Genomic DNA, 230,686 nt, shown 5'->3' on the forward strand with positions numbered 1-230,686 from the left:
CGCCCCCATGGGCGCCACCGTCACCCCCTTCGTCCCGCGCCGCACCGGCCCCCCGGAGCCGCTCCGCGCCGACGGCCCGCTCCCCCGGACCGCCCCCGCCGAGCCGGCCGCCCCCCGCCAGGACCCGCCCCCCAGGCAGGAGCCGGCCCCCCGGCAGAGCGCCCGCGCCGAACCCGCCGGGCCGGCGGAGCGCTACGAGCGGGCCGAGCCCGCCGAGCGGCGGGAGCGGGCCGAGCGCCCCGCGGCGCGCGGCCGCACCGGCGCGGCCGAGCGGATGCGCGCCGGCCTGCCCGGCTCCGACGACGTGTTCCCCGCGGAGACCGCCCGCCGGCCCGCCCCGCGCCCCGAGCCGGAGCAGCGGCGGGCTGAGCCCGAGCGGGCCCCCGCCGAGGAGCGCCCCGCCGAGCGGCCCCCGGTGGAGCGGCCCGCCCCGAACCGCGGCGCACCCGCCGCCGAGCCTCCGGCGGCCGAGGCCCCGGTCCGCGAGCACCGCGAACCGCTCCGCCCCGAGCGGCCCGCGGTCGGCGGCGCCTCCGCCCCGCGCCACCGCGAAGAGCCCGCCCAGCGCCACCGCGAAGAGCAGGCCGAGACCGGGGAGCACGCCGCCGAGGCCCCGCTGCCCGCCGCTGCCGCCGGCGGCAGCGCCCAGCCGCCCCGGCGCAAGGGGCGGGGCCGCCGGGCCTCCGTCCCCTCCTGGGACGAGATCATGTTCGGCGCCAAGAAGTCCGACTGACCGCCGCCGCGGTAGACCCCGGTCCCCAGCGACCCCCGGAGCCCCTTACTCCGGGGGTTCCTGCTCTTCCGGGGGCTCCCGCCGCTCCGGGGAGGGGCCCTTCCCCCGGGGCGGGGGGCCCGCCGCCTTCTCCGGGGCGGCCAGGAACGGGCGGATCATCTCCGGGGTGACCCCGGCCGCGAACGCCACCGACTCCTCCAGGTCCGCGTCGACCGCGGTGTAGCCGCCGGAGCCCGCCCCGACGGTGGCGGTCAGGTGTGCCAGGCCGGCGGGGCGCTGGAAGGGCGTCTGCCGCCAGGTCCAGCCGATGACCGCCTCCCGGCGGAGGACCGCCTGCGTGCGGCGGAGCGACCCCCAGCGGACGCTGATCCGCTCCGCGTCGCGGCCGTGCCCCAGGGCCCGGTACCGGTCCACCCCGAGCGGGATCCCGGCCAGTGCCAGCAGCGCCGCGGGGACCGCCGCCCAGTACAGCCCGGCCGCCGCCGCGACCGCGGCGGCCAGCGCGAACGGCAGGACCGAGCGGACCAGCCGGCGGCGGAGCGCCGCCCCGGGGTGGCGGACCAGCCCGCCGGTGTAGCCGCCCAGGACCTCGCCGGCGATCCCCTCGACCCGGGCCCGGGGGCCGGCCGGCAGCAGTACCGCGCGGGTGGAGTCGCCGCCCAGGCCGGTCATGATGGCGCGCAGCCGCACCGCCGAGCGCACCCGCTCCAGCGGGCTGTCGATCAGCTCGTGGCCGCGGATCCGGCGCCGCTCCAGCGCGACGCTCTGCCGGGTGAACAGGCCGCGCCGGGTCACCAGGGAGTCGTCCTGGCCGGCCAGCCGGAAGTCCCAGTGGTTCACCGCATAGGCCACCACCGCGAAGACCGGCATCAGCACCAGCAGCAGGAGCAGCACCCCCGCGGCGACCGCGGCCAGCGCCAGCAGGCCGCTCCCCTCTGCCAGCGACCGGTAGTGCAGGAGCGCCCGCTCCCCCGCCGCCACCGCGCCCGGCCGCTCCATCAGGTCGCCGGCGACCTGGGAGGCCAGCCCGACCACCGCGGCCAGCGCCACGAACGGGGTGAGCAGGTAGCCCACGCTCAGCGCGCCGAACCCGTACCAGCGGGCCGGCATCCGGAAGTACTCGGTCTCCCGCGGCTGCTCGGCGGGCGCCGGAGCGGCCTCCCCGCCCTCCTCGGCACCGGTCCCGCCGGCGGAGGGGGCCTCCGCCCCGGCGGGGGCGGTACCGGCGGCGGCGCCGGCCGGGGCGGCGCCGGCGGAGGGGGCGTCGCCGCGCAGCACCGCGCGGCGGTGCAGCAGCAGCCGGCGCAGCCGCTCGGCCTCCTCGGCGCCGACCGCGTCGAGCTTGCCCTCCTCGCTGCCCTCGCCGCCGGCGGCCGCCTCGATGTGCACCACCGCCAGGCCGAACAGCCGGTGCACCAGGTTGGAGGTGACGTGCACGCCGCGGATCCGCTCCAGCGGGATGGTCCGCCGGGACCGCGAGACCAGCCCTTTGCGGATCTCCAGCCGCCTGTCCCCGACCTGGTAGCGGAAGGTCGCCCAGGTGAAGACGCCGGTGACCGCCATGCCCGCCAGCGCGGCGAACAGGCTGGCCAGGGCCCACGGGTTCTGGGTCGCCCCGAAGGCCATCAGGACCAGCGGGACGATGAAGTTCTTCAGGTAGGTGACCGGCGCGACCACCAGCATCATCGGACTGAGCTTCCGCCAGTCCCCGCCGCCGGGGCCCTCCTCGGGGCCGCCGGCCTCCGCCGGCCCGTCCTCGGCGCCCCCTCCACCGGGCGCGGCACCGTCCTCCGCGCCGACCGCGGCGACGGGCGGCGGCGCCTCCCCCGGACCGGGGGCCGTGCCGCGCTCCTCCGCGGGCGCGCCCTCGCGCTCCTCCCGCCCGCTCACGTCGCGTCGTCCCGCAGCTCGCCCGCGCGCACCGCGAGCTCCTCGGAGATGGCGCGCGCCCGCTCCGCGTCCAGGCCCTCGATGGTCGAGGAGCCCGCGTGCGAGGCGGTCTGCACCTGCAGCGTGGCGACCTTGAACATCCGCTCCACCCACCCCTGGGTGTGGTCCACGGTCTGGATCCGGCTCACCGGGACGAGCTGCCACTCCCGGCCGAGCCAGCCGGTGCGGGTGTAGATCACGTCCGCGGTGACCTCCCAGCGGTGCACCCGGTACCGCACCCGCGGCACCGCGACCGTCTCCACCAGGCCGAACAGCGCGTAGCAGACCGGGACCGCCCAGCCGTAGGAGACCGCCCAGTCCGGGATCCACGACCAGCCGGCCGCGGCCGCCCCCCAGGCCAGCCCCGCCAGCAGGGCGGTGACCACCACGTGGGCGACCACCGACTCCACCGTCCACACGGAAATCGCGCGGGGTGAGACGCGGTGCTCTGGGGGGCGCAGTCGGGTGCTCGTCACGCCACGAGTCTAGAGCGGCGGGGTCCGGCCGCGGGCCGCGCGACCCGGGCCGCGCCCCGGTCCGGTCCTGTCAGCCGGCTCTCAGCCCCGCCGTCAGCGGCGCTGTCAGCCCCCTGTCAGACCCCCCGCCGAAACTGGTAGAGGCCATCACGAACGGGGAGGATTCATGACCGACGCGATCCGCGCGGAAGGTCTCGTCAAGAGATTCAAGGAGCAGACCGCTCTGGCCGGGGTGGACCTCGTCGCCCGCCGGGGCGCCGTGCTCGGTGTCCTCGGCCCCAACGGGTCCGGGAAGACCACCACGGTGCGCATCCTGGCGACGCTGCTCCGCCCGGACGGGGGGCGCGCCGAGGTGGACGGCCTGGACGTGGCGCGCAACCCGCACGAGGTGCGCCGCAAGATCGGGCTCACCGGCCAGTACGCCGCGGTCGACCAGGACCTCAGCGGGACCCAGAACCTGATGCTGATCGCCCGGCTGCTCGGGTTCTCCCGGCGCGGGGCCCGGGCCCGCGCCGCCGAGCTGCTCGCCCGGTTCTCGCTCACCGACGCCGCCGACCGGGCCGCCAAGACCTACTCCGGCGGCATGCGCCGCCGGCTCGACCTCGCCGCCAGCCTGGTCGGCCGCCCGTCGCTGCTCTACCTGGACGAGCCCACCACCGGCCTGGACCCGCACAGCCGCAACGAGCTGTGGGACGTGGTCCGCGGCCTGGTGGACGACGGGGTCACCGTGCTGCTCACCACCCAGTACCTGGAGGAGGCCGACCAGCTCGCCGACGACATCGTCGTGCTGGACCACGGCAAGGTGATCAGCCGCGGCACCCCCGACGAGCTCAAGGAGCAGGCCGGCTCGCAGGTGCTCCAGGTCCGCCCCGGCGACCCCGGGCTGCTGGACCGGGTCGGCCGGATCGTCGAGCAGGTCACCGGCTCGGAGGTGCGCACCTCGGAGAGCAGCGCGGGCGCCTCGGTCACCGACCCCGCGGTGCTCCCGGAGGTCGTCCGGCGCCTCGACGAGGCCGGCGTGGCCATCGCCGAGCTGACCCTGCGCAAGCCCAGCCTGGACGAGGTGTTCCTGGCGCTGACCGGGCACACCGCGGAAACCGCAGACGGCGCCGAGGCCGGCGCCCCCACGGAGAGGACCTCGGCATGACCGCCGCGACGACCGCGGAGAACACCGCCGCGGAGGCCGCACCGGTGCTCGCGCCCCGGGTGACCCCGCTGGTCGCAGCCCGGCACGGCGCCCTGCTCACCTGGCGCAGCCTGCTGAAGATCAAGCGCAACCCCGAGGAGATCCTCGGGCTGACGTTCATGCCGCTGATGTTCGTGGCGCTGTTCGTCTTCGTCTTCGGCCAGGCCATGATGGGCGACTGGCAGGCCTACCGGGACTTCATCATCCCCGGCATCACCGCGCAGTCGGTCATCTTCGCCACCATCGGCACCGGCGTCTCCCTCAACAGCGACATCGAGAAGGGCATCTTCGACCGGTTCCGGTCCCTGCCCATCGCCCGCTCCGCGCCGCTGGTCGGCGCCATCCTGGGCGACCTGGTCCGCTACGCGCTGACCGTGGTCGCGGTGCTCGTGGTGGCCCTGCTGATCGGCTACCGGCCCTCGGGCGGCCTGCTCGGCGTGGTCGCCGCCGGCGGCGTGGTGCTGCTGTTCGCGTTCGCGCTGTGCTGGCTGTCGGCCTTCATGGGCCTGCTGCTGCGCACCCCGATGGCGGTGAACATCTTCGGCTCGATCTGGATGTTCCCGCTGACCTTCGGCGCCTCCACCTTCGTCGACCCGGACCGGATGCCGTCCTGGATGGCGGCGTTCGCCGAGGTGAACCCGGTCACGCACGTGACCGACACGATGCGCGGGCTGATGGAGGGCGGCCCGGTGCTCCAGCCGCTGGCCTGGACCCTGGTGTGGGTCGCGGTGCTGATCGGGGTCTTCTTCCCGCTGGCCACCCGGGCCTACCGGAACCGCGCCTGAGCCCGCCGGGGGCCGCCCCGGCCCCCGGCGGAGCGGGCCGCGTGGACGCGACGGCCTGCCCGGATCGGCGAACGCGCTCCCGGGGAACGCCCGCGCGGCCGCCGGCGGGCCGCCTCCCCCCGGGCCGGCCGCTCCCCGCCCCAGGCAGGATCCGGCCGCCCGGCGGAGCGCCCGCAGCGGACGGCGGGAGCAGGCCGATCCGGTGCACGCCGACCCGTCCGGATCGGCGAACGCGCTCCCGGAGAACACCCGCACGGCCGCCGGCGGGCCGCCCCTTCGCACCCGGTTCCGCCGGAGGCGGCTCCGGGGACCGGGCGCCTGCCGGGGGCGGATTCCCGGGCGCCCGCCGCTCCCGCGCCTGCGGCCCCGGCCCGTCAGCGCTCCTCCGCCCCCTCAGAGGGCGCGGCGTCCCAGGCGTCCAGCGCGGCGGAGACCCGGTGGATCGCCTCCTCCGGCGCGGTCTTCGCGGCGTCCTCGCGGATCGCTGCGAGCCCGGCGGCGCCCAGCGCCCCGCGCAGCCGCTCCGCCAGGTCCCGGGCCTCGGCCCCGGCGGTGTCCGGCAGCCCGCGCAGCGCCTCGGCCAGCCCGAGCAGCTCCGCCGCGGCCTCCGGGCGGCCCATCCGCTCCTCGGCGTCCGCGGCCTGCTCGGTGACGAGCGCGGCGACCGACCCGTGCCATGCCCCGCCCATCGCGCGCCACGCCGCGGCGGTCTGCTCCCGCGCCTCCGCGCCGTCCCCGGCCGCCATCCGGGCCAGCTGCACCCGCAGGAACGGCTCCAGCTGCACCCGGACGAACGGGTTGCCGCCGACCGCGTTCTCCAGCGCGGCCTCCGCCGGCCCCCGGGCGGCCTCCGGTCCCTCCGTCCACCGGGCCACCTCGGCCCGGCACACGTTCAGCATCAGCCGCGACTCGCCCTCCAGCCGGGCGCCCTCGACCTCCTCCAGCTCGCGCCGGGCCTCGCCGCCCCGGCCGGCCCGGGCCAGCACCACCGCGCGGCGGGCGCGCAGCGCCACCGTCTGGTGGACCAGCTCCAGCCCCTCGGAGGCCTCGATCGCCTCGTCCATCAGCGCCAGCTCGCGCTCCGGGTCGCTCAGCCCCTCCAGCTCGGCCAGCATGAAGCAGACGTGCGAGCGGATCCACCGCTCCCCGGCGTCGCGCAGCTGGCCCAGCACCCGGACGAACCTGCTCCGCGCCTCCGCGCCGCGGCCCAGGAAGACCTCCCGCACCAGCATCGCGGAGAACGACTCCACCATCAGGGACTGCCACCGGGGCAGCTCGGCGGCGGCCGCGTCCAGGCGGCGCAGCATCCCCTCCCGGTCGTGGCCGAGCATCGCCAGCATCAGCGGGGCCATCAGCAGCGACGTGTTCCCCCGGGCCGCCTCCGGGTGCTCGCGCGCGATCTCCTCGACCCGGAACAGCGCCCGCTCGGCCCGGGCGATCGAGTCCTCGTCGTCCTTCCCGGCCCGGCCCAGGTCGTACTCGGCGGTGCGGAGCAGCAGGCACTCGGCGTAGGCCGCCTCGTGGCCGGGCGGCGGCTCGTCGCCCACCTGCTCGATCAGCGCGGCGGCCTCCCGGGCCAGCACGCTCCACCCCTCGCCCAGCTGGCCGTGCGGGAGCGTGGCGTGCACCAGCGCGAAGGCGGTGTCCAGGTCGCCGTGCTCCACCGCCCAGCGGAGCGTGGCCTGGTGGTCGTCCTGCTCGGCGCGGAGCCGGCGCAGCCACACCAGCTGGTCCGGGCCGAGCAGCCGCTCCCCGGCGCCGTCCCAGAGGCCGATCAGGAACCGGGCGTGCGCCCGGCGCACCCGCTCCAGCTCCCCGCTCTCCACCAGCCGCCGCATGCCGTAGGCGCGCACGGTCTCCAGCATCCGGTAGCGCGGCTGGCCCCGGTCGGCCTCGGCGGCGCCGTCCGCGATCACCAGCGACTTGTCCACCAGCGAGAACAGCACCGACCACACGTCGCGCCCGGCGACGTCGCCGGAGCCGCCGCCCTCGCCGTCGGAGCAGACCGCCTCCACCGCGTCCAGGGCCGCGCCGCCGCCGAACACCGCCAGCCGGCGGAGCAGCGTCCGCTCCGCCCCGTCCAGCAGCTCCCAGCTCCAGTCCACCACCGCCTCCAGCGTCTGGTGCCGGGGCCGCACCGAGCGGGGGCCGCCGGCCAGCAGCCGGAACCGGTCGGAGAGGCGCTCGGCCAGCTGGGGCAGCGGCATCGCGCGCACCCGGACCGCGGCCAGCTCCAGGGCCAGCGGCATCCCGTCCAGCTCCCGGCAGATCCGCACCACCGCCGCGGCGTTGCCGCCGTCCACCTCGAAGCCGGGCGAGAACGCCCGCACCCGGTCGGCGAAGAGCTGCACCGCCGGGTAGCCGCGGGCCTCCTCCGCGGCGGCGCCCTCCGGGGGGAGCTCCAGCGGCGGCACGGCCAGCAGCCGCTCCCCGGTGATGCCGATCGGCTCCCGGCTCGTCGCCATGATCCGCACCCCGGGGCAGGCCGGCAGCATCCGCGCCACCACGTCGGTCACCTCGTCGATGAGGTGCTCGCAGTTGTCCACGATGAGCAGCAGCCGCTTGTCGCCGAAGACCTCCAGGGCCCGCTCGATCGGGTCGGTGTGCTCGGCGATCTGCAGCGGGGAGACCACCCGCTCGCGCATGCCCACCACGTCCAGCAGGGTGACCGGGACGCCGCCCTCGGCGCGCAGCGACGACAGGTCCACGAACCACACCCCGTCGGGCACCAGGTCGGGGCGGTCGGCGGCGAGGCGGCCGCCGACCTCCACCGAGAGCCGGGTCTTGCCCGCGCCGCCCGGGCCGACCAGGGTCAGCAGCCGCTCCTCGGCCAGCAGGCCCAGCGCGGTGCCCACCTCCTCGCGCGCCACGAAGCTGGTGAGCATGGACGGGAGCCGGGTCACCGGGGCCGGCCGCGCCCCCAGGTCGAGCGGTTCCCGGGCCGGCCCGGGCGGCTCCAGCGCCTCCCCGCGCAGCAGCCTCAGGTGCAGGCCGGCCAGCCGCTCCGACGGGTCGATGCCCAGCTCCTCGGCGAGCCGGGAGCGGAGCCGCTGGTAGGCGGCGAGCGCGTCGGCGGTCCGGCCGGACGCGGCCAGGGCCCGGATGAGCAGCTCCGTGGTGTGCTCGCGGAGCGGCTCCCGGGCCGCCAGCGCCTCCAGCTCGGGCAGGACCGCGGAGTGCTCCCCGTCCTCCAGCCTCGCCTCCAGCAGCTCGCCCCGGGCGCCGCGGTGCTGCTCGGCCAGCCGGGCGGCCTCCCCCTCGCCGCCGGCCTCGCCCAGCTCCGGGACCGGGTCGCCGCGCCACAGCCGCAGCGCCGCCTCCAGCAGCCGCACCGCCTCCCGGCGGTCCCCGGCGGCCCGCGCCCGGCGTCCGCGCCGGACCAGCCCGTCGAACTCCCAGAGGTCCACCTGGGAGGGGTCGGCGTCCAGGCGGTAGCCGGCGGCGTCGCCGAGGATCGCCGAAGGCGAGCCCAGCTGCCGGCGCAGCCGGGAGACCAGGGCCTGCAGGGCGTTGGCCGCGTTGGCCGGGGCGTCCTCACCCCAGATGCCGTCGATGAGGCGGTCCGCGCCGACCGTGCGCCCGGGTTCCAGCAGCAGCAGTACCAGGAGGCGCCGCAGCCGGGCACCGCCCACCGGCACCGGGGCGCCCGCGCCGTCCAGCACCGTCAGAGGACCGAGTATGGAGAACCGCACCGTCCCATGATCCACGATCCCCCGGCCCTCCTCGGAACGGTTTCCGCTTCCGGCCGGGTGACCGCCCGGCCCCGGGCGGGCCCAGCGTCCCGCCGGCCGCAGTAAGGTGCGGTGGAGGCCGTCGGGGCCCGGCGCCGCAGCCGGGCGGTCACCCGGCCGCCCCGTCCCTCGGCCGCCCGGCCGCACCGACCCTTCTTCGCAGGAGCCCCATGTTCTCGGCAGCACGTCACCGTTCCCCCGGCTCTCGCCGCGCGGTCCCGTCACGTGCCCGCTTCCGGCGCGGGTCCGCCCTGGTGTGCGGGGCGGCCGCGGTGGCCGCGGCCGCCGGCTGCTCCGGCCTGGGCTCCGGCAACGGGGAGCTCACCGACGACATCAACGTCACCAGCACCCTGCTCCAGGAGGGCAGGATGCTCCCGGAGACCTTCACCTGCCGCGGCGAGGGCGAGGAGGGCGTGTCACCGCCGCTGCAGTGGTCCGGGCAGCCCGACGACGTGGGCTCCTTCGCCATCGTCGCCGACGACCCCGGCTCCGCCGAGGTGTTCTGGGTGGTCTACGGCCTGGACCCGGCCACCGTGGAGATCCGCCAGGGCGGCCTTCCGCAGTCCGCCCAGGCCGGCCTGAACAGCTCGGGCGAGGCCGACTACGCGGCGCCCTGCCCCGAGAAGGACGAGCCCTACGACTACCGGTTCACCGTCTACGCGCTGGACGCGATGCCGGAGCTGGCCGGCGGCGCCTCGCTGGAGGATTCGCTGGAGGCGATCTCGCGGCACACCATCGCGCGCGGATCGCTCACCACGACCCGCGAGTAGCCTGCGACCAGGGCACGTCCCCTCCCCGCCGGAGCCGCACGGGGTTCCGGCGCGTAAAAACCGCCGTCGCCCGCTGCACCTGCGGCACATCTGCGCATAAAGTGGGGCCGTGCCCCCCAGTGATTTTCTGATGACCGAATCTGTTCTCGAACGTGTGCGACACCGCGGACGCCCCCCTCGGCGGCCGTCGGACGCCGGCGCTCCCGCCCTTTCCTCCGGGCGCGTCCGCGCCGTGCCGCACACGGGGGGCCACCTTCCCGAGCTCGTCACCCCCGCCGGTGGCACCTCCGTCCTCGACAAGGCCGCGGCCCCAAGGGTGGTGCAAGCAGCATGACCGTTCTGATCGTCACGATCGTCGCGATCATCGTCGTCCTCCTCGTCCTCGTCCTCATCCTGCTCGGCATGCGCGCGCTCAACGCCGGCGGCCGCGGCGAGGCCTACGACGACGGTTACGACGCGCGGGACGACCGATACGACGACGAAGACGACGACCCGGTCGAACCCGCGAAACCGCGTTCGCCCGGACGCTCCCGGTCCCGGCGCTCCCGGGCGGCCGACCGCTGGGAGGAGGACGACCTGTCCGGCAACTCCTTCTGGTCCAGCCTCGGCGACGAGGACGGCGACCCGGAGGAGGAGGCCCCCGCCCGCCGGTCGGCGGGGCGCCGCGCCCCGGCCGAGGAGTCCACCCGCGCGATGCAGGCGCTCCCCGACGAGGAGCCCGAGCCGGCCCCGGAGCCGCGCCGCTCCCGCGGCCGCCGCGCCCGGCGGGCCGAGGAGCCGGCCGAGCCCGCCGCGCAGGGTTCCGCGGAGCCCGCCGTGGAGGGCCTGGCCAAACTGGCCAGCCTCGGCAGCGGCGACGCCGCGGCCCTGCCCGCCGCCCCGGAGCCCGAGCCGGCCCCGCAGCCCGCGGCCGACCCGCTCGCCGCCCCCCGCTCGGGCCGGGCCGCGCCCGCCCTCTGGTCCGCCGAGCCCTCCCCCGCGCCGCTGCCCGCCGCGCGCGACGACGACCCGCTCGGCGGCCCCTCCCCCCTCTCCTCCTCCGCGCCCTCCCCCTCCCTCGGCGCGCCCTCCGCCCCGCAGAGCACGGGCGGATTCCCCTCCTCCTACGACGCGGGCTCCCCCTACGACACCGGGTCCTACAGCCGCCCCTCGGCCTACGACACCGGACCGCACAGCCGCCCGGCCTCCCCCTCCCCGTACGACACCGGGTCCTACAGCCGGCCCTCGGCCTACGACACCGGATCGCACAGCCGCCCGGCCGCGCCGTCCCCCTACGACACCGGGTCCTACAGCCGGCCCTCGGCCTACGAGACCGGACCGCACAGCCGGGCCGCCTCCTACGACGCCTATGACACGGGGGCGTACTCCCGCCCGGCCGCGCCGTCCCCCTACGACGCGGGCTCCCCCTACGACACCGGCTCCTACAGCCGCCCCTCGGCCTACGACACCGGGTCCTACAGCCGACCCACCGCGGACGCCTACCGGCCGGAGCCCGCGGCCGACCCGCTCAGCGACCCGGCGTTCGACCGGCGGCCCCGGCACTCCGCGGCACCGGCCCCCGAGCCCCCGGCCTGGTCCGGTGAGACCGGCGGGTTCGACCGCGCCTCGTTCGGCGACCCGGCGGCGCCCTACGGCGGCTCCGCCGAGCCCTCCTGGGGCGGGGGCACCGGCGGGCTGCCGTCCATGGCCCCCCGCACCGGGTTCGAGCAGGCCCCGCCGCCCCCCGCGCCGTCCTACGGCGGACCGGCCGGGACCGGCGGCTACGACCCCGGCTCCTTCGACACCGGCTCGTTCACCTCCGGCGGGTACGGCGGCGGGGCCCCGGCCGCCGGCGCCTACGACGGCCGAGCGCTCGGCACGGGACCGCTCGGCTCCGGCGGGTACGACCAGGGCCTGTACGGCTCCCGGCCCGCGGCGGACCCGCTCGGCCCCGCCCCCGCCGCCGGGTACGGCGACGTGTTCGGCGGCCAGGCCGGCCCCTCCGCCCCCTCCCCCGGCGGATGGAGCCCGTACGGCGCCGACCCCGACGCCCCCTACCCGCCGGACGGCTACGGCCGGCGCTGAGCCGCGCCGCGGAACCGGGCGGCCGACCCGGCCACCCGGTTCCGCGGCGCCGGGGCGCGGCCCCGGAGAACATCCCGAGCGGCCGGGAGGCGGACCGGAGAGCGGTCCCGCCTCCCGGCCGCTTCCGCATCCCGGGAACCCCCCTCTGGTTCGCACCGGTTCATCCGCACTTCCGCGGCGGCTCCGAAAAAGTTCCGGCCCGGCACGTGAAGAACGGTTATCAAGGTCACTTAAGGTCCCGCCCGCCCCGCACCGCCTCGACTGACTACAGTGAGTCATCGACAGCGTCCGGTGCGTGTCCGGCCGCCCGCGCCGCCTCGCTGCCGGCCGGGCGACCCCCTGCCCTCATCCACCGGAAGGCCGCTGTCCCCAGAGCGCCAGCCCGTCCGACCCATGAGGGGGACACATGCACCACGACGCCCAGGGAACACCCGCCGGCCCTCCGCAGGGGCGGAAGAGCACCGCCGCTCCGCGCACCCCGCTGCCGTTACTCCGCAACCCCGTCGGCGATCTCGGCGCCTCGCTGGTGGTCTTCCTCGTCGCGGTCCCGCTCTCGCTCGGCATCGCCGTCGCCTCCGGGGCCCCGCTGGTGGCCGGCCTGATCGCCGCGGTCGTCGCGGGCGTCGTGACCGGCCTGGCGGGCGGCTCCCAGGTCCAGGTGAGCGGCCCGACCGCCAGCCTGACGGTGATCGTCGCCGGCCTGATCCTCGCCCACGGCTGGCAGGTCACCTGCCTGATCACCGTGCTCGCCGGGCTGCTGCAGATACTGTTCGGCGCCTCCCGGATCGCGCGGGCCGCGCTGGCCGTCTCCCCCGCCGTCGTCCACGGCATGCTCGCCGGGCTCGGCATCACCATCGCCCTGGCCCAGCTGCACGTGGTGCTCGGCGGCGCCCCGCAGAGCTCCGCCGTGGCCAACGCGCTGGAACTCCCCGGCCAGGTCCTCGACAACCACACCCCGGCCGTCGCCGTCGGCCTGCTCACCATCGCGCTCATGGGGCTGTGGCCGCGCCTGCCGGGCCTGCGCCGGCTGCGCGCGGTCCCGGCGGCGCTGGTGGCCGTCGGCGCCGCCACCGCCGCCGCGGCCCTGGCCGACCTGCCCGTCGAACGGGTGGACCTGCCCGACTCCCTGGCCCAGGTGTGGAGCGGCCCGATGCTGCCCGACCGCTCCGACGTGCACGCGGTGGCGATCGGCGCGGTCACCGTCGCCCTGGTCGCCAGCGTGGAGTCGCTGCTGTCCGGCCTGGCCGCGGACCGGCTGCACAACGGCCCCCGCATCCGGCTCGACCGGGAGCTCATCGGCCAGGGCGCGGCCAACACCGTCAGCGGCGCCCTCGGCGGCCTCCCGGTCGCCGGCGTCATCGTGCGCAGCACCACCAACGCCCGGGCCGGCGCGCGCACCCCGCTCTCCACCGTCCTGCACGGCGTGTGGGTGCTGCTCTTCTCCGCGCTCTTCGCCGGCGTGGTGGAGATGATCCCGATGGCGGCGCTGGCGGGGCTGCTCGTCTTCGTCAGCCTGCAGATGGTCAACCTGGCCCACCTGAACGACCTGCGCCGCCACCACGAGGCCAGCGTCTACCTGGCGACCATGGGCGCGGTGCTCCTGCTCGGCCTGCTCGAAGGCGTCATCATCGGCTTCGCCCTGGCCCTGGTCGTCGCGCTGCGCCGGCTCACCCGGCTCACCGTGTCCACCGAGGAGTCCAGGGGCCGCTGGCACGTGGTGGTGCAGGGCTCGCTCACCTTCCTCGGGGTCCCCCGGGTCAACCAGGTACTGCGCACCGTGCCCGCCGGCGCCCGCGTCGACCTCGACCTCAACGTCGACTTCATGGACCACGCCTCGTTCGAGGCGATCCACGCCTGGCGGGTGGACCACGAGCGCACCGGCGGCCGGGTCGACATCGACGAGGTGCACGAGAACTGGTACGAGCGGAACTCCCGGCAGTCGCCGCCGGTCGGCAAGACCGCGCCACGCGGCCCGGCCCGCTGGTGGGCGCCCTGGGGCATGCGCCACGGGTTCGACCGCTCCGTCCCCGCCACCGGCCTGCTGCTGGCCGGCGCCCGGGAGTACCACTCCAGCACCGCAGGCCGGATGCGGTCCCTGATGAGCGGCCTGGCCCACCGGCAGCACCCCTCGGCGCTCTTCATCACCTGCGCCGACTCCCGGGTGGTGCCGAACCTGATCACCTCCAGCGGACCGGGCGACCTGTTCACCGTGCGCAACATCGGCAACCTGGTGCCCGCGCACGACGACACCGGCCTGGACTCCTCGGTGGGGGCCGCGATCGAGTACGCCGTGGAGGTACTGGACGTCCCCTCCATCGTGGTGTGCGGGCACTCCCACTGCGGCGCGATGAAGGCGCTGCTCGACGGGGCGCACACCGACCCGGGCGGGGCCCGCGCCGGCCGGCTGCAGCGCTGGCTCGGCTTCGCCCGCGGGTCCCTGCACCGGCCCCGCGCCGAGCGGGCCGCGGCCGCCGGCGACCCGGAGGCGCTGCGGATCCTCGCCCAGGAGAACGTGATCCGCCAGCTGGAGAACCTGATGACCCACCCGGTGGTGCGGGAGCGCGCCGAGGCCGGGCGGCTGGAGCTCAGCGGCATGTTCTACGACCTGGACACCGCCCAGGTGCTGGTGCTGGACCGGCGGACCGGCTCCTTCGAACCGGTCGCCTCCGGCGCGGCGCCCGGCCCCCGCAGCGCGGACGACGACCGCCCGGCGGACGAGCCCGCCCCCTCCTGACCCGGCGCGGCCGGCCCGGCGCTACTCCTCGTCGGGCCGGTCGTCCCGGCCGTCCTTCTGCACCTCGGACGCCTGGTATCGGGCGAAGCCGATGATCACCGCGATCGCCGCGATGGGCAGCCCGAACATCAGCACCCAGACCAGGGTCATGTCCATACGCAAAGACACCCGACTTCCCGCTCGCCGGCATACGGGGACGCCGTACCGGCCTCCCAATGTAGCGCCCGGCGGCCCCCTCCGTGCCCGCAACCCCGCAGCCGCAGGCGCTCCGGAGGCGGCCCCGCCATCGGGCCTCCGCGGGCGGGGCCGCCCCGCTCCCCACCGGGAGGGTGCGGCCCCGCGGACCGCCCGGCCGGTCACCCGTCCGCCGGCGGCGGGCCCCACCCGTCCTCGGGCTCCCCCTCCTCCACCCGGGTCACCCGGTTGTCCGCGACGACCAGGTGCCACCGGTCCTCAAGGTCCTCCCCCTCCGCTTCGATCACGCCGGACACCGAGTGGTCGAAGGTGAAGCCGGCGAACTCGGCGGGCGGGACGGGGCCGGGGTCGGCCTGGGCGTGCGCGCCGGGCCTGAGGAAGTGGTCGATGAGGTAGCGCATCCACTCCTCGGCACCGTAGAATTTCTCGCTCTCGTCCCAGCCGATGGCGGCCCCGTCCCCGCTGGGCACCCACTTGCACCACAGCTCGGGCTGCCCCTCCGGCGGCCTGTCGAAGTCGCGGACGTCCGCGGCGTGCTCCGTCGCGTAGGAGGAGGCGCCCCGCGTCGCGTATCCGGAGGCGTCCCTCGTCGCGCTCCCGGAGGCGTCCTCCACGTAGTACGGACCGTTCCCCCGGTCGACCCTGCGGGTCCGGGAGAACTTGGTGAGGTAGGCGACCTCGTGCTCGTTGAGCGGCGGCGTGACGGTGACCTGCCCGATGAACGCGGTGGTGTAGCCCATCGCCGACTCCTTCCATCCGATAGGGCGGATCCTCAGAGGACGACGGGCAGAGTAGTCCCCGAGAGCGACGGAAACGGACCCCGGGCGATCATCGAGGGCCCCGGAGAACCGACCCGCGAGCGCTTTGCGGCGCTCCAGCGGGTCGGGCGGGAGACGGAGGGGGAGTCGGCCGGTAAGCCGGATTCTGTCGGCCCCTCGGAAGGGGCCGGGCGGCCATCCATCTGGGGCCGCCGTTGCCGGCGACCTCGGTGCGGTCAACCCGCGGACCTCGGGCGGGCCGCCCTCGATCGTCCGCGCGGAGGGCCGGAGCCCTCCTTCTCGACCTTGCTCCGGGTGGGGTTTACCGAGCCGGCCGAATCACTCCGGCCGCTGGTGGTCTCTTACACCACCGTTTCACCCTTACCACCGCGAACGGTGGCGGTCTGCTCTCTGTGGCACTGTCCCGCGGGTCGCCCCGGGTCGGTGTTACCGACCACCCTGCCCTGTGGAGTCCGGACTTTCCTCGACGCCCTCAGGCGCCGCGACCGCCTGGCCGACTCCCCGGTACGCATCGTATCGCGGAACGGACCCGGGGCGCGCCGAGCCCGTGCCCGGCGGGCGGCACGGGTCCCACAGAGCGCACCGGCCGCCCCGCGGAGACGCCTGGCCGGGCGGGGCGGCGCGCGGTGCCTGTCCCGCCCGGTCCGCGCGCTACCCGGCGCCCCCGGCGGACCGCGCCGCCGACCGGTCCGGGAACACCCCGCCCCTCGGAGAACGGCCATCACGGAGCGGCGGGGGCGTCCGGCGGAGCCGCGCGGGTCGGCCGGGAGCGGCGCGGATCGTGCGAGGGGCGGACCGGGCCGAGCGCCCCTCCGGCGGCCGCCGCCCCGCCTCCTCCGCCGGGGTCAGGCCGGGGCCTCTCCGGCCAGGTGGGAGGTGTCGTTGAAGGAGCGCAGCACCATCGGGCCGTCGGCGTAGCAGTCGACCTCGCTCAGCGCCGCCACGTCCAGGTGCATCCGGTACAGCGACTCCACCGGCGCGCCCAGCGCCTGCACCACGATCGCCTTGATCGGGGTCACGTGGCTCACCACCAGCACCGTGCGGCCGCGGTGCCGCTCCACCAGGGCGTCGCGCGCCTTGGCCGCCCGGCGGGCCGCCTCGGCCAGGCTCTCCCCGCCCGGCGGCGCCGCCTCCGGGTCGGCCAGCCAGGCGGCCAGCTCGTCCGGGCGGTCCCGGTTCACCTCGGCGAAGGTCATGCCCTCCCAGGCGCCGAAGTCCGTCTCCCGCAGCCCCGGCTCCGGCTCCACCTCCAGGCCCAGTGCCGCGGCGACGATCCCCGCGGTGTCCATGGTGCGGCGGAGCGGCGAGGCGACCACCGCCCCGATGCCGGCGCCCGCCAGCCGGCCGGCCGCGGCCCGCGCCTGGGCGCGGCCCGCGTCGGTCAGCTCGATGTCGCCCACCCCGGCGAAGCGGCGCTCCACCGACAGCGGCGTCTGCCCGTGCCGGAGCAGCAGCAGCCGGGTGGGCTCGGTGTCCGCGGGGGCCGACCACCCGGTGCCGGGCGCCGGGCGCGCCGCCTCCGCGGCGCCGACCGGAGCCCCCTCGGCGGGCGGAGCCTCGGCGGCGGGCTCGCCCAGGGCCTCCCCGGCCGCGGCGAGCCGCACCGGGCGCCCCTGCGCCGCGGCGTCCATCGCCTCGTTGGCGAGCGCGTCGGCGTGCGCGTTCCGCGCCCGCGGGATCCAGGTGTAGGACACCCCGCCGAGACCGGAGGCGACCTCGCCGGCCCGCTGCGCCAGCGGCTTCATCGCGGGGTGCTTCACCTTCCAGCGCCCCGACATCTGCTCCACGACCAGCTTGGAGTCCATCCGGACCTCGACCGCCGCGTCCGGGTCGATCCGCGCGGCCGCCTCCAGCCCGGCGATCAGCCCCCGGTACTCGGCCACGTTGTTGGTGGCCGTCCCGATCGCCTCGGCGACCTCGGCCAGCACCTCCCCGCCGGCCGCGTCGCGCACCACCGCGCCGAACCCGGCAGGCCCCGGGTTCCCCCGCGACCCGCCGTCGGCCTCCACCGCCAGCCTGCGCCCCATCCCGGGCTCCCCCGTCCTCACAGCCCCGATTCGGTGGTCCGCACCAGGATCCGCCGGCAGTCCTCGCAGCGCAGCACCTCGTCCGCGGGGGCCTGGCGGATCCGGCCCAGCTCGGCCGTGCTCAGCGCCAGCTTGCACCCCTCGCACCGGCCGTAGTGCAGCGCGGCCGCCCCGATCCCGTACTGGTCCCGGAGCTTGGTGTAGAGCGCCAGCAGGTCCTCGGGGACCTCCTTGGCCAGGCGCTCCCGGCGGTCCCGCTCGGTGGCGCGGTCGTTCTCGATCTCCAGCGCCGCGCCGGAGCGGCGCTCCTCGGCCGACTCCCGGTCGGCCTCGGCCCGCTCCAGCTCGGCGGTGACCGACGCCGCCTCCGACTCCGCGGCCTCGCGGCGCTCCATCACCTCCAGCACGACCTCCTCCAGTTCCGCCTGGCGGCGCTGGAGCGAGGCGATCTCCGACTGCAGCCCCTCCAGCTCCTTGGGCGAGGAGACGTGGCCGGCGTCCAGCCGGGCCCGGTCCCGGTCGGCCCGGGAGCGCACCTGGTCGACGTCGGACTCGGCCTTGCGCTGCTCCCGGCCGAGGTCGGACAGGGCGGTCCGGGCGGCCACCGCCCGGTCCTTCAGCCCGGCGATGCGGGCGTCCAGCTCCCGCACCTCCTCGGCCTCCGGGAGGTTGCGGGCCCTGTGCTCGGCACGGGCGATCGCGGTGTCGGCCTGCTGCACGTCGAGCAGGCGCAGCTGGTGTTCGGGTGCGGCTTTCACGTGTTCTCTAGTCTCCTCGGAACGCCTGCGACCAGGCGTCGGTGACGGTGGTGGATACGCGGGTCTCAACGGTAGCCCCCCGGGAGCCCAGGGCGCCCGCGAGCCGTTCCGCCCCGTCGGCGAGCCAGGGCCACTCCCCGGCCCAGTGCGCGACGTCCAGCAGCGCGGGCCCGCCGTCCTGGGTGAACTCCGAGGCCGGGTGGTGGCGCAGGTCCGAGGTGAGGTAGGCGTCGACGCCCGCGGCGCGCGCCGCGCCCAGCAGCGAATCGCCCGCCCCGCCGGACACCGCGACCGTGCGCACCGTGCGCTTCGGGTCGCCCGCGACGCGCACCCCGCCCGCCGTGCCGGGCAGCCCGGCCGCCGCCTGCGCGGCGAAGTCCTCCAGCGGCATCGGCTCCGGCAGCCGCCCGACGCGGCCGATCCCGCGCCGCCCCGCCGGGTCCGAGGGGTCGGGGTCGAGCGGCGCCAGCGGCCCGGCCAGCCCGACCGCGGCGGCGAGCGCGTCGGAGACCCCGGGGTCGGCGGTGTCGGCGTTGGTGTGCGCGGTGTAGAGGGCCACGCCCTCCCGGATGAGCCGGTGCACCAGCCGCCCCTTCGGGGTGGTGGCCGCCACGCTGGTCACCCCGCGCAGCAGCAGCGGGTGGTGCGTGACGATGAGCTGCGCCCCCCACTCGACCGCCTCGTCGACGACCTCGGCCACCGGGTCGACGGCGAACAGGATCCGCCGCACGGCCTGGCCCGGGTCCCCGGCGACCAGGCCGACCGCGTCCCAGGAGGCCGCCCAGGCCGGCGGGTACAGCTCCTCGAAGGCGTCGGTCACGTCCTGCAGGGTCGGAGGCGCGCTCGTTGTGCTCACGGACCGCAGGTTATAGGTTCCGCGCCCCGCCCCGCGCGCCCTCGTGCACAGGCTCCGTCCACAGGCGGCCGGGCGCAGGGTGGTGCCGCTCCTCCCGCGCGGGCTAGCCTCGCTCCCATGAAATACCTCGTGCGCGAACGGCTCTTCGACATCGGCGACGACTTCTGGGTCACCGACGAGCAGGACCGGCGCGTCTACTGGGTGGACGGCAAGGCCCTCCGGCTGCGCACCACCTTCCAGCTCAAGACCCCCGACGGCGAGCTCCTGCTGCAGATCAGGAAGAAACTGCTCAGCATGCGGGACCGGATGCGCATCGAACGCGGCGGCGAGACCGTCGCCACGGTGCGCGAGCGCATGTTCAACCCCATCAAGGAGAAGCTCGTCGTCGAACTCGCCGCCGGCGGCGAGTGGGAGGTCCACGGCGACCTGCTCGGCAAGGAGTACGTGGTCAGCGACGAGCACGGCACCGTCGCGCACATCTCCCGGAAGTGGTTCCGCGTCCGCGACACCTACGCCGTCGACGTCAACACCTACCGCCCCGACATCGGCTCCGATCCGGCCCTGGTGATCGCCGTCGCGGTCGCCGTGGACTCGATCACCGGCGACGACGGGGACGACGGGCAGGAGCAGGACTGAACCGGACCGGGCGCGCACTCCGGTACGGCGCCGCCCAGCTCCTCCGCTTCGCCCTGCTCCAGGCCCGGTCCTGCGCGTTCGCCGCGGGGATCCTCATCGGGCTCGCACTCTCCTCACTGCTGCCCCCGGAGATCCCCCGCTACGACGCCCTGCTCGGCTACGGGATCGCGCTGACCGCGCTGTTCTGGCTGCTCCGGCTGGAGACCGGCCGCGAGGTCCTCGCGGTGCTCGGCTTCCACGTCGTCGGCCTGGTCTTCGAGCTGTTCAAGGTGCACATGGGCTCGTGGGCCTACCCCGAGGACGCCTGGACCAAGATCGGCGGCGTCCCGCTGTACAGCGGCTTCATGTACGCCGCGGTCGGCAGCTACGTGGTGCGCGCCTGGCGGCTGCTGGAACTGGAGGTGACCGGCTACCGCACCGCGGCCACCGCGGTCGTCGCGGCGCTCATCTACGCGAACTTCCTCACCCACCACTGGCTGCCCGACGCCCGGCTGCTGCTCGCCGCCGCCATGATCGCGGTCACCTGGGGCGCCTGGGTGCACTACACCGTGGGCGCGGCCCGCTACCGGATGCCGCTCTCCCTCTCCTTCGTGCTGATCGGGTTCTTCCTGTGGGTCGCGGAGAACGCCTCCACCCTGCTCGGCGCCTGGCGCTACCCGCACCAGGCCGACGCCTGGGCCCTGGTGCACCCCGCCAAGTTCGGCGCCTGGGCGCTGCTGGTGACCGTGTCGTTCGTACTGGTCGCCTCGTGGAAACCGAGTCAGGCGCAGGGCCCCGGGAGGAATAGGCTGGTGCCCAGCCATGAATGACGCACGCATTTCGCCCGTCGGGGCGCACGTACCCGTGTCCGGAGGCCTGGCCACCAAGGGCCTGCCCTACGCCGAGGAGATCGGCGCCGAAGCGATCCAGGTCTTCGTCAGCAACCCGCGCGGCTGGGCCACCACCCCCGGCGTCCCCGAGGAGGACGCCGCCCTGCGCGACCGCTCCGACCTCCCGGTCTTCGTGCACGCCCCCTACCTGATCAACCTGGGCGCCCCGGACGAGCAGGTGGCCGCCAAGTCGGTGGCCTCGCTGGAGCACTCGCTGCGCCGCGGCGCGGCGATCGGCGCCCTGGGCGTGGTGGTGCACACCGGATCCGCGGTGCGCGGCGGCCGCGCCGCCGGCCTGGACCGGATGCGCTCCCGCCTGCTGCCGCTGCTGGAGCGGCTCGGCGAGGACGTCCCCCCGGTGCTGCTGGAGCCGATGGCCGGCCAGGGCCAGGTGCTCTGCGCCACCGTCGACGACCTCGCCGGCTACCTCGACGCCCTGGACTGGCACCCGCGCGCCCGGGTCTGCATGGACACCGCGCACGCCTTCGCGGCCGGCCACGACATCTCCGACCGCGCGGGCATGGCCGCCATGCTGGACCGGTTCGGCGAGGTCGTCGGCGCCGACCGGCTCGGCCTGGTGCACGCCAACGACTCCAAGGCCGCCTGCGGCAGCAGCAAGGACCGGCACGAGAACATCGGCGCCGGGCAGATCGGCGCCGAGCCCTTCGCCGAGCTCTTCGTCCACCCGGTCTCCGCCGGCGTCCCCCTCACCCTGGAGACCCCCGGCCCGGCCGGCCCGCACGCGGCGGACGCCGCCCTGCTGAAGAAGCTCCGCTCAGAGGTCCTCGACCCCTGACCCGCCGCGGCCGCCCCCCAACGGGCGGCATGGCCCTCCGAGGCGGCCCCGCCGGGTACCGCGGACCGGGAGGGGCGCTCCGCCCCGCATGCGCCGCCGGTCACCGGCTCCGGCCCCTGCCGATCGCTCGGCCGCTTCCCGAAGACCTCTGGCCTGCGGAGAACGGTACCGCCGGATCGGACCGCGCGGTCATCGCGGCCTCCGTAGCCGCCCTGGGGCCGGCGGCGGCCTGCGCGGGGGGCGCTCCGAAGGCGGCCCGCCTCCCGGCGGACGGCCGCGCCGACCGGCGGGGCGGGCGGGGCCGGGTGTCAGTCCCGTTCGGCGGGGGCCAGGTCGCGCTCGGCGACAGCGGTCTCCTCCGCGGTGTCCGCCGAGCCGTCCCCGGCGGTCTGCTCGGGGACGCCGCGCTCCGGGCCGGTGCGCGGCTTGCGCTTGCGGGACCAGGGCTTCCGCCCCTTGCGGCGGCCGCGCGGCGCCGGGACGGCGGCGTCCTCCTCCGTGGCGCCGGCCCCGCCGGTCCCGGTCCCTTCGGCGGCGGCCTCCGCCGACCGGTCCCCTCCGGCCTCTTCGGCCTGCCGCTCCCCGGCCGGGTCCTGCTCCTCTGCGGCGGCCCCGGTGTCGGAGGCGCCGGCTCCGGAGACCTCTTCCCCGGCCTCCTGCTCGGCGGCGGCGCCTTCGCCGGCGGGCCGCTCCTCCTCGGCGTCCGGATCCGCACCGGTCGCACCAGCGGCGGAAGCACCGTTCTCGCCGCCGGCGGCGGGCTCCTCTCGCCACGCTTCCGCGGTCTCCCGGTCCTCGGCGGCCTCCTCCGGCTCCGCACCGGCCGCCTCGGCGGCGCTCTGCCCGTCGGCCTCCGCGCCGGCCGCGTCCCGGTCCCCGCCGTCCCCGGCGTCCGGCTCCGCACCGGCCTCTTCCGCAGCGTCCTCGGACGCGGTGCCGGACGGTTCCGGCTCTGCGTCCTTCCGCGCCTCGTCGTCGTGCGCGGCGCCGGTCCGCACGTCCCCGGCCGGCGTCTCGGAGACCGCCTCCGCGGCCTCGGGCGCCTCGGCGCGGTCCTGCTCCGGGTCGGCCGGGGCGGCTTCGGCGGGCCCGGCGGCCTCCGGGGCCGGGGCCTGCGCCGACTCCCCGGTCCGGGTTCCGGCGACCGGGACGGCCTGGAGGAGGTGGAGGCGGTAGCGCCACGGCATCCGGGCGAGCGCCAGCGGCGGCTCCGGGATCGCCACCCTGCCGGTCACGTACTCGATCCTGACGCCGTCCTCGCGGAACCGCCGGTACACCTGGAGCAGCCACCGCCCACCGACGGCCAGGAGCAGCAGCGCGCCCGCCGCCGCGGCGGTCCAGGCGGCGATCCAGGCCTTGGAGACCGGTCCGACCGGGAGCGATTCCGAGGCGCAGCCGACCAGCCCCTCGCCCGGTGCCGGGCGGACGCAGACCGTCGTGGCCAGCCGCCCGCCCGCGTCCGAGCGGACGGTGCCGGAGGACTCCAGCTCGACCGCCCCGCCGGCGGGCAGCCCGCGCTCCCAGACCACCTCGCCGTCGCCGGCCTCGCCGTCCTGCCCGGCCTCGACGTCGGCCAGGCCCTCCGGCAGCAGCTGCACGATCCGCGCGTCGGGCAGGCCCTCCGGGCCGGTGTTGGCGACGGTGACCGCGTAGTCGACCGTGCCGTGCACCCGCGCCTCGTCGCCGGCCGCGCCGACGCGGACCTGGACGCCGTCCGCGGCGGCCGAGGGCGTCGCCGCCGCCGCGGGTACCCCGGCGAGGGGCACCGCCGTCAGGGCTGCGAGCAGTACGGCCCCTGCTGCGGCACGGGGATGGTCCATGGGTAAACGCCCCCATATCACGGTCTGCGAAGCCACGGTCACGCATCGTCTGCGAATTTCATAACATGCGTGCAGGCCGCGTCATCGGTGCGCCATGCCGGACGGGTTCACCTCATTGCCGCTCTTACAATGTAGATTCCGATTTGCCCCTTTTGCGGCCCGGGCGGTGCGGTCGGCCTCCCGCATCGAAACGCACCCCGTAGTCGCGCTCGGCCCCGCCCCGGCTGACCCGGCCCGCGGCGAGATCCGCGGCGACCTCGGCGGCCGGCCGCAGCAGCGGGTCGCCGACGCCGCCCCCGCCGGTCGTCTCCACCGCGAGCGCCTCCCCCGCGGCGAACCGGACGTTGTTCGCCTTGGCCGGCAGCCGCTCCGCCTCCCCCGCGGCGGAGAGCCGGTAGAACCCGCCCGTCCGGCCCGCGCCCCCGCCGTCCCGGCCCGGCGGCGCCAGCCGCAGCCGGTCGCCGCGCGCGCTCACGTGCGCGTCGGCCAGCAGCCGGAACACGGTGCGCGAGCCCAGGCCGCCCCGGTACCGGCCGGGGCCGCCGGAGTCGGGCACCGTCCGCACCTCCTCCACCCGGATCGGGAACCGCTCCTCCACCGCCTCCACCTGGGGCACCGAGTTGCGCCCCAGGCCGAAGTGGACCCCGGTGGCGTCCGGCCCGTCCTTCCCCGCGCCGCCCGGCCCGCCCGCCCGCGCGCCGCCCCCGCCGAAGTCGTAGGCCAGGTGGATCCAGTACGGCGCGCCGACCGAGGCGATGGAGAACGGCTGGAGGATGCCCGAGGCGGCGACGGCCCGCTCCGGCACCGCCTCGGAGAGCGCGGCGAGGACCGCCTCCATCGCCGCGTAGACCGGGACGAACCGCCCGCCGCACGGGTGCGGCGGGGTGGCGTTGAGCAGGCTCCCGGCCGGGACCCGGGTGCGGATCGGGCGCAGGCTCCCCGCGTTCATCGGGACGGCCGGGTCGGTGAAGCAGCGCACCGCGAACACCGCCGCCGCCAGCGTCTGCGACAGGCTCGCGTTGATCGCCGCCGGGACCTGCGGGTCGGTCCCGGAGAAGTCGAGCAGCACCTCCCCGCCGCCCACCGAGGCCTCGACCCGGACCGTGTGCGCGCGGCCCGGCTCGATGCCGTCGTCGTCGATCGGGTACTCCGCGCGGTACACGCCGGCCGGCAGCCGGGACAGGGCCGCGCGGGTGCGCGCCTCGGCGGCGTCCAGGGCGGCCTCGACCCCGGCGGCCAAGCCCTTCTCCCCGTACTCGGCGAGCAGACCGGCGGTGCGCGCGGCCGCCGTCCCGGCCCCGGCGATGAGCGCCCGGACGTCCCCCATCACCGCGTCCGGCGTCCGGCTGTTCAGCCGGATCAGCGCGGCGACCCGGTCGTCCACCCCCGCCGCGTCGACGATCCGCATGGCGGGCAGCTGCAGCCCTTCCAGGTAGACCTCGGTGGCCAGCGGCGCCATCCCGCCCGCGGAGAGCCCGCCCAGGTCGGCGACGTGGATCAGGGCGGCGCCGAAGTAGGCGGGCCGGCCGCCGGCGAAGACCGGGGCGAACACCATCAGGTCGTTGGCGTGCACCCCGCCCCGGTAGGCGTCGTTGGTGATGAACACGTCCCCCCGGCGCATGGTCCGGGCCGGGATCTGCTCCAGCAGCGGCGGCAGCGCCTCCGCCAGCGCCATGCTGTTCATCAGCGTGGTCGCCACCGAGTGCGCGATCAGGCGGCCCTCCGCGTCGAGCACCGCCGCCGAGGCGTCCGAGCCCTCCACGATGAACGCCGAGTGCGCGGAGCGCACCACCGCGATGCTCGCCTCCTCCGCGGCGACCAGCAGCGCGTGGTGCAGGATCTCCGCCGCGGCCCCGCCGGGGCCCGCCTCTTCCGCCATCGTCCGCACCGTCCTCTCTCCTGGGTTCTCCGGCCGCCCTACCGCGCCGCGCCGCGGACCAGCAGGGTGCCGCCGTCCGGGGCGGGGGCCGCGGTCCAGCCGGGCGGGACCGCGATCGTCGACGCGTCGTCGGTGAGCACCGCCGGACCGGGCAGCCGGGCGCCGGGGGCCAGCGCGGAGCGGGGCAGGAAGGGGGTGTCCCACCCGGTCCACGGCGCGGTCCCGGCGGCGCCGGCGCCCGGCCCGGGGAAGAGCGCCCTGCGCACCGCGGCCGGTGCGGCGGGGGCGGCCCCGGACTCCGGCGGGTGCGGGGCGGGACCGGCGGCCGGCGCCACCGCGCGCACCCGGAACGCGGTGAACTCCACCGGTCCCCGGTGGTCGACGCCGTAGGCCGCCCTGTGCCGATCGGCGAACCGCTCGGCCGCCTCGGCCAGGGCCGCTCCGGCGCTCTCCGGGGTCAGCGGCCGGCCGGTGAAGGGCACCGCCAGGCGGTGCGTCTGCCCGGTGAAGCGCACGTCGGCCGAGCGCAGCACCCGGACCCCGGCCGCGTCCGGGCGCACCCCCAGCCCGGCGCAGGCCTCCCCGGCCAGCGCGGTGAAGGCCTCCTCCACCTCGCCGGCCCGGACGGCCAGCTCGGCCCCGGGCACGGCCAGCGAGCGGACCCGCTCGGTGCCGAGCTCGGCGAAGAGCAGCCCGGCCGCCGAGGCCGCCCCGCAGCGCGGCGGGACCGCCACCGTGCCGATGCCGAACCGGTCGGCGACCCCGGCCGCGTGCACCGGGCCGGCGCCGCCGAAGGCGACCAGGGTGAGGCCGCGCGGGTCGATGCCGCGCTGGACGGTGACCACGTGCACGGCGGCCCCCATGGCGGCGTCCGCGATCTCGCGGACGGCCTGGGCCGCGCGCTCGCGCGGCACGCCCAGCGGCCCGGCCAGGCGGTCCACCGCCTTCCCCGCCAAGGCGGCCGAGAGCGGCAGGCCGCCGCCGGCGAACGCGTCCGGGTCGAGGTGGCCGAGGACCAGGTCGGCGTCGGTGACCGTGGGCTCCTCGCCGCCCCGGCCGTAGCAGGCGGGGCCGGGGTCGGAGCCGGCCGAGCGCGGCCCGACCCGCAGCGTGCCCGCCCCGTCGATCCAGGCGATGCTCCCGCCGCCCGCGCCGACCTCGGCCAGGTCGATGGCGGGCGCGGCGATCGGCACCCCGGTCCCGGCCCGCCGGCCGCCGAAGCTGCCCCGGCCGCCGACGTGGAACTCCCGGGTGATGTCGGGTTCGCCGCCGCGGATGACGCAGGCCTTGGCGGTGGTACCGCCCATGTCGAAGCTGATCGCGTCGCCCGCCCCGGCACGCACCGCGGCGTCCCGGGCGGCCAGCACGCCCGCGGCCGGCCCGGACTCGATGGTGGCCACCGCGCGGCGGACCGCGCCGCGGGCCGACATCACGTCCCCGCGCGAGTCGGTGACCTGGAGCGGTGCGCGCACCCCGATGGCGTGCAGGGCCTCCTCCAGCCGGGACAGGTAGCGGCCCAGCAGCGGTCCGACGTAGGCCGACATCAGGGTGGTGGCGGCCCGCTCGTACTCGCGCGGCTCCGGCCAGACGTCGCTGGAGAGCGCGATGAACGCGCCCGGTCCGAGCTCGTCGCGGAGGATGCGCGCGGTGCGCCGCTCGTGCCCGGGGTCGGCGTAGGAGTGCAGCAGGCAGACCGAGACGGCGCGGACGCCGCGCCGGGCCAGCGTCCGGGCGACGGCGCGGACCGCGTCCTCGTCGAGCGGGGCGAGCACGGTCCCGTCCGGGCCGACCCGCTCGGGGACCTCGAACCGGTCCTCCGCCGGGACCGGCGGGCCGGGCGGGTCGAACCCCAGGTCGTAGCGGTCCTCTTCGACCCGGGCGTAGCGGCCCAGGCCGAGCACTCCGTCGAAGCCGGCGGTGCTCAGGTGGGCGACCCGCTCACCGGTCCGCTCCAGCACGGCGTTGGTGGCCAGGGTGGTGGCGTGCACGACCCGCTCCACCCGCCCGGGGTCGGCCCGTGCGGCGCGCAGCGCGGACCGGGCGCCGCGCACCGCGGCCTCGACCGGGTCCCGGTGCGTGCTGAGCACCTTGGCCACGGCCGCCCGGCCGTCGCCGCGGACCACCGCGACGTCGGTGAAGGTGCCGCCGACATCGATGCCGAGCGCGTGGCCCGCGCCGGTCCCGCCCGCTCCCGCTGCGCCGCCCATGCCCGGCAGCCTAGGGAAGAGCGCGCGAAAAACCAAGCAGTTGCTTGGCACTATTTCCGCTCCCTCCCCCGGAACAGGAACCCGGTACCGGTTCCGGCCGTCTTTCTTTCCGGAAAACCCGGTCCCGTGGAGCGTGCCGCCGCGGGATTGGGCGACAATGTTCGGGGAGCGGTCGCGATCGACACGGAAGGGCGGTGCGGGGGATGGATCCGGTGACCCTGGTCGTCGGCGGGGCCATCGCGCTGGGCGGGGTCCTCATCGGGAGGATGCTGCCCCGCCGCGAACGCCGGCAGCCCCAGCAGCCTCAGGCGCCGCAGGTCACCGCTCCCCCGGCGGGCGCCAACCCGCAGCCGATCTGCGGCTGCGGCCACCACATCGTCTTCCACGACCAGCGCTCCAAGCTCTGCCAGGCCCAGGTGGTCATCCCCGGCCGCTGGACCGGCCAGGGCTCCGCCGACGGCGTCTACCGGCAGTGCAAGTGCCAGGGCTACCGCGGCCCGATCCCGCTGGACGAGTACTACGCCCCGGACCTGCTCAACGGCGAGTCCTGAGCGGACCCCCCGAGAGACGGCCGGGTGCGCGGCCCCGGCACGGCGACGGCCGGCAGGCGCGAACGGACGGGCGAGCGAGCACCCGCAGTCCCACCTGCCTCCCGGCCGGGGGCGGTGCTCGCCGATCCGGCCCGCGCTCGCGGGGGCAGAAAGCGACATCACGAGAAGAGTCCGGGCCCGCCTCACCAGCAGAAAGGGCGTCGTACCCCTTTTGTCGGGTTCTCGGCGGCGGACGGATCGCCGCGACGCTCCCAGGCCGCGTCCGCGGCGCCTCCGCAGGCGGGCCCGAACCCTCGCTCGGACCCGACCGGAATCCGGTGACCGGCGGCGACGCGTCGGCCCGCCTTCCCCCGGGTACCCCTAGGGCATGGACACGACGACGCTGAACCTGTTCATGCCGATCATCCTGTTCGTGGGCATCGCTCTGATCATGATCGTCGGCACCCTGCTGATGAGGCACGAGAGGAACCGCTCGCACCGCTGACCCCGCCGCTCCGCGGCGCGCCCGCGCGGCGTCCCGCGGCACGGCGGAGGGGGCGCCGCGGCGACGCCCCCTCCCCCTGCTCCGGACCGGCTACCAGCGCAGCCGGACGGCGACCCCGTCGTCCTCGGCGAGGGCCTCGGCCGCCCGCTCCGGCAGCACGGTCACCTCGGTGCCGTTGGCCAGGGCCAGCTCGATCATCCGCTCGCCCATGTCCTTCTCCGCGGCCATGTCGTCGCGGCCCGTCCCCGGGGGCAGCTCGTCCTCCGGGTAGTAGGCGCCGTCCGGGGCGCGGTGCCCGGTGAGGCCGCGGGAGCCGTCCAGGAAGAGCCGGGAGACCCGGCCCTCGCGGAATGCGCCCAGGACGTCGCTGAGCCCGACGGCGCCGGTGCCGCCGGACATCGCCGCGTCCTTGGCCTCCTGGACCGCCTCGGTCGCCCGGCGCACCCGGAGCGCCTCGATCTCCGGTCCGATCCGCGCGGCGATCTCCGGGAGGCCGCTCCCCTCCAGCACGTGCTCCAGCACGACGATGTCGCGCTTGCTGTCCTGGGCGAACCGGCCCTCCAGGGAGCCGGTCAGCCGCCGGTCCCCGGTGATGGCCACCGCGGTCCAGCCGCGCTCGTCGGCGATCTCCTTGAGCCGGGGGCGCATCGCGTTCAGCGAGCGCAGCACCTGCTCGGAGACCTTGCGCTCGTACCGGTCGCCCTTGCCGGAGGCGCGGTTGTACAGGCCGGGCCTGCCGGAGGACGCCGGCGCCCGGTCCGGCCGCCACCCCTCGTCGTCCAGCGTGATGGGCATGCTGGTGACGTCCTCGGCGGAGCCGAATCGCAGGTCGACCACGCGCAGCGCGTCCTGCGAGACGGCCAGCACCCCCGCGGGGGCCCCGGCGGCCATGGCCGCCGCCAGCGGTTTGAGGTAAGCGGTGGAGTCCAGGACCGCGCAGTCCTCCAGCGGCATCTGCACCGTCAGCAACCGCACTTCGTCGGAGCCGATCGGGGCGAACAGGGCCCGCCCCACACCGGATTCGGCACCGCTGTCCAGGACATCGTCGAGCTGCGGGCGCAGCTCCTCCAGCCGGGCCAGGACCGCGGCCTTGCGCTGCTTGTCCCCGTTGGAGGAGACCTCGTTCCGCAGCGCGTTGATCTCGTTGGCGATCTGCAGCCGCCACGCGGGAGAGGAGGACCTGTCCCGGGGGTCTGCGGTGGCGTAGACGGAGAGCACCCCCACCTCGTCCCGCAAGGCCGCCAGATCCCGGAGCGATGTCTGATCAAGGTGCACGATGATCATCCCGCCAATCTTCAGCGTTGTGCTCCCCCCGGATACCGGGGCGAGATCTCTTCCCTGCTTAACAGGAGACCAGGGGGCGGATCAACGATCGGTCGGCGCCGTCTCATACCAGAACCAAGAAATCGGCCCGCCGCCGGGTCCCCGCCCTGGCGCCCCGGCGTGACAACCGCCCGGCGCCGCAGGAGAATGCGGCGTGGACCATTCGACGACGTTGGACAAGGCATCGTGACCACCTCTATCGAACAGCGGATCGCCGAGGAGCTCGGCGTCGGCGGGCACCAGACGGCCGCCGCGATCGGGCTCCTCGACGACGGCAGCACCGTCCCGTTCATCGCCCGGTACCGCAAGGAGGCCACCGGCGGGCTGGACGACGCCCAGCTGCGCACCCTCGAAGAGCGCCTGCGCTACCTGCGCGAGCTGGAGGAGCGCCGGGCCGCCGTACTGGAGTCGATCCGCTCCCAGGGCAAGCTCGACGAGGAGCTGGAGGCCCGGATCGGCGCCGCCGACACCAAGGCGCGCCTGGAGGACATCTACCTGCCCTACAAGCCGAAGCGGCGGACCAAGGCGCAGATCGCCCGGGAGGCCGGCCTGGAGCCGCTGGCCGACCTGCTGCTCGGCGACCCCGGGCAGGAGCCGCAGGCCGCGGCGGCCGGCTACGCCGACCCGGAGAAGGGCGTCGCCGACGCGCAGGCCGCCCTGGACGGGGCGCGCGCGATCCTGGTCGAGCGGTTCGCCGAGGACGCCGACCTCATCGGCGAGCTGCGCGAGCGGGTGTGGTCGCGGGGCCGCCTGGTCGCCGCGGTCCGCGAGGGCAAGGAGGAGGCCGGCGCGAAGTTCGCCGACTACTTCGACTTCGCCGAGCCGCTGGCGAAGCTGCCCGCGCACCGGGTGCTGGCGATGTTCCGCGGCGAGAAGGAGGAGGTGCTCTCGCTCACCGTCGACCCGGAGCCGGAGGGCGCCGCCGAGGAGGCCCCGGCCGGGCCGAGCTCCTACGAGCGCTCCATCGCCTCCCGGTTCGGCATCGCCGACCGGGGCCGGCCGGGCGACGCCTGGCTGCGCGACACGGTCCGCTGGGCCTGGCGCACCCGGGTGTTCGTCCGGCTCGACATCGACCTGCGGATGCGGCTCTGGCAGGCCGCCGAGGACGAGGGCGTCCGGGTGTTCGCCGCCAACCTGCGCGACCTGCTGCTCGCCGCGCCGGCCGGGGTCCGCCCCACGCTCGGCCTGGACCCGGGGCTGCGCACCGGGGTGAAGGTGGCGGTGACCGACGGCACCGGCAAGGTCGTCGCCACCGACACGGTCTACCCGCACGCGCCGCGCAACCGGTGGGACGAGTCGATCGCGGCGCTGGCGAAACTGGCCGCCGAGCACGCGGTGGAGCTGGTGGCGATCGGCAACGGCACCGCCTCCCGGGAGACCGACCGGCTCGCCGCCGACCTGATCAAGCGGCACCCGGAGCTGAAGCTGACCAAGGTGACGGTCTCCGAGGCGGGCGCCTCGGTCTACTCCGCCTCGGCGTTCGCCTCCCAGGAGCTGCCCGATCTGGACGTCTCGCTGCGCGGCGCGGTGTCCATCGCCCGCCGGCTGCAGGACCCGCTGGCCGAGCTGGTCAAGATCGACCCGAAGTCGATCGGGGTCGGCCAGTACCAGCACGACATCTCCGAGGTGAAGCTCTCCCGGTCACTGGACGGCGTGGTGGAGGACTGCGTGAACGCGGTCGGCGTGGACGTCAACACCGCGTCGGCTCCGCTGCTGAACCGGGTCTCCGGCATCGGCTCCAGCCTGGCCGAGAACATCGTGGCGCACCGGGACGCCAACGGCCCGTTCGCCTCCCGCACCGCGCTGAAGGAGGTGCCGCGGCTCGGTCCGAAGGCGTTCGAGCAGTGCGCCGGCTTCCTCCGCGTCCAGGGCGGCGACCCGCTGGACGCCTCCGCGGTGCACCCGGAGTCCTACCCGGTGGCGCGGAGCATCGCCGAGGCCGCCGGCACCGACGTGGCGTCGCTGATCGGCGACACCTCGGCGCTGTCCCGGCTGCGTCCGGAGGACTTCACCGGCGGCGGCGTGGGCCTGCCCACCGTCACCGACATCCTCTCCGAGCTGGAGAAGCCCGGCCGGGACCCGCGTCCGGCGTTCGCCACCGCCTCCTTCAAGGAGGGCGTGGAGACGCTGAACGACCTGGAGCCCGGGATGATCCTGGAGGGCACCGTCACCAACGTCGCCGCGTTCGGCGCGTTCGTCGACGTCGGTGTGCACCAGGACGGCCTGGTGCACGTGTCGGCGCTGGCCAAGCGGTTCGTCTCCGACCCGCGCGAGATCGTCAAGCCCGGCGACATCGTCCGGGTGAAGGTGCTCGACGTGGACGTGCGCCGCAAGCGGATCTCGCTGACCATGCGGCTGGACGACGAGGTCGGCGGCAGGCCGTCCGGTGAGGACGCCGAGCGCCGCGGCGGCGACCGCTCCGCCGCACCGAAGGGGGGCGGCCGCTCCGGCAAGGGCGGCCGCAAGGGCGGCGGCCGCGACTCCCGCCGCTCCGCCGAGCCCTCCGGCGCCATGGCCGACGCCCTCCGCCGCGCCGGCCTGGACCCGTCCAAGCGCAACTGATCCGCCCGGGACGGAAGGGGCCCTCCGCCGCATCGCGCGGCGGAGGGCCCACCGTTCTCGACCGGCGCAGAGGCATTTTCAGTCGGCGAGGAAATGCGTCACCCGGAACACGAGGATCACGTCCTCCCGGTAGTCCTCCTGGTACCAGAGGACGACGTTTCCTTCGGCGAAGCTCTTGAGGTTGGAGACCGACTCGGTGATGTCGAAGGCGTGACCGACGCGCCGGGCTCCGACCGCATCGGTGATGCGCTGTGCCAGTACTTCAACCTCCGTGCGCTGCCACTCGGACAGGCCGCCCACGGCGTACTGCGCATCGGGAACGTACTCCCATGTCCGGTCGCTCACGCTCAGGCCCCTGCCTCAGCCGTGGAGGCGGCCAGGATCCGCGCGATCTCCTCCGCGGCCGAACGGCGGAGGCTGCGGTCGTCGCTATCGGCGATCACCCGCTCGCACTCGCGCAGCCGGGCCGCCCGCTCCGGATGCCGGGTCACCGCCACCCAGGTCCACCAGTGCTCCACGAACTGGCGTCCGGGCAGGAGGCTGTACTCCTGTCTCGCCTGTTCCATGGCGCTTGCCCAGTGGGAATCGAACTTCGCCACCGCCTCGGGGGCCAGTCGGGCGACGGCGATGCGGAGGGCGGCCGGTGTCTTCTCCGGCATGGGGATGACCGGATCGACGGAAGCCGAGTTGTGCACGCCCATGGCGTTCGCTCTCCTTATCCCCGGCGGAGCCGGTGGCCTGCCGTGTGGACTCGAGAGTACCGAAGGGATCCGCTCGGCTTCCCGCCTCACGGAACTCCAGTATCCCCGTGGCGCCTTGGGCCCGTTCCGGAGGCGGCCGTGGCGCGGGCCCTGGATCAGCCGCCGGTGAAGAGCCCGGACAGCCCGCCCTCCAGCAGGTCGAAGGCGTCCTCGGCGCGGCGGCGGGCGTCCGGGGCGACCGCGTCGGCCGCTTCGCCGGCGAGCATCCGGGCGCTGGTGTCCTCGCCCAGGACGCGCTGGACCGCGGTGACCTGGGCGGCGGCGGTGCGGGCCGGCCCCGGGGGCGCCCCGGCCTCGGCGAGGGCCTCGGCCAGCGCCTTCTCGCCCCGCGACAGGTAAGCGGGGAGCCGGGCGGCCAGCGCCGGGGTCCCGTACAGCAGCCGCTGGTACTCCAGGACCTCCGGTGAGTCGTTGAGGCCGGTCGCCGGGTCGCGCCGGTCGAGGGCGCCCAGGTAGTGGGTGCGCAGCGCGGCCATGGGCGCGGTGCCGTCCGGGCGGGCGCGCACCACCCGGGCCGACTCGTCCTCGTGGTCGGCGATCCGGTGCAGGACCAGGTCCTCCTTGCTGGGGAAGTAGGCGAACAGGGTGGGCTTGGAGATCTGGGCCGCGGCGGCGATCCGGGCCACCGGGACCCGGTCGTACCCCTCCGCGGCGAACAGCGCGATCGCCGCCTCCGAGATCGCCTCCCGGGTCCGCCGCCGCTTCGTCTCCCGCAGTCCGATGCGCTCCGCCATGCCGCCATCCTACTTCGCCACTGACCCGGTCAATAATTTAACCGAGTTAAGATATCGGCATGGAGACCGCACCCTCATCGGAGATCCGCACCGAACGGGCCCGGCTGGCCGCCGCCCGCGACGCACTGCGCCGGATGCGCGAGGACGTCCTCGCCACCGAGGCCTCGCTCGGCGACGCCGTGGTGGACAAGTACACCAACGCCGTGCTGCGCCGCTCCCGGGAGCAGCGCGCCGAACTCCTCGCCGACCTGCCCGACGTACCGCTCTTCTTCGGCCGGCTGGCCTACCCGCGCGGCCGGCTGTTCGACGACGGGGGCGGGCCGCGGGACGGCGACCGGCCGGACTCCCCCGACCTCGGCTACATCGGACGCCGCAACGTGCACGACGGCACCGGCACCCCGGTGGTGCTGGACTGGCGGGCGCCCGTCGCGGCGGCCTTCTACCGGGCGAGCCCGCGCGACCCGATGGGCGTGCTGGCCCGCCGCCGGTACGGGTTCGGCGCCGGCGGGGAGCTCACCGCCTTCGAGGACGAGGACCTCACCGCCCCCGGGCCGGACGCCGCGCCCGGCGGCGCCGAGGAGGCCGCGCCCGGCGGCGCCGAGGAGGCCGCGCCCGGCGGCGGGCTGCTGGCCGCCGAGATCGAGCGGCCCCGCACCGGCCCGATGCGCGACATCGTCGCCACCATCCAGCCCGAGCAGGACGACCTGGTCCGCGCCCCGCTGGAGGCCACGCTGTGCGTGCAGGGCGCTCCCGGCACCGGCAAGACCGCCGTCGGCCTGCACCGCATCGCCTACCTGCTCTACACCGAGCGGCAGCGCCTGGCCCGCTCCGGGGTGGCCATCGTCGGCCCCAACCGCTCCTTCCTCTCCTACATCCGCAACGTGCTGCCCGCCCTGGGCGAGGTCCGGGTCGAGCAGACGACGCTGGCCGGGCTGCTCGGGCTGGGGGAGGCCCGGGGCACCGACACCGCCGAGGCCGCCCGGGTCAAGGGCGGCGCCCGGATGGCCGAGGTGATCCGCCGCGACCTGCGGTCGCTGCTCCGCGAACCGGAGGAGGAGATCACCGTGGCGGTGGGCGCCCGCCGGTACCGGGTCCCCGCCGAGGACGCCGCCGCGCTCTTCGGCGACCTCACCGCGCAGGACCTGCCCTACGCGGCCGGGCGCGAACTGCTCGCGCAGCGCATCGCCGCCGCGGTCCAGTCCGCCATGGAGCGCGCCGGTCGGCCCTGCGACGCGCGCACCCGCGCCCGCCTGGCCCGCTCCCGGGAGGTCGCCTCCGCGGTGGCCGCGATCTGGCCCAAGGCCGACCCGGTCCGGCTGGTCCTCGGCCTGCTCACCGACCCCGGCCGGCTGGCCCGCGCCGCCGAGGGCCTGCTCACCCCCGAAGAGCAGGAGGCGATCCTGCTCCCCGGCCGCCCCCGCGGCCCCAAGAGCGCCCGCTGGTCCGAAGCCGACCTCGCCCTCATCGACGAGGCCGCCTGCCTGATCGAGCGGCCGGATCCGGTCGGCCACCTGGCGGTCGACGAGGCGCAGGACCTCAGCCCGATGCAGTGCAGGGCGCTGGCCCGGCGGGCGGGGGCCGGGTCGGCCACCGTGCTGGGCGACCTCGCCCAGGCCACCCGGCCCGGCGCGGTGCGCGACTGGGACGAGCTGCTGGCGCACCTGGGCCGCCCCGGCGCCGAGCGCGCGGTGCTGGACCGCGGCTACCGGGTCCCCGCGCAGATCATCGACTTCGCCGCCCGGCTCCTCCCGCGCATCGCCCCCGGCCTGGGCGCCCCCTCCTCGGCCCGCCGCACCCCCGGTTCGCTGCGGCTGACCCGCGCCGCCCCCGGCGGCCTGGCCGCCGCCGCGGCCGCCGCGTGCGCCGACGCCCTGCGCGCGGACGGCTCGGTCGGGCTGATCGCCGCCGACGCCGGCCTGCCGGACCTGCGCCGCGCCCTGATCGACGCCGGGCTGGCGGCCGCCCTGCTCGGCACCGACGAGAACGCCATGGAGGCCGAGCGCCTGGTCTGCGTCCCGGCCTCGCTGGCCAAGGGCCTGGAGTTCGACACCGTGGTGGCGGCCGAACCGGCCGCCATCGCCGCGAGCGCCCCCGGCGGCCCCGACCGCGGCCTGCGCCTGCTCTACGTGGCCCTGACCCGCGCGGTGACCCGGCTGCACGTGGTGCACGCCGAGCCGCTGCCGGGCGCCCTGGCCGAACCGGGCATCCGAGCCGCTGCCGCGGGCCCGGCACGGAAGTAGGGGCGGCGGGTCAGAGCCGGTCGTCCGGGTCCCGGGGGTCGACCAGCGGCGGGGGCTCCGGGGCGGTCGGCTCTTCCGAGGGCGGCGGGGGCGGCCCTGGCGACGCCTGCGGGGCCGGGGCGCCCTCGTCCGGGGCGGCGGGGCCGCCGGAGGCCCGGTGCAGGCGGAGCCCGAGCCAGCTGGAGAGCAGCAGGACCGCGCCGGCGACCAGGAGGACGCCGGCCGCCGACATCTCGCCGTCGGTGAGGTACCAGACGAGCTGCGGGACGCCGGCGGTCACCGCGATGATCCCGAAGACGAGCGCGGCGCCCGGGCCGCGGCCCGCGCCGGCCCTGCTCCGCCAGAGCACGTGGCAGGCGAACAGGGCGGCCGCCAGCACGAGCACCCCGAGGTGGTTGAACGGCTCGGTGAGGAACTCGGCGCCGGCGAAGGCGGTCGCCGCGCCCAGGCCGACGGCGGTCCCGCGCTCCCGCACCGCCCCGGCGAAGGCCAGGCCGATCCAGACCGCGCCCAGCGCGGCCAGCGCCAGCCCGGTGGTGTTCACCATGGCGTCCTGGGCCGCGGCGTACCCCGGATCCTCGTAGTCCTGGACGGCGCCGGTGATCCGGTAGGCGCTCTCCCAGGCCGAGGAGCCGACCAGGAAGGCGCTCATCCCCCAGGCCGCGACCGCTCCCGGGGCCGAGCGCAGCGCCGCGTAGCCCGCCGCGGCCGCCGCCAGGCCGACCGCCGAGGCGGCGATCTGCGGGGTGAGGGAATCATGGGAGTCCACCAGCTCCTCCGCCCACACCCCCACCGCGAGCGACGCGGCGACCGCGGCCAGGGCGAACAGGGTGCCGCCGATCCGGCGGCGCACCGCGGGGGGCTCGGTTCCCGGCCGGAGCGCGCGCGGCCCGCCGGCCATCACCGTCCCGGCGGCCGCGAGCACCGGGACCAGGGCCGCGAGCAGCAGCGCCCGGGCGGTCGGGGTGATCGCGTCCCAGGCGGTCGCCATGAAGACCGCCACCGCGGCCAGCACCAGGGCGCCGCCGACGTAGCCGACGGCCTCGGCCCAGCGCACCTGGGGCCGGGCCTCGGCGCCCTCCAGGGCCGCGCCGACCGCGGCGGCCTGCTCGCGGGTGATCACCCCCTCGGCGACCAGCCGGTCCAGCGCCTCGCCTCTGGCGCCCCGCGGCTCCTCCGCCACTGCGCACCGCCCTTCCTCGTCCGCTCCGGCCCCTCGCCCCGGGGCCTTCCCGCTGCCGGTGTCCGCACGCCATCCCAGCACACGAAAGCCCCGGGGGGATGAGTACGGATGCTCATCCCCCCGGGGCGCCGGCACCGGGCCCGGCGGGTCCCCGCCGGGGGTGGTACCGGGCGGGCGGGGCCGCGCGGACGGAGCGCGGCCCCTCCCTGTCAGCCGCCGTATTCGGCGCGGATCCGGTCGGCGAACCGGGCGAAGTCGGCGCCGTGCAGGAACGCCGAGGTCATGGTGCCCGGGTCGGCGGTGCCCTTGCCCGCGATGTCGAAGGCGGTGCCGTGGTCCACCGAGGTGCGCAGGATCGGCAGGCCCACGGTGACCGAGATGGTGCCGTCGAAGTCGTAGGTCTTCGCGGCGATGTGGCCCTGGTCGTGGTACTGCGACAGCACCCCGTCGTAGCGGCCCTGGAGCAGCTGGTGGAAGACGGAGTCGGCGGGCACCGGACCGGAGACGCCGGCGCCGCGGGCGCGCATCCGCTCCACCGCCGGGGCCAGGTGCACGATCTCCTCGTCGCCGAAGGCGCCGTTCTCCCCGCCGTGCGGGTTGATCGCGGCGACCGCCAGGCGCGGCTCGTCGTGGCCGAAGACCCGGAGCGCGGTCAGCGCCTCTTCGATCGCGGTGACCTGCTGCTCCTCGCTGACCTGGTCGAGGGCCTTGCGCAGGGACAGGTGCCGGGTGGCGAAGAAGATCTTCTTGCCGCGCACCACGAACATGGTGGTCTGGCGGGTGACCCCGGTCAGCGCGCCGAGCATCTCGGTGTGGCCGAGGTGCTCGCTGCCCGCCGCCCAGATGGCCTCCTTGTTGATCGGGCCGGTGACGATGCCCGCCACGTCGCGCTCCATCGCGGCCTTGGCCGCCACCTCGATGGCGCGCACCGCGGCGGTGCCGGCGCGGGCGTCCACCTCGCCCCAGGGCAGCTCGGCACCGCCGAGGGAGTCGATGTCGTAGCAGTCGATCACGCCCTCCTCCTCGGCGGGCAGGTCGTTCCAGGAGGAGAAGCCGCGGACTCGGACGTCGAGTCCGCAGACCCGCACGGCGCGGCGGAGCACGGCCGGGTCGGCCACCACCACGCCGCGCGCCGGGGCGCCGGTTCCCACCGAGGCGAGGGTGCGCACGGTGATCTCCGGGCCGATGCCGACCGGGTCGCCGACGGTCACGGCAAGGGTCGGTCGTTCAGTCATATTCGGGTCTTCCTCCCTGTCGCCGGGCGGGCGCTCCCCTTGTCGCGCCCCGCCCGTGTTCCGTTCGCGCCGGCCGGGCTATTCGCGCCCGGCTCCGGATTCAGCGGTGCGGGGGCGGGCTCCCAGCTCCGCCGGGACGGTGCGGGCCCGCGCCCGGACCTCCCGGCGGAGCCGGCCGAGGCATTCCGCCGCGGTCCCGTCGTCGCCGACCAGGCCGCCCTTGGTGACCACCGGCGTGCCGTCCAGCGGGCCGCCGGCCAGCCGGCCGTGCACGGCCAGCGGCACGACCTCCCCGCCGACCTCGAAGGCGTGCGAGCCGAGCTCCTCCAGTACCGCCGAGGTGACGTCGCCGCCGCTGGTGTAGAGGCCGCCGGGGGCGGTGCGCACGCCGCGCACCGCCTCGGCGACCAGCCCGGCCAGCAGGCCCGGCAGGGCCCGCTTGGCCTCGAAGGAGAGTTCGACGACGTCCTGGGCGGTGGAGGCGGTGCGCACCACGACCGCCTCCGGGAAGGCCGCGTCCTCCAGGTGCGCGGCGAGCCGGGCGCGCACCGCGTCGGCGTGCCCGGCGCCGCCGCCGGTGAGGGCGCGCGCGTCCACGTCGACGAAGCGCACGCCGCCCGCGCGGGCCAGCGCGTCCAGCTGGCGGCGGGTGAGCTCGGTGGCGCTGCCCACCACCGCGAGCAGCGGCCCGGCGGCGGTGCCGCCGCCGGTCAGGCCGAGCGCCTCGGCCAGCAGCGCCCCGGACGGGCCGGGGTCGACGGCCACCCACACGGTGCCGTCCCTGCGGTGCACCTCGGCGGCGGCCCGGGCGGTGTCGGCGATGTGCTCCTCGGTGAGCGCGTCGCAGAGCACCACCGGCTCGTCCCCTTCTGCCAGCCGGTCGGCCAGGTCGGGGCCGGTGACGTCGCGCAGCGACACCCGGCGCACCGCGAGCGGGCTCTGCCGGGCGACGATGTCGGCGACGACGCTTCCGGTGACCGGGCTGAGCGGGTCCACCGCCAGCTCGGTGCGCTCCAGCGGCACGCCGTCGAGCAGCTGCACGCCGTCCACGGTGACCCGGCCGGAGGCGGGGAACGCCGGGGCGAACAGCGCGCGGACCCGGGCCGCGGCCGGGGTGCGCCCGCGCACCGCCCGCCAGGCGGCCTCCAGTTCCGCGCCGACGTTGCCGCGCAGTGTGGTGTCGGTGCGCTTGACGACCAGCGGCACCGGTCCGACCCCGGCGATCACCTCGCCGACCAGCGCGGCCGCCTCGTCCGCGGGCAGGTGCCGGCTGTCCAGGTCGACCACGACCGCGTCGAACTCGGCGGCCGCCCGGGGCGCGTGCCGCGGGGCGACCGTGGCCACCCGCATGCCCGCGCGGGCGAACCGGGCGCCGGTGGCGTTGGCACCGGTGAGGTCGTCGGCGACGACGAGTACCTGGGCCATATCGGACTCCTATCCCAGGATGAGGGCGGTCACGCCCAGGAGGGGCAGGCTGGCCAGCCACAGCACGGTCGTCATGCCGCTCCACATCTTCATCGCCGGGACCCCGGAGAGCCCGGTGAACCGGGTGACCACCCAGAAGTAGGAGTCGCTGACGTAGGAGAAGACGAAGGAGCCGGAGCAGGCGGCGAGCACCGCGAGGGTGGGTTCGATCCCGCCCGCCTCCACCAGCGGGGCGCTGAGCGTGGCGGCGGTGATGATGGCGACCGTGCCGGACCCCTGCGCCAGCCGGACGAAGGTGGCGATCAGGAACGGGACCAGGAGCATCGGCACCGGCCAGCCGGCCACCGCGTCGGCGAGCGCGTCGCCCACCCCGGACTGGCGGAGCACCTCGCCGAAGGCGCCGCCCGCGCCGGTGACGAAGACGATCATGCCGGCCGAGGAGGCGGCCGCGGTCAGCCAGCCGACCACGGTGGCGCGCGGCGTGCCCTTGGCGGGCAGCAGGTAGACGGCGATGACCAGGCCGACCAGCAGGGCGATGGGCGGGGCGCCGATGAAGGCGAACACCTCGGCGACCGCGGTGCCCTCGGCGACGGCGGCGCTGACGGTCTGGCCGATGATCAGGCCGAGCGGCAGCAGCAGCGGGATGAGCGCGCGGAAGGCGCCGACCCGCGGGTCCGCGGGCTCCTCGGTGATCGGCCGGCCGTCGGCGGTGAGCGGCACCCCCGCGTCGGCGTCGCCGGCCGCGGTGCCGGCCCCGACCAGGTTCGGGTCCAGGTGGCGCTCGAGCCGCGGCCCCATGATCCGGGCGTAGACCACCACGACCGGGACGAGCAGCAGCGCGAAGACCGAGCCGGCGACGACCACCGTGCCCATGTCGGCGTGGAGCAGGCCCACCGCGGCCAGCGGCCCGGGGGTGGGCGGCACCAGGTGGTGGGTGATGGACAGCCCGCCGGCCAGCGCCAGCGAGAGCACCACCAGCGGCTTCCCGTACCGCCGGGCCAGGGACTTGGCCAGCGGGTGCAGGATGACGAAGCCGGAGTCGCAGAAGACCGGGACGGAGACCACGGCGCCGGTGGCGGTCATGGCGGCGTCCTCACGGCCCTTGCCGGCCATCCGGACGAACATCTTGGCGAGCGCGTCGGCGCCGCCGCTCTCCTCCAGGACCTTGCCGATCATCACGCCCATGGCGATGACGATGCCGATCCCGGCCAGGGTGTTGCCGAAGCCGGTGGTGATGTGGCCGATCAGCTCGGCCGCCGGGACGCCCGCTACGGCGCCGGTTACCAGGGCGCCCGCCAGCAGCCCGACGAAGGCGTCCAGGCGGCTCCAGAGGATGAGCGCGACGGCGGAGGCCACGCCCAGCAGCAGGGCCGCCAGAAGGAGCGGATCCATGTCCGTTCCCCTTTCTCACGGTGGGGATGTCAGCCGGTCCGGCCGGGGGTGCGGGGTGCTTCCGGGGCCGGGACGATGAGGGGGGTGCAGTTCGGGTCGGCCTCGATCGCGCGGCGGGCCGCGGGGGCCAGCCCGTCGTCGGTGATCAGGGTGTAGGGGCCGGGGATCAGGGCCCAGTGCGGTTCGGCGTCGGCGCCGATCTTGGTGGAGTCGGCGACGACCACGGTGCGCCGTGCGGCGCGCGCCTGGAGCTCCTTGGCCGCGGCCAGCTCCGGGCTGGGGCAGTTGATGCCGCGCCCGGGGACCAGGCCGTCGGCGCCGAGGAAGGCGATGTCGGCGCTGACCCGCTCCAGGACGCCGCGGACGTACTCGCCGACCATGGCGCCGCGGCGGCGCCGCAGCCGGCCGCCGACCAGGATCAGCTCGATCCCCTCCGCGTCGAGCAGCGCGGACATGGGGCCGGTGCCGGTGGTGAGCACGGTGGGGCCGGACCGGCCGGCCAGCCGCTCCGCGATGAAGGCGGTGGTGCTGCCGGCGTCGAGGAGGACCATGTGGTCGTCCTCGATCATCTCTGCGGCCCGCTCGGCGATGCGCCGCTTGGCGGGGGCGTTCTGCCGGCCCTTCTGCACCCAGGACAGCTCGCCGCCGACGGGCGCGGGCACCGCGCCGCCGTGCGTGCGCACCACCCGGCCGGCCTGCTCCAGCTCGGTCAGGCCGCGCCGCACCGTGGACGGGCTGACGCCGAGCTCCCGGGCGAGGTCGTCGACCCGCTCCACCCCGTCGGTCACCGCGTCCAGCAGCTTCTGGTGCCGCACCGCGCCCCCTTCGTGCTCATTTCAAGCAGGTTTCTCGCGCAAGAATGACCGAAATGAGCATGAAGCGCAAGTCTCACCTCGATGAACTGCGCATTACACGCAGTAGCCGGCCCCCGTCCCGCGCACCGGGATCCCCTGCGGCGCCGGGCGGGCCGGATCCCGCCGCCCCCGACCCGGCGGGCGGACCGGCCCCGGAAATCCGGTCCGGACCGCCCCGGCCCGGAGCGCGCACGGCTCGCGGTTCCGGCTCCGCCGCGACCGCCGCGTACCCTGGTCCCGCCTCCCTCCGGCCGGCGGAGCGGGGCCGGGCCGGAGCGCGGAACCGCCTGCGGCAGCGGCGCATCCCACCTCAGAGACCCCCGCACCCCCACCCCCGAGGAGCGGCCATGTTCCCCGAATACCTGCACGCCGGCTGGCTGCTGTCGGCCGCTGGAGCGGTGCTCACCGCGATCGGAGCGGTGTGGGGGGCGCGCCGGCTGCGCACCGCGCGCTCGCTGATCCCGGTCGCCGTGGTGCGCGTGACCGAGGAGCGGGGCGCCGAGGTGGCCGGCACCGACCCGCACCGCCCTGCCGAGGGCGTGCTGGAGGAGGCCGGCCCCTGCCTCTTCCCCGGCGACGAGCTCTCGGTGCGCCCGTCCCGGCGTGCGCCGGGCCGCTACGCCGCCGCCCCGCGCCCGGCCGAGGCGCTCTGGGCCGGGTTCCTCGCCTACGGCGTGCTGCTGCTCGCGCTGGGCGCGCACGCCTTGGCCCAGGCGCCCGACTCCCCCGCCGCGAGCCCGCTGCGCATGGTGGGCGCGGTCTTCTCCGCCCTGCCGTTCCTGGCCGCCGGGAAACTCGCCGGGGTGCTCGCCCTGATCCTCCGCGGCACCCGGGTGCGGGGCCGGGTCGCCGCCTTCCGGCGCCACCCGCACGTCCGGTTCAACGACAGCCCGGCCTCCCAGGCCCAGGTGGAGTACGAGTACGCCGGTGCCGTGCGCCGCGCGTGGAGCCCGGCCTCCTACGCCTCTTCCCTCGGCGCGGGCCGCCCGGTGACCGCCTGGGTCGACGACCGCTCCCCCGTCTCGGTCCTCACCCTCGGCACCGGCCTGTTCGTCTTCCTCGTCATCGGGCTCGTCCCCGCGCCCCTGGGCCTCGCCTTCCTGCTCGGCCCGATCTGGCTGGGCTGACCCGGCTCCGCGCACGCCCCGGAGGCCCCGGGCCGCCCGGCCTCGGGCTCCCCGAGGACCTGCACGGGAAAGAGCCGGGGCCCGGCCTCCCCTCCCCACCACGACCGCGAAGGCGGTGGCCCCGAGCGGGCGCGACCGGGCTCCTGCGGCCGGGCCGCGGAGGACGCCCCCGGGAGCGGAAAGGGGCGGCGGACGGCCCGGTCAGTCCCCCTCCCCCGCCGCCCCGCCCGGAACCGCCAGGGTGATCAGCGCGAACACCGCCAGCGCCAGCAGCTCCAGGCAGGCCGCGGCGAGCAGCGCCCCGGTGAGCGAGCGGGCGGCCAGCGGCCCGGCCAGCGCCGCCCCGGCGGCGAACGCGGTGATCTTCAGGCTGGCCCCGGTGGTGAAGACGCTCCCCCGCACCCGCTCGTCGGAGGCCTGGTGCCGGACCCGGAACAGCGCGGTCAGCTGCGGCCCCTGGGCGATGCCGATCAGCAGCGCCGCCCCCGCCAGCGGCCACCCGCCGGTCGCCGACGCGGCCAGGAGCACCGCGCAGGCCAGCAGCGCGCTGCTCGCCCAGAGCACGGTGCCGGGCCGCACCGGGGGCGGCCGGCGGGCCAGGACCGCGTTGGCCGCCAGCGACGCCGCCGCGGCGAGCGCCATCATCAGCGCTCCCCGCTCGGCCCCGCCGAGCAGGGCCGCACCGAGCAGCGGCCAGCACACCACCAGCATCCCGTCCTGGGCGGCGGAGAGCGTGGTCGCCGCGGTCGCCCGAGCGGGCTCCCGACCACGGAAGAGGGCGGCCGCCCCCGCGAGCGGCCCGACCGGCGCCGGGTGCTCCGCGCCGCCTCCACCCGGGAACGGCCCCCGCCGCACCCCGCCTCCGGCGCCGGCCGAAGGCCGCCCCTGCCGCGTACCCCCTCCGCCACCGGAACGGCCTGCGGCCCCGCCCTGCCGCGCACCGTTCCCGCCACCGGAGCCTCCCGGAGGCCCGCCCGGGCGCGCGTCGCCCCCGTCCCGGCCCCGTGGCCGGCCGGGCGGCACCCCTGTCCCGTACCGCAGGGCGGCGGCCCCTTTTCGCCCGGCAGGGACCAGGCGAACGGCACCGCCGCGGCCAGCAGCAGTACCGCCAGTGCCACCGCCGCGCCCGTCCCGGCCGCCTCTGCGGCCAGGCCGACCAGGGCGGGGCCGACCAGGCCCGCGACCCCGAAGGTCATCGCGTCCAGGGCGCTCGCCCGGGCGAGGCGGGCCGCTCCGGCCGCCCGCCCCAGCCGGGAGCTCCACCCGCCGGCCACCGCCGGGCCGAGCAGTCCCGCGCCGACCGCCACCGCGGCGGCCGCCGCGAGCGGAGCCCGCCCCAGCAGCAGCGCGACCGCCCCGATGCCGGCCGCGTACCCGGCGAGCATCCCGGCCAGCACCCGGCCCGGCCGGCGGCCGCGGTCCAGGACCGCCCCCACCAGCGGCCCGCCGACCACCGCGGCGACGGCCAGCCCGGCCGGCAGCGCCGAGGCCGCGGCCGCCGACCCGGTGACCGCCAGCCCGGCCAGCACCAGCGCGGGCTTGGCCATCTCCTCGCCGATCCGCGCCGCCCCCGCCCCCGCCAGGTAGCCGCCCAGGCCGGTACGCCGCCCGCCGCGCCCCTCCGCGCCCGGTCTCCCCGCATCAGGTCTTTCCATGACCGGCGACGCTACGGCGGTAACGGTGGTACGCCTAGACTGCGTTACATCCGCCCGCACCTGACCGAACGGGGGAGCCATGCCCGACGGCGTCACCGGCCTGCTCGCCGGCCGCTCCGTGCGCGCGGTCGCCGAGCGCACCACCGACCTGGTCAACCTGCTCGCCGGAGCGGAGGAACCGCCGCTGGAGGCGGTGGCCGAGACCCTGCGCGCGCACGGCGAGACCGACCCGCTCGACCTCGCCCCCGCCGACCTCCCCGCGCTGGCCGATGCGGCCCGCCGGCTGCGCACCGCCCTGCTCGCCGACGATCTCGCCGAGGCCTCCCGCCGGGTCAACGCCCTGCTCGCCGAGGCGGCCCATCCGCCCCGGCTCACCGACCACCACGGCACCGCCCACTGGCACCTGCACATCGACGCCCGGGACGACGCCCCCTGGGCCGACTGGCTGCTCACCTCGGGCGCCCTGGCCATCGCCCAGCTCATCGCGGACCGCCAGCGCCTCCCCGGCGGCCGCTGCGCCGCCCCCGGCTGCCCCCGCGTCTTCCTCGCCTCCGGCGCCGCCCCGCGCCGGTTCTGCTCCCCCCGCTGCGCCACCCGCACCCGCGTCGCCGCGCACCGCCGCCGCAGGGGGTGAAGCCCGGTGGTCAGCCGGGGCGGAGATGATGGACGGCGTCTTCAGTGGCTCGGAAGACGGGGCGGTCCGACCGTGAGCGGCTTCCCGTTCGGCGTCCCAACGCAAGAACGCCGGTCCCTGCGGACCGGCGTTCTTCGAGGTGGGCGATACTGGGTTCGAACCAGTGACCTCTTCGGTGTGAACGAAGCGCGCTACCGCTGCGCCAATCGCCCTTGCTGCACACCGACTTTAGCGCACCCGCGGAGTCGTCGGGAAATCCATCGCCCGTGTTCCGGTGTGCCGCATCTCTCTGCGGGCCGTCAGTGCGGGGCGTCCGCGGTGAAGGCGTCGGCCAGTGCGGTGACGGTGTGCCGGATGCGGATGCGGACGCCGCTCTCGTCCTCGGCGGTGAGCACCAGGTGGTGCAGGACGCCGACGAGTGCGAGGGCCAGTGCGCCGGGGTCCGCCGAGGGGGGCAGGCGGCCGAGGCGCCGCTCTTCCGCGAGGTAGGCGGCGGTGGCGCTCTCGATCGCGTCGAGGCCGGCCGTCCGCTCGCCGAGGATCGCGCGGACCCGCTCGGCCAGTTCCGGGCGGGAGGCGAGCAGCCGCACCGGTGCCAGCAGGGCGGTCGGCGGGGTGGCGAGCAGCGCGTCGCGGAGGTTGCCGGCGACGGTGCCCGAGCCGGCCCGGTCCGGCAGCGCGACGGCCTCGGCGGAGATCAGGAAGGCGCGGTCGACGGCGTAGTCGGCGAGGAACGCGTCGAAGTCGGCGAAGTGCCGGTGCAGCAGCCCGATCGCGACCCCGGCCTCGGCGGTGACGGACCGGCCGCTGAGCCTGGCGGGTCCGTCTCGGACGATCACCCGCTCGGCGGCGGCGAACAGGTGCTGCCGGACCTCCGGAATGGCGACGCCCCTTGGCATGCCGACCAGTCTATGCGCCCGGTGCGCGGTGCGCTCCCGGCGACTTGCCCCAGAATGAACATGTGTTCATACTTGGCATGGGCAACCGTTCGTACCCGGCTCGGAGATGGTGGAGGCAGCGATGGCGGACATCGGCGGCGGGCGGCGCGCCCGGGATTCGGGCGGAGGGGCGCGGGCCGGACGGGCGGTCGTCTCCGGGGCCGGCATCGCCGGCCTGGCCACCGCGCTCCGGCTGCACCGCGCGGGGTGGGAGGTGCTCGTGGTCGAGCGCGCCCCGGCCCGCCGCAGCGGCGGCTACATGGTCAACCTGGTCGGCCCCGGCCACGCCGCCGCGGAGCGCCTCGGGCTGCTGCCCGCACTGGCCCCTCGGGACCTCGGCCTGTTCACCACGGTCATGGTCAGGGCGGACGGGCGGCCGAAGTTCACCGTCCCGGCCGCGCTCGCGCAGGCCGCACTGGGCGACCGGGCGCTCACGGTGTTCCGCGGCGACCTGGAGTCCGCCCTGTACCGGGCGGTGCGGGACCGCGCCGCGATCCGCTTCGGCACCACCGTGCGGGCCGTCGAGCAGGACGCCGACCGGGTCCGGGTCTCACTCGACGACGGCACGTCCGAGCAGGCCGACCTCCTCGTCGGCGCGGACGGCCTGCACTCCGGCGTCCGCCGGACCGTCTTCGGCCCGGAGCCGGGCTTCCGGGTGGACCTGCGGCACGCGGTGGCGGCGTTCCCGCTCCCCCGGGTCCCGGCGGACGTCCCCGAGGGCGCGGGCACCGTTTACATCGGCCCGGGACGCACCGCCTCCGTGATCAACCTGGGGCCGGGCCGGTCCTCCGCGTTCTTCGCCTACCGCTGCGCCGACCCGGACGCCGAGCTGGAGCGCGGGCCGGTCGGCGCCCTCACCGCCGCCTTCGGAGACCTCGGCGGGGGCCCGGCCGGCGCGCTGCGCCTGCTCGCCGGCGCCCCGGAGGGGGCCTACTTCGACTCCGTCTCCCAGATCGTGATGGACGGGTGGAGCCGGGGCCGGGTGGTGCTGCTCGGCGACGCGGCCTGGTGCGTCTCCCTGTTCGCCGGGCACGGCGCGGCCCTCGCCCTGAGCGGGGCGGACCGGCTCGGCGACGCCCTCGACGAGCACGGCGGCGACGTCCCGGCGGCGCTGGCCGCCTGGGAGGCGCGGCTCCGCCCCGAGGTCCGCGAGCGCCAGGCCTCGGCCCGCACGGGGATGGGCCGGTTCGCCCCGCCCACCAGGGCCCACGTCTGGGCGAACGACCTGGTGATGCGCGCCATCGGGCTTCCGGGGGTGAGCGGCCTCTTCCAGCGCTCCGTCCAGAGGTCCATCCGGAGGTCCACCGAGCGGGCGGCCCGGTGACCGGCGCCTTCCCTCCCCGCCCGGGACGGCTCTGCCGCGGAGACTTGACCCTGCCACTGTGACAAGGTCTTGAATCGCGGGTGGAGGTGGTCCAGAAGTGGACGGGAAACACGGCGGCCGGATCGCGCCGCGGTTGAAGAGGGCGCTGGAGGCCGCGGAGTCGTCGGCCCGGCTGCAGGCGGCGCTGGCCGCAGGAATGCGGCCCGCGCCCGAGTACGTCGAGGTCCTGGTGGAGCGGTGCGGCACCGAGCCGGACTTCTACGTGCGCGACATGCTGACCTGGGCGCTCACCCAGCACGGCGGGGAGGCCGCCGTCGGCCCTCTGCTGGCCGAGCTGGAGTCGGAGAACCCGCAGGCCCGGAGCCAGGCCCTGCACACGCTCTCCAAGATCGGGGACCCGCGGGTGTGGCCCGCGATCACGGAGGACCTGCTGCGGGACGAGGACGACGAGGTCGCCCGCACCGCGTGGCGCACCGCCGCCGGGCTCGTCCCGGAGGGCCGCGAGGCCGGCCTCGCCGAAACGCTGTCGACCCAGTTCGACCGGGGAGACCGCGAGGTGCGGCTGAGCCTGAGCCGGGCCTTCGTCGCGCTCGGCCCGGCCGCGGCGCCCGCCGTCGAGCGGGCCAAGGCCGCCCCCGGCGAGGGCGTGCGCACGCACGCCGTCGCCACCGAGCGCCTGATGCTCGACCCCGACGAGGGGTTCGACGCCGCGATCGCCGAAGCGGAGCGGATCGTCACGCTCCTCGGCGCGCCGCTCACCGGGGAGTGAGCCGGTGCTGATCGGCGAGGTCTCCGAGCAGTCCGGCATCAGCACCCGCATGCTGCGGCACTACGACCGGATCGGGCTGGTGTCACCGAGCGGGCGCACGCCGGGCGGGTACCGGGAGTACTCGGAGCAGGACGTCCGCCGCCTGTTCCACGTGGAGGGGCTCCGCTCGCTCGGGCTGAGCCTGAGCGAGATCGCCGACGTGCTCGCGGACCTCTCGTTCAGCCCGGCGGCCATGGTCGAGCAGCTCACCGCCCGCACCCGCGACCGCCTCGCGCGCGAGGAGGAGCTGCTCCGCCGGCTCGACCGGGTGCGGGCGAGCGGCCCCGACGCCTGGTCCGACGTGCTGCGCCTGATCGGGCTGGTGCGCGGGCTCGGCGCCGGCGCCCCCTCGGCGCGCCAGCGGCTCGCCCTGTCGCTTCCGGGCGGGGAGGACCGCGACGCCGTCCCCCTCGCCGAAGCGGCGCTGAACGAGTCCGACACCAACGTCGCCGGCGCGCTGTACTGGGCCCTGGCGCGGACCGGCGACCGCGCGCTCCCGGTCCTGGCGGAGGCCTTGGACTCCCCGGACGCCGACCGGAGGCGCCGCGCGGTGGCGGCGCTCGAGAAGATCGGCTCGCCCCGGGCCTCCGCCGCCCTCGCCGGGGCGTTCCGCCACCCCGACCCGCTGGTGCGCCGGCGGGCGGTGCTCGCGCGCGGTGCGCGCGGCCGGGCCGACGCCGTCCCCGCGCTCGTCGCCATGGTCGCCGAGGGGCGGGACGACGCCGAGGCCGCCGACGTGCTCGGGCTCCTGGCCCGGCTGCACGGCTGCGCGGACGAGATCGCGCACACGGTCGCCGCCGGGCTGGTCGGCGCGGAGGGTACGGCCCGCCGCCGCCTCGCGGCCGCGCTCGCGGAGGTCCCCGGCCCGCACGCCCGCGCGACCCTGGCCGCGCTCGCGGAGGACCCGGACCGCGGCGTCGCCCTGACCGCGTCGTTCGTGCTCGGGGCACGGAGCCCCGACGACGAGCCGCCCGGCGACGAGGGAGGTGAAGGCCTCCGCGCCCCCGAGTGACCGCCGGGAGGATCCGATCAGGTGGGCCGCTCGGGCATGCGTCCGGCGGCCCGGAGGGCCGCGCCTTCATGGCGGCCGGGCAGGCGCCCGGCACCGCCCCTCCCCGGGCGGCTCCGGGGCCCGGCCGCTCTCAGGCCGGGCCCCGGAGGACCCCGCCCCGGACGGCCGTCAGGCCTCCTCGGAGGCCGGTTCGGACCCGCCCGGCACCAGCTTCAGCCCGACGACCGCGGCGATGATCCCGGTGAGGAAGGCGACCTTGGCCGCCGAGACGCTCTCGCCGCCGGTGGCCATCGCGTAGAGCACCGTCAGCGCGGCACCGAGGCCGACCCAGACCGCGTAGGCGGTGCCGATGGGGATGTACTTGGCGGCCCATCCCAGGCCGACCATGCTCACCGCCAGGGCGAGGAGGAAGACGGCGGTCGGGACCGGCCGGCTGAACCCCTCGGACATGCCCAGGGCGGTGGCCCACACGGCCTCGAACACCGCGCTGACGAGAAGGGCGATCCACGGCATGTCAGCTCACCGCCTTGAGGCCGACGATCGAACCGACGAGCAGGACCAGCAGCAGGGACTTGCTCCAGGTGGCGCGGTCCTGCCCGGTGAGGAAGCCCCACAGCACCGTCAGGGTGGCGCCGATGCCCACCCAGACCGCGTAGGCGGTACCGGTCGGCAGAGAGGTCATGGCCCAGGCCAGACCCGCCATGCTCAGGGCCAGGGCGACGAGGAAGAGAACGGTGGGGCGCCGTCGGGAGAACCCCTGGGAGGCGGAGAGCGCCAGCGCCCAGACGGCCTCCAGGACGCCGGAGACGACCAGAACGAACCAGGCCATGGAAGAACGAGCCCCTTTCGAGGCCGTCTTGTCATGGTGCGGGTACGGCTCCCTCGTCCGCGGATCCGGTCCCCGGATCCCGGCCTCATGGTAGGCCATCTTCCCAGGAAGGGGCGGTGAAAGCCGTCACAGCGCGCCGACCCGCACCCCGAGGCGCCCCCGTCGGGCCGCGGACGCCGGCCTTCGCCTCTCCGCGCGGGGCGGACCTACCGGGCCTTGGGCGGGCGGCCCGCGGCCGGGTCGGAACCCGGCGGGGGAAGCGGCCCGGGGCGGGGAAAGGGCGGTGCGGAAGACCTCCGAAGCGCTCGGAGGCGGCTGATGGTCCGCGGCGGACTTCGGCACGTATTTGGCACAGGACCCCGCTGAGAGCCGGGGGGAGCCACCGACAGCCGCCGACGCATGAAGAAGCCCCGCCGCCTGTCCGTGCAGGTGGCGGGGCTTTTCACGGGTTCTGGGCTGGGTGGGCGCAGCAGGGCTCGAACCTGCGACCTTCCGGTTGTAAGCCGGATGCTCTGGCCGACTGAGCTATGCGCCCTGGACCGGGTCGGAAGAAATGGTACAGGGTCGGGTCAGTGGTGGGTGCGGTCGGCCGGGAGGAAGGACAGGCCGCGCAGGGCGCGGGAGAGGGCCTGTTCGACCGCGTTGGTGAGGGCCGGGTCCGGGTCCGGGGCCGGGCAGGGGGAGGTCTGCGGGCGGATGTGGCCGCAGCTGTGGCACTCGACCTCGCCCAGGCGGGAGAGGAGGAAGGTGGAGCGGCAGCGGGGGCAGCGGTCCAGGTCCGCCTTCCAGTCCCGGACGAGCTGGCATTCCGGGCAGATCAGGACCTGGCGCTCGTGGCGCACGCCGCGCTTCCAGGGGCGCGCGCCACGGGCCGGGTCGGTGTGCCGCGCCCCGCAGAGCGAGCAGGGCATCACGGTCCTCCGGTGATCAGCTGAGTTCGGCGAGGGCCTTGCGGTAGTCGTCCAGGTCGCGCGCCTCCGAGATGGGGTTGACGACCTTCCAGCGGACCACGCCCTCCTTGTCGACCAGGAACGTGCCGCGCACGGCGACGCCCTTGTCCTCGTCGAACACACCATACGCCTTGGCAACGGCGCCGTGCGGCCAGAAGTCGGAGAGCAGCGGGTAGTCCAGGTTCTCCTTGTCGGCCCAGGCCCGGTGGGCGAACATCGAGTCGACGGAGATGCTCAGCAGCTCGGCGTCGCCGCTCCGGAAGTCGGAGATGTTGTCCCGGATGGAGCAGAGCTCGCCCTCGCACACCCCGGAGAACGCCAGCGGGTAGAAGACCACGACCACGTTCTTGCGGCCCTTGAAGTCGGACAGCCGCACGGTCTGGCCGTGCTGGTCGGAGAGCTCGAAGTCCGGGGCGGGCTGCCCGATCTCGATCGACATGGGGGCGGTACCTGTACCTCTCTGTATCGGCGATGCGCACCGCGAGGGTGCCGCCCGCGCTCGGGCGGGCGGCACCCTGCACGGCCAAGCCTAGGGCAGCCGGGTGCCGGAGGCCCTCCGGGCGCGACCCCGTGCGTCGCCGCTCAGCGGCCGGCCTTCGGGGCCACGAGCCTGAAGCCGGCCCAGTCCGAGCCGACGCTGACCGCGCTGGTCTGCGACAGGCCCGCGGTCGAAGCGGCATCCGACACGTCGGTCGGCGGCACGTGGCCCTCCCGGCCCGCCTTGGGGGTCAGCACGAGGATGGCTCCGCCGCCCTCCACCGCCCCGAGCACATCGACCAGGGCGTCGGTGAGGTCGCCCTCCTCGTCGCTCCGCCACCACAGCAGGGCGGCGTCGAAGATGCCGTCGTCGTCCTCGTCGACCAGCTCCTCGCCGGTCAGCTCGGCGATCGACTCGCGCAGCCGCTCGTCCACGTCGTCGTCGTAGCCGAACTCCTGCACCACCTGACCCGGCTTGAAACCGAGTCGATCGGCCAGGCCTCGTTCACTTTGCGCCTGGCCCGCGGTCGCGCTCACGAAAGTCCTCCTCCACGAAAATCCACTGTGTCCACCGGTCCTGTACCGTCACCGGCTCGTTCCCGCTTGCTGCCGCCTAAGTTCACACGCTGCGGCACCGATCCGTCAACGCGCGCCCCACCGGCGGACTCGCCACCTACCATCCTGCTCCGTCCGCACCGTCCGTCAAGAAGGACAGCCGCACCGTGCGCCGGGGATTGTCCACGTTGAGGTCGACCACCGCGACCGACTGCCAGGTTCCCAGAGCCGGGCGGCCGTCCAGCACGGGCAGCGTGGCATAGGGTGCGATCATCGCGGGCATGACGTGCGAGCGGCCGTGGCCGGGCGATCCGTGCCGGTGCCGCCACCGGTCGTCGGCCGGGAGCAGGTCCGCGAGCGCGGCCAGCAGGTCCTCGTCGGAGCCGGCGCCCAGCTCCATGACGGCGACGCCCGCCGTCGCGTGCGGCACGAAGACGTTCAGCAGCCCGTCCCCGCCCGCCTCCGCGGTGAACGCGCGGCACTCCCCGGTGATGTCGAAGACGCCCTCGCGGTCCCCCGTGCGGAGGTCCAGTTCTTTTGTCCGCATGCGGCAACGGTTACCCACACCGGGGCGGCACCGAACCTCTTTTCCGGGGGACGTCCGGATGACGCCCGCCTCGCCGGGGCGCCATACTCGCCCTTGGGGCCCCGGCCCCGCCGCCCCCGGGCGGCCTGCAGCGCCGACCAGTCAGCCGATCAGTCAAAGGGGTGCGCGTGGCAACCGGTCTCCGGCTCGGCCCGATCCTGCGGAAGACGACCGAGACCACCGCGACGGTGTGGGTGGAGACCGACGCCCCCGGCACGGTGCAGGTCCGCGCGGGCGCCGCCGCGGCGAGCGCCGAGACGTTCACCGTGCACGGCCACCACTACGCGCTGTGCGAGGTCGGCGGGCTCGCCCCGGACTCCGCCGAGCCCTACACCGTGGAGGTGGACGGGGAGCACGCCTGGCCGCCGGCCTCCTCCCCGCACCCGCCGAGCCTGCTGCGCACCCTGCCCGGGCCGGGCGGGCCGGTCCGGCTGGCCTTCGGCTCCTGCCGCACGCCCACCGACCACTCCCCCGGCGCCGTCGCCCGCTACGGCCCCGACGCGCTGCGCGCCTACGCCCTGCGGCTGTCCGGGCGGCGCGCCGCCGCCGGCGGCCACGCGGGCGAGGACGAGCCGACCGCGCTGCTGCTCATCGGCGACCAGGTCTACGCCGACGAGCTGCAGCCGCGGATGGCGGCGCACCTGGCCGAGGCCCGCGGCCGGGCCTCCGGGGAGCGCGCCGCGGCCGCCCCGCCCGACGGCGAGGTGGTCTTCTACGACGAGTACGCCGAGCTGTACCGGCAGACCTGGACCGATCCCGACGTGCGCTGGCTGCTCTCCACCGTGCCGTCGCTGATGCTCTTCGACGACCACGACGTCCGCGACGACTGGAACACCTCGGGTGCCTGGCGGGGGGAGATGGACGCCTCCCCCTGGTGGCGGCGGCGGATCGTCTCCGGCCTCGGCTCCTACTGGGTCTACCAGCACCTGGGCAACCTCACCGCGGCGCAGCGCGCCGAGGACCCGCTCTTCACCGGGGTGCGGCGGGCGGCGGCCGCCGGGCGCGACGCGGGCGCGGAGGTGGACGCCGCCGCGCTGCGCGCGCACACCGAGCCGCAGAGCATGCTGTGGAGCCACGAGCACACCGTGGGCGACGGCAGGGTGCTGATGGTCGACGCGCGGGCCTCGCGCGACGTCGCCGACGACGCGGAGCGCTCGATCCTCGGCGGCCCCGGGGAGGCGTGGCTGGACGAGCGGCTCCGCGGCGGCACCCGCCACCTGGTCGTCGCCACCACTCTGCCGTTCCTGCTCCCCCGGGCCGTGCACCACCTGGAGGGGTGGAGCGAGGCGCTGTGCGCGGGCGCCTGGGGCGGCCGGCTGCGCGGTTTCGGCGAGCGGCTGCGCCGCGCGCTCGACCTGGAGCACTGGGCGGCGTTCCGCCGCTCCTTCAACGCGGTCGCCGGCGCGCTGGTGCAGGTCGCCGCGGGCGAGCGCGGCGCGCCGCCGTCCACCGCGCTGCTGCTCTCCGGGGACGTGCACTTCTCCTACCTGGCGCGGGCCCGGCCGAGGCGGGCCGCGGGCGCCGCCGCGGCGGCCGGGCGGACGGTGATCGCGCAGCTCACCTCGTCGCCGCTGTGCAACCGGCTGCCCGGCACGTTCCGCCGGGCGGCCTGGCTGTCCGCCCGGCGCACCCCGGCCGCGGCGGGCACGGTCATGGCCCGGCTGGCCGGTGTGGCCCGCTCCCCGCTGACCTGGGGGCTGGACGAGGGTCCGTGGTTCGGCAACGCCGTGGCGACGCTGCTGCTCGACGGCGAGCGAGCGGAGGTCCGCTGGTCGTTCGCCGCCCAGGGGTGCGGCTCCGGCTCCCCGCTGCTGGAGGACGGCCCGACGCACGTCCTCTCCCCGCACTGACCCCACGCTGTCCCTGCGGGGTCTCCTGGTCTCCTCTGCAGAAGGAGCCCGAAAGGAGAGAAGGGGCAGCGGCCTCCGGGGCCGCAGCGACGGCCAAGGAAGGGGCGGGGTGCAGGAGTCGCCCGAGCACGGCGCCCCACGGGGTGAAGGTTCCAGCGGGCAGCGAAGGCGGGAGGGGCACCGGCCGGTCGGTCGGGCGCGGCGCCCCACGGAGCGAAGGCTCAAACAGGCAGCGAAGGCGGGAGGGGCACCGGCCGGTCGGTCCGGTGCGGCGCCTCGCGGGGCGGGGGCTCAGGCCAGCGGCGACGGCAGCGGTAGGGGCAGGGTCGGGCACCTCACCCGGGCGCGGCGTCTCACGGGGCGAAGGCTCAAACAGGCGGCGAGGGCGAGAGGGCGTGTCGGCCGGTCGGTCAGGCGCGGCGGAGCGGGTCGGGGCGGCAGGGGCGGGCAGCAGCGGCGAGATCGCCGCGCCCGCGCCGCCTCGGCGCCGGGGCCGACCGCCCTTGAAACCACTCCCCCCTGAACTGGGCGAATACGCAGAGTGATGGCAAGGAGGGGCGCCCTGCGCACCGCGAGAGCACCCCGGTGATTCCTGGGCGCGCACCCCGGGGCTATTCGGCCCTCCAGGGGCCCGAATCGCCCCGGTCGGGCCGGTGATCGGGGTTCGAGCCCGACCGGGAAGCAGGGACCGAAACCCGAGGAAGGACAGAAACGGGGGCAAGATGTCGCATTTGTCCTGCCAAAAGGGCCCACCTCGGCCACTCTGGGTAACCAAAGAGGGGGCGGTGGAGGCCTCTGGGCTTACTACGCGCTAGTAGATGTAATCGGGGTGCTGCGGAGGTGCGCAGGGTGCGCCGGCCCTGCCCCGATCCCCACTGCAAACCGGGCATATGGGATATGCCCCCTGGTGGGCGCGAGCAGACCCCCGCGCCGCCGGGGCGCCACCTCTCCCCGCAGGGAACAGGCGCCGGGCCGAACCGGTGAACGCAGCGCCCGCCCACTCCCGCCCTCGCCGACCGCCTGAACCCCGGCCCCGCGAGGCGCCGCACCCGGCTGGAGCGCCCGGCCCCCACCGCTGCCGCCGCCCGCTTGAACCTTCACCCGTGGGGCGCCGCGCCCGGGTGAGACCTGCGCCCCGGCCCTCCCCTCGCCGCCGCCGGTCTGAACCTTCGCTCCGCGAGACGCTGTACTCGGGTGGGGCGCTCGGCCCTGTTCCTGCCTCTGCCGTCGCCGCCCGCTTGAACCTTCGCTCCGCGAGGCGCCGCACCTGACCGACCGGCCGGTCCCCCTCCCGCCCTCGCCGCCCGCTTACGCCCCCGCCCTGTGAGGCCTGCGCCCCGGCCCTCCCCTCGCCGTCGCCGCCAGCTTGAATCTTCACCCCGTGGGGCGCCGCGCCCGGTCGATCCCCCTCCCCCGCCCCTCCCCGGGTCCCTCAGCGCCCAGGCCCCGCAGGGCCGAGATCAGCGGCCCGGGGCCGGCGGCGGGCCTCCGAGAGGGTCAGGGGACCTGGTAGTCGGAGTCCCGGGCGTCGGTGATCGCCATGTGGCCGGGGGCGTGGCCGATGGCGAACTCGGGGGCGGAGGCCGCCACCGCGGCCTGCGGGGTGACGCCGCAGGCCCAGAAGACCGGGATCTCTCCGGGGCGGACCTCGACCGGGTCGCCGAAGTCGGGCCGGCCCAGGTCGGCGATGCCCAGCGCGGCGGGGTCGCCGACGTGCACCGGCGCGCCGTGCACCGCCGGGTAGCGGGAGGTCACCCGGACCGCGTCGGCCACCTGCGCGGCGGGGACCGGGCGCATGGAGACCACCAGCGGCCCGGAGAGCCGGCCCGCCGGGCGGCACCGCCGGTTCGTGGTGAACATCGCGACGTTGCTCCCGGCCTCGTGGTGGCGGAGCGGCACCCCGGCGGCCAGCAGCGGCGCCTCGAAGGTGAAGCTGCACCCGATCAGGAAGGAGACCAGGTCGTCCCGCCACACGTCGCGCACGTCGGCCGTCTCCGCGACCTGGCGGCCGTGCTCGTACACCCGGTAGGCGGGCAGGTCGGTGCGGAGGTCCCCGTCGAAGACCGACGCCGAGACCTCGCCCGCATCGGCCACGTCCAGCACCGGGCAGGCCTTGGGGTTGCGCTGCGCGAACAGCAGGAAGTCGAAGGCCAGGCCGCGCGGGAGCGCGATCAGGTTGGCCTGGGCGTATCCGGCGCTATAGCCGGCGGTGGGCGCCACCAGTCCACCGCGGAACAGCGCGCGGGCCTCGGCGGGGGTGAGTGCCGCGGGGTCGGTGGTCACGGCGTCGCCGCCTTTCCGGTCGGGGTCGTCGGTCCTCCGCTCACGGCCGCACCGCCCGGAAGCGCAGCCGGGTGCCTGGCCGGGCCTGGGCGGCCGCCGGCAGGTCGGCGGAGAGCACCACCGCGATCACCGGGTATCCGCCGGTCACCGGGTGGTCGGCGAGGAACAGCACCGGCTCGCCGTCCGGGGGCACCTGGAGCGCTCCGGGCACCATGCCCTCGCTGGGCAGCTCGCCGTCGACGGCGCGCGGCAGCGGCGGCCCGGCCAGGCGCATGCCGACCCGGTCGCTGCGGACGGTCACCTCGAAGTCGGCGCCGAGCAGGGCGCGGACCGCCTCCGGGGCGAACCAGGCGTCCCGGGGGCCGAGCACCACCCTCAGCTCCGGGGAGCCAGCGCCGACCGGGGCGGCCGGCGCGGCGTCCAGCACCGGGGCCGCCGCGGGCGGCGGGCCGACCGGGAGCAGGTCGCCGGGGGCGAGCGGGTCCGGGCCGAGGCCGGCCAGCACGTCGGTGCTGCACGAGCCGAGCACCGGGCGGACCGCGACGCCGCCGCGCACCGCGACGTAGCTGCGCAGGCCGCGGTCGGGGGTACCGAGCCGCAGCCGCTCGCCGTCGCGCAGCCGCAGCACGGTGTTCATCGCGCCGCCGCGGCCGCCCGCGGTGACGGCGCACTCGGCGCCGGTGACCGCGACCCACAGGTCGCCCCGGGCGCGCAGCTCCAGGCCGCCCAGGGTCGCCTCGACGGCCGGGGCGCCCTCCGGGTTGGCGAGCAGCCGGTTGGCCAGGCCGTAGGAGGCCCGGTCGGCCGCGCCGGAGGCGCCCACGCCCAGTGCGGCCCGGCCGGGCCGGCCGCCGTCCTGGACGGTGGCGAAGGGCCCCGGAGCGAGCACCTCCAGTGCCGCTCCGCCGCGTCCCTCCGCCGGTGCCGCCCCCGCCCCGGGGAGCGGCGCCGCCATCGTCGCCGTCATCTTCCACCTTCCTTGAACCGCCCGCGCCCGATCCGTTCCCGGCGCGGGCCGCCCCCGTACTCTCCCTGTCCCTTCCCCGCCGGCCTAGGGCCGCCCCGGGGCCGCTCGCCGGGCCGGACCGCGGTCCCCGCCGACCGGCCGCGGACGGGCGGCGCGGCCGGCGGAGGGGTCCGCCGTACGGCCTCCCCTCTTCCTGCGCCGATCCGGCCGCCGGCCCGCATCCGCTCACCCGTGCAGGGCCGCGCCCCGGAGCCGTCGGCGGCGGGCGAGCCGCGAAGCGGAGAAGACCCGCCGCACGGCCGGCGGCCGCCACCGCCGTTCTCCCTGCACCGCCTGCACCGGCCCGGAGCCGTTCACCGGCGCAGGGCCGCAGCCCTTTCCGCCGGCGGCGGTCCCGCAGAGCGGAGAAGACCCGCCCCGCACGGCCCTCGACCGCCGCTGCACGGCATCCCCGCACCCCCTCTGCACCGGCCCGGCCGCCGCCCCGGAAGCGCTCCCCCGTACAGGGCCGCGCCCCCTGCCCGCCGGCGGCGAGTGGACCCGAGGCGGAGAAGACCCGCCGCACGATCCGCGGTGGTCATCGCCGGCCCCGGCGCCGAGCGCCCTCCCCGTGCCGCCGGGGTGCCCGGCTCATGCTTCGCGGAACCGGACCCGGGTGCCCGGGGCGAGCAGCCCCGGCGGGTCGCGGTCCAGGTCCCATACGACGGCGTCGGTCCGCCCGATGAGCTGCCAGCCCCCGGGGGAGCTGCGCGGGTACACCCCGCCGAAGCCGCCGGCGAGGGCCACCGAGCCGGCCGGGACCCGGGTGCGGGACTCGCCCCGGCGCGGCACCCGCAGCCGGGGGTCGTCGCAGACCAGGTAGCCGAACCCGGGGGCGAACCCGCAGAACGCGACGGTCCATTCGGCGGCGGTGTGCGCGCGGACCAGCTCGCGCTCGGTCATCCCGGTGAGCGCGGCGGCGTCGCCCAGGTCGGCGCCGTCGTAGTGCACCTCGATCTCCACCTCGGGCCCGGCGGGGCGGCCGCCGGGGCTGGGGCGGAGGCGGCGCACCGCGTCGGCGACGGCCCGGGGCCCGCCGGGGGCCGCCGGGTCGATCCGCAGCAGCACGGTGCGCGCCGCCGGGACGACCTCGACCACCCCGGGGATCGGGGCCTCGGCCAGCGCGGCCTGCAGCGCCAGCACCCGGCCCAGGTCCTCGACCTCGACCAGGACGCCGGAGTCGGCGCAGTTCAGGACGTGCACGCCGGGTCCTCCCGGTGCGCCGCGGGGCGCGGCGGGGCGAACGCCCCGACGTCGGCGCCGGCACCGCGCAGCCGCTCGGCGACCTTGCGGGCGATGTCCACCGCGCCGGGGCTGTCGCCGTGCACGCAGAGCGACTCGGCGCCGACCCGGACCGGGGTGCCGTCGATGGCGGCCACCGGTTCGCCGCGGGCCATCCGCAGGCAGCGCCCGGCGATCTCCTCGGCGTCGTGCAGCACCGCGCCGGGTTCGCGGCGCGGCACCAGGGTGCCCTCGGGGGTGTAGGCGCGGTCGGCGAACGCCTCGTGCACGGGGCGCAGCCCGGCCCGCTCCGCGGCGCGCAGCCAGGCCGACCCGGGCAGCCCGAGCACGGGCAGGCCCGGGGCGAAGGCGCGGACGCCCCGGGCCACCGCCTCGGCCTGCTCCTCGTGGCGGACGATGGCGTTGTACAGCGCGCCGTGCGGCTTGACGTAGCCGACCCGGCCGCCGGCCGCGCGGGCCATCGCCTCCAGGGCGCCGATCTGGTAGAGCACGTCGTTGGCGAGGTCCTCGGGCGGCACGTCGATGAAGCGGCGGCCGAACCCGGCGAGGTCCCGGTAGCCCACCTGGGCGCCGATGGCGACGCCGCGCCGCACCGCCTGCTCGCAGGTGCGGCGGAGCACGGTCGGGTCCCCGGCGTGGAACCCGCAGGCGACGTTGGCGCTGGTGACGATGGACAGCAGCGCCTCGTCGTCTCCGAGCTCCCAGCGTCCGAAGCTCTCACCCAGGTCGGAGTTGAGGTCGATGCGCACCGGTGTGCCTCCTCCTTCTTCCTCTGTCGGGGGCGGTCAGGACCAGAGCGCGGACAGGCCGGACAGCGACTGCCAGGCGATGTACACGCTCACCAGCCAGGCGGCGATGCCCAGGGCCAGCAGCCAGCGCGGGTAGCGGTACCCGTTGAGCAGGTCGCGGCGGCGGGCCGCCACCCACAGCATGATGGCGAAGCCGATCGGCAGGATGAGGCCGTTCAGCGCGCCGGCCGTGATGAGCAGCTGCGCGGGGGCCTGGCCGAGCAGCAGGTAGAGCACGGCGGAGACGGCGATGAACCCGGCCACCAGCCAGGACCGGTTCCGCTCCGCCCAGGGGTGGAAGGAGGTGACGAAGGAGACCGAGGTGTAGGAGGCGCCGATCACCGAGCTGATCGCGGCGGCCCACATGATCACTCCGAACAGGCGCAGCCCGAACTCCCCGGCGGCGTGCTGGAACGCGGCGGCCGGCGCGTTGTCCAGGCCGGCCAGCGAGGCGCCGCCCGCGACCACGCCGAGCACCGCGAGGAAGAGCACCACCCGCATGACGCCGGTGACGATGACGCCGGTCACCGAGGCCCGGGTGATCTCCTTGACGTTCTCCGGGCCGGAGACGCCGGCCTCGAGCAGCCGGTGCGCGCCGGCGTAGGTGATGTAGCCGCCCACCGTGCCGCCGACGATGGTCACGATCGCGACGAACATCGGGGAGCCCAGCTCCTCGGGGAGGACCGTGTTGCGCAGCGCCTCGCCGACCGGGGGGTTCGAGGTGAACGCGGCGTAGAGCGTCATGGCGATCATCGCGACGCCGAGGGCGACGATGATCCGGTCCATCGCCATCCCGGCGCGCTTGCTGGCGAAGACGCCGATCGCGATCAGCGCGGAGACCGCGCCGCCGATCTTCACGTCGATCCCGGCCAGCGCGTCCAGGCCGAGCGCGGTTCCGGCGACGTTGCCGACGTTGAACACCAGGCCGCCGAAGACCACCAGCGCGGCCAGCAGGTACCCGGCGCCGGGCAGCACCTGCTCGGCCAGCTCCTGGGCGCGGCGGCCGGCGACGCCGATCACCCGCCACAGGTTCAGCTGGACGGCGACGTCGATCAGGATCGACACCGCGATGGCGAACGCGAAGGCGGCGCCCAGCGTCGCCGTGAACTCGGTGGTCTGGGTGATGAAGCCCGGTCCGACGGCGCTGGTGGCCATCAGGAACACGGCCCCGAGGAGGGCGCTGCGCCCTGCCGCGCGCCGCACGGGCGCGCCGGTTCCCTTCGTTCCGCTCATACGGTCCTCACTGGCGTCCGGCCCTCCGGGGAGGGGGTTGCGGGGAATGGCGGGGGGCGTCCGCCCGAACGATGTGAGGATTGTTGAACAATTCCCTGATCGAGCGAACGGCTGCCATGGTACCTCCGGAGAGCGTCCCAGGCCACACCCCCCGGTGAGCCGGACCACCACTGCGATCCGCCACAATGGGAGGACGGACGGCGACGGCGGGCGAAGGCGGGGACGGGTGACCACGAGCGAGGGACTGGACCGGCTCTCCGCACTGCGCGGCACGCTGGAGCGCTCCAGCACCGCGGAGCGGGTCGCCGACGTCCTGCGCGCGCAGGTCATCGCCGGCGCCATGGCCCCGGGCGAGCGGCTGTCCGAGGAGGCCATCGGAGCGGCGCTGGGCGTCTCCCGCAACACCCTGCGCGAGGCGTTCCGGCTGCTCGGCCACGAGCGGCTGCTGGTGCACGAGTTCAACCGCGGCGTGTTCGTCGCCAAGCCGACCCGGGACGACGTCACCGACCTGTACCTGGTGCGGCGCGCCCTGGAGCTGGCCGCGCTCCGCTCGGCCGGCGGCGCGGACCGGGAGGCGGTGGCCCGGGTCGGGGCCGCCGTGCAGGAGGCCGAGGACGCGGCGGCCCGCGCCGACTGGTGGGCGGTGGGCACCGCCAACATGCACTTCCACCAGGCCGTCGCCGGGCTGGCCGGCAGCCCGCGGACCGACGAGGCGGTGCGCCGCCTCCTCGCCGAGCTGCGGCTGGTCTTCCACGTGATGGCCGCCCCGGAGGAGTTCCACGTCCCCTACGTGGCGCTGAACCGGGAGATCTACGAGCTGCTCCGGGAGGGCCGCCCGGAGGCCGCCGCCGAGCGGCTCGCCGCCTACTTCGACGCCGCCGAGCGGCAGCTGGTGGAGGCCTTCGACGGCGCGGAGCGGCACGCCCCGGCCTGATCCCCGCCGCGCTCTCGGGTGACCGCCTCCGCCCTGCCCCTTCCTTCGCCGTGCCTGACCGAAGCGTCCGGCGGAAAGGTCGCCGGGGTGAGGGGATCCGCCCGTCCCGTGGGCGGTGCGGGCGCGGGCGGGTCAGTCCGCCCGCTCTTCCGGCGGACCGTATCCGCCGCCGCCCGGGGTCTCCACGACCAGCAGGTCGCCCGGTTCCATCCGGACCGAGGCGCAGCCCTGGAGGTGCTCGACGGTGCCGTCCGCGCGGACCACCCGGTCGGCGCCGCAGGCGCCGGGGGCGCCGCCGGCCGCGCCGTAGGGGGCGCGCCGCCGGTTGCCGGTGAGGGTGCTCACCGTCATCGGCTCCAGGAAGCGGATCCGGCGCACCCCGCCGTCCCCGCCGCGCCACCGGCCGGCCCCGCCGCTGCCCCTGCGCACCGCGAACGACTCCAGCCGGACCGGCAGCCGCGACTCCAGCACCTCGGGGTCGGTCAGCCGGGAGTTGGTCATGTGCGTCTGCACCACCGAGGCGCCGTCGAAGCCCTCCCCCGCCCCGGAGCCCGAGCCGACCGTCTCGTAGTACTGGTGCCGGTCGTCGCCGAAGGTGACGTTGTTCATCGTGCCCGCCCCCTCGGCCTGCACGCCCAGCGCCCCGTAGAGCGCCCCGGTCACCGCCTGGGAGGTCTCCACGTTCCCGGCGACCACCGCCGCCGGGTAGGACGGGGAGAGCATGGTGTGCTCGGGGATGGTGATCCGCAGCGGCGCCAGGCAGCCGTCGTTGAGCGGGATGTCGTCGGCGACCAGGGTGCGGAACACGTAGAGCACCGCGGCCGCGGCCACCGAGGAGGGCGCGTTGAAGTTGGTGGCCAGCTGCGGCGAGGTCCCGGTGAAGTCGATGCCGGCGCACCTCCGCTCCCGGTCCACCGTGATCCGCACCGCGATGACCGCCCCCGAGTCCGTCTCATAGCGGAACTCCCCGTCGTCCAGGGCGTCGATCACCCGGCGCACCGCCTCCTCGGCGTTGCGCTGCACGTGCCGCATGTAGGCCTGCACCGCGTCCAGGCCGAAGTGGCCGATCATCGCGCCGACCTCCTCCACGCCCTTGGCGTTCGCGGCCACCTGGGCGCGCAGGTCGGCCAGGTTGGTGTCGGGGGCGCGCGAGGGGTACCGGGCCCCGGTGAGCAGGGCGCGGGTCTCCTCCTCGCGGAACCGGCCGTCCCGGGCGAGCAGGTGCGCGTCGAACAGCACCCCCTCCTCGTGCACGTCGGTGCTGAACGCCGGCATCGAACCGGGGGTGATCCCGCCGATCTCGGCGTGGTGGCCGCGCGAGGCCACGTAGAACAGCACGCCGCGCCCGGCCGCGCCGTAGACCGGGGTCACCACGGTGACGTCGGGCAGGTGGGTGCCGCCGTGGTAGGGGTCGTTGACCGCGTAGACGTCGCCGGGGCGCAGGTCTCCGGCGCGGCGCCGGATCACCTCGCGCACGGTCGCGCCCATCGACCCCAGGTGCACCGGCATGTGCGGGGCGTTGGCGATCAGGCCGCCGTCCGGGTCGAACAGCGCGCAGGAGAAGTCCAGGCGCTGCTTGATGTTGACCGACTGGGCGGTCGCCTCCAGCCGGGCGCCCATCTGCTCGGCGATGGACATGAAGAGGTTGTTGAACACCTCCAGCATCACCGGGTCCGCGCCGGTGCCGACCTCGCTGCGGGGGCGCGGGCGGACCCGGCCCACCACCAGGTGGCCGGTGGCCGCCGCCTCGGCCCGCCACCCCTCGTCGACCACGGTGGTGGCGCCGTCCTCGGTGATGATCGCCGGCCCCTCGACCCGCTCGCCCGGCGGCAGGTCGCCCCGGCGGTGCAGCGGCACCGTCCGCCACCGGCCGCCGGTGTACATCCGCACCCGCTCCGGCTCCGTCCGGCCGCGGGCCGGTTCGGGGACCGGGTCGGGCTGCTCGGACAGGCCGGTGGCCTCCACCGCGACCGCCTCGGCGACCAGCGGCCGGTCCATCAGGAAGGAGTAGGTGCGCCGGTGCTCGGCCTCGAACTCCGCGGTCATCTCCGCGACGGGGGCCAGCTCCGCCTCCACCGCGGTGTCGGTGCCGTCGTAGCGGAGCCGGACCCGGCGCCGCACCCGCAGCCGCTCCTCGGGCACGCCCTCCTCGCGCAGCTCGGCGCGGGCCTCGGCCTCCAGCTCGCCGGCGAGCTCCTCCAGCCGGGGCAGCAGGGCGCCGCCGAGCCGCTCCTCCACCGAGCGCTCGCGCATGGCGGTGGTGTCGGCCAGTCCGATGCCCAGCGCGGAGAGCACCCCCGCCATCGGCGGGACCAGCACGGTGCGCACGCCGAGCGCGTCGGCGACCGCGCAGGCGTGCTGGCCGCCCGCGCCGCCGAAGGTGGTCAGCGCGTACTCGGTGACGTCGCGCCCCTTCCGCACCGAGATCCGCTTCACCGCGTTGGCCATGTTCTCCACCGCGACGTGCAGGAACCCCTCGGCGACCTGCTCCGGCGAGCGGTCGTCGCCGGTCCGGCCGGCGATGTCGGCGGCCGTCCCGGTGAACCGGCGGCGCACCTCCTCGGTGTCCAGCGGCAGGTCCCCGCCGGGACCGAACACCCGGGGGAAGTGCTCGGGCCGGATCCGGCCGAGCATCACGTTGGCGTCGGTGAGGGTGAGCGGCCCGCCGGCGCGGTAGCAGGCCGGGCCGGGCACCGCCCCCGCCGAGTCGGGGCCGACCCGGTAGCGGCCGCCGTCGAAGCGGAGCACCGAACCGCCGCCCGCGGCGACGGTGTGGATGTCCAGCATCGGCGAGCGCAGCCGCACCCCGGCGACCTGGGAGTCCAGCACCCGCTCGTAGGCGCCCGCGTAGTGCGAGACGTCGGTGGAGGTCCCGCCCATGTCGAAGCCGATCACCTTGGTGCGGCCGGCCGCCCGGGAGGCGCGCACCATGCCGACGATGCCGCCGGCCGGGCCGGAGAGCACCGCGTCCTTGCCGCGGAAGTGGCCCGCCTCGGCGAGTCCGCCGTTGGACTGCATGAACATCAGCCGGACGCCGCGCGCCCGCTCGGCGACCCGGCCGACGTAGCGGCGCAGCCCCGGCGAGAGGTAGGCGTCGGCGACCGCGGTGTCGCCCCGCGGCACCAGCTTCATCAGCGGGGAGACCTCGCTGGAGAGCGAGATCTGCGCGAAGCCGGTCCGCTCCGCCAGTTCGCCGATCAGCCGCTCGTGCCGGGGGTGGAGGTGGCTGTGCATGCACAGCACGGCCACCGCCCCGATGCCGTCGGCGCGGGCCCGGTTCAGGTCGGCGGCGAGCCGTTCCAGGTCGGGCGGGACCAGCACCTCGCCGTCCGCGCCCATCCGCTCGTCGACCTCGATGACCCGCTCGTAGAGCGGCTCGGGGAGCACGATGCGCCGGTCGAAGATGCGCGGCCGGTTCTGGTAGCCGATCCGCAGCGCGTCGGCGAAGCCCCGGGTGACCACCAGGGCGGTGCGCTCCCCGCGCCGCTCCAGCAGCGCGTTGGTGGCCACCGTGGTGCCCATCCGCACCACCTCGACCCGCTCCGGGCCGAGTTCCTCCCCCTCGGCGGCGAGCAGCGACCGGATCCCCTCGATCGCCGCGTCCCGGTACTCCGCCGGGTTCTCCGAGAGGAGCTTGCGGGTGGTGATCCGGCCGTCCGGTCCGCGCGCCACGACGTCGGTGAACGTGCCGCCGCGATCCACCCAGAACTGCCAGCGCCCGGTCGCCACCGCTGCCCTCCTGAGCCCTCGTCCCCGGCGCGGGCGGAGCAGGGCCCGCGCTCACCGGGGCCTACCCCCGAACGGCCCTGCCGGAACGGCCGCCGCCCGGCCGCTCGAGGCGAGCGGCCGGGCGGGGGTGCGCGGGGGCTCCTCCGGAGGGGCCGGGTGCGGCGGCGCCTCGGGTCAGCGCTTCGTCTTGGACCTGCGGTCGCGGCGGAGCGGGCGCAGCGGGCGGCGGGCCGGGGCCGCGGCGCGCACGATCGGGCGCGGCCCGGTGGCCGTGGCCGGGTCCTGCACCGGGAAGCCGGGGACCAGGTCGGCCGGCTCCTGCCGGGCGGCGCTGGGCGCGGCCAGCCGGGTGGGCAGGCCGGTCGCGGCCTCGGCCTCGTCGTCGGGCTCCTCGCCCGGCCCGGCCGCGGGCCCGGCCGCCTCGGCGGGCGGCTGCGCGCCCCCGGCGCGGCGGGCGTCCAGGCGGGCGCGGATCCAGGCCGCCGCCGGGGTGAGCACCGGCCACTCGACCGGGGCGGGCTGCGCCAGGGCGGCCCACAGGTAGGCCTTGGTGCCCCAGGCCTCCATCGCGCGGCGCGCCCGGGTGATGGAGAAGAAGGTCGGCGCGGCCAGGGCCAGCTGCGGCCAGGACAGCGCCATCGCCGCCGCGAGCGGGAGCAGTCCGCCGCCGGCGATGGAGCAGCCGGCGCCGACCGCGACCGGGACCAGGCCCAGTGCGATGCGCAGCGTGGTGATCTGGCGGTAGCGGTGCAGCGACCGGCGCACCGAGGCGCCGGTGGACAGCCCCTCGGGCAGCGGCGACGGCTGGACCACGGCGGCCAGCAGCAGCGCCGCCACCGCGACCGAGCCCGACGCCAGGATCCACACGCCCGCGGCCGACCAGCCGCCGCCCACCGCCAGGGCGACCAGCGCCAGTATCGGGATCGGGACGGGCAGGCAGACCAGTACCGTGCGCCAGAGCCGCCCGGCCTCGTCGGGCGCCATGACCGCATCGACCGCTTCGCGGTACAGCCGCTTCGCCGGCTCCGTGCTCATCATTCCCACCGCAATGCCCCCACACCGCCTGAGTTCCGACTTCTTCGGCGGCGGACCGGTGCCCGCCCCGAATCCCGACCCCGCGTCCGCCTCCGGTGAGGAGACGCCCGCGCCCGGCGGGGAGTTCACCTCCGGAGCGCGTTCGCCGGAGCGGCCCGCATCACACCGTCGGCACCGATGCCTCGGACACCGCGAACCCCGCCCCACCGGGAGGGACGCCGCTCCGCGGCACCGCCCCCATCCTCTCCCGTCACAACGTGCGGGGCAACCGTCGCGTTCCGCCGTTCACCCCACATTCCGGGAGATTCCGGTGGGCTCGGGCCCCCTGTTCCGCGATTCGCCCCCGCCCGCGGCGCCGCTCCCCTCCCGGGGGCGCTTCGCCTAGGCCTCCTCGCCGCTCTCCGCGAGCCGGCCCAGGGTGACCGCGATCCGGAGCACGAACGAGCCGCGGCCGTCGGCCGGCATGTGCCCGGTCAGCTCCGCGATCCGGCTCAGCCGGTAGCGCACCGTGTTGGGGTGGACGAAGAGCATCCGCGCCGTCGACTCCAGCGAGGAGGCGTGCTCCAGGTAGACCGAGAGGGTGTCCAGCAGCGGCGAGCCGGCGCCGCGCAGCGGCTTGTAGATCTCCTCCACCAGCTGGGTCCGGGCGCTGGGGTCGCCCTGCAGCGCCCGCTCCGGCAGCAGGTCCTCGGCGAGCGCCGGGCGGGGCGCGTCCGGCCAGCCCACCGCGGCGCGCAGCCCGCTCACCGCGGCGCGCACCGACGCGCCGGCCCGGGGCAGCTCGCCGACCGGCGGGCCGACCACCACCGGGCCGGGTCCGAACAGCTCGGTCAGCGGCTCGGTGACCGCCCCCGACACCCCGTCGTCGCGGACGTCCTTCTCGTTCACCCCGAGCACCGCGACCACCCGGTCGCCCTGCAGCCCGGCGATCACGTCGTGGCCGGCCCGGCGCGCGGCGTTACGCAGGTCCTCCAGGACCGCCTCGCCGTCGTCCCCCGCGTGGCCGGCGACCGCGATCACCGGGGTGCGCGACCAGCGCAGCGCCGAACCCCAGGTCTGCAGCCCCTCGTCCCGGTCCCCGTGCAGCAGGGCGTCGACGATCAGCGCCTCCAGCCGGGCGTCCCAGGCGCCCCGCGCCTCGGCGGCGCGCGCGTACACTTTGGCCGAGCTGAACGCGACCTCCCGGGTGTAGCGCAGCACCGCCTCGCGGAGCTGCTGCTCGCCTCCGGGGGCGGCCAGCTCCTCCACCTGGTTCTCCACCACGTCGATGACGACCCGGATCATGTCGACGGTCTGCTGCAGGGTGACCGAGCGGGTCAGTTCGCGCGGGGCGGTGCCGAAGACCTCGACGGTGATCGCCGGCCGCCCCCGCGCCGGGTTCTTGAACCAGTCGACGAAGGCCGCCACCCCGGACTGGGCGACCAGCCCCACCCAGGAGCGGTCCTCCGCCGACATCCTGCGGAACCAGGACAGCCGGCTCTCCATCCGCGCCACCGCGGCGGTGCCCAGCGCGCCCATGGCCCGCTCCAGGCGCTGCACGGTCGCCGCACGCACGGCGCCGGCCTCCGGGCCCTCCTCCGCGGGGCGCCCGTTCTCCTGGTCGTGTTCGTTCTGATCAGCGGATCCAGTGCTCACGCTCCCAGAGTGGCATCCCGCCGGAGGAGCGGCGCACTCCGGACCCGCCGATCGGGCGACCCCGGTCACATCCGGACCCGTTCAAGCACCTAACCGCCCCTATGTTGTAGAAGTCCGACAAGCGGTCTCTCCTAAACTTCGTCATGCTCCTCATCCAACTGGTGATGTCCTACAGGGCAGGGTGGTTGTCGTGCTTGTAATCGTTGCTCCGGGCCAAGGCGCCCAGGTACCCGGCTTCCTCGCCCCGTGGCTGGAGGCGCCCGGCATGGCCGAGCGCTTCGCCGCGTGGTCCGAGGTCGCCGGGCTGGACCTGGTGCGCTACGGCACCGCCGCGGACGCGGACGAGATCCGCGACACCGCGGTGGCCCAGCCCCTCCTCGTCAGCGCCGGCATGGCGGCCGCCGTCTCGCTCTTCGGCGACCTGGGGACCGCGGCCGCGAAGGCCGACGCGGTCGCCGGGCACAGCGTCGGGGAGTTCACCGCCGCCGCGATCGCCGGCGTGCTCTCCCCCGAGGACGCGCTCTCCCTGGTCGCCGAGCGCGGCCGGGGCATGGCCGAGGCCGCCGCGGCGACCGCCACCGGGATGACCGCGGTGCTCGGCGGCGACCGCGACGAGGTGCTGGCCGCGATCGAGGCCGCCGGGCTGACCCCCGCCAACGACAACGGCTCCGGCCAGATCGTCGCCGCCGGGACCCTGGAGCGGCTGGCCGCCTTCGCGGAGGAGCCGCCGGCCCGGGCGCGGCTGCGCTCGCTGTCGGTGGCCGGCGCGTTCCACACCGAGCACATGGCCCCGGCGGTGCAGCGGGTGCGGGAGGTCGCCGGCCGGGTCGGCGCGGCCGACCCGCGGACCCGGCTGCTGTCCAACCGGGACGGCGCGGTCGTGGAGTCCGGCGCCGCGTACCTGGACCGGCTGGTCTCCCAGATCAGCTCCCCGGTCCGCTGGGACGCCTGCACCCGGACGCTGGCGGACCTGGGCGTCACCGCGATCATCGAGCTGCCCCCGGCGGGGACGCTCACCGGGCTGGCCAAGCGCGCCCTGCGCGGCGTGGAGCTGCTGGCCGTCAAGACGCCGGACGGCCTCGAGCGGGCGAAGGAGCTCGCCGCGAAGCACTCCGGCGACGCCGTCCTCGTGGAAGGCCCCTCCGATGAGTAACGACAGCGGCCGCACTGACCGCCCCCGCGGCGCGCGCGTGGTCTCCTTCGGCGAGTACCAGCCCGCCAACGTCGTCACCAACCACGACCTCGCCCAGCGGGTGGAGACCTCCGACGAGTGGATCCGCAGCCGGGTCGGCATCGCCGAGCGGCGCATCGCCGGCCCCGCCGAGACCGTGGTGAGCATGGCGGTCGCCGCCGGCGGCAAGGCGCTGGCGGCCGGCGGCCTCTCCCCGGACGACATCGACCTGGTCATCGTCGCCACCTGCACCCAGCAGGACCAGATCCCCAACGCCTCGGCCACCGTCGCCGCGAAGCTGGGCATCACCGCCCCGGGCGCCTTCGACCTCAACGCCGCCTGCGCCGGCTTCTGCTACGCGCTGGGCGTCGCCGCCGACGCGGTCCGCGGCGGCTCGGCCCGCAACGTGCTGGTGATCGGCGCGGAGAAGCTCTCCGACTGGGTGGACTGGGACGACCGCTCCACCTGTGTGATCTTCGCCGACGGCGCGGGCGCCGCGGTGGTCTCCGCCGCCGAGGAGGACGCCGTCGGCCCCGTGGTGTGGGGCAGCTCCGGCGAGCGGGCCGACAAGATCTACCTGCGCGAGCACCGCTACCTCTACCAGGAGGGCCAGGCGGTGTTCCGGTGGACCACCACCGAGCTGTACAAGGTCGCGCTGGAGGCGCTGGAGCGGGCGGGGGTGGCCCCGGAGGAGCTGACCGCGTTCGTCCCGCACCAGGCCAACCTGCGGATCGTGGAGTCGATCGCGCGCAGGCTCGGAGCGCCGCAGGCGGTCATCGCCCGCGATATCGTCTCCGCTGGCAACACCTCGTCCGCGTCCATTCCGCTGGCCATCGCCCGGATGACCGAACGCGGGGAGCTGCCCTCGGGGAGCACCGTGCTCACCCTGGGGTTCGGCGCCGGCCTGACCTACGCGGCCCAGGTCCTGCGCATCCCCTGACCCGCCGCGGGGCCCCGCCCCCGGTGCGAGAACCGACTAAGGAGAAAGCGACACCATGGCGCAGCACAGCGAGAAGGAGATCCTCGAGGGTCTCGGCGAGATCATCGACGAGATCGCCGGCGTCCCGGCCGCCGAGGTCACCCCGGAGAAGAGCTTCGTCGACGACCTCGACATCGACTCCCTGTCGATGGTGGAGATCGCCGTCGCCGCCCAGGACAAGTTCGGCTCCGAGATCCCCGACGACCAGCTGAAGGACCTCAAGACGGTCCAGGACGTCATCAACTTCATCCAGAAGTAGGCGCGGCCGCGGCGGGGCCGCGGCGGCGCCCCCCGCGCCTCCGCGGCCCGAACCGCCGCCGCCTCTCCCCCGGCCGGCCGCACCGCGACCGGAACCGACCGACGAGACCCGAAGGGCGATAAAGGCCGATGAGCACCACCGAAGTCGTCGTCACTGGCCTGGGCGCCACCACCCCGGTGGGGGGTGACGTCGCCTCGACCTGGTCCGCCCTCCTCGAAGGCCGGTCCGGAATCACCGCCATCGACGAGGAGTGGGCCGAGGAGCTGCCCGTCCGCATCGCCGGGCGCGCCGCTCAGGACCCCGCCGAGCTCTTCCCGCGCGCGCGGCTGCGCCGGCTCGACCGCACCCAGCAGTTCGCGCTGGTCGCCGCCAAGGAGGCCTGGCAGGACGCCGGCGCCCCCGAGGTCGACCCGCTGCGCCTGGGCGCCGTCGTCTCCAGCGGCATCGGCGGCATCCTCACCATCCTCGAGCAGTACGACACCTTCCGGGAGAAGGGCTGGCGGCGCGTCTCGCCCTTCACGGTCCCGATGCTGATGCCCAACAGCCCGGTGGCCGCGGTCTCCCTGGAGTTCACCGCCCGCGCCGCGGCGCACGCGCCGGTCAGCGCCTGCGCGTCCAGCGCCGAGGCGATCGCCGACGCGATCGCGCTGATCCGCTCCGGCCGCGCCGACATCGTCATCGCCGGCGGCACCGAGGCCGCGATCCACCCGCTGAACATCGCCTCGTTCGCCTCGATGCGCGCGCTGAGCACCAACAACGACAACCCGGCCGGCGCCTCCCGGCCCTGGGCCACCTCCCGGGACGGCTTCGTCATGGGCGAGGGCGCCGGGATCCTGGTGCTGGAGTCCGCCGAGCACGCCGCGGCCCGCGGCGCCCGGGTGTACGCGGTCGCCGCCGGCGCCGGCTACTCCGCCGACGCCCACGACATCGTCTCCCCGGACCCCGACGGCCAGGTCCGCGCGATCCGCGCGGCGCTGGACGACTCCGGGCTGCGCCCCGAGGAGATCGCGCACGTCAACGCGCACGCCACCTCGACGCCGGCGGGCGACGTCGGCGAGACCGTGGCGATCCGGCGCGCGCTGGGCGACGCCGCGGCCGACCGGGTGGCGGTCACCTCCACCAAGTCCATGACCGGGCACCTGCTGGGCGGCGCCGGCGCCGTCGAGTCCATCGCCGCGGTGCTGGCGCTGCGCGAGGGCCGCATCCCGCCGACGATCAACATCGACGAGCTCGACCCCGAGGTCGTGGTGGACATCGTCCGGGACAAGCCGCGCGACCTGCCCGCCGACGCGGTGGCCGCGATCAACGAGGGGTTCGGCTTCGGCGGGCACAACGTCGCCGTCGCCTTCCGCCGGGCCTGACCCGGCCGGACCCGCGTCGCTTCCGTCCCCGGTGCCCGAGGAGCAGGCCGTATGACCCTGATCGACGACCGCTCGGCGCAGCGCACGCCGGCCCCCGGTCCCGGGGAGGACCCGCGCGACCCCCGGGCCCGCCTGGAGGCGTTCTTCGACGAGGGTTCGCTGGAGCCGCTCGCCGCCGAGGACGGCGGCGCGGTGCTCGCCGGCACCGGCCTGATCGGCGGCATGCCCGCGGTGGCCTTCGCCAACGACGCCCGGATCCAGGGCGGGGCGATGGGCACCGCGGGCTGCGCCGCCATCGAGGCCGGCTACGCGCACGCGCTGCGGGAGCGCGCCCCGGTCGTCGGGCTGTGGCACTCCGGCGGCGCCCGGCTGACCGAGGGCGTGGAGTCGCTGCACGCCGTGGGGCGGGTCTTCGCCGTGATGACCCGCGCCTCCGGGGTGGTCCCGCAGATCTCGGTGGTGCTCGGCCCGGCCGCGGGCGGCGCCGCCTACGGTCCCGCGCTCACCGACGCCGTGGTCATGTCCGAGCGCGGCAGGGTCTTCGTCACCGGCCCCGACGTGGTGCGCAGCGTCACCGGCGAGGAGATCACCGCCGAGGAGCTGGGCGGCGCCGACGCGCACGGCCGGCGCAGCGGAGTGGTGCACCTGACCGCCGCGGACGACGCCGCGGCGATGGGGCGCGGCCGGGAGCTGGCGCTGCTCCTGGGGGACCAGGGGCGGCTCCGGGCCGAGCAGGTCGCCGACCGCGACCTGTCGCACGTGCTGCCCGCCTCGGCCCGCCGGGCCTACGACGTCAAGCCGCTGGTCGACGGCCTGCTGGACGAGCCGCTGGGCGCGGGCTCCGTCGAGCTGCAGGCCAAGTGGGCGCCGAACATCGTCACCGCGCTCGGGCGGCTGGGCGGGCGCACCGTCGGCGTGATCGCGAACAACCCGCTCCGCCTGGGCGGCTGCCTGGAGTCCAAGTCCGCGGAGAAGGCCGCCCGGTTCGTGCGGATGTGCGACTCGTTCGGCGTTCCGCTGCTGGTCGCGGTGGACGTGCCCGGCTACCTGCCCGGTGTGCAGCAGGAGTGGGACGGCGTGGTGCGCCGCGGCGCCAAGCTGCTGCACGCCTTCGCCGAGGCCTCGGTGCCCCGGGTCACCCTGGTCACCAGGAAGGCCTACGGCGGCGCCTACATCGCGATGAACTCCCGGGCGCTGGGCGCCACCCGGGTACTGGCCTGGCCCACCGCCGAGATCGCGGTGATGGGCCCGGTCGCGGCGGTGCGCGTGCTGCACCGCAGGAAGCTGGCCTCGGCCTCCGAGGAGGAGCGGCCGGCCCTGGAGGCCGAGCTCGCCGCCCGCCAGGAGGAAGAGGCCGGCGGGCTGGACCGCGCCCGCGAGCTGGGCGTGGTCGACGAGGTCGTCGAGCCCGGATCCACCCGGACCGCGCTGGCCTCGGCCATCGCCGCCGCGCCGGCCGCGCGCGGCGACCACGGCAACATCCCGCTGTGAGGCGGGACCTCCCCTCCCCGGCACGGAGAGAGAGGGGCGGGCCGGGGGCGGACCCCGGTCCGCCCCTCTCCGCCGTCCGGCGGACGCCGCCCGGTCCCGCTCGCCCCGGTCAGCCGCGGGGCGGGTCGGTCTCGCCGCGGGGGTCGATCTCCTCCAGCCGCGGGCGCTTGGGGAGCCGGCCGTCGCCGGAGGAGCGGCCCAGGGCGCGCCGGCCCAGCCACGGCACCAGGTACGTCCGCGCCCAGCGGCGGTGCTCCCGGCGGCGCAGGATCTTGGGCAGCCGCTCGGTGGGGGTCTCCCACGGGTCGGACCAGAGCTCGCGCGGGCCCATCGGGCGGCCGAGGAGCTCGGCGATCCGCGCCGCGACGATGCGGTGGCCCTCCCCGTTGAAGTGCAGCCGGTCGTCGCTCCAGGCCCGCGGGTCGTTGAGCGCCGCCATGGACCACAGGTCGACGATGTCGCAGCCGGTGCGCTCGGCGATGGCCCGCAGGTGCATGCTGAACACCGCGATCCGCCCCCGGTAGATGCGCAGCACCGGCACCCAGCCGGTGTCGTGCCCGGAGAGCAGGACGACGCGCACCCCGGCCTCGCGCATCCGCCGCACGGCCTCCTCCAGCCGGCCGGCGAGCCCGTCCAGGTCGGCGTTGGGGCGCAGCACGTCGTTGCCGCCGGCGTGTACGGTGACCAGGTCGGGGCGCTGCTCCAGGACCGAGTCCAGCTGCTCGCCGGTGATGTGGCGCATCCGGCGGCCGCGGACGGCGAGGTTGGCGTAGCGGAACCCCGGGACTCCCTCGGCGAGGTGCTCGGCGAGCCGGTCGGCGAACCCCCGGTAGCCGCCGTCCGGACCCACGTCCTCCAGTCCCTCGGTGAGGCTGTCGCCGATCGCCATGTACGAGCGGATGACCGCCGGGCTCTCCGCCTGCGCTCTTCCTGGGGGGTTCATCTCCAGGTCAGTCACTTCTACCCATCGTGCTGGTCGATCGTCGGGCCGGTCGTCGCCCCGCACGGCTGCGCGGGGCACGCCGCTTCCGCCGACGGAGCGCGGGGCTGGGAGCGCCGCCTGTGTGCCTCGCGCGACACCGGCGACCAGGTGTCGGAGGTGAAGGACGGGGGTACGGCGTGCCCGACAAGCATACCGCCGCGTATCCGCCGGGGGCGGGAGTGAATCCCGACCGAGACCGGCGCAGGTCCCTACCGTGACCTGGCGCGGCCCCCGGCAAGGAACGGATCCGTCCAGCATGACCAGCCACGACGCCCCGGCCGGCTACGGCCCGGGGTTCCCCGCCAACCCCGTCGAGCAGGCCCTCCTGCGGGTCCTGGAGGCCGACCGGGACGGCCCGGACGACACCGCGCCCGACGCGGCCTTCCTGGAGGCGCTCGCCGCGGGCCGGGTGTGGGTGCCGGTGCCCGAGGGGTCGGGCCGGCGGGAGGAGGACGGCGCCCTCTCGCTGCCCTCGCTGGAGCTCGACGGCTCGGTGTTCATCCCGGTCTTCACCTCGCAGGAGCAGTACGAGCAGCGCAGCGGGGACATCCCCTGCGCGGTGCTGGACGCCCGCGACCTGGCCCAGGTGCTCCCCGAGGGGGTCGGCCTGGCCGTCAACCCGGGCAACGCGGCCGGGCTGCCGGTCCCGTCCGAGGCGGTGCCGGCCCTGGCCTCCCTGTGACCCGCCGCTGACCGCGATCCCCGACCGGCCGCACGTGTGGCGCAGCTCATAGTACGGTTCGGTCGGGGAGCGGATCGCGCGCCGGGGCGCGGTTCCGCGGGCCGCGCGGCGCACCGCCGGGGCTACCCATGGGCGGTGCGGCGACGTACGATCTCCGGCAGGCCCGCGGCGTCCGCGGCCCCTTCCGCCCCCCATCGCGGCCGCTCGGCCCCGAATCCGGCAAAGGACGCATACAGTGGAGCACTGACCCAATGCACGTGCGGTTCTCTCCCTTCGAACGCGCCGAACCCCTGGAGGCCGAGGTCCCGAGCAGATGAACGCCATCTCCCCGGTCTGCCTGACGGACCTCGCCCCGGCCCTCCGCTGGCACCGGCCCTCCGACCTCTCCCCCTTCCTGCGGCACAGTCGGCTCGTCGACGGCTGGTGGCGCTCCGTCCCGCTGCCCAGGGTGCTCGACATCGCGGGCACCGCCTGGCTGGCGCACAACCTCGCGCTGCTGGCCGCCGAGTACTGGGAGCACCTGCCCATCGGCGAGTTCCTGCCGCCGCTGCTCGCCTCCTCGGTGGACGTCGACGACATCGCCGAGCCGGTGCGCAGCGCGGTGCTGGCCACCGCGGGCGGCTGGGAGGCGCTGGTGACCGCCTCCCCCGCCGAGATGAAGACCTGGGCGTTCACCGAGGAGTGCGGGCGGATCGAGGTGATCGGGGCCGCCGCCTGGCGGGCCGTGCAGCCGTTCGGCGGCGACGAGGGGCGCACCCCGCTGCCCTCCCCCGCGCTCATCATCGAGGCGGTCCGCACCGTCGCGCACTGGCTCCCCGACTCCGCGCCCGAGCACGTCCGGCGCGCCCTGGCCTACCTGTCCGCCGCGACCGGCGCCGAAGACGAGGCACCTCCGGCCCTCCCGCCCGAGATCGCGGGCGGCCCCGGGGAGCCGCCGCAGAACGCCGCGTCCCGGGCCATCCGCACCCTGCGCGCGCTCCGCGCCCAGCACGCCGAGGAGAGCACCCCGGGCGGAGCCGCCCCGCACCGCCCCGAGCCGTCCGCGCCCCCCGCCGCCCCCCATGCCGGGGCCGGCCCGCCCGAGCCCGCCGCCCCCGAACTCGGCGCGCACCCGCTGGTCGACCTGATCGAGGAGCTGCTGCGCGGCTGGAGCCCGCTGGAGCGCACGGTGGCCGCGCAGCGGCTGTTCTCCGCCGAGCCGATCAGCATCCGGCTGCTGGCCGACCAGATCAGCACCGACATCAGGGAGATCCGCGCCGCCCAGCGCAGCGTCGAGGAGCGGCTGCTGCGCTGGCTGGCCTCCCCCGACGGCGAGCCGATCGGCCGGCACATGCGCGAGCTGAGCGATCGGCTCGGCGCCGCCACCACCATCGACCAGCTGATCAACGCGCACCCGGACCACCCGGTCGACGTCCCGTCGCTGAACGCGCCGCTGTGGCGGGTGGTCATCACCTTCTTCACCGACCGGCGGATGCACAACGGCTGGCTGGTCGCCGACGACCCGGAGCGGCTGCGCTGGCAGACCCGGGAGATGCTCGGCGACGCGCCGACCCTGGCCGACGCGGGCGTGCGGCTGGGCCGGATCGGCATCCGGCAGCAGTCGCTGCGCGCCTGGCTGCTGAGCACTCCGGGCATCGAGATCCGCGACGGCCGGGTCATCCTCGACCCGTCGCTGCCCCCGCAGGAGGGGCCCGCCCCGGCTCCGGCCCGCGCCGAGCTGGTCGACGTTCCCTCCTCCACCGCCAGCGGGCTGCCGATCCGGCGCCGGCCCGGGACGCCGGCCCCGGCCGCCGCGCAGCAGGCCCCCCGGCCGGCCGCGGCCGCCCCGCCCGGCCCCGGGGTCGCGTCCTCCCCGCGCTGCTTCCGCGCCCCCGACGGGCGCTGGTGGCACCGGGTGGACATCGGCGCCGAGCACCTCAACGGCGCCCCGGTCACGGTGCCCCCCGGCTACGCCACCCACCTGGGGCTGCAGCCGGGCCGGCTGCTCTGCCTCACCGCCCCCGGCGCCGACCTGCTGGTGCTGGTCTGGCGGGACCAGGCCGCGTTCGACTCGCTGCGGCCGCTGCTGCGCCGGCTCTCCGCCCAGCCCGGCGACCGGGTCTTCATCACGGTGGACGGCGACCGGTTGGAGGCCCGCCGGCTCCCCGCCGCCGAACTGGGCGGCAACGGCCCCACCGGCAGGGCGCTGCACCTGATCGGCTACACCGCGCCGGCCCCGGCGGAGGAGGCGCTGCGGATCATCTCGCGGCGGATCAGCGAGGAGGAGGCCGACGCGGGCGTCCCGGACCCGCAGGAGCTGATCGACCGGCTCTCCCGGCGCGGCGACGACGACATCGCCGAGGAGCTGCGGCAGAGCCTGTTCGCCCCGCACTGACCGGCCCCGGCCCGCGCCGCGCTCCCGGAGCCCGGCCCCGGGCCCGCCCCGGAAACGGCGGAGGGCCGCCGCGCCGTTCGGCGCGGCGGCCCTCCGGTACCGCTTCCTCCCGGGCCGGCCTCAGACGTTGAAGCCGAGCATCCGGAGCTGGTCCCGGCCGTCCTCGGTGATCTTGTCCGGACCCCACGGCGGCATCCAGACCCAGTTGATCGTGACGTCCCGGCCGAACTCGTCCAGGGCGCTGGTCGCCTGGTCCTCGATGACGTCGGTCAGCGGGCAGGCGGCGCTGGTCAGCGTCATGTCCAGAGTGATGGCGGAGTCGTCGGCCCGGACCCCGTAGAGCAGGCCCAGGTCGACCACGTTGACGCCGAGCTCAGGGTCGATGACGTCCTTGAGCGCCTCGCTGATCTCCTCGACCAGCGCCTCGTCCACGGCCGGGCCGCCCTGCTCGGGGGCGGGCGCCGCGGTCTCGTTCTCCGTCATGAGACACCCTCCGGTCCTGCCCCGGCCTGGCGGGGCTCCTCGTCCGAGGACTGCTTCTCCAGGGACTGCACGGTCGCGTCCTTCCACGCCATCCAGGCGAGCAGGGCGCACTTGATACGGGCAGGGTATTTGGACACGCCGGCGAAGGCCACCGCATCCTCCAGCACGTCCTCGTCCGGCTCGCCCTGCCCCTTGGAGTGCATGAGCTCGTTGAACGAGTCGAGCATCTTCATGCCCTCGTCCACCGTCCGCCCGATCAGCAGATCGGTCATCACCGATGCGCTGGCCTGGCTGATGGAGCAGCCCATGCTCTCGTAGGACACGTCGGCGACGGTGGCGCCGCCGTCCAGGGCGGCACCGGACGGCTCCAGGTGCACCCGGAGGGTCACCTCGTCCCCGCAGGTGGGGTTGATGTGGTGGGCCTCGCCCTCGTGCGGGTCCCGCAGCCCTTTGTTATGCGGGTTGCGGTAGTGGTCCAGGATGATCTCCTGGTACATCGCGTCCAAGCGCATCGGGGTGGGTCAACCTCTCTCAGAGCGCCGCGGTGCCGAAGAACCGCTGTGCTTCCCGGACGGCCGAGGCGAGCGCCTCCACGTCGTCGACCGTGTTGTACACGTAGAACGACGCGCGGGTGGTCGCCTGGACCTGGTAGCGGCGGTGCAGCGGCCAGGCGCAGTGGTGCCCGACCCGGACCTCCACGCCCTGGTCGTCCAGGACCTGCCCGACGTCGTGCGGGTGGATGCCCTCCACGGTGAAGGACACCGCCCCGCCGCGGTCCACGGTGTCGGCGGGGCCGACGATGCGGACCCCGTCGATCCCGCCGAGCAGCTTGATCGCGTGCTCGGTGAGCATGTGCTCGTGCGCGGCGACGTTCTCCATGCCCAGTTCGGACAGGTAGTCGCAGGCCGCGGCGAGCCCGACCGCCTGCGGCGCCATCGGCACCCCGGCCTCGAACCGCTGCGGCGGCTCGGCCCAGGTGCTGCCCTCCATGTGCACCACGCCGATCATCGAGCCGCCGGTGATGAACGGCGGCATCGCGGCGAGCAGCTCCGCGCGGCCCCACAGCACGCCGATCCCGTTGGGCCCGAGCATCTTGTGCCCGGAGAACACCAGGAAGTCGGCGCCGAGGTCGGCGACGTCGACCGGCATGTGCGGCACCGACTGGGCGCCGTCCAGCAGCACCAGGGCGCCGAACCGGTGCGCCCGCTCCGCGATCTCGCGGACCGGGTTGACCGTGCCCAGCACGTTGGACTGGTGGGCGAGCGCGACGAGCTTCGTCCGCTCGTTGACCAGGTCGTCCAGGTCGGACAGGTCGAGCCGGCCGTCCTCGGTGAGGCCGAACCAGCGCAGCGTCGCGCCGGTCCGGCGGCAGAGCTCCTGCCAGGGCACCAGGTTGGCGTGGTGCTCCATCTCGGTGACGACCACCTCGTCGCCGGGGCCCACCGCGAACCCGCGGTAGGGCTCGTCCGCGGTGGCCGCGTTGCCCATCGCGTAGGCGACGAGGTTGACCGCCTCGGTCGCGTTCTTGGTGAACACCACCTCGCCGGGGACCGCGCCGATGAACGACGCGATGGTGGCCCGCGCCGCCTCGTAGGCGTCGGTGGCCTCCTCGGCGAGCTGGTGCGCGCCCCGGTGCACGGCGGCGTTGTGCCGCTCGTAGAACTCCCGCTCGGCGTCGAGCACCCGGCGGGGCTTCTGCGAGGTGGCACCGGAGTCCAGGTACACCAGGGGGCGCCCGTCGCGGACGGTCCGGGCGAGGATCGGGAAGTCCGCCCGGACCGCCTCGGCGTCGAGCCGCCCCGGCTCGGTAGCCGTCACTGCGAAGCGCCTGCCTTCACGAAACGCTCGTAGCCCTCGTTCTCCAGTGCGTCGGCCAGCTCCGGGCCGCCGGACTCGGCGATCCGGCCGTTGGCGAAGACGTGCACGTGGTCGGGCTTCACGTAGTTGAGGATGCGGGTGTAGTGGGTGATGAGCATGACGCCCATCTCGTGGGTGGCCTTGGCCCGGTTGATGCCCTCGGAGACCACCTTGAGCGCGTCGACGTCGAGGCCGGAGTCGGTCTCGTCGAGGACGGCGATCTTCGGCTTGAGCAGCTCCAGCTGGAGGATCTCGTGGCGCTTCTTCTCACCGCCGGAGAAGCCCTCGTTGACGCCGCGGGCGGCGAAGGAGCCGTCGATGGCCAGGTCCTTCATGTGGCCCTGGAGCTCCTTGGAGAACTGCCGGAGCTTGGGGGCCTCGCCGCGGATCGCCGTGACCGAGCTGCGCAGGAAGTTGGACATCGAGACGCCGGGCACCTCGACCGGGTACTGCATGGCCAGGAACAGGCCGGCGCGGGCGCGCTCGTCGACGCTCATCTCCAGCACGTTCTCGCCGTCGAGGAGCACCTCGCCCGCGGTGATCTCGTACTTGGGGTGGCCCGCGATCGCGTAGGCCAGGGTGGACTTGCCGGAGCCGTTGGGCCCCATGATGGCGTGCGTCTCACCGGAGTTGATGGTGAGGTCGACGCCCTTCAGGATCTCTTCGCGCTCTTCGGCCCCGATGAGGACATCGGCGCGCACCCCGCGGATTTCGAACTTCGTCATCTGATTCAGGCCTCAGGAATTCTCGGTGTCCAGCGAGACGAGCACGTCATCGCCATCGATCTTGACTGCGTAGGTGGGTACCGGCTGGGTGGCGGGAGGGTTGATCGGCTTGCCGGAGGACAGTTCGAAGCAGGAGCCGTGCAGCCAGCACTCGATGGTGCCGTCCTCGACCTCCCCCTCGGACAGGTTGACCTCGGCGTGCGAGCAGATGTCGCTGATCGCGTACACCTCTCCCTCGCTGCGCACCACCGCGACCGGGGTATCGCCGACCTCCACGCCGAGCGCCCCCTCGTCGGGGACGTCGCCCAGCGTGCAGACCTTCACGAAACCGCCGTCACTCATGCTCGGCCAGCTTCTCTTCGACCTCGGCCATGATCCGGTCCCGCAGCTCGGGGACCTCGATCCGGTTGATGAGCTCGGCGAAGTAGCCGCGGATGACCAGGCGGCGGGCCTCGTCCTCGGGGATGCCCCGGGAGCGGAGGTAGAACAGGTGGATGTCGTCGAGCCGCCCGCTGGCGCTGGCGTGCCCGGCGCCCTCCACCTCACCGGTGAAGATCTCCAGGTTCGGCACGGAGTCGACCCGGGTGCCGTCGGTGAGCGCGAGGTTCCGGTTGTGCTCGTAGGAGTCGGTGCCCTCGGTGCCCTCGCCGATGATCACGTCGCCGATCCACACCGCGTGCGCGCCCTCCCCGCTGAGCGCGCCCTTGTACTCGACGCGGCTGCGGGTGTGCGAGATGTTGTGGTCGATCAGCGAGCGGTGCTCGTGGTGCTGGCCCTCGCCGCTGAAGTACAGCCCGTGCAGCTCGGCGTCGCCGCCGGTGCCGGTGTAGCCGACCTTCGGCGAGAGCCGGACCAGGTCGCCGCCGAGGGTGACCACGAAGCTCTTGAACTTCGCGTCCCGGCCGACCTTGGTGTACTGGTGGCCGACGTGCACCGCGTCGCGGTCCCAGTCCTGCAGGCTGATCACGGTGAGGCGGGCGCCGTCCTCGACGATGAACTCGACGTTGTCGGCGTAGACCGCGTCGCCGGCGTACTCCAGGACGACGGTGGCCTCGCTGTGCCGGCCCGCGCGGACCAGCACGTGGCCGTAGGCGTCGCCGTGCTCGTGCCCGGTGATCTTGATGAAGACCGGGTCGGCCGGCTTGGCGTCGACGGCCACCGTCACCACGGTGGCCTCGCCGAAGGAGCCGAAGTCGCGGAAGGCCAGGGCGGAGACCCGGTCGGTGGGCAGGAAGCTGGTGCCCAGCCGGGGGTCGCCGGAGGGCGCGGTCTCGTGGGTGACGCCCTCGGGGGCGGTCACGTCCACGGAGACCTTGCCGTCCTTGATGTCCCGGCCGTCGTGCAGGCCGCGCAGACGGCGCAGCGGGGTGAACCGCCATTCCTCCTCGCGCCCGTTCGGCACGGGGAAGGCGTCCACATCGAACGACCCGTGCACGTCGAGCCGGGAGACCGGGAGCTCGCCCGCTCCGTGGCTGTGCTCCTTGATTCCGAGATTGGCGGCCAACTTAACCAACCGCTCCTTCCATCTGCAGCTCGATGAGCCGGTTCAGTTCCAGCGCGTACTCCATCGGCAGCTCGCGCGCGATGGGCTCGACGAAGCCGCGCACGATCATCGCCATGGCCTCGTCCTCGTCCAGGCCGCGGCTCATCAGGTAGAAGAGCTGGTCCTCGCTGACCTTGGACACGGTGGCCTCGTGGCCGAGCTCCGTGTCGTCCTCGCGGATGTCGTTGTAGGGGTAGGTGTCCGAGCGGCTGATCGTGTCGATCAGCAGCGCGTCGCACTTGACCGTGGACTTGGCGCGGTCGGCGCCCTCCTGCACCTGGACCAGGCCCCGGTAGGAGGCGCGGCCGCCGCCGCGGGCCACCGACTTGGAGATGATGGTGGACGAGGTGTTCGGGGCGCAGTGCACCATCTTGGAGCCGGTGTCCTGGTGCTGGCCCTCGCCGGCGAAGGCGATGGACAGCGTCTCGCCCTTGGCGTGCTCGCCCATCAGGTAGACCGCGGGGTACTTCATGGTCACCTGGGAGCCGATGTTGCCGTCGATCCACTCCATGGTGGCGCCCTCGTAGGCGACGGCGCGCTTGGTGACCAGGTTGTAGACGTTGTTCGACCAGTTCTGGATGGTCGTGTAGCGGCAGCGCGCGTTCTTCTTGACGATGATCTCGACGACCGCGGAGTGCAGCGAGTCGGTCTTGTAGATCGGTGCGGTGCAGCCCTCGACGTAGTGCACGTAGGCGCCCTCGTCGACGATGATCAGCGTCCGCTCGAACTGGCCCATGTTCTCGGTGTTGATCCGGAAGTAGGCCTGCAGCGGGATCTCCACGTGCACGTTCTTCGGCACGTAGATGAACGACCCGCCGCTCCACACCGCGGTGTTGAGCGCGGCGAACTTGTTGTCGCCGGAGGGGATGACGCTGCCGAAGTACTCCTTGAAGAGCTCCGGGTGCTCCTTGAGCGCGGTGTCGGTGTCGAGGAAGAGGACGCCCTGCTCCTCCAGGTCCTCGCGGATCTGGTGGTAGACGACCTCGGACTCGTACTGCGCGGCGACACCGGCGACCAGGCGCTGCTTCTCCGCCTCGGGGATGCCCAGCTTGTCGTAGGTGTTCTTGATGTCCTCGGGCAGGTCCTCCCAGGAGGTGGCCTGCTTCTCCGTGGACCGCACGAAGTACTTGATGTTCTCGAAGTCGATCCGGGACAGGTCGGCACCCCAGGAGGGCATCGGCTTCTTGTCGAAGAGCTTCAGCGCCTTGAGCCGGGTGTTGACCATCCACTCCGGTTCGGACTTCTTCGTCGCGATGTCGCGGACGACCTCTTCGTTCAGGCCGCGCCGAGCGGAGGCGCCGGCCTCGTCGGAGTCGGCCCAGCCGTACTCGTATGTTCCGAGCCCTTCGAGCTCGGGGTGCGCGATAGACGTCATTACGCGGATCCTCCTGGACTCAGACGTCCTGTTGGTCTCGCCCGCCGTCGGCGGGGGTCTGGCGGGCCTGGGCGGTGCCACCGGCCTCGATGTCCCGGGGTGTCACGTGGGTGGTGCAGACGCCGTCGCCGTGGGCGATGGTCGCCAGCCGCCGCACCGGGGTCCCCAGCAGGCGGGCGAAGGCCTCCACCTCCGCCTCGCACAGCTCCGGGAACTCGGCCGCCACGTGCCCCACCGGGCAGTGGTGCTGGCAGAGCTGCTGTCCGCCGCCGGGCGCGGGCGCCTCGGCCGCGGCAGCCGCGTAGCCGTCGTTGGTCAGCGCCTCGGCGAGCCTGCGCACCCTCGCTTGAGGGGGCACGCCCTCCAGGAGCGGCCGGTAGCGGGCCTCCAGTTCGGCGACCTGGCGCCGCGCGAACTCGGTGACCGCCTCCGGTCCCGCCCGCTCCGCCAGGAAGCGGAGCGCGCTGGAGGCGAGGTCGTCGTAGCCGTGCACGAACGCGTCGCGCCCGGCTTCGGTGATCGCGAACACCCTGGCCGGCCGGCCGCGGCCCCGCCGCCCGATCGGCCGGGCGTCGCGGGCCTCCACGAGGCCCTCGCCCATGAGGTTGTCAAGGTGCCGGCGGATCGCCGCCGGCGTGAGCCCGAGCCGTTCCCCCAGGCTGGAGGCGGTGATCGGACCCTGTTCGAGGATGAGCCGGGCGACCCGCGCGCGCGTCCCGGTCTCGGCGCCCAGATCGGGCACCGCCGGAGTGCGCGCGGGATCGTGCGCGCCGCCCTCGCGCGCCCACTGTCCGCCGCTCACCTTTTTCACAACATCAGTGTGGCGTAAATAGTTCCGGTGGGGCAAACGGTGATCCATGCCATTCATCACCCAGGCAAGCCTTACCTTGCAGGCGTTTCACCCGCAGAGAGCGGTCCGTCACTCCGCACCGGGCCGCCGCCGGGCCCGAATTCTCTCGGCATGTGATACGGGGCGACCGGCATTCGGGACGGCCCCGGCGCCCCCGCACGTCCCGGTGGTGCGCTTCCGGCCCGGCCCGGCGGGGCACCGCGGGCGCGGAGCCCGGCCCGGCGGCGCCCCGCCGGGCCGGGCCGGTGCAGCCCCGCGGCGGGGCGCCCATAGACTCTGCTGCCATGGGAACACCCGCGGTCGAGGTCACCGACCTGGTCAAGAGGTACGGCGAGACCACCGCCGTCGCCGGACTGTCGTTCACCGCGCCCGCGGGCGCGGTGACCGCGCTGCTCGGCCCGAACGGCGCCGGCAAGACCAGCACGGTCGAGATCTGCGAGGGCTTCCGCCGCGCCGACGCCGGCGCGGTGCGGGTGCTGGGCATGGACCCGGTGGCCGACGCCGCCCGGCTCAAGCCCCGGGTCGGCGTGATGCTGCAGTCCGGCGGGGTGCCCACCGGCGCCCGCGCCGGCGAGTGGCTGCGCCTGATGGCCTCCTTCCACGCCCGCCCCATCGCCCCGGAGTCGCTGCTGGAGCGGCTGGGCCTGTCCTCGGTGGCGCGCACCCCGTTCCGCCGGCTCTCCGGCGGCCAGCAGCAGCGGCTGTCGCTGGCCGCGGCGGTGGTCGGCCGCCCCGAGGCGGTCTTCCTGGACGAGCCCACCGCCGGGCTGGACCCGCAGGCCCGCCACGCCACCTGGGACCTGGTCGCCGAGCTGCGCGACGCCGGGGTGGCCGTGCTGCTGACCACGCACTACATGGAGGAGGCCGAGCGGCTGGCCGACCGGGTGGTGATCATCGACGCCGGCCGGGTGGTCGCCGACGGCAGCACCTCCGAGCTCACCCGGGCCCGCCAGGAGCTGCGCTTCGAGGCCCGCTCCGGGCTGGACGCCGAGGCGCTGCGCAGCGCCCTGCCCGAGGGGACCCGGGTCGAGGTCCGCGCGGAGGGCGCCGGCGGGCGGACCGCCTGCGCCGTCTCCGGGGAGGGCCCCGGCGACCGCATCGGCCCGGAGCTGGTCGCCACGGTCAGCACCTGGTGCGCCGCCAACGGCGTCGACCCCGAGGGGCTGCGCGTGCAGAGCCGCACCCTGGAAGACGTCTTCCTCGAACTGACCGGACGCGAGCTGCGAGAACCATGACCTCAACCGCCGGGACCTCCCCGTTCACCCCGTCGCCGGGCGCCGCCCCGCTGCACCGGATGGTCGCCGCCCAGGCCGGCATGGAGCTGCGCGTCATGCTCCGCAACGGCGAGCAGCTGCTGCTCACCATGGTCATCCCGGTGCTACTGCTGGTCGGCTTCAGCACCACCGGCGTGCTCGACCTGGGCTCCGGGCCGCGCGTCGACTTCCTCACCCCGGGCGTGCTGGCCCTGGCGGTGCTCTCCACGGCCTTCACCGGCCAGGCCATCGGCACCGGCTTCGAGCGCCGCTACGGCGTGCTCAAGCGGCTCGGCGCGTCCCCGCTCTCCCGGTTCGGGCTGCTCGCCGCCAAGACCCTGGCGGTGCTGGCGGTGGAGGCGCTGCAGTTCCTGGTCATCGGGGCCACCGCGGTGCTGCTCGGCTGGCGCCCCGCGGCCGACCCGGCCGGGCTGGCCTACTGCCTGCTGCTGGTGCTGCTGGGCACCGCGGCGTTCAGCTCGCTGGCCCTGCTGATGGCGGGCACCCTGCGCGCCGAGGCCACCCTGGCCGCGGCCAACCTGGTCTACGTGGTCCTGCTCGGCCTGGGCGGGGTGGTCTTCGCCACCGACCGCTTCCCGGACGCGGTCCAGCCGCTCCTCCAGGCCCTCCCGGTCACCGCCCTGGCCGAGGGCCTGCGCGCGGTCCTCGCCGACGGCGCCGCCCCGGCCCTGGCCCCGGTCGCGGTCCTGGCCCTGTGGACCGCGGCCGGCGCGGCCCTCGCGGCCCGCTTCTTCCGCTGGGAGTGACTCCCGGCCGGAAGACCCGCCGTACCGGCGGCCGGCCCGGCATCCTGGTGCCGGCGGTCCTGGCGCGGCTGGAAGGGCGCGAATGAACAACCGGTACGTGATCCTCGTTGAACGCGGCCACGGCGGCTACGGGGCATGGTGCCCCCCGACCTCCCCGGCTGCGTGGCCCTGGGGGACACCGTGGACGAGGCCGTCGAGGAGATGCGCGGGGCGATCGGCTTCCACCTCGACGGGCTCCGCGCCGAGGGCCTGCCGGTCCCCCTGCCCTCCACCGTCGCCGCCTCGGTGCAGGCCTCCTGAGCCGTCGCCGTAGGGTGTGCCGGTGGAGTTCATCGGCGTTCCCTGGGTTGCGGTGGTGCGGGCGGTCGGGCCCGCCGCGGTGCTGTTCGCGGTCGGCGCGGTGCTGCTGGTGCGGCGGCGGCCGGCCCGGCGCGGGCTGGTGTGGGCCGCGCTGGCGGTGCAGCTCGGCGCGGCGGCGCTGCCGTTCGCCTGGCTGCTGGCCCAGGCCGGCGCCGGGGTCGGCGGGCGCACCGAGGTCGGGCTGGCGATGATCCTGGTGCAGCCCGGACTGGAGGCGGCCGCGTGGGCGCTGCTGCTGGTCGCGGCGGTCGGCGGGGCGCGGCGGCCGCGGGCCCTCCGGGGGCGGCCCGCGCCCGGGGAGGCGCCGGCCGCCGAACCCGCGGAGCCGCTCACGGATCCCGTTCGATAGGGCAGGTCATGCAGTGCGGGCCGCCGCGGCCGCGGCCCAGCTCGCCGCCGCTGATGGTGAGCACCTCGACCCCGCTGGCCCGCAGGTGGGCGTTGCTGGTCATGTTCCGCTCATAGGCGACCACCACCCCCGGCTCCAGGGCGAAGACGTTGCAGCCGTCGTCCCACTGCTCGCGCTCGGAGGAGAAGACGTCCTGGGTGGGGGTGAGCACCTTCAGCCGGTCCACCCCGGCGGCCTCGGCGATCACCCGGTACATGTCCTCCGGCGGGTGGTCGGTGACCTTGAGCTCCGCGCCGTCCCCGCCGGGCTCGATGGTGAACGACGGCAGCAGCCCCAGGCCCGCGTAGGCGGTGAACACGCCCCGGTCCACGTTGGTCATCACGGTGTCCAGGTGCATCACCGCGCGGGCGTGCGGCATCCGCAGGCAGACCAGGCGCTCCGCGCCGCCCCGGGCGAACATCTCCCGGGCCAGCAGCTCCACGGCCTGCGGCCGGGTCCGCTCCCCCATTCCCACCAGCACCGACGCGTTGCCGATCGGCATCACGTCGCCGCCTTCGATGGTGGCGGGGGCGTGCACCCGGCCCCGGTTCCAGACCTCGAACCCGGCCCCGGCGAACATCGGGTGCCACCGGTAGACCGCCTCGTAGTGGATGGTCTCCCGGCGCCGGGCCTTCTTGCGCATCTGGTTGATCGACACCCCGCCGTACAGCCAGCAGGAGGTGTCCCGGGTGAACAGGTGGTTGGGCAGCGGGTCGAGGACGAAGTCGTCCGGCCCCAGGGAGTGCAGCCACAGCGAGGAGGGGTCCGCCGAGCGCTCCAGGATCTCGGCCTTGGTGATGCCGCCGATGAGGAAGCGGCGCAGCTCCTCGTCGCCCATCTCGTCCAGGGCGGCGCGCAGCGGGCCGGCGGCCCGCGGGCCGTGGAAGCGCTCGTCCACCACCTCGCCCAGGATGAAGGCGCGGGCCTCGGGCACCGCCAGCACCTCTTGGAGCAGCTCGTGGAAGTAGTGCACCGCGACGCCGTGCTCGCGCAGCAGGGCGGCGAAGGCGTCGTGCTCCTCCCGGGCCCGCTTCACCCACAGCACGTCGTCGAAGAGGAAGGCGTCCTTGTTCGACGGGGTGAGCCGCTTGAGTTCGAGGCCGGGGCGGTGCACGATGACCTGCCGCAGGCGCCCCACCTCCGATGCGACGCGGAAGACCATGCGCTCCCCTCTCCTGGGTTCCGGCTGCTCCGGACGAAGGCTGCATTCCCCCGGGGGCGCCGGTGAACCGGGGGCGGCGGGAGCGGGCGGTGCGCCCCAAGACCTAGGATGATCGGTCGTGACCGCCGAAGCAGCCTCCGGCCGCCCCGAGTACCCGGGCCGGCCGCTCCTCTCCAACCCGTTCACCGCCGGGCGCCTGCGCGGGATCGCCGACAACATCCCGCCCACCTGGATGGTGCTGGTCGGCATCGTGTCGGTGCAGGCCGGCGCCGGCATCGCGAAGAACCTGTTCGGGGTGCTCCCGCCGAGCGCGGTGGTCTGGCTCCGGCTGCTCACCTCCGCGGTGGTGCTCGTCGCCCTGGCCCGGCCGGTGCTGCGCGGGCACTCGCGCGCCGACTGGGCGGTGGCGGTCGCCTTCGGCCTCTCCCTGGCCACCATGAACTACGCGCTCTACCAGGCGATCGCCCGGATCCCGCTGGGCATCGCGGTGACCATCGAGTTCCTCGGCCCGCTCACCGTGGCCATCCTGGGCTCGCGGCGCCGGATCGACGTGCTGTGGGTGCTGCTGGCCGGGACCGGCGTGGTGCTGCTGGGGCGCAGCGACGGCGACATCACCGCGGCCGGCGTCGGCTTCGCCCTGCTCGCCGCGGCGGCCTGGGCCTCCTACATCCTGCTCAGCGCGGCCACCGGCCGGCGCTTCGCCGGCACCTCCGGGCTGGCCATCGCCAGCGTGGTGGGCGCCTTCGCGATGGCGCCGGCCGGCGTCGCCGAGGGCGGGGCGGCGCTGCTCGACTGGCGGCTGCTGCTGATCGGCCTGGCGGTGGGCCTGCTCTCCTCGGTGGTGCCGTACTCGCTGGAGATGCAGGCACTGCGCCGGATGCCGACCCGGGTGTTCGGCATCCTGATGAGCCTGGAGCCGGCGGCGGCCGCGCTGGTCGGCCTGGCGCTGCTGGGCGAGGTGCTCTCCGGGTGGCAGTGGCTGGCCATCGGCTGCGTGGTCGCGGCCAGCGTCGGCGCCACCCGCGGCCGGCGCGCCCCCGACCCGGCCTGACTCCGCCTCCATCCCGGCGATCTTGGAGCTGCGGGGCCGTCAGAGCGCTCTGATGGCCCCGCGGCTCCAAGATCGCCGCGGGAGGGGAGGGCGGGTCAGCGGGCGGCGTCCTCCCCGGCCTCGGCCACGTCGGGGGTGAGGATCACCTCGGTGACGGCGCGGCCCTCGGTGGCCGCGACCAGCGCCAGCCAGCCGCCGATGTCGACGGTCTCGCCGGGCGCCTCGGGGATGTGCCCGAGGTGCGCGATGACCAGCCCGGCGACCGTGACGTAGGAGCCGTCCGGCAGGTCCTCCGGGTGGACGCCGACGTCGGGCAGGTCGTGCACCGGGAAGGTGCCGGGCAGCCGGATCGAGCCGTCCTCCAGCCGGGTGGCGCCCCGGACGTCGGAGTCGGTCTCGTCGTAGATCTCCCCGACGATCTCCTCCAGCAGGTCCTCCAGGCTGACGATGCCGGCCACCTCCCCGGCCTCCCCGATGACCACCGCCAGCTGCTGCCGCTCGGCGGTCATCCGCTGGAACGCGGCGGGCACCCCCAGGGTGTCGGGGAGCAGCATCGGCGGCCGGGCCACCGCTCCCGCCTGGTCGTCGTTGAGCAGCAGGTCGCACCAGTGCACCACGCCCACCACGTCGTCCAGCTCGTCGCCCTGGACCACCGGGGCGCGGCTGTGCCCGCGCTCGGCGAGGGTCCGCGCCGCCTCCCGGGAGGGCGTGGCGGCGGAGACCGCGTCGACCTCCCGGCGCGGCACCAGGACGTGCCGGAGCCGCCGCTGGGACAGCTCCAGGGCACCGGTGATGATGGTGCGCTGGGTCGGCGTCATGCCCCGGTGCCCGGAGACCATGTCGCGCAGCTCCTCCTCGCCGATCTCCTCCTCGCCCCGGGACCGGGGGTCCCCGCCGAGCACCCGGACGACCAGGTCGGTGGCGATGCCGAGCAGCCACACCACCGGCCGGGAGAGGGCGCCCAGCAGATCCAGCGGGCGCGCGGCCAGCACCGCCCAGGCCTCGGCCCGCTGCATGGCGATGCGCTTGGGCGCGAGCTCGCCGAAGACCAGGGTGAAGAAGGTGAGCACCACGGTGACCAGCACGACCGCGACCGGACCGGCGGCGTCGCCGAGGAACCCGAGCGGGCCGACCAGCGGCTGCGCCAGGGTGACCGCGGCCGTCGCCGAGGCGAGGAACCCGGCCAGGGTGATGCCGATCTGGATGGTGGCCAGGAACCGGTTGGGGTCGCGGGCCAGCCGCGCCACCGCCCTGCCCCCCGGCCCGCCGGCCTCCAGCCGCGCGATCTGCCCCGCGCGCAACGTGACCAGCGCTATCTCGGTCCCGGCCAGAGCGGCGTTGACCACCACCAGCAGCACGACGAGACCGATCTGGGCCGCATAGCCCCCCATGGCCGAGCCTCCCGGCGGCTGCCGCGTACTGCGCTTCCGCGGCCGCTGAGACCGGATGCATTCCCGCTGCGGTGCCTCGTCATGCCGGGCGGCACCGCAGTACCCGGGATCGGCCGCCACGGCTCCGACGGCCCTTCGGTCGGTGCCGGGCTCGGCCCCTCACCCCCGGTGCGGCACGGGCGGCACTACCGGTTCGCCCAGCGCCGACCCCGCGGGAGAGCGCCCAGGCGAACGACGGCGCCGACTTCGCCTTTTTGGTCCTGGTATGAGCCCTGACCTGGAATTCCAGACCCGACGAACAAGGTTTGAAGCCCCAGCCGACCGAACACGCCGTCCCTCGTGGCCGACCATGCGCCACCCGAGCGAAAGCCTCCGCCCACACCAAGGGAGCTGAGACCCGCCCATGACCGACCAGACCACCGCGAGCAAGGCGCCTGTTCCCGCCGCTCGCGGCGACGAGCCCGACCTGGACTACATCGAACCCACGATCGGCAAGGTCTACCGCATCCTGTCCCCCGCCAACGGGAAGTACCTGACCGGCGGTCTGATCGAATCCGCAGAGACCGCGTTCCACTACGTCTTCTTCTGCACCGACCCGACCACCAGCAAGTACATGATCAGCAACGTCCGCCGGACGGAGGAACCCACCCACCCGGGCCGACTGCTCGTCCGCACCCATAACGGCAGGGACCAGGTGGACCCCGACATCGCTGCCCTGCTTCCCGAACACCTCGAGAGCCGGAACGATGCGATCTGGCAGCTGGAGGACGCGGGCAACGGGAGCTTCCGGCTGTGGATGCCCTCCGCGGCCAAGTACGCCATGGTGGTGGGAGACGGGGAGCGCTACGTCGGGTTGGGCGACAAGGGCGAGGGCGACGACCTGTTCAAGCTGGAGGAGGTCGGCGCCTTCCCGGAGGTGGTGGCGCTGTCCCGGATCAAGCCGCCGGAGTTCGAAGCCCCGAAGCTGAAGAGCTACAACCCGCCGCCCCTCTACAGCGACCCGCAGAAGTGCGGCGAGGTCGCCGTTCCCTGGTTCGTGGTGGCCCAGGACGGCGGCAAGGACGACCACTGGCGAGCCGAGCACACGCCCTACTACATCATCCGCCGCTGGTCCCGCTGGCAGTCCGATAAATTCGACATCCTCAAGAAGACCGAGACCAGGCAACGCACCTGGTCGGTGACCTGGGGCGTGACCAAGGAGAAAGCCCAGGAGATCGACCGGACCATGAACATGAGCGTGACCGCCGAGGCGGGGTTCGGCTTCAAAGGCATCAGCGCCAGCGTCAGCAGCACCGTCTCCTACGGGCTGAGCGTCAGGACCAGCGAGAAGTGGTCGGAGTCCTACTCCAAGCAGGACGGCGGCAGCTACCAGATCGGCCCCTACGCCAACGCCGACATGGCCGTGTGCGACTTCTACCGCCAAGACGTGTACTACCTGCACCGATCCGAGGGGCAGGAGATCTACCAGTTCCCCGTGACCTTCCCGAACAGCCGAGTGGGACGCACCTACACCGACAAGTAGCCGCGGCGGGTACTACCCGGTAGGTGGCGAGCGCCCCGCAGACGGCCTGCTCATCATGGGCTCGGCCACCCGGTACCGGGCCGAAGGCGAATGCTGCCCGCGGGGTGGGCATCTCTCCCCGCCCCGGGGGCTCCGGCGGCCTCCCGGGGCGGTCCGGCCGCTCAGGCGGTTCGGAGGTGCCGGGCGATGCCGTCGAGGACGCGGGCCAGGCCGAAGCCGAACTCGGCGTCGGGGCCCGGCGCGCCCCGGTCGCCGGTCAGTTCCGCGACTGCGGCGGCGAGCCGGGGATGGTCCGCGGCGGAGTCCCCGCCCGGGTCGAACCGCTCCCTCCAGTGGCGGGCGATGTCCGGCGGCTCGGGCGGCGGCGCCCCGCCCTCGGGCATCCAGGCCAGGGCGAGGCCCCGGCCGTAGGAGGCGACGGTCCCCAGCAGGTGCAGCCGCTCGGCCGACCCGAGGCCGAAGCCGTCCAGTGCGGCCAGCGTCCACTCCATCGCGGCGCGCGAGTTGGAGCCGAGGTGCGGGCGGGTGCCGGCCGCCGCCGCGACCAGCCACGGATGCGCACGGTAGGAGCGCCAGTCCTGCCATGCCGCCGCCTCCAGCGCCTCGCGCCAGGAGGAGGGACGGGGCTCGGGGTAGGGGAAGCGGCCGGCGACCTCGTCGACCATCAGCTCCAGCAGCTCGCCGCGGCCGCTGACGTGACGGTAGACGGCCATTCCGGAGGTGCCGAGCCGCCCGCCGAGCCTGCGGGTGGAGACGGCGTCCAGGCCCTGCTCGTCGGCGAGGGCGATGGCGGCCTCCACGATCAGCGGGACGCTCAGCGCCCGCCGTTCCCGGTGCTCCGGTGTCATCGGCGCGGTCCCCCTTCGGCGGCTTGCGGCGGTGTCCGGGACGAGTGTACGGTGCAAACCGGTCTTGTTTGCACTGCAAACAAAGAGAGGCGACGTCCCTGGGAAGGCGACCATGACCGCAGAACCCCGCCCCTCGGCCGCACCGGCCGCCGCGCTCTCCGCGTGGCGGGCCGCCCTGGACGGCGAGGTGCTGCTGCCCGGCGAGCCCGGCTTCGCCGAGGCCGCCGCCCAGGACGGCGGCACCGCGGCGCCGACCGCGATCGCCCGGCCCGCGACGGCGGCGGACGTCGCACGGACGGTGCGCTTCGCCGCCGGGAGCGGGCTGCCCCTGTCGGTCCGCGGCGGCGGCCACGGCGCGTTCGCCGCCCGCCCCGGCGCGGTGCTGGTGCTGCTGTCCCGGCTGGACGCCGTCGAGGTCCGCGGCGGCGGCCGCGTGGACGTCGGCGGCGGCGCCGTGTGGCGGCAGGTCGCCCGGGCGCTGCAGCCGCACGGGCTGGCGCTCAGCTCGGGCGACACCGACAGCGTCGGGGTGGGCGGGCTCGCGCTCACCGGCGGCGTGGGGTGGCTGGTGCGCCGGCACGGGCTGACCCTGGACAACCTGCTCGCCGCCGAGGTGGTGACGGCGGCCGGCGAGGTGCTGCACACCGACGCCGAGCACCACCCCGACCTGTTCTGGGCGCTGCGGGGCGGCGGCGGGAACTTCGGCGCGGTCACCCGGTTCACCTTCCAGGCGCACCCGCTGCCCGCCGTCCACTACGGCACCGTGACCGCGGTCAGTCCGTCCCGGGAGAGCCTGGCCGCCCTGCTCCGCGGGTGGCGCGACGCCATGCGCGGCGCCGACGAGCGGCTGAACTCCACCCTCTTCGCCATGCCCGCCGAAGGCGGCGCGCCGGCGAACTGCCAGATCTTCACCGTCTGGGGCGGCGATGACCGGTACCGGGCCCGCGCCGCCGTCGCGCCCCTGCTCGAGCTGCCCGGGATCGTCCGCACCCGGTTCGAGCGCCGCTCCTACGCCTCGGTGCTCGAGGACGGGGGCGAGCCCGACGGCCTGGAGGACGTGGTGGAGCACGCCCTGGCGGACGCGCCCGGGGCCGGCCACGACGACGTCGTCGTGGAGGAGCGCAACGCCTTCCTCCGGCTCGACGACGCGGTGGTCGACGGCCTGGCCGGCCTGGTCGGGCAGGCCCCCGGGTCGATCCTGGCCGTCCGCGCCCTCGGCGGCGCGTTCGGCCGGGTGGCGCCCACCGCGACCGCGTTCGGCTGGCGGGACGCCGAGGCGCTGGCGGTCTTCACCGGGGTCCTCCCGCCGGGGAGCGGCGCCGGCGACGTCGCCCGGCTGGAGAGGGCCTGGTCCGCGATCGGGAAGGGGCATGGGACCTACGGCAACTTCCACGAGCGCGCCGACGGCGACCCGTTCGCCCTCGGCGTCTACGCCCCGGTCAACGCCGAGCGGCTGCGCAGGGCCAAGCGCGCCTGGGACCCGGGCAACCTCTTCTCCGGCAACCACAACATCGACCCGGCCGGATGAGCCGGGCCAGCGCACCGCCCAGGCGGTCCCCGAGGTCCAGGCGGGCGAGATGCGGAGCCGGCCGCGGGGCGGTCCCGCCACGGCCAGCAGTGCGGCGAAGACCAGGGAGACCGGGAAGGCGAGGCAGAGGAGCCGTTCCCGGCCCGTCGACCAGATCCCGGTGTCGATGCCGAAGGCGGCGCAGAAGGCCGACGCGAACGCCACCAGGGCGCCGATCCGGTAGGGGGCGGGGACGCTGCGCACTCTGAAGTACGTCCCGGAGGCCAGAGCGGCGGCGCCTGCGACGGGAAGGCGGATGAGCAGGTTCTCGGCCATCGGTGCGGGGTAGCCGCTGTGCACCGGCATGAGCCGGCCGAGGACGGCGGTGGACGCCGCCGGAACGTGGACGAAGGCCGCGACGGCCGCGTCCGAGGCGCGGAGCTCTCGGGGCGGGTCCGGGGGCCTGGGGAGCTGCGGTCATGCCGGGTCCGCCCCCGCGGCGCCGCCGGGCGTTCCCTCTCGGCCGGACCCGGCCGCGGCGGCGGGCGCCTCCCGCTCTCCCGTCGGCGCAGGCCACACGGTCCCGGCGCCCCGGATCCAGGCGCCCCCGAGAATCTACTACGCTCTGTCGTATGCTGATCGACGCTGGTCCGGGCCCGGTGGCGGCCGAAGAGATCGAGATCCTGTCCCTGCCGCTGTGGGCCTGGCAGGTGGCCTTCGCGGTGGTCGGCGTGGTGGCGCTGGCGCTGCTCGCCCGGACCGTGTGGCGGCCCACGACCGCGTCGCTGCGCTGGTGGGCGCTGGGCAACATCGTGGTCAACGCGGGGATCGCGGTCACCGGGGCCACCGTGCGGGTGACCTCCTCCGGGCTGGGCTGCTCGGAGTGGCCCAAGTGCACCGAGGACAGCTTCGTCCCGGTGGGCACCGACCACTCGGCGTTCAACGCCGCCATCGAGTTCGGCAACCGGACGCTGACCTTCCTGGTGCTGGCCGTGGGGGTCATCGTCTTCATCGCGACGCTGCGGCTCCGGCCGCGCCGCCGGGACCTGCGGGTGATGGCGACGGTCATCCCGCTGGGCGTGCTGGGCCAGGCCGTGGTCGGCGGGATCACCGTCTGGAGCGACCTGCACCCGGCGTCGGTCGCCTCGCACTTCCTGCTCTCCGCGCTGGTGGTCGTGGTGGCCGTCGCCTACTACGTGCGCTGCCGGGAGCCCGAGGGGGTGCTGCGGCCCACCGTCGGCCCGGCCGCCCGGACCCTGGCCACCGCGCTGGTGCCGGTGGGCTTCGCGCTGCTGGTCGCGGGGACCGTGGTCACCGGCACCGGGCCGCACGGCGGCGACGCCGAGGCGCCCCGGTGGGGCTTCGACCTGGTGCTGGTGACCCGGGTGCACTCGGTGCTGGCCTGGGCGGTGCTGGCCGGCGCGCTGGCCATGGCGGTGCTGACCCTGCGGGACCGCTCGCGGACCGCCCGGGTGCAGAGCCTGCTGCTGCTCGGGACGGTGCTGCTGCAGGGCGCGGTCGGCTACGTCCAGTACTTCCTCGGCCTGCCCGAGTGGCTGGTGGTGCTGCACGTGCTCGGGTCCGCGCTGGTGTGGATCGCGATCCTGCGGCTCTACTTCGGCACCGCCGAGCGGGTCAGCGCCCCGGAGGCCGCCCCGGAGGTGCCTGCGGAGGCGGTCCGCTGAACCCGCGGCGCGCCTGCGCCTCCGCGATGACGTGCGAGAAGTCCGAGCGGCGCAGGAAGCCGGAGTCGGTCGCCGAGGGGGCCCAGGCCGGTGTCGCGGGCGCCTGCACCCGGCCCAGGAACGCCTCCCGGGCCACGTGCATCAGCGCCAGGAACGCGTCCCGGCGGCCCTCCCAGCGTGGGCGGGCCACGCCGCGGTCCAGGCGCTGGTGCAGCAGCGCCAGCTCGGTGGCGGCCAGCTGGTAGTCCTGCATCGCCCGGCGGCCGCGCACCCCGGCGTTGCGCGAGGCCCAGGCGCGGGCGGCGCGCCGCCCGCCCATGCTGCTCAGCATCCTGATGTCGGCCGGTGCGACCAGGCCGGTGGGGATGTAGGGCGGCAGGTAGTGGGAGATGGCCGCGATCTGGCGGCGGCGGTCCTGCACCGCGACGCCGATGATCGCCACCAGCACGAAGAACAGCACCAGGTAGGCGGCGCCCAGGCCGTACCAGCCGAAGATGGTCGAGCCGTTCCACAGCGCGTGCAGCAGCACCGCGCCCACCCAGCCGGCCACCGGGGCGACCAGCCGCATCGGGCCGCGGCGCATCGCCGCGTAGGCGACGCCCAGGCCGATCATCGCGGTGTAGATCGGGTGGCCGAACGGGCCGATCAGGCCGCGCAGCACGAAGGTGAACGCCAGGCCGAAGAACCCCTCCTCGAAGTAGGAGGTGAGGAAGTACAGCACGTTCTCGGTGAAGGCGAAGCCGGTGGCGACCATGCCCGCGTAGATGACGCCGTCGGTGTAGGAGTCGATCTCGTAGCGCCGCCGCCACAGCAGCAGGACCAGCACCAGGCCCTTGGCGCTCTCCTCCACCACCGGGGCGCCCACCGCGGTGCTGATGTAGGTGCCCGCGTCCGTGCCGAACAGCGGCACCGTGCCCAGCTGCATGCCTGCGGTGTTGAGGACGAGCGAGGCACCGACCGCCACGCCCGCGCCCCACAGGAACGCGAAGAGCAGCATGGACCCGGGCTCGGGCTCCAGCCGGTCCAGCATCAGGATCAGCGGGATCAGGATCGCCACCGGGATGACCGCGGCGACCAGGCTGACCAGGAACCCGACGACGCCGGAGACGCCGCCGGTGACCAGGCCGGAGAGCAGCAGGTAGCCGAGCATCCCCAGGGTGCACAGGACACTGATGAAAATACCGATGAGCAGGCCGTAGGACCTGCTCCCCGGTTTGCGGCCTTCGAGAATGGCCTTGCTGTCGAGAGCGGGCATGCCCCCAGATCGTAACGGCTCCGGAGGGCCGCCCAGGTCAGCCGAGCCAGCCGCGCAGCAGCGGGTCGATCGTCACCGCGGTGAACAGCAGCGCCAGGTAGGCGTTGGACAGGTGGAAGAAGCCCATCGTCTTGAGCTTGGCCCCGGAGACGCCGGCCCGGCTGGCCGCCAGCAGGCGGTGCGCCTGCACCAGCAGCACCGCGCCCAGCACCGCGGCGACCGCCAGGTAGAACAGGGTGGTCTGGGCGACCGGCCAGAGCAGCACCGAGGTGAGCACCGTGGCCCAGCTGTAGAGCACGCACTCCAGCAGCACCCGCTGGTCGGTGGCGACCACCGGGAGCATCGGCACCTTCGCCGCCGCGTAGTCCTCCCGGTAGCGCATCGCCAGCGCCCAGGTGTGCGGCGGGGTCCAGAAGAAGACCACCAGGAACAGGATGAACGGCGCCCAGTCCAGCCGCTCGGTGATCGCGGCCCAGCCGATCAGCACCGGCATGCACCCGGCGATGCCGCCCCACACCACGTTCTGCGCGGTGCGCCGCTTGAGCAGCATGGTGTAGACGAAGATGTAGAACAGGATCGCGAACAGCGACAGGGCCGCCGACAGCCAGTTCACGAAGAGCGCGAACCCGCCGGTGGACAGCGCCGCCAGGACCAGCCCGTAGACCATCGCCCCGCGCGGGGTGACCTGGTCCATCGCCACCGGGCGGCGCCGCGTGCGGCGCATCTCCTGGTCGATGTCGCGGTCGATGTAGCAGTTGATGGCGTTGGCGCTGGCCGCGGAGAAGGTACCGAAGACCAGGGTGGCCAGCGCGATGCCCAGCGGCGGCACCCCGCCGGCCGCAACGAACATCACCGGGATCGTGGTGATCAGCAGCAGCTCGATGACCCGGGGCTTGGACAGCGCGACGTAGGCCCGGACATAGGCGCCGAAGGGCGCCCGGCGCCCCGGCCCGCCGCTCTCGCCGGCGCCGCTCCCGGAGGACCGCTCCCCCTGGGGCACCCGCTCTACGGACAATGACACGCTGTACCTCGAAGAAATAGGGATCTGCACTGCTCGCCACAGCGGGATCCGGGGCATCTCCGGCAGCCGGCCAAGAGCCCGTAAAACCCCGTCGACGACATACTGTAGTACTGCCTCCGCCGCCCCCTCGACCGGGGCTCGCCCAGCGCCCCGCCTCCCGCGGCCGCTCCGGGCCCGCGGGGCCCGCCGCCGGGCCGGCCTGCCCGGCCCCGCTCTTGCCGGGCCGCTTGCCCGCGCACCGGCGGCCCTTTCCCTCCGGCCCGCCGCCCTTTGCCCCCGGTTGACCGCGGGCGCCGACGTGCCGCGTCGCACAGTCCCGGCCCCCTCCGCGAGCGATAGGGTCGTACCTGGTCAATCCTGCCGTGTTCTCTCCCCGGGAGCCGACCGGCGCCCCGACGCACGGCGCACCGACCCGATGAGCATGGACAACCTCACATTCACGGTGCCCCGGCCCAACGCCGCACGGGACCGGTCGAATGCGCGAAAGGAGCCCTGAGCCCGCGTGAACACCGACACCGCCGACTCCCTTGCGTGGTCGGACCTCGACCGCCGCTCGGTCGATGTGGTCCGCGCACTGGCCATGGACGCAGTCGAGGAGGCCGGCTCCGGGCACCCCGGCACCGCGATGAGCCTCGCGCCGGCGGCGTACCTGCTGTTCCAGAAGGTCATGCGGCACGACCCCACCGACCCGCACTGGGTCGGCCGGGACCGCTTCGTGCTCTCCTGCGGCCACAGCAGCCTCACCCTCTACATCCAGCTCTTCCTGGCCGGATACGGCCTGGAGCTGGACGACATCAAGAACCTCCGGCAGTGGGACAGCCCCACCCCCGGCCACCCCGAGTACGGGCACACCGCCGGCGTGGAGACCACCACCGGCCCGCTCGGCCAGGGCATCGGCAACGCGGTCGGCATGGCGATGGCAGCCCGCCGCGAGCGCGGCCTGTTCGACCCGGAGGCCGCACCCGGCCAGAGCCCCTTCGACCACCACGTCTACGCGATCTGCTCCGACGGCGACGTGCAGGAGGGCGTGAGCCACGAGGCCAGCGCCCTGGCCGGCACCCAGGAGCTCGGCAACCTCGTGCTGATCTGGGACGACAACCGGATCTCCATCGAGGACGACACCCGGATCGCCTTCTCCGAGGACGTCGCCGCCCGCTACGAGGCCTACGGCTGGCACGTGCAGACCGTGGACTGGACCGACGGCGGCACCTACCGCGAGGACGTGGAGGCGCTGCACGCCGCGGTCCAGGCCGCCCGCGCCGAGACCTCCCGCCCGTCCTTCATCCGGCTGAGCACGGTCATCGGCTGGCCGTCGCCGAACAAGCAGGGCACCGGCGGCATCCACGGCGCCGCGCTGGGCGCCGAGGAGGTCGCCGCCACCAAGCAGGTGCTGGGCATGGACCCCGACGCCCGCTTCGACGTCCCCGCCGAGCTGCTCGCGCACACCCGCGCCGCCGCCGAGCGCGGCCGCGCCGAGCACGAGGCCTGGCAGCAGCGGTTCGCCTCCTGGCAGGCCGACGCCGGCGACCGCGCCGAGCTCTTCGCCCGCCTGGAGGCCGGCAAGCTCCCCGAGGGCTGGGAGGACGCCCTTCCGGTCTTCGAGGCCGACGCCAAGGGGATGGCCACCCGCAAGGCGAGCGGCGAGGTGCTGAGCGCGCTGGCCCCCGAGCTCCCCGAGCTGTGGGGCGGCTCGGCCGACCTGGCCGGCTCCAACAACACCACGCCCAAGGGGCAGCCGTCCTTCCTCCCGGAGAACGCCGCCAGCAAGGCGTTCCCCGGCGACCGCTACGGCCGGGTGCTGCACTTCGGCATCCGCGAGCACGGCATGGGCTCGATCCTCAACGGCATCGCGCTGCACGGCCCGACCCGCCCCTACGGCGGCACCTTCCTGGTGTTCAGCGACTACATGCGCCCGGCGGTGCGGCTGGCCGCGCTGATGAAGCTCCCGGTCACCTACGTGTGGACGCACGACTCCATCGGCCTGGGCGAGGACGGCCCGACCCACCAGCCGGTCGAGCACCTCTGGTCGCTGCGCGCCATCCCCGGCCTGGACGTGGTGCGCCCCGCCGATGCCAACGAGACCGCCGTCGCCTGGCGCACCCTGATCGGCAACGCCGACCGGCCCGCCGCGCTCGCGCTGACCCGGCAGAACGTGCCGGTGCTGGACCGCGCCGCGCTGGGCTCCGCCGAGGGCACCGCCAAGGGCGGCTACGTGCTGGCCGAGGCCTCCACCGGCACCCCGGAGGCGATCCTCATCGCCACCGGCAGCGAGGTCGCCATCGCCCTGGACGCCCGCGAGCGCCTGGAGGCCGAGGGGACCCCGACCCGGGTGGTCTCCATGCCGTGCGTGGAGTGGTTCCGCGCCCAGGACGCCGAGTACCGGCAGAGCGTGCTGCCGGCCGGGGTGCGCGCCCGCGTCTCCGTGGAGGCCGGGATCGAGCTGGGGTGGCGCGAGTTCACCGGGGACGCCGGCGAGGCCGTCTCCCTGGAGCACTTCGGCGCCTCCGCCCCCTACCAGCGGCTCTACGAGGAGTTCGGGCTGACCGCCGACGCCGTGGTGGAGGCCGCCCGCCGCAGCCTCGCCGCCGCCTCCGCCTGACGCACGACCCATTCGAGGGAGAAACGAGAAGTCGATGACGAACCCGCTGAGCGAGCTCTCCGGTGAGGGCGTCGCGGTCTGGCTGGACGACATCAGCCGCGACCGGCTGCGCACCGGCAACCTGAAGGAGCTGATCGCCGAGCGCAGCGTCGTCGGGGTGACCTCCAACCCGACGATCTTCGAGAAGGCCCTCAACGAGGGCGACGCCTACGACGCGCAGCTGCGCGACCTGGCGCTGCGCGGCGTCTCGGTGGACGAGGCGGTGCGCGCGCTGACCGGCGCCGACATCCGCGAGGCCGCCGACGTGCTGCGCCCGGTGTTCGACTCCACCGGCGGCCGGGACGGCCGCGTCTCGCTGGAGGTCGACCCGCGGCTGGCCCGCGACACCGAGCGCACCGTCGCCGAGGCGCGCGCCCTGTGGTGGCTGGTCGACCGCCCCAACCTGATGATCAAGATCCCGGCCACGGTCGAGGGCCTGCCCGCGATCACCCGGGCGCTCGCCGAGGGGATCAGCGTCAACGTCACGCTGATCTTCTCCCTGGAGCGCTACCGCGCCGTCATGCAGGCCTTCCAGGAGGGCCTGGCCAAGGCGCGCGAGGCCGGCCTGGACGTGTCCAGGATCCACTCGGTGGCGTCGTTCTTCGTCAGCCGGGTCGACGCCGAGGTGGACAAGCGCCTGGACGCCCAGGGCACCCCCGAGGCCAAGGCGCTGCGCGGCCGCGCCGCCGTCGCCAACGCCCGCCTCGCCTACCAGGCCTACGAGGAGTTCTTCGGCTCGGAGTCCTGGCGGGTGCTGGAGGCCGCCGGCGCGCACCGGCAGCGTCCGCTGTGGGCCTCCACCGGCGTGAAGGACCCCGCCTACGACGACACCCGGTACGTGACCGAGCTGGTCGCCCCGGACACCGTCAACACCATGCCGGAGGCCACCCTGGAGGCCGTCGCCGACCACGGCCGGATCACCGGTGACACGGTCCGCGGCGGCTACGCCGGGGCCCGCGCCGACCTGGACGCGCTCGCCGACGCCGGCGTCGACTTCGACGACGTGCTCCGCCTGCTCGAAGAGGACGGCGTGGCCAAGTTCGAGAAGTCCTGGGAGCAGCTGCTGGACAAGGTCCGCTCCGCGCTCGGCGCGGTCTGACCGTTCCCGCCGCCCGCGGGGGGCCGGGAACGCGCACGGCGTTCCCGGCCCTTCGCATCCGGGCACGGTCCCGGCGGCCCTCCGCGCCCGCCCTCCCCGGGGCGGGCCCGGTCCGGCCTCCGGGCGGCGGGACGCGGCGCGCGCCCGGTCCCCGGCGGCCCCGCCCCGGCTCCGCTCCTCCGGACCGGGGATCCCCGAATTCAACTCGCTGATGTAGAAGGGTCACGCACGTTGAGCACGGAGAACCGAGTCGAAGAGGCCCGCGCCGGCGGCCTGGTCGTGCGGGTGCGCGGCGAGGCCGCGGCGGCCGCCGCCGAAGCGGTCGCCGCGCTGGCCGCCGACGGGGTCCCGGCCGCACTGGCCTCGGGAGACAGCACCCTGTGGGGTCCGGACGCCGCCGCGCTGGCCGCGGTCCGGCTTGGCTGGCTCGACCTGCCGCGCACCTCCCGGGAGCTGCTGCCCGAGCTGTCCCGGCTGGCCGCGGAGAACCGCGCCGCCGGGCTGGACCGGGTGGTGCTGGCCGGGATGGGCGGCTCGTCGCTGGCCCCCGAGGTGATCGCGGCGACCCGCGGGGCGGAGCTGACCGTCCTGGACACCACCGACCCCGCGCAGGTGCGCGCCGCGGCCGCCGACCGGCTGCACCGCACCGTCCTGGTGGTCTCCTCCAAGAGCGGCGGGACGGTGGAGACCGACAGCCACCGCCGGGTGTTCGAGAAGGCCTTCGCCGACGCCGGGATCGACCCGGCCGGGCGCATCGTGGTGGTGACCGACCCCGGTTCGCCGCTGGCCGGCCTGGCCGCCGAGCGCGGCTACCGCACCTTCCTGGCCGACCCCGACGTCGGCGGCCGGTACAGCGCGCTGTCCGCGTTCGGCCTGGTGCCGACCGCGCTGGCCGGGGTGGACGTCGGCGCGCTGCTGGACGAGGCGGCCGCGCTGGCCGAGTCGCTGGCCGCGGGCAAGGACAACCCCGCCCTGCTGCTCGGCGCGGCGCTGGGCGCCTCCGGCCGGAACCTGGCCGCGCTGGCCGCCGCCACCCCGATCGGGCTGGGCGACTGGATCGAGCAGCTGGTCGCCGAGTCCACCGGCAAGGAGGGCACCGGCGTGCTGCCGGTGGTGGTCGAGGGGGCCAACGCGCCCGGTTTCTCCGACGCCCCGGACACGCTCCCCGTCTCCTGCTCCGAGGCGGGCCCGGCTCCGGACGGCGGCGCCCTGGTCCAGGTCACCGGAGCGCTCGGCGCGCAGTTCCTGGCCTGGGAGTACGCCACCGCCGTCGCCGGGCGGCTGCTCGGCATCGACCCGTTCGACCAGCCCAACGTGCAGGAGTCCAAGGACAACACCAAGGCGCTGCTGGAGCGGGCCGGCGGCGGGCCGCTGCCGGCCGGCGAGCCGCTGTTCACCGAGGGCGCGGTGCAGGTGCACGCCTCCGGTTCCGCACCGCGCGCCGACGACCTGGCCGGCCTGCTGCGCGGGCTGCTCGGCGCGGTCCCCGGGGGCGGCTACCTCGCCGTCATGGCCTACCTGGACCGGCTGGGCGACGCGCCGGCGGCGGGCCTGCGCGCCGGGCTGGCCACCGCGTCCGCCGGGCAGGTCACCTTCGGCTGGGGGCCGCGGTTCCTGCACTCCACCGGCCAGTACCACAAGGGCGGCCCGGCCGCCGGGGTGTTCCTGCAGATCACCGCGGAGTCCGCGGAGGACCTGGAGATCCCCGGCCGCCCCTACGGGATGGCCCGGCTCCAGCTCGCCCAGGCGCTGGGCGACTTCGGCGCCCTGGACGCGCGCGGCCGGCCCGCCGTGCGCCTGCACCTGACCGACCGCGCCGCCGGCATCGAGCAGCTGCGCCGGGCGGTCGGATCCCTGGAAGGAGTTTCCCGGTGAAGGAACCGGCGATGCCGGGGGCGACCCCGAACCCGCTCCGCAGCGAACTGGACCGGCGGCTGCCGAGGATCGCCGGGCCGAGCGTGCTGGTGCTCTTCGGGGTCACCGGCGACCTGGCCCGGAAGAAGCTGCTGCCGGCCATCTACGACCTGGCCAACCGCGGGCTGCTGCCGCCCGGCTTCGGCCTGGTCGGGTTCGCCCGGCGGGACTGGGCGGACCAGGACTTCGCGAAGGTCGCCTACGACGCGGTGCGCGAGCACGCCCGCACCCCGTTCCGCGAGGACGTGTGGCGCCAGCTCAGCGAGGGCATGCGGTTCGTCCAGGGCGAGCTCGACGACGACGAGGCCTTCGACGAGCTGGCCCGCACGGTGCGCCGGCTCGACGCCGACCGCGGCACCGGCGGCAACTACGCCTTCTACCTGTCGCTGCCGCCCGCGCTCTTCCCCAGCGTGGTCAAGCAGCTCAAGCGGTCCGGGCTGGCCTCCTCCTCCGACGACGCCTGGCGCAGGGTGGTCATCGAGAAGCCGTTCGGCCACGACCTGCGCAGCGCCCAGGAGCTCAACGCGGTGGTGGACGAGGTCTTCCCGCCGCACTCGGTCTTCCGCATCGACCACTACCTGGGCAAGGAGACCGTCCAGAACATCATGGCGCTGCGGTTCGCCAACGCCCTGTTCGAGCCGCTGTGGAACCGCACCCTCGTGGACCACGTGCAGATCACCATGGCCGAGGACATCGGGGTGGGCGGGCGCGCCGGGTACTACGACGGGATCGGCGCCGCCCGCGACGTGATCCAGAACCACCTGCTGCAGCTGCTCGCGCTGGTGGCGATGGAGGAACCGGTCTCCTTCACCGCCGACGCCATCCGCACCGAGAAGGAGAAGGTGCTCTCCGCGGTGCGGCTGCCCGAGGACCTGTCCGCGGGGACCGCCCGCGGCCAGTACGCGGCGGGCTGGCAGGGCGGCGCCGAGGTCTGCGGCTACCTGCAGGAGAAGGGCATCCCCGCGGAGTCGGTCACCGAGACCTACGCGGCGCTGCGGCTGGAGGTCAACACCCGCCGCTGGGCCGGGGTCCCGTTCTACCTGCGCACCGGCAAGCGGCTGGGCCGCCGGGTCACCGAGGTGGCGCTGGTCTTCCGGCGCACCCCCAACCAGGTGTTCAGCCAGACCGACACCGAGGACTTGGGGCAGAACGCGCTGGTGCTGCGGATCCAGCCGGACGAGGGCGTCACCATGCGGTTCGGCTCCAAGGTGCCCGGCGCGGCCATGGAGGTCCGCGACGTGACCATGGACTTCGCCTACGGCCAGTCCTTCACCGAGGCCAGCCCGGAGGCCTACGAGCGGCTCATCCTGGACGTGCTCATCGGCGACCCGCCGCTCTTCCCGCGCCAGCGGGAGGTGGAGCTGTCCTGGGAGATCCTCGACCCGGTGGAGCGGCACTGGGCCGCCTCCGGGCAGCCCGAGCAGTACCGCTCCGGCGAGTGGGGCCCGGCCTCAGCCGACGCCATGCTGGCCCGCGAGGGGCGCCAGTGGAGGCGCCCGTGACCGGGAACGACGACCGGAAGGACCGGCGATGACGCTGTACCTGCCGCGCACCGACACCGCCCAGGTCGCCGAGGCGCTCTCCGCCGAGCGGCTGAGCATCGGCGGCGGCGCGATGAACATGGTGCTCACCCTGGTGGTGGTGACCGACGAGGCGGACCACTACGACGCGGTGCGCGCCGCCACCGAGGCCGGCCGGGAGCACCCGTCCCGGATCATCGCGCTGATCCGGCGCGACCCCGGGGCCGAGCCGGCGATCGACGCCGAGATCCGCCGGCCGGGCACCTCCGGGCCCGGGGAGGCGCTGCTGCTGCGGCTCTACGGGCCGCTCGGCGAGCACGCCGACTCGGTGATCACCCCGCTGCTGGTGCCGGACGCCCCGGTGGTGGCGTGGTGGCCCGGCCCCGGCCCGCGCGACCCGTCGGCCGACCCGATCGGCCGGCTGGCGCACCGCCGGATCACCGACGCGCTGCGCGCCGGCGAGCCGCTGGAGGACCTGCTCGCCCGGGTCCGCGCCTACCGCCCCGGCGACACCGACCTGACCTGGACCCGGCTCACCCCGTGGCGGTCGATGCTGGCCAGCGCCATGGACCACCCGTCCGGCTGGGTGACCGGCGCCGAGGTGACCGCGGAGCCGCACTACCCCAGCGCCGAGCTGCTGGCGGCCTGGCTCTCCCGGCAGCTGGACGTCCCGGTGCGGCGGTCCGCCTCCAACGGCCCCGGCATCACCGCGGTCCGGCTCACCACCGACGCCGGGGACATCATGCTGCACCGGATGGACGGCCGGGTGGCGACGCTGTCCCGGCCGGGGCAGCCGGACCAGGCGGTGGCGCTGGCCCGGCGCCGCGCCGCCGAGGCGCTCTCCGAGGAGCTGCGCCGGCTGGACCCCGACGAGATGTACGAGAGAACCGCCGCCCACCTGACCGGACTGGTCGAGGGCGGCACCCTGGGAGCAGAGGAGGCGCGCCAGTGAGCGCACCCGCCGTGATCGTGCACCCCGACGCCGGGCTGCTGGCCAAGGCCGCCGCGGCCCGGATCGTGACCCGCCTGGTGGACGCGCAGGCCGCACGCGGGTCGGCGTCGATCGTGCTGACCGGCGGCGGCATCGGCATCGCCGTGCTGGCCGAGCTGGCGAAGGCCCCGGCCCGGGACGCCGTGGACTGGGGCGCGCTGGACGTGTGGTGGGGGGACGAGCGCTACCTGCCCGCCGGCGACCCGGAGCGGAACGAGACCCAGGCCCGCGAGGCGCTGCTGGACGGGGTGGGGCTGGACCCGGCGCGGGTGCACGCGATGCCCGCCCCGGACGGCCCGGACGGACCGGGCGGCGACTCCCCGGAGGCCGGTGCGGAGCGCTACGCCGAGGCGCTGCGCGCCGCCGCCCGCCCGGGCGAGCCCGCGTTCGACGTGTGCCTGCTGGGGGTGGGGCCGGACACCCACGTGGCCTCGCTCTTCCCCGAGCAGCCGGCGCTGTACGAGGAGGAGCGGAGCGTGGTGGCGGTGCACGGTGCACCGAAGCCGCCGCCCACCCGGGTCTCGCTGACCCTGCCGACGATCCGCTCCGCCGCCGAGGTGTGGCTGCTGGCCTCGGGCGAGGCCAAGGCGGAGGCGGTCCGCCTGGCCCTGGACCCGGAGGCCGGCCCGGTCCAGGTCCCCGCGGCGGGCGCCCGGGGGCGTTCGCGCACCCTGTTCCTGCTCGACCGCCCGGCCGCCTCCCGGCTGCCGGAGGGCCTCACCGCCCCCGGGCTGCTCTAGAGGACCGCTCTGAATAGAGGCCCGAAGGCGGCACCGCCGCCCCCGGCCCCCTGTTCCCGATACCCGCCCCGCGCCGCCCCGGACCCCTCCGAGGCGGCGCGGCGCGTTTCCCGGCGGCCTTTCGGCTGGACGTCTTGGCCGAGCGTTTTGGCCGAGCGTCTTGGCCGAGCGCGGGCCCCACGGAGCGGAGGTTCAGGCTGGCGGCGAGGGCGGGGAGGGGCACCGGCCGGTCGGTCGGGCGCGGCACCTCGCGGAGCGAAGGTCAAGACGGGCGCCAACGGCAGCGGCAGGGGCGGGGCGCAGGCGGCCACCCGGGCGCGGGCCCCACGGGGTGACGGCTCAGGCTGGCAGCGACGGCAGGAAGGGGCACCGGCCAGTCGGTCCGGTGCAGCGCCCCGCGAAGCGAAGGCCCAAACAGGCAGCGACGGCAGCGGCAGGAGCGAGGCGAAGGCGGTCACCCGGGCGCGGGCCCCACGGGGCGAGGGTTCAAGCAGGCAGCGACGGCGGGGAGGGGACCGGCTGGTCGGTCGGGCGCGGCGCCCCACGGAGCGAAGGCTCAGGCCTGCGGCGAAGGTAGGGGCGGGGCGGAGGCGGTCGCCCGAGCACGGCGCTCCACGGGGCCGGGGCTCAAGCGGGCGGCGACGGCGGCAGTGGGCACCGGCTGGTCGGTCCGGCACGGCAGAGCGAGGCAGGGCAGCCGGGGCGGGCCGGGCGGCGGGATCGTCGCGCCCGCGTCGCCCCGGTACCGGGGTCGGCCGCCTTTGAAACCGCTGCACCTCTTTGACCCGGGTGAATACGCAGAGTGATGGTGGGGTGGGGTGCCCTGCGCACCGCGAGAGCACCCCGGTGATTCCTGAGCGCGCATCCCGGCCCGGAACAGGTCTCTAGAGGCCCGGATTGCCCTGATCGGGCCGGTTATCGGGGGTTCGAGCCGCCCGCAAGGCCGCAGAGCAGAGGGCCGAAACCCGGGGAGAGTAGAGGCAGGGGCGGAATGCCGCTTTTATTCTCTCGAGAGGCCTCGTTTGGCCACTCTGGGTAATCGGTGCGAGGGCGGTGGGGGCTTCGGGGCTTACTACTCGCTGGTAGATGTAATCGGGGTGCTCTCGCGGCGCGCAGGGCGCCCCCACCCCCGCCCGATCCCCGCCGCAAACCAGGCATACAGGGATAAGGCCCCCTGGCGGGCGCGGGCAGGCGGGCCGGCTCCCCTCGCCGGGAGCACACGTCGCCCCGCCCACTCCCGCCCTCGCCGCCCACTTGAACCCCGACCCCGTGGGGCCCGACACCCGGGCGACCACCCGCACCCCGCCCCTACCGCCGCCGTCGCCGCTGCTTGAACCTTCGCTCTGCGGGGCGCCGCGCCTAACCGACCGGCCGGTCCCCACCGCTGCCTTCGCCGCCTGCTTTGACCTTCGCTCCGCGGGGCGCCGCGCCCGGGCGACCGCCTCCGCCCCGGCCCTGCCTCTGCCGTCGCCGCTGCTTGAACCCCGCCCCGTGGGGCGCGTCAGCGTGTGGAACCGGCCGCGCTCCCGGAACTCTCTCAGGCCGGGACTCCGACCCGCTCCGTCTGCGCCCGCTCTACCTCTGCCCGCTCGGCCTCAGCTCGGAGGATCCGGTCGCGGATCATCTCCTTGCTGACGCCGAAAGCGCGGGCCAGCCCGGAGTAGGATTCCCCCGACTCCCAGCGCTCCAGCAGCCCCCGGGCCGAGATCCCGATGTCCTTGGGCGGGCGGCCGATCCGGCCGCGCGGGCGGGACTCGGCCCTGCGCTGCGCGGCCTTGCGCTTGCGGAGCCGGACCAGGTACATGACGTTCTGGTGCCGGGCGCCGGGGCGGTCGTAGCCCCACATCTTGGACGGGGTCTCGTGCTCGTGCCAGAGCGCGTAGAAGGCGCGCCGGGCCCGCCCCAGCGCGCGGGCGAAGGTCACGGGGTCCATGCCGAGCGACCGCTCGGCGGCGCGCCGGTCGTCGTGGACGGCCAGCGCGGTGAGCACGTCGCGGTGCCGGGGGCGGAGCGCCGCCCAGATCTGGGCCAGCGCGATCCGGTCCACGACCGCGTCCTCCGGACTGCGGGTGGGTGCGGAGTGGTCGGTCCAGTAGCGCAGGAAGGCGCGGGAGATGAGCTTCTTGTTCTGGCCGCCCCAGCCGTGGGACTTGAGGTCCTGGTAGTGCTCGGACTTCATCGCCTTCCAGCCGGTGGCGATCAGCTCGGTCTCCTCGGGGCGGGTGGGGGCGAGGGCGAGGTGCTCGCAGATCGCCTCCCAGGCGGTCAGCGCGCGGTGCTCCATGGCCATGCCGTTGACCCAGTTGCATTCCCGGGCGGCCCAGGCGGCCAGCCGGTTGACCTGGAGTGCACTGTATCCGTGCCCCATTTCATCGTCGGGAACGGCGGGGAGAGGCAGCAACGGGCCGAACTCATTGGAGCCCTGTGGGGAAGAGGTCATCACCACGTCGATCACGTCCAATCGGTGTGTCCGTGGACAACACCTTGGATGGCCCGTAATCGGATGGCCATAGATTCATCCACAAGGTTGAAGAAAGGGCGGAAGCGGTTGCCCCGGTTGACTTAGTGTTGGTTGCCGGTTGTATCGGTTTCTTTCGCGGTTTCCTGGAGGGGATGAATGGAGAATCGAGGCAAGCCCGGCTGGCGCAAGCTGGGATCTCAGATAACCGTCCTTCGGAAGAAGGCCAGGCTCTACCAGCGCCAGGTGGCAGCCCAGATGAACGTCGTCCCGGCACACGTCTCCGCCTGGGAGAACGGCAAGCGCGGGATGAGCGAGGAGCAGGTCACCAAACTCGACCGCCTGCTCAACGGGAACGGACGCCTGGTCCGCGCCTGGGAGGCGGCGAACACCCCGGAGAGTCTGCCCTCCTGGTATGAACAGGTGCCAGAGCTGGAGCGGGGCGTGTCAGAGCTGCGCGAGTATCAGTGTCAGATCATCCCTGGCCTGATCCAGACAGCCGACTACGCGAAGGTGACCATCGAAGATTCGACGCCGTGGAAATCACCGGCCGAGGTGAAGCGGATGGTCGAGTCCAGGATGGAACGGCAGGAGATCCTGCACCGGGAGCACCCACCGCTCGTCTCCATCGTGGTCGAGGCGTTCGTTCTAGGGCGCATCGTCGGCGATGAGCGCATCCAGGCAGGGCAGCTCGACAGTGTGCTCACCCTCATCGAAGAAGGCAGAATCCGATTCCAAGCGACCCCTCCGGCTGCCCGGCGCCACCCCGGTACGGCCGGCCCGTTCCGGGTCTACACCTTTCCGGACAATCCTCCGCTCGCTTCCGCCGAGTACTCGGGCGGTGAGGTCCTGATGGAAAAACTCCAAGACGTGCAGCGACGCATGACCATCTTCGGGAACCTCCAGGCAGAAGCGCTGTCCCAGGAGGCTACCGTGAAGCTGATCCGCAAGATCAGGAAGGAAATCGATGAACGAGAACGGCCGTGAGCAGCGAACGTGGCACAAGAGCAGCTACAGCTCGGGGGAAGGCAGCTGCGTCGAGGTGGCCGAAGGCCCGACCGTCCTGGTCAGGGACACGCAGAACAGGGAGCTCGGCCACCTCGAATACCCGCCCCGCACCTGGGCCGCCTTCCTCCAGCAGGTGAAGACCGGCCTCCTCTGAACCCCGCCCGGCTCAGCCGAGCAGGGCGTCCAGCAGAACCTCTCGGTTCTCCGTGAGCCAGGCGCGACGGCGCAGGATGACGTCGCCGACGCCCTCCTCCCACATCCGGGCCCAGCCTCCGCCGAGGAGTTCGGCGGAGGCCTTCATCCTGGCCCGGCCGCTGTCGCAGCGGTCCACGCCCAGGTCGGGCAGGGCCCTCCGCTCCGCCTCCCCCAGGCCGTAGGCGTCGGCCAGCAGCCGGAGCCGGGCCGGGCGGTCGGCGGCGGGCCAGTCCGGGTACACGTCCTCGGGCGCGCACAGCGGCACCCAGTGCATCGCGGTGTTGTAAACCTCCAGCAGCCGGGTCCCCGGGCCGGCCAGGTCGAAGTCGATCAGGCCGGCCGCCTTCCCCTCCCGCACCACCACGTTCTGCGGGGTCACGTCCAAGTGGCAGACGAGCTCGGGCTCGGGGTCGGGGTCGGGCACCGGAACGGCGACCGGGACCTGGTCGCGGCGCCACACCCCGCCGTCCGGGGCGGCGAAACCGGTACCGGACAGGAACCCCTCCGAGGCGTCGTGCAGCCGGCGCAGCAGCGGGCCGAGCGAGGCGAGCAGGGCGTCATCGGCCGCCCACGGCTCCGGCGGGCTCCCGGCCGGCTCCCCGTCCAGGAAGGTGAGCACGTCCCGGCCCTGCGCGTCGCGGCCGAGGAAACGCGGGGCGCCGTCGAACCCGGCCCGCTCCAAGTGGTCCAGGTAGGCGGCGACGGCCGGGCTCTGCGGCTGGGGCGGGCGGCGCACGGTGCCGCCCGCCCGCACCACGCCCTCGGTGACGTCGCCGGACGGCAGCTCGCTCTCCGGACCGTCGTCCCCGGTGTAGCGGCGCATCTCAGACCGTTCGGAAGTGGGTGGTGATCCGGCCGTCGTCGCCGATCAGGTGCAGGGCGAGCATGGGCGGCGGGGCGTCGTCCCCGGTCGGCGGCGCGGGCTCCCAGGGCATCCGCAGCGGGGGCGCGACGGACGGCGCGACCAGCAGCGGGCGGCCGGCGAACGCGGTCGCCGCCGGGGTGTGCGCGTGCCCGCAGAGCACCGCGGCGACCTGCGGGTACCGCTCGATGAGCGCGGCCAGCCGGTGCTCGTCGCGCTGGCGGATGTCATCGACGTAGGGGATGCCGAGGTCCGCCGGGTGGTGGTGGAGCGCGATGACCACCGGAGCGTCGGCGGGAGCCGCGGCGAGCGCCTTCTCCAGCCGGTCCAGGGTGGTGTCGGCCAGCCGCCCCCAGTGCTCGCCGGGGACCGAGGTGTCGCAGACCGCGACCAGCGCACCGCCGACCCGGTGCACCCCGTCGACCGGCCCGTCCGCGGGCTCCTCCCCGAGCAGGAACTCCCGGAACGGGGCGCGGGCGTCGTGGTTGCCGGGGCAGAGCAGCACCGGGACGTCGGCCCGGAGCTCCTCGGCGGCCTGCCGGTACTCCTCCGGCAGCCCGACGTCGACCACGTCGCCGGTGTGCACGATCGCGTCGACCGGGCGCTCCAGGGCGCGGATGTGGCCCATCACCCGGCGGACGCGCTCGGCGCTGCGCCCGCCTCCGTCGAGGTGGGTGTCGCTGATATGGGCGAGAACGAGCATCGGTCCTCCGGGAGGGCTGGGGGGCACCGCGATGCTACCGGCCCGGTCCGCGCCTCGGCGGCGTCAGCTCCCGGGGACCGCGCACGCGCCGTCGGCGCAGCCGTCCGCGTCGCCCTCACCGCCGCCGTCGCCGCCGACCATGACCGGGGCCTGCGGGTGGGCTTCGGCCCAGGCCTGCTCCAGCACCCGGGTGAACACCTCGGCGGGCTGGGCGCCGGAGACCCCGTACCGGGAGTCGACCACGAAGAACGGGACGCCGGTGGCGCCCATGGCTCGGGCCTCCTCGGCGTCCCGGCGGACCTCGTCGGCGTAGGCGCCGCCCTCCAGGACCTCGCGGGCCTTCCCGGCGTCCAGGCCGGCCTGCTCGGCCAGGGCGACCAGCTCCTCGGTGCCGAACACGTCCTCACCTGCGCCGAAGTGGGCGGCGAAGAGCGCCTCGACCATCCGCTTCTGCACGCCCTCGGCCTTGGCGTGGTGCAGCAGCCGGTGGGCGTCGGCGGTGTTGGCGTGCGGCCGGTCGGTCGTGTAGTCCAGGCCTTCGCCGCGGGCGTTCTCGGCGACGCCGGCCTCGGCGGAGCGGGCCTGTTCCTCGGTGAGCCCCATCTTCGCGGTCAGCACGCGCAGCACCGGCTCGGGCTCGGCGGGCGCGGAGGGGTCCAGCTGGAAGCTGTGGAACTCGACCTCGACCCGGTCGGCGTGGGCGAAGGCGGCGAGCCCCCGCTCGAACCGGGCCTTGCCGATGTAGCACCACGGACAGACGATGTCGGACCAGATGTCGACGCGCACGGGCGTTGTCCCCTATCTCGTTCGGCGGGCGCGGCCGCGCCCGCCGAATGGCAACAGCCGCCCGAAATGCGCTATTCCTCCGTCATTTCCAGTAGGCGGAGCACGGTGCGCCAGTTCCGGCCGGTGGCCACCGCCCCGCCCAGGGCGCGCGCGGCCGCGTCGGGCAGCTTCGCCCGGCCCAGGCCGTCCGGCAGGTCGAAGTAGAGCTCCCGGGCGCCGACCGCCATGGCCTCCGGGGCGTAGGCGGCAGTGTCCAGCCTGGACAGCGCGGCGGCGTCCGGCTCCCCGCGCAGGAAGAGCACCAGGAAGCGGGAGGGGTCGCCGACCGGGAGCGGGTTGGCCTGCACTGCGGCGCGCATCCCGGCGGCGTCGCGCAGCACCGTGTCGACGGCGAACCCGAACCGCTCGGCCAGCGCGGACTCCAGCTCGGCGCGGAGCCCGTCCTCTCCGCCGGGCGCCCCGTCCCGCTGGGTGAAGACGGCGTTCCCGCTCTGCAGCAGGGTGGCGGTCCCGGTGTGGCCGAGGCCGGCGACCGCCTCGCGCAGCTCGGCCATGGGCACCTTGCGGCGCCCGCCGACGTTGACCCCGCGCAGCAGCGCGATCCAGCGTGTCATGGGCCGATCATGCCACCGGGCTCCGACACCGCCCCTCCCCCGCGCGGCGGCCCGGCGCTCCGGGGCCGCCGCGGGGCGCGGTCAGCTGGCGCCGATGCCGGTGAGCGAGCGGAGCCGCATCCGGTCGTACCGGTCCCCGTCGCTCTCCCGGGAGAGCAGCGAGCCGGCGATCGCGAAGGCGAAGCCCAGCGGGATCGCCACCAGCCCGGGGTTCTCCAGCGGGAACACCTGGACGTCGATCCCGGCGGGCAGCAGGGACAGGCTCTCCCCGGTCTCCGGGTCGGTCTTGCCGGAGACCACCGGGGAGAGCAGCACCAGCAGCAGCGAGGTGCCCAGGCCTCCGTAGACGCCCCACTCCACGCCCCGGGTGTTGAACCGGCGCCAGAACAGGGTGAGCACGATGACCGGCAGGTTGGCCGAGGCGGCGATGGCGAAGGCCAGCCCCACCAGGAAGGCGACGTTGAGGTGCTGGGCCCGGACCGCCAGCAGGATGGCGAGCGCGCCGACCAGCACCGCGGAGATCCGGGCCACCACCATCTCCTGGGACTCCTTCGACCGGCCCCACATCAGGATGTGGCCGAAGAAGTCGTGCGCCATCGAGGAGGAGGACGCCAGGGTGAGGCTGGCGATGACCGCCAGGATGGTGGCCAGGGCCACCGCGGAGACGAACGCCAGCATCACCGCCGAGCCGGCCGGGCCGGCGACGATGGAGCCGAGTTCGGCGGCCAGCTGCGGCACCGCCGCGTTGCCGGAGGGGTCCTGGGCGGCGATCGCGTCCGGGCCGACCAGCGCCGCGGCGCCGAACCCCAGTGCCAGCGTCGTCAGGTAGAACGCGCCGACCAGCAGGATGGTGCGCTTCACCGAGGTGCGGGCGGCCTTGCCGTCGCGGACGGTGTAGAAGCGGACCAGGATGTGCGGCAGGGCGGCGGTGCCCAGCACCAGGGCCATCCCCAGGCTGAACAGGTCGAGCCGGTTGACCAGGGTCTGCACCGGGTCGCCGGCGACCTCCACCGCGAAGTGCCGGCCCGGTTCCAGGAAGGCCTGGCCGCTCCCGCTGGCTTCGGCGGCGCTCTCCAGCAGCGCGCTCGGGTCGAAGTCGAAGACCGCCAGCACCAGGGCGGTCATCAGCCCGGTGGCGGTGAGCAGCAGCCCGGCCTTGATGATCTGCAGCCAGGTGGCGGCCTTCATCCCGCCGTACATGACGTAGACGACCATCAGCACGCCGACCAGGACGATGGCGGCGGTGCGGGTCTGGGCCCCGGTCATGCCGAGGAAGGTGCCGCCGTGGTCGATGCCGAGCAGCATGGTGACCAGGGCGCCCGCGCCGACCATCTGCGCGATGAGGTAGACGGTGCTGACCGCGACGGTGGAGGTGGTGCAGGCCAGCCGGACCCTCATCCGGCGCATCCGGAACCCCGGCAGGTCGGCCATGGTGTACCGGCCGCTGTTCCGGATCAGCTGGGCCATCGGCAGCACCAGCAGCCAGGCGACCAGGAAGCCGATGGAGTAGAGGAAGCCGTCGTAGCCGCGGAGCGCGATCAGCCCGGCGATGCCCAGGAAGGAGGCGGCGGAGAGGTAGTCCCCGGTGAGCGCGAGGCCGTTCTGGGTGCCGCCGAAGGAGCGCCCGCCGGCGTAGAAGTCGACGGCGCCCCGGGTGCTGCGCCGCGCCCACACGGTGATCCCCAGCGTCACCGCGATGAACAGGCCGCACAGGCCGAGCGTCCACAGGTGCACGGCGTCCAGCCCGGCCGTCATCGGCCGCCCACCTCTCCGGCGCGGAGGCGCAGCTCGTCGGCGATCGGGTCCAGCCGGCGCTCGGCGCAGCGGACGAACGCCCAGGCGAGCAGGAAGGTGGTGGCGAACTGGCCGATCCCCAGCAGCAGCCCCACGTTGACCGCGCCGGCCACCCGCACCGCCATCAGGTCGCGGGCGAACACCGACAGCAGGAGGTAGGCGGCGTACCAGCCGAGGAAGAGCACCACCAGGACCGCGGTGTACGCGGCGTACCGGCGGCGCAGTACGGCGAAGCGCGCCTCCGCCGTACCGGGCGCGCCCGGCCGCACCCCTCTTCGCCCGGTCGTCCCCTCCAGATAATCGACCATTCGTTCCTCCCCCTCGCGGAACACCGCCCCCGCGCGCTCGCGCACGGAGAACGCGGGCACGGCGAAGCGCCGCGGAAATACGGCGCGCAGTGGAGGCAAACGATATACAGCGCCGCGTCCCCCCGCGGCGTTGTTCCGAAAAAGGGGTGAATTCACCGGCGGGGGAAAAGGAATGTGCGTTCGGGGGCGCCGCTTCCGGAACTCCGCGCACGAAAAAGCGGGCCCGCCGGAGAGCGGGCCCGCAGCGGGGCGCGGAGGGTCCGGGGTCAGGCCGCGGCGGACTCGGCGGAGCGGGCGCGCCCGCCGGCCGAGGGGCGCCCCCAGGGCAGCAGCCGGTCCAGGGCGATCCGGCCGCCGCCGAAGCCCAGGGCGAGCGCGGCGGCGCCGAGCACCAGCGGCAGCTCCATCCCGCCCTCGCCGATCAGCGGGCCCTGGGCGTGCGCGAAGAAGACCGCGCCGGCCATCTGCCCCGCCAGCACGAGCCCGGCCAGCGGCAGCAGCAGGCCGAGCAGGAGCAGGAGGCCGCCGCCGATCTCGGCGGCGATGGCGAAGGCCGCGGCGGCGCTCGGGAGGGGGATCCCCATGCCGGCCATCATCTCGGTGGTACCGGCCAGCCCCATCTGGGAGGCCTTCTGCCAGCCGTGCGCGATGAAGACGACGCCGATGACGGCCCGGGCGATCAGCGCGGTGGCGTCCGCGGCCGGCCCCAGGGCCCTGCGGGTGCTCTCGGTCATGCTCGTTCACTCCAGCGGGGTAGGTGACGGTGGGCGACGCCGCAGCGCCGGAGCATCATCAAACCAGATGAAATCTTCCTTGGAAAGGAAAATCGGGCGCCCCGTCGCAGCGGCGCACGTGACTTCCGTCATGCGGTGCGGCGCGCCCGGCTCCGGCGCCACCCCGCGGGCGCCGATTCGCTAGGCTTCCGGAGAACCCCTCAGTGCGCCCCGATTCCGGGTACGCGCGCCACCTGAGAGCCCTTCGAACGTGTGTATGATTTCGTCAGTCCGCACCCGCACCGAACCGAAGGGATGCCACCGCCGTGGTCACCGAGGTCTTCACGCGCAAGTATTGCGACCCGCACGCCGTCCGCGACGAGAAGGTCGAGGCGACGGATGTCGTCCAGTTCGCCTGGGAGGGTACGGTCCGCGAGGTCGACGCGTGCGAGGAGTGCAAGAAGGAGCACGAGACTCGCTACGAGCCCCTCGTCGACTACTCCCGTCCGGTGAAGAAGCGCCGCGCGCCGAAGAAGGCCGCCGCCACCGAGGAGACCCCCGCTCCGGAGGCCGCCTCGTCCGAGGAGTGACCGGGAGCGAGCCCGCCGGACACCGGTCCGGAGACTGAGAGGAGGGGCCGGGGCGTCGAACGCCCCGGCCCCTTTTCGCGCGGCCGGGGGCGCACCCCTGGCCCTCGGCCGCGCTTCCCTCACCGCCCGGCGGCCCCGGGGCGGGTCATCAGCGCCGTCAGCCGCCCCCGGGGCGCGGCCGGCGCGCGGCCGGCCAGCGGCACCCGGGCCTGGACCGCGCCGGCCTCGGGCCGGCCCACGGCCGCCCCCATCCGGTGCACGATCCGCAGCATGGCGCGGTTCTCTGCGGCGGTCTCCGCGCGGACCTCCGCCAGACCCCAGTCGGCGGCGGTCGCGGCGACCGCGTCCGCCAGCGCGGCCCCCACCCCCCTGCCCTGCCAGGAGTCCTCCACCAGGAAGGCCATCTCCCCGACGCCGGGGTCCAGGGTGTACATGAGGTGGGCCAGCGCGACCGGCTCGTCCTCCCCCTCCGGGCGGGCGGCCACGGTCAGGCCGCGCTCGGGGTCGCAGAAGACCTGGAGCATCCGTGCCCCCGGCTCGGCCACCGAGGACAGGTAGCGGCGGCGCCTGGTCTCCGCCGAGCAGCGCGCGTGCAGCCGGCGGACCGCGTCCGCGTCGCCCGCGCCCACCTGGGACAGGTGCAGCCGGTCCCCGCCCGCGGTCTCCAGCACGCCCTCGGTGGGGGCGGGGCCCGTCGCCGGCAGCACCGATCTGACCAGGGCGTCGGCCCGAGCCGACTCGGTCCAGGTGAAGGGCCGGCCCGGCCGGTGCACCCGGACCGCGCGCAGCGGGCCCACCGGCACCAGCAGGGTGTCGGCCTCCCCTGGGCCGGGCCCGGGGAGCGTCGGGTTGGCCCACCGCGCCTCGTCCGCGCGGAGCAGCTCGGCCAGCGCCTCGGGGAGCCGGTTGGGCGCGCTGCGCAGCCGTGCGGTGAGCAGCAGCGCCCGGGTCGCGTCGTCGCCGACCTCGCGCGGCCGGGCCGGGACCGCCAGCACCCCGCCGCCCCCGGCCTGCTCGGCGACCGCCCGGCGCAGCCGCTCCGGGTCGCCCGGCACGTCGGCGACGAACTCGTCGACGGCACCGGAGGCGTCGGTGTGGATGGTCAGTGCGACGATGTCCGCGCCCTCGGCGGCCATCGCCCCGACGAGCCCGGCCAGTCGGCCCGGCCGGTCCTCCACCGGTGTCCGGATGCGCCACAGCGCCATGGCCCCTCCCCTCCCGATCGCTCCGCGCGGTCTCTCCCGCCGTTCGCAGCCGAGTCTGGGCGGGGAAGGTTTCCGGGGCGCTACGCCCGGGTCAACCCCGGGTGAGATCCCCGCCGTGCACCCGGTGGCCGTCCTTCCACACCGCCTGCACCATCGGCACTCCGGGCCGGTAGGCCAGGTAGATCGGGTTGGGCGCGTCCAGCAGCACCAGGTCGGCGCGGGCCCCGGGGGCCAGGTGGCCGACGTCGGTGCGGCGCAGCGCGCGGGCGCCGCCCGCGGTGGCCGCCCACAGCGCCTCCTCCGGGGTCATCCTCATCTCCCGCACCGCCAGCGCGATGCAGAACGCGATGCTGGAGGTGAAGCAGGAGCCCGGGTTGCAGTCGCCGGCCAGGGCGACGGTGGCCCCGGCGTCCAGCAGCGCCCGCGCGTCGGGGTAGGGCTGGCGGGTGGAGAAGTCCACGCCGGGCAGCAGGGTGGCGACCGTCTCCGGGGCCTGCGCCAGCGCGTCGACGTCCTCGGCGGCCAGGTGGGTGCAGTGGTCCACCGAGGCGGCGCCGACCTCGACGGCCAGCCGCACCCCGGGGCCGGTGCCCAGCTGGTTGCCGTGCACCCGGGGCAGCAGGCCCTTGTCGGCGCCGGCGCGCAGCACCCGCCGGGAGGCCTCCTCGTCGAACGCGCCGCGCTCGCAGAACACGTCGATCCAGCGGGCGTGCGGCGCGCAGGCCTCCAGCATCTCGCCGGTGACCAGGTCGACGTAGCCCTGCGGGTCGTCGGCGTACTCCGGCGGCACGACGTGCGCGCCGAGGAAGGTGACCTCGTCGGTGACCCGGGCGGCCACCCGCAGCGAGCGCTCCTCGTCGGCGGTGCTCAGCCCGTACCCGGACTTGACCTCCAGGGTGGTGGTGCCCTGCGCCCGCGCCTCCTGGAGCAGCCGGACGGCGTTGTCCACCAGGTCGGCCTCGGAGGCGGCCCGGGTGGCGGCGACGGTGGTGCGGATGCCTCCGGCTTCGTAGGGCCGCCCGCTCATCCGGGCGCCGAACTCGCGGCTGCGGTCGCCGGCGAAGACGATGTGCGAGTGGCTGTCCACGAAGCCGGGGACCGCGCAGCGCCCGGCGGCGTCCACCCGCGCGTCGGCGGCGGGCGCCCGGTCGGCCGGGCCGGCCCACGCGACCCGCCCGTCCTCGATCACCAGCGCGGCGTCGGCGATCTCACCGGTGGGCCCCTCCCCGAGCTCGGGATCGTTGGTGGCGAGCACTCCGATCCGGTCGATGAGGACGGTCCGGGGTTCGCTCTGGTTCATCGGTCTCTCTTTCCCTGTCGGTTCGTTCCGGCCGCATTCGGGGCCGGGTACGGGCTGTTCGGCCTACTCCGGCGCAGGCCGTGCCGCCGGTCGGCGCGGACGCGGGCGGCCCCGCCGGCACGGGCGGTCCCGCCGCCGTGCCAGCGGGGCCGCCCGTGCCTGCCGGGACGGGTGGGGCAGGTGGGGCAGACGGGACGGCCGTGCGGCGGTCCGCCCGGTTCTGCGGCGGCACGGGACGGTCGGAGACCGCCGCCCCGGGGCCACGGGCGCTCACCCGAGGAGCCCTCTGATCGCGGCGTCCAGGCGGGCGGGGGCGTCCGGCATCGCGGTGTGCACCCGGTCCCGGACGATCCAGCGGCCGTCGGCCATGACGTGCCGCACCTCGGCGCCGGTCGCCGCGAAGACCGCCGCCTCGGCGGCCTGCGCCGGATCGAAGCCGGCCGTCCGGGCCCCGTCCAGGTCGAGCACGACCAGGTCGGCGCGGTTCCCCTCGCCGATCCAGCCGGCGTCGTGCCAGCCGAGGGCCCCGGCGTGGCCGTTCTCGTGCAGGGCGTCCAGGAGCATGAGCGCGGGGACCGTCCCGCGGCGGCCGGTGCGCAACCGCTCGTGCATCTCCGCCGCGCGCGCCTCGGCCAGCATGTCGATGGTGGAGTGGCCGTCGCTGCCCAGGGACAGGGTCACCCGGTCCGTGCCGAGCTCGGCCAGCGGGGGCAGGCCGTCGGCGAGGTCGCGCTCGGTGGTGGGGCAGAGGCAGATGTCGGCCCGCCGCTCTCGGAGCAGCCGCACGTCGGACGGGTCCAGGTGGGTGGCGTGCACCAGTACCGGGTGCACGCCGGTGAAGAGGCCCGCCTCGGCCAGGTGCGCGGTGGGGGTGCGCCCGTAGGCCGCCCGGCACGCCTCGTTCTCCGCGGGCTGCTCGGAGAGGTGGATGTGCGGGGAGGGCCACCCGGTGCCGTTCTCCCGGTGCAGATCGGCGAAGCCGGCCAGCGCGTCGGCGGGGACCGCGCGCACCGAGTGCGCGGCGGCGCCCGCCAGCGCGTGGCCGCCCTCCGGGCGGAAGGAGGCCGCCCGGTCCGCCCAGGCGTCCAGGTCGGCGTCGGCGAAGCGGAGCTGGACGCCTTCGGGCGGGGTGTGCCGGCCGTCGGAGCCCAGCCCGCCGGAGAGGTAGAGGGTGTCCAGCAGGGTGATCCGGATCCCGGCGTCGGCCGCGGCGGCGGCGAGCGCGGCGCCCATCGCGTTCGGGTCGGCGTAGCGCCTGCCGCCGGGGGCGTGGTGCAGGTAGTGGAACTCCCCCACGCAGGTCACCCCGGCCAGCGCCATCTCCGCGTACACCGCCGCGGCCAGCTCCCGGTAGGAGTCGGGGGTGAGCCGCTCCGCCGCGGCGTACATCAGCCGCCGCCAGCTCCAGAACGACCCTCCGTACTCCCCGGTCCGGCCGCGCAGCGCCCGGTGGAAGGCGTGCGAGTGGGCGTTGGCGAAGCCGTACAGCACCAGGCCGGGCAGGCGCTCGGCGCCCGGCGGCGGCTCGGTTCCGGCGCGCACCGACGCGATCCTGCCGCCGGCGACCTCCAGCAGCACACCGGGCGCCGCGGCCGCGGCCGACGGCGGATCGACGGAGTCGGACTCGGGGGCGGCCATCGCCCACTCGCACCAGTACAGGGTCGGTTCGCGGTCCGGCACTACGGGCTCCTCCACTGCTCGTCTGTTGACGGACTGTCGAGTATGCAGTCGGCTCCGCACGGCGACGACCGCGGAGGCGACGACGGACAGGGCGCGGGTGCCGGCCGGGTGCGGTGCCTCGCGGGGTCGAGGTTCAGGCCGGCGGCGACGGCGGGGAGCGGGACCGGCCGGTCGGTCAGGCGCGGCGCCCCACGGAGTGCAGGTTCAGACCGACACCAACGGCCAAGGAAGGGGCGAGACGCAGGCACCAGCCGAGCGCGGCGCCCCACGGGGTCGAGGTTCAGGCCGGCGGCGACGGCAGGGAGCGGGACCGGCTGGTCGGTCAGGCGCGGCGCCCCATGAGGCCATGGCTCAAGCAGGCAGCGACGGCAGAGGAGGGGCCGGGGTGCGGGCGTCGGCCGAGCGCGGCACCCCACGGGGTCAAGGTTCAGACGAGCGGCGACGGCAGGGAGCGGGACCGGCTGGTCGGTCAGGCGCGGCGCCTCACGGGGCCGGGGTTCAAGCAGGCAGTGAAGGCACGAGTGAGTCGGGGCAGCGAGTCGGGTGCGGCGGGGCGGGCAGGGGCGATGGGGGCGCCGCGCCCGCGCGATCCCGGCACCGAGACGGGCCACCCGAATCCCGTTGACCTGGGCAAACACGGACAGTGAAGTCGAGGAGGAGCGCCCTGCACACCGCGAGAGCACCCCGGTGATTCCTGGGCGCGCATCCCGGGGCGGATCGGCCTGCCAGAGCCCCGAACGGCCCCGATCGGGGCGGCGATCGGGCATTCGAGCAGACCGGAAAGCAGAGAAGGAGGCTCCGGAAACAGGAAAGGGGCGGCGAGGGGGCGAAATGTCGCGCTCACTCCCTCCCAAAGACCTCACTTCGTCACTGTGTGTGAGCGATTCGGGGGCAGGGCAGGCCCCAGGGGTTACTACTCGCTGGTAGACGTCATCTGGGCCGCCGCCGAGGTGCGCAGGCCGCGCCGCGCCGCCCACCCCCCGCCGACAACCCGACATATAGGACACGCCTCCCTCTTGCCGCCGGGGCCGACCCGACCCCTTCTCCTGACTTTGCCCTCTGCCGCTGGAAGTGCAGGCCGGAGCAGTGACCTGCCGCCCCGAACCCACTCCCGCCTTCGCTGCCTGCTTGAACCCCGGCCCCGTGAGGCGCCGCGCCCGGGTGAGACGCCCGCACCTCGGCCCCTCCTCTGCCGTCGCTGCCTGCTTGCGCCATGGCCTCATGGGGTGCCGCGCCTGACCGACTGGCCGGTCCCGCTCCCTGCCTTCGCTGCTCGTCTGAACCTCGACCCCGTGGGGCGCCGCGCTCGGCCGGTGCCTGCGTCTCGCCCCTTCCTTGGCCGTTGGTGCCGGTCTGAACCTGCACTCCGTGGGGCGCCGCGCCTGACCGACCGGCCGGTCCCGCTCCCCGCCGTCGCCGCCGGCCTGAACCTCGACCCCGCGAGACGCCACGCCCGGCCGTCTGGTCCGCCCGGCCCGCCCGGTGAACCAGGCGGACCAGGCGAACCGGGCAGGACCGGCGACCGCGTTCTGCTCTCACTCGCCCTCGCCGGCGAGGTCCTGCAGGACGTCGGCGAGGGCGGTGACGCCGGCGTGGCAGTCGGCCCGGTCGGCGCGCTCCTCGGGCGAGTGCGAGACGCCGGTCGGGTTCCGGACGAAGAGCATCGCGGTCGGCACCTCCGCGGCCAGCACGCCGGCGTCGTGGCCGGCCCCGGTGGGCAGCACCGGGACCGGGCCTCCGGCTCCGCCGGCCGCCGCGGCGACCCGGTCGCGCAGCCCGGTGGAGAACTCCACCAGCGGGGAGTCGGACTCCTGCTCCTCGGCCAGGCGCACCCCGTGCTCGGCCGCCGCGGCGCGAGCCTCGGCGGTGACGCCCGCGACGACCGCGCCCAGCTCCGCCGCGCCGGGCGCCCGGGCGTCCAGCCACGCCGTCACCCGGGACGGGATCGCGTTGGTGCCGTTCGGCTCCACCCGGACCCGGCCCACCGTCGCCACCGCGCCGCTCTCCGCCGCGCGCTCCCGCGCGGCCAGCACGGTGCGGGCGAACGGCAGCATCGGGTCGCGCCGGTCGGCGAGCCGGGTGGTCCCGGCGTGGTCGGCCCGCCCGGTGAACTCCAGCCGCCACCGGCCGTGCGGCCAGATGGACCGGGCCGCGCCGACGGCGTCGCCGGTGTCGGCCAGCGCCCGCCCCTGCTCCACGTGGAGTTCGACGAAAGCCCCGATCCGGCCCAGCCGCTCGGGGTCGGGCCCCAGGCCGGCCGGGTCGAACCCGGCGGCGGCCATGGCGTCCGCCCAGGCGGTGCCGTCGGCGTCGGTGAGCGCTGCGGCCCGCTCCGGGGCGATGGCGCCGGTCAGCAGCCTGCTGCCGAGGCAGGGGACGCCGAACCGGGCGCCCTCCTCCTCGGCGAAGACCGCGACCGCCACCGGGCGGGCCGGGGCGAACCCGCGGCGGCGCAGCTCGGCCACGGCCTCCAGGGCGCTCACCACGCCCAGCGGGCCGTCGAACGCGCCGCCGTCGGGCACCGAGTCCAGGTGGGAGCCGGTGACCACGGCGCCCGGACCGGGCCCGCCCCACCAGGCCCACATGTTGCCGTTGCCGTCGGTCTCCACGTCCAGGCCGCGGGCGGCCGCGGCCCCGGCGAACCAGGACCGCAGCTCCGCGTCGGCGGCGCCGAAGGTGTAGCGCCGGTAGCCGCCGGTGCCCGGGTGGCGGCCGATCGGTTCCAGGTCGGCCCAGAGCCGGTCGAAGCCGTCGCTCATCGCGCGGCGTCCCCCTCGCGCATCGGGATCCGCAGGCCTTCGCGCTCGGCGACCGCCTCGGCCTCGGGGTAGCCGGCGTCCACGTGCCGGATGACGCCCATCCCGGGGTCGTTGGTGAGCACCCGGCGCAGCTTCTGCGCGGCCAGCTCGGTGCCGTCGGCCACGCTGACCTGGCCGGCGTGGAGCGAGCGGCCCATGCCGACGCCGCCGCCGTGGTGGATGGAGACCCAGGACGCGCCGGAGGCCGTGTTGACCAGGGCGTTGAGCAGCGGCCAGTCGGCGATGGCGTCCGAGCCGTCGCGCATCGCCTCGGTCTCCCGGTAGGGGGAGGCGACCGAGCCGGTGTCCAGGTGGTCGCGGCCGATCGCCAGCGGGGCGCCGACCTCGCCGGAGGCGACCAGCTCGTTGAAGCGCTCGCCGGCGGCGGCCCGCTCGCCCTGGCCCAGCCAGCAGATCCGGGCCGGCAGGCCCTGGTAGGCGACCTTCTCCCCGGCCATCCGGATCCACCGGTTCAGGTGCTCGTTCTCCGGGAAGAGGTCCATGACCGCCCGGTCGGTGCGGGCGATGTCGGCCGGGTCGCCGGAGAGCGCCGCCCACCGGAACGGGCCCTTGCCCTCGCAGAACAGCGGGCGGATGTAGGCCGGGACGAAGCCGGGGAAGTCGAAGGCGCGCTCGAACCCGGCGGTCTTGGCCTCGCCGCGGATGGAGTTGCCGTAGTCGAACACCTCCGCGCCGGCGTCCATGAACCCGACCATCGCCTCGACGTGGGCGGCCATCGACTCCCGGGCGCGCCGGGTGAACTCCTCCGGCTTGGCGGCGGCGTAGTCCTTCCAGTCCTCGAAGGCCACCCCGGCCGGCAGGTAGGCCAGCGGGTCGTGGGCGGAGGTCTGGTCGGTGACGATGTCGATCGGGGCGCCGCGGCGGAGCAGCTCGGGCAGCACCTCGGCGGCGTTGCCCAGCAGGCCGATGGAGAGCGGGCGGCGCGCGTCGCGGGCCTCCGCGGCCAGCCGCAGCGCCTCGTCGATGCTCTCCGCCCTGGCGTCCAGGTAGCGGTGCTCGATGCGGCGGTCGATCCGGCTGGCGTCGCACTCCACCACGATGGCGACGCCGCCGTTCATCGTGACGGCCAGCGGCTGGGCGCCGCCCATCCCGCCCAGGCCGGCGGTGAGGGTGATGGTGCCCTCCAGGGTGCCGCCGTGCTTGGCCGCGACCGCACCGAAGGTCTCGTAGGTGCCCTGCAGGATGCCCTGGGTGCCGATGTAGATCCAGGACCCGGCGGTCATCTGGCCGTACATGGTCAGGCCCAGCGCCTCCAGGCGGCGGAACTCCTCCCAGTTGGCCCAGTCGCCGACCAGGTTGCTGTTGGCGATGAGCACCCGCGGCGCCCACTCGTGGGTGCGCATCACGCCGACCGGGCGGCCGGACTGGACCAGCAGGGTCTCGTCGCCCTCCAGGTCGCGCAGGGTGGCGGCGATCCGGTCGAAGCTGCGCCAGTCCCGCGCCGCCTTGCCGGTGCCGCCGTAGACGACGAGCTCGTCCGGGTGCTCGGCCACCTCGGGGTCGAGGTTGTTGTGCAGCATCCGCAGGGCGGCCTCCTGCTGCCACCCCTTGGCGGTCCGCTCGGTGCCGCGGGGGGCGCGGACGGTCCGGGCGCCGCTCGGTCGGTCGGTCATCTCTGCCCTCGTTTCGGTCGTGCCCTCGCGGGCTGGGGTCAGTGCAGTTCGGCGGCGGTGCCCGCGGCGGCCGGCACGGAGCCGTCCGCGACGAGCGCGGAGACCTCGGCGATCTCCGGGGCGAGGTAGCGGTCGGGGCCGGGGCCGGGGACCCTGGTGCGCAGCAGGTCGCGCACGGCGCCGGTGGCGGGCGCGGGGGCCAGCGGGGCGCGCAGGTCCAGGGCGCGGGCGGCGGTGAGCAGCTCGACGGCGAGGACGTCGGTGAGGGCCGCCACCGACCGGCGCAGCTTGCGCGCGGCCGACCAGCCCATCGAGACGTGGTCCTCCTGCATGGCGGAGCTGGGGATGGAGTCGACGCTGGCGGGCACGGCCAGCCGCTTCATCTCCGAGACCAGGCCGGCCTGGGTGTACTGGGCGATCATGTGCCCGGAGTCCACGCCCGGGTCGTCGGCGAGGAAGGCGGGCAGCCCGTGCGAGCGGGCCACGTCGAGCATCCGGTCGGTGCGCCGCTCGGAGATGGAGGCCACGTCGGCCGCCGCGATGGCGAGGAAGTCCAGCACGTATCCGACCGGGGCGCCGTGGAAGTTGCCGTTGGACTCGACCCGGCCGTCCTCGGTGACCACCGGGTTGTCGATGACGGCGGCCAGCTCCCGCTCGGCGACGGCGAGGGCGTGCGCCAGGGTGTCCCGGGCGGCGCCGGCCACCTGCGGGGCGCACCGCAGCGAGTAGGCGTCCTGCACCCTGGTGCAGTCCGGGCCGCGGTGCGAGGCGACGATCGGGGAGCCGGCGAGCAGCGCGCGCATGTTGGCCGCGGAGCGGGCCTGGCCCGGGTGCGGGCGGAGCCCCTGCAGGTCGGCGGCGAACACCCGGTCGGTGCCGAGCAGCGCCTCCACGCTCATCGCGGCCGCGATGTCGGCGGTGGTGAGCAGCCGCTCCAGGTCGTGGCAGGCGAGCAGGAGCATGCCGAGCATGCCGTCGGTGCCGTTGATGAGGGCCAGGCCCTCCTTGGCGCCCAGTTCGACCGGGGCCAGGCCGGCGGCGCGCAGCGCCTCCTCGGCGGCGCGGAGCCCGCCGGCGGCGTCGCGCACCGTCCCCTCGCCCATCAGCGCGAGGGCGACGTGCGAGAGCGGGGCGAGGTCGCCGGAGCAGCCGAGGCTGCCGAACTCGTGCACCACCGGGGTGATGCCGGCGTTGAGCATCCCGGCGAGCGCCTCGGCGGTGGCCGGCTCGACGCCGGTGCCGCCGGAGGCCAGGGTGCGCAGCCGGAGCAGCATGAGGGCGCGCACCACCTCCCGCTCCACCTCGGGGCCGGCCCCGGCGGCGTGCGAGCGGACCAGCGAGCGCTGCAGCCGGGCGCGCAGCTCCGGAGCGATGTGCCGGGTGGCCAGGGCGCCGAAGCCGGTGCTCACCCCGTAGGCGGGGGTGTCCCCCTCGGCCAGGGTGCGGACCCGCTCCCGGCCGGCGGCCAGGGCCTTGCGGGTGTCGTCGGTGAGCCGCACCGGGGCCCCGTCGCGGGCCACGGCGATCACGTCGGCGGCGCTCAGCCCGGAGGGGCCGATCCGCACCTCGGCGGCGGTCGTGTCAGTAGAGGTCGACATGGACCCATTCCACGCCCCCGGGCGGCCGGGCGGGAGCCCCGCCGCGCCCGTTCCGTCCGAGATCTCAGACGGCGGGCTCCAGGGAGGCGCTGAGCTCCGCCGCGACCCGGCGCAGCCCGTCCAGCCCGTGGGCGACCGCGGGCCGGTGCGCGCTGCCCCGCCGGACCGAGGCGAAGACGCTGCGCACCGGGGTGACCTCGCCCTTCAGCGGGACGCGCACCACCCGCCCGTCGCCGGGCAGCTGCAGCAGGCGCGGCCCCAGGGTCACCCCCATGCCGTGCGCGATCAGCGCGAACACCGCGATCCACTCGGAGGCGCGGTGCTCGGTGCGCGGGGTGAAGCCCGCGGCCGAGCAGGCGGTCCGCACGACCTCGCGGTGGTGGCACTCGTCGGTGGACTCGATCCAGGACTCCCGGGCGGCTTCGGAGAGCTCCGCGGCGGCCTGCCCGGCGAGCGGGTGGCCGGCCGGGACGAACAGGTCCTGGGGCTCCTGGAAGAGCGGCAGCTGCTCGAACCGGGGGTCGTCCACGGGGGGCCCGCCCGCCATCGGAACGGTCACCGCGATGTCGGCGCGCCCGCCGAGCAGCTCCTCGTGGACGTCGGCGTCGTCGAACTGGCCGATGACCAGCTCCAGTCCGGGCCGCTCGGCGCGGATCCGGGCGGCGGCCGGAACGATCAGGGTGGCGATCGCGGTCGGGTAGCCGATCAGGCTCAGCCGCCCGGTCTCGCCCTTGCCGTGCGCGGCCAGGTCGGCCAGGGCGCGCTCCCAGCCGGCGCTGAGGGCGTCGGCGTGCCGGAGCAGGACATGCGCCTCGGAGGTGAGCCGGATCCCGCGCCCCTCCGGACTGAGCAGCTCCACATCGAGCTCCCGGGCGAGCTGGCGGACCTGCTGGGAGACGGCCGAGGGGGTCAGGTGCAGGGCCCGGGCCGCGGCGGTGACGGTGCCGTGCCGGTCCACCGCGCGGAGCACTTGGAGCCTGCGGACATCGATCATGTAGTCGAGACTACACAATGGAGGACGAAAAGTTGAGATGGACGTGAAAGGTTTCCGCCCGGCAGACTCGTCCCATGGACACCGAAGCGACAGGGAACGGAACCCTCCACCCGGCCCGCTGCCCCGACTGCGGCTGGCCCGAGGACCAGGCCTACCGGGTGGTCTCCCGGCACACCGTCTCCGCCGGCCAGCTCCTCTACACCCGCTGCCCCTGCGGCCGCCTCAGCACCCGCCTGCTCCGCATCCCCGGCGCAGTGCACGGCTGACCCTCCGGCGGCCCCTCCCCCGATGATCTTGACGTTGCGGGGGTATCGGGGCGCCCCGATACCCCCGCAACGTCAAGATCATCGCCCTGGGGCGCTCCCCGGCCGCACCTCCGCGACGTGCCAGAATGCGGGCATGTCCCACGTCCCTGCGGCGAGTCGAGCGCTGCGCGTCCTGCGGCACCTGGCCGGGCGGTCCGGGCCGGTCTCGGCCTCCGGGCTCGCGGCCGAGCTGGGGCTGCCCCGGTCCAGCCTCTACCAGCTGCTGGAGGCCATGGCCGAGGAGGGGTTCGTGGTGCACCTGCCGGAGGAGCGGCGCTGGGGGCTGGGCGTCGCGGCGTTCGAGATCGGCTCGGCCTACCTCCGGCACGACCCGCTGGAGCGGCTGGCGCGCCCGCTGCTGGCCCGGCTCGCCGAGGAGACCGGGGCCGCCGCGCACCTGGGCATCCTGCACGGCAGGGACACCCTCTACCTGCTCAAGGAGCAGCCGCCGCACTCGCCGACGCTGATCACCGGGGTGGGGGTGCGGCTGCCCGCGCACCTGACCGCCTCGGGGCGGTCGCTGCTGGCCCGGCTCCCCCGGGCCCAGGTGCGGGCGCTCTACCCGGACACCGCCGCCTTCACGGACCGCACCGGGCGCGGCCCGGCCGCCCCGGGCGAGCTGCGCACCCTGCTGTCCGAGGAGCGCAGGCGCGGCTACTCACTGGAGGAGGAGCAGGTGACCGAGGGGTTCTCCTCGGTGGCGGCGGCCTCGTTCGACCACAACGGCACCCCGGTCGCCGCGATCAGCCTGACCGTCCCGGTGCAGCGCCCGATGAGCCCGGCGGCGCTCGCGCACCGGGTGGGCGACGCCGCGGCCGAGCTCACCCGGCGGCTCGGCGGCCGGACCCCGCCCCCGGAGGAGCGCTGACCCGGCACCGGGCCGGCGCGGGGAGCGCGGGAACGGCGAAGGGCGGGGCCGCCGGTCGGCGGCCCCGCCCCGCGGAGCAGAGGGGCCTCAGGAGGCCTTGGCCTTGGCGGCCGCCTCCATGTGCGCCCTGACCTCGGCGCGCTGCGCGCGCAGCTTCTCCAGCGCCTCCTCGAGGATGGCCTCGCCGTCCTCGGCGCTGCGCCGCTCCTTCACGTAGGCGAGGTGCGTCTTGTACGGCTCGGTGCGCGGCGGGGACGGCGGGTTGTCCTTGTCCTTGCCGGCGGGGAAACCGCAGCGCGGGCAGTCCCACTCGTCGGGGACCGCGGCCTCATTGGAGAAGCTCGGCACGACCTCGTGCTTGTTGGCGCAGTAGAACGGGACCCGGACGCGCGGCGCGGCCTCGCCGCGCTCGGCCTCGCCCATCGGGCCGGCGCCCACGCGGCTGCCACGGATGGCGCTACCACTACCCACGAAAAACTCCTTCGGCGGTCATGCCCCGGCGAGGGGGAAGTCGGAACTACGCTCCCCGGTTGATGAGCAGGCCGAGCACGACGATGGCGATGATCCACACCAGCGCGGTGACGACCGTCAGCCGGTCCAGGTTGCGCTCCACCACCGACGACCCGCCCAGGGAGGAGGTGACACCGCCGCCGAACAGGTCGGACAGACCACCGCCCTTGCCCTTGTGCAGCAGCACCAGCATCAGGAGAAGGACGCTGCAGACCATTACGAGAATGGACAGACCGAGGATCACACGCTCACCCGTAACTCGACCCCGACGAGGGGGAATTGACGACCTTGGACCCCAAGACCGCGTACTCGCCGCTCGGCTGGGCCTAGGGCCCGGCGGAGGAGGGGACCGGGGGACACTGCTCGATTTTACCGCGCACCGTCGCGGAGCGCGGATGCTGCGAAGAAAACCTCCGGGGAAGTCTAACCCGCCCCGTCCACCACTCGGGTCCCGCGGGGCCCGGGAAAGCGGGGCGAGGCGGGTCTCACCGCCCCGGCGGCACCGGCTACTCGCCCAGGCGGACCAGCTTGGCGAAGTCCTCGCCCTTGAGGCTGGCCCCGCCGACCAGGGCGCCGTCCACGTCCTGCTCGGCCATGATCCCGGCGATGTTGTCCGGCTTGACCGAGCCGCCGTAGAGGACGCGCGTCCTGGCCGCGGTCTCCGCGGAGTACAGCTCGGCGATCTTCTCCCGGACCGCCTGCCCGCAGACCTCCTGGGCGTCGGCCGGGGTGGCCACCTCTCCGGTGCCGATCGCCCAGACCGGCTCGTAGGCGATGACCAGCTTCTCCACCTGCTCGGCGGTGAGCCCCTTCACGCCAGCCTCGACCTGGGCGGCGGTGTGGGCGACCTGGCCTCCGCCCTTGCGCACGTCCAGGCCCTCGCCCACGCACAGGATCGGGGTGATCCCGTGTGCGAAGGCGATCCTGGTCTTCGCGTTGACCAGGGCGTCGTCCTCGGCGTGGTACTCGCGCCGCTCGGAGTGGCCGGTCAGCACGTACCCGCAGCCCAGCTTGGCCAGCATCGCGGCGGACACCTCGCCGGTGTAGGCGCCCTGCTCGTGCGCGGAGACGTCCTGGGCGCCGTAGCCCAGGCGCAGCTTGTCCCCGTCGACCAGGGTCTGCACGCTGCGCAGGTCGGTGAAGGGCGGGAGGACCACCGCTTCGGCGCGGTCGTAGTCGGCGTCCTTCAGCGCGAAGGCCACCTCCTGCACGAGCTTGATCGCCTCGAAGTGGTTCTTGTTCATCTTCCAGTTGCCCGCGATCAGCGGCTTGCGCTCGGCCTGTGCCATGTCGTCCTCGTCGGTCGGTTCTGCTGGGTGCTGTGAGGGGGGTGCGTCGCCGCCGGGCCGGATCTCCGGGGAGGGCCGGCCCGGCGGAGGTGCGGGGGTCAGTCCCGCAGTGCCTCGATGCCCGGGAGCTCCTTGCCCTCCAGGTACTCCAGGCTGGCGCCGCCGCCGGTGGAGATGTGTCCGAACGCGGCCTCGTCGAAGCCGAGGGCGCGCACCGCGGCCGCGGAGTCGCCGCCGCCCACCACGGTGAAGGCCTCCGACTCGGTGAGGGCGCGGGCCAGCGCCCGGGTGCCGTGCGAGTAGGGCTCCATCTCGAAGACGCCCATCGGGCCGTTCCAGAACACCGTCCGGCTGTCCTTCACCTTCTCGGCGAAGAGCTTCGCGGACTCGGGGCCGATGTCCAGGCCCATCCGGTCGGCGGGGATCGCGTCCACCGGCACCGCCCCGTGCGGGGCGTCGGGGGCGAACGCCTCGGCCGCCACCACGTCCACCGGGAGCACGATCTCCACGCCGCGCTTCTCGGCGTCGCGCAGGTAGCCCTGGACGGTCTCCACCTGGTCGGCCTCGAGCAGGCTGGAGCCGACCTCGTAGCCCTTGGCCTTGAGGAAGGTGAAGACCATGCCGCCGCCGATGACCAGGCGGTCGGCGGTGCCGAGCAGGTTGGCGATGACCGCCAGCTTGTCGGAGACCTTGGCGCCGCCCAGCACCACGGTGTAGGGGCGCTCCGGGTCCTCGGTGAGCCGCTTGAGCACCTCGACCTCGGCCAGGACCAGGCCGCCGACCGCGTGCGGCAGCCGCTTGGGCAGGTCGTAGACGCTGGCGTGCCTGCGGTGCACCGCGCCGAAGCCGTCCCCGACGTAGAGGTCGGCCAGGCCGGCCAGGCGGTCGGCGAGCTCGCCGCGCTCGGCGTCGTCCTTGCTGGTCTCCCCGGCCTCGAAGCGCAGGTTCTCCAGCAGCGCGACCTGGCCGTCGGCCAGGCCCTGCACGGCCTCCCGGGCGGAGGGGCCGGCGGTGTCGGCGGCGAAGGCCACCTCGGTGCCGAGCAGCTCGGCCAGGCGCTCGGCGACCGGCCGCAGCGTGTAGGCCGGGTCCGGCTTCCCCTTGGGGCGGCCCAGGTGGGCGGCGACGACCACCCGGGCGCCGCGCTCGCGCAGCGCGGCGATGGTCGGCAGGGCGGCGCGGATCCGCCCGTCGTCGGTGATCCGCCCGCCGTCCAGCGGCACGTTGAGGTCGGCCCGGACGAAGACCCGCCTGCCGGCGACGTCGAGGTCGTCGATCGTCCGCATGCAGTACTCCTACTCCCAGTTGTCCGGAGGCGCCGGCCCGCGCGCGGGCCGGCGCCTCCCCTGCGCGGTGCGCCCGGTTACAGGCCGGCGCCGACCAGCTTGACCACGTCGACGAGGCGGTTGGAGTAGCCCCACTCGTTGTCGTACCAGCCGACGATCTTGACGGTGTTGCCGAAGGCCATCGTGAGGCCGGAGTCGAAGGTGCAGGACGGGGCGGTGCCGACGATGTCGGAGGAGACGATCGGGTCGGCGGTGTAGCGCAGCACGTTCTTCAGCGGCCCCTCGGCGGCGGCCTTGAACGCGGCGTTGACCTCCTCCGCGGTGGTCTCCCGCTCCAGCTCGACGACCAGGTCGGTGACGGAGCCGTCCGGCACCGGGACGCGCATCGCCATGCCGTCGAGCTTGCCCTTGAGCTCGGGCAGGACCAGCGCGGTGGCCTTGGCGGCGCCGGTGCTGGTCGGGATGATGTTGGCGGCGGCGGCGCGGGCGCGGCGCAGGTCCTTGTGCGGGAAGTCCAGGATGACCTGGTCGTTGGTGTAGGCGTGCACCGTGGTCATCAGGCCCTTGCGGATCCCGAACGAGTCGAGCAGCACCTTGGCCATCGGCGCCACGCAGTTGGTGGTGCAGGAGGCGTTGGAGACGATGTGGTGCTCGGCGGCGTCGTACTTGTCGTCGTTGACGCCCATCACCACGGTCAGGTCCTCGCCCTTGGCCGGGGCGGAGATGACGACCTTCTTGGCGCCGGCCTGCAGGTGCTTGCCCGCGTCCTCGGCCTTGGTGAAGCGGCCGGTGGACTCGATGACCACGTCGACGCCGAGGTCGCCCCAGGGGAGCTGGGCCGGGTCGCGCTGCTCCAGGGTCTTGACCGTGGTGCTGCCGACGCGGATGGAGTCCTCGCCGACCTCGACGTCGCCGTCGAGGGTGCCCAGCACGGAGTCGTACTTGAGCAGGTGGGCGAGGGTGGCGTTGTCGGTGAGGTCGTTGACGGCGACGATCTCGACCTCGCTGCCGGCGGCCTGGGCCGCGCGCCAGAAGTTGCGGCCGATGCGCCCGAAACCGTTCACGCCTACACGGATGGTCACGGTGACCAGTCTCCTCACGTTCTCGCGGGTAGAGCCGAAGCGCCCGGCGGTGCCGCCGGAAAGCTGCCGGTCGCAGTGGATGTTTGCGCCGGGGGGTGGCACGGCCGACCTTACCGCCCCGGTCCGCGGCCGCGGGTTCGGACCCGCGCCGGAGGGCGGCCCGACCGAGCGCCGCGGCCCAGTTTCGCACCGCTCGCGAGGAAAGGACTAGACCATTTGCCGAAGTTTTCCGAGGTCGCCGAGGCTTAACACTTCTTCCCAACCGAATGTGGCCTGACCGGGAACGATACGGAATTCTTCACACGGATTCACAACTCAGGGAACGAGCATGTCCGGCGTGAGGTTGGCTTCGGTGCCGGGGATACCAAGGTCACAGGCGCGCTTATCGGCCATCGCGAGCAGCCGGCGGATCCGCCCGGCGATCGCGTCCTTGGTCAGCGGCGGCGAGGAGAGCTGCCCCAGCTCCTCCAGCGACGCCTGCTTGTGCGCCAGCCGCAGCCGGCCCGCCGCCACCAGGTGGTCCGGGGCCTCGTCGCCGAGGATCTCCAGCGCCCGCTCCACCCGGGCGCCGGCCGCCACCGCCGCGCGGGCGCTGCGCCGCAGGTTGGCGTCGTCGAAGTTGGCCAGCCGGTTGGCGGTGGCGCGGACCTCGCGCCGCATCCGCCGCTCCTCCCAGGCCAGCACGCTCTGGTGCGCACCGAGCAGGGTGAGCAGCGCGCCGATGGAGTCGCCGTCGCGGACCACCACCCGGTCCACCCCGCGCACCTCCCGGGCCTTGGCGTGCACCTTGAGCCGCCGCGCCGCGCCGACCAGCGCCAGCGCCGCCTCCGGCCCCGGGCAGGTCACCTCCAGCGACATCGACCGTCCCGGCTCGGTCAGCGAGCCGTGCGCGATGAACGCGCCCCGCCACGCCGACTCCGAGTCGCAGGCGCCGCCCGCCACCACGTGCCGGGGCAGGCCCCGCACCGGGCGGCCGTTGCCGTCGATCAGCCCGGTCTGCCGGGCCAGGCTCTCCCCGTCCTTGATCACCCGGACCACGTAGCGGTTGCCCTTGCGCAGCCCGCTCGGGGCCAGCACGACCACCTCGGACTCGTGCCCGAACACCTCGGAGACGTCCTTGCGGAGGCGGCGCGCCGCCGCGCCGGTATCCAGCTCCGCCTCGATGACGATGCGCCCGCCCACCAGGTGCAGACCGCCGGTGAACCGCAGGATCGTGGAGACCTCGGCCTTCCGGCAGCATGGCTTGAGAACGGTCAGCCGGCTCAACTCGTCCTTCACCACGCCGGTCATCGCCATGGTCGCGGTCCTCCCCCTGGATGGTCGACTCCCCTGAACAGGCAGACTACTCGCCCTGGGGCGCCCGGCCACGCCAACCGCCGCGTGTCACCGGCCCTGTGCGCCTTCCAGCACCCCGCGCAGGACCACCGCCTGGTTGCGCTCGGTGTCCCGGGCCGCGTACAGCAGCACCACCGGCCCCTCGGCCATGGCGTCCAGCACCGGGCGGAGCGCCTCCGGCCGGGCCTCCAGCTCCCGCCGGTACCGCTCGGCGAACTCCGCCCAGCGCTCCGGGTCGTGGCCGAACCACCGGCGCAGACCGGTGCTGGGCGCCGCGTCCCTCAGCCAGCCGTCCAGGCGCAGCGCGTCCTTGCGCACCCCGCGCGGCCACAGCCGGTCCACCAGGAACACCGCGCCCCGCTCCGGCGGGTCCGCCAGCGCGTCGCGCACCCGCATCAGCACGATGCCGCCGCTCACCGCACCAGCCTGGCACAGGCCTCCGGATCAGCCGCGGAAAAGCCGGTCGAACACGCCGGCGAGCCGGTCCGGGTCGTGCTTGGCCGACCCCTCGGCCTCCGCGACGTCGCCCAGCACCAGCTCGCCGCCGAGCCGCCCGGCCGCCTCGCGCAGCGGGCCCGGGTCGTCCACCACGCCCCGGTCGGCCAGGACCACGTCCACCCCCAGCCCGGGGGCGTGCTCCCGCAGGACGCTCAGGTAGGTCTCCGGGGTGAACCCGTCGGTCTCGCCGCGCTGCGGGGACAGGTTGAGCGCCACCACCCGGCGCGCGTCCGTCTCCACCAGGGCCGTGGCCAGCTCCGGCACCAGCAGGTGCGGCAGCACGCTGGTGAACCAGGAGCCCGGGCCGAAGACCACCCAGTCGGCCTCGTGCACCGCCTTGACCGCCTGCGGGCAGGCCGGCGGGTCGGCGGGCAGCAGCGAGATCGACCGGACCCGCCCGCCGGTGCTGGCGCAGGCGACCTGGCCGCGCACCGTGGTGACCTCCTCCGGGCGGGCCGGGTCGGCGCCCTGCACCTCGGCCGCGATGTCCAGCGGGACCGAGGACATCGGCAGCACCCGGCCGTGCGCGCCGAGCAGCTGGCCCACCCAGTCCAGCCCGGCCACCGAGTCGCCGAGCAGCTGCCACAGCGCCGCGATGAGCAGGTTGCCCACCGCGTGCCCGTGCAGCTCGCCGTCGCTGCGGAAGCGGTGCTGGATCACCTCGCTCCAGGTGTGGCCCCACTCGTCGTCGCCGCAGAGCGCGGCCAGCGCCATCCGCAGGTCCCCCGGCGGGAGGATGCCGAACTCCTCGCGCAGCCGGCCGCTGGAGCCCCCGTCGTCGGCGACGGTGACCACCGCCGTGACGTCGGTGGTGACGCGGCGCAGCGCGCGCAGCGACGCGGAGAGGCCGTGCCCCCCGCCGAGCGCGACCACCCGGGGCGGCAGTTCCTCGTCCTCCGGTGCGATCCGCGCTCCGGCCGACACGCCACCTGAATCCACAGCCATCCGATCCCGCCTACCGACTACGCCGTACGGACCGCCCCTGCGACGGCAGCGGCGGACGGTCGGGCCAATCGTAGGTATCCCGCGGCCCGCGCGCGATCCGCCGCCGGCGCCCGGCCCCCCGGGTCACTCCCGGCCCACGTCCCGGTGGGCCACGTGCACCTCGACGCCCTCCTCGCGGAGCTTCTCGCCGAACCGCTCCGCCATGGCGACGCTGCGGTGCCGGCCGCCGGTGCAGCCCACCGCCAGCGTCATGTAGTGCTTGCCCTCCCGCTGGTAGCCGGCGATCAGCAGGCGCAGCACCTCGGTGTAGGCGTCCAGCATCTCCTTGGCGCCGTTCTGCGCCAGCACGTAGTCGCGGACCGGCTCGTCGCGGCCGGTCATCGGGCGCAGCTCGGGCACCCAGTGCGGGTTGGGCAGGAACCGGCAGTCCAGCACCAGGTCGGCGTCGACCGGCAGGCCGTGCTTGAACCCGAAGGAGACCACGTTGGCCCGGGTGCGGACCTCCTCGGAGTCGCCGAAGAAGCCGATCACCTTCGCCTTGAGCTGGTGCACGTTGAGCTGGGAGGTGTCGATGACCAGGTCGGCCTCGCCGCGGATGGCGCGCAGCGTCTCCCGCTCCCGGGCGATGCCGTCGGTGAGCAGCCCGTCGCCCTGCAGCGGGTGCGGGCGGCGCACGCCCTCGAACCGGCGGACCAGGGTCTCGTCTCCGGCCTCCAGGAACACCACCCGCGCGGTGATCCCGCGCCCGCGCAGCTCCTCCACGGTGGAGAGCAGGTCCTCGGTGAAGGCCATGCTGCGCACGTCCACCACCGCGGCGACCCGCGCCACCGCCCCTCTGGTCCGCCCGGCCAGGTCGATCATGGTCGGCAGCAGCCCCGGCGGGAGGTTGTCCACCACGAACCAGTCGAGGTCCTCCAGCGCCCGGGCCGCCGTGCTGCGGCCCGCACCGGACATCCCGGTGACGATCACGATCTCCGGCGGGAGCTCTCCGCCCAGGCCCTCCGCAGGTCCGCTCTCGGCCATCCCGTCATCCCCCATCGTTGCGCCCTTCGGTTCCGCTCAGCCGCGCGTGCACCGCCTCCGCGATGCCCGCCCCGATCCCCGGGACCTCCGCGATCTGCTCGGCCGTCGCCTCGGACAGCCGGCGCACCGACCCGAAGTGCTTCAGCAGCGCCGTCCGCCGCGCCGGGCCGAGCCCCGGTACCTCGTCCAGGACGCTGCCGGTGAGCGCCTTGGCCCTCTTCTGCCGGTGGTAGGCGATGGCGAAGCGGTGCGCCTCGTCGCGCACCCGCTGCAGCAGGTACAGCCCCTCGCCGGTACGCGGCAGGATGACCGGGTCCTCCTCGCCGGGGAGCCAGACCTCCTCCAGCCGCTTGGCCAGCCCGCACACCGCGATGTCGTCGATGCCGAGCTCGTCCAGCGCGCGCCGGGCCGCCTCCGCCTGGGGGCGGCCGCCGTCCACCACCACCAGGTTAGGCGGGTAGGCGAACCTCCCGGGACGGGACGCCCCCTGTTCCCCTTCCTGTTCCCCGGCGTTCTCCCCCATCACGGCCAGCTCGCCGGCCCTGCTGCTCTCCTCCAGGTAGCGGGAGAACCGGCGGTGCACCACCTCGTGCATGGAGGCGACGTCGTTCTGCTCCCGGTCGCCCCTGCTCAGCCCCCGGACGCTGAACCGGCGGTACTCCGACTTGCGGGCCAGGCCGTCCTCGAAGACCACCATCGAGGCGACCACGTGCTCGCCCATCAGGTTGGAGATGTCGAAGCACTCGATGCGCAGCGGCGCCTCGGGCAGGTCCAGGGCCTCCTGGACCTCCTGCAGGGCCCGGCTGCGGGTGGTCAGGTCGCCGGCCCGCTGGGTGCGGTGCCGGGCCAGCGCCTGCTCGGCGTTCTTGGCGACCGTCTCCAGCAGGGACCTCTTGTCGCCGCGCTGCGGGACGCGCAGGTCGACCCGGGAGCCGCGGCGCTCCGCGAGCCACTCGGCCACCGCCTCCGGGTCGTCCGGCGCGGCCGAGACCAGCACCTCGCGCGGGACCGCCGCCGCGTCGGCCCCCTCCCCGTACAGCCGGGCCAGGAACCGCTCCACCAGCCCCCCGGTGCCGACGTCCTCGACCTTGTCCACCACCCAGCCGCGCTGCCCGCGGATCCGCCCGCCGCGCACGTAGAACACCTGGACCGCGGCCTCCAGCTGGTCCTCGGCGACGGCGATCACATCGCAGTCGGTGGAGTCGCCCAGCACCACCGCCTGCTTCTCCAGGGCGGTGCGCAGCGCCTCGATGTCGTCCCGGATCCGCGCGGCCCGCTCGTACTCCTGCTCCCCGGCGGCGGTGCGCATGGAGCGCTCCAGGGCCCGGATGAACCGTCCGGTGTCGCCGGCCATGAACGAGCAGAAGTCCTCGGCCAGCGCGCGGTGCTCCTCGGCGCCCGTCTTCCCGGTGCACGGGGCCGAGCACTTGCCGATGTAGCCGAGCAGGCAGGGCCGCCCGCTGTTGCGCGCGCTGCGGAACACGCCGGCCGAGCAGGTGCGCACCGGGAACACCCGGAGCAGCAGGTCGACCGTCTCCCGGATGGCCCAGGCGTGCCCGTAGGGGCCGAAGTAGCGCACGCCCTTGCGCTTGGCCCCGCGCATCACCTGTACTCGGGGGAACTCCTCGTTCATGGTGACGGCGAGGTAGGGATAGCTCTTGTCGTCCCGGTACTTGACGTTGAAGCGCGGGTCGTACTCCTTGATCCAGGAGTACTCCAGCTGGAGCGCCTCCACCTCGGTGCCCACCACGGTCCAGTCCACGTCCGCGGCCGTGGAGACCATCGTCTGGGTGCGCGGGTGCAGCCCGGCGAAGTCCTGGAAATAGGAGGAGAGCCGGGCGCGCAGGTTCTTCGCCTTGCCCACGTAGATGACGCGGCCGTGCTCGTCGCGGAAGCGGTACACCCCGGGCGAGGTCGGGATCGATCCCGGGCGGGGGCGGAGGTGGGGTTGCGCCGTCATGCTTCCATTGTGGTCGCACCCGCCGACGGACGGCCAATCGCGCGCTTCACCACACCCGCTCCTCCCCCCGAATGTCACGATTCGGTATCCGGATGTCCTAGGTTGTGCGGGTAACCGATGACGCCTGAAAGGGAACTCTTCCGTGGACCTCTTGCAGTGGACCGGGATCCTGGTCTCCGTCCTCATCGCCATGGGGCTGGTCAGCATCGCGCACTGGCTGCTGACGCACCAGCTGTCCAAGGTGTGGGGGCTGGCTCGGTACCTGGTGGCCCGGTGCCGCGTCTCCGCCTATGTCGCCGCGGCCGCGGTGGGCGTCAACATCTCGCTCCCCTCCCGGGGCGAGATGGCGGACAGGTCCCTGTACGCTCCGCTGCTGCACGCCCTCGAGATCCTGATGATCGTCGGGCTGACCTGGCTGGCCACCTCGGTCGCCTACGCCATCACCGACGGGGTGCTGGCCCGGCTGGCGGTGAGCAACGGCGACGCCGACCGCCGGTCCCGGCGGCTGCAGACCCAGGTGCGGCTGATGCGCCGGATCATCACCGGCGTCATCGTGGTGATCGCCACCGCCGCGGTGCTGTTCACCTTCGACGCGGTCCGCCCGCTCGGCGCCGGGCTGCTCACCTCCGCGGGCCTGATCGGCATCGTGGCCGGCATCGCCGCCCAGTCCACCCTGGGCAACCTCTTCGCCGGTCTGCAGCTCACCTTCGGCGACGCGCTGCGGATCAACGACATCGTCGTGTTCGACAACGAGTGGGGCCGGGTCGAGGAGCTGAGCCTGACCACGGTGACCCTGCGGCTCTGGGACGAGCGGCGGCTGGTGATCCCGGTGTCCCAGTTCACCACCACCTCGTTCGAGAACTGGACCAAGCAGGGCACCTCGATCACCGGCTCGGTGATGATCCGGGTCGACTGGGAGGTGCCGATCGAGGAGCTGCGCACCGCGGTGGGCGACTTCATCACCGCGCACCCGCTCTGGGACGGCCGGCGCTGGTCCCTGCAGGCCACCGACATCCTGGAGGGCGGCCTGGTGGAGCTGCGCGCGGTGGCGACCACCGCCGACTCCGACGCCCGCTGGGACATCTGCTGCGACCTGCGCGAGCACCTGATCTCCTACATCAGCACGCACTACCCGCAGGCGCTGCCCCGGGGCCGCACCGAGTTCGTCGGCGACCCGGAGGAGAACGGCGCGGCGCTCCCGGCCGAGCTGGTGCGGGCCCTCCCGGCGAGCGTCCGCGGCCGCTACGCGCAGGCCCCGGACGGCTCCCTCGGCGACCCGAAGACCTCCGAGGGCCGGGACCACGGCGACGAGGACGGCGACGGGGGCTCCGACGGCGGGGACTGACCCGCCCGGCCCCGCCCGGAACCCGCACCGCACGCCGCCGGGCCCCGGTCCGCCCTCCCCCGCGCCCTCGGGCCGGGCGGGGAGGGCGGACCGGGGCCCGGCCGCCGTCGCGGAGGGGTCGCCCTCCGGGGAGCGCTCTCACTCCTCCAGGGAGCGCTCCAGGGTGATGTCGGTGCCCTGCACCGAGACCTCGAACCGGTCCAGGCGCTCGGTGGCCGGGCCGGCCAGCGGCTCGCCGGTGGCGATGTCGAACTCGCTGCCGTGGCACAGGCAGTGGATGTTCTTCTCCACCTCCTGGATGGTGCAGCCGGCGTGCGTGCACACCGCGCTGTAGGCCCGGTAGTCGCCCTTCTCCGGCTGGGTCACCACCAGCTTGCCCTTGATGACGACGGTGCCGCCGCCGACCGGGACCTCATCGGTCTGGGCGATCACCGTGCCCATCACCGCATCCTGGGGCGCGGGCCTGTCCTCCGCGTTCCCGCAGGCGCTCAGCCCGACCGCGGCGGCCCCCGCGGCCCCCGCGGCGCCGATCATCCGGCGGCGGCTGATCCCGCACCCGCACGCTCCCCCCGCGCCCATGCACGGCTCCTCTCAACGTCCACGACCGGGCGCGTCCCGCGGCACCCGAAAACTACTACGCACTGTAGTACGGCCGGACCGGAACCGAAAATCGCCCCGAAGAACACATTTGACCTGCACCGAAAAGGGGGTTGCCCGCGGCGGGGCTCATGCACCCGGCCCTGCCGGTTCCACCGCCGTCCGGGCGATCCTGTCCTGCAGCCCCCGGTGCCGGGGCCGGTCGGCCGCGGAGGAGACCAGCGCGTACAGCGCCGCCATCAGCGCCACCACGTTGAGCACCGGGACATAGGCCAGCAGCACCGACCCGAACAGCACCGCGGAGCGGAGCAGCACCGCCCCGGCGCCGGGCCGCTCGGACGGCCCGCCGGGCTCCGCGGGCACCAGGCGCAGCCGCAGCCACAGCTTGCCCGGGGTGGCGCCGTACACCGCGGTCATCGCCGCCTCGTACCCGGCGTACACCGCGAACGCCGCCGCCGAGCCCACCGCGAGGGCCACCGGGCCGCCGGTGTCCGGCGGCCCGACCAGGGCCACCACCCCGGCGCTGACCAGCATGTTGATCCCGGTCGCCAGGACCAGGTCGATCACCCGCGCCGCGGCCCGGCGGCCCAGCACCGCCCACTCGCCCGCCATCAGAGCAGCTTCGCCAGGTAGCGGCCGGTGTGCGACTCGGCCACGCCCGCGACGTCCTCGGGGCTGCCCTGCGCGACGAGCGTGCCGCCCCGCGAGCCGCCCTCGGGCCCCATGTCGATGATGTGGTCGGCGGTCTTGATGACGTCCAGGTTGTGCTCGATGACGATCACCGTGTTCCCGGCGTCGGTGAGCCGGTTCAGCACGCCCAGCAGCTTTCGGATGTCCTCGAAGTGCAGGCCGGTGGTGGGCTCGTCGAGCACGTAGACGGTGCGCCCGGTGGAGCGGCGCTGCAGCTCGGTGGCGAGCTTGACGCGCTGCGCCTCGCCGCCGGAGAGCGTGGTGGCGGGCTGGCCCAGCCGCACGTACCCCAGGCCGACGTCGTTGAGGGTCTGCATGTGCCGGCGGATGGCGGTGATCGGCTCGAAGAAGCCCAGCGCCTCCTCGATCGTCATGTCCAGCACCTCGGCGATGCTCTTGCCCTTGTAGTGGACGTCCAGGGTCTCCCGGTTGAACCGGGCCCCGTGGCAGACCTCGCAGGGCACGTAGACGTCCGGCAGGAACTGCATCTCGATCTTGAGGGTGCCGTCGCCGGAGCAGGCCTCGCACCGGCCGCCCTTGACGTTGAACGAGAACCGGCCCGGCTGGTACCCGCGGACCTTGGCCTCCTGGGTCTGCGCGAAGAGCTTGCGCACGTGGTCCCAGACCCCGGTGTAGGTGGCCGGGTTGGAGCGCGGGGTGCGCCCGATCGGGCTCTGGTCGACGTGCACCACCTTGTCGACCTGGTTCAGCCCGTTCACCCGGGTGTGCCGGCCGGGCACCGAGCGGGCGCCCTGCAGCTCCTTGGCGAGCACCTTGTACAGGATCTCGTTGACCAGGGTGGACTTGCCCGACCCGGACACCCCGGTGACCGCGGTGAGCACGCCCAGCGGGAACGCCACGTCGATGCCCTTGAGGTTGTTCTCCCGGGCGCCCCTGACCACCAGCTCGCGCCCCTTGGCCACCGGTCGGCGCACCTGGGGCACCTCGATCCGGCGGCGGCCCGCCAGGTAGTCGCCGGTGGCCGAGCCGGTGCAGTCGAGCAGCTGCTGCACGGTTCCGGAGACCACCACGTCGCCGCCGTGCTCGCCGGCGCCCGGGCCGATGTCGACCACCCAGTCCGAGGCGCGGATGGTGTCCTCGTCGTGCTCCACCACGATCAGGGTGTTGCCGATGTCGCGCAGCCGGCGCAGGGTGTCCAGCAGCCGGGCGTTGTCCCGCTGGTGCAGGCCGATGGAGGGCTCGTCCAGCACGTAGAGAACGCCCACCAGGCCCGAGCCGATCTGGGTGGCCAGCCGGATGCGCTGCGCCTCGCCGCCGGAGAGCGACCCCGCGGAGCGCTCCAGGGTGAGGTAGTCCAGGCCGACGTCGAGCAGGAAGCCGAGCCGGGCGCTGATCTCCTTGAGCACCTGGGCGGCGATCACCTGGTCCCGCTCGCTGAGCCGCAGCTCGCGCAGGAACGCGGCGGCCTCGTTCAGCGGCAGCGCGGCCACCTCGGAGATGGAGGCGCCGCCGACGGTCACCGCGAGCACCACCGGCTTGAGCCGCCTGCCCGCGCAGACCGGGCAGGGCACGGTGCGCATGTAGCCCTCGAGCCGCTCCCGGCCGAAGTCGCTCTCGCTCTCGGAGTGGCGCCGCTTCACCCACGGGATGACGCCCTCGTAGGAGGTGTAGTAGGAGCGGGTGCGCCCGTACCGGTTGCGGTAGCTGACGTGCACCTGGGTGTCGTGCCCCTCCAGCAGCGCGCGCTGCGCCTTCTTCGGCAGCCGCTCCCAGGGGGTGTCCAGGGTGAAGCCCATCGCGTCGCCGACCGCCTGCATCAGCCGGCCGAAGTACTCCGCTGCGTGCCCGCCGGACCACGGCGAGACCGCTCCGTCGGCCAGGGTCTTCTCCGGGTCGGGGACGATCAGCTCCGGGTCGACCTCCATCCGGGTGCCCAGGCCGGCGCAGTCCGGGCAGGCGCCGTAGGGCGAGTTGAAGGAGAAGGAGCGCGGCTCCAGCTCCTCGAAGGAGAGGTCGTCGAAGGGGCAGTAGAGGTGCTCGGAGAAGACCTTCTCCCGCTCCGGGTCGTCGGCGGGCAGGTCGACGAAGTCCAGCACGATGGTGCCGCCGGCCAGCTTCAGCGCGGTCTCCACCGAGTCGGTGAGCCGCTTGGCCGCCGACTCCTTGACGGTGAGCCGGTCCACCACCACCGAGACGTCGTGCTTCTCCTGCTTCTTCAGGGCCGGGGCCTCGTCCAGCCGCACCGCGGCGCCGTCCACCACCGCCCGGGTGAACCCCTTGGCCTGCAGGTCCTTGAAGAGTTCGAGGTACTCGCCCTTGCGCCCGCGCACCACCGGCGCCAGCACCTGGAACCGGGTGCCCTCGGTGAGCTCCAGCACCCGGTCGACGATCTGCTGCGGGGTCTGCCGGGCGATCTCCCTGCCGCAGTCGGGGCAGTGCGGGACGCCGATCCGCGACCACAGCAGGCGCAGGTAGTCGTAGACCTCGGTGATGGTGCCCACCGTGGAGCGCGGGTTGCGGCTGGTGGACTTCTGGTCGATGGAGACCGCCGGGGAGAGCCCCTCGATGAAGTCGACGTCGGGCTTGTCCATCTGCCCGAGGAACTGGCGGGCGTAGGCCGAGAGCGACTCGACGTAGCGGCGCTGCCCCTCGGCGAAGACCGTGTCGAAGGCGAGCGAGGACTTGCCCGACCCGGAGAGCCCGGTGAACACGATCATCGCGTCGCGGGGCAGGTCAAGGGAGACGTCCTTGAGGTTGTGCTCGCGCGCGCCTCGGATCACCAGCTGCTCGGCCATGTCGCTCCATCCGCCAGATCGGCACCGCTGCGCCGGAGCGCACGCGGGAAGAACAAGGATCCGGCCTCAAAGACTAGGGGCACGCCACCCGCGGCCGGGACCGTCCAGGTCAACGCGCCCGCGCCGGAAGAACTTCCGCGCGGGCGCCATTGACCACTATAGACGAACAGCCGTTCGAACGGGGCGTCACTCGCTCCGTTCCCCGGCGGAGGCCCCGGCCGAGACCTCCTCCGCGCCCTTGGCCGAGCGGGCCTTGACCAGGCTGGCCACGATCGTCACGGTCATCACGCCGATGATGACGGTCAGGGAGGTGGCGATGCCGACCTCCGGGACGTGCACGCCGTTCTCGTGCAGCGCGTGCAGGATCATCTTCACGCCGATGAAGGCCATGATGATCGACAGGCCCCAGCTGATGTAGACCAGCTTGTCCATCAGCCCGGCCAGCAGGAAGTAGAGCTGGCGGAGGCCGAGCAGGGCGAAGGCGTTGGCGGTGAAGACGATGTAGGCGTCCTGGGTGAGGCCGAAGATCGCCGGGATCGAGTCGACCGCGAACACCAGGTCGGTCACGCCGATCGCGACGATGACCATGAGCATCGGGGTGACGTGGCGGCGGCCGTCCAGCTTCACCGTGAGCTTGGCGCCGTGGTAGTCGTCGGCGACCGGCCAGACCTTGCGGACCATCCGGACCGCGAAGCTGTTCGCGTAGTCCTGGTCCTCCTCGTCGCTCTTCATGTGGTCCCGGACGATCTTCACCGCGGTGTAGATCAGGAACGCACCGAACAGGTAGAAGACCTCGCTCCAGGCGTTGATCGCCTGGGCGCCGATCGCGATGAAGATGCCGCGCATCACCAGCGCGATGACGATGCCCACCAGGAGCACCTCGTGCTGGTACTTCTTGGGCACCGCGAAGGAGCCCATGATCAGGTAGAAGACGAAGAGGTTGTCGACGCTCAGGCTCTTCTCGGTGAGGAAGCCGGCGAAGTACTCGCCCGCCACCGTCGAACCGCCGAAGTACCACAGGCCGAATCCGAAGAGGATCGCGATGCCCACGTAGAAGGCGGCCCACCAGGCCGCCTGCTTCATGCCGAACTCTTTGGGCCCGCTCTTCTTGCTCCACGGGTGGTCGACGATGGCGAGGTCGATGGCGAGGATCGCGACCATCGATCCGATCGTGGCCAACCAGACCCACATGGGAATGTCCATGGAAAGTACCGCTCCTCCGGTCGGGGTGTCCGGGGTCTACCGGGCATGCCGTGCAACCGGAGGTCTCTCCCGCCCCGGGGGCGCGGGTCCGCACAGGACCGTACCGGGACCGACGGCACCGGGTCCGCGCCATTGCGCACCGTGATGACGACACCGCCGTTGGATTAGGGATACTCCCCTCACGTCGGGCCAGAAGGCCCGAGCACTAATAATGCCATCTAATCCCGGTTCCGTGAACACGTCGCGGAGTTCGCTCGCTCACAGGCCGCGACCGAAAGGTACACCCGTTCCAGCTGGTCGACCGCGTCCGACTCGCCGGGCAGCGCGGCGGCCGCGGCCGGCGCCGCCGCGGACAGCCGCTCGGCCAGGCCCGGCTCGTCCAGCACCCTGCGCACCGCGCGGGCCAGCTCCGCGGCGTCCCCCGGCGGCACCAGCAGCGCCGAGTCCTCGTACAGGTCGGCGATCCCGCCCACCCGGGCCGCCACCACCGGCAGCCCGGCGCGCAGCGCCTCCATCACCACCAGGGACGGCCCCTCCCACCGGCTCGGCAGCACGAACGCGTCGGCGGCGGCGAGCAGCTCGGACACGTCGCCGCGGTGCCCGAGCAGCCGCACCGGCAGCCCGGCCGCGTCGATGCGCTCCTGCAGCGGACCGCGCAGCGGGCCGCCTCCGGCCACCGCGAACAGCGGCGCGGGCTCGCGCGCCCCCAGCTCCTCCGCCGCCTCCAGCAGCACATCGAGCCCCTTCTGCCCGGCCAGCCGCGCCACGGTCAGCAGCAGCGGCCGCCCCGGGGCGGCGCCCAGCTCGGCGCGGACCCGCGCGCGCGGCCGGCGCGGCTCGGGCAGCGGCGGGGCGGCCACCACCGCCAGGCCGGTGCCGCGCGCGCCCAGCGCCGCCATCCGCCGGACCAGGTCCCGGGAGACCCCGAGCACCGCGTCGGCGCGGAGCGCGACCACCCGCTCCAGCGCCGGGTAGGCCAGCGCCCGGACCCCGCTCGCCTGCGGCGGGGCGTTGTGCACCGTCACCACCAGGGGGCGCGCCCCGGACAGCGCGCACAGCGCCCCCGCCCGCACCCCGTGCGCGTGCACCGCGTCGGCCCCGCGCAGCATCCCGCCGAGCCGCGCCGCCGCGGCCAGGTCGCGCACCGGCCGGGGCTCCGCGCCGATGTCGACCGGGGCGAACCGCGCCCCCGCCGCCGCGAAGCCGAACCGCCCACCGGTCCCCTCCGGCCCCAGCACCGCCACCCGGTGCCCCCGCTCCGCCAGCCCGGCGGCGACCGACCGCACATGGCCGCCGACCCCTCCGCTGCTGGTGCCCAGCACCAGCGCGATCCGCATCCCGTCCACCCCCGTGGCCCCTTCCTCCTCGTACGCCCCTCCGGCCCCGCCGCGCCCTCCGCCCCGGGGCCGCGTGCGCGCCGGTCTCCGTCACCGCTCTTCCCCGTCCTCCCGGTCCGCCTCCGCCCGGCCGGAGCGGCGCAGCCGGGCCGGCGCGGAGCGGACCGTCCCGCCGTCGATGAGCAGCGCCACCGCACCGAACACCAGCAGCGCCACCGCACCGGCCGCCCCCGCCGCGGCCAGGCCGCCGCCGGTGCCCGTGCCCGCCCACCCGTGCACCGCGCCGGCCGCCCGGGCGCCGGCCGGCCAGGCCGCCGCCGCGCCGACCGCGGCGGCCAGCAGCGACCGGCCCAGCCCGGCCAGCGCCAGCCCGCCGTGCGCGGCCCGCACCGCCGCGCCGAGCAGCACCGCCGCCAGGGTCAGGCCGGCCGCCGCCCCGGCCCCCAGCCCGGCCACCGCCCACCCCCGGGGCACCGCCGCCACCAGCACCGACGCCGCCGCCATCACCACCACCCAGCCGGCGACCTGGGCCGCCGCCGCCTCCCGGCCCCGCCCCGAGGCGTACAGCGCCCGGCTGAAGAGCGCCACCAGGCCGAACCCGACGATGCCCAGGGCGTACACCGGGAGCGCCCGGGCCAGCGGCTCCGGGTCGGCGGCCGCGAGCAGGCCGGAGACCGGCCCGGCCGCGGCCGCCAGCGCGGCCGCCAGCCCCGCGGTGACCACCGTGCACACCCGCGCGCCCGCCGCCAGCACCCCGGCGAACCCGGCCGCGTCGCCCTCCCCGTGGCGCACCGCCAGCGCGGTGAACGCGCTGGTCGCGATGGGCACCGCGACCACCCCGTAGGGCAGGGTGAACAGCGCCCAGGCGTAGCTGTACAGCACCGCCGCCCCGGCACCGCCGCCCCAGTTGGCCAGGGCCACCGAGAGCAGCAGCGCCAGCTGCATCGCCACCAGCGGCAGCAGCGCGGCCGCCGCCAGCGACCGGGCCCGGCGCCCCTCCCCCTCGGGGAAGGAGAGGCGGGGCCGCAGCCCCAGCCGGAGCCGGAGCGCGGGCACCAGCGCGGTGCCGAACAGCGCGGCCACCCCCACCGTGGTCCCCGCCGACAGGGTGAGCTCGGCGGCGGCGCCCAGCCGCCCGGGGTCGCCCCGCCCCGCACCGCCCAGCGGCACGAAGGCGACGTAGGCCCCCGCCACCACCAGGCTCGACACCAGCGGGGCCAGCGCCGGGGCGAGGAACCGCCGGTGCGCCTGGAGGATCCCGTACAGCACCGCCGCCAGCCCGTAGAAGACGATCTGCGGCGCGAACACCACCAGGAACCGCACGGCCAGGCCCAGCACCTCCTCCCGGTCGCAGCCGGCCGCGCCGCCCAGCATCAGCGCCATCACCGGCCCGGCGACGGCCGCCAGCAGCAGCGCCAGCGGGACCGAGACCAGCACCACCCAGGTGACCAGGGCCGAAGCGGTCTCCCGGACCCGCTCGGTGTCGCCGCGGGCCGCCGCCGACGCCAGCAGCGGCACCACCGCGCCGGCCAGCGCGCCGCCGATGGCGATCTCGAACAGCACGGTGGGCAGCTGGTTGGCGGTGACGTAGGCGGTGCCGGTGCAGGTGTCGCCGACGGTCTGGGAGAACACCACGGTGCGGCCGAAGCCGGCGATCCGCGCCAGCCCGGTGACCGCGGCGATCAGCGCGGCGGCCCCCGCGACCCCCGCACCCAGGCGGAGCGGGCCCACCGTCAGCGCCGCCCCGCCTCGTCGATCCGGCGCAGCACCCGGTTGCCCGCGATCACCTTGGAGAAGCTGACGTACTCGCTGGCCGCGGTGAGCCCCGCCACCCCGGCCAGCAGCGCCAGCCGGGCCGGGCGGGGCAGCGACGCCGCCGCGGCGGCGCCCAGCAGCGCGCCCATCGCGTTGGCCCCGGCGTCGCCGAGCATCGCCCGCTCCCCCAGGTCCTCGCCGACCAGCGCGGCCGTCGCCCCGCACATCGCGCCCACCGCGCCGGAGGCCGGGCCGGCCAGCCCGGCCGCGCCCGCCGCCAGCGCCACCTTCGCGGCGCGCCCCGGGCGCAGGTCGAACAGGTTGAGCAGGTTGGCGGCCCCGGCGATCAGCGCGCCGTCGACCAGCACGTCGAGCGGGCGCCGGCCGAGCATCGCGGCGGCCGCCAGCCCGGTGCCGCCGATCCCGGCGATCTTGACCGCGCCGGTGGTCACCTCGCCGCGGGCCAGCGCGGCGAGGTGGCCGCGGAACCCGCGCGCCCCGGCCCCGCCGGACAGGTCGTCGTAGCAGCCGAACGCCGCGGCGCCGGCCGTCGCGGCCAGCGCCGAGGCGCGCACCCGCCGGTCCAGCCCGGGGGCGGCGAGGATGCCGGCGCAGGTGCCGGCCGCCACCGCGGGGCCCTCCAGCAGGGTCACCTCCTCGCCGCGGAAGTTGGTGCGCGACCACACGTCCCGGGCGTGCTCGGCGACGCGGAACACGCCGCCGGCCGCGCCGGGGCCGGGGCCCCGCTCGGGCAGCGCATAGGCCGCCCGGGCGGCCGCGGCGCCCACCGCCGCACCGACGGCGGCGCCCTTCCACCCGGTGGCTGTGAACGGCATGGGGGACTCGCTTTCGAAGGTTCAGGGGTTGGTCACGGCCGCCCCTCCGGCGGGGACCGGCGCTCGGAGCCGGCTCCGGAGGCGCCCTCCCCGTCCTCCCCGTCCTCCTCGGAGGCGCGGGAGGCGGGCAGCGGGTCGGGGACGAAGGACTCCGCGCCCTCGCCGGTGCCGAAGTGCCCGGTGTCGCCGTCGGCCGCGGCGGCGAGGGCGAGCACCGCGGCCACGTCGCCGGCGGGCCGCCCGGCCGCGTCCGCGGTGGTGTAGCGGGCCTCCTCGGTGCGGGCCTGGGCGATGACCCCGCCCGGGGCCGCGGCGGCGGCCCCGCCGACCAGGATCGCGCCCTTCTCGGTGCCGCCGTCGTTGAACGCCCGCAGCAGGGCGGTCATGATCGCGTTGCCGGGCGGCTGGTCGCCGCCGTCCTCGCCGCCGCCGGGGAACGGCGCCGCGGGGGCGAGCACCACCGCGATGTCGGCGGCGCCGGCCGGGGCGCCCTCGGAGGCGAGCAGGTCGGCCTCGGCGAACCCGGCCAGTACGGTCTCCGCGTCGAAGCCGCCCTTCTTCTCGCCGTCCTCCTTGTCGGCGCCCTTCTCCGCGCGCTCCGCGGAGACCGCCGCCGCCAGCAGCGACCCGGCCCGCTCGTAGGGGCCGTCGCCGGACGGCTCGGCCCCCTCGGAGAGCTGCTCGGTGAGCTCGTCGACGAAGGCCGAGCGGGAGGTGTCCAGGTAGGAGTCGGTGAAGGCGATCCGGCCCTCGACCGACCCGCCGGCCTGCTCGATCCGCTGCTCCACCCCCTCGCGCAGCGCCTCGTCGGTGCCGGGCGAGGAGACGATGACCACGTCCTCGCCGTCCAGCCGCCCGTCCAGGACGTCCTCGGCGAGCGCGGCGGTCATCTGGTCGGCGCCCTCGCCGAACGCCTCGGAGCCCTCCTTGTCCGCGCGCAGCCGGTCGCTCTGCTCCCGCAGCTCGCCGGTCTCCGACTTCAGGGTGTCGAGGAGGGGGTCCTGCAGCATGGTGGTGCCCAGCACCAGGCCGACGGCCAGGGCCAGGAAGACCGCCACGATGGACACCAGGTGGTAGCGGAAGTCGATCACGTGAACAACCCCGTCAGCCAGTAGAGGAACGTGTCCCAGCGCGCCCCCGCGCCGGTGAGGAAGACCTGGCCTGCCGGGGAGCTCCACAGCGCGGCCACGACGGTGATCAGCGAGGCCGCCACCAGCGCCAGCAGCGACCAGGGCGAGATGCGGCTGCGGTAGAGCCGGCTCACGCCCTTGGCGTCCACCAGCTTGCCGCCCACCCGCAGCCGGGTGAGGAAGGTGCTGGCCATGCCGGCCCGCCCCTTGTCGAGGAACTCCTCCAGGGTGGCGTGGGTGCCCACCGCGACGATGAGCGAGGCCCCCGCGTCGTCGGCCAGCATCATCGCGACGTCCTCGCTGGTCCCGGTCGCGGGGAAGACCACCGCGTCGTAGCCCAGGTCGGTGAGGCGCTTGAGGCCCGGGGCGCGGCCGTCCCGGTAGGCGTGCACCACCAGCTCGGCCTGGCAGGCCAGCACCCGGTCGGAGACCGAGTCGAAGTCGCCGACGATGATGTCCGGCCGGTACCCGGCCTCCACCAGGGCGTCCGCGCCGCCGTCCACCCCGATCATCACCGGCCGGTACTCCCGGATGTAGGAGCGCAGCGCCGCGATGTCCTCCCGGTAGTGGTAGCCGCGCACCACGATCAGCACGTGCCGGCCCTCGATCGGGGTGGCGATCCGCGGCACCCCGACCCCGTCCAGCAGCAGCGCGCGCTCCCGCTTGAGGTACTCCATGGTGTTCGCGGCGAACGCCTCCAGCTGCACCGACAGCCCGGCGCGCGCCGCCTCCATCGCCTCGGCGACGGACTCCTCGTCCTGCACCGCGCCGGTGGCCACCACCCGGTCGCCGCGGAACAGGGTGCCGCCGTCCAGGCGCAGCACCTCGCCCTCGCGCACCCGCGCGAAGACCTCCGGGTCGACCTCGTCGACCAGCGGGATGCCCGCCTCCACCAGCAGCTGCGGGCCGAGGTTGGGGTAGCGCCCGCTGATGCCGGTGGCGACGTTGAGCACCGCCGCGACGCCGCAGCCGACCAGCGCCTCGGCGCTGACCCGGTCCAGGTCGACGTGGTCGATGACCGCGATGTCACCGGGTCTGAGGCGCTTGGTCAGGTTCTTGGTGCGCCGGTCCGCGCGGACCGGTGCGACCATGCCGGACGGCCCGTCGCCCCTGGGGCGGCGGAACCGGACGAGTCTGGCGCCGAGCGCCTCCGGGACCTTCATTGCTCGCATCTTGCCAGAGGGCCCGGGGCAATCGGCATAACGCTGCGCAGCCCGGCGTGTTCACACCGTCATGAATATTTTTGTCCGGAACGCGTCATCCGACCCGGTCCCGCTCGGCCATCGAGAGCAGCTCCTCGGCGTGCGCCCGGCCCAGCTCGGAGTCCTCCAGGCCGGCCAGCATCCGGGACAGCTCCCGGGCCCGGGCCGCCCGGTCCAGCCGGGTCACCCCGCTCTCGGTCACCGTGCCCTCCTGCGATTTGCGCACCACCAGGTGGTTGTCGGCGAACGCCGCCACCTGCGGAAGGTGGGTCACCACGATGACCTGGGAGTTGCGCGCCAACCGGGCCAGCCGGCGGCCGATCTCCACCGCGGCCTTGCCGCCCACGCCCGCGTCGACCTCGTCGAAGACGAAGGTGGGCACCGGGTCCGCCCCGGCGAAGACCACCTCGATGGCGAGCATCACCCGGGACAGCTCACCTCCGGAGGCGCCCTTGTGCAGCGCCAGCGCCGGCGAGCCCGGGTGCGGCGCCATCAGCAGCTCGATGTCGTCCCGGCCGTTCGGGCCGAACTCCTCGCCGGTGGTGACCCGCACCTCCACCCGGGCGTGCGGCATGGCCAGCTCGGTCAGCTCCGCGGTGACCGCCGAGCCGAACCGCTCGGCGGCCGCGGTGCGCAGCCCGGTCAGCTCCGCGGCGAGGCCGTCCATGGTCTCGGCCAGTTCGGCCTGCTCGGCGCGGAGCGCCTCGCCCCGGTCGTCGTCGCCGTCCAGCTCCGCCAGGCGCTTGGCCGCGTTCTCCGCCCAGGCCAGCACATCGTCCACGGTCTCGCCGTACTTGCGGCACAGCTGCCCGAGCAGCGCCCGGCGCTCCTGGACCGCCGCCAGCCGCGCCGGGTCGGCCTCCACCGACCCGGCGTAGGAGGCGATCTCGGTCGCCGCGTCGCCCAGCAGGTAGGAGATCTCGTCCAGCCGGTCGGCGACCGCGGCCAGCGACGCGTCGTGCTCGCGCACCGCCGACAGCGCCTGCCGCGCGGCCGCCAGCAGCCCCACCGCGTCGGCCTGCACCTCCGCGGCCGGGTCACCGGTCAGCGCCTCGTGCGCGGTGGTCGCGGCGACGCGCAGCGCGTCGGCGTGCGACAGCCGGGTGTCCTCGGCCAGCAGCTCGGCGTCCTCCCCGGACACCGGCTCCGCGGCGCTGATCTCCTCCAGGCCGAAGCGGAGCAGGTCGGCCTCCTGGGCGCGCTCCCGGGCGCGCTCGGTGATCTCGGCCAGCTCGTCGGCGACCTCGCGGTGCCGCCGGTAGGCGGCGGTGTAGGCGCCCAGCGCGCGCGCCAGGTCCGGGCCCGCGTAGCGGTCCAGCGAGGCGCGCTGCCGCTCGGCGCGGAGCAGCCGCTGCTGATCGGACTGGCCGTGCACGGCCACCAGGTCGTCGGCGAGGTAGGCCAGCAGGCTCACCGGGGCCGACCGGCCGCCCAGCGTCGCCCGGGACCGCCCCTCGGCGGAGACCGACCGGTTCATGATCAGCACGCCGTCGTCGAGCTCGCCGCCGGCCTCGGCGACCCGCTCGGCCACCCTGCCGCCCTCGGGGACGGCCAGCCGCCCCTCCACCAGGGCGCGGCCCGCACCCGGGCGGACCCGCTGCGGGTCGGCCCGGCCGCCGAACAGCAGCCCCAGGCCGGTCACCACCATGGTCTTGCCCGCGCCGGTCTCGCCGGTGACCGCGGTGAACCCGGGGGAAAGCTCCAGAACCGCGTCGTCGATGACGCCCAGACCCCGGATGCGGACTTCTTCGAGCACCGAACCCTCTCCTGCTTCCAGTCGTGGTGCCGCTCGCGCGGATCCGTCCGCCGTCCCGGTCAGAGGTCGCGCTCGGCGCGCCCCCGCCACCCTGCGACCGGCAGGCCGAACTTGGCGACCAGCCGATCGGTGAACGGCGCCCGCTGCAGGCGCGCCAGTCTGACCGGCACGTCTCCGCGCGTCACCTCGATGCGCGCCCCCGCGGGCAATTCGACCATACGGCGTCCATCGCACCAGAGCACGCCTTCGGGGGTGTCCGGGACGATCTCGAAGGCGATCACCGAGTCCGGGGAGACCACGACCGGCCGCGCGAACAGGGCGTGCGCGCCGATCGGCGCGACCAGCAGCGCCTCCACTTCCGGCCACACGATCGGCCCGCCGGCCGAGAACGCGTGCGCCGTGGACCCGGTCGGCGTGGCGCACACCACACCGTCGCAGCCCCACCGGGACAGCGGCCGCCCGTCGATCTCCAGCACCGTGTCGAGCATCCGCCGGGCGGTCGCCTTCTCCAGCGTCGCCTCGTTCAGCGCCCAGGTGCGCACCGGCGGGGCGCCGTCGCACCGCCCGCCGTTGTACACCGCGACGTCCAGCGTCATCCGCTCCTCGACGATGTAGCGGCGCTCGACCACGCTGTGCACCGTGGCGCCCAGGTCCTCCCGCTCGGCCTCGGCGAGGAACCCGACGTGGCCCAGGTTGATGCCGAGCAGCGGCGCGCCGGCCGGGCGGGCGATCTCCGCGGCGCGCAGCAGCGTGCCGTCGCCGCCGAGCACCATCACCAGCTCGGCGCCCTCGGCGGCCTCCGGGCCGCGCACCCGCTCCACCGGGTCCAGCTCGAACCCGGCGCGCTTGAGGTCGTCGGCCTCGTTCTCCAGCATCCGGACCACCAGCCCCGCCTCGGTGAGGCTGCGGTGCACCAGCTGCGCGCTGCGCATGGCCGCCCGCCGCCCGGTGTGGGCGAGCAGGAGCACGCTGCGCGCGCTCCGAGGGCCGGGAGAAGTCAACTGGGTTTCCTCTCTGAAAGATCGGCGGCCGCTCAGCGGGGGCCCTCCGCGATCGCGCGGGCCAGCGCCTCCTCGCGCAGCGGCGGTCCGCCCGCGCGCAGCCACAGGAAGTACTCGACGTTCCCGGAGGGGCCCGGCAGCGGGCTCGCCGCCACCCCCTCGGCGCCCAGCCCCAGCTCCGCGGCGGCGCCGGCCACCGAGCGGACGGCCTCGGCGCGCAGCTCGGGCTCGCGCACCACGCCGCCGGCGCCGACCCGCTCCCGGCCCACCTCGAACTGGGGCTTGACCATGAGCGCGAAGTCCGCCTCCGGGGCGGCGCAGGCGGCCAGCGGGGGCAGCACCAGGGCCAGGGAGATGAACGACAGGTCGCCCACGATCAGGGTCGGCGCCGGCCCGCCGAGGTCGGCCGGGGCGAGCTCGCGCACGTTGCACCGCTCCCGCACGTCCACCCGCTCGTCGCTCCGCAGCGACCAGGCGAGCTGGCCGTAGCCGACGTCGACCGCGTACACCTTCGCGGCGCCCCGGCGCAGCAGCACGTCGGTGAAGCCGCCGGTGGAGGCGCCGGCGTCCAGGCAGACCCGGCCGTCCGGGTCGATCCCGAACGCGTCCAGCGCACCGATGAGCTTGTGCGCGCCCCGCGACACGTACGACGGGGCGTCGTCCGGGGCCTTCACCACGATCGGCTGGTCGGTGCCGACCTGGGTGGCCGCCTTGCCGGCGGTCATCCCCGCGACGGCGACGTGCCCGCCGTCGATCAGCTCCGCCGCGTGCCCGCGCGAGCGCGCGAGTCCGCGTCGGACGAGTTCGGCATCGAGCCGACTGCGTTTGGCCATCGTGTTGAGTCCGCGCCTATCCCGAAGAAGTCTGCCTTAGGACGATACCCGCTTCCCGCCCCTCGCCCGGAGCCGAGCGCCGGCCGGGCGGCCCACCCTGATCACCGCCGCGCCGACCCGCCGCCCGAACCGGAGGCGGACGGCGCGGACGGACCTCGCGGTCGAACACACTATCGAACGGCGGCCTCGGATGCCGAGGATCCCGGAACCCCGCGGCACCGGGGAACGCGCGGGACCGGCTCCGCCGGGCGGCGCCTCCGGGGCCGCCGCAGGAGGTCCCGCCCCGGCCGGCGCGGCCCCAGCGGCACCGGGGATCGCCCCTGTCCGCGCCCCGGCGGCCGGAGAGGCCGCCGGGTATCGCGGGCGGCCGCGCGGTCCGCCCCGTGAGACGCCCGTCTCCCCGCGCCCCTCTCCCGGTGGTCTCGGCGCTGCGGCCCAGCCGAGACCGACGGGAAGGCGGGACGGCTCGAAGGCGAAGGGCCCGGACGACCGGCCGGTCGCCCGGTGGGGCCGCCTCGGGCTCCTCCGCCCGTCCTCGCCGGTCTTGGTGCCACGGGGGAATCGGAGCGCTCCGCCCCCCGCAGCTCCAAGACCAACGAGGAAGTGACACGGTACGCCGCCCGCCACGGGCCCACCCCGCGGAACCTCCCCGCAGCGGCCGCGGCGGCACCGGGCCCCGGACCGCCGCCTCCCCCGGCCCACGGCCGAACACTCCAAGCGGCCGACCGCATACCCGTCGGCCTCTCAGGGGTGCGGCCCGGCACATCGCGGACCGGCGGGCGCCCGCCCGCACCGCTCGGTACGGCACCGCTCCCGGCGATACCGGGGCCGACGCGGGAAAACGCCCCGCCCGCCTCCCGCCGGACCGCGAGGAGGGCCGGCTCAGCGCCCCTCCAGGCCCCCCAGCACGGCTGAGAGCTCGCGGTGCAGCTCGTCGAAGACCTTCGGGTGGTCGGCCACGGGCAGGCCGTCCAGCGCGGCCAGCCGCCGCCGGGCGCTCTCCAGGGTGCGCTCGGCGATCTCGGCGCCCGAGGGCGCCTCTCCCTCCTCCGGCACGGCGCTACCCCTTCTTCGCCGTGCCGGCGGTCTTCGACCGGGCGCCGGCCGTGCGCTTGGCGCCGGCCTTGGCCGCAGAGCCGGAGCTCTTGGCCGCGGAGCGGGTGCGACCGGAGGCCTTCTGCCCGGACTTGGCCCCGGCCTTCTTCGCCTCGGCGGGCTCCGCCTTCTCCCCGGGCTCCTGCTCCGGCTTCTCCGCGGCGGACTCCTCCTTCTCCCCCGCGGCCTTCTCCGGCTGCCCGGCGGGCGCCTTCTCCGCGTCCGCGCCCTGCGCGTCCTCCGCGGCGGCGGCCTTCTCCCCGGCGGCGGATCTGGCGGGGGGCTCCTCGGCCGCGGGGGCGTCCTTCTCCCCCTCCGCCTGCCCCGCCCCGGCCTTCCGCTCCGCGGGGGCCGCGGCGGGGGTCTGCACCGCGGGCTCCGGAACCGCCGACGCCCGGTCCTCCGCGCGCTCCTCCGCCGGGGCCGGGACGGGCCCGGCCGGCGCCTGGCGCAGCGGGGCGCGCACCCCGGCGAGCCGCCGCTCCAGCTCCGCCACCCGGCGGGCGAGCCGGTCGTACTCGGTGCGCGGCACCACGTCGAGCCGCTCCACCGCGGCGGCGACCTCCGCGGCGACCAGGGCGGCCAGCGCCTCACGGTTGCTCTGGCCGGTCTCGATCAGCTCCGCGGCGAGCGCCTGGATGCTCTGCCCCACGCCCTCCTCGGGAAGCTCCCCGCCGCCCTCTCTGATCAGGGTCCGCGCCGCGGCCACGGCGCGCTTGCGGGACGGCTCGGCCAGACCACTGGTGGCGTCCGTGTAGGCGCGCACCGCATCGACGACCATGGTGGGACTGCTCCTAGCGATCGACTGACTCCCCGGCGTCCGAGGGCCGCACACCGCCCGATCGTAGCGGGGGCGCGGTGCGCCCGAGGCCGAACCGGCCGAACCTGGGGCATCATGGTGGCCATGCCCAGCGTTGAAGAGTGCCGCGAAGCCATCGACCGGGTCTCCGGCCGGATCATGGAGGTCGACGAGACCGACCGCCGCAAGCACATCGTCGAGCGGAGCGTCAGCCTGGTCGTCAAGGACCTGGACACCGTCTTCGACATGCGGCTGACCGGGGACGGCCTGCAGGACGTGGCCTCCCGCCCCGCCTCCTCCCCCGGCGGCCGCGCCCAGGTGCGGATCGCCCTGGAGTCCGAGGACCTCATCGCGCTCGCCTACGACCGGCTGGAGCTCACCAAGGCCATGTTCTCCGGCCGGGTCAAGATCGACGCCAGCTTCGGCGACCTGATGCGCCTGCGCAAACTGCTGTGACATCGGCGACGGTTCCGCCCGGGCGCCCGGGCGGTATCGTGCCAGGGTGCGGAGATCGACGGCGGGCGGCACCGGCGCGGGCGCCCTGGAACTGGCCCCGCTGCGAGGGCTCCGGTACGCCGGCCCCGACGCGCGGGCCTTCATCGACTCCGGGCCGTTCGACCTCTCCCTCGCCCTGTCCCCGCCCTACGACCAGGTCGACGCGGAGCGCTACGCGCAGATGACCCGGGTCGAGCCGCACAACGCCGCCCGGCTCACCCTTCCCCCCAGCTACCAGGGGGCCGCACGCACCCTGCGCCGCTGGATCGACGGGGGCGTCCTGGTCCGCGACCGGCTCCCCGCCCTCTACCCCTACGAGCAGACCACCCCGGACGGGCTGCGCCAGCGCGGCCTGATCGGCGCACTGCGGCTGCCCCCGGCGGACGCCCCCGCGGTCCGGCCGCACGAGGCCACCGCCGAGGCCCCGGTCCTGGACCGGGCCCGGCTGATGGCCGCCACCCGCGCCAACCTGGAACCCATCATGCTGCTCTACCGCGGCGCGGGCGGGGCCGCCTCCCGGGCCGCCGAAGCACCCGCCGAGGCCGGCGCCGAACCACTGGTGGAGGCCGCCACCTCGGACGGCGTACTGCACCGGCTGTGGGCGGTCACCGACCCGGCGGTGCACGCCGGCGTCGCCGCCGACCTCGCCGGACGCACCGCGCTCATCGCCGACGGGCACCACCGCTACGCCGCCTACCGCCGGCTCCGCGCCGACCACCCCGCGCCCGGCCCCTGGGACCACGGGCTGGCGCTGCTGGTGGACTCCGACTCCTCGCCGCCCCGGCTCGGCGCGATCCACAGGGTGCTGCGCGGCCTGCGCGCCCGCGAGGCCGCGCACGCCGCCGAGCCGCTCGCCCGAGCCGACCCGCTGCCGCCCGGACCGCTGGAAGAGGCCGTGCGGCGCCTGCGCGCCGCCGCCGAACGGGGCCCCGTGCTGATCGCCGCCGACGCCGAGGACCGGTTCCTGCTGCACGGCTTCTCCGCCGGGGCGATGGAGGCCGCCGCCCCGGACCGCTCCGCGGAGTGGCGCGCCCTGCCCACCGCGGCCCTGGAGCGGCTGCTGCTGCCCGCCTGGAAGGCCGCCGAGGACGACGTCGAGCTGGTGCACGACGACCCGGCCGCCGCGCTGGCCGCCGCCGGCGGCGGTTCCCGCCCCGGCACCGCCGTGCTACTCCCCCCGATGCGCCTGGAGGACGTCTACCGGGTCACCGCCCGCGGCGAGCTCACCCCGCGCAAATCCACCTCCTTCGGCCCCAAGCCCCGCACCGGCCTGGTGCTCCGCTCGCTCGACTGACCCACCGAACCCGCCGCCCCGACCCGACCTCCGCGAGGAGAGCATGACCCTCAGGACCGCCACCCGGCCGCTGAACGCCCTCTATGACACCGCCCTGCTCGACCTGGACGGCGTCGTCTACGTCGGGGCCCGCGCCGTCCCCGCCGCCCCGGAGGCGGTGGCCAAGGCCCGCGCCTCCGGGATGGGCGTCGCCTTCGTCACCAACAACGCCTCGCGCACCCCCTCCTCCATCGCCGAACGCCTCACCCGCCTGGGCGTCGAGGCCGCCGCCCGGGACGTGGTGACCTCCGCCGAGGCCGCCGCCCGGCTGCTGGCCGAGCGGTTCCCGGCCGGCTCCCCGGTGCTCGTCGTCGGTGACACCGGGCTGCGCCTGGCCCTGATCCGGCGCGGCCTGCGCCCGGTCTCCCTCGCCGCCGAGGACCCGGTCGCCGTGGTGCAGGGGCACACCCCCCGGCTCAGCCACGACCTCGTCTCCCAGGGCGCCCTCGCGGTGGCCCGCGGCGCGCTGTTCGTGGCCGCCAACAACGACGCCACCGCCCCCGTCGAGGCCGGGATCATCCCCGGCAACGGCTCGTTCGCCCGGGTGATCGCGCACGCCACCGGGGTGGAACCGGTGGTCGCCGGCAAGCCGATGAAGCCGCTGCACGATGAGGGCGTGCTGCGCACCGGCGCCGAGCGCCCGCTGGTCGTCGGCGACCGGCTGGACACCGACGTGCAGGGCGCGGTGGCGCGCGGCGCCGCGAGCCTGCTGGTGCTCTCCGGCGTCACCGGAGCGCACGAGCTGGTCTCCGCCCCCGAAGGGCTGCGCCCCGACTACATCGCCTGGGACCTGGCCGGGCTGAACGAGGCGCACCCCGAACCGCAGGGCTGGCGTGCCTCGGTCCGCGGCGGCCGGGTGGAGCTCTCCGGCTCCGGCGACCGGCTGCACGGCCTGCGCGCGGTCTGCTCCGCGGCCTGGCGGGCGGACGGCCCGGTCGACGCCGGAGCCGCCCTGGCCCTGCTCGGCTGGTAGCCCCGGCGGGGCCGGACCGCCTCCGCCCGCCCCTCCCGCCTCCGGGCGGCCGGCCCCGCCCTGAGCCGGGAGCACCGGCCGGAGAACCCCGGCGCGGCCGAGGACCTGCCGGCCCCGGAGCGCGATGCGGGCCGCCGGAACCGGTGCGGCGGCCCCGTACCGCACGGAACCGCCGGCCCCGCCCCGCCGAAGGCCTTCCCGCGGCCCGGCGCCGGGCGTGAGCGGCCTCCGCGGGCGCTACGGCCGACCGGGCGGCGGGGCGCCCTCCCCTCCCGGCCCCGGGGGCGGCCGGTGGCCGGCCGCCCCGCCCAGCACCCGCACCGCCGTGACCTCCACCTCGACCACCCCGCCGGCGAACCCCCGGGACCTCCGGTACCGGCGGCGCAGCGCCCCCACCACGTGCACCAGGTCGCCGATCCGCCACCCCCGGGTGGCGTCCTGGATGTCCGTCCGGAAGCTCACGCAGGTGATCGAGTCGGCCTGGCGGCCGGCGCCGGCGGCCCCGTCCCCGCCCGGACGGGCCACCGTCACCCGCCAGGTCACCAGCCGGTCGCCGCTGGGCAGCTCGCGGACCGACGGCTCGGCCGTCACCCGCCCCTCCAGGACCACCTCGTTGCGGTGGCCGGGGCGCTCTGCGGTACCGGCGGCTGCGGTGGACGTGTGCATGCGGAACCTCCCTGATCGGCGCCCGCGGGCGCGGGCCGCGCTCACCGACCAGCATCGGCACCCGCCCCGCCGGGCACCACCCCGATTCCGGACCCTGTGGACAGGGCGCCGCGGCCCCGTGGGCTAGATTCGCTCCCGTGGACACGAGCAGCGAGCCCCGGCAGGGCATCACCGCACTGGGCGACGAGGTGTTCGCCATCGACACCCGGATGGCCGGCTACCCGGGCATCACCTCCAGCTACCTGATCCGCACCGAGCGGCCCTGCGTGGTGGAGGTCGGCACGGCGGGATCGGCCGAAGTGCTCCGGGACGGCCTGGCCGGTCTCGGCATCGGCCCCTCCGACCTGGCCACCATCGTCGTCACCCACATCCACCTGGACCACGCCGGCGGCGTCGGCGACGTCGTCCGGATGTTCCCCCGGGCCGAGATCGTGGTGCACGAGCGCGGCGCCCGGCACCTCGCCGACCCGGCCCGGCTGATGCGCTCGGCCCGGATGGTCTGGGGCGACAAGCTGGACGTCCTCTTCGGCGAGATGCGCCCCTCCGACGCCGCCCGGATCCGGGCCGTGGGCGAGACCGGCGAGGTCGACCTGGGCGCCGGCCGCAGCCTCTCCGCGCACTACGCGCCCGGCCACGCCAAGCACCACGTCGGCCTGGTCGACTCGGCCACCGGGGACCTCTACACCGGCGACGCCCTGGGCGTGTACAACCCCTACACCGGCGACGTCCGACCGGCCACCCCGCCGCCCGACTTCGACCTGGACGCGGCCCTGCGCACCCTGGACCTGTTCACCGGGATCGCCCCGCGCCGCCTGATGTTCTCCCACTTCGGCGCGGTCGACCCGGTCGCGGAGACGATCGACCGGGCCCGCGAGGAGCTGCACGCCTGGGTGTCGGCGGTCCGCGAGGCCCGCGCGAGCGCCGGCGACCTGGACCACGCCGTGGCCATGGTCCGCGACCAGGTCACCAAGCGCTACCGGTCGCTGCCGCCGGACGCCCCGGCCGAGGCCGCCGAGGTGATGGAGGTGCTGAGCGGCGTCGAGGGCAACCACGCCGGCATCTCGCACTGGCTGGACCGCCTGGAGGCCGAGCAGCGGGAGCGGGACGCGGCCGGCGGAGAGAGCTGACCCTCCCCGAACCGGCGGGCCCGAGAGGACGGGAAGAGCCGGAGCCTTCCGCATCCCGCCCTCGCCGGGCCCCGCCACCGCTGCACGGCGACGACCGGGGAAAGCGCAGTCGGCCGCATCCCCCGGCGCGGTGGCACGCGGAGTGAAGGTTCAGACCGGCGGCAACGGCAGAAGAAGGGCCGGGGCCGGGCGTCTCGGCCGGGCACGGTGTCCCACGGGGCCAGGGCCCAAGCGGGCAGCGACGGCACAGGCAGGGGCGGGGCAGAGTGTCCCGGCCGGGCGCGGCACCCCACGGAGCAAAGGCTCAGACCAGCAACGACGGCGCAGGCAGGGGGCGGGGCGAAGGCCTCACCCGGGCGCGGCACCTCGCGGGGCCCGGGTTCAAGCGGGCAGCAACGGCGGGAGGGGGCCGGGGGCGGCGTTCACCGGCCCGGCCCGCGTTCCCGGCGGGGAAAGCGGTGTTCCAGCGAAGGACCCCGGGCCCGCCCCACCAGCAGGGGGGTTATGTCCGCTTTGCCGGATCGCCGGGTGAGGTGGGGGCGCCCTGCGCACCTCGGCGGCACCCCCGATGACATCTACCGGCGAGTAGCACCCCCGGAAGCCCCGCCACCCTCTCCCCGGTCGCTCAGAGTGGCGAAAGCGGGGCCTTCCGGGGGGACGAATGCGACATCTCGCCCCTCCCGGCCCCTCCCCGGGGTTCCGGCCCCGCCTTTCCGGGCCTTCCCTGCGGCACGGATCCCCGAACACCGCCCAGAGCAGGGCCGTTCGAGCCTTCCGGGGCCCGATCCGCCCCGGGATGCGCACCCGGGAATCACCGGGGTGCTCTCGCGGTGCGCAGGGCGCCCCCCATTGCCTTCACTGTCCGTGTTCGCCCAGGTCGGGGAGGTACCGGTGATCACCGAGCGACCCGCCCGGGCGCCGGGGCGACGCGGGCGCGGCGATCCCGCCCCCTCACCCGCTCCCCCGCAGGCGACCCGCCGCCCCGGCCCCTTCCCGCCCTCGCCGCTCGTCTGTACCCCGACCCCGTGGGGCGCCGCGCCCGACCAACCGGCCGGCTTGGCCACCCCCTGCCGTCGCCGCCGGTCTGAGCCTCCACCCCGTGAGGCCCGCGCTCGACCGAGGCCTTCGCTCCGGCTCTTCCTCTGCCGTCGCTGCTTGCTTGAGCCTTCGCTCTGCGGGGCGCCGCACCCGACCGGACGGCCGGGATGCCCTCTGCCCTCGCCGCCGGTTTGGACCCCGGCCCCGTGGGGCGCCGCGCCCCACCGGCCACCCGGCCCCGGCCCTATCTCCGCCGTCGCTGCCCGCCGGAACCTTCGCTCCGCGAGACGCGCACCCGGACGGGACGGCGGTCCCCGTCCGCCGTCGCCGTGCGGAGGGGAGCGCACACCCTACGGCCTCTCAGCTGGGAAGCGGGGCCGCCCCGGGCAGCCCCAGGGCGCGCAGCAGGTGGTCGTAGATCCCGTCGTCCCAGGAGAGCAGCGCCTCGGGCAGCGCGTCGAACGCCCGCACCTCCACCGTCTCGAACGCCCCGCTCAGCGGGTGCAGCGCCCGCACCCCGGCGTAGGTGACGACCGTCGTGTGCCCACCGGCGAGTACGTAGTGGCCGGCCACGTGCACCTCGCCCAGCTCGGCGCCGGCCTCCTCCCGGGCCTCCCTGCGGACCGTCGCCTCAACGGTCTCTCCCGGCTCGGCGTGGCCGCCGGGGAACTCCCAGGCCCGCTCCCGGTGCCGGACCAGCACCGGCCGGTCCCCGTCGAACAGCAGGCACACCACGGAATCGTGCCGCTCCGGAAGCTCCCCCAGGCGGATCGACGCCCCGTTGAACCGCTCCGCCCCGCCCAACACAGCCCCCTCACCGAGACCTTCTCGAAGGGGGCATTCTATGACTTGCACCTCGACCTGGGCATATGAAAAAGTGGTCCGGTCCCGGCGGCGGTTCGGCCGAGCCGGGTTTCGGTGTGCCGGGAAGACTGGTCGGCAAGTCCGTAGCCGTCGTCTCCCTGGAGAGCATGTGACCTCCGTCTCCTCGCCCCTGCAGCGACTCGCCGACGCCCTGCGCAAGGACACCGTCGGAGGGTTCCTCCTCATCTCCGCGGCCGTGCTCGCGCTCGTCCTGGCCAACTCGCCGGCCGCAGGCGCCTACAACGCCGTCCGCGAGTTCGTCATCGGCCCGAGCGCCCCGCTCCACCTCGACCTGAGCATCGGCACCTGGGCTGCGGACGGCCTGCTCGCGGTCTTCTTCTTCATCGTCGGTGCTGAGCTCAAGCAGGAGTTCGTCCACGGCGAACTGCGCAACCCCCGCCGAGCGGTACTGCCGATCGTCGCCGCCATCGGCGGCATGGTCGTCCCCGCCCTGCTGTTCGTCGCCTTCAACCTGGCCCACCCCGACAAGATCGGCGGCTGGGGCATCCCGATGGCGACCGACATCGCCTTCGCGCTCGCGGTGCTCGCCATCGTGGGCCGCGGCCTCCCGCCCGCGCTCCGCACCTTCCTGCTCACCCTGGCGATCGTCGACGACCTCGGCGCGATCACCGTCATCGCGGTCTTCTACACCGACGACCTCTCCTTCCTCTACCTGATCGGCGCCGTCGTCCTCCTCGCCGTCTTCGGCTACCTGCAGCAGGGCCGCGGCCTCGCCGGCGCCCTGGACCGCTCCGCGCTGCCCAACTGGGTCGTCTACGTGCCGCTCGCCGTGGTCATCTGGGCCTTCATGCACGAGAGCGGCGTGCACGCCACCATCGCCGGCGTCGCGATGGGCATGCTGATGCGCAGCTCCACCCGGGACGGCGAGCACGAGTCCCCGCTGCACCACGCCGAGCACATGCTGCGCCCCTGGGCGATGGGCCTGGCCCTGCCGATCTTCGCGCTGTTCTCCGCCGGGGTCTCGTTCTCCGGGTTCGGCACCATGCTCACCGACACCGTCTCGCTCGGCATCATCGTCGGACTCATCCTGGGCAAGCTGATCGGCATCCTCGGCTCCGCCTGGCTCACCACCAAGCTGACCGCCGCGGAGCTCAACCCCTCCCTCGCCTGGAGCGACATCACCGGCATGTCGCTGCTGGCCGGGATCGGCTTCACCGTCTCCCTGCTGATCAGCGAGCTGGCCTACCCCGCCGGAACGGTCCTGGAGCACGCCAAGGGCGGTGTGCTGCTGGCCTCCTTCACCGCGAGCGTGCTCGCCTCCGGCATCCTGCTCCGCCGCAGCGCCCACTACCGCAAGAAGGGCGTCCCCGCCGAGACCGCGGGACGGGAGTAGCACCCGCGACCGGACCCGGCCCGGGACCGTCCGCAGCGGCACCTCCGCGCGGCGGGACCGGGCCTCCGCGCTTCCCGCCCCGGTGCGGCCGCCCCGGTCGGAACGGGCACCGGGCGGCACGGCGCACACGGCCTCCCCGACCGGAGGGCGGAACCCGCCGAGGCCGCTCGGCAGAGATCCCGGCACGACGCCCGCAGAGCCCCGCCGGAGCAGGACTCCGGCGGCCCCGGTCCGGTTCGCCGACCGCCTCGCGCTCACCGGCCCCCTGACTACAGTCATGCCCATGGGACCCTCTCCGCTGTTCTACATCCTCCTCACGGCTCTGGCCCTCCTCCTGCTCGCCGGCTCGGGAGCGGCGGTCCTCCTCCTGCGGCGGTCCCGCCGCACGGCGCCTCCCTCCCCCCGGACGGCCGCACCGGAGGCCCCGCCTCCGGGGCTCGGCCCCGCCGACCCCGCGCAGGTCGGCCCCTACCGGCTCCACGCGCGCCTGGGCGGCGGCGGGATGGGCCAGGTGTTCCTGGGGCGCTCCCCCGGCGGGCACACCGTCGCGGTCAAGGTCGTCCGGCCCGACCTGGCCCAGGACCCCGACTTCCGGCGCCGGTTCGCCGCCGAGGCGGCCGCCGCCCGCAAGGTGGGCGGGTTCTACACCGCCCAGGTCATCGACGCCGACACCGACGCGACCCCTCCCTGGCTGGCCACCGCCTACATCCCCGGGCCCACCCTGCACCGCGCCGTCGCCGAGCACGGCCCGCTCCCACCGGAGTCGGTGGCCGTGCTCGGCGCAGGCCTCGCCGAAGGCCTCGCGGCCGTGCACGCGGCGGGCCTGGTGCACCGCGATCTCAAACCCGCCAACGTCCTGCTCACCTCCGAAGGCCCCCGCCTGATCGACTTCGGCATCGCCCGGGCCCTGGACTCCGCCTCCCACACCCACGGCTCCACCGTGATGGGCACCGCGGCGTTCATGTCCCCCGAACAGGCCCGCGCGCAGAAGGTCGGCCCGGCCTCGGACGTGTTCTCCCTCGGGTGCGTGCTCGCCTTCGCCGCCACCGGCCGCAGCCCGTTCGGAGACGGGCCCGCACCCGCACTCCTGTACAGAGTGGTACAGGAGGAACCCGACCTGACCGGCCTGGCCGGCCCCCTCCGCGACCTGGTGGCCGCCTGCCTGGCCAAGGACCCCGCCGACCGCCCCGCCCCAGAGCGGATCGTGGCCGAGTGCGGCACGGGAGCCCCGACCGCCCCGAGCCGCCCGGAGGGGACGTGGCTGCCCGACGATCTCACCGAGGTCGTCGCCCTGCGCGAGACCCGCTTCCTCGCACCGGACACGCGGCCGGCGGCCCCCGCCACGCGGACCACCGGGGACCGGCCCGTGCAGGCGCCCGCGAAGAAGCCGGCCAAACGGAGGAGGGGGATGACCGCATTCGCCTTCCTGGCCCTCGCCCTCCTGCTGTCCGCCGTCCTGCCCCAGCTCACCACCTGGGTGGAGCGAGCACGGTACGCCGATCTCGACACAGGGGACTGCGCGGTCGTCGACGACGGCTCCCCGGCCGAGGTCCCCTGCTCCTCCGCCGACGCGGAGTACCGGGTCAACCTGACCGTCTCCGGCTGGTCGGACTCGGCCTCCCGCCCCGACCACCCGAACGAGAGCTGCGCGGAATCGGAGAACTCCGACGGGTGGGTCCGCGCGGTCGAGGCTCCGAACCACAACGCCTGCCTGGAACCACTGGCCGAGTAAGGGCCGGCGGAACCCCATCGAACCCGATTCCCCGCCGACCGGGGAGACCGCCCTGTCTCCCCGGGGCGGGCCCAGGCCCCTCCCCCATCAGGACTCGGCCCCGGGAAGCCCCGGCGAGTACCGCGCGCGGGAGGCGGCCGAGAGAAGACCCGGCAGGCCCTCCTCCGGCGAAAGAGACGAAAAGAGCGGGCGCCCCACACTCGGGGACACCCGCTCTTTCGGCTGCGCGGAAGCGGTACTACTCCTCCTCAGACCTCTCCTCGGCCCTCTCCCGGGGCCGCTCCTCGGACCGGATGTCGGCCTCGGGGGTCTCAGGGGCCTCGTCGTCCTCCGACTCGGCGAAGTCCTCCGCGTCCTCGGCGTCCGCCCACACCAGGCCGTCGTCGACCGCGACCAGCTCGACGCCCTCGATCTCGGCGAGGCGCTCGTCCGCGTCGGTCACGCCCTCCTGGTCCACCGCGGAGGCGCGAGCGAAGTACTCCCGCGCGTCGCTCTCGCGCCCCAGCTCCTGGAGCACGTCCGCGTAGGCGTAGAACAGCCGGGCCACCCACGGCCGGGCGCGGCGCTCCTTGAGCTCCGGCACCTGCAGCTCGACCAGGGCCGCCTCGATCTCGCCCATGTCGCGCCGGGCGCCCGACGCGACGATGCGCAGCTCGATGCGGTCCTCGACCTCCAGCTTCTCCGCCTCGGGAGCGCGGGTGAGCTCCAGGGCCCGCTCCGGCCGGCCCAGCCCCCGCTCCGCGTCGGCCATGATCGCCAGGAACGCGTTGCGGCCGGTCATCCGGCGCGCGGCGCGCAGGTCGGAGAGGGCCTCCTGCCACTTGCCGACGTTGTAGGCGGCGACCCCGGCGGCCTCGCGCACGGCGGCGACCCGGGACGCCCGACGGCGCGCGTAGGCGGCGTGCTCGTAGGCCTTCTCCGGGTCCTCCTCCAGCAGGCGGCCGGCCATCACCATGTGCCGGCCGACCACCTCCGCCAGCGAGCGGGGCAGCGTCGCCAGCTCCTGGCGGACCTCGCCGTCGAGCTCCCGGTCGGTCACGTCCTCCGGCAGGCGCGGAGCGATGTCCTTGGGGTCCCGCTCCCGGTCCGAGCGCTGCGGCCGGTCGCCGCGCCGGTCGAACCCGCGGCCACCGCCGCGGCGGTCGTCCCGGCGGTCGTCGCGGCGCCCGCCGTGGCCCTCGAAGCGCCGCCCGCCCCTGCGATCGTCACGGCGGTCACCACCTCGGCGGTCGTCCCGGCGGTCATCCCGGCGGTCGTCACGGCGCGGTTCACCGCGGTCGCCACGCCCTTCGAAGCGCCCCTCGCGGCGCTCGCCCGAGCGCTCATCGCCGTCCCGGCCGCCGCGTCCACCGCGGTCGTCCCGCTTCTCAAAGCGTCGGCCGCCGCGGTCATCGCGCCCGCCGAACCTGCGCTCCCCTCGTCCGCTTCCGCCGCGACCGGCCGCACCACGACCAGAGCCGCCGCGGAATCCGCGTTCGCCCTGGCCCCGTCCCCGGCCGCCGGATCCCTCCGAACGTCCTCCACGGTCCTCGGGCCCGGAGCCGCCCCGGCCCCCTGATCGGGTGTCGTCAGTCATGCGTCCGTCCGTAAGCACTCAAAAGCGCCGCCACGAGCCGCGGCAGCGCACAAGGATTCCCAGAACTCCCACTTTACGTCATCAGCCCTGCGTCCACGCCCGTTTCGTCCCCGCACGGAGCGCCACGGACGCCTTCACCGGCAGGGTTCCGAGCACCTTCCCCCCGGAAACGCCTCTCTGGAGCGCCTCCCGCCTCCCCGGGGGATCTTCGTCACCCGGAGCGGAGACGGGAAGCCGGTGCTGAGCGGGTGCGGAGGAGCGGTTCCCGAGCGGAGGCCGCCCCTTCGGAGCATGCCCTCTCTCCTCCCCTCCCCCGATCGCCGGCCCCACCTCTGCGACGGACAGGACCGGGGGCGAGCGCGAGACTTCCTGGAACCCTCTCTCCCAGTCTCTTCCCGCCTCCTCGGATCCAACGCCCTGAAAAGGCGGAGAACCGCCGGCTCAGGCGGCCGCCCTGACCTCGAAAACCGCCTGGCCCACTCCGCATGGGGCTTTTTCGAAGGATTTCACATGTTCACAAGGCGGTGCGAAAAAAGGGCCCCCCAGCACCCCGAAAGGCACCAGGAGACCCCCGAAAAAGAAATGCGGCGGCGACCTACTCTCCCACCCCCACCATGGAGGCAGTACCATCGGCGCAGGGAGACTTAACGACCGGGTTCGAAAAGAGACCGGGTGTGACCCTCCCGCCATGACCACCGCAAACCCAACAGACCCGCGGACCCCCCACCCGCCGGCACCCCCAACACGGGGCCCCGGCGGCGGGGGGAAAAACAGTGTGCGCGAACACCCAGCATCTGCGGCGGACAAGCCCTCGGCCTATTAGTACCGGTCAGCTCCACGCCTCACGACGCTTCCACACCCGGCCTATCAACCCGGTCGTCTACCGGGAGCCTTACCCCCTCGAAGGGGCAGGAGACCTCATCTCGAAGCAGGCTTCCCACTTAGATGCTTTCAGCGGTTATCCCTCCCGAACGTAGCCAACCAGCCATGCTCCTGGCGGAACAACTGGCACACCAGAGGTTCGTCCGTCCCGGTCCTCTCGTACTAGGGACAGCCCTTCACAAGTCTCCAACGCGCGCAGCGGATAGGGACCGAACTGTCTCACGACGTTCTAAACCCAGCTCGCGTGCCGCTTTAATGGGCGAACAGCCCAACCCTTGGGACCAACTCCAGCCCCAGGATGCGACGAGCCGACATCGAGGTGCCAAACCATCCCGTCGATACGGACTCTTGGGGAAGATCAGCCTGTTATCCCCGGGGTACCTTTTAGCCGTTGAGCGACACCGCTTCCACACGCCGGTGCCGGATCACTAGTCCCTGCTTTCGCACCTGCTCGACACGTCCGTCTCACAGTCAAGCTCCCTTGTGCACTTACACTCAACACCTGATTGCCAACCAGGCCGAGGGAACCTTTGGGCGCCTCCGTTACCCTTTGGGAGGCAACCGCCCCAGTTAAACTACCCACCAGACACTGTCCCCGAACCGGATCACGGCCCAAGGTTAGATGCCCGAAACAGCCAGAGTGGTATTTCACCAACGCCTCCACCGCCACTAGCGTGACGGCTTCACCGGCTCCCACCTATCCTACACAAACCATCCCAAACACCAATGTCAAGCTATAGTGAAGGTCCCGGGGTCTTTCCGTCCTGCTGCGCGAAACGAGCATCTTTACTCGTAGTGCAATTTCACCGGGCCCATGGTTGAGACAGCGGGGAAGTCGTTACGCCATTCGTGCAGGTCGGAACTTACCCGACAAGGAATTTCGCTACCTTAGGATGGTTATAGTTACCACCGCCGTTTACCGGCGCTTAGATTCCCAGCCTCGACCCCGAAAGATCTAACCGGTCCTCTTAACGTTCCGGCACCGGGCAGGCGTCAGTCCGTATACAGCGTCTTACGACTTCGCACGGACCTGTGTTTTTAATAAACAGTCGCTTCCCCCTGGTATCTGCGACCCCACCCAGCTCAGAAAGCAAAGTTCCATCACCGGACAGGGCTCCCCTTCTCCCAAAGTTACGGGGACAATTTGCCGAGTTCCTTAACCATGGTTCACCCGAACGCCTCGGTATACTCTACCTGACCACCTGCGTCGGTTTCGGGTACTGGCCGCCCGCGAACTCGCTAGAGGCTTTTCTCGACAGCACGGGATCACTCACTTCACTGAAAACAGCTCGGCATCACGCCTCACCCTATGAGGGGCACGGATTTACCTGCACCCCGGGCTACACGCTTACCCCCGGACAACCACCGCCGGGTAGAGCTACCCCACTGCGTCACCCCATCACTTACCTACTACCCCATCGGGTCCCACGCCTCCACACACCGGCACCCGAAGGCACCGACGAGCTTCGGTGGTGGTTAGCATCAAAGGACTCGGTATCGGACGCGCACGGACGGGTACGGGAATATCAACCCGTTGTCCATCGACTACGCCTGTCGGCCTCGCCTTAGGTCCAGACTCACCCTGGGCGGATTAACCTGCCCCAGGAACCCTTAGTCAATCGGCGGCAACGTTTCTCACGTTGCTCTCGCTACTCATGCCTGCATTCTCACTCGCACGCCCTCCACGACACGGTCACCCGGCCGCTTCACCGAACGCACGACGCTCCCCTACCAACCCGCACAAACGTGCAGGCTCCACGGCTTCGGCGGTGTGCTTAAGCCCCGCTACATTATCGGCGCAGAATCACTTGACCAGTGAGCTATTACGCACTCTTTAAAGGATGGCTGCTTCTAAGCCAACCTCCTGGTTGTCTCAGCAACTCCACAACCTTTCCCACTTAGCACACGCTTAGGGGCCTTAGCCGATGATCTGGGTTGTTTCCCTCTCGACCACGAAGATTATCCCCCGCAGTCTCACTGCCGCGCTTGAACCTGACCGGCATTCGGAGTTTATCTGACGTCAGTAACCTTGTCGGGCCCATCAGCCAAACAGTAGCTCTACCTCCAGCAGGCAACACGCGACGCTGCACCTAAATGCATTTCGGGGAGAACCAGCTATCACGGAGTTTGATTGGCCTTTCACCCCTACCCACAGCTCATCCCCCAGGTTTTCAACCCTGGTGGGTTCGGGCCTCCACGACCTCTTACAGCCGCTTCACCCTGGCCATGGGTAGATCACCCCGCTTCGGGTCTGCAGCATGCGACTCAAACGCCCTATTCAGACTCGCTTTCGCTACGGCTACCCCACCCGGGTTAACCTCGCCACACACCACAACTCGCAGGCTCATTCTTCAAAAGGCACGCCATCACCCGGCTTGGGGCTCTGACGGCTTGACAGCACACGGTTTCAGGAACTATTTCACGACCCCTCACCGGGGCACTTTTCACCTTTCCCTCACGGTACTAGTGCACTATCGGTCACCAGGACGTATTTTGGCTTAGCAGGTGGTCCTGCCAGATTCACACGGAATTTCACGGGCTCCGCGCTACTCGGGAGCATGCCAACGCCCAGGCTCTTCCTTCACCTACGGGACTCTCACCCACTACGGCTCCGCTTCCCAACGGATTCGGCTAAAAGAACCATCAGCGCACCCGGCCGGCAGACCGGGAACAGGCACATCCCACAACCCCGCGAACGCAACGACCGCCGTCTATCACACGCCCGCGGTTTAGCCACATCCCCTTTCGCTCACCACTACTCAGGGAATCACTGTTGTTTACTCTTCCTGCGGGTACTGAGATGTTTCACTTCCCCGCGTCACCACCAACCGCCCTATACATTCAGGCGGCGGCAACCCGACACGACTCGGGCTAGGTTTCCCCATTCGGACACCCGCGGATCACAGCTCGGTTGACAGCTCCCCGCGGCCTATCGCGGCCTCCCACGTCCTTCATCGGCGCCTGGTGCCAAGGCATCCACCGTATGCCACATTCACTTGGCCACCACAGATACAAGATGCTCGCGCACACTATCCACGAATCAAAACACCAGCCACGAACCCGCCTAGAACACGACCCGCAGAAAAACCCCCGCGGACCGGTCTTCGACCGGGGTGGCACCCGGAAACACCCACCCACACCCACCCGAAGGCGGAGGTGAGGGTTGCTCCCTCAGACACCCAACAGCGCGCCCCCGGGCTCTTCCAGAGACCCAGGGGAAGTCCAAACTCCACATGCCATCCCGGAAAACCAGGTGAAGGAAACCCCCCACCGGCACCGGGTCCACTTTCGAGTCCGCCGGCCAAACTTGGAAAACAGCCGGCTGCAAAAGACTCCTTAGAAAGGAGGTGATCCAGCCGCACCTTCCGGTACGGCTACCTTGTTACGACTTCGTCCCAATCGCCAGCCCCACCTTCACCCGCTCCCTCCCGAAGGTTGGGCCACAGGTTTCGGGTGTTGCCGACTTTCATGACGTGACGGGCGGTGTGTACAAGGCCCGGGAACGTATTCACCGCGGCATTGCTGATCCGCGATTACTAGCGACTCCACCTTCATGGGGTCGAGTTGCAGACCCCAATCCGAACTGAGACCGGCTTTTAGGGATTCGCTCCGCCTCACGGCATCGCACGCCCACTGTACCGGCCATTGTAGCATGTTTGCAGCCCAAGACATAAGGGGCATGATGACTTGACGTCATCCCCACCTTCCTCCGAGTTGACCCCGGCAGTCTCCCATGAGTCCCCACCATCACGTGCTGGCAACATGGAACAAGGGTTGCGCTCGTTGCGGGACTTAACCCAACATCTCACGACACGAGCTGACGACAGCCATGCACCACCTGTCACCGATCCCCGAAGGACCCACTGTCTCCAGTGGTTTACCGGTGATGTCAAACCTTGGTAAGGTTCTTCGCGTTGCGTCGAATTAAGCAACATGCTCCGCCGCTTGTGCGGGCCCCCGTCAATTCCTTTGAGTTTTAGCCTTGCGGCCGTACTCCCCAGGCGGGGCGCTTAATGCGTTAGCTGCGGCACGGGAACCGTGGAAAGCCCCCACACCTAGCGCCCAACGTTTACGGCGTGGACTACCAGGGTATCTAATCCTGTTCGCTCCCCACGCTTTCGCTCCTCAGCGTCAGGTAAGGCCCAGAGACCCGCCTTCGCCACCGGTGTTCCTCCTGATATCTGCGCATTTCACCGCTACACCAGGAATTCCAGTCTCCCCTACCTACCTCTAGCATGCCCGTATCCACTGCAAAACCGGGGTTAAGCCCCGGCCTTTCACAGCAGACGCGACACGCCGCCTACGAGCTCTTTACGCCCAATAATTCCGGACAACGCTCGGACCCTACGTATTACCGCGGCTGCTGGCACGTAGTTAGCCGGTCCTTATTCCCCACCTACCGTCAACCCCGGGAGAACCCGGGGCCTGCGTGAGTGGTAAAAGAGGTTTACAACCCGAAGGCCGTCATCCCCCACGCGGCGTCGCTGCGTCAGGCTTCCGCCCATTGCGCAAGATTCCCCACTGCTGCCTCCCGCAGGAGTCTGGGCCGTGTCTCAGTCCCAGTGTGGCCGGTCGCCCTCTCAGGCCGGCTACCCGTAATCGCCTTGGTAGGCCGTTACCCCACCAACAAGCTGATAGGCCGCGAGCCCATCCCCGACCGACAAGACTTTCCACCCGAACCCATGAGGGTGCGGGTCGTATCCGGTATTAGACGGCGTTTCCACCGCTTATCCCGGAGTCGGGGGCAGGTTGCTCACGTGTTACTCACCCGTTCGCCGCTCGTGTACCCCCGAAGGGGCCTTACCGCTCGACTTGCATGTGTTAAGCACGCCGCCAGCGTTCGTCCTGAGCCAGGATCAAACTCTCCATCAAGGTCTAACCCACCCTCCGGTTGCCCGGGGGTGAAACCTGGAAGAGAAACCCTGACCGAACCCGGGTGGCGGAAAAACCACCCGATATCCAATCAAAGGAACCCTACGAACACCACCGAAGTGTGTTCGACGGGGCCAAAACAAACATGGCACATAAAGTATTGAACACGCGCTGTTGAGTTCTCAAGAAACAACCGCTCATCCCGTACAAGCCTGCCTGCCGGGAACCCCGGCCGACCGCTCTTCCGCTAGAGGCGGCGCTTTCCGCTTTGTTTCTCCTAAGTTACCACGCTTTTCTCGGAGGCGCCTAATCGGCTTTTCCGAAGAAATCCGCGGTAAGTCGCCCTCACATGATTCCGGGCGGTCGGAGAACCGCTGGAACAGACTAACAGTGCGGAGAGAGTGCTCCGACCGTTCGGTCTTGGATGGGATGCGGTCCGGTTCCGGCCCCGGAGGGCCGCCGTCCCGCAGCGACTCGTCGACTATAGATGCCGCGCCGAAGGTCGTCAAACCGCCCTCCGGAGAGTCTCCCGGGGGGAGGGGCTTCGGCTCGCGAGCCGGGTCCTCGGGCTCCCCGGAGTTGGGGGCGGGGGCACCGGTCTCGCGGTAGGTCGTATGTGGTTGCAGCGGATTACCTCCCCGGCGACCCCGAGGGCTAAACACCCCTCCGGCCGCTTTTTCCCGGGTTCGTCCGCGGTGCTCCCAGGTGCCCCCGGTCCGGTGGCCCCGAACGGCGGCGGCCCCGGTGCCCGCGGGAGTACCGCGGGCACCGGGGCCGTTCGGACGGCTCGGGATCAGCCGGCGACGACGACGCCGCCGACGTTCCGCTTGCCCCGGCGCACCACCAGGAAGCGGCCGTGCAGCAGGTCGGCCCCGGTCGCCTTCGCCTCCAGGTCGGTGACCTTGGTGTTGTTCAGGTAGGCGCCGCCGTCCTGGACCGCGCGGCGCGCGGCGGACTTGCTCGGCACCAGTCCCGTCTCGGCGAGCAGATCGACCACCGGGATCCCGTCGCCCAGGCCGGGCAGCTCGGTCCGGGGCACCTCGGCGAGCGCCGCGTCGAGCGTGGCGGCGTCCAGGGCGTCCAGGTCGGCCTGGCCGAACAGGGCGCGGCTCGCGTCGATGACCTTGCGGCACTCCTCCTCGCCGTGGACCAGGGTGGTGAGCTCCTCGGCCAGGGCGCGCTGGGCGGCGCGCGCGGCGGGGCGCTCCTCGGTCAGCCGGGCCAGTTCGTCGATCTCCTCGCGACCGCGGAAGCTGAACACCTTGAGGTAGCGGACGACGTCCCGGTCATCGGTGTTGAACCAGAACTGGTAGAAGGCGTACGGCGTGGTGAACTCGGGGTCCAGCCAGACCGCGCCGCTCTCCGTCTTGCCGAACTTGGTGCCGTCGCTCTTGGTCAGCAGGTTGGTGGTGAGCGCGTGCGCGGGGCCGTGCGGGGCGTTGGCGTCCATCCGGCGGATGAGCTCCAGCCCCGCGGTGATGTTGCCCCACTGGTCGCTGCCGCCGGTCTGCAGGGTGCAGCCGTGGTCCCGGTAGAGGCGGACGTAGTCGTAGGACTGCAGCAGCACGTAGCTGAACTCGGTGTAGCTCATGCCCTCGCCGTCGAGGCGGCTGCGGACCGTCTCGCGCTGGAGCATCTGGTTCAGGCTGAAGTGCTTGCCCACGTCCCGGAACATCTCGATGGCCGACATCGACCGGAGCCAGTCGGCGTTGTTCGCCAGGATCGCGTCCGTGGGGGCCGGGGCCTCCCCCTCCGGGGTGAAGCGGAGGAAGGGGGAGAGCTGCCGGCCGAGCCGGCCGACCCACTCCGCGACGGTGTCCACGGAGTTGAGGCTCCGCTCCGAATTGGGCTTGGGGTCGCCGATGAGGCCGGTTCCGCCGCCCACCAGGGCGATGGGGCGGTGCCCCGCCCGCTGGAAGCGCGCCAGCGTCAGGATCTGGGTGAGGTGTCCGACGTGCAGGCTTCCCGCGGTGGGGTCGAAGCCGCAATAGAGGGTGACCGGGCCATCGGCGAGCGCCTTGCGAAGTTCGTCAAGGTCGGTGGTCTGCGCGAGGAGGCCGCGCCATTCGAGTTCGTCGATGATGTCGGTCACTGTTGTTCTTCCGTCGTGTCTCGTCGGTCGGCGGCCGGTTCGGGCCGCCGGATCACACCTGGTGCCGTCTACGCTATCCGCTGCTCAGGAGAGCTTCGCAACCGGTTTCCCGGGGCGCGGGGGCGGTGGGGGCCGGCGCCGGGCCCGTCCCCGTTTTTCGGCGGGGTTGAGGGCCCGGTTTTCGGACTCCGCTAATCGGTTCGATCGAGCGGATTCCTCTGTCCCATAAGGATTCTCGTGATCCGTCCACCGGGACGGCCGGCGCGCCGTAACCCGGTGCCGCTCCCTGCCGCGAAGCGGCGGTATACCGCTTTTCCCGGACATGACCAGGGCGATCACCGAATGGAGCGGAGTGTCCGGCCCGGTTCCCGCCGCCGGTCCGCCGCGGCGGCCGCCGCGGCGCGAAAACCCCTGTGACCGGCGTCACACCTCACAGGGCACTCATACGGTCCGTAGTCGGTGATCATGGTCCCTGGCTCCCGGGCGATCACCGTCCGAAAGACCCCCGGGGCCGCCCGTGTCCGGCTCCGGTTCCCCCTATCGCTGCCGACGCGCGGCGGTCCCGGGCCTGTCCGTCCTGCTCAGCCGGGCCGAACGGATACGGAGCGAGCGGTCGGGGGGCCGCCCTCCGAGGAGCACCGCCCCCCTGCCGCCCCGGCCCGCCGCCCAACCGGCCCTGCCCCCGCCGGTCCGATGCCGGTCACGCACGGCCTGACTCTGCGCATCCACCGGGCGGCGGCCGGGGCCGGCGGGGCCGACCGGTCCGCCCGCGCCCGGCGGAGAGGCGCGGCGCTCAGCGGGCGGCGAGCACCTTCTCCCCCAGGTACTCCGCGATGGCCAGGGAAGAGGTGGCCGCCGGGGACGGGGCGTTGCGCACGCAGACGAACCTGCCGTGCACGTCGATGGCGAAGTCGTCGAGGAGCGAGCCGTCCCGGGCCAGCGCCTGGGCCCGGATGCCGGCGGGGGCGGGGCGCAGGTCGGCCGCGGTGATGCCGGGGACCAGCCGGGAGGCCTCCCGGGCGAAGACCGCGGCCGAGGCGGACACGGCGATCTCCCGGGCGCCGACCGTCCAGTGCGCGCGGGCCAGCCGCCAGAAACCGGGCCAGGACAGGGTCTCGGCCAGGTCCCGGCGGGCGATGTCGCGGAGCCGGTAGCCCTCGCGGGCGGCGGCCAGGATCGCGTTGGGGCCGGCCATGACCTCGCCGTGCACGTGCCGGGTGAGGTGCACCCCGAGGAAGGGGTAGCGGGGGTCCGGCACCGGATAGACCAGGCCGCGGACCAGGTCCCGGCGCTCGGGGACGAGCTCGTGGTAGAGGCCGCGGAACGGCACGATCCGGGGGTCGGCCCCCGCCCCTGCCATCCTGGCCAGCCGGTCGGCCTGGAGTCCGGCGCAGACCACGACGGTGTCGAAGCGGTGCCGGGTCCGCTCCCCCGCCGGGTCCCCGGTGAGCACCTCGGCGCCGCCGGCGCCCTGGCGGAGCGCGATCACCGGGGCTCCGAGCCGGACCCGCCCGCCGGAGCGGCGCACGTCGTCGGCGAGCGACTCGGCGACCGCGATGAAGTCGGTGATGGCGGTGTGCGGGGAGTGCAGCGCCTCGACGCCCTCGGCGTGCGGCTCGATCTCGCGGAGCCCTTCGGGGCCGAGCCTGCGCACCCCGGGGACGCCGTTCTCCCGCGCGGTCCGCTCGATGCGGTCCAGGCGCTCGGCGTCGTCGGCGTCCCGGGCCACCAGGACCTTGCCGACCTCCTGGTAGGGCAGGTCGCGCTCGGCGCAGTACGCGCGGAGCAGGAGCGTGCCGCGGCGGCAGAGCGTCGCCTTGAGCGACCCCGGCCGGTAGTACAGGCCGGCGTGGACCACGCCGCTGTTCCGGCCGGTCTGGTGCGCGGCGACCCGGTCCTCCTTCTCCAGCACGGTGACCCGCGCTCCGGGCCGCTCCCGGGTGATCCACCGCGCCAGGGCCAGCCCGACGATTCCGCCGCCGATGATGCCGATGTGCTCGCTGCTCACGGCGGACCACGCTAGCAAGGGGCGGTTCCGCCGGGTTCAGCGCCCACCGAGGTAGGCGTCGGCGGGGACGCCGACGGTGTGCCCGGAGGCGAAGCGGATCTGGACGCCGTCCCCGCTCCGCTCCGTCCCGGTGATGCGCGGCGGGTCGGGAGGGAGGAGCGCGGGGGCGCGCACCGGGTGGAAGCGCGCGTCCGCGTCGCGGCCCAGGCGCAGCTCGTACCGGGTTCCGCCGAGCGTCAGGCTCCGGAGCAGGCCCTCCCGCTCCCGGCGGACGGCCTCGGTGCGCAGCGGGACGTCGGCCGCCGCCTAGGGCCGGAGGGGCCGGCGGGGAGGAAGCCCGTCCGGGCCGATGTGAAGGGGCGGGGCCCGCCGGCGGATCGGCCGGGTGCGGGCCGCCGCCCGGTCTCACAGGGAGCGCAGCCCTTCCAGCACCCGGGTGAGGATGTCGGTTCCGCGCTCGGGGCGCGGCGGGCCGCACGGGCGCTCCAGGAGCAGGCGGCCCTCGGCGATGAGCTCGCCGGCCAGGTGGCGGAGCAGATTGAGCGGCATGCCCAGTTCGGCGGCGAGGTCGGCGACCCGGCGCGGCGCCGTGCAGGCCCGCAGGATCGCCGCGACCTCGGGGGCGGGCTCCCGGTCGGCGTCGCCGGGGTCGGCGGCGCGCACCGCGGCCAGGACGTCGGGGACCCCGCCGCGCCGGGGCCGCCCGGCGGCGGCCGACGGGCTGCCCGCGCGCAGGGCGAACGGGCGGACCAGCGGCCCGGCGTCGACCATTCCGTCCGCGCCCCTTCTGCCCCCTCTGCCCTCTCTGCCTCCTCTGCCGGTCATCCCCGGTCACCGCCCTCGGCCGGGCCGCCCGCGGCGACCGCCGCGGGCGGGGCGGGCCTCCCGTCGGCCTGGGCCTCCAGCAGCCCCGCCGGGATCAGCGCGGTGGCCCGGGTGCCGCCGTAGGGCGAGGGGCTGAGCCGGACCGCGATGCCGTGCCGGGCGGCGAGCCGGGCGACCACGAACAGGCCCAGCCGCGGCTCGTCGAGCAGCGCCATCACGTCGAACTCCGGCGCCTCGGCCAGGGTCCGCTCGGCCTCGGCGTGGCCCTCGGCGGTCATGCCCAGGCCGCGGTCCTCCACGTCGACCGCGAGGCCTCCGGAGACCGCGCCGCAGTGCACGTCCACCGGGGTGCCGGCCGGGGAGAACTGCGCGGCGTTCTCCACCAGCTCGGCGAGGAGGTGCACGACGTCGGCGACGGCCGCGCCGCGCAGCAGCGCATCGGGGGCGGAGGTGAGCCGGACCCGCTCGTAGTCCTCGGTCTCGGAGATGGCCGCGCGCAGCACGTCCACCATGGGCATGGGGTCGCGCCAGCGGCGGGCGCCCTGCGCTCCGCCGAGGATGATCAGGTTGTCGGCGTAGCGGCGGGCCCGGGTGGCCAGGTGGTCCAGGCGGAAGAGCTTCTTCAGGGTCTCCGGGTCGTCCTCGGCGTACTCGATCTCGTCGAGCAGCCGCAGCTGCCGCTGGACGATGGCCTGGTTGCGGTAGGCGATGCCGAGGAAGGCCCGGTTCGCGCCCTCCCGGATCTCGGCCTGCTTGACCGCGGCGCCCACCGCGGTGCGCTGGGCGGTGTCGAAGGCGTCGGCGACCTCGCCGATCTCGTCCTCGCCGTGGTCCAGCCGGGGCAGCTCGGCGCCGACGTCGACCTTGCGGCCGCTCTGCGCGCGCTCGACCAGCTCGGGCAGGCGGGTGTCGGAGAGGGCCAGGGTCTCGGCGCGCAGCCGGCGCAGCCGCCCGGTGAGCCGGCGGGCGGAGCGGACCGCGACCACGATCGCGGCGGTCCCGGCGGCCAGGGTGAGCAGGGCGCCGCCCGCGCTCAGCCCGATCAGCCGCAGCGCGCTGTTCCACGCGGCGGCGTAGGCGTGCTCGAGCTGGGACTCGGTGAGCGCGTCGAAGGCGGCTCCGGCGGCTCCGGCGGCCCGCTCCCACTCCCCGGCCCCGACGCCGACCTCGTCGTTCCAGTCGGCGGGGCCGCCGGGGAAGTCGGGTTCGGTGACGGGCGGCCGGGTGACGACGCTCCGGCTGAGCCGCTCGGTGCGCGCCCAGTCCCGCCCCGCGATCATCTCCTCGTAGCCGGCGCGGACCTCTCCGCGCAGGTCCGGGGCGAGGCGCTGCAGGGTGTCCCGGTAGGAGGCGGTGAGGTAGGTGAAGTGCGAGGTGTCCTGGTAGTCCATGGCGCCGGCGGCGATGGCCCCGGCGAGCAGCGCCTCGGCCCGGGAGTACTCCTCGCGGGCGTCCTCCAGGTCCCGGGCCGGGCCGGCCTCCGCGGCGTCGGCGGCGGCGCGCAGCAGGGCGGAGCGGAGCACCTGCACGTCGGTGAGGATCTCGGAGTAGCCGTCCAGCACCTCGGCGCGGTCGCCGTCGCCGCCGTCCGCCTCGGCGCGCAGCCGGTCCAGGGTGCGCGGCGCACCGCCGTCCTCCCCGGCGAGGCCCGCGGCGGCCCGCCGGGTCTCCCGGTCCGGGTCGCCGGTGAGCGCGGCGGCGGCGCCGGCCGCGGCGCGCAGTGAGGCGTCGGTGGCCGCGCGCTGCTCGGCGAAGCGCTCGCCGGCGCGCTCGCCGCCGGGGTCGCCGAGCAGGATCTGGCCCAGCCTGCGCTCCTCGCGCAGGTCGTCGCCGAGGGCGTCGAAGGCGGCGGTCCCGGACCGCCCCTGCTGGACGGCGCGGGCGGTCTCCACAGCCTGGATCGCCCCCGCCGCCGTCATGACGGTCCACAGGACCAGGAAGCTGACACCGGGGATGAGAACCATCCGGGTGAGCTGCCCGCGGATCGTCTTCGGACGCGCGGGCGCACTGCTCGACGTCGCGGCCATCGGCTCCCCCTCATCCAGTGGCACGCCGTAGAGGGGTCCGAGGCTACCGGAAGACCGCTGCGCTCAGTGTCGGAACCGTCACATCCCGTGCTGTGCGGGGGGAGCGGAGGCGACGGCGCCCCTGGGCGGACCGTGCGGGGGCGGTCCGCTCAGGGGCGCGTCGGCCGGTCTCCGGTGGACCGGTCAGCTCTCCGGGCGGTGCCGGGAGCCCACCGGGGCGGGCAGGTCGTCGGCGCTGGGCGGGGTCTCCACGCCCAGGGCGTTGAGGATCTCCGCGTAGCGCAGCGCGGCGATCTTCGCCAGGGTGCCGCCGGCGCCCAGCGGGGCGCTGGCCCGAGCGGAGTGCCGCTCGGCGAGCTCCTCCAGGCGCCCCTCGGGGAGCTCCGGTCCGACCACGCACGGCGCGATCACCGGACGGGCGCAGCCGGCGTCGCGGAGCTGGGCGACGGCCGCGGTGAGCGCGGCGTCGTCGTCGAGGTCGGCGGGGAGCACGGTGATGCCCAGCCGCGCGGCGAGCAGCACCGCGGTGACGCCGGCGGCCGCGGCGGCCTCGGCGCCGCCCGAGGAGCCGACGATGACCCCGTCGGCCATGCTGGTGCTCGGGGCGACCACGCTGATCAGCCGCATCCGGTCGGCGCGGACGAAGCCGGCCTCGGCCAGCCGCAGGTGGAGCACCTCGGCGAGCATCGGGTGCGGGCCGAGCCCTTCGGTGACCCGGACGTCGGCGCCGGAGGAGGCGACGGCCTCCTCGATCGCCCGGGCGGTGGCCGCGTGCGGACCGGTCACCAGCGGGACGACGACGCCCGCCAGGGCCCGCCCCTCCGCGGCCTCCAGGCCGTCCAGGGCCGCGGCCAGGCCGCCGTCGCCCTCGGCCCCGGCGAGGCCGTAGCGGATGCCCACCTCGGGGCGGTAGGAGCGGAGCAGGCCGACCATCTGGCCGCCGATCTCCTCGGCGGCGCCGCTCCGGCCTCCGGGAACGGCGAGGACCAGCTCGGGGGTGCCGATCCAGCTGTCGAAGGAGAGGGGGTTGCGGTGCCGTCCGGAGCGCCGGCGCGGAAGGTCGCGAGGGGGGAGTCGGTCCGGATTATGCGTACTGTCAGGATTCACGTGCAAAATGCTAACGACTCGTGTGCGATGATCTTGCTCTCGAACGGATTCCGATTTCCGAACGAACACGCGGGGGGCGCGCCGCCGCCGGGGAATCCGTCCGGCAGACCACTGGCATGCGGGGGGCTGGCCGCCGCACGGGCCATGCTACCGGTCACCCGCTCATCGCCGGGCTGCGTCGCCGGATCACGTGCTCGACCAGTGCCACCAGCACCTCTTTGCCGGACTCCCGCAGCCGGGCGTCGCCCGGCACCACCGGCACGTCCGGACCCAGGTCGACGGCTTCGCGCACCTCGTCGGCGGAGTACCGGGACGCCCCGTCGAAGCGGTTGACCGCCAGCGCGAACGGGATCCGGCGCCGCTCGAAGAAGTCCACCGCGGGGAAGCAGCTGTCCAGTCGGCGGGTATCGGCGACCACCACCGCGCCCAGCGCCCCCTCGGCCAGCTCGTCCCAGAGGAACCAGAACCGGTCCTGGCCGGGGGTGCCGAAGAGGTAGAGCACGACCTCGTCGGCGATGGTGATCCGGCCGAAGTCCAGCGCCACGGTGGTGGTGCTCTTGTCCTCCACCCCGGCCGTGTCGTCCACGCCCGCACCGGCCTCGGTCATCACCTCCTCGGTGCTGAGCGGGGTGATCTCGCTGACCGAGCCGACCAGCGTGGTCTTGCCCGCCCCGAAGCCGCCCGCCACGAGGATCTTCAGCGCGACGGGGATGTCGGGGCGTTCGCGGGTGTCCGGTTCAGAGCCGTCTGATGCCATCGAGGACCGCCTGGAGTAGGTTGCTTTCGGGTAGGTCGGCCGCGGGCAGCGGGGCGCGGGCGGCCACGTCGCCTCCGGCGATGAGGTCGCCCACGAGCACCTTGACCACGGTGATGGGGAGGTCCAGCCGGGCGGCGAGCTCGGCCACCGAGACCGGCCTCCGGCAGATGCGCAGGATCCGGGCGTGCTCGGGCTGCCGCACCGCGCCGCCGGCGCGGTCCCGGACCGCCACCACGACGCTGATCATGTCCAGCCCCGCACCGGGGCCGGGGCGGGTGCGCCCGCGCGTCACCGCGTACGGGCGCACCAGCGGGCCGGCCGGATCGGTCCGGATCCCCGCACCGCCCCTCATGAGCCCCCGCCGACCGGGAGCGTCTCCGCCTCGGCCCGGGGGAAGCGCGGCGCGGAGGTGAGGAACCGGCCGACCCGGCGGACCCGCATGTTCATCTCGTAGGCGACCAGGCCGACGTCGGCGTCGCCCGCGGCGAGCACGGCCAGGCAGGCCCCCTCCCCCGCCGCGGTGACGAACAGGAACGCCTGCTCCATCTCCACCACGGTCTGGCGCACCGCCCCGCCGCCGAACTGGCGCCCGGTGCCCCGGGCCAGGCTCTGGAAGGCGGAGGCGACCGCCGCCAGGTGCTCGGCGTCCTCGGTGCCCAGCCCGCGCGAGCGCCCGATGAGCAGGCCGTCGGAGGAGAGCACGATCGCGTGCTCGGCCCCCACGGCCCGGTCGGTGAGGTCGTCCAGGAGCCAGTTGAGGTCCCCCGCCGCTTCGCTGCCGTCGTACACCATCTATTCGCTGCCCTCTCCCGTGTGCTCTCCCACCGGCACCGGTTCCCCCTCCGGGGGCCCGCCCCCGGCCCGGCGCCCGCGCCTGGTCCCGCTCTGGAACGCGCTCATCACCTGCCGGCTCTGCTCCGGCGTGGGCGGTTCCGCGCCGCCGCCCTCCCCAGCGGCGGGCTCGGTGCGCAGCCGGGGGTCCAGCCCCGCCTGCCGCCGGCGCTTGGGCAGCGCCGGGCGCCCCGCCCCGCCCTCCTCCGCGGCCCGCTGCGGCCGGGGCGGCTCCCCCGCCCGGGCGCGGGCCCGCGGCGCCGGGGCCGCGGGCGGCTCCTCCCTGGGCCGCTCGGGCGCGGGCGGGGCGGGCTCGTTCCGGGCGATCAGCGCCGCGGGGAGCAGGACCACCGCGCGCGTCCCGCCGTAGGGCGAGGGGCGGAGCTGGACGCGCACCCCGTGCCGGGCGGCCAGCCGCGCGACCACGAACAGGCCGAGCCTCAGGTCCTGGTCGAACGCCATCACGTCGAACTCCGGGGCCTCGCGCAGCGTCGCGTTGGCCCGGTCCAGGGCGCCCGCGGACATGCCCAGGCCGCGGTCCTCCACCTCGACCGCGACGCCCTTGGGGACCGCCTCGCTGCGGACCTGCACCGCGGTGTGCGGAGGGGAGAAGGCGGTGGCGTTCTCCACCAGCTCGGCGAGGAGGTGGATGACGTCGGCGACGACGGCGCCGGAGAGCGCGAGGTCGGGGACGGCGCACACCTCGATCCGGGCGTACTCCTCGGTCTCGGAGATGGCCCCGCGCACCACGTCGACCAGCGGGATGGGGTCGTGCCAGCGGCGGCCGGGCTGCCCGCCGGCCAGGATGACCAGGTTCTCCGCGTTGCGCCGCCCCCGGGTGGCGAGGTGGTCCAGCTTGAAGAGCCCGTCGAGGAGGTCGGGGTCCTCCTCCTCCCGCTCCAGCCGGTCCAGCAGCCGCAGCTGGCGCTGGACCAGGGACTGGTTGCGGTGGGCGATGCCGAGGAAGACCCGGTTCACCCCGGCGCGCATGTCGGCCTGGCGGACGGCGGCGCGCACCGCGGTGCGCTGGGCGGTGTTGAACGCGTCGGCGACCTGGCCGACCTCGTCGCCGCCGTGGTCCAGCGGGCGGACCGCGGTGTCCGGGTCGACCTGCTCGCCGCGCTCCAGCCGCTCGACCACCCGGGGCAGGCCGGTGCGGGCCAGCTCCAGGGTCTCGGCGCGCAGCCGGGCCAGCCGGGCGGTGAGCCGGCCCGCCGAGCGGGACGCGGCGCCGTAGGCCAGGGCTCCGGCGAACAGCGAGAGCGCGGCGCCCCCGACGGCCAGCCAGGCCATCCGGACGGCGGCGGTGCGGGCCAGCGAGGCGGCCTCGTCGGCCCGGATGGTGCTCAGCTCGGCCAGGTCCGCGCCGACCCGGTCGGCGCTGTCCCGCCAGTCCTCGACCGAGGGGTTCTCCGAGCGGTTCCAGGCGGCGGAGCCGGTGAGCTCGGCGTGCGTGCGGGCGGCCCGGCCGGTGAGCACCTGGGCGGCCTCGTCCAGCCGGAGGCGGGCGGCGGCGATCAGCGCGGCCGGGCGGGTCCGGGCGCCGGGGTCGGCGGAGAGCCTGGCGTCGGCCTCGGCGAACAGCTCCTGGGCGCGCATCAGGGCGACCGCGTCGGAGCCGGCCGCGGCGGCGGGGCCGTGGTGCAGGGTGCGGGTCAGCGCGTCGTAGGCCCCGATGCCCTGCCGGACCACCGCGCCGTAGCCGTCGAAGACCGCGCCCAGGTCGGTGTCGCCCGCGGCGATCCGGGCGCGCAGGCCGTCCAGGCGGCCCAGTTCGGTGCGGAAGGCCGAGGCGGCCGGCCCGGAGGTGCGCAGCCGGCCGCCGGCCTCCTCCAGGGAGGCGACGGCGGCGTCGGTCCTCTCGGCCTGGGTGCGCAGCCCGCTCAGCGCCCCGTCGGAGGGGTCGGCGATCTGCTCGGCGGCCAGCCGGCGCTCGGTCTGCAGCTCGGTCAGCGCCTGGACCAGGTAGACCCCTTCGCGCCCGCCGCGGTAGTCGAGGTAGCGGGAGGCCGCCTGGGTGAGGGTGACGGCGGCGAGCATGGCGAACAGCGCCAGGAACGTGGCGCCGGGGATCAGCACGATCCGGTTGAGCTGCGCCCTGATCCCCCGCCGGGCTCCGTCCGGCTCCCTCATCGGCCTCCCCTCCCCCGCGGGCCGGCCAGCGGCCCGTTCTGACCCTGAGTGCAGGGACCGCGACCCGCAGTGCCCGCGAATTCTGGACGCTACCGCATCAGGAGGGGGGCGGAGGGGGTTTTCCGAGTGTTGGCCGCCGGTGCGGCCGCGTGCGCCGCCCGGGGGCGGAGCGGCTGGTGGGCCCGGTCGGAGCGGCGCCGAGGCGGAGGCGCGGAAGGGCCCCGGCGGGACGGTGCGGACCGGGTGGTCCGTGCCGTCCCGCCGGGGCCCTCGGCGCGCTCGCAGAGCCCTCCCGGGCGCTACCGCGGGGCGGCCTCGGCGAAGTCCTTCCGGTACCCGGCGGCCAGGGCCCGGACCCGGGCCAGCTGCTCGCCGACGCGGGCCGGCGCGGTGCCGCCCTTGGCGGAGCGGGAGGCCATCGAGCCCTCCACGGTGAGCACCTCGCGCACCTGCGGGGTGAGGTGCCCGGAGACGGCCGCGAGGTCGGCGTCGGAGAGGTCCGGCAGGTCGATGCCGCGCTCCTCGCAGACCCGGACGCAGGCGCCGGCGATCTCGTGCGCCTCGCGGAACGGCACCCGCTGCCGGACCAGCCACTCGGCGATGTCGGTGGCCAGCGAGAAGCCCTGCGGGGCCAGTTCGGCCATCCGCTCGCCGTTGAACCGCAGGGTGGCGACCATGCCGGTGAACGCGGGCAGCAGCAGGCGCAGGGTGTCCACCGCGTCGAACACCGGCTCCTTGTCCTCCTGGAGGTCCCGGTTGTAGGCCAGCGGCAGCCCCTTGAGCGTGGTGAGCAGCCCGGCCAGGTCGCCGATGAGCCGGCCGGACTTGCCCCGGGCCAGCTCGGCGATGTCGGGGTTCTTCTTCTGCGGCATGATCGACGACCCGGTGGAGTAGGCGTCGTCCAGGGTGGCGAAGGAGAACTCCTTGGTGGCCCAGAGGATGATCTCCTCGGAGATCCGGGAGAGGTCCACCCCGGTCATCGCGGCGGCGAAGCCGAACTCGGCGACCACGTCGCGGGCGGCGGTGCCGTCGATGGAGTTCTCCGCGGAGGCCGGGAAGCCGAGTTCGGCGGCGACCGCCTCGGGGTCCAGGCCGAGGGAGGAGCCGGCCAGCGCGCCGGACCCGTAGGGCGACACCGCGGCGCGCCGGTCCCAGTCGCGCAGCCGCTCCACGTCGCGCAGCAGCGGCCAGGCGTGCGCGAGCAGGTGGTGGGCGAGGAGCACCGGCTGGGCGTGCTGCAGGTGGGTGCGGCCGGGCATGGCCACCGCGGCGTTGGCCTCGGCCTGGTCGGCGAGTGCGGAGACCAGGTCGAGCAGCTCGCCGGCGATGCCGCGGGCCTCCTCGCGCAGGTACATCCGGACCAGGGTGGCGATCTGGTCGTTGCGGGAGCGGCCGGCGCGCAGCCGCCCGCCCAGCTCGGGGCCGACGCGCTCGATGAAGCCGCGCTCCAGCGCGGTGTGCACGTCCTCGTCCTCCAGGACGGGGGTGAAGTCGCCGGAGGCGACGTCGGCCTCCAGCCGGTCCAGGCCCGCGAGCATGGCCTCCAGCTCGTCGGCGGTGAGCAGCCCGGCGGAGCGCAGCACCCGGGCGTGCGCCCTGGAGCCGGCGATGTCGTGCCGGGCGAGCCGCCAGTCGAAGTGGGTGCTCAGGGAGAGCGCGGCGAGCGCGTCGGAGGGTCCGCCGGCGAAGCGGCCTCCCCAAAGCCGGGTCACCTCTGGGTTGCTCACGGTCGGGGTTCCTTTGCTGTCGTGTGCCGTCGTGTTCGGGGGGTTCCGGTCGCGGCGGCCGCTCCGACGCCGCGGCCCCGCGCCCGCCGGGGGCCGCGGGGCCGCGTCCCGGTCCGGGGCCGGCCGGGGAGGCCGCCGGCCTCCCCCGTGCACCGATCGTGCCACCGCGGCGGCGCGCCGCGGGTCAGGTCCTGCGATCGGCCAGCCGGAGCAGCGCCGCGGCGAGCTCCTCGCCGCCCTGGGGGTCGCGGGAGACCACCAGGATGGTGTCGTCCCCGGCGATGGTGCCGAGGATGGCCGGGAAGTCGGTGTGGTCGATCGCCGAGGCCAGGTACTGGGCGGCCCCGGGCGGGGTGCGGACCACCACCATGTTGGCCGAGGCCTCCGCCGAGACCAGCAGCTCCTCGGCGATCCGGGTGAGCCGGGAGCCGGCCGAGGCGCCCAGGTCCAGCCCGCCGCCGCCGGCCCGCTGCAGCCGCTCGCCGCCCTCGCCGGGCAGCCGGTAGATGAGGTCCCCGTCCGGGGTGCGCAGCTTCACCGCGCCGAGCTCGTCCAGGTCCCGGGAGAGGGTGGCCTGGGCGACCTGCACGCCGGCCTCGGCGAGCAGCCGGGCCAGTTCGCCCTGGGACCGGACGTCGTTGCGGGTCAGCACCTCGGTGATCCGGGCGTGCCGCGCGGCCTTGGTCATCGGGGCCGAGAGGGCGCCCTCCGAGCTCATCGTCGCCTCTCCTCCCGGGCGGCGTCCAGCAGGAAGCAGAGCAGGGCCTTCTGGGCGTGCCTGCGGTTCTCCGCCTCGTCCCAGACCGCGCTGGCCGGGCCGTCCAGGACCGAGGCGGTGATCTCCTGGCCGCGGTAGGCGGGCAGGCAGTGCAGCACGACCGCGTCGTCGGAGGCGAGGGCCAGCCGGGCGTCGTCGACCGCGAAGCCGAGGAAGGGGGCGACCCGGTCGGCGGCCTCGGCCTCCTGGCCCATCGAGGTCCAGGCGTCGGTGGCGAGCACGTCGGCGCCGGCGGCGGCCTCGTCCGCGGAGCCGAGCACGGTGGCCGACCCGCCGGTCTCGGCGGCGATCGCCTCGGCGCGGGCGAGCACCGCCGGGTCGGGCCGGTAGCCCTCGGGGGCGGCGATCCGCACGTGCATCCCGGCGGTGGCGCCGCCGAGCAGGTAGGAGTGGGCCATGTTGTTGGCGCCGTCGCCGAAGTAGGCGAGGACGAGGCCCTGGGTGCGGCCCCTGCGCTCGCGCACGGTCTGCAGGTCGGCGAGGATCTGGCAGGGGTGGTAGGTGTCGGAGAGCGCGTTGACCACCGGCACCGAGCTGTGCCGGGCCATCTCCTCCAGGCCCTCCTGGGCGAAGGTGCGCCAGACGACCGCGGCGACCTGGCGCTCCAGCACGCGGGCGGTGTCGGCGACGGGTTCGCCGCGGCCCATCTGGCTGCCCTGGGAGTCGATCACCAGGGGCTGGCCGCCGAGGTCGGCGATGCCCACCGCGAAGGAGATCCGGGTGCGGGTGGAGGCCTTGTCGAAGATGACGGCGACGGTCTCCGGGCCCTCCAGCGGGCGCCGGGAGAACCGGTCCTGCTTGAGGGCGTCGGCCAGGTCGAGGACCTTCGCCTGCTCCGCGGGGGTCAGGTCGTCGTCGCGGAGGAAGTGCCGGACGGTGGAGGTCATGCGGTCACCTCGTCGAGGATGGCGGGCAGCGCGCCGGTGAACTCCCGGGCTTCGGCTGCGGTGAGGATGAGCGGAGGGGCGAGCCGGATCACGGCGGGGGCGACGGCGTTCACCAGGAAGCCGTGCCGGGCGGCCGCGGCCTGCACCGCGGGGGCGGCCTCGGAGGACAGCTCGACGCCGAGCCACAGCCCGGTGCCGCGCACCCCGGCGATCAGCGGGTGGTCCGCGGCGCGGATGCCCTCGGCGAGCAGCGCGCCGGTGGCAGCGGCGTTCTCCAGCAGGCCGTCGGCCTCGACGGTGTCGAGCACCGCCAGGGCCGCGGCGGCGGCGACCGGGTTGCCGCCGAAGGTGGAGCCGTGGTCGCCCTTGGCGAAGGCGGCGGCGTAGCGGCCGAAGCCGACGCAGGCGCCGATCGGCAGCCCGCCGCCGAGCCCCTTGGCCAGGGTGAGGATGTCGGGGCGGACGCCCTCGGCCTGGTGGGCGAACCAGTGGCCGGTGCGGCCGATGCCGCTCTGGATCTCGTCGAGCACGAAGGCGGCGCCCGCGGCGTCGCAGATCTCGCGGACCCGGGCCAGGTGGCCGGCGGGCGGGACCACCACGCCGGCCTCGCCCTGGGCGGGCTCCACGAAGACCGCGGCGACGGTCTCGTCGACCGCGGCGGCCAGCGCGTCGGCGTCGCCGTACGGGACGAACCGCACCTCGGTGCCGAACGGGCCGAACGGCTCGCGGATGGCGGCCTTGCCGGTGAGCGCGAGGGCGCCGGCGCTGCGGCCGTGGAAGCCGTTCTCGGTGGCGACGAAGGCGGTGCGGCCGGGGCCGGCGGCGCGCTTGGCCAGTTTGGCCGCGGCCTCGTTGGCCTCGGTGCCGGAGTTGGCCAGGAAGACCCGGGCGGTGGTGTCGCCGAGCAGCGCCTGGAGCCGCTCCGCCAGTTCCACCTCGCGCTCGTGCAGGAACAGGTTGGAGGTGTGGGCGAGCGCCGCGGCCTGCTCGGCGACGGCCTTGGCCAGCGCGGGGTGGCCGTGGCCGAGGGCGGAGACGGCGATGCCGGCGATCAGGTCGAGGTACTCGCGGCCGTCGGCGTCGGTGGCCCTGCTCCCCTCGCCGCGGGCCAGCGCCAGGGGCGGCACCCCGTAGTTGGGCATCAGGGCCGCTTCGAAGCGGGCCTGCAGGGCCCGGGTCGCGGGCCCGGGGGTTCTGTCGGTGGTCATGCCGGGACGCCTCCGAGGGGCCGGTCTGCTTCGGCGACGACCATGGTGCCGACGCCGTCGTTGGTGAAGACCTCCAGGAGCATGGAGTTGGGGGTGCGGCCGTCGAGGACGTGCGCCTGGGGGACGCCGCCGCGCACGGCGCGCAGGCAGGCCTCCATCTTGGGGACCATGCCCGAGGCGAGCTCCGGGAGGAGGGCCTCCAGTTCGGAGGCGGTGAGCCTGCTGATCAGCTCCTCGCAGGCGGGGTAGTCGGCGTAGAGGCCCTCGATGTCGGTGAGCATGATGAGCTTGCTCGCCTCCAGCCCGACGGCCAGCGCCGCCGCCGCGGTGTCGGCGTTGACGTTGTACACGGTCTCGCCGTCGCCCTGGGCGCGGGCGACGCTGGAGACGACCGGGATGCGGCCGTCGTCGAGCAGCGTGGCGACCACTCCGGCGTCGACGTCGACGACCTCGCCGACCAGGCCGATGTCGACCGGTTCGCCGTCCACCAGGGCGGGCTTGCGCTCGGCGGTCATCAGCCGGGCGTCCTCGCCGGAGATGCCGACGGCGAACGGGCCGTGCCGGTTGATCCGGCCGACGATGTCCCGGTTGACCTGGCCGACCAGGACCATCCGGACGATGTCCATGGTGGCCTCGTCGGTGACCCGGAGCCCGCCGGCGAACCGGCTCTCCAGACCGACCCGCTCCAGGTGGGCCTTGATCTGCGGGCCGCCGCCGTGCACCACGACCGGGCGGAGCCCGGCGTAGCGGAGGAAGACGACGGTCTCGGCGAAGCGGTCCTGCAGCTCGGGGTCGGTCATGGCGTTGCCGCCGTACTTGACGACGACGGTGCGCCCGTGGAAGCGGCTCATCCAGGGGAGCGCCTCGATCAGGGTGTCGGCCTTGTCCATGGCCTGCTTGCGGGAGTTCATGAGGAGTACGCCGAGTTCTCGTGGACGTATTCGTTGGTGAGGTCGGTGGTCCACACGGTGGCCGAGGCGCCGCCGGCGGACAGGTCGACGGTGACGGTGACGTCCCGGCCGGTGAGGTCGACCCGGGAGCGGTCCTCGCCGACGCCGCCCTTGCGGCAGACCCACACGCCGTTGATGGCGACGTCGAGCCGGTCCGGTTCGAAGGCGGCGGAGGTGGTGCCGACCGCGGCCAGCACCCGGCCCCAGTTGGGGTCCTCCCCGTACATCGCGCACTTGAAGAGGTTGTTGCGGGCCACCGCGCGGGCCGCCTCCAGGGCGTCGTCCTCGTCGGCGGCGCGGATCACCTCGATGGCGATGGACTTGGTGGCGCCCTCGGCGTCGGCGACCATCTGCCGGGCGAGGTCGTCGCAGACCTCGGCGAGCAGCGCGGCGAAGGCCTGCTCGTCGGGGGCGGTCCCGGAGGCGCCGGAGGCCATCAGCACCACGGTGTCGTTGGTGGACATGCAGCCGTCGGCGTCGATCCGGTCGAAGGAGGCGGCGGTGGCGGCGCGGAGCAGCCGGTCGCACTGCTCGGCGGTGAGGTCGGCGTCGGTGGTGACCACGGCGAGCATGGTGGCCAGGGCGGGGGCGAGCATGCCGGCGCCCTTGGCCATGCCGCCGACGGTGTAGCCGTCGCCGCGGCGGAAGGAGATCTTGGCGACGCTGTCGGTGGTGCGGATCGCGTCGGCGGCGTCCAGGCCGCCGTCCCGGGCGGCCGCGGCGACGGCGGTGTCCACCCCGGAGAGCAGTTCGGGCATGGGCAGCCGCTCGCCGATCAGGCCGGTGGAGCAGACCAGGACCTCGGCGGCGGAGTCGCCCAGGGCGTCGGCGGTCCGCTCGGCGGTGGTGTGCGCGTCGGCGAAGCCGGGCGCGCCGGTGCAGGCGTTGGCGCCGCCGGAGTTGAGCAGCACGGCGCGGACCCGGCCGCCCTTGGCGACCTGCTCGGACCAGAGCACGGGGGCGGCCTTGACCCGGTTGCGGGTGAAGACGGCGGCGGCGGCGCGGGACGGCCCGTCGTTGATCACGACGGCGACGTCCCGGGCGTCGTCGGACTTGAGGCCGGCGGCGACGCCGGCGGCACGGAAACCGCGGGGTGCGGTGACGCTCACGGTGGGGCCTTTCGGGCGTGAAGGGTTCGGAGGGGCGCCGGTCAGGGGGCGACGGCGGCGGTGGGCAGGCCGGCGGTCTCGGGGAGGCCGAGCGCGATGTTGGCGCTCTGCACCGCTCCGCCCGCCGTCCCCTTGGCCAGGTTGTCGAGGGCGGCGCAGGCGACCATCCGCCCGGCGGCCTCGTCGACGGTGACCTGGACCAGGGCCGTGTTGGCGCCCAGGGTCATGCCGGTGGTGGGCCAGGTGCCCTCGGGCAGCAGGTGCACGAAGGGCTCGGCCTCGAATCGTCGCTCGTAGGCGGCGCGGACGGCCGCGGCGCCGGTGCCGGGTGCGATCCGGGCGGTGCAGGTGGCCAGGATGCCGCGGGGCATCGGGGCGAGGACCGGGGTGAAGGAGAGGGTGACCGGGCCGCCGGCGACCCGGGACAGGTTCTGCACGATCTCCGGGTTGTGCCGGTGCACGCCGCCCACGCCGTAGGGCGCGACCGATCCCATGACCTCGCTGCCGAGCAGGTTGGGTTTGAGCGAGCGGCCGGCGCCGGAGGTGCCGGTGACCGCGACGACCACCAGGTCCTCGGCGGAGGCCAGGCCGTCGGCGAGCGCGGGGAGGAGCGCGAGGGTGGCGGTGGTGACGTGGCAGCCGGGCACCGCGACCCGGCGGGCCCCGGTGAGCGCCTCGCGCTGCCCGGGCAGCTCGGGCAGGCCGTAGGGCCAGGTGCCGGCGTGCTCGGAGCCGTAGAACCGCTGCCAGGCGTCGGCGTCGGCGAGCCGGAAGTCGGCGCCGCAGTCGACGATGAGCGCGGCGTCGCCGAGGGCGGTGGCGATCTCGGCGGAGCGGCCGTGCGGCAGGGCGAGGAAGACAACGTCGTGGCCGGCGAGCACCTCGGGGGTGGTCTCGGCGAGGACGCGGTCGGCCAGCGGGGCCAGGTGGGGCTGGTGCTCGCCGAGGCGGGTGCCGGCGTTGCCGCCCGCGGTCACCGCGCCGATCTCGATCGACGGGTGGCCGAGCAGGATGCGCAGCAGCTCGCCTCCCGCGTAGCCGCTGGCTCCGGCGATCGCCGCCGTGTACCCCATGCTCGCAACTCCCGTCCAGGTGCCGTCAGGTCCCGATGGGACCATCATGCACCCGACTGGAATTTTATGCAACCTACTGGATAAATTATCTATGCCCGGTGATCCTGGAGGCGACCGCGGCCAGCCGCGAGGTGGTGGACAGCCGGCTGGTCTCCCGGCGGTCGGCGCCCCGGTAGAGGCCGTGCGCGACCTTGCCGCCCAGCCGGCGCAGCGGGTGCGCGGCGCCGTCGGCACCGGAGGCCCAGGGCAGCCGGGCCAGGTCGCCGCGCTCGCCCAGGACCAGGTCGCGCAGGGTCCGCCCGGCCAGGTTGGCCAGCGCGACGCCGCTGCCGGAGTAGCCGCCTGCCCAGGCCAGCCCGGTCGCGCCGTCCAGCCCGACCCGGGGGCGGCGGTCCGCGGGCACCCCGGTCGGCCCGGCCCAGGCGTGCGCCACCGGGACCTCGGCGGCGGCCGGGAACATCCGCGCCAGCACCCGCCACAGCTCGGCGATGGCCTGCGGCGGAGCCGCCCCGGCGGCGGCCCCGGCGCCCATCCGGTGCGGCGCCCCGCGGCCGCCGAGCGCGATCCGGCCGTCCGCGGTGCGCTGGGCGAAGACCGGCGAGTGCGCCGCGTCGGAGAGCACCTGGCCGCCCTCCCAGCCGATGTGCTCCCACATCTGCTCGGGGAGCGGCTCGGTGGCGATCATCGCGCAGGCCTCCGCGGCCCATTCGGCCCGGCCCTCGCCGAGCCCGCCGGCGTAGCCCTCGACGGCCTGCACCACGACGTCGGCCCGGACCTCCCCGGCCGGGGTGAGCGCCGCGGGGCGGGTCTCGCCCTCCCGCGGCCGGACCCCGGTGACCTCGGTCCCCTCGAACAGGTCGGCGCCCAGCCGCCGCACCGCCCCGGCCAGCCCGGCGGCGAGCCGGCCCGGGTCGATCCGGGCGGCGTGCGGGGTGTGGGCGGCGGCGAGCTGGCCGTCCACCCGCAGCCAGGGCTCGTGGCCGTGCTCGACCAGGTGCAGGTCCTCGGGCCAGTAGCCCCACTCCTGCAGGTGCTCCACCCGCTCGTGCAGCCGGTCCTTCTGCGCCGGGTTGGTGGCGGTGATCCGCATCCCGCCCTTGACCGCGCCGGCGTCGATGCCCTCCTCGGCGACCACGTCGAGGATCTCGTCGACCGTGGCCATCAGGGCGCGCTGCAGGGCGATCATCGCGCCCTTGCCGTACTCCCGGGCGTGCTGCTCGCGCGAGCCGGGGAAGTCCGCGGTGACCAGGCCGCCGCCCCTGCCGGAGGCGCCGAACCCGGCGAACTCCCGCTCCAGCACCGCCACCCGCAGCGAGGGGTCGGCCCTGAGCAGGTAGTAGGCGGTCCACAGGCCGGTGAACCCGGCGCCGACGACGCAGACGTCGTAGTCGGCCGGGCCCGGCAGCGCCGCGCGGCGCTCGGGGAGGCCGGTGTCCCGGTACCAGAGGGACACACCTCCGTTGCGGAACTCCTCCGAGCGGGGTACAGCGCGCATCTCGGCCGCGCTGGCGAAGAGTTTCACTGGGCCGCCCCTCCGTGGCCTCTGCTGTTCTGCTGCCGGCCAAGCGTATCGGGGCGGCCCGGGCGGTGCGCGGGCAGGATCGGCCGGTCAGTCCCGCGCGCTGTCCCGCAGCCGGCGCGCCAGGGAGCCCAGGGTGCGCACCCCGTCGGGGCCCAGCACGTCCAGTACGTGCCTGCGGAGCAGCTCGGCGTGGCGGGTCTTCACCTCGCCGGCGAGCTCGCTCCCGGCGGGGGTGAGCGCGGCGTAGACCACGCGGCGGTCCTCCGGGCAGGACTCCCGGGCCAGGTAGCCCTTGGCCGCCAGCCGGTCGGCGAGCTTGGTGAAGCCCCCGCTGCTCAGGCTGACCTCGCGGGCGAGCACGCTCATCGGGAGCCGGTGGCCGGGCGAGCGCTGCAGCCGGAGCAGCACCTCGAACCAGGGCCCGGACATCTCCTCCCCGCCGGGGTGCACCCCCTCCAGCAGCAGCGGGGACACCGCCTTGAACGCCTCGACCAGCAGCCCCCAGTCGGTGATCAGCTCATCGTCGGCGGGCTCCCCCGCCGCCCGCGCGCGGTCGGCCCCCAGCGCGTCCCCCATGGCCCCGTCTCCCCGCTCCCCGCCGGCGTAAGTATCTTCCTGGTAAACTAACACCGCCGCGGAGCGCTCTGTTCCCCGCCCCGCCCGGAAGGCCCTCCGGGGCCGGGGACGCGGAACGGGGCGGAGCGCCGCTTCGGCGCTCCGCCCCGTTCCGCGTCGTCCGGGCCGCGCTCCCGGCTAGCGGGCCGCGACCGCGTCCAGGGCCGCGCGCAGCGTGGACACCAGGTGCTCGATCTGCTCCCAGGCGATGACCAGCGGCGGCGAGACGAGCAGCGCGTTCGGCACCGCCCGCAGGATCACCCCGCGCGCCCGGGCCTCGGCGAACACGTCCGCGGGGCGCACGCCCCGCTCGACCAGCGCCTCCTCGGTGAGCTCCACCGCGGCCATCACCCCGGTGCCGGAGCGGACCTCGCGCACCAGCGGGTGGTCCTCCAGGGTCCGCATCGCCGCGTCCAGGTGGGTCTCGACCTCCAGCGCGACGGTGAACAGGTCCTCGCGCTCCAGGATGTCCAGGTTGGCCATGGCCGCCGCGGAGCAGGCCGGGTGGCCGGCGTAGGTGGTGCCGTGGTGGAAGGGGTTTCCCGGGCGGTCCCAGAACGGCTCGGCGATCGCGCCGGCCGTGACGACCCCGCCCAGCGGCAGGTAGCCGCTGGAGACGCCCTTGGCGAAGACGATCATGTCCGGGCTCACCCCGAACCGCTCGATCCCGAACCAGTTGCCCATCCGGGCGAACCCGCAGATCACGCTGTCCACGATGAACAGCACCCCGTGCCGCCGGCAGATCTCGGCCACCGAGGCGAAGTACTCCGGGGAGGGCGGGTGCACCCCGCCCGCGCCGATCACCGGCTCGGCGAAGAAGGCCGCCACCCGCTCCGGCCCCACCCGCAGGATCTCCGCCTCCAGGGCGGCCGCCGAGTCGTGCGGGACCACCGAGGAGCTCTCCACCATCGGGCCGAAGCCCTCGCGGAACCGGTCCATCCCGATGATGCCGGTGCCGATGCCGTGCAGCCCGTGGTAGCCGCCGGTGCGCGAGATCAGGTGCACCCGCTCGGGCCGGCCCAGCGCCGCGAAGTACCGCCGGGCCAGCTTGGCCGCGGTCTCGATGGACTCGCCGCCGCCGCAGGTGAGGATGATCCGCGGGTCGGCGACCGGGGCGTGCGCGGCGAGCCGCTCGCTCAGCTCCAGCGCGGGGGCGTTGGCGAAGTCGCCGTAGACGGTGTAGGCCTCCAGCCGGGTCATCTGCCGGTGCACCGCGTCGGCGATCTCCCGGCGGCCGTGGCCCACGTTGCAGTACCACAGGCTCGCGGTGCCGTCGAGGTAGCGGTCCCCGGCGTCGTCCCACAGCCACACGCCCTCGCCCCTGGCGACGACGAACTTGGGGCCCTGGACGACGGTGTTCATATCGGAGAAGGTGTGCCAGAAGCGACCGGGCTCCTGCTCTCCTGACGGTACACGCGCATACGAAACCACTGTTTCGGTCATATGGCGACCTCCGAGTCGGCCGGTGCGTGCCGGGGCACGCAGAAACGCCAATTCAGACAGCTGGTCCGCGTTGTCCGGAGAGCCCGGTCCGCGGCAGGTGCCTGCAGGCTAAGTCCCGGAAGCCGCCCCGTTCAAGAGACGAAACAGGAAATCCTCCCCGGAATGACCGGGGGCATGCGCGGTACCCCCCGCCGAGAGCACTGAAACCCTTGCCCACCAGGGGAAACGGGCCCGATATTTTTTTCGCTCCCACCCCTCCGACGTGCGTGAACGGGCGCGGCGACACGCGGAGGCCCCGCACCGGGTCACCCGGTGCGGGGCCTCCTCCGCTTCGGTCCGCGGCTAGCCGCGCAGCACCGCCCCGGTGCGGCGGGCCGCCTCGGCGACGGCCGCGTCGCGGGCGGCGCCGGCCTCCTCCGCGGTCAGCGTCCGGTCCGGGGCGCGGAAGCGCAGCGCGTAGGCGAGCGACTTGCGCCCCTCCCCGGCCTGCTCCCCGGTGTAGACGTCGAACAGCCGGACCTCCTCCAGCAGTTCGCCGGCGCCGTCCCGGAGCGCCGCCTCCACCTCGCCCGCGGGCGTCTCGGAGGCCACGACCAGCGCCACGTCCTGGGTGGCCACCGGGTAGCCGGAGACCTCCGGGGCGCGCGGAGCGGCCGCGGCGCGCTCCACCAGGTCCAGGTCGACCTCCATGGCGGCGGTCCGCTCCGGCAGCCCGAAGGCCTTGACCACCCGCGGGTGCAGCTCGCCGGCGTGGCCCACCAGGACCTCCTCGCCGGAGGCGAGGACGTACACCGCCGCGCAGCGGCCCGGGTGCCACGGGGCGTGCCGGTCGGCGCGGACGATCGGCTCGGCACCGGCGGCGATGACCGCCTCCCGGGCGGAGGCGACCGCGTCCGCCCACAGCGCCGGGCGGCCCTCGCCCCACCAGCCGGCCGGCTCGCGCCGCCCGGCCAGCACCGCGCCGACCCGCATCGGCTGGTGCGGCAGGGCGGCGTCGATCCCGGCGCGCTCCTCGGCGGAGGGGGCGCGGTCCACCCCGGGCAGCGGGGCCCGCTCCGGGGCGCCCGGCACCGGGCGGTAGACCCGGCCCGCCTCGAACAGGGCGACGTCGGCGAAGCCCCGCCCGGTGTTCCGGACCAGCGTCTTGAGCAGGCCCGGCAGCAGAGTGGTGCGGAGCAGCGGCTCGTCGTCGTTGAGCGGGTTGGCCAGCCGGACCGAGGAGCGGCGCGGGTCGCCGGCCTCCAGCTGCAGGGCGTCCAGGTCGCGCTCGCCGGTGAACGGGTAGTTCAGCACCTCGGTGTGGCCTGCGGCGGCCAGCGCCCGGCCCACCGCGCGGCGGCGCCGCTGGGTGGGGGTGAGCCCGCGCCCGGCCGGGGCCCGCGGCGGCACCGACGGGATGTTGGCGTACCCCTCCAGCCGGATGACCTCTTCGGCGAGGTCGTTGGGGTCGGTGAGGTCGGGGCGCCAGGTCGGCGGGGTGACCTCCAGCGCGCCGCCGTCGGCCCGCACCGCGCAGCCGACCTCCTCCAGCCGGCGCAGCACCGCCTCCCGGGGGTAGTCCAGGCCGGCGATCCGGCCGGGCAGCCCGGCGTCGATCCGGATCGGCGCCGGCGGCGCCCCGGCGCCGATGTGCGTGCCGCCCTGCTCGGCCCGGCCGCCGCCCAGTTCGACGAGGAGGGCGGCGGCGCGGGAGGCCGCGGCGGGCTGCAGCGCGGAGTCGACGCCGCGCTCGAACCGGCGCGAGGACTCCGAGGAGAGCTGGTGCCGGCGCGAGGTCCGGGCGATGTGCGGCGCGGAGAAGAGCGCCGCCTCGATCACCACGTCGGTGCTGGACAGGCCGATCTCGGTGGCGGCGCCGCCCATCACCCCGGCGATGTTGACCGGGCCGCGCTCGTCGGCGATGACGATGTCGTCCGGGTCGAGCCGCCGCTCCGTGTGGTCCAGGGTCTCCAGCGTCTCGCCGGGGCGGGCGGCGCGCACCTCCAGGACGCCCTTGAGGGCTCCGCCGTCCCAGGCGTGCAGCGGCTGGCCGAGCTCCATCATCACGTAGTTGGTGACGTCGACGGCGAGCGAGATCGGGCGCACCCCGCACAGCGCGAGGCGGCGCTTCATCCAGACCGGGGTGGGCGCCTCCGGGTCGAAGCCGGTGACGGTGCGCAGCACGTAGCGGCCGCAGAGCGCCTCGTCGTCCACCCGGGCCGGCTGCGCGCCCTCGCCGGGGGCGATGTCCTCGGCGCCGGCCGCCGGGTCGCGGAACGGCACCCCGTAGACCGCGGCGGCGTCCCGCGCCACGCCGCGGACCGACAGCGCGTAGCCCCGGTCCGGGGTGACCGCGATGTCCAGCACCTCGTCGCGGAGCGGCAGGTAGGAGAAGGCGTCGTCGCCGGGGGCCGCGGTGCCCTCGGGCAGCACCATGATGCCCGCGTGGTCGTCCCACAGCTCCAGCTCGGAGGCGGAGCAGATCATGCCCTCCGACATCCGGCCGTAGGTCTTGCGGGAGCCGATCTTGAAGCCGCCGGGCAGCTCGGCGCCGGGCAGCGCCACGGTGACCAGGTCGCCGGCGGCGAAGTTGGCGGCGCCGCAGATGATCTGCTGCGGCTCGCCGGTGCCGTTGGCGGAGCCGACGTCGACCCGGCAGTAGCGGATCGGCTTCTTGAAGCCGGTGAGCTCCTCGATCTCCAGCACCCGGCCGGCCACCAGCGGGCCGGTGATGTCGGCGCCGACCGACTCGACCGTCTCGACCTCCAGGCCGGCCTCGGTGAGGCGGGAGGCCAGGCCGCGGGCGGTGGTGCCCTCCGGCAGATCGACGTGGGCGCGCAGCCAGGAAAGCGGGACGCGCATCAGACCTCCATCCCGAAGGCCGAGGTGAAGCGGACGTCGCCCTCGACCATGTCGTGCATGTCCTTGACACCGTTGGCGAACATCAGGGTCCGCTCGATGCCCAGCCCGAAGGCCCAGCCGCTGTAGCGCTCGGTGTCCACCCCGGCCGCGGTGAGCACCCGGGGGTTGACCACGCCGCAGCCGCCGATCTCGATCCAGCCCTCCGAGGAGCAGGTCCGGCACGGGGCGTCCGGGTCGCCGACCGAGGCGCCGCGGCACACGAAGCACTCCATGTCCACCTCGGCCGAGGGCTCGGTGAACGGGAAGTAGGAGGCCCGGAAGCGGGTCTTCAGGCCGCTGCCGAACATGCCCTCGACGAAGGCGTCGATGGCGCCGCGCAGGTGCGCCAGGGTGATGCCCTCGTCCACCACCAGGCCCTCCAGCTGGTGGAAGACCGGGGTGTGCGTGGCGTCCAGCTCGTCGGTGCGGAAGGTGGTGCCGGGGGCGACCACGTAGACCGGCAGCTCGCGCGAGAGCAGCGCGCGGACCTGCACCGGGGAGGTGTGGGTGCGCAGCACCTGCCCGGAGGGGCCGCCGGAGGGCGCCTCGACGAAGAAGGTGTCCTGCATGGTGCGGGCCGGGTGGTCCGGCAGGAAGTTGAGGGCGTCGAAGTTGTACCACTCCGCCTCGACCTCGGGGCCCTCGGCGACCTCGAAGCCCATCCCGACGAAGATGTCGGTCATCCGCTCGGCGATGGTGGTGATCGGGTGCCGGGCGCCGCGCGGGGCCCGGTCCCAGGGGAGGGTGACGTCGACGGCCTCCTCGACGAGGACGCGGGCGTCGCGCTCCTCCTCCAGGGCGGCCTGGCGCGCCTTGAGCGCCTCGCCGACCTTCTTCCGGGCGCCTCCGACGCGCTTGCCCGCCTCGGCCTTGGCCGACGGGGGGAGCGCACCGATCTCCCGGTTGGCCAGCGCCAGCGGCGAGCGGTCGCCCGCGTGCGCGGCCTTGGCCTCCTTGAGCGCTTCCAGGGAGTCGGCGGCGGCGATCGCGGCCAGCGCCTCGTCCAGCATCCGGGCGACCTCGTCCGGGTGCAGCGCGGTCACCTCGACCGGGTCGTAATCATTAGGTGCAGACATGGTTCTTTCGCCTCGCGTCCCGCCGCGCCGCGGCGGGCTCCGGTGAGCAGGGCAGGATGAAAGCGTGGTGCGTCGGCACGCGCCTGGGCGCGTGCCCGCGTGCCGGGGAAGCGCGGCCCGTCGGCTGCCGGTCCGCTCAGGCGAACTCGGGGGTGCCGGCGGGCATGGTAAATCGGAACTCGGCGCCGCCGGTGGGCGCGCGGCCGACGGTGATCGCACCGCCGTGCGCCTCGATCAGGCCTTTGACGATGAACAGGCCGAGGCCGGTCCCGCCGCGGCGCCGCGAGCGCCAGAACTGGCGGAAGACGCGCGGCACGGCCTCGGGCGGGATGCCCGTGCCTTCGTCGCGCACCGTCACGGCCGCTCCCTCCTCATGGGGCTCGATCACTACAGTGACAGTACCAGCGCCGTGCCGCACGGCGTTTTCCAGCAGGTTGGACATGATCTGCTCGATCTTGTCCGCGTCCAGCCAGAGCTCCGGCAGCGGGCCGCGGACCTGGAGCCGGAAGCCGTCGGCGGGGTCGCCGGCGGCGACCCGGCCGGCGATGATCTTGCGGACCCGCCCGGGCAGGTCGACCACGGCCCGGCGCAGTTCGAGCCGGCCGGACTCGATCCGGGAGACGCTGAGCAGCTCGGTGATGAGCCGGGTGACCCGGTCCGCGTCGGCGTTGACCGTCTCCAGCATGAAGATCTTCTGCCGCTCGGTGAGCCGGTCCCAGCGGGCCAGCACGGTCGCGGTGAAGCCCTTGACGCTGGTCAGCGGGGAGCGCAGTTCATGGGCGACGGTGGAGACCAGGTCGGCGCGGCTGCGCTCGCCGCGCTCGCGCGGGGCGCAGTCGCGGACCGTGACCACCAGGCGGGCCAGTTCCCCGGCGGGGCGGTCGCGCACGTAGCGGGCGGCCATCAGCACCTCGCGGCCGTCCGGCAGGAGCAGCCGCTGCTCCGGCTGGCGGGTGCGGGTGCGCAGGCCGCCGTAGGGGTCGGAGAGCTTCCACCAGTCGCGGCCGTCGGGGTCGGTGAGCGGGAGGGCGTCCCGGAAGTCGCGGCCGATCGCGGAGGAGGCCGGGACGCGGCACAGCCGCGCGGCCATCCGGTTGAAGGCGACCACGCGGCCGTCGCGATCGGCGACGAGCAGGCCGTCTGGTAGGTCGTCGGCTGCGAGCGCCGCGCCGGGTTCCGCCGATTGGTCGCCGCCCACGACCGCCTCCCGCACCGTGCTCCCCCTCCGCCCTCCCGCGGTGCGCAGGGGGCGTCACCCTATGTCATTACCCTGCCTTGAGCGCCGCTATCCGCGAACGACGATGACACAGAGAGTATCGGCGACGGAGGGTGCATGGGCAACCCGCGGACGACCCGTAATCCGGGTCGCCGCCGCGGGCCGCTACGACCGATCCGCATCGCGGCGCTGCTCGCGAGCGGTGGTGTAGAGGCACACCGCCGCGGCGGTGGCCAGGTTGAGGCTCTCCGCGCCGCCGTAGATGGGCACCCGGACGGCTCCGTCGGTCAGTGCGACGGTCTCCTCCGGCAGCCCCCAGGCCTCGTTGCCGAAGACCCAGGCCACCGGGCCGTCCAGGGCGCCGGAGTCGGCCGCCTGGTGCAGGTCGCGGTCGCCCGCGCCGTCCGCGGCGAGCACCGCCGCGCCCTCGGCCCGCAGCGCCGCGGTGACCTCGGCGGCCGACGCGCCGACCACCACCGGCAGGTGGAACAGGCTGCCCGCGGAGGCGCGGACGCACTTGCCGTTGTAGGGGTCGACCGAGGCGTCGGTGAAGACGACGGCGTCGGCGCCGGCGGCGTCCGCGGTGCGCAGCACGGTGCCGGCGTTGCCGGGGTCGCGCACGTGGGAGAGGACCGCCACCAGCCGGGCGCCGGAGACCTCGGAGAGCGGAACGTCGAGGAACTCGCAGACCGCGACGATGCCCTGCGGGGTGACGGTCTGCGCGAGCTCGGCCATCACCTCCATGCTGACCCTGTGCACCGGGACGCCGGCCGCGTAGGCCGCGTCGGTCAGCTCGAGGTGGCGCTGCACCGCCTCGGCGGTGGCGAACACCTCCACCGCGGACCCGGGGCGGGCCAGCGCCTCGCGCACCGCCTGCGGCCCTTCCGCGAGGAAGCGCCGCTCGCGCTGCCGGAACGCGCGTTTGGCGAGCCGACGAGCCGCCTTGATCCGGGGGGAGCGGATGCTGGTGAACTCGTGGCCCGCCGTCACGCGATCGCCTTCGGCGCTCAGGCCGCGGCCTGCTGCCGCGCGGAGTCGGGCAGCGCCTTCTTCGCGGTCTCCACCAGGGAGGCGAAGGCGGCCTGGTCGTTCACCGCGAGCTCGGCGAGCATGCGGCGGTCGACCTCGATGCCGGAGGCCTTGAGGCCCTGCATGAACCGGTTGTAGGTGAGGCCGTTGGCGCGGGCGCCGGCGTTGATGCGCTGGATCCACAGGCGGCGGAACTGCCCCTTCCGGTCCTTGCGGTCCCGGTAGGAGTAGGTCATGGAGTGGAGCATCTGCTCCTTGGCCTTGCGGTACAGGCGCGAACGCTGGCCGCGGTAGCCGCTGGCGCGCTCGAGGACGACCCGGCGCTTCTTCTTGGCGTTGAGAGCCCGCTTCACGCGTGCCATGTGACTCCCTCAAGGTTTCCGGCGGCGCTCACCGCGCCGCCGCCGACCCGGGCGGATCCGCCCGCGGCCGATCATCGAACGTGTACGGTCGCGAAGTCCGGGCTCAGCCCAGCAGCTTCTTGATCTTCTTGGCGTCGGCCGGGGCCAGCGGGACGTCGCCGCTGAGGCGGCGGGTGCGCTTGGTCGGCTTGTGCTCGAGAAGGTGGTTCTTGTTGGCACGGCGGCGCATGATCTTGCCGGAGCCGGTCACCCGGAAGCGCTTGCCGGCTCCGCTGTGCGATTTGTTCTTCGGCATCTCGCCGTCGTCTCCTCGTCGTCGGGCGCACCTCGGCGGAGCCTCGGTGCTTCTGGTGTTCGGCGCGATGGCGCCGGGCCGCCGTGAGCGGCCCGGCGCACTGTGCTCGCGCCCTGGCGCGGGGGCGGCCGGTCAGCCCTGGCCGCTCTGCTGCTCCTCGCGCGGCTCGCGGCGGGTCCTGCCGCCCCCTGCCGCAGCGCGGGCCTCGGCCTTGTGCTCGGAGCGGCGCTTGTGCGGCCCGAGCACCATGACCATGTTGCGGCCGTCCTGCTTGGGCTGCGACTCGACCGCGCCGAGGTCGGCGACGTCCTCGGCAAGCCGGGCGAGCAGCCTGCGGCCCAGCTCCGGACGGGACTGCTCGCGGCCGCGGAACATGATCGTCACCTTGACCTTGTCCCCGCCCTTGAGGAACCGCACGACGTGACCCTTCTTGGTGTCGTAGTCGTGCGCGTCGATCTTCGGGCGGAGCTTGATCTCCTTGATGATCGTGTTCGACTGGTTCTTGCGCGACTCGCGCGCCTTGACCGCGGACTCGTACTTGAACTTGCCGTAGTCCATCAGCTTGGCGACCGGAGGACGCGCGGTCGGCGCGACCTCGACCAAGTCGAGGTCGGCCTCCTGGGCCAGACGCAGCGCGTCCTGCACGGAGACGATGCCGACCTGCTCTCCGTTGGGTCCGACGAGTCGGACCTCGGGAACCCGGATGCGGTCGTTGATGCGGGGCTCGGCGCTGATGAGACCCCTCCCTAGCCTTGTCGTGTGCGGTGGTTCGTTCCCTGATGGGGATCCGCCTTCCGCCCTTGCGGAGAAGGGTGCGGAAAAGCGAAAGACCCCGCCGGCCATGTGCAAGCGGGGTGATCCACCGGACGAGGCGAGGGGAGCGCGCACGGAGGCCATCGCCTCCGTGATGCGGCGCCCGCCGCCGACCGGAACCCGTTCGGGTCTCGCCCCGACGGGTGGGAGGATCCGCCTCCGCTTACGCTTCCGGGCGCACGGTGACGCCCGGATCAGGTCAGGAACCCACTCTACCAGCTGTCCCGCAGTGCGCCGCGCCGCTCCAGCTCGGCCTCGCCCGCGGCCCGCATCGCCTCCACCGGGGCCCGGCCGCACCCGGTCATCAGCTCCACCTGCACCGCCGCCTGGTGCAGCAGCATCGGGAAGCCGCCGACCACGCCGCGCCCGGCGGCGCGCGCGGCGCGGGCCAGCACCGACGGCCACGGGCTGTAGACCACGTCGAACACGGCCGCGCCGGAGGCGGCGACCGCCGGCGCCCAGGCGTCCGCGGCGCCCGCGGGCAGCGTGGAGGCGACCAGGTCGACGCCGAGCCTCCGCTCGGCCTCGGCCAGCGGGGCCAGCTCCACCCGGGCGCCGGCCCGGCCGGCGGCCTCGGCCACCCCGGCCGCGCGGGCCGGATCGCGGGCGAGGACGGTGACCGACTCCGCGCCCATCCGGTGCAGCGCCGCGACCGCGGAGGCCGCGGTGGCGCCGCCGCCGAGCACCGCCGCGCTGCGCACCTCCCCCAGGCCGGCCTCGCCCAGCGCGCGGACGATGCCGGCCACGTCGGTGTTGTAGGCGTGCCGGCCGCCGTCCGCGAAGACCAGCGTGTTGGCCGCGCCGACCTCCCTGGAGGCCGCGTCCGCGGTGTCCGCGGCGGCCAGTGCCGCCTTCTTCAGCGGCATGGTCAGCGAGAGGCCGGCCCACTCCGGGCCGCAGCCGGCCAGGAAGCCGCCGAGCCCGGCCTCGTCGCACTCGACCGCGGTATAGCTCCACTCCCCCGCGATGCCCAGCGCGGCGTAGGCCGCGCCGTGCAGCACCGGGGAGAGCGAGTGGGCGATCGGCGAACCCAGCACCGCCGCGCGCATCATCCCCCCTGCCAGTTGTTCTGGAAGCGCTCCTTGAGCACCAGGAACTCCTCGTAGGTCTCGGCGAACTCGGTGGTGCCCTGCTCGGGGTCGGTGGCGACGAAGTACAGCCAGTCGCCGTCCGCCGGGTCCAGGGCCGCCTTCATCGCGTCCTCGCCAGGACTGACGATCGGGCCGGCCGGCAGCCCGGTGCGGCCGTAGGTGGCGTAGTCGCTCTCCTCCGCCTTGCACGCCGCCAGCTGGTCGTTGGTGAGCGCGATGCCGTGCTCGCCGATGACGTAGAAGCAGGTGCTGTCCATGCCGAGCTCCATGCCCTCCTCGAGGCGGTTGTAGACCACCGCCGCGATCTTGGGCATGTCCTCCACCGACCCGGTCTCGGCCTGGACGATCGCGGCGACGCTCATCACCTCGTTGGGCTCCAGGCCCACCTCGTCCGCCCGCTTCTCCAGGTCGATCTCGGGGTCCTCGGCGGCCTGGTCGAACCGGCGCACCATCATCCCCAGCACCTCCTCGGCCGTGTCGTCCGGCGAGAAGGTGTAGGTGTCGGGGAAGAGGTAGCCCTCGGCGCCCTCCTCGGCGTACTCGGGGAGCTTCAGCGCCCCGGTGTCCTCGTAGGCCGCCTCCAGCTCGTCCATCGGGATGCCGACCTCCTCGGAGAGCTGGGCGAGGATGGCGTCCGAGCGCTCGCCCTCCTTGATGGTCACCTTCACCCCGATCCGCGCCTCCGGGTCGAGCAGCAGCCCGACGGCGGCGTCCGCGCTCATCTCCGAGCGCATCAGGTAGGTGCCGGGGGTCGGGTGCGCGTCGGCGTCCAGCGCGTTGACGAACGCCCTGGAGCTGGCGACCACGCCGGCCTCCTCCAGGATGTCGCCGATCTGGGAGCCGGTGGCCCCGTCCGGGACGACCACCTCGACCTCGCCGGTCCCGGCGCCGTCGTAGTCGGCGGGCAGCAGGTAGGCGCGGGTGACGAAGCCGCCCGCGGCGACCACCACGAGCAGCGCGGCGCCGGCCGCGATCAGCGTCGTCCGCCGGCCGCCCCGCTTGCGGCCGCGGCCCGCGGAGCGCCGTCCGGAGGCCCGGCGTCCGCGCCGGGGCCGGTCCCCTCCGTCGCCGTCCTCCTCGTCGTCGGGGGGCTCCGGTGCCCCGGCGGCCGCGGCGGCCTCCTCGGCCTCCGGCTCCTCCGCCCGGTCCGGGGCGGCCCGGCGGCGGCGACGGCGCCGCGGAGCGGGCTCCTCGGCGGCGGGCTCCGCCTCCTCGGCCTCCTCGGGCTCCTCCGCCGCCCGGCGGCGCCGGCGCCGCCGCGGCGCCTCCTCCGCCTCCGGGAACTCCTCCTCCTGCACACCGGGGTAGGCCCCCTCCGGCACCGGGGCGGGCTCCGCGTCCCCGGGCTCCTCCGCCGCCCGGCGGCGCCGGCGGCGGCGCGGCGGCTCCTCCTCCGCCCGGTCCGGGGCGGTGCGGCGGCTCCTGCGCGGCCCGGGCTCCTCGGCCGCGGGCTCCTCGGCCTGCTCCGATCCGGCCCGGCGGCGGCCGCGCCGAGGGGGCTCCTCGGCCGGCTCCGCCCGGTTCTGCCTGCGCCGCACCGGGACCGAGTCGAAGTCGAGGGTGCGGTGGCGCACCGGCTCCTCGAAGGGGTCGGGGTGGTCGCCGGAGTCGCGCAGCGCGCCGAATCCCAGCGGGTCGGCCTCTTCGGCCGCGCGCCGGTGGCGGCGGCCGCGGGGGCGCCGCCCCTCCTCTTCGGGCGCGGCGGGGCGGACCGGTTCCCGGGCGTCCGGGTCGGTCTCGGGTTTCCGGCGGCGGCCGCGGCGCGGCGCGGCGCCGGAGGGATCGGTCCCGGAGGGGGGCGCGTCGGTGCGGGGCTGCGCCCCGGTGTCGGCGCGGCGGTGCCCTCCGGTGTCCGTGTACCGCCGGGCGCCGGTGTCGGTGCCGGGGGCGGACCACGGGTCGGTGAGCGGGTCCCCGGTGCGGGGCTGCGCTCCGGTGTCGTCCGCGCGGTGCCGGGAGCCCCGGCGCCCGGCGGGCCAGGGGTCGGTCAGCGGGTCGGCGGCCGGGGTCGGCCCGGTGAGCGGGTCGCCGGCCGGGCGCGTCTCGGGGCGCGGCTCCAGCCGCTCGCGCCGCCCCCGGTAGCGGCGGCCTCCGTAGCGGTCGTCCTGGTCGTCGCCGGTCATCGGTCCACCTCGACGATCTCGCCCGGCGGGCGCCCCGACGAGCGCTCGGCGTCCAGTGCGGCCTGCAGCAGCACGACCGCGGCGGCCTGGTCGATCACCGAGCGGCGGGCCTTGCCGCCCTTGGCGCCGCGGCGGCCGTAGGAGGCGCCCGCCTGCAGCTGCTGCTGCGCGGTGACGGTGGTCATCCGCTCGTCCACCAGGCGCACCGGGACGGGGTCCAGCCTCCGGGCGAGGAGGGCGGCGAACGCGCGGGCCTTGCGCGCGGCCGGGCCCTCCGCACCGGAGAGCGACGCCGGGAGGCCGACGACCACCTCGCGCGCCTCGCGCTCCAGTACCAGGGCGGTGATCCGGTCGACGTCGCCGGAGCCGCGCCGCACCGTCTCCACCGGGCTGGCGATGAGTCCGCTCGGGTCGCTGGCGGCGACGCCGATCCGGGCGTCTCCCGGGTCGACCGCGAGTCGTACGCCGTGCCTCAACGGCTCGGCTCCCCCATGCGGGTGCACGGGGTGGCGGGGGGAGCGGTCACGATCATTGTCCTTTCTCGGCTCGCGCCGCTGCAGGCGCTCGGGCGCCGCGCACCGAGGGCGCGGCAGCGGGCGCCGCGCGCCGGACGGGTCCGGCGCGCGGCGGGCGTCTTATGTCGCAGTCTGCCTCGGATCGGGGCTATGCGGAGGTCGCGACGCGCGCTTCGACCGCGCTCAGCGCGGCGTCCACGGCGCCGGCGTCGGTGCCGCCGCCCTGCGCCACGTCCGGCTTGCCGCCGCCACCGCCGCCGAGCTCGCGGGCGGCCACGCCGACCAGGTCGCCGGCCTTGAGGCCGCGCTGGTTGGCGGCCTTGTTCGCGGCGACCACCACGACCGGGCGGTCCTTGGGCACGCCGGCGACGGCGACCACCACGGGCCGGTCGGCGTCCAGCCGGCCGCGCACGTCCAGGGCGAGCCGGCGCAGGTCGTCGCCGGTGGCGCCGTCCTCGGCGCGGTGCACGACCAGCAGCGCCCCGGCGGTCTCCCGGGCGCCCGCGGCCAGGTCCGCGGCGGCCTGGAGGACGCGCTCGGCGCGCATCCGCTCGATCTCCTTCTCCGCGGCGCGGAGCCGGGAGACCATCGCCTCGATCCGCTCGGGGAGCTCCTCGCGCGGCGTCTTGAGCTGCTCGGAGAGCTGGCCGACCAGGAGGGACTCCTTGGAGAGCCGGCGGAAGGCGTCGATGCCGACGGCGGCCTCCACCCGGCGCACACCGGAGCCGATCGAGGACTCGCCGAGCAGCTTGACCACGCCGAGCTGGCCGGTGGCGCCGACGTGGGTGCCGCCGCACAGCTCGCGGGAGTAGTCGCTCATCTCGACGACCCGGACCCGGTCGCCGTACTTCTCGCCGAACATGGCCAGCGCGCCCATCTTGAGCGCCTCGTCCAGCGTGGTCTCGAAGTCGCGCACCTGGACGTCGCCGGCCAGGACGGTGTTGACCTCCTCTTCGACCTCGGCCAGCTCGGCCTCGCCGAGCGAGCGCTCGGCGGTGAAGTCGAAGCGGAGCCGGCCCGGCCGGTTCTCCGACCCGGCCTGCCCGGCGGAGGGGCCGAGCGCGTTGCGGAGCGCGGAGTGGATGAGGTGGGTCGCCGAGTGCGAGCGGGAGACCGAGGCGCGGCGGTCGGTGTCGATGGCCGCGCGGACGGAGTCGTCCACCACCAGCTCGCCGCTGCGCACCGTGCCGCGGTGCACGAACAGTCCGGGCAGCGGCTTCTGCACGTCGTCGACGTCGACGACGCCGCGGCCGTCGGCCTCGATCACGCCCTTGTCCGCGAGCTGGCCGCCGGACTCCCCGTAGAACGGGGTGCGGTCCAGCACGATCTCCACCTGCTCGCCGGTCCGGGCCGCGCCGACCGCCTCACCGTCCACGATCAGGCCGAGGACGCGCGCCTCGTTCTCGTGGTCGGTGTAGCCGAGGAACTCGGTGGCGCCGGAGGCGTCCAGCAGCCGCGCGTAGACGCCGATGTCGGCGTTGCCGAGCTTCTTGGCCTTGGCGTCGCGCTTGGCGGTCTCCTTCTGCCGGGTCATCAGCTCGGTGAAGGCGTTCTCGTCGACCTGGAGGCCCTGCTCGGCGGCCATCTCCAGGGTGAGGTCGATGGGGAAGCCGTAGGTGTCGTGCAGCTGGAAGGCGTCGGCGCCGGAGAAGGTGCCGCCGCCGGCCGCGCGGGTGCGCTCGGCGGCCCGGTTGAACAGGGCGGTGCCGGAGCGCAGGGTGTCGGCGAAGTTCTTCTCCTCGGTGTCGATGACGCCGAAGATGACCTGGGCCTTGTCCAGCAGGTCGGGGTAGATGTCCTTCATCGCGTCGATGCTGACCTCGGTCAGCTCGTGCAGGAAGGCGGCCTCGGTGCCGGAGAGCAGCCGCAGGTTGCGGATGGACCGGCGGAGGATGCGGCGCAGCACGTAGCCGGCCTTCTCGTTGCCGGGCCGGACCCCGTCGCCGACCAGCATCACCGCGCTGCGCACGTGGTCGGCGACCACCCGGAGCATGACGTCCTGCTGGGCGTCGTCCCCGTAGCGGGTGCCGGTGAGCTCGGCGGCCCGGTGCAGCACGCGCCCGATGATGTCGGTCTCGTAGATGTTGTCGACGCCCTGCAGGACCGCGGCGAGGCGCTCCAGGCCCAGGCCGGTGTCGATGTTCTTCTTCGGCAGCTCGCCGAGGATCGGGTAGTCCTTGCCGGACCCCTCCCCCCGCTCGTACTGCATGAAGACGAGGTTCCAGATCTCGATGTAGCGGTTCTCGTCGGCCTCCGGGCCGCCCTCGGCCCCGTACTCCGGGCCGCGGTCGTAGAAGATCTCCGAGCAGGGGCCGCAGGGGCCGGGGACCCCCATGTCCCAGTAGTTCTCCTCTTTGCCCATGCGCTGGATGCGCTCGGGGCGGACGCCGACCTCGTCCCGCCAGATCGCGGCGGCCTCGTCGTCGTCGAGGTAGACCGTGACCCACAGCCGGTCCGGGTCGATGCCGAAGCCGCCCTGCTCGACCGGGGTGGTGACCAGCTCCCAGGCCAGCGGGATGGCCCGCTCCTTGAAGTAGTCGCCGAAGGAGAAGTTGCCGAGCATCTGGAAGAAGGTGGCGTGCCGGGAGGTCTTGCCGACCTCCTCGATGTCCTTGGTCCGGATGCACTTCTGCACGCTGGTGGCGGTGGCGTGCGGGGGCGTGCGCTGCCCCAGGAAGTAGGGCTTGAACGGCACCATGCCGGCCGGGACCAGCAGCAGGGTGGGGTCCTCTGCGATCAGGCTCGCGGAGGGGACGACGGTGTGTCCGTTCTTCTCGAAGAATGCGAGGAAGCGGCGCGCGATTTCTGCCGTCTCCATCAGGGGCCGTCCTTCTTCTCGGGCGCGTCGTGGGCGCCGTGCGGTTCGATCAACGGCCGTGCCGGCCCTCCGGGGGGTGGGAGCGCGGGTCTGCCGTGGCTCTTCCGAGGAGCGGCGTAGAGGCGGCGCAGCTCGGCCTCCCGCTCCTCGGTGGCGGCGTGGACGTCCTCGTTGAACTCGCGCAGCGCGGCACGGTAGTCGGCGATCCGCCCCTCGACGCGGCCGGCGATGCCGTCCGGGCTCCACGCACGGGCCGTGCGGTTGAGCCTGTGGACAACATACCCGCCGAGGGCGGCACCTGCGACAAGATAAGCGAGCCTGCGGATCATCGCCGCTCTCTCCTCCTCCGGGTGCGCACCAGCGCGAGCGCCTTGCGCCGCCCCACGACCCGCCGCACCCCGTAGGAGAAGGAGGCGAGCTTCACCAGCGGCCCGGTCACCACCGAGCGGGTCAGCGCCGTCATGGTGGACAGGTCCTCGGTCGTGGTGGCCACGTTCGCGGTGATCTCCTCGACGCGCTCCAGCGAGGCGTCGGTGCGCTCGACCGTCGCGGCGACGTCGTCCAGCAGCGGCCGGGAGCGCTCGCCGAGCTCCCGGACCACCTTGGTGGTCTCGGAGAGCAGGCGGGTCAGCTTCACCAGGGCCACGCAGAGGAAGGCCACCAGGACGGTCCAGACCACCGCCGCGATGAGGGCGGCGAGCTCTCCTCCGGTCAGCATGCGGGCTCCCTAGGGCGGTTCAGGGGAGTTCGGGGAACGAACGGGGGCACGAGGGCGCACCCGGGATTCGGATATCCGAATGGGGACGACCCTATCGCGTCCGGCGGGGCCCCGCCCCGCTTCCCCGCCCCTGGGGCCCGGCCGGGCCCCAGGGGCGGGGCCGGGGCGCGGGGCGGCCCCGGTCCGGCCGGGCCCGCCGGGCCCGGGGCTCCCTTTCCGCCCGGTTCCTCTACCATTGCGCCGCGACCCCCTCGGGAACCACCCCACCGTCAGACAGGACCCCCATGAGCCGACGCTCCCAGCACGAGATGTCCGTCCTGGTACCGCCGAACATGGGCGGCCTCTCCTCGGGGGACCCGCGGCGCATCGGCCCCTACCTGGTCATCGGCCGGATCGGCGGCGGCGGGACGGGCACCGTCTACGCCGCGGTGGACCCGATGGGCGGGGAGGACCCGCTGGCCGCGGTGAAGGTGCTGACCTCCCCCGTGCTGGCCGACCCCGGCAGCCGCGCCCGGCTCCGCGAGCGGCTGCAGGCGGTGGCCGGGGCCGACGGCCGGATCTTCGTGCCCCCGGTGCGGCACGACGCCGACGCCGACCCCCCGTGGCTGGCGATGCCCTACATTTCGGGCATCCCCCTCGCCGCCTACATCCGCCGCCGCGGCCCGATGGGGAGCGGCCGGCTGCTGGCGCTGGCCGCCGGCCTCGCCGAGGGGCTGCTGGCGCTGCACCGGAACGGCGTGGCCCACGGCGACCTGAAGCCGGGCTGCGTGCTCATCGGCGCGAGCGGACCGCGCATCCTGGACTGCGCGCTGCCCGGCGACGAGGAGCACCTGCGGCGCACCGCGGGCGTCTGGCTCAGCCCGGAGCGGCACCGGGGCACCGAGCCCTCCCCCGCGGCCGACGTGTTCTCCTGGGGCGCGGTGATGGCCTTCGCCGCCACCGGCCGGCTCCCGTTCGGCCTGGGCGAGCCGGAGGAGCTGGCCCGGCGGGTGCAGGAGGAGGAGCCGGTGCTGGACGGCGCCCCGGCGTCGCTGGTGCCGCTGCTGCAGCGGACGCTGGACAAGGACCCGGAGCGGCGGCCGTCGGTGCGCGAGCTGATGGGCGCGGCGATCGCGGTCTGGGAGGAGGAGGACCGGGCCGACGCCGCGAGCGGGGTCAAGGGCACCGCGATCACCAAGGTGCTCTCCCGGGAGTGGCAGGGCGTGGTGGAGCCGGCCCGGCTCCCCCGGGTGATCCACCTGGACGAGGGCGGGATGCGCCCCCGCGGCCGGACGCCGCTGCTGGTCGGCGCGGCCGCCCTGGCGCTGGTGCTGGTCGGCGGGGGCGCCTGGGCGGCGCTGTCCGCGCTCGGCGGCGGCTCCGCACCGCCCGAGGGGGCCGGGGGCGCCTCGGCCTCACCGTCCGCCTCCCCCGCCGAGGAGGAGCCCCGGGTGGAGACGGTCCGCTTCGACCCCGCGGCGCAGCGGAACCCGGTGGACGGCCCGTGGACGTTCACCCCGGTGCGGCAGGCCGAGGGCATGGAGCCGCCGGAGGGGGTGCTGCTCTCCCCGGACACCTGGAGCGGCTACTGGACCGACGCGGGGTCCGAGCCGGAGGAGGCGGTGATCGCCGAGGACGCCGAGGTGCTGTGCGCGAACTTCTGCCGGCCGGGCCCCGGGCACATCGAGGACGGCCGCGGCACCTACGAGATGACCGGCCGGGACTTCATCGACTACCTGGGCTGGGGCCGGGTGGTCATCGCCGAGGTGGAGATCGCCCCGGGCGAGGGCGGCGACCCGGAGATCACCCGGATCACCGAACTCTTCCCCGACCCGGCGGCACCGGCGAACTGACCCGGGCCGCCGCCCCGGCGGAGGCGCGCCCGCCTCCCGGAAAGGCCCCGGGGCGGCCGCTGCAGCGGTCGCCTCAGCGGCGCGGACGGCACGGCCTCTTCCCCCGCGGCACCGCGCCCCGCCCCGGCCGCCCGAAGGCGACGGGAAAGCGCTGCGCCCCCGCGGGGACGGAGCCGCCGGTGCGCCCGAGCCCCTGCGGCCGGGCAGAGCGCCGCGCAACGGGGCGGCCGGCGCGGCCGGGCCTCTTCCCGGAGGCGCCCTGCCCGCCCGGCCGCCTCGGAGCGCTGCGGCGGGGCCGGGGCGCCCCTCCCCGCCGGCCCCGGGAGGCCGTGCGGGCGGGCGCCTCCGCCTCGCACCGGCCGGTGACCGGCCCTGCCCCCGTACGTCCGGGGGCCGGGCGGCGGGAGACCGCCCCGGGGGCGCCGGGGCGGCGGCTCCCCGCCGCGCGGCCGGAGGAGTCCGCCGCTCTCTCGTGCGGGTGCGGCTAGGAGGGCTCCGGCCCGGCCTCGCGGCGGCGCTGGACCTCCTTGATCCGCTGCAGGACCTCGCCGTAGCGGCGCTCCGCGCCGTGGGCGGTGGGACGGTAGTAGTCCCGGCCGTCCAGGCCGTCCGGGGCGTACTGCTGGGCGACGACCCCGCCGGGGAAGTCGTGCGCGTACCGGTAGCCCTTGCCGTGGCCGAGCGACTCGGCGCCCTTGTAGTGGCCGTCGCGCAGGTGGAGCGGGACCGGGCCGGCCCGGCCGGCGCGCACGTCGGACAGGGCCTCGTCGATGGCGGTGATCACCGCGTTGGACTTCGGGGCCAGGGCGATGTGCAGCACCGCCTGGGCGAGGTTGATCCGCGCCTCGGGCAGGCCGATCAGGTCCACCGCCTGGGCCGCGGCGACCGCCGCCTGCAGCGCGCCCGGGTCGGCCAGGCCGACGTCCTCGCTGGCGTGCACCACGATCCGGCGGGCGATGAACCGGGGGTCCTCGCCCGCCTCGATCATCCGGGCCAGGTAGTGCAGGGCCGCGTCCGGGTCGCTGCCGCGCATGCTCTTGATGAACGCGCTGACCACGTCGTAGTGCTGGTCCCCGGAGCGGTCGTAGCGGACCGCGTGCCGGTCGACGGCGCGCTCCAGGTCGGCCAGGGTGATCTCGGAGCGGCCGCCGGCCACCAGCGAGGCGGCCTCCAGGTAGGTGAGCGACCGGCGGGCGTCGCCGCCGGCCAGCCGGACCAGGTGCTCCTCCGCCTCGGCGGCCAGGGTGTGCCGGCCGGCCAGGCCGCGCTCGTCGGTGAGCGCCCGGTGCAGCACGCCGCGGACGTCCTCGTCGTCCAGCGACTCCAGGGTGAGCAGCAGCGAGCGGGAGAGCAGCGGGCTGACCACGGAGAAGAACGGGTTCTCGGTGGTGGCGCCGATGAAGCTGACCCAGCGGTTCTCCACCGCGGGCAGCAGCGCGTCCTGCTGGGTCTTGCTGAACCGGTGCACCTCGTCGACGAAGAGCAGGGTGCGGGTGCCGTGCATGCCCATCCGCCGCTTGGCCTCGTCGATGACCCCGCGGACGTCCTTCACCCCGGCGCTGACCGCGGACAGCTCGACGAACCGCCGGTCGGTGGCCCGGCTGACCACGGTGGCCAGGGTGGTCTTGCCGGTCCCCGGCGGCCCCCAGAGGAAGAGCGACATCGGGGCGTCGTCCTCGACCAGGCGGCGCAGCGGGCTCCCGGCGCCGAGCAGGTGGCGCTGGCCGGCGACCTCGTCGAGGGTGTGCGGGCGCATCCGCACCGCGAGCGGCTCCTGCCCCCGCTGGGCTTCGGCCCCGGCGTCGTCGAACAGTGTTTCGGACACGGCTCCACAGTACCGGCGCCGCGGCCGGGCGGCCGCCGGTCGGCGCGGACGGGTGCGGGCCGGACGGATGCGGGCCGGACCGGCTCGGTCCAGCCGGGCCGGCGGGAGGGGCGGCCGACCGGGCCGGGCAGGCGCGGACCGGGCCGGGCGGGCGCGGACCGGGCCGGGCGGGCGCGGACCGGGCCGGGCGGGCGCGGACCGGGCCGGGCGGAGCCGAACCGGCTCAGTCCAACCGGGTCGGCGGGAAGGACCGCCGACCGGGCGCGGGCCGGGCCGGTGCGGTGCGGGCGGGCGCGGGCCGGGCCGGGCCGGGCCGGTGCAGTCCGGGCGGGCGCGGGCCGGCTCAGTCCAGCCGGGCGAGCAGGATGGCGATGTCGTCGCTGCGGCCCGCCGGGGCGAGCGCGGCCAGGGAGGTGGCGGCGGCGTGCACGTCGGGGGCCATGGTGTGCAGCGCGTCGCCGACCGCGGCGATCCCGTCGTCCATCGCGACCTCGGAGCTCTCCACCAGCCCGTCGGAGCACATCAGCAGGGTCTCCCCCGGGTTGAGCACCCGGGTGGTGACGGCGTACTTGCTGTCGCCGTCCACCCCGACCGGAGGGCCGGTCTCCGGTTCCCAGACCAGGTAGCCCTCCTCGGTGGCGATGACCGCCGGCGGCTGGCCCGCCCAGGCGGCCTGCATCTGCCCGGTCTCCAGGTCCAGCACCAGGTAGCCGCAGGTGGCGAAGACGATCTCGCCGGTCTCGGTGAGCAGCCGGTTGGTCTCGGCCAGCACCACGCCGGGGTCGATCTGGGTGGTGGCGTAGGCGCGGAAGGCCACCCGGATCTGGCCCATGGCCGCGGCGGCCTCCACCCCGTGGCCCTGCACGTCGCCGACGACCAGGCCCACCCGCCGCTCGGGCAGCCGGATCACGTCGTAGAAGTCCCCGCAGACCCGCCAGCCCGCGCGGGCCGGCAGGTAGCGCACCGCGATGTCGATCCCGGAGACCTCGGGGATCTGCGGCGGCAGCATGCGCCGCTGCACCTCGTCGGCGAGCTCCAGTTCGGCCTGCTGGCGCTGGACCCGCTGCAGGGCCTGGCCGGCCAGGCCGGCGAGGGTGAGCATCAGCGCCCGCTCGTCCGGGGTGGCGTGGTGCGGCTGGTTCCAGGCGACCTGCCAGACGCCCAGCGCCACCCGGCGGTCGCCGAAGATCGGCACAGTGGCCCAGGACTGGGCGCTGGTGTGGGCGAGGATCCCGGCGACGGCGGGGAACCGCTCCAGGATCTCCGCACGGCTCTCGAAGAAGCGCGGCTGGCGGTCCTGGACCACCGCGCCCATCGGGTAGGAGGTGTCGGAGGCGTCGCGGCCGTCGATCATCGGCGCGGTCCCGGTGTGCTGGGCGCTGCTCGGGTAGGAGCGGAGCAGGCCGTCCTCGACCAGCATCACCCCGGCGGCGCTGCCGCCGAAGATCGGCACGAACTCCTCGGCGAGCAGCCCGGTGACCTCGTCCACGGTGGTGGCCGAGACCAGTTTGGCGGCCAGTTCGGTGACCTGCCGGCCCTGTGCGGCCTCGATCCGGCGCCGGTCGGCGAGCCTGCGGATGAGCTGGACGTGCTCGGTGACGTCGTCGATGACCCCGACCAGGCGGGCGTCCTCGGAGCCGCCGATGAACCGGGCCTTGGCGTGCAGCACCCGCTCGTCGCCGAACCGGTCGGTCATCCGGAACCGCTGCTCGTAGTCGCGGCCCTGCTTGGAGGCCTCCATCGCGTCGCGCACCCGGGCGATGTCGTCCCGGTGCACCCGGGCCAGGCAGTCCTCCAGGCTGCGGGCGTCCCCGGTGAGCGTCCGGCCCAGCGGCGAGGGGCCGAACAGCTCGCGGAGCCGCCCGGTGCGCAGGTCCAGGCTCCACAGCGCGGTGTCGGAGCCGGCGGTGCGCAGCTCGGTGATGGCGCGGAGCACCTCCTCGTCGCGCATCGCCTCCTGGAGCATGACCACCGCGGCGGGGCCCTCCGAGCCGTTCCCGGGCAGGGCGCGGCCGCGCACCGCCATCCGGCGGCGCTCGCCGTCGACGCCGAGCAGGGCGAGGGTGCGCGGCCGGGGCTCGGTCTGCTCGAAGGCGTCGCGGTGCAGGTCCCAGCCGCGGCCGCAGTCGGCCTCGGTGAGCAGGTCCGGCCAGGTGCGGCCGGACAGCTCCGCCTCGGAGCGCCCGGTCAGCGCGGTGAGCGCCCGGTTGGCCAGCAGGATGGAGCCGGACCGGTCGACCACCGCCATCGCGGCGGGCGCACCGTCGAAGGCCGCGGCGACCGTCCGGTCGGCGCCGCGCTCGTCCTGGCGGGCGGCCGGCGGCTCTGCGCGCCCCTCCGCTGAGCCGGTTGTGCGGTTCACGAGTTGTTTCAATCCCTGCTGTCGATCCGACGCGTATGCCGAACCGGCGTCCTCCCGTCGAGCTTCCGATTCGGCCCAGTTTAGCGAGGGGTACCCCCTCCGCGGGTAGTGGAAAGCGCCCCTTCCGCGACCGGTGTGCGGCGCCGCCTCCGGGAATGGCGGGCGGCGCCGGGACGCGGAGGGGCGTGGTGCCCGCGGCCGTCCGCGGCGCCCCGCCGTTCCCCTCGTGCACCGGCGGCGGCGCCCTCCCCGCGGATCCGCGGTCCGGCACCACCGTATGCGACCGGGGCCGTTCCACGCCTCCCCCACCGCTCGCGCCGAGTCGCCCCGATCGCCGAGAACCGGATTCCGGAGTGGAAAACACCCGGGAGAACGGCCGAAACCGGACGTGTCGCGACCGATTCCGTCGCCGTTCCGCTATTCCCCGCGCCGCTCCCGAAATTGCCGAACTACCATCCCTGAATCGGACTTTTAACCAGAAATGGAAAACCGGGGCCGCCGTCGGCGGCCCCGGTCGGTGCGCTCCGGAGGGCCGCCGCGCGGCGGCCCGGGAGGGCTACTCCTTCTTCTCCCCGGCGTCCTGCTCGGGGTCGTGGTCGATGCCGGCCTCGGCGCGCTGCGCCGGGGTGATCGGCGTCGGCGCGCCGGTCAGCGGGTCGCCGCCGGAGGCCGTCTTGGGGAACGCGATGACGTCGCGGATCGACTCGCCGCCGGTGAGCAGGGTGATGATGCGGTCCCAGCCGAAGGCGATGCCGCCGTGCGGGGGCGGGCCGAAGGCGAAGGCGTCCAGCAGGAAGCCGAACTTGGACCGGGCCTCCTCCGGGCTGATGCCCAGGGTGGTGAAGACCCGCTCCTGCACCTCGGGGCGGTGGATGCGGATCGAGCCGCCGCCGATCTCCGAGCCGTTGCAGACCATGTCGTAGGCGTAGGCCAGCGCGTTGCCCGGGTCCTTGTCGAACTCCTCGGCCCACTCCGGCTTGGGGCCGGTGAACGGGTGGTGCACCGAGGTCCAGCCGCCCTCGCCGTCCTCCTCGAACATCGGGGCGTCGACCACCCACAGGAAGGACCACTGCGACTCGTCGATCAGGTCGAGCCGGCGGCCGATCTCCAGCCGGGCCGCGCCGAGCAGCTCCTGGGAGGCGCGGCGCTCGCCGGCCGCGAAGAAGACCGCGTCGCCGGGCTCGGCGCCGACCTTGCCGGCCAGCCCGGACCGCTCGGCCTCGGAGAGGTTCTTGGCGACCGGGCCGCCCAGCGAGCCGTCCGGCTGCACCAGCACGTAGGCCAGGCCCCTGGCGCCGCGCGCCTTGGCCCAGTCCTGCCAGCCGTCGAGCTCGCGGCGGGTCTGCGAGGCGCCGCCGGGCATCACCACCGCGCCCACGTAGGGCGCCTGGAAGACCCGGAAGGAGGTGTCGGCGAAGAAGTCGGTCAGCTCGGTGAGCTCCACCCCGAACCGGAGGTCCGGCTTGTCCGAGCCGTAGCGGGACATCGCCTCGGCGAACGGCATCCGGGGCAGCGGCAGCGGGACCTCGTAGCCCAGCACCTCGCTCCAGAGCCGGGAGACGATCCGCTCGCCGACGGCGATGACGTCCTCCTGGTCGACGAAGCTCATCTCGATGTCGATCTGGGTGAACTCCGGCTGCCGGTCGGCGCGGAAGTCCTCGTCGCGGAAGCAGCGCGCGATCTGGTAGTACCGCTCCAGCCCGCCGACCATGAGCAGCTGCTTGAACAGCTGGGGCGACTGGGGCAGCGCGTACCAGTTGCCGGGCTGCAGCCGCACCGGGACCAGGAAGTCGCGGGCGCCCTCCGGGGTGGAGCGGGTCAGGTAGGGCGTCTCCACGTTGGTGAAGTCCAGCTCCCGCATGACGTCGTGCACCGTGTAGGTGGCCGTGGAGCGGACGCGCAGCGCGTCGGCCAGCTCGGGGCGGCGCATGTCCAGGTAGCGGTAGCGCAGCCGGGTCTCCTCGGCGATCTCCTGCGAGCCGTCCAGCGGGAACGGCAGCGGCGCCGCCGGGCTGAGCACCTCGGTCTCCGAGGCGGTGACCTCGACCGCGCCGGTGGGGATCTCCGGGTTCTCGTTGCCCTCCGGGCGGATCCGCACCGAACCGGTGACCTTGATGCAGTACTCGGCCCGCAGGTCGTGGGCGAGGTCGTCCTCGCGGACCACGACCTGGACGACGCCGGAGGCGTCGCGCAGGTCGAGGAAGACCACGCCGCCGTGGTCGCGGCGGCGGGCCACCCATCCGGCGAGGACGACGGTCTCGTCTGCATGCTCGGCGCGGAGCGCGCCGGCGTCATGCGTGCGGATCAACGGGGTTCTCCTTGATCTGGGATCTATCGGCGGCGAAGGGCCGCGGCGACGGCCCTTCCATCATGCCTGACGTGCACGGGGACCCGGTCCGCCGGTGGGCGGGCCGGTCAGCGGCCGCCGCTATCTCGGACGTCGCGCAGGAACGGGTTGGTCGCCCGCTCCCGGCCGATGGTGGTGCGCGGGCCGTGCCCGGGGAGCACCTCGGTCTCGTCCGGCCTGCTCAGGCAGGTGCGCTCCAGGCTGCGCAGGATCTCGGCGTGGTCGCCGCCGGGGAAGTCGGTGCGGCCGATGGAGCCGGCGAACAGCAGGTCCCCGGTGAACAGCACGTCGGGCTCGCCGTCCCCGGTCTCCAGGGCGTAGGCGACCGAGCCGGGGGTGTGCCCGGGGGCGTGGTGCACGGTGACCGGCAGCCCCGCGTGGTCGGTCCGGAGGCCGTCGGAGGCCTCGGCCAGCCGCTTCGGCTCGCCCGGGGCGCCGCCCGGGATGAGCGCGGACAGCTGCGCGGCCAGCGCCGGGTCGAGCCCGGCGGCCGGGTCGGTGAGCAGGGCCCGGTCGGCCGGGTGCAGCAGGACGGGCACGTCGTAGGCGTCGCCCACCTGCGCGGCCGACCAGACGTGGTCGAAGTGGCCGTGGGTGAGCAGCACCGCCGCCGGGGTGAGCCGGTGCTCGGCGAGCAGCGCCTCCAGCGGTTCGGCGGCCTGCTGCCCGGGGTCGACGACGACGCACTCGGCCCCCGCCGCGGGCGCGGCCACATAGCAGTTCGCGGCGAGCGGGCCGGCGGGGAAGGCGGCGATGAGCACGATGGTCGGCGACCTCGCTTCCGGGTGTCCTCACTGGGTTGTCGAGCGGCCGCTCCGAGCCTACCGACGCCGCCCGCCTGCGGCGAACCGTTTCCGGCGCCGCCCGGCGACCCGTTGATCACCATTAGGTCACCGGGGGCCGCACCGCCCTTTCACCATGGGCCCCGCGGTGCCATATTGGTCGGCGTCGGTATCCCGCCCACCGTACGGATATCGTGCATAGTCACGGCGGTGGCCGCGGACGCGACCGCCCGGACGACACCGGACCCGGCCGAACCCGGCCGGGCTCATCACAGCTGGAGGACACGGTGACCACCGACCCCTGGGGCCGCGTAGACGACGACGGCACGGTCTACGTGCGCACGAGCGAGGGCGAGCGTGTCGTGGGGTCTTGGCAGGCGGGCGCGCCGGAGGAGGCCCTGGCCTTCTTCCGCCGCAAGTACGACTCGCTGGTGACCGAGGTCGAACTGCTGGAGAAGCGGCTGCGCACCACCGACCTGTCCGCCGCCCAGGCGCTGGCCGGGGTGGACAAGCTGCGCGCCGCGGTTCGCGAGGCGCACGCCGTCGGCGACCTGGAATCGCTGCTGCGCCGGCTGGACGCGCTGGCCGAGCGGGCCGAGGAGCGCAAGGTCGAGCAGAAGCACGCCCAGGAGCAGGCCCGCACCCAGGCCCGCGAGGTCAAGGAGCGCATCGTCGCCGAGGCCGAGCGGGTGGCCGAGGAGACCACGCACTGGAAGTCCGGCGCCGAGCGGATGCGCGCGCTGATCGACGAGTGGAAGGCGGCGCCCCGCGCCGACCGGCCCACCGAGCAGGCGCTGTGGAAGCGGATGTCCGCCGCGCGCAACTCCTTCTCCAAGCGGCGCAAGGCCTACTTCGCCGGGCTGGACGCCCAGCGCGAGGAGGTCCGCGAGGCCAAGGAGCGGATCGTGGCGGAGGCCGAGGAGCTCACCGGCTCCACCGAGTGGGGCCCCACCTCGGGCCGCTACCGCGAGCTGATGCAGCGCTGGAAGGCCAGCGGCCGCGCCGACCGGGCCAGCGAGGACCGGCTGTGGGCCCGGTTCAAGGCCGCCCAGGACTCCTTCTTCCAGGCCCGCAACGCGGTGTTCGCCGAGCGCGACGCCGAGCTTCGGGTGAACGCCGAGGCCAAGGAGAAGATCCTGGCCGAGGCCGAGCAGGAGCTGCCGTCCATCTCCGACCCGCGCAGGGCCCGCGCCCGGCTCCGGGACTACCAGGAGGCCTGGGAGGAGGCCGGCCAGCTGCCCCGGGACTCCCGGGACCGCCTGGAGGGCGCCTTCCGCCGGATCGAGGAGGAGGTGCGCCGCGCCGAGGAGAAGGAGTGGCGGCGCACCAACCCGGAGGCCCGGGCGCGCGCCCAGGCCACCGTGGACCAGCTCCGCGGCTCCCTGGAGGACATGGAGAAGAAGCTGGACAAGGCGCGCGCCGCCGGCGACGACCGGAAGGTGCGCGACCTGGAGGACGGCATCGCCACCCGGCGCTCCTGGCTGCAGGAGGCCGAGAAGGCGCTGGAGGAGATGAGCTGACGGCGCCGCGCGCCGCAGCACCCGGGCCCTCGCCGCATGCGGCGGGGGCCCGCTCCGTTTCCCCGCTCCCGCACCCCGCGGCCCCTGGTGCGGAGGGGCGGGCAGGGGCCGGACCGGCGGGCACCGGCCGAATCCGAGCGGCCGCCCGCGGCCCGGTGCGCCGACCGCGGGCCGAGCGCCTTCCGGTCTGGCGAGGGCGCCTTGCACCCCGGCGGAACCGCCCGGCCGGTCCGCGGAGGCTCCGCCCCGTCCGGCCCGACCCCGCCGATCGGATGCGCCGAGGCGTCCGGGCCGGCGCGCCGCGGGCCTTCGGGCCGGGCCTGCGCGCCCGCTCGGCCCAGGGCGGGCGGGTCTCGGCGGCGGTCAGGTCTTGGCGACGCTGAGCAGGACCACCGAGTCCTCCAGGGCGCGCAGGCCGTGCTTCTCCTCGGGGACGATGAGCATGTCGCCGGTGCGGCCCTCCCAGGAGTCCGCCTCGGTGGTCAGCTCCACCCGGCCGCGGAGCACCGCGACCGTGGCGTCCCCCGGGTTGGGGTGGTCCCCCAGCGCGCTTCCGGCGGTGAGCGCGATCAGGGTCTGGCGCAGGGTGCGCTCGTGGCCGCCGTAGACCGTCTCGGCGCTGCGCCCCGACGCGGCACCCGCCGCCTGCTCCAGGTGCCGCCGGGCCAGCGCGTCCAGTGAGAACTTCCTCATGGCAGCAGTCTGCCGGTCCGCGGCCCGGGCGCCTAGCACCCCGGCCCGCGCGGTACCGCCGCACCGCCCGCGGCGGGGCGCCCGGAGGCCGGCGCTCCGGCCGCGGATCCCCCTGCCTGCGGGCCTCCGGCGGTCAGTTCTTCAGCCGGTAGACGTCGTAGACGCCGTCCACCCCGCGCACCGCCTTGAGCACGTGGCCCAGGTGGGTGGGGTCGGCCATCTCGAAGGTGAACCGGCTCAGCGCGACCCGGTCCCTGCTGGTCTGCACGGTCGCCGACAGGATGTTGACGTGCTGGTCGGAGAGGACCCGGGTGATGTCGGAGAGCAGCCGGGACCGGTCCAGCGCCTCCACCTGCAGGGCGACCAGGAACATGGAGGACTCCCCCGGGCGCCACTCCACGTCGACCATCCGCTCCGGGTCCAGGGCCCGGGTGTTGACGCAGTCCCTGCGGTGCACCGACACCCCGTTGCCGCGGGTGACGAAGCCGACGATCGGGTCGCCCGGCACCGGGGTGCAGCACCGGGAGAGCCGGACCCACACGTCCGGGTCGCCCTCGACGACCACACCGGACCCGCCGGCCGGGCGGCGCCGCGGCGGGGCCTGGGTGGGCAGCGCCGACTCGGCGATGTCCTCCTCGGCGCTCTCGATGCCGCCGAGCGACTCCACCAGCTTCTGCACCACGCTCTGCGCGCTGACGTGGTTCTCCCCCACCGCAGCGTAGAGCGCGTCCACGTCGGAGTAGCGCAGGTCGCGGGCGAGCGCGATCAGCGCTTCGCCGCTGAACAGCCGCTTGATCGGCAGCTCCTGCTTGCGCATCACCCGGGCGATGGCGTCCTTGCCCTGCTCGATCGCGGCCTCGCGGCGCTCCTTGGTGAACCACTGCCGGATCTTGTTCCGGGCCCGCGCGCTCTTGACGAAGTTGAGCCAGTCCCGGCTCGGCCCGGCGTCGGGCGCCTTGGAGGTGAGGATCTCCACCGTCTCGCCGTTGCTCAGCTCGCTCTCCAGCGAGACCAGCCGCCCGTTCACCCGGGCGCCGACGGTGTGGTGGCCGACCTCGGTGTGCACCGCGTAGGCGAAGTCGACCGGGGTGGCGCCCTGCGGCAGCGAGATGACGTCGCCCTGCGGGGTGAAGACGAAGACCTCCTGCACCGACAGGTCGAAGCGGAGCGACTCCAGGAACTCGCCGGGGTCCTTGGTCTCCTGCTGCCAGTCGATGAGCTGGCGCAGCCAGGCCATGTCGCCGGCGCCCTTGGCCTTGCCGCCCTCCTTGCCGGAGACCCGGTCCTCCTTGTACTTCCAGTGCGCGGCGATGCCGTACTCGGCGCGCCGGTGCATGGCGCGGGTGCGGATCTGCAGCTCCACCGGGTTGCCGGAGGGCCCGATGACCGTGGTGTGCAGCGACTGGTACATGTTGAACTTCGGCATCGCGATGTAGTCCTTGAACCGGCCGGGGACCGGGTTCCACCGCGCGTGGATCGTGCCGAGCGCCGCGTAGCAGTCGCGGACGCTGTCCACCAGCACCCGCACCGCGACGAGGTCGTAGATCTCGTCGAAGCCGCAGTTGCGGGCGATCATCTTCTGGTAGATCGAGTAGTAGTGCTTGGGCCGGCCGCGCACCGTGGCCTTGATCCTGGCCTCGCGCAGGTCGGCGGAGACCGCCTCGATGACGTCCTGCAGGTAGATGTCGCGGCGCGGGGCGCGCTCGGCGACCAGGCGGGCGATCTCGTCGAACCGCTTGGGGTAGATGGTCGCGAAGGCGAGGTCCTCCAGCTCCCACTTGATCGTGTTCATGCCCAGGCGGTGGGCGAGCGGGGCGAAGATCTCCAGCGTCTCGCGGGCCTTCTTCTCCCGCTTGGCCTGCGGCAGGTAGCGCAGCGTGCGCATGTTGTGCAGCCGGTCGCAGAGCTTGATCACCAGGACCTTGATGTCGCGGGACATCGCCACGACCATCTTGCGCACCGTCTCGGCCTGGGTGGCCTCGCCGTACTTGACCTTGTCCAGCTTGGTCACGCCGTCGACCAGCTCGGCGATCTCGTCGCCGAAGTCGCCGCGGAGCCGGTCCAGGGTGTAGGGGGTGTCCTCGACGGTGTCGTGCAGCAGCGCCGCCGCCAGGGTGGGCTCCTGCATGCCCAGCTCGGCGAGGATGGTGGCGACCGCGAGCGGGTGCGTGATGTAGGGGTCGCCGCTCTTGCGCTTCTGGTCCCGGTGGTAGTGGGCGGCGACCTCGTAGGCCCGCTCGATCAGCCGCACGTCGACCTTGGGATGCGTCGCCCGGACGGTTTTGATCAGTGGTTCGAGGACCGGGTTCATGGTCACCCCCCGCTGGGCGCCGAGGCGCGCGAGCCTGCGGCGCACACGCACACTGGAGGACGGGCCGGGGCGGGTCTCCGGAGCCGCTTTCGGCTGCTCCGCCCGCTCTTCTCCGGCCTTCTGGGACTCTGCGGGCGCCGCGCCGGGCGCGGCGCCCGCGGGACAGGGCTCGTGCTCGGGCGACCGGTCCAGGACCGCCTCGGTCGGTGTCACCTCGCCTTGCATGGGCATCCCTCCCGCGGCTGTCCCGGGGGCCGTCGGTGCGGGGGTCCGCCCGATCGTCCGGCGACCCGCCGGCCTGTTCGTGCACGAACGGCTCACCTGGTTCAACACGCCTGCACCGGTGGAGTATGCCCGCAAGTGTAATGCCCGGTTCATACGGTATCGCCGCATGTCAGGGCCTTCGGGCGGGCCGCGTGCGCGGCGCGGGTCAGGCGGCGGTGAGCGCGGAGACGTCCACGTCGGTCAGTTTCCCACGGCCGCTGAGGAACCCGAGCTCCAGCAGGACCGAGAATCCAACGACCGTACCACCGGCCTTGCGGACCAGGTCCACCGCGGCCCGTCCGGTGCCGCCGGTGGCCAGGACGTCGTCCACGATCAGCACGCGGTCCCCCGGCGCGATCGCGTCGACGTGCATCTCCACGGTCGCCGTTCCGTACTCCAGATCATAGGACTCGCGGTAGGTCTCGGCGGGCAGTTTCCCCGCTTTGCGCACCGGGACGAAGCCCGCGTCCAGCTCCAGCGCGACCGGTGCGGCGAGGATGAAGCCGCGGGCCTCCAGGCCGACCACCGCGTCGACGCCGCCCGCGCGGTGCGGGTCGGCGAGGGCCGCGACCACCGCGCGCAGCGAGGCCGGGTCGGCCAGCAGCGGGGTGATGTCCTTGAACAGCACCCCCTCGCTGGGGAAGTCGGGGATGTCGCGGATCCCGGCCTTGATCACCGCGTCGAGGTCTGCGTCGGCGGGCATGTCGGTGCGTTCTCTCCTGCTCGTGGGGCGGGGTGCCGGCGGCGCGCGGACGCGCCGCCGGCACCCCCGGTCGCCGCGGGCGCGGCTACTTCTTGTCGCCGGAACCGTCGGAGTCGGAGTCCGAGTCGGATCCGGGGAAGTCCGGGCGGTCCTCGACCGGGGTGTCGTCGCCGGCGCCCGGCTCGGGGACGACCTCGGCGATGCCGGCCTTGAGGATCCGGATCCGCGAGCCGGGGGAGATCTCCAGCTCGACCTCGTTGTCGCGGATCTCGACGACGGTGCCGTAGAAGCCGGCCTGGGTCAGCACCTCCTGGCCGGGGCTCAGCCGGCTCTGCATCTCCATGTGCTGCTTGCGCCGCCGCTGCTGCGGCCGGATGATGAGCAGCCAGAACACGATCACCAGCAGTGCGATCATCAGGATCGACTGCATGGCGCCGCCACCTGCCGCGGCGGACTGGGCGAGAATGATGTTGCCCTGCACGGGGGCGTCCTTCCTGGTGTATTTCGCGGCCGCCGCCGCGCCTTCGGCGGGCGGCGGCTCGGCGTCACGCCGAGTGGGAACGAACGGGTACGCCCCCGCGTTCCCCACCGGCCACCCTATCCCTCCCCGCACCTGGAGAGGCTCCACCGCCCCTCCGCCGGCGGTCTAGGGGGTGAGGCCCTGGGGCGGTTCGACCCCCATGTGCTCCCAGGCCTCGGGGGTGGCGACCCGGCCGCGCGGGGTGCGGGCGATCAGGCCGGCGCGGACCAGGAACGGCTCGGCGACCACCTCGACCGTCTCCGGCTCCTCCCCCACCGACACCGCGAGCGTGGACAGCCCCACCGGGCCGCCGCGGAACCGGCGCAGCAGCGCGTCCAGCACCGCCCGGTCCAGCCGGTCCAGGCCGCGCTCGTCGACCTCGTAGAGGGCCAGCGCGGCGCGGGCCACCCGGAGGTCGAGCCGGCCGTCGCCGCGCACCTCGGCGTAGTCGCGGACCCGGCGCAGCAGCCGGTTGGCGATCCGCGGCGTGCCCCGGGAGCGGCCCGCCACCTCGGCCGCCGCGTCCGCCTCCAGCTCGACGCCGAGCAGCCGCGCCGAGCGGGCCACGATGAGCTCCAGGTCGGCCGCGTCGTAGAAGTCCATGTGCGCGGTGAAGCCGAACCGGTCGCGCAGCGGGGCGGGCAGCAGCCCGGCCCGGGTGGTGGCGCCGACCAGGGTGAACGGGGCGATGTCCAGCGGGATCGCGGTGGCCCCGGGCCCCTTGCCGACCATCACGTCGACCCGGAAGTCCTCCATCGCGACGTAGAGCATCTCCTCGGCGGGGCGGGCCATCCGGTGGATCTCGTCCAGGAAGAGCACCTCGCCCTCCTGCAGGGTGGACAGCACCGCGGCCAGGTCGCCGGAGCGCTCGATGGCAGGCCCGGAGGTGATCCGCAGCGGCGCGCCCAGCTCGGCGGCGACGATCATGGCCAGCGTGGTCTTGCCCAGGCCGGGGCCGCCGGACATCAGGATGTGGTCCGGGGCCCTGCCGCGGTTGCGCGCGCCGCTGAGCACCAGGGAGAGCTGCTCGCGGACCCGGTCCTGGCCGACGAAGTCCTCCAGCAGGCGGGGGCGGAGCGCCCCCTCCAGGTCGCGCTCCTCCAGGTCGGCACCGGGGGAGACGATGCCGCGCTCGTGGTCGTCCATGAGGGGTCGGTGGCTCCTTCTCCGGGGTTCAGGCCCTGCTCAGCTTGCGCAGCGCGGCGCGCAGCAGCGCCGCGACGTCGGGGTCCTCGCCGGTCTGGGGGGCCACCGCGTCCGCGGCGGCCTCGGCGTCCCGGGCCGACCAGCCCAGGCCGGTCAGGCCGGCGACCACCTGCGGGCGCCAGTGCGCGGGCGCCCGCGGCGCGGCAGCGGCCGGGCCGTCCTCCATCGCGCCGGACGGGTCGCCGAGCTTGTCCCGCAGCTCCAGCACGATGCGCTGGGCGCCCTTGCGGCCGATGCCCGGGACGGCGGTGAGCGCGGCGGTGTCCTCGGCGGCCACGGCCTTGCGCAGCGCCTCGGGGGTGTGCACCGCCAGCATCGCCAGGGCCAGCCGGGGGCCGACGCCGGAGGCGGTCTGCAGCCGCTCGAAGACGTCCCGCTCGTCGGCGTCGGCGAAGCCGTAGAGGGTGAGCGAGTCCTCCCGGACCACCAGCGAGGTGGCGACGGTGGCGGTCTCCCCCACCCGGAGCCGGGCCAGGGTGGCCGGGGTGCACTGCACGGTCATGCCCACCCCGCCGACGTCGATGACGGCGGTACCGCCGCCGCGGCCGGCCACCCGGCCGGTCAGGAACGCGATCACGGGCGCGGACCCCTCCCCTGCCCGCGCGAGGCGCGGGCCAGCTCGACCTTGCGGGCGAATTCCCGGGTGGCGCGGGCGACCCGGTCCTGGGCCCCGCCGCGCCAGATGTGGCAGATGGCCAGTGCGACGGCGTCCGCGGCGTCGGCCGGCTTCGGCGGGCCCTCCAGGCGGAGGATGCGCGCCACCATGGCGCCCATCTGCGCCTTGTCGGCGCGGCCGCTGCCGGTGATGGCGGCCTTGGCCTCGCTGGGGGTGTGCAGCGCCACCGGCAGGCCGCGGC

Annotated in this window: 192 protein-coding genes, 2 tRNA genes, 3 rRNA genes, 1 other RNA gene and 1 riboswitch (2 of these 199 cut by a window edge); of the genes, 55 read left to right on the plus strand and 143 right to left on the minus strand. The window is 74.9% G+C overall.

The features are described from left to right. A protein-coding gene (sepH, locus tag J0910_RS21585) for a septation protein SepH (protein WP_420160364.1) crosses the window boundary here: on the plus strand, positions 1-733 show its 3' portion. 596 nt of this gene lie to the left of the window's left edge; the window shows 733 of its 1,329 coding nt (coding positions 597-1,329); its start codon lies off the left edge, out of view; the stop codon is at positions 731-733. A 45-nt stretch (positions 734-778) separates the two neighbouring features. Here sepH and J0910_RS21590 read toward each other — a convergent pair whose 3' ends face one another. Further along, positions 779-2,623, minus strand: coding sequence for a PH domain-containing protein (locus J0910_RS21590; RefSeq protein WP_420160365.1), 1,845 nt, complete (start codon positions 2,621-2,623; stop codon positions 779-781). Beyond that, positions 2,620-3,138, minus strand: coding sequence for a PH domain-containing protein (locus J0910_RS21595; protein ID WP_420160366.1), 519 nt, complete (start codon positions 3,136-3,138; stop codon positions 2,620-2,622). Before J0910_RS21595 ends, J0910_RS21590 begins: the two co-directional genes overlap by 4 nt. A gap of 166 nt (positions 3,139-3,304) precedes the next feature. On the opposite strand from J0910_RS21595, the gene J0910_RS21600 reads away from it, so the two are divergent. Together J0910_RS21600 and J0910_RS21605 are read left to right on the plus strand one after the other, a co-directional pair. Next, positions 3,305-4,285, plus strand: coding sequence for an ATP-binding cassette domain-containing protein (locus J0910_RS21600; RefSeq protein ID WP_420160367.1), 981 nt, complete (start codon positions 3,305-3,307; stop codon positions 4,283-4,285). Further along, positions 4,282-5,109: an ABC transporter permease gene (locus tag J0910_RS21605; protein WP_420160368.1), complete on the plus strand. Its 828-nt coding sequence runs from the start codon at positions 4,282-4,284 to the stop codon at positions 5,107-5,109. The genes J0910_RS21600 and J0910_RS21605 overlap by 4 nt, the downstream gene beginning before the upstream one ends. A 374-nt stretch (positions 5,110-5,483) precedes the next feature. On the opposite strand, the gene J0910_RS21610 is transcribed toward J0910_RS21605, so the two are convergent. Further along, positions 5,484-8,801 carry an ATP-binding protein gene (locus J0910_RS21610; RefSeq protein ID WP_420160369.1) on the minus strand — a complete coding sequence of 1,106 codons (3,318 nt, stop codon included), beginning with the start codon at positions 8,799-8,801 and terminating at the stop codon, positions 5,484-5,486. A gap of 311 nt (positions 8,802-9,112) precedes the next feature. Between J0910_RS21610 and J0910_RS21615 the strand changes: the two genes are divergently transcribed. From J0910_RS21615 to J0910_RS21625, 3 genes are all read left to right on the plus strand, one after another. Next, positions 9,113-9,610 (plus strand): YbhB/YbcL family Raf kinase inhibitor-like protein, encoded by a 498-nt coding sequence (locus J0910_RS21615; protein ID WP_420160370.1) that lies wholly within the window; start codon positions 9,113-9,115, stop codon positions 9,608-9,610. 330 nt (positions 9,611-9,940) lie between these two features. After that, on the plus strand, positions 9,941-11,674 hold the full coding sequence (locus J0910_RS21620; RefSeq protein WP_420160371.1) for a hypothetical protein: 1,734 nt from the start codon (positions 9,941-9,943) through the stop codon (positions 11,672-11,674). A 406-nt stretch (positions 11,675-12,080) separates the two neighbouring features. After that, positions 12,081-14,408: a SulP family inorganic anion transporter gene (locus J0910_RS21625; protein WP_420160372.1), complete on the plus strand. Its 2,328-nt coding sequence runs from the start codon at positions 12,081-12,083 to the stop codon at positions 14,406-14,408. Between the two features lie 21 nt (positions 14,409-14,429). Here J0910_RS21625 and J0910_RS21630 read toward each other — a convergent pair whose 3' ends face one another. The 6 genes from J0910_RS21630 to J0910_RS21655 form a co-directional block, all read right to left on the minus strand. Further along, positions 14,430-14,576 (minus strand): hypothetical protein, encoded by a 147-nt coding sequence (locus tag J0910_RS21630; RefSeq protein ID WP_420160373.1) that lies wholly within the window; start codon positions 14,574-14,576, stop codon positions 14,430-14,432. A 188-nt stretch (positions 14,577-14,764) separates the two neighbouring features. Beyond that, complete coding sequence (locus J0910_RS21635; protein ID WP_420160374.1) at positions 14,765-15,343, minus strand: hypothetical protein; 579 nt, start codon at positions 15,341-15,343, stop codon at positions 14,765-14,767. A gap of 157 nt (positions 15,344-15,500) precedes the next feature. Further along, positions 15,501-15,883, minus strand: an RNA gene (gene rnpB, locus J0910_RS21640) — RNase P RNA component class A. A 344-nt stretch (positions 15,884-16,227) separates the two neighbouring features. Next, positions 16,228-17,409, minus strand: a complete 1,182-nt coding sequence (locus J0910_RS21645) for a bifunctional RNase H/acid phosphatase (RefSeq protein WP_420160375.1) — start codon at positions 17,407-17,409, stop codon at positions 16,228-16,230. Between the two features lie 17 nt (positions 17,410-17,426). After that, positions 17,427-18,167, minus strand: a complete 741-nt coding sequence (locus J0910_RS21650) for a zinc ribbon domain-containing protein (protein WP_420160376.1) — start codon at positions 18,165-18,167, stop codon at positions 17,427-17,429. Positions 18,168-18,174: 7 nt separating this feature from the next. After that, a complete protein-coding gene (locus tag J0910_RS21655; protein ID WP_420160377.1) occupies positions 18,175-19,023 on the minus strand; it encodes a Nif3-like dinuclear metal center hexameric protein in 849 nt (282 codons plus the stop codon). A 117-nt stretch (positions 19,024-19,140) separates the two neighbouring features. Between J0910_RS21655 and J0910_RS21660 the strand changes: the two genes are divergently transcribed. From J0910_RS21660 to J0910_RS21670, 3 genes are read left to right on the plus strand one after another with little or no spacing between them, the layout of a single operon-like run. Then, positions 19,141-19,659 carry an LURP-one-related/scramblase family protein gene (locus J0910_RS21660; RefSeq protein WP_420160378.1) on the plus strand — a complete coding sequence of 173 codons (519 nt, stop codon included), beginning with the start codon at positions 19,141-19,143 and terminating at the stop codon, positions 19,657-19,659. Next, on the plus strand, positions 19,656-20,468 hold the full coding sequence (locus tag J0910_RS21665; protein WP_420162046.1) for a DUF817 domain-containing protein: 813 nt from the start codon (positions 19,656-19,658) through the stop codon (positions 20,466-20,468). The genes J0910_RS21660 and J0910_RS21665 overlap by 4 nt, the downstream gene beginning before the upstream one ends. Next, positions 20,461-21,324: a deoxyribonuclease IV gene (locus J0910_RS21670; RefSeq protein ID WP_420160379.1), complete on the plus strand. Its 864-nt coding sequence runs from the start codon at positions 20,461-20,463 to the stop codon at positions 21,322-21,324. Before J0910_RS21665 ends, J0910_RS21670 begins: the two co-directional genes overlap by 8 nt. 308 nt (positions 21,325-21,632) lie before the next feature. On the opposite strand, the gene J0910_RS21675 is transcribed toward J0910_RS21670, so the two are convergent. The 3 genes from J0910_RS21675 to J0910_RS21685 form a co-directional block, all read right to left on the minus strand. Then, positions 21,633-23,144: a hypothetical protein gene (locus J0910_RS21675; protein WP_420160380.1), complete on the minus strand. Its 1,512-nt coding sequence runs from the start codon at positions 23,142-23,144 to the stop codon at positions 21,633-21,635. 124 nt (positions 23,145-23,268) lie between these two features. Beyond that, the gene (locus tag J0910_RS21680) at positions 23,269-25,023 is read right to left on the minus strand and encodes a hydantoinase B/oxoprolinase family protein (protein WP_420160381.1); all 1,755 of its coding nucleotides are present in this window, start codon (positions 25,021-25,023) and stop codon (positions 23,269-23,271) included. A 38-nt stretch (positions 25,024-25,061) separates the two neighbouring features. After that, a complete protein-coding gene (locus J0910_RS21685; protein WP_420160382.1) occupies positions 25,062-27,230 on the minus strand; it encodes a hydantoinase/oxoprolinase family protein in 2,169 nt (722 codons plus the stop codon). A gap of 203 nt (positions 27,231-27,433) precedes the next feature. Here J0910_RS21685 and J0910_RS21690 point away from each other — a divergent pair, with 203 nt between their 5' ends. Further along, positions 27,434-27,781, plus strand: a complete 348-nt coding sequence (locus J0910_RS21690) for a hypothetical protein (RefSeq protein WP_420160383.1) — start codon at positions 27,434-27,436, stop codon at positions 27,779-27,781. A gap of 574 nt (positions 27,782-28,355) precedes the next feature. Here J0910_RS21690 and J0910_RS21695 read toward each other — a convergent pair. Beyond that, positions 28,356-29,549: a VLRF1 family aeRF1-type release factor gene (locus tag J0910_RS21695; protein ID WP_420160384.1), complete on the minus strand. Its 1,194-nt coding sequence runs from the start codon at positions 29,547-29,549 to the stop codon at positions 28,356-28,358. Between the two features lie 225 nt (positions 29,550-29,774). On the opposite strand from J0910_RS21695, the gene J0910_RS21700 reads away from it, so the two are divergent. Continuing rightward, a complete protein-coding gene (locus J0910_RS21700) occupies positions 29,775-32,150 on the plus strand; it encodes a Tex family protein (RefSeq protein ID WP_420160385.1) in 2,376 nt (791 codons plus the stop codon). A 78-nt stretch (positions 32,151-32,228) separates the two neighbouring features. Here J0910_RS21700 and J0910_RS21705 read toward each other — a convergent pair whose 3' ends face one another. From J0910_RS21705 to J0910_RS21715, 3 genes are all read right to left on the minus strand, one after another. Further along, complete coding sequence (locus tag J0910_RS21705; protein WP_420160386.1) at positions 32,229-32,495, minus strand: hypothetical protein; 267 nt, start codon at positions 32,493-32,495, stop codon at positions 32,229-32,231. Positions 32,496-32,497: 2 nt separating this feature from the next. Next, a complete protein-coding gene (locus tag J0910_RS21710; protein WP_420160387.1) occupies positions 32,498-32,809 on the minus strand; it encodes a DUF6247 family protein in 312 nt (103 codons plus the stop codon). Positions 32,810-33,006: 197 nt separating this feature from the next. Beyond that, positions 33,007-33,645: a TetR/AcrR family transcriptional regulator gene (locus J0910_RS21715; RefSeq protein WP_420160388.1), complete on the minus strand. Its 639-nt coding sequence runs from the start codon at positions 33,643-33,645 to the stop codon at positions 33,007-33,009. A 59-nt stretch (positions 33,646-33,704) separates the two neighbouring features. Between J0910_RS21715 and J0910_RS21720 the strand changes: the two genes are divergently transcribed. Further along, a complete protein-coding gene (locus tag J0910_RS21720; protein WP_420160389.1) occupies positions 33,705-35,885 on the plus strand; it encodes a HelD family protein in 2,181 nt (726 codons plus the stop codon). Positions 35,886-35,895: 10 nt separating this feature from the next. Here the strand turns inward: J0910_RS21720 and J0910_RS21725 are convergent, their stop codons facing one another. From J0910_RS21725 to J0910_RS21745, 5 genes are all read right to left on the minus strand, one after another. After that, positions 35,896-37,068, minus strand: coding sequence for a DUF2157 domain-containing protein (locus tag J0910_RS21725; RefSeq protein ID WP_420160390.1), 1,173 nt, complete (start codon positions 37,066-37,068; stop codon positions 35,896-35,898). A gap of 209 nt (positions 37,069-37,277) precedes the next feature. Next, a complete protein-coding gene (gene pdxA, locus J0910_RS21730) occupies positions 37,278-38,303 on the minus strand; it encodes a 4-hydroxythreonine-4-phosphate dehydrogenase PdxA (protein WP_420160391.1) in 1,026 nt (341 codons plus the stop codon). Between the two features lie 78 nt (positions 38,304-38,381). Continuing rightward, entirely contained in the window at positions 38,382-39,728 is a 1,347-nt protein-coding gene (locus J0910_RS21735; RefSeq protein ID WP_420160392.1) for a four-carbon acid sugar kinase family protein, read from the minus strand. A gap of 9 nt (positions 39,729-39,737) precedes the next feature. Beyond that, the gene (locus J0910_RS21740; RefSeq protein WP_420160393.1) at positions 39,738-41,120 is read right to left on the minus strand and encodes a GntP family permease; all 1,383 of its coding nucleotides are present in this window, start codon (positions 41,118-41,120) and stop codon (positions 39,738-39,740) included. Positions 41,121-41,149: 29 nt separating this feature from the next. Then, positions 41,150-41,935: a DeoR/GlpR family DNA-binding transcription regulator gene (locus tag J0910_RS21745; RefSeq protein ID WP_420160394.1), complete on the minus strand. Its 786-nt coding sequence runs from the start codon at positions 41,933-41,935 to the stop codon at positions 41,150-41,152. A 386-nt stretch (positions 41,936-42,321) separates the two neighbouring features. Between J0910_RS21745 and J0910_RS21750 the strand changes: the two genes are divergently transcribed. Then, complete coding sequence (locus J0910_RS21750) at positions 42,322-43,101, plus strand: DUF3592 domain-containing protein (protein ID WP_420160395.1); 780 nt, start codon at positions 42,322-42,324, stop codon at positions 43,099-43,101. Positions 43,102-43,302: 201 nt separating this feature from the next. On the opposite strand, the gene J0910_RS21755 is transcribed toward J0910_RS21750, so the two are convergent. Together J0910_RS21755 and J0910_RS21760 are read right to left on the minus strand one after the other, a co-directional pair. Next, positions 43,303-43,806: a hypothetical protein gene (locus J0910_RS21755; RefSeq protein ID WP_420160396.1), complete on the minus strand. Its 504-nt coding sequence runs from the start codon at positions 43,804-43,806 to the stop codon at positions 43,303-43,305. Beyond that, entirely contained in the window at positions 43,746-44,756 is a 1,011-nt protein-coding gene (locus J0910_RS21760) for a hypothetical protein (RefSeq protein ID WP_420160397.1), read from the minus strand. The genes J0910_RS21755 and J0910_RS21760 overlap by 61 nt, the downstream gene beginning before the upstream one ends. A gap of 79 nt (positions 44,757-44,835) precedes the next feature. On the opposite strand from J0910_RS21760, the gene J0910_RS21765 reads away from it, so the two are divergent. Then, positions 44,836-45,390 carry a CGNR zinc finger domain-containing protein gene (locus tag J0910_RS21765; protein WP_420160398.1) on the plus strand — a complete coding sequence of 185 codons (555 nt, stop codon included), beginning with the start codon at positions 44,836-44,838 and terminating at the stop codon, positions 45,388-45,390. Positions 45,391-45,530: 140 nt separating this feature from the next. On the opposite strand, the gene J0910_RS21770 is transcribed toward J0910_RS21765, so the two are convergent. Together J0910_RS21770 and J0910_RS21775 are read right to left on the minus strand one after the other, a co-directional pair. Further along, a tRNA-Val gene (locus J0910_RS21770) sits at positions 45,531-45,602 on the minus strand. A gap of 87 nt (positions 45,603-45,689) precedes the next feature. After that, a complete protein-coding gene (locus J0910_RS21775) occupies positions 45,690-46,289 on the minus strand; it encodes a TetR/AcrR family transcriptional regulator (RefSeq protein WP_420160399.1) in 600 nt (199 codons plus the stop codon). A 121-nt stretch (positions 46,290-46,410) separates the two neighbouring features. On the opposite strand from J0910_RS21775, the gene J0910_RS21780 reads away from it, so the two are divergent. The 3 genes from J0910_RS21780 (at position 46,411) to J0910_RS21790 (ending at position 49,472) form a co-directional block, all read left to right on the plus strand. Further along, the gene (locus J0910_RS21780; protein WP_420160400.1) at positions 46,411-47,652 is read left to right on the plus strand and encodes an FAD-dependent monooxygenase; all 1,242 of its coding nucleotides are present in this window, start codon (positions 46,411-46,413) and stop codon (positions 47,650-47,652) included. Positions 47,653-47,749: 97 nt separating this feature from the next. Further along, complete coding sequence (locus J0910_RS21785; RefSeq protein WP_420160401.1) at positions 47,750-48,421, plus strand: HEAT repeat domain-containing protein; 672 nt, start codon at positions 47,750-47,752, stop codon at positions 48,419-48,421. Positions 48,422-48,425: 4 nt separating this feature from the next. Continuing rightward, positions 48,426-49,472, plus strand: a complete 1,047-nt coding sequence (locus J0910_RS21790) for a HEAT repeat domain-containing protein (protein ID WP_420160402.1) — start codon at positions 48,426-48,428, stop codon at positions 49,470-49,472. 168 nt (positions 49,473-49,640) lie between these two features. On the opposite strand, the gene J0910_RS21795 is transcribed toward J0910_RS21790, so the two are convergent. From J0910_RS21795 to J0910_RS21825, 7 genes are all read right to left on the minus strand, one after another. Next, positions 49,641-49,985: a DMT family transporter gene (locus J0910_RS21795; protein WP_420160403.1), complete on the minus strand. Its 345-nt coding sequence runs from the start codon at positions 49,983-49,985 to the stop codon at positions 49,641-49,643. A gap of 1 nt (position 49,986) precedes the next feature. Then, the gene (locus J0910_RS21800) at positions 49,987-50,301 is read right to left on the minus strand and encodes a DMT family transporter (RefSeq protein ID WP_420160404.1); all 315 of its coding nucleotides are present in this window, start codon (positions 50,299-50,301) and stop codon (positions 49,987-49,989) included. Between the two features lie 16 nt (positions 50,302-50,317). Continuing rightward, positions 50,318-50,384: riboswitch (guanidine-III (ykkC-III) riboswitch) on the minus strand. A gap of 378 nt (positions 50,385-50,762) precedes the next feature. Next, a tRNA-Val gene (locus J0910_RS21805) sits at positions 50,763-50,836 on the minus strand. 34 nt (positions 50,837-50,870) lie between these two features. Continuing rightward, positions 50,871-51,212, minus strand: coding sequence for a hypothetical protein (locus tag J0910_RS21810; protein ID WP_420160405.1), 342 nt, complete (start codon positions 51,210-51,212; stop codon positions 50,871-50,873). Positions 51,213-51,228: 16 nt separating this feature from the next. Beyond that, positions 51,229-51,690 carry a peroxiredoxin gene (locus J0910_RS21815; protein WP_420160406.1) on the minus strand — a complete coding sequence of 154 codons (462 nt, stop codon included), beginning with the start codon at positions 51,688-51,690 and terminating at the stop codon, positions 51,229-51,231. Between the two features lie 143 nt (positions 51,691-51,833). Beyond that, entirely contained in the window at positions 51,834-52,265 is a 432-nt protein-coding gene (locus tag J0910_RS21820; protein WP_026120396.1) for a DUF3052 domain-containing protein, read from the minus strand. A 136-nt stretch (positions 52,266-52,401) separates the two neighbouring features. Further along, on the minus strand, positions 52,402-52,830 hold the full coding sequence (locus J0910_RS21825; RefSeq protein WP_420160407.1) for a YjbQ family protein: 429 nt from the start codon (positions 52,828-52,830) through the stop codon (positions 52,402-52,404). Between the two features lie 161 nt (positions 52,831-52,991). Between J0910_RS21825 and J0910_RS21830 the strand changes: the two genes are divergently transcribed. Next, a complete protein-coding gene (locus J0910_RS21830; protein ID WP_420160408.1) occupies positions 52,992-54,719 on the plus strand; it encodes a DUF7800 domain-containing protein in 1,728 nt (575 codons plus the stop codon). Between the two features lie 1,497 nt (positions 54,720-56,216). On the opposite strand, the gene J0910_RS21835 is transcribed toward J0910_RS21830, so the two are convergent. From J0910_RS21835 to J0910_RS21855, 5 genes are all read right to left on the minus strand, one after another. Further along, positions 56,217-57,002, minus strand: coding sequence for a putative hydro-lyase (locus J0910_RS21835; protein WP_420160409.1), 786 nt, complete (start codon positions 57,000-57,002; stop codon positions 56,217-56,219). A gap of 40 nt (positions 57,003-57,042) precedes the next feature. Then, a complete protein-coding gene (locus tag J0910_RS21840; protein ID WP_420160410.1) occupies positions 57,043-57,969 on the minus strand; it encodes a 5-oxoprolinase subunit C family protein in 927 nt (308 codons plus the stop codon). A gap of 630 nt (positions 57,970-58,599) precedes the next feature. Then, on the minus strand, positions 58,600-59,211 hold the full coding sequence (locus tag J0910_RS21845; RefSeq protein WP_420160411.1) for a 5-oxoprolinase subunit B family protein: 612 nt from the start codon (positions 59,209-59,211) through the stop codon (positions 58,600-58,602). Continuing rightward, on the minus strand, positions 59,199-59,999 hold the full coding sequence (locus tag J0910_RS21850) for a LamB/YcsF family protein (protein WP_420160412.1): 801 nt from the start codon (positions 59,997-59,999) through the stop codon (positions 59,199-59,201). The genes J0910_RS21845 and J0910_RS21850 overlap by 13 nt, the downstream gene beginning before the upstream one ends. A gap of 36 nt (positions 60,000-60,035) precedes the next feature. Continuing rightward, on the minus strand, positions 60,036-61,271 hold the full coding sequence (locus tag J0910_RS21855) for an NRAMP family divalent metal transporter (RefSeq protein WP_420160413.1): 1,236 nt from the start codon (positions 61,269-61,271) through the stop codon (positions 60,036-60,038). Between the two features lie 226 nt (positions 61,272-61,497). Here J0910_RS21855 and J0910_RS21860 point away from each other — a divergent pair, with 226 nt between their 5' ends. Next, positions 61,498-62,205, plus strand: coding sequence for a GntR family transcriptional regulator (locus J0910_RS21860; RefSeq protein WP_420160414.1), 708 nt, complete (start codon positions 61,498-61,500; stop codon positions 62,203-62,205). A 132-nt stretch (positions 62,206-62,337) separates the two neighbouring features. Here J0910_RS21860 and J0910_RS21865 read toward each other — a convergent pair whose 3' ends face one another. The 3 genes from J0910_RS21865 to J0910_RS21875 all read right to left on the minus strand — a co-directional run bounded on the left by J0910_RS21865 (position 62,338) and on the right by J0910_RS21875 (position 68,523). Further along, on the minus strand, positions 62,338-65,934 hold the full coding sequence (locus tag J0910_RS21865) for a hydantoinase B/oxoprolinase family protein (protein ID WP_420160415.1): 3,597 nt from the start codon (positions 65,932-65,934) through the stop codon (positions 62,338-62,340). A gap of 174 nt (positions 65,935-66,108) precedes the next feature. Beyond that, positions 66,109-66,969, minus strand: a complete 861-nt coding sequence (locus tag J0910_RS21870) for a hypothetical protein (RefSeq protein WP_420160416.1) — start codon at positions 66,967-66,969, stop codon at positions 66,109-66,111. A gap of 381 nt (positions 66,970-67,350) precedes the next feature. Next, a complete protein-coding gene (locus tag J0910_RS21875; RefSeq protein ID WP_420162047.1) occupies positions 67,351-68,523 on the minus strand; it encodes a PucR family transcriptional regulator in 1,173 nt (390 codons plus the stop codon). A gap of 346 nt (positions 68,524-68,869) precedes the next feature. Between J0910_RS21875 and J0910_RS21880 the strand changes: the two genes are divergently transcribed. From J0910_RS21880 to J0910_RS21900, 5 genes are all read left to right on the plus strand, one after another. Next, positions 68,870-69,757 (plus strand): ACP S-malonyltransferase, encoded by an 888-nt coding sequence (locus J0910_RS21880; protein WP_420162048.1) that lies wholly within the window; start codon positions 68,870-68,872, stop codon positions 69,755-69,757. Continuing rightward, positions 69,750-70,715, plus strand: a complete 966-nt coding sequence (locus J0910_RS21885; RefSeq protein WP_420160417.1) for a beta-ketoacyl-ACP synthase III — start codon at positions 69,750-69,752, stop codon at positions 70,713-70,715. Before J0910_RS21880 ends, J0910_RS21885 begins: the two co-directional genes overlap by 8 nt. Positions 70,716-70,770: 55 nt before the next feature. Beyond that, entirely contained in the window at positions 70,771-71,013 is a 243-nt protein-coding gene (locus tag J0910_RS21890) for an acyl carrier protein (protein ID WP_420160418.1), read from the plus strand. 128 nt (positions 71,014-71,141) lie between these two features. Beyond that, on the plus strand, positions 71,142-72,374 hold the full coding sequence (gene fabF / locus J0910_RS21895) for a beta-ketoacyl-ACP synthase II (RefSeq protein WP_420160419.1): 1,233 nt from the start codon (positions 71,142-71,144) through the stop codon (positions 72,372-72,374). A gap of 51 nt (positions 72,375-72,425) precedes the next feature. Continuing rightward, positions 72,426-73,865: an acyl-CoA carboxylase subunit beta gene (locus tag J0910_RS21900; protein WP_420160420.1), complete on the plus strand. Its 1,440-nt coding sequence runs from the start codon at positions 72,426-72,428 to the stop codon at positions 73,863-73,865. Between the two features lie 109 nt (positions 73,866-73,974). Here J0910_RS21900 and J0910_RS21905 read toward each other — a convergent pair whose 3' ends face one another. Then, the gene (locus J0910_RS21905; RefSeq protein WP_420162049.1) at positions 73,975-74,754 is read right to left on the minus strand and encodes an SGNH/GDSL hydrolase family protein; all 780 of its coding nucleotides are present in this window, start codon (positions 74,752-74,754) and stop codon (positions 73,975-73,977) included. Positions 74,755-75,103: 349 nt separating this feature from the next. Here J0910_RS21905 and J0910_RS21910 point away from each other — a divergent pair, with 349 nt between their 5' ends. Both J0910_RS21910 and J0910_RS21915 read left to right on the plus strand, forming a co-directional pair. Continuing rightward, positions 75,104-75,529 (plus strand): SseB family protein, encoded by a 426-nt coding sequence (locus tag J0910_RS21910; protein WP_420160421.1) that lies wholly within the window; start codon positions 75,104-75,106, stop codon positions 75,527-75,529. A gap of 313 nt (positions 75,530-75,842) precedes the next feature. Beyond that, the gene (locus J0910_RS21915; protein ID WP_420160422.1) at positions 75,843-77,903 is read left to right on the plus strand and encodes a hypothetical protein; all 2,061 of its coding nucleotides are present in this window, start codon (positions 75,843-75,845) and stop codon (positions 77,901-77,903) included. A gap of 120 nt (positions 77,904-78,023) precedes the next feature. Here J0910_RS21915 and J0910_RS21920 read toward each other — a convergent pair whose 3' ends face one another. From J0910_RS21920 to J0910_RS21955, 8 genes are read right to left on the minus strand one after another with little or no spacing between them, the layout of a single operon-like run. Continuing rightward, a complete protein-coding gene (locus tag J0910_RS21920; RefSeq protein WP_420160423.1) occupies positions 78,024-78,386 on the minus strand; it encodes a metal-sulfur cluster assembly factor in 363 nt (120 codons plus the stop codon). Continuing rightward, positions 78,383-78,898, minus strand: a complete 516-nt coding sequence (sufU, locus tag J0910_RS21925) for a Fe-S cluster assembly sulfur transfer protein SufU (protein ID WP_420160424.1) — start codon at positions 78,896-78,898, stop codon at positions 78,383-78,385. Before sufU ends, J0910_RS21920 begins: the two co-directional genes overlap by 4 nt. A 19-nt stretch (positions 78,899-78,917) precedes the next feature. Next, positions 78,918-80,204 (minus strand): cysteine desulfurase, encoded by a 1,287-nt coding sequence (locus tag J0910_RS21930; protein ID WP_420160425.1) that lies wholly within the window; start codon positions 80,202-80,204, stop codon positions 78,918-78,920. Then, on the minus strand, positions 80,201-80,968 hold the full coding sequence (sufC, locus tag J0910_RS21935) for a Fe-S cluster assembly ATPase SufC (RefSeq protein ID WP_420160426.1): 768 nt from the start codon (positions 80,966-80,968) through the stop codon (positions 80,201-80,203). Before sufC ends, J0910_RS21930 begins: the two co-directional genes overlap by 4 nt. Before the next feature lie 12 nt (positions 80,969-80,980). Next, positions 80,981-81,310, minus strand: a complete 330-nt coding sequence (locus tag J0910_RS21940; RefSeq protein WP_420160427.1) for a non-heme iron oxygenase ferredoxin subunit — start codon at positions 81,308-81,310, stop codon at positions 80,981-80,983. Continuing rightward, on the minus strand, positions 81,303-82,472 hold the full coding sequence (gene sufD / locus J0910_RS21945) for a Fe-S cluster assembly protein SufD (protein ID WP_420160428.1): 1,170 nt from the start codon (positions 82,470-82,472) through the stop codon (positions 81,303-81,305). Before sufD ends, J0910_RS21940 begins: the two co-directional genes overlap by 8 nt. Before the next feature lies 1 nt (position 82,473). Beyond that, positions 82,474-83,886 (minus strand): Fe-S cluster assembly protein SufB, encoded by a 1,413-nt coding sequence (gene sufB / locus J0910_RS21950; protein ID WP_420160429.1) that lies wholly within the window; start codon positions 83,884-83,886, stop codon positions 82,474-82,476. A 19-nt stretch (positions 83,887-83,905) separates the two neighbouring features. Further along, a complete protein-coding gene (locus tag J0910_RS21955; protein ID WP_420160430.1) occupies positions 83,906-84,697 on the minus strand; it encodes a helix-turn-helix transcriptional regulator in 792 nt (263 codons plus the stop codon). 323 nt (positions 84,698-85,020) lie between these two features. Between J0910_RS21955 and J0910_RS21960 the strand changes: the two genes are divergently transcribed. The 4 genes from J0910_RS21960 to J0910_RS21975 all read left to right on the plus strand — a co-directional run bounded on the left by J0910_RS21960 (position 85,021) and on the right by J0910_RS21975 (position 87,465). Further along, complete coding sequence (locus J0910_RS21960; protein WP_420160431.1) at positions 85,021-85,971, plus strand: ABC transporter ATP-binding protein; 951 nt, start codon at positions 85,021-85,023, stop codon at positions 85,969-85,971. Beyond that, positions 85,968-86,756 carry an ABC transporter permease gene (locus J0910_RS21965; protein WP_420160432.1) on the plus strand — a complete coding sequence of 263 codons (789 nt, stop codon included), beginning with the start codon at positions 85,968-85,970 and terminating at the stop codon, positions 86,754-86,756. Before J0910_RS21960 ends, J0910_RS21965 begins: the two co-directional genes overlap by 4 nt. Before the next feature lie 135 nt (positions 86,757-86,891). After that, positions 86,892-87,056 carry a type II toxin-antitoxin system HicB family antitoxin gene (locus tag J0910_RS21970; protein WP_420160433.1) on the plus strand — a complete coding sequence of 55 codons (165 nt, stop codon included), beginning with the start codon at positions 86,892-86,894 and terminating at the stop codon, positions 87,054-87,056. A gap of 22 nt (positions 87,057-87,078) precedes the next feature. Continuing rightward, positions 87,079-87,465 carry a hypothetical protein gene (locus tag J0910_RS21975; protein WP_420160434.1) on the plus strand — a complete coding sequence of 129 codons (387 nt, stop codon included), beginning with the start codon at positions 87,079-87,081 and terminating at the stop codon, positions 87,463-87,465. On the opposite strand, the gene J0910_RS21980 is transcribed toward J0910_RS21975, so the two are convergent. Then, a complete protein-coding gene (locus tag J0910_RS21980; RefSeq protein WP_420160435.1) occupies positions 87,446-88,666 on the minus strand; it encodes an arginine deiminase in 1,221 nt (406 codons plus the stop codon). The genes J0910_RS21975 and J0910_RS21980 overlap by 20 nt on opposite strands. A 118-nt stretch (positions 88,667-88,784) precedes the next feature. Here J0910_RS21980 and J0910_RS21985 point away from each other — a divergent pair, with 118 nt between their 5' ends. Beyond that, positions 88,785-89,717: an EamA family transporter gene (locus J0910_RS21985; protein ID WP_420160436.1), complete on the plus strand. Its 933-nt coding sequence runs from the start codon at positions 88,785-88,787 to the stop codon at positions 89,715-89,717. 95 nt (positions 89,718-89,812) lie between these two features. Here J0910_RS21985 and J0910_RS21990 read toward each other — a convergent pair whose 3' ends face one another. Next, positions 89,813-91,108 carry a hemolysin family protein gene (locus J0910_RS21990; RefSeq protein ID WP_420160437.1) on the minus strand — a complete coding sequence of 432 codons (1,296 nt, stop codon included), beginning with the start codon at positions 91,106-91,108 and terminating at the stop codon, positions 89,813-89,815. Positions 91,109-91,511: 403 nt separating this feature from the next. On the opposite strand from J0910_RS21990, the gene J0910_RS21995 reads away from it, so the two are divergent. Next, on the plus strand, positions 91,512-92,630 hold the full coding sequence (locus J0910_RS21995; RefSeq protein WP_420160438.1) for a hypothetical protein: 1,119 nt from the start codon (positions 91,512-91,514) through the stop codon (positions 92,628-92,630). A gap of 161 nt (positions 92,631-92,791) precedes the next feature. On the opposite strand, the gene J0910_RS22000 is transcribed toward J0910_RS21995, so the two are convergent. Then, complete coding sequence (locus J0910_RS22000; RefSeq protein WP_420160439.1) at positions 92,792-93,478, minus strand: TetR/AcrR family transcriptional regulator; 687 nt, start codon at positions 93,476-93,478, stop codon at positions 92,792-92,794. Positions 93,479-93,590: 112 nt separating this feature from the next. Between J0910_RS22000 and J0910_RS22005 the strand changes: the two genes are divergently transcribed. Both J0910_RS22005 and J0910_RS22010 read left to right on the plus strand, forming a co-directional pair. Next, the gene (locus J0910_RS22005; RefSeq protein ID WP_420160440.1) at positions 93,591-95,006 is read left to right on the plus strand and encodes an FAD-binding oxidoreductase; all 1,416 of its coding nucleotides are present in this window, start codon (positions 93,591-93,593) and stop codon (positions 95,004-95,006) included. Positions 95,007-95,617: 611 nt separating this feature from the next. Next, on the plus strand, positions 95,618-96,670 hold the full coding sequence (locus tag J0910_RS22010) for a COX15/CtaA family protein (RefSeq protein ID WP_420160441.1): 1,053 nt from the start codon (positions 95,618-95,620) through the stop codon (positions 96,668-96,670). Here the strand turns inward: J0910_RS22010 and J0910_RS22015 are convergent. Then, positions 96,621-97,925 carry a PrsW family intramembrane metalloprotease gene (locus J0910_RS22015; RefSeq protein ID WP_420160442.1) on the minus strand — a complete coding sequence of 435 codons (1,305 nt, stop codon included), beginning with the start codon at positions 97,923-97,925 and terminating at the stop codon, positions 96,621-96,623. The genes J0910_RS22010 and J0910_RS22015 overlap by 50 nt on opposite strands. 37 nt (positions 97,926-97,962) lie before the next feature. Continuing rightward, positions 97,963-98,925: a heme o synthase gene (locus J0910_RS22020; RefSeq protein ID WP_420162050.1), complete on the minus strand. Its 963-nt coding sequence runs from the start codon at positions 98,923-98,925 to the stop codon at positions 97,963-97,965. A 523-nt stretch (positions 98,926-99,448) separates the two neighbouring features. Between J0910_RS22020 and tkt the strand changes: the two genes are divergently transcribed. The 6 genes from tkt (at position 99,449) to pgl (ending at position 107,848) form a co-directional block, all read left to right on the plus strand. Further along, the gene (gene tkt / locus J0910_RS22025) at positions 99,449-101,545 is read left to right on the plus strand and encodes a transketolase (RefSeq protein ID WP_420160443.1); all 2,097 of its coding nucleotides are present in this window, start codon (positions 99,449-99,451) and stop codon (positions 101,543-101,545) included. 34 nt (positions 101,546-101,579) lie between these two features. Next, entirely contained in the window at positions 101,580-102,683 is a 1,104-nt protein-coding gene (gene tal, locus J0910_RS22030; protein WP_420160444.1) for a transaldolase, read from the plus strand. Positions 102,684-102,914: 231 nt separating this feature from the next. Beyond that, on the plus strand, positions 102,915-104,558 hold the full coding sequence (locus J0910_RS22035) for a glucose-6-phosphate isomerase (RefSeq protein WP_420160445.1): 1,644 nt from the start codon (positions 102,915-102,917) through the stop codon (positions 104,556-104,558). Between the two features lie 11 nt (positions 104,559-104,569). Further along, positions 104,570-106,099 carry a glucose-6-phosphate dehydrogenase gene (zwf, locus tag J0910_RS22040; protein WP_420162051.1) on the plus strand — a complete coding sequence of 510 codons (1,530 nt, stop codon included), beginning with the start codon at positions 104,570-104,572 and terminating at the stop codon, positions 106,097-106,099. 28 nt (positions 106,100-106,127) lie between these two features. After that, positions 106,128-107,069, plus strand: coding sequence for a glucose-6-phosphate dehydrogenase assembly protein OpcA (locus tag J0910_RS22045; protein WP_420160446.1), 942 nt, complete (start codon positions 106,128-106,130; stop codon positions 107,067-107,069). Then, a complete protein-coding gene (gene pgl, locus J0910_RS22050; protein ID WP_420160447.1) occupies positions 107,066-107,848 on the plus strand; it encodes a 6-phosphogluconolactonase in 783 nt (260 codons plus the stop codon). Before J0910_RS22045 ends, pgl begins: the two co-directional genes overlap by 4 nt. A gap of 1,537 nt (positions 107,849-109,385) precedes the next feature. Here the strand turns inward: pgl and J0910_RS22055 are convergent. Continuing rightward, on the minus strand, positions 109,386-110,303 hold the full coding sequence (locus J0910_RS22055) for a hypothetical protein (protein WP_420162052.1): 918 nt from the start codon (positions 110,301-110,303) through the stop codon (positions 109,386-109,388). Between the two features lie 162 nt (positions 110,304-110,465). Here J0910_RS22055 and J0910_RS22060 point away from each other — a divergent pair, with 162 nt between their 5' ends. Continuing rightward, entirely contained in the window at positions 110,466-111,293 is an 828-nt protein-coding gene (locus tag J0910_RS22060) for a helix-turn-helix domain-containing protein (protein WP_420160448.1), read from the plus strand. After that, positions 111,274-111,468, plus strand: a complete 195-nt coding sequence (locus tag J0910_RS22065; protein WP_420160449.1) for a DUF397 domain-containing protein — start codon at positions 111,274-111,276, stop codon at positions 111,466-111,468. The genes J0910_RS22060 and J0910_RS22065 overlap by 20 nt, the downstream gene beginning before the upstream one ends. Positions 111,469-111,480: 12 nt before the next feature. Here the strand turns inward: J0910_RS22065 and J0910_RS22070 are convergent, their stop codons facing one another. The 7 genes from J0910_RS22070 to J0910_RS22100 all read right to left on the minus strand — a co-directional run bounded on the left by J0910_RS22070 (position 111,481) and on the right by J0910_RS22100 (position 117,310). Further along, positions 111,481-112,332: a phosphotransferase gene (locus tag J0910_RS22070; protein ID WP_420160450.1), complete on the minus strand. Its 852-nt coding sequence runs from the start codon at positions 112,330-112,332 to the stop codon at positions 111,481-111,483. 1 nt (position 112,333) lies between these two features. Next, a complete protein-coding gene (locus J0910_RS22075; protein ID WP_420160451.1) occupies positions 112,334-113,074 on the minus strand; it encodes a phosphodiesterase in 741 nt (246 codons plus the stop codon). A 63-nt stretch (positions 113,075-113,137) separates the two neighbouring features. Then, on the minus strand, positions 113,138-113,860 hold the full coding sequence (locus J0910_RS22080) for a DsbA family oxidoreductase (protein WP_420160452.1): 723 nt from the start codon (positions 113,858-113,860) through the stop codon (positions 113,138-113,140). Between the two features lie 71 nt (positions 113,861-113,931). Then, positions 113,932-114,474, minus strand: a complete 543-nt coding sequence (locus J0910_RS22085; protein WP_420160453.1) for a DUF1697 domain-containing protein — start codon at positions 114,472-114,474, stop codon at positions 113,932-113,934. An 81-nt stretch (positions 114,475-114,555) separates the two neighbouring features. Further along, positions 114,556-116,229: a solute symporter family protein gene (locus J0910_RS22090; protein ID WP_420160454.1), complete on the minus strand. Its 1,674-nt coding sequence runs from the start codon at positions 116,227-116,229 to the stop codon at positions 114,556-114,558. Continuing rightward, positions 116,226-116,576, minus strand: coding sequence for a DUF485 domain-containing protein (locus tag J0910_RS22095; RefSeq protein ID WP_420160455.1), 351 nt, complete (start codon positions 116,574-116,576; stop codon positions 116,226-116,228). Before J0910_RS22095 ends, J0910_RS22090 begins: the two co-directional genes overlap by 4 nt. 266 nt (positions 116,577-116,842) lie before the next feature. Further along, positions 116,843-117,310, minus strand: a complete 468-nt coding sequence (locus J0910_RS22100; protein WP_420160456.1) for a DoxX family protein — start codon at positions 117,308-117,310, stop codon at positions 116,843-116,845. A gap of 305 nt (positions 117,311-117,615) precedes the next feature. Here J0910_RS22100 and J0910_RS22105 point away from each other — a divergent pair, with 305 nt between their 5' ends. Then, positions 117,616-117,879: a hypothetical protein gene (locus tag J0910_RS22105; RefSeq protein WP_420160457.1), complete on the plus strand. Its 264-nt coding sequence runs from the start codon at positions 117,616-117,618 to the stop codon at positions 117,877-117,879. A 119-nt stretch (positions 117,880-117,998) separates the two neighbouring features. Here J0910_RS22105 and J0910_RS22110 read toward each other — a convergent pair whose 3' ends face one another. The 7 genes from J0910_RS22110 to J0910_RS22140 form a co-directional block, all read right to left on the minus strand. Next, positions 117,999-119,084 (minus strand): GNAT family N-acetyltransferase, encoded by a 1,086-nt coding sequence (locus J0910_RS22110; protein ID WP_420160458.1) that lies wholly within the window; start codon positions 119,082-119,084, stop codon positions 117,999-118,001. Positions 119,085-119,175: 91 nt separating this feature from the next. Then, positions 119,176-120,384: an imidazolonepropionase gene (gene hutI / locus J0910_RS22115; RefSeq protein WP_420160459.1), complete on the minus strand. Its 1,209-nt coding sequence runs from the start codon at positions 120,382-120,384 to the stop codon at positions 119,176-119,178. Between the two features lie 270 nt (positions 120,385-120,654). Then, positions 120,655-122,022 carry a formimidoylglutamate deiminase gene (locus J0910_RS22120; RefSeq protein WP_420162053.1) on the minus strand — a complete coding sequence of 456 codons (1,368 nt, stop codon included), beginning with the start codon at positions 122,020-122,022 and terminating at the stop codon, positions 120,655-120,657. A gap of 1,577 nt (positions 122,023-123,599) precedes the next feature. After that, positions 123,600-124,823 carry an allantoate amidohydrolase gene (locus J0910_RS22125; protein ID WP_420160460.1) on the minus strand — a complete coding sequence of 408 codons (1,224 nt, stop codon included), beginning with the start codon at positions 124,821-124,823 and terminating at the stop codon, positions 123,600-123,602. Continuing rightward, on the minus strand, positions 124,820-126,496 hold the full coding sequence (gene hutU / locus J0910_RS22130; protein WP_420160461.1) for a urocanate hydratase: 1,677 nt from the start codon (positions 126,494-126,496) through the stop codon (positions 124,820-124,822). Before hutU ends, J0910_RS22125 begins: the two co-directional genes overlap by 4 nt. Before the next feature lie 38 nt (positions 126,497-126,534). Continuing rightward, positions 126,535-128,094 (minus strand): histidine ammonia-lyase, encoded by a 1,560-nt coding sequence (hutH, locus tag J0910_RS22135; protein ID WP_420160462.1) that lies wholly within the window; start codon positions 128,092-128,094, stop codon positions 126,535-126,537. Between the two features lie 64 nt (positions 128,095-128,158). Further along, positions 128,159-129,088 (minus strand): LysR family transcriptional regulator, encoded by a 930-nt coding sequence (locus J0910_RS22140; RefSeq protein ID WP_420160463.1) that lies wholly within the window; start codon positions 129,086-129,088, stop codon positions 128,159-128,161. 74 nt (positions 129,089-129,162) lie between these two features. Between J0910_RS22140 and J0910_RS22145 the strand changes: the two genes are divergently transcribed. After that, positions 129,163-129,354 carry a hypothetical protein gene (locus tag J0910_RS22145; RefSeq protein WP_420160464.1) on the plus strand — a complete coding sequence of 64 codons (192 nt, stop codon included), beginning with the start codon at positions 129,163-129,165 and terminating at the stop codon, positions 129,352-129,354. Positions 129,355-129,487: 133 nt separating this feature from the next. Further along, positions 129,488-130,261 carry an IclR family transcriptional regulator gene (locus tag J0910_RS22150; RefSeq protein ID WP_420160465.1) on the plus strand — a complete coding sequence of 258 codons (774 nt, stop codon included), beginning with the start codon at positions 129,488-129,490 and terminating at the stop codon, positions 130,259-130,261. A gap of 87 nt (positions 130,262-130,348) precedes the next feature. On the opposite strand, the gene J0910_RS22155 is transcribed toward J0910_RS22150, so the two are convergent. The 10 genes from J0910_RS22155 to uvrC form a co-directional block, all read right to left on the minus strand. Continuing rightward, positions 130,349-130,732, minus strand: coding sequence for an RNA polymerase-binding protein RbpA (locus tag J0910_RS22155; RefSeq protein ID WP_420160466.1), 384 nt, complete (start codon positions 130,730-130,732; stop codon positions 130,349-130,351). A 46-nt stretch (positions 130,733-130,778) separates the two neighbouring features. Beyond that, complete coding sequence (gene secG, locus J0910_RS22160) at positions 130,779-131,015, minus strand: preprotein translocase subunit SecG (RefSeq protein ID WP_026120386.1); 237 nt, start codon at positions 131,013-131,015, stop codon at positions 130,779-130,781. Positions 131,016-131,277: 262 nt separating this feature from the next. Continuing rightward, the gene (tpiA, locus tag J0910_RS22165) at positions 131,278-132,060 is read right to left on the minus strand and encodes a triose-phosphate isomerase (protein WP_420160467.1); all 783 of its coding nucleotides are present in this window, start codon (positions 132,058-132,060) and stop codon (positions 131,278-131,280) included. Between the two features lie 98 nt (positions 132,061-132,158). After that, a complete protein-coding gene (locus tag J0910_RS22170; protein ID WP_420160468.1) occupies positions 132,159-133,346 on the minus strand; it encodes a phosphoglycerate kinase in 1,188 nt (395 codons plus the stop codon). A 77-nt stretch (positions 133,347-133,423) separates the two neighbouring features. Continuing rightward, entirely contained in the window at positions 133,424-134,428 is a 1,005-nt protein-coding gene (gap, locus tag J0910_RS22175; protein ID WP_420160469.1) for a type I glyceraldehyde-3-phosphate dehydrogenase, read from the minus strand. A gap of 315 nt (positions 134,429-134,743) precedes the next feature. Beyond that, positions 134,744-135,724, minus strand: a complete 981-nt coding sequence (whiA, locus tag J0910_RS22180) for a DNA-binding protein WhiA (protein WP_184391537.1) — start codon at positions 135,722-135,724, stop codon at positions 134,744-134,746. A gap of 87 nt (positions 135,725-135,811) precedes the next feature. Continuing rightward, complete coding sequence (locus J0910_RS22185; RefSeq protein ID WP_420162054.1) at positions 135,812-136,159, minus strand: DUF488 domain-containing protein; 348 nt, start codon at positions 136,157-136,159, stop codon at positions 135,812-135,814. 48 nt (positions 136,160-136,207) lie between these two features. Continuing rightward, entirely contained in the window at positions 136,208-137,134 is a 927-nt protein-coding gene (locus J0910_RS22190; RefSeq protein WP_420162055.1) for a gluconeogenesis factor YvcK family protein, read from the minus strand. A gap of 195 nt (positions 137,135-137,329) precedes the next feature. Next, positions 137,330-138,229, minus strand: a complete 900-nt coding sequence (gene rapZ / locus J0910_RS22195; RefSeq protein WP_420160470.1) for an RNase adapter RapZ — start codon at positions 138,227-138,229, stop codon at positions 137,330-137,332. A 4-nt stretch (positions 138,230-138,233) separates the two neighbouring features. After that, complete coding sequence (uvrC, locus tag J0910_RS22200) at positions 138,234-140,189, minus strand: excinuclease ABC subunit UvrC (protein ID WP_420160471.1); 1,956 nt, start codon at positions 140,187-140,189, stop codon at positions 138,234-138,236. A gap of 142 nt (positions 140,190-140,331) precedes the next feature. Here uvrC and J0910_RS22205 point away from each other — a divergent pair, with 142 nt between their 5' ends. Beyond that, positions 140,332-141,534 carry a mechanosensitive ion channel family protein gene (locus J0910_RS22205; RefSeq protein WP_420160472.1) on the plus strand — a complete coding sequence of 401 codons (1,203 nt, stop codon included), beginning with the start codon at positions 140,332-140,334 and terminating at the stop codon, positions 141,532-141,534. 138 nt (positions 141,535-141,672) lie between these two features. Here the strand turns inward: J0910_RS22205 and J0910_RS22210 are convergent, their stop codons facing one another. The 14 genes from J0910_RS22210 to J0910_RS22275 all read right to left on the minus strand — a co-directional run bounded on the left by J0910_RS22210 (position 141,673) and on the right by J0910_RS22275 (position 158,506). After that, positions 141,673-142,113 carry a Rieske (2Fe-2S) protein gene (locus J0910_RS22210; RefSeq protein WP_420160473.1) on the minus strand — a complete coding sequence of 147 codons (441 nt, stop codon included), beginning with the start codon at positions 142,111-142,113 and terminating at the stop codon, positions 141,673-141,675. Between the two features lie 147 nt (positions 142,114-142,260). Then, positions 142,261-142,743: an RDD family protein gene (locus J0910_RS22215; protein ID WP_420160474.1), complete on the minus strand. Its 483-nt coding sequence runs from the start codon at positions 142,741-142,743 to the stop codon at positions 142,261-142,263. Beyond that, positions 142,743-145,577 carry an excinuclease ABC subunit UvrA gene (gene uvrA, locus J0910_RS22220; protein WP_420160475.1) on the minus strand — a complete coding sequence of 945 codons (2,835 nt, stop codon included), beginning with the start codon at positions 145,575-145,577 and terminating at the stop codon, positions 142,743-142,745. The genes J0910_RS22215 and uvrA overlap by 1 nt, the downstream gene beginning before the upstream one ends. Before the next feature lie 186 nt (positions 145,578-145,763). Continuing rightward, on the minus strand, positions 145,764-146,780 hold the full coding sequence (locus J0910_RS22225; protein ID WP_420160476.1) for a TerC family protein: 1,017 nt from the start codon (positions 146,778-146,780) through the stop codon (positions 145,764-145,766). 218 nt (positions 146,781-146,998) lie between these two features. After that, positions 146,999-148,117, minus strand: a complete 1,119-nt coding sequence (locus J0910_RS22230; RefSeq protein ID WP_420162056.1) for a glycosyltransferase family 4 protein — start codon at positions 148,115-148,117, stop codon at positions 146,999-147,001. 90 nt (positions 148,118-148,207) lie between these two features. Then, a complete protein-coding gene (murJ, locus tag J0910_RS22235) occupies positions 148,208-149,848 on the minus strand; it encodes a murein biosynthesis integral membrane protein MurJ (protein ID WP_420160477.1) in 1,641 nt (546 codons plus the stop codon). 2 nt (positions 149,849-149,850) lie between these two features. Beyond that, a complete protein-coding gene (locus J0910_RS22240; RefSeq protein WP_420160478.1) occupies positions 149,851-150,708 on the minus strand; it encodes a hypothetical protein in 858 nt (285 codons plus the stop codon). A 32-nt stretch (positions 150,709-150,740) separates the two neighbouring features. Next, the gene (locus J0910_RS22245; RefSeq protein WP_420160479.1) at positions 150,741-151,799 is read right to left on the minus strand and encodes a copper transporter; all 1,059 of its coding nucleotides are present in this window, start codon (positions 151,797-151,799) and stop codon (positions 150,741-150,743) included. Beyond that, positions 151,796-153,001, minus strand: a complete 1,206-nt coding sequence (gene steA, locus J0910_RS22250) for a putative cytokinetic ring protein SteA (protein ID WP_420160480.1) — start codon at positions 152,999-153,001, stop codon at positions 151,796-151,798. Before steA ends, J0910_RS22245 begins: the two co-directional genes overlap by 4 nt. Positions 153,002-153,095: 94 nt before the next feature. After that, complete coding sequence (recN, locus tag J0910_RS22255) at positions 153,096-154,796, minus strand: DNA repair protein RecN (protein ID WP_420160481.1); 1,701 nt, start codon at positions 154,794-154,796, stop codon at positions 153,096-153,098. A 59-nt stretch (positions 154,797-154,855) separates the two neighbouring features. Then, positions 154,856-155,797: an NAD kinase gene (locus J0910_RS22260; protein WP_420160482.1), complete on the minus strand. Its 942-nt coding sequence runs from the start codon at positions 155,795-155,797 to the stop codon at positions 154,856-154,858. 32 nt (positions 155,798-155,829) lie between these two features. Then, entirely contained in the window at positions 155,830-156,630 is an 801-nt protein-coding gene (locus tag J0910_RS22265; RefSeq protein WP_420160483.1) for a TlyA family RNA methyltransferase, read from the minus strand. Between the two features lie 882 nt (positions 156,631-157,512). After that, complete coding sequence (locus J0910_RS22270; RefSeq protein WP_420160484.1) at positions 157,513-157,686, minus strand: hypothetical protein; 174 nt, start codon at positions 157,684-157,686, stop codon at positions 157,513-157,515. Between the two features lie 4 nt (positions 157,687-157,690). After that, positions 157,691-158,506, minus strand: a complete 816-nt coding sequence (locus J0910_RS22275; protein ID WP_420160485.1) for a hypothetical protein — start codon at positions 158,504-158,506, stop codon at positions 157,691-157,693. A 123-nt stretch (positions 158,507-158,629) separates the two neighbouring features. On the opposite strand from J0910_RS22275, the gene J0910_RS22280 reads away from it, so the two are divergent. From J0910_RS22280 to J0910_RS22290, 3 genes are read left to right on the plus strand one after another with little or no spacing between them, the layout of a single operon-like run. After that, positions 158,630-158,980, plus strand: a complete 351-nt coding sequence (locus tag J0910_RS22280) for an SCP2 sterol-binding domain-containing protein (protein WP_420160486.1) — start codon at positions 158,630-158,632, stop codon at positions 158,978-158,980. 46 nt (positions 158,981-159,026) lie between these two features. Further along, a complete protein-coding gene (locus J0910_RS22285) occupies positions 159,027-160,313 on the plus strand; it encodes a DUF1015 domain-containing protein (RefSeq protein WP_420160487.1) in 1,287 nt (428 codons plus the stop codon). 43 nt (positions 160,314-160,356) lie between these two features. Further along, positions 160,357-161,325 (plus strand): HAD-IIA family hydrolase, encoded by a 969-nt coding sequence (locus J0910_RS22290; RefSeq protein ID WP_420160488.1) that lies wholly within the window; start codon positions 160,357-160,359, stop codon positions 161,323-161,325. 237 nt (positions 161,326-161,562) lie between these two features. On the opposite strand, the gene J0910_RS22295 is transcribed toward J0910_RS22290, so the two are convergent. Next, positions 161,563-161,991 carry a single-stranded DNA-binding protein gene (locus tag J0910_RS22295; RefSeq protein WP_420160489.1) on the minus strand — a complete coding sequence of 143 codons (429 nt, stop codon included), beginning with the start codon at positions 161,989-161,991 and terminating at the stop codon, positions 161,563-161,565. Between the two features lie 137 nt (positions 161,992-162,128). On the opposite strand from J0910_RS22295, the gene J0910_RS22300 reads away from it, so the two are divergent. Next, on the plus strand, positions 162,129-163,118 hold the full coding sequence (locus tag J0910_RS22300; protein WP_420160490.1) for an MBL fold metallo-hydrolase: 990 nt from the start codon (positions 162,129-162,131) through the stop codon (positions 163,116-163,118). A gap of 1,398 nt (positions 163,119-164,516) precedes the next feature. Here J0910_RS22300 and J0910_RS22305 read toward each other — a convergent pair. Continuing rightward, positions 164,517-164,927 carry an NUDIX domain-containing protein gene (locus J0910_RS22305; protein ID WP_420162057.1) on the minus strand — a complete coding sequence of 137 codons (411 nt, stop codon included), beginning with the start codon at positions 164,925-164,927 and terminating at the stop codon, positions 164,517-164,519. Positions 164,928-165,129: 202 nt separating this feature from the next. Between J0910_RS22305 and nhaA the strand changes: the two genes are divergently transcribed. Next, positions 165,130-166,374, plus strand: a complete 1,245-nt coding sequence (gene nhaA / locus J0910_RS22310) for a Na+/H+ antiporter NhaA (RefSeq protein WP_420160491.1) — start codon at positions 165,130-165,132, stop codon at positions 166,372-166,374. A 283-nt stretch (positions 166,375-166,657) separates the two neighbouring features. After that, complete coding sequence (locus J0910_RS22315) at positions 166,658-168,106, plus strand: serine/threonine-protein kinase (RefSeq protein WP_420160492.1); 1,449 nt, start codon at positions 166,658-166,660, stop codon at positions 168,104-168,106. A 238-nt stretch (positions 168,107-168,344) separates the two neighbouring features. Here the strand turns inward: J0910_RS22315 and J0910_RS22320 are convergent, their stop codons facing one another. After that, complete coding sequence (locus J0910_RS22320) at positions 168,345-169,145, minus strand: tetratricopeptide repeat protein (protein ID WP_420160493.1); 801 nt, start codon at positions 169,143-169,145, stop codon at positions 168,345-168,347. Between the two features lie 132 nt (positions 169,146-169,277). Between J0910_RS22320 and J0910_RS22325 the strand changes: the two genes are divergently transcribed. After that, the gene (locus tag J0910_RS22325) at positions 169,278-169,664 is read left to right on the plus strand and encodes a hypothetical protein (RefSeq protein ID WP_420160494.1); all 387 of its coding nucleotides are present in this window, start codon (positions 169,278-169,280) and stop codon (positions 169,662-169,664) included. 600 nt (positions 169,665-170,264) lie between these two features. On the opposite strand, the gene rrf is transcribed toward J0910_RS22325, so the two are convergent. The 36 genes from rrf to J0910_RS22505 form a co-directional block, all read right to left on the minus strand. After that, positions 170,265-170,382, minus strand: a 5S ribosomal RNA gene (rrf, locus tag J0910_RS22330). A gap of 98 nt (positions 170,383-170,480) precedes the next feature. Continuing rightward, positions 170,481-173,567, minus strand: a 23S ribosomal RNA gene (locus J0910_RS22335). 337 nt (positions 173,568-173,904) lie between these two features. Then, positions 173,905-175,436: ribosomal RNA gene (locus J0910_RS22340) — 16S ribosomal RNA — on the minus strand. Together the 16S, 23S and 5S rRNA genes form the textbook arrangement of a ribosomal RNA operon. A gap of 793 nt (positions 175,437-176,229) precedes the next feature. Next, a complete protein-coding gene (tyrS, locus tag J0910_RS22345) occupies positions 176,230-177,528 on the minus strand; it encodes a tyrosine--tRNA ligase (RefSeq protein WP_420160495.1) in 1,299 nt (432 codons plus the stop codon). Between the two features lie 793 nt (positions 177,529-178,321). Beyond that, a complete protein-coding gene (gene lhgO / locus J0910_RS22350; RefSeq protein ID WP_420160496.1) occupies positions 178,322-179,536 on the minus strand; it encodes an L-2-hydroxyglutarate oxidase in 1,215 nt (404 codons plus the stop codon). Positions 179,537-179,572: 36 nt separating this feature from the next. Beyond that, positions 179,573-179,710, minus strand: a complete 138-nt coding sequence (locus J0910_RS22355; RefSeq protein WP_420160497.1) for a hypothetical protein — start codon at positions 179,708-179,710, stop codon at positions 179,573-179,575. A gap of 231 nt (positions 179,711-179,941) precedes the next feature. Beyond that, on the minus strand, positions 179,942-180,307 hold the full coding sequence (locus J0910_RS22360) for a DUF742 domain-containing protein (RefSeq protein ID WP_420160498.1): 366 nt from the start codon (positions 180,305-180,307) through the stop codon (positions 179,942-179,944). 50 nt (positions 180,308-180,357) lie between these two features. Next, positions 180,358-182,388: a sensor histidine kinase gene (locus J0910_RS22365; RefSeq protein ID WP_420160499.1), complete on the minus strand. Its 2,031-nt coding sequence runs from the start codon at positions 182,386-182,388 to the stop codon at positions 180,358-180,360. 183 nt (positions 182,389-182,571) lie between these two features. Continuing rightward, the gene (locus tag J0910_RS22370; RefSeq protein WP_420162058.1) at positions 182,572-183,321 is read right to left on the minus strand and encodes a sirohydrochlorin chelatase; all 750 of its coding nucleotides are present in this window, start codon (positions 183,319-183,321) and stop codon (positions 182,572-182,574) included. A gap of 328 nt (positions 183,322-183,649) precedes the next feature. Further along, positions 183,650-184,252 (minus strand): GTP-binding protein, encoded by a 603-nt coding sequence (locus tag J0910_RS22375; RefSeq protein ID WP_420160500.1) that lies wholly within the window; start codon positions 184,250-184,252, stop codon positions 183,650-183,652. After that, positions 184,233-184,604: a DUF742 domain-containing protein gene (locus J0910_RS22380; RefSeq protein ID WP_420160501.1), complete on the minus strand. Its 372-nt coding sequence runs from the start codon at positions 184,602-184,604 to the stop codon at positions 184,233-184,235. The genes J0910_RS22375 and J0910_RS22380 overlap by 20 nt, the downstream gene beginning before the upstream one ends. After that, positions 184,601-185,044, minus strand: a complete 444-nt coding sequence (locus J0910_RS22385) for a roadblock/LC7 domain-containing protein (protein WP_420160502.1) — start codon at positions 185,042-185,044, stop codon at positions 184,601-184,603. The genes J0910_RS22380 and J0910_RS22385 overlap by 4 nt, the downstream gene beginning before the upstream one ends. After that, positions 185,045-187,216 (minus strand): sensor histidine kinase, encoded by a 2,172-nt coding sequence (locus tag J0910_RS22390; protein ID WP_420160503.1) that lies wholly within the window; start codon positions 187,214-187,216, stop codon positions 185,045-185,047. 299 nt (positions 187,217-187,515) lie between these two features. Further along, positions 187,516-188,943 (minus strand): argininosuccinate lyase, encoded by a 1,428-nt coding sequence (gene argH / locus J0910_RS22395; RefSeq protein ID WP_420160504.1) that lies wholly within the window; start codon positions 188,941-188,943, stop codon positions 187,516-187,518. A gap of 184 nt (positions 188,944-189,127) precedes the next feature. Then, positions 189,128-189,661, minus strand: coding sequence for an arginine repressor (locus J0910_RS22400; protein ID WP_420160505.1), 534 nt, complete (start codon positions 189,659-189,661; stop codon positions 189,128-189,130). After that, on the minus strand, positions 189,658-190,608 hold the full coding sequence (argF, locus tag J0910_RS22405; RefSeq protein ID WP_420160506.1) for an ornithine carbamoyltransferase: 951 nt from the start codon (positions 190,606-190,608) through the stop codon (positions 189,658-189,660). The genes J0910_RS22400 and argF overlap by 4 nt, the downstream gene beginning before the upstream one ends. Beyond that, a complete protein-coding gene (locus J0910_RS22410; protein WP_420160507.1) occupies positions 190,605-191,816 on the minus strand; it encodes an acetylornithine transaminase in 1,212 nt (403 codons plus the stop codon). The genes argF and J0910_RS22410 overlap by 4 nt, the downstream gene beginning before the upstream one ends. Continuing rightward, entirely contained in the window at positions 191,813-192,727 is a 915-nt protein-coding gene (gene argB / locus J0910_RS22415; protein WP_420160508.1) for an acetylglutamate kinase, read from the minus strand. The genes J0910_RS22410 and argB overlap by 4 nt, the downstream gene beginning before the upstream one ends. Then, complete coding sequence (argJ, locus tag J0910_RS22420) at positions 192,724-193,875, minus strand: bifunctional glutamate N-acetyltransferase/amino-acid acetyltransferase ArgJ (protein WP_420160509.1); 1,152 nt, start codon at positions 193,873-193,875, stop codon at positions 192,724-192,726. Before argJ ends, argB begins: the two co-directional genes overlap by 4 nt. A gap of 41 nt (positions 193,876-193,916) precedes the next feature. Then, positions 193,917-194,948, minus strand: a complete 1,032-nt coding sequence (gene argC / locus J0910_RS22425) for an N-acetyl-gamma-glutamyl-phosphate reductase (RefSeq protein ID WP_420160510.1) — start codon at positions 194,946-194,948, stop codon at positions 193,917-193,919. Between the two features lie 85 nt (positions 194,949-195,033). After that, entirely contained in the window at positions 195,034-196,470 is a 1,437-nt protein-coding gene (locus J0910_RS22430; RefSeq protein ID WP_420160511.1) for an NAD(P)/FAD-dependent oxidoreductase, read from the minus strand. An 87-nt stretch (positions 196,471-196,557) separates the two neighbouring features. Further along, positions 196,558-197,046, minus strand: a complete 489-nt coding sequence (locus J0910_RS22435; RefSeq protein ID WP_420160512.1) for a MarR family winged helix-turn-helix transcriptional regulator — start codon at positions 197,044-197,046, stop codon at positions 196,558-196,560. A 177-nt stretch (positions 197,047-197,223) separates the two neighbouring features. Further along, positions 197,224-198,447: an aminotransferase family protein gene (locus J0910_RS22440; protein ID WP_420160513.1), complete on the minus strand. Its 1,224-nt coding sequence runs from the start codon at positions 198,445-198,447 to the stop codon at positions 197,224-197,226. Positions 198,448-198,870: 423 nt separating this feature from the next. Further along, on the minus strand, positions 198,871-201,369 hold the full coding sequence (gene pheT, locus J0910_RS22445) for a phenylalanine--tRNA ligase subunit beta (RefSeq protein ID WP_420160514.1): 2,499 nt from the start codon (positions 201,367-201,369) through the stop codon (positions 198,871-198,873). Beyond that, positions 201,369-202,484: a phenylalanine--tRNA ligase subunit alpha gene (gene pheS, locus J0910_RS22450; RefSeq protein ID WP_420160515.1), complete on the minus strand. Its 1,116-nt coding sequence runs from the start codon at positions 202,482-202,484 to the stop codon at positions 201,369-201,371. The genes pheT and pheS overlap by 1 nt, the downstream gene beginning before the upstream one ends. A 136-nt stretch (positions 202,485-202,620) precedes the next feature. Then, positions 202,621-203,697: a sensor histidine kinase gene (locus tag J0910_RS22455; RefSeq protein WP_420160516.1), complete on the minus strand. Its 1,077-nt coding sequence runs from the start codon at positions 203,695-203,697 to the stop codon at positions 202,621-202,623. Positions 203,698-203,865: 168 nt separating this feature from the next. Continuing rightward, the gene (locus tag J0910_RS22460) at positions 203,866-204,690 is read right to left on the minus strand and encodes a TrmH family RNA methyltransferase (RefSeq protein WP_420160517.1); all 825 of its coding nucleotides are present in this window, start codon (positions 204,688-204,690) and stop codon (positions 203,866-203,868) included. A gap of 17 nt (positions 204,691-204,707) precedes the next feature. Beyond that, entirely contained in the window at positions 204,708-205,091 is a 384-nt protein-coding gene (gene rplT / locus J0910_RS22465) for a 50S ribosomal protein L20 (RefSeq protein WP_017595132.1), read from the minus strand. Positions 205,092-205,194: 103 nt separating this feature from the next. Further along, entirely contained in the window at positions 205,195-205,386 is a 192-nt protein-coding gene (rpmI, locus tag J0910_RS22470) for a 50S ribosomal protein L35 (protein WP_420160518.1), read from the minus strand. 132 nt (positions 205,387-205,518) lie between these two features. Beyond that, positions 205,519-206,121: a translation initiation factor IF-3 gene (infC, locus tag J0910_RS22475; RefSeq protein ID WP_420162059.1), complete on the minus strand. Its 603-nt coding sequence runs from the start codon at positions 206,119-206,121 to the stop codon at positions 205,519-205,521. A gap of 290 nt (positions 206,122-206,411) precedes the next feature. Beyond that, entirely contained in the window at positions 206,412-207,248 is an 837-nt protein-coding gene (locus J0910_RS22480) for a shikimate dehydrogenase (RefSeq protein ID WP_420160519.1), read from the minus strand. After that, positions 207,248-209,413, minus strand: a complete 2,166-nt coding sequence (gene mltG / locus J0910_RS22485) for an endolytic transglycosylase MltG (RefSeq protein ID WP_420160520.1) — start codon at positions 209,411-209,413, stop codon at positions 207,248-207,250. Before mltG ends, J0910_RS22480 begins: the two co-directional genes overlap by 1 nt. After that, a complete protein-coding gene (ruvX, locus tag J0910_RS22490; RefSeq protein WP_420160521.1) occupies positions 209,410-209,889 on the minus strand; it encodes a Holliday junction resolvase RuvX in 480 nt (159 codons plus the stop codon). Before ruvX ends, mltG begins: the two co-directional genes overlap by 4 nt. 187 nt (positions 209,890-210,076) lie before the next feature. After that, entirely contained in the window at positions 210,077-212,746 is a 2,670-nt protein-coding gene (alaS, locus tag J0910_RS22495) for an alanine--tRNA ligase (protein ID WP_420160522.1), read from the minus strand. Continuing rightward, complete coding sequence (locus J0910_RS22500; RefSeq protein ID WP_420160523.1) at positions 212,746-213,075, minus strand: DUF6167 family protein; 330 nt, start codon at positions 213,073-213,075, stop codon at positions 212,746-212,748. The genes alaS and J0910_RS22500 overlap by 1 nt, the downstream gene beginning before the upstream one ends. Further along, positions 213,072-213,464 (minus strand): DUF948 domain-containing protein, encoded by a 393-nt coding sequence (locus J0910_RS22505; protein ID WP_420160524.1) that lies wholly within the window; start codon positions 213,462-213,464, stop codon positions 213,072-213,074. The genes J0910_RS22500 and J0910_RS22505 overlap by 4 nt, the downstream gene beginning before the upstream one ends. 284 nt (positions 213,465-213,748) lie before the next feature. Here J0910_RS22505 and J0910_RS22510 point away from each other — a divergent pair, with 284 nt between their 5' ends. Continuing rightward, on the plus strand, positions 213,749-215,296 hold the full coding sequence (locus J0910_RS22510) for a protein kinase domain-containing protein (RefSeq protein ID WP_420160525.1): 1,548 nt from the start codon (positions 213,749-213,751) through the stop codon (positions 215,294-215,296). Positions 215,297-215,780: 484 nt separating this feature from the next. Here the strand turns inward: J0910_RS22510 and J0910_RS22515 are convergent, their stop codons facing one another. The 4 genes from J0910_RS22515 to J0910_RS22530 form a co-directional block, all read right to left on the minus strand. After that, on the minus strand, positions 215,781-217,121 hold the full coding sequence (locus J0910_RS22515; protein WP_420160526.1) for a replication-associated recombination protein A: 1,341 nt from the start codon (positions 217,119-217,121) through the stop codon (positions 215,781-215,783). A 343-nt stretch (positions 217,122-217,464) separates the two neighbouring features. Next, positions 217,465-219,483 (minus strand): SpoIIE family protein phosphatase, encoded by a 2,019-nt coding sequence (locus J0910_RS22520; RefSeq protein ID WP_420160527.1) that lies wholly within the window; start codon positions 219,481-219,483, stop codon positions 217,465-217,467. A 556-nt stretch (positions 219,484-220,039) separates the two neighbouring features. After that, positions 220,040-221,791 (minus strand): aspartate--tRNA ligase, encoded by a 1,752-nt coding sequence (gene aspS, locus J0910_RS22525; protein WP_420160528.1) that lies wholly within the window; start codon positions 221,789-221,791, stop codon positions 220,040-220,042. 107 nt (positions 221,792-221,898) lie between these two features. Continuing rightward, positions 221,899-222,591, minus strand: a complete 693-nt coding sequence (locus J0910_RS22530) for an MBL fold metallo-hydrolase (RefSeq protein WP_420160529.1) — start codon at positions 222,589-222,591, stop codon at positions 221,899-221,901. A 308-nt stretch (positions 222,592-222,899) separates the two neighbouring features. Between J0910_RS22530 and J0910_RS22535 the strand changes: the two genes are divergently transcribed. Next, on the plus strand, positions 222,900-224,132 hold the full coding sequence (locus J0910_RS22535) for a DUF349 domain-containing protein (protein WP_420160530.1): 1,233 nt from the start codon (positions 222,900-222,902) through the stop codon (positions 224,130-224,132). Positions 224,133-224,495: 363 nt separating this feature from the next. Here the strand turns inward: J0910_RS22535 and J0910_RS22540 are convergent, their stop codons facing one another. From J0910_RS22540 to ruvC, 7 genes are all read right to left on the minus strand, one after another. After that, positions 224,496-224,825 (minus strand): cupin domain-containing protein, encoded by a 330-nt coding sequence (locus tag J0910_RS22540; RefSeq protein WP_420160531.1) that lies wholly within the window; start codon positions 224,823-224,825, stop codon positions 224,496-224,498. A gap of 133 nt (positions 224,826-224,958) precedes the next feature. Then, positions 224,959-227,367, minus strand: coding sequence for a RelA/SpoT family protein (locus tag J0910_RS22545; protein ID WP_420160532.1), 2,409 nt, complete (start codon positions 227,365-227,367; stop codon positions 224,959-224,961). Positions 227,368-227,566: 199 nt separating this feature from the next. Beyond that, positions 227,567-228,103, minus strand: a complete 537-nt coding sequence (locus J0910_RS22550; RefSeq protein WP_420160533.1) for an adenine phosphoribosyltransferase — start codon at positions 228,101-228,103, stop codon at positions 227,567-227,569. Between the two features lie 85 nt (positions 228,104-228,188). After that, entirely contained in the window at positions 228,189-228,584 is a 396-nt protein-coding gene (gene yajC, locus J0910_RS22555; RefSeq protein WP_420160534.1) for a preprotein translocase subunit YajC, read from the minus strand. A 165-nt stretch (positions 228,585-228,749) separates the two neighbouring features. Beyond that, a complete protein-coding gene (gene ruvB / locus J0910_RS22560) occupies positions 228,750-229,769 on the minus strand; it encodes a Holliday junction branch migration DNA helicase RuvB (RefSeq protein ID WP_420160535.1) in 1,020 nt (339 codons plus the stop codon). Between the two features lie 28 nt (positions 229,770-229,797). Beyond that, entirely contained in the window at positions 229,798-230,406 is a 609-nt protein-coding gene (ruvA, locus tag J0910_RS22565) for a Holliday junction branch migration protein RuvA (RefSeq protein ID WP_420160536.1), read from the minus strand. Beyond that, positions 230,403-230,686: the 3' portion of a crossover junction endodeoxyribonuclease RuvC gene (gene ruvC / locus J0910_RS22570; protein ID WP_420160537.1), read on the minus strand. It continues 283 nt past the right edge of the window; the window shows 284 of its 567 coding nt (coding positions 284-567); its start codon lies beyond the right edge, outside the window; its stop codon occupies positions 230,403-230,405. The genes ruvA and ruvC overlap by 4 nt, the downstream gene beginning before the upstream one ends.

The organism is Nocardiopsis oceanisediminis (assembly GCF_048595525.1).
Classification (GTDB): Bacteria; Actinomycetota; Actinomycetes; order Streptosporangiales; family Streptosporangiaceae; genus Nocardiopsis_A; species Nocardiopsis_A oceanisediminis.

What these genes read in the sequence shown, in the direction of transcription:
- J0910_RS22280 (WP_420160486.1), top strand. Translation starts at nt 158,630, where the DNA reads ATGCCCAGCGTTGAAGAGTGCCGCGAAGCCATCGACCGGGTCTCCGGC.
- J0910_RS21825 (WP_420160407.1), bottom strand. Translation starts at nt 52,830, where the DNA reads ATGCGGACAAAAGAACTGGACCTCCGCACGGGGGACCGCGAGGGCGTC.
- fabF (WP_420160419.1), top strand. Translation starts at nt 71,142, where the DNA reads ATGAGCACCACCGAAGTCGTCGTCACTGGCCTGGGCGCCACCACCCCG.
- J0910_RS22365 (WP_420160499.1), bottom strand. Translation starts at nt 182,388, where the DNA reads ATGGCCGCGACGTCGAGCAGTGCGCCCGCGCGTCCGAAGACGATCCGC.
- J0910_RS21855 (WP_420160413.1), bottom strand. Translation starts at nt 61,271, where the DNA reads ATGAGCGGAACGAAGGGAACCGGCGCGCCCGTGCGGCGCGCGGCAGGG.
- hutU (WP_420160461.1), bottom strand. Translation starts at nt 126,496, where the DNA reads ATGACCGACCGACCGAGCGGCGCCCGGACCGTCCGCGCCCCCCGCGGC.
- J0910_RS21740 (WP_420160393.1), bottom strand. Translation starts at nt 41,120, where the DNA reads ATGGATCCGCTCCTTCTGGCGGCCCTGCTGCTGGGCGTGGCCTCCGCC.
- J0910_RS21995 (WP_420160438.1), top strand. Translation starts at nt 91,512, where the DNA reads ATGACCGACCAGACCACCGCGAGCAAGGCGCCTGTTCCCGCCGCTCGC.
- J0910_RS22150 (WP_420160465.1), top strand. Translation starts at nt 129,488, where the DNA reads ATGTCCCACGTCCCTGCGGCGAGTCGAGCGCTGCGCGTCCTGCGGCAC.
- J0910_RS21600 (WP_420160367.1), top strand. Translation starts at nt 3,305, where the DNA reads ATGACCGACGCGATCCGCGCGGAAGGTCTCGTCAAGAGATTCAAGGAG.
- pheS (WP_420160515.1), bottom strand. Translation starts at nt 202,484, where the DNA reads ATGTCTGCACCTAATGATTACGACCCGGTCGAGGTGACCGCGCTGCAC.
- zwf (WP_420162051.1), top strand. Translation starts at nt 104,570, where the DNA reads ATGCCGGGGGCGACCCCGAACCCGCTCCGCAGCGAACTGGACCGGCGG.
- J0910_RS22400 (WP_420160505.1), bottom strand. Translation starts at nt 189,661, where the DNA reads ATGAGCTCGGAGGGCGCCCTCTCGGCCCCGATGACCAAGGCCGCGCGG.
- J0910_RS22290 (WP_420160488.1), top strand. Translation starts at nt 160,357, where the DNA reads ATGACCCTCAGGACCGCCACCCGGCCGCTGAACGCCCTCTATGACACC.
- J0910_RS22225 (WP_420160476.1), bottom strand. Translation starts at nt 146,780, where the DNA reads ATGGACATTCCCATGTGGGTCTGGTTGGCCACGATCGGATCGATGGTC.
- J0910_RS22145 (WP_420160464.1), top strand. Translation starts at nt 129,163, where the DNA reads ATGGACACCGAAGCGACAGGGAACGGAACCCTCCACCCGGCCCGCTGC.
- argF (WP_420160506.1), bottom strand. Translation starts at nt 190,608, where the DNA reads ATGACCTCCACCGTCCGGCACTTCCTCCGCGACGACGACCTGACCCCC.
- J0910_RS21635 (WP_420160374.1), bottom strand. Translation starts at nt 15,343, where the DNA reads ATGGGCTACACCACCGCGTTCATCGGGCAGGTCACCGTCACGCCGCCG.
- tal (WP_420160444.1), top strand. Translation starts at nt 101,580, where the DNA reads ATGACGAACCCGCTGAGCGAGCTCTCCGGTGAGGGCGTCGCGGTCTGG.
- J0910_RS21760 (WP_420160397.1), bottom strand. Translation starts at nt 44,756, where the DNA reads ATGGAAAGACCTGATGCGGGGAGACCGGGCGCGGAGGGGCGCGGCGGG.
- J0910_RS22140 (WP_420160463.1), bottom strand. Translation starts at nt 129,088, where the DNA reads ATGATCGATGTCCGCAGGCTCCAAGTGCTCCGCGCGGTGGACCGGCAC.
- J0910_RS21765 (WP_420160398.1), top strand. Translation starts at nt 44,836, where the DNA reads ATGCCCGACGGCGTCACCGGCCTGCTCGCCGGCCGCTCCGTGCGCGCG.
- J0910_RS21890 (WP_420160418.1), top strand. Translation starts at nt 70,771, where the DNA reads ATGGCGCAGCACAGCGAGAAGGAGATCCTCGAGGGTCTCGGCGAGATC.
- J0910_RS22000 (WP_420160439.1), bottom strand. Translation starts at nt 93,478, where the DNA reads ATGACACCGGAGCACCGGGAACGGCGGGCGCTGAGCGTCCCGCTGATC.
- J0910_RS22410 (WP_420160507.1), bottom strand. Translation starts at nt 191,816, where the DNA reads ATGACCACCGACAGAACCCCCGGGCCCGCGACCCGGGCCCTGCAGGCC.
- J0910_RS21690 (WP_420160383.1), top strand. Translation starts at nt 27,434, where the DNA reads ATGGATCCGGTGACCCTGGTCGTCGGCGGGGCCATCGCGCTGGGCGGG.
- J0910_RS21960 (WP_420160431.1), top strand. Translation starts at nt 85,021, where the DNA reads ATGGGAACACCCGCGGTCGAGGTCACCGACCTGGTCAAGAGGTACGGC.
- J0910_RS22315 (WP_420160492.1), top strand. Translation starts at nt 166,658, where the DNA reads ATGGGACCCTCTCCGCTGTTCTACATCCTCCTCACGGCTCTGGCCCTC.
- J0910_RS22265 (WP_420160483.1), bottom strand. Translation starts at nt 156,630, where the DNA reads ATGGCCAAACGCAGTCGGCTCGATGCCGAACTCGTCCGACGCGGACTC.
- J0910_RS22075 (WP_420160451.1), bottom strand. Translation starts at nt 113,074, where the DNA reads ATGCTCGTTCTCGCCCATATCAGCGACACCCACCTCGACGGAGGCGGG.
- J0910_RS22240 (WP_420160478.1), bottom strand. Translation starts at nt 150,708, where the DNA reads ATGCCGTTCACAGCCACCGGGTGGAAGGGCGCCGCCGTCGGTGCGGCG.
- J0910_RS22010 (WP_420160441.1), top strand. Translation starts at nt 95,618, where the DNA reads ATGCTGATCGACGCTGGTCCGGGCCCGGTGGCGGCCGAAGAGATCGAG.
- J0910_RS21735 (WP_420160392.1), bottom strand. Translation starts at nt 39,728, where the DNA reads ATGGCCCAGGTACTCGTCGTCGCCGACGACCTCACCGGTGCCAACGCC.
- J0910_RS22505 (WP_420160524.1), bottom strand. Translation starts at nt 213,464, where the DNA reads ATGCTGACCGGAGGAGAGCTCGCCGCCCTCATCGCGGCGGTGGTCTGG.
- J0910_RS22015 (WP_420160442.1), bottom strand. Translation starts at nt 97,925, where the DNA reads ATGCCCGCTCTCGACAGCAAGGCCATTCTCGAAGGCCGCAAACCGGGG.
- J0910_RS21940 (WP_420160427.1), bottom strand. Translation starts at nt 81,310, where the DNA reads ATGAGTGACGGCGGTTTCGTGAAGGTCTGCACGCTGGGCGACGTCCCC.
- J0910_RS21675 (WP_420160380.1), bottom strand. Translation starts at nt 23,144, where the DNA reads ATGGACCATCCCCGTGCCGCAGCAGGGGCCGTACTGCTCGCAGCCCTG.
- J0910_RS22435 (WP_420160512.1), bottom strand. Translation starts at nt 197,046, where the DNA reads ATGGGGGACGCGCTGGGGGCCGACCGCGCGCGGGCGGCGGGGGAGCCC.
- J0910_RS21680 (WP_420160381.1), bottom strand. Translation starts at nt 25,023, where the DNA reads ATGGCGGAAGAGGCGGGCCCCGGCGGGGCCGCGGCGGAGATCCTGCAC.
- tpiA (WP_420160467.1), bottom strand. Translation starts at nt 132,060, where the DNA reads ATGGCACAGGCCGAGCGCAAGCCGCTGATCGCGGGCAACTGGAAGATG.
- J0910_RS22170 (WP_420160468.1), bottom strand. Translation starts at nt 133,346, where the DNA reads ATGCGGACGATCGACGACCTCGACGTCGCCGGCAGGCGGGTCTTCGTC.
- J0910_RS21645 (WP_420160375.1), bottom strand. Translation starts at nt 17,409, where the DNA reads ATGGGGCGCAGGCTGGCGGTGGAGGCCGACGGCGGGTCGCGGGGGAAC.
- J0910_RS21775 (WP_420160399.1), bottom strand. Translation starts at nt 46,289, where the DNA reads ATGCCAAGGGGCGTCGCCATTCCGGAGGTCCGGCAGCACCTGTTCGCC.
- J0910_RS21660 (WP_420160378.1), top strand. Translation starts at nt 19,141, where the DNA reads ATGAAATACCTCGTGCGCGAACGGCTCTTCGACATCGGCGACGACTTC.
- J0910_RS21905 (WP_420162049.1), bottom strand. Translation starts at nt 74,754, where the DNA reads ATGGCGATCGGCGACAGCCTCACCGAGGGACTGGAGGACGTGGGTCCG.
- rpmI (WP_420160518.1), bottom strand. Translation starts at nt 205,386, where the DNA reads ATGCCGAAGAACAAATCGCACAGCGGAGCCGGCAAGCGCTTCCGGGTG.
- uvrC (WP_420160471.1), bottom strand. Translation starts at nt 140,189, where the DNA reads ATGACGGCGCAACCCCACCTCCGCCCCCGCCCGGGATCGATCCCGACC.
- J0910_RS22125 (WP_420160460.1), bottom strand. Translation starts at nt 124,823, where the DNA reads ATGAGCGACGGCTTCGACCGGCTCTGGGCCGACCTGGAACCGATCGGC.
- J0910_RS22540 (WP_420160531.1), bottom strand. Translation starts at nt 224,825, where the DNA reads ATGAGGAAGTTCTCACTGGACGCGCTGGCCCGGCGGCACCTGGAGCAG.
- J0910_RS22390 (WP_420160503.1), bottom strand. Translation starts at nt 187,216, where the DNA reads ATGAGGGAGCCGGACGGAGCCCGGCGGGGGATCAGGGCGCAGCTCAAC.
- J0910_RS21990 (WP_420160437.1), bottom strand. Translation starts at nt 91,108, where the DNA reads ATGGGGGGCTATGCGGCCCAGATCGGTCTCGTCGTGCTGCTGGTGGTG.
- J0910_RS21980 (WP_420160435.1), bottom strand. Translation starts at nt 88,666, where the DNA reads ATGGTCTTCCGCGTCGCATCGGAGGTGGGGCGCCTGCGGCAGGTCATC.
- J0910_RS22100 (WP_420160456.1), bottom strand. Translation starts at nt 117,310, where the DNA reads ATGACCGAGAGCACCCGCAGGGCCCTGGGGCCGGCCGCGGACGCCACC.
- J0910_RS22090 (WP_420160454.1), bottom strand. Translation starts at nt 116,229, where the DNA reads ATGACGGCCGGGCTGGACGCCGTGCACCTGTGGACGCTCGGCCTGTGC.
- J0910_RS22230 (WP_420162056.1), bottom strand. Translation starts at nt 148,117, where the DNA reads ATGCGGATCGCGCTGGTGCTGGGCACCAGCAGCGGAGGGGTCGGCGGC.
- J0910_RS21965 (WP_420160432.1), top strand. Translation starts at nt 85,968, where the DNA reads ATGACCTCAACCGCCGGGACCTCCCCGTTCACCCCGTCGCCGGGCGCC.
- J0910_RS21900 (WP_420160420.1), top strand. Translation starts at nt 72,426, where the DNA reads ATGACCCTGATCGACGACCGCTCGGCGCAGCGCACGCCGGCCCCCGGT.
- J0910_RS22185 (WP_420162054.1), bottom strand. Translation starts at nt 136,159, where the DNA reads ATGCGGGTGCGCGACGCGCTGGCGGACCCGCCGGAGCGGGGCGCGGTG.
- rplT (WP_017595132.1), bottom strand. Translation starts at nt 205,091, where the DNA reads ATGGCACGCGTGAAGCGGGCTCTCAACGCCAAGAAGAAGCGCCGGGTC.
- J0910_RS21780 (WP_420160400.1), top strand. Translation starts at nt 46,411, where the DNA reads ATGGCGGACATCGGCGGCGGGCGGCGCGCCCGGGATTCGGGCGGAGGG.
- J0910_RS22295 (WP_420160489.1), bottom strand. Translation starts at nt 161,991, where the DNA reads ATGCACACGTCCACCGCAGCCGCCGGTACCGCAGAGCGCCCCGGCCAC.
- J0910_RS22070 (WP_420160450.1), bottom strand. Translation starts at nt 112,332, where the DNA reads ATGCGCCGCTACACCGGGGACGACGGTCCGGAGAGCGAGCTGCCGTCC.
- J0910_RS21910 (WP_420160421.1), top strand. Translation starts at nt 75,104, where the DNA reads ATGACCAGCCACGACGCCCCGGCCGGCTACGGCCCGGGGTTCCCCGCC.
- J0910_RS22510 (WP_420160525.1), top strand. Translation starts at nt 213,749, where the DNA reads ATGAGCCGACGCTCCCAGCACGAGATGTCCGTCCTGGTACCGCCGAAC.
- J0910_RS22210 (WP_420160473.1), bottom strand. Translation starts at nt 142,113, where the DNA reads ATGGGCGCGGGGGGAGCGTGCGGGTGCGGGATCAGCCGCCGCCGGATG.
- J0910_RS22370 (WP_420162058.1), bottom strand. Translation starts at nt 183,321, where the DNA reads ATGGTCGGCCTGCTCCGCTCCTACCGCCCCGAGGTGGGCATCCGCTAC.
- sufB (WP_420160429.1), bottom strand. Translation starts at nt 83,886, where the DNA reads ATGACGTCTATCGCGCACCCCGAGCTCGAAGGGCTCGGAACATACGAG.
- J0910_RS22545 (WP_420160532.1), bottom strand. Translation starts at nt 227,367, where the DNA reads ATGCCCATGCAAGGCGAGGTGACACCGACCGAGGCGGTCCTGGACCGG.
- J0910_RS21885 (WP_420160417.1), top strand. Translation starts at nt 69,750, where the DNA reads ATGAGTAACGACAGCGGCCGCACTGACCGCCCCCGCGGCGCGCGCGTG.
- J0910_RS22085 (WP_420160453.1), bottom strand. Translation starts at nt 114,474, where the DNA reads ATGACACGCTGGATCGCGCTGCTGCGCGGGGTCAACGTCGGCGGGCGC.
- mltG (WP_420160520.1), bottom strand. Translation starts at nt 209,413, where the DNA reads ATGACCGGCGACGACCAGGACGACCGCTACGGAGGCCGCCGCTACCGG.
- J0910_RS21750 (WP_420160395.1), top strand. Translation starts at nt 42,322, where the DNA reads ATGTTCCCCGAATACCTGCACGCCGGCTGGCTGCTGTCGGCCGCTGGA.
- J0910_RS22550 (WP_420160533.1), bottom strand. Translation starts at nt 228,103, where the DNA reads ATGCCCGCCGACGCAGACCTCGACGCGGTGATCAAGGCCGGGATCCGC.
- pheT (WP_420160514.1), bottom strand. Translation starts at nt 201,369, where the DNA reads ATGCGCGTCCCGCTTTCCTGGCTGCGCGCCCACGTCGATCTGCCGGAG.
- hutI (WP_420160459.1), bottom strand. Translation starts at nt 120,384, where the DNA reads ATGAACCAGAGCGAACCCCGGACCGTCCTCATCGACCGGATCGGAGTG.
- alaS (WP_420160522.1), bottom strand. Translation starts at nt 212,746, where the DNA reads ATGGAGACGGCAGAAATCGCGCGCCGCTTCCTCGCATTCTTCGAGAAG.
- J0910_RS21810 (WP_420160405.1), bottom strand. Translation starts at nt 51,212, where the DNA reads ATGCCCTGCTCGCTCTGCGGGGCGCGGCACACCGACCCGGCCCGTGGC.
- pdxA (WP_420160391.1), bottom strand. Translation starts at nt 38,303, where the DNA reads ATGACTGAACGACCGACCCTTGCCGTGACCGTCGGCGACCCGGTCGGC.
- J0910_RS22060 (WP_420160448.1), top strand. Translation starts at nt 110,466, where the DNA reads ATGGAGAATCGAGGCAAGCCCGGCTGGCGCAAGCTGGGATCTCAGATA.
- ruvB (WP_420160535.1), bottom strand. Translation starts at nt 229,769, where the DNA reads ATGGACGACCACGAGCGCGGCATCGTCTCCCCCGGTGCCGACCTGGAG.
- J0910_RS22275 (WP_420160485.1), bottom strand. Translation starts at nt 158,506, where the DNA reads ATGGTCGTCGATGCGGTGCGCGCCTACACGGACGCCACCAGTGGTCTG.
- J0910_RS21800 (WP_420160404.1), bottom strand. Translation starts at nt 50,301, where the DNA reads ATGGCCTGGTTCGTTCTGGTCGTCTCCGGCGTCCTGGAGGCCGTCTGG.
- J0910_RS22215 (WP_420160474.1), bottom strand. Translation starts at nt 142,743, where the DNA reads ATGGCGGGCGAGTGGGCGGTGCTGGGCCGCCGGGCCGCGGCGCGGGTG.
- J0910_RS22385 (WP_420160502.1), bottom strand. Translation starts at nt 185,044, where the DNA reads ATGGTGTACGACGGCAGCGAAGCGGCGGGGGACCTCAACTGGCTCCTG.
- J0910_RS21710 (WP_420160387.1), bottom strand. Translation starts at nt 32,809, where the DNA reads ATGCCGGAGAAGACACCGGCCGCCCTCCGCATCGCCGTCGCCCGACTG.
- argB (WP_420160508.1), bottom strand. Translation starts at nt 192,727, where the DNA reads ATGAACTCCCGCAAGCAGGCCATGGACAAGGCCGACACCCTGATCGAG.
- J0910_RS21685 (WP_420160382.1), bottom strand. Translation starts at nt 27,230, where the DNA reads ATGGGCGGCGCAGCGGGAGCGGGCGGGACCGGCGCGGGCCACGCGCTC.
- sufU (WP_420160424.1), bottom strand. Translation starts at nt 78,898, where the DNA reads ATGCGCTTGGACGCGATGTACCAGGAGATCATCCTGGACCACTACCGC.
- whiA (WP_184391537.1), bottom strand. Translation starts at nt 135,724, where the DNA reads ATGGCGATGACCGGCGTGGTGAAGGACGAGTTGAGCCGGCTGACCGTT.
- uvrA (WP_420160475.1), bottom strand. Translation starts at nt 145,577, where the DNA reads ATGGCCGAGCAGCTGGTGATCCGAGGCGCGCGCGAGCACAACCTCAAG.
- J0910_RS22480 (WP_420160519.1), bottom strand. Translation starts at nt 207,248, where the DNA reads ATGCGCGCGGCGGTGCTGGGTTCGCCGATCGCCCACTCGCTCTCCCCG.
- J0910_RS21880 (WP_420162048.1), top strand. Translation starts at nt 68,870, where the DNA reads ATGGCCGAGCGCTTCGCCGCGTGGTCCGAGGTCGCCGGGCTGGACCTG.
- J0910_RS21715 (WP_420160388.1), bottom strand. Translation starts at nt 33,645, where the DNA reads ATGGCGGAGCGCATCGGACTGCGGGAGACGAAGCGGCGGCGGACCCGG.
- sufC (WP_420160426.1), bottom strand. Translation starts at nt 80,968, where the DNA reads ATGACGAAGTTCGAAATCCGCGGGGTGCGCGCCGATGTCCTCATCGGG.
- J0910_RS22440 (WP_420160513.1), bottom strand. Translation starts at nt 198,447, where the DNA reads ATGAACACCGTCGTCCAGGGCCCCAAGTTCGTCGTCGCCAGGGGCGAG.
- hutH (WP_420160462.1), bottom strand. Translation starts at nt 128,094, where the DNA reads ATGTCGACCTCTACTGACACGACCGCCGCCGAGGTGCGGATCGGCCCC.
- argC (WP_420160510.1), bottom strand. Translation starts at nt 194,948, where the DNA reads ATGGGGTACACGGCGGCGATCGCCGGAGCCAGCGGCTACGCGGGAGGC.
- J0910_RS22045 (WP_420160446.1), top strand. Translation starts at nt 106,128, where the DNA reads ATGACGCTGTACCTGCCGCGCACCGACACCGCCCAGGTCGCCGAGGCG.
- J0910_RS21670 (WP_420160379.1), top strand. Translation starts at nt 20,461, where the DNA reads ATGAATGACGCACGCATTTCGCCCGTCGGGGCGCACGTACCCGTGTCC.
- J0910_RS21620 (WP_420160371.1), top strand. Translation starts at nt 9,941, where the DNA reads ATGACCGTTCTGATCGTCACGATCGTCGCGATCATCGTCGTCCTCCTC.
- J0910_RS22005 (WP_420160440.1), top strand. Translation starts at nt 93,591, where the DNA reads ATGACCGCAGAACCCCGCCCCTCGGCCGCACCGGCCGCCGCGCTCTCC.
- J0910_RS22360 (WP_420160498.1), bottom strand. Translation starts at nt 180,307, where the DNA reads ATGGTCGACGCCGGGCCGCTGGTCCGCCCGTTCGCCCTGCGCGCGGGC.
- J0910_RS22120 (WP_420162053.1), bottom strand. Translation starts at nt 122,022, where the DNA reads ATGGCCGCCCCCGAGTCCGACTCCGTCGATCCGCCGTCGGCCGCGGCC.
- J0910_RS21795 (WP_420160403.1), bottom strand. Translation starts at nt 49,985, where the DNA reads ATGCCGTGGATCGCCCTTCTCGTCAGCGCGGTGTTCGAGGCCGTGTGG.
- J0910_RS22375 (WP_420160500.1), bottom strand. Translation starts at nt 184,252, where the DNA reads ATGGCATCAGACGGCTCTGAACCGGACACCCGCGAACGCCCCGACATC.
- J0910_RS21840 (WP_420160410.1), bottom strand. Translation starts at nt 57,969, where the DNA reads ATGACGGCGACGATGGCGGCGCCGCTCCCCGGGGCGGGGGCGGCACCG.
- J0910_RS21720 (WP_420160389.1), top strand. Translation starts at nt 33,705, where the DNA reads ATGGAGACCGCACCCTCATCGGAGATCCGCACCGAACGGGCCCGGCTG.
- J0910_RS21870 (WP_420160416.1), bottom strand. Translation starts at nt 66,969, where the DNA reads ATGAGCACGGAGCCGGCGAAGCGGCTGTACCGCGAAGCGGTCGATGCG.
- J0910_RS21695 (WP_420160384.1), bottom strand. Translation starts at nt 29,549, where the DNA reads ATGATCATCGTGCACCTTGATCAGACATCGCTCCGGGATCTGGCGGCC.
- J0910_RS22095 (WP_420160455.1), bottom strand. Translation starts at nt 116,576, where the DNA reads ATGGTCGATTATCTGGAGGGGACGACCGGGCGAAGAGGGGTGCGGCCG.
- rapZ (WP_420160470.1), bottom strand. Translation starts at nt 138,229, where the DNA reads ATGGCCGAGAGCGGACCTGCGGAGGGCCTGGGCGGAGAGCTCCCGCCG.
- J0910_RS21605 (WP_420160368.1), top strand. Translation starts at nt 4,282, where the DNA reads ATGACCGCCGCGACGACCGCGGAGAACACCGCCGCGGAGGCCGCACCG.
- J0910_RS21625 (WP_420160372.1), top strand. Translation starts at nt 12,081, where the DNA reads ATGCACCACGACGCCCAGGGAACACCCGCCGGCCCTCCGCAGGGGCGG.
- J0910_RS21970 (WP_420160433.1), top strand. Translation starts at nt 86,892, where the DNA reads ATGGTGCCCCCCGACCTCCCCGGCTGCGTGGCCCTGGGGGACACCGTG.
- J0910_RS22065 (WP_420160449.1), top strand. Translation starts at nt 111,274, where the DNA reads ATGAACGAGAACGGCCGTGAGCAGCGAACGTGGCACAAGAGCAGCTAC.
- J0910_RS22500 (WP_420160523.1), bottom strand. Translation starts at nt 213,075, where the DNA reads ATGATCCGCAGGCTCGCTTATCTTGTCGCAGGTGCCGCCCTCGGCGGG.
- J0910_RS21920 (WP_420160423.1), bottom strand. Translation starts at nt 78,386, where the DNA reads ATGACGGAGAACGAGACCGCGGCGCCCGCCCCCGAGCAGGGCGGCCCG.
- J0910_RS21815 (WP_420160406.1), bottom strand. Translation starts at nt 51,690, where the DNA reads ATGTCGATCGAGATCGGGCAGCCCGCCCCGGACTTCGAGCTCTCCGAC.
- J0910_RS21915 (WP_420160422.1), top strand. Translation starts at nt 75,843, where the DNA reads ATGAACGCCATCTCCCCGGTCTGCCTGACGGACCTCGCCCCGGCCCTC.
- J0910_RS22110 (WP_420160458.1), bottom strand. Translation starts at nt 119,084, where the DNA reads ATGGCGCTGTGGCGCATCCGGACACCGGTGGAGGACCGGCCGGGCCGA.
- steA (WP_420160480.1), bottom strand. Translation starts at nt 153,001, where the DNA reads ATGAAGGTCCCGGAGGCGCTCGGCGCCAGACTCGTCCGGTTCCGCCGC.
- J0910_RS22380 (WP_420160501.1), bottom strand. Translation starts at nt 184,604, where the DNA reads ATGAGGGGCGGTGCGGGGATCCGGACCGATCCGGCCGGCCCGCTGGTG.